203 protein-coding genes, 2 pseudogenes, 2 riboswitches and 1 other annotated feature are annotated in these 221128 nt (G+C 32.9%); of the genes and pseudogenes, 66 read left to right on the top strand and 139 right to left on the bottom strand.

Features of this window, described 5'->3' with window-relative positions:
• Window positions 1-204 precede the first annotated feature (204 nt).
• The 6 genes from cysK to SLH52_RS10830 all read right to left on the bottom strand — a co-directional run bounded on the left by cysK (window position 205) and on the right by SLH52_RS10830 (window position 6401).
• On the bottom strand, window positions 205-1134 hold the full coding sequence (gene cysK, locus SLH52_RS10855) for a cysteine synthase A (protein WP_320209295.1): 930 nt from the start codon (window positions 1132-1134) through the stop codon (window positions 205-207).
• A 53-nt stretch (window positions 1135-1187) separates the two neighbouring features.
• A complete protein-coding gene (locus tag SLH52_RS10850) occupies window positions 1188-2651 on the bottom strand; it encodes an amidase family protein (RefSeq protein WP_320209294.1) in 1464 nt (487 codons plus the stop codon).
• Between the two features lie 212 nt (window positions 2652-2863).
• Complete coding sequence (locus tag SLH52_RS10845) at window positions 2864-3502, bottom strand: response regulator transcription factor (RefSeq protein WP_320209293.1); 639 nt, start codon at window positions 3500-3502, stop codon at window positions 2864-2866.
• On the bottom strand, window positions 3486-4547 hold the full coding sequence (locus tag SLH52_RS10840) for a sensor histidine kinase (RefSeq protein ID WP_320209292.1): 1062 nt from the start codon (window positions 4545-4547) through the stop codon (window positions 3486-3488). Before SLH52_RS10840 ends, SLH52_RS10845 begins: the two co-directional genes overlap by 17 nt.
• 12 nt (window positions 4548-4559) lie before the next feature.
• Window positions 4560-5372 (bottom strand): cell wall-active antibiotics response protein LiaF, encoded by an 813-nt coding sequence (gene liaF, locus SLH52_RS10835; RefSeq protein ID WP_320209291.1) that lies wholly within the window; start codon window positions 5370-5372, stop codon window positions 4560-4562.
• 633 nt (window positions 5373-6005) lie between these two features.
• Window positions 6006-6401, bottom strand: coding sequence for a VOC family protein (locus SLH52_RS10830; RefSeq protein ID WP_320209290.1), 396 nt, complete (start codon window positions 6399-6401; stop codon window positions 6006-6008).
• 579 nt (window positions 6402-6980) lie between these two features.
• Between SLH52_RS10830 and SLH52_RS10825 the strand changes: the two genes are divergently transcribed.
• Together SLH52_RS10825 and fdhF are read left to right on the top strand one after the other, a co-directional pair.
• Entirely contained in the window at window positions 6981-7082 is a 102-nt protein-coding gene (locus SLH52_RS10825) for a YjcZ family sporulation protein (protein WP_214481350.1), read from the top strand.
• Between the two features lie 618 nt (window positions 7083-7700).
• Window positions 7701-9761 (top strand): formate dehydrogenase subunit alpha, encoded by a 2061-nt coding sequence (fdhF, locus tag SLH52_RS10820; protein WP_320209289.1) that lies wholly within the window; start codon window positions 7701-7703, stop codon window positions 9759-9761.
• Window positions 9762-9998: 237 nt separating this feature from the next.
• Here the strand turns inward: fdhF and SLH52_RS10815 are convergent, their stop codons facing one another.
• Window positions 9999-11504, bottom strand: coding sequence for a VWA domain-containing protein (locus SLH52_RS10815; RefSeq protein WP_320209288.1), 1506 nt, complete (start codon window positions 11502-11504; stop codon window positions 9999-10001).
• Between the two features lie 168 nt (window positions 11505-11672).
• On the opposite strand from SLH52_RS10815, the gene SLH52_RS10810 reads away from it, so the two are divergent.
• Window positions 11673-12062, top strand: coding sequence for a DUF2500 domain-containing protein (locus SLH52_RS10810; RefSeq protein WP_320209287.1), 390 nt, complete (start codon window positions 11673-11675; stop codon window positions 12060-12062).
• A 215-nt stretch (window positions 12063-12277) separates the two neighbouring features.
• Here SLH52_RS10810 and cspD read toward each other — a convergent pair whose 3' ends face one another.
• The gene (gene cspD, locus SLH52_RS10805; RefSeq protein ID WP_320209286.1) at window positions 12278-12481 is read right to left on the bottom strand and encodes a cold-shock protein CspD; all 204 of its coding nucleotides are present in this window, start codon (window positions 12479-12481) and stop codon (window positions 12278-12280) included.
• A 565-nt stretch (window positions 12482-13046) separates the two neighbouring features.
• On the opposite strand from cspD, the gene SLH52_RS10800 reads away from it, so the two are divergent.
• Window positions 13047-13637, top strand: a complete 591-nt coding sequence (locus tag SLH52_RS10800; RefSeq protein WP_320209285.1) for a GNAT family N-acetyltransferase — start codon at window positions 13047-13049, stop codon at window positions 13635-13637.
• Window positions 13638-13701: 64 nt separating this feature from the next.
• Here the strand turns inward: SLH52_RS10800 and SLH52_RS10795 are convergent, their stop codons facing one another.
• The 5 genes from SLH52_RS10795 to SLH52_RS10775 form a co-directional block, all read right to left on the bottom strand.
• The gene (locus SLH52_RS10795; protein ID WP_320209284.1) at window positions 13702-14520 is read right to left on the bottom strand and encodes a C39 family peptidase; all 819 of its coding nucleotides are present in this window, start codon (window positions 14518-14520) and stop codon (window positions 13702-13704) included.
• Between the two features lie 1253 nt (window positions 14521-15773).
• Window positions 15774-16817 carry a ribonucleotide-diphosphate reductase subunit beta gene (locus SLH52_RS10790; protein WP_413785513.1) on the bottom strand — a complete coding sequence of 348 codons (1044 nt, stop codon included), beginning with the start codon at window positions 16815-16817 and terminating at the stop codon, window positions 15774-15776.
• Between the two features lie 15 nt (window positions 16818-16832).
• Entirely contained in the window at window positions 16833-19043 is a 2211-nt protein-coding gene (locus SLH52_RS10785) for a ribonucleoside-diphosphate reductase subunit alpha (protein ID WP_413785514.1), read from the bottom strand.
• 338 nt (window positions 19044-19381) lie between these two features.
• Window positions 19382-19600, bottom strand: a riboswitch (cobalamin riboswitch).
• 252 nt (window positions 19601-19852) lie between these two features.
• Complete coding sequence (locus SLH52_RS10780) at window positions 19853-20065, bottom strand: hypothetical protein (protein ID WP_320209281.1); 213 nt, start codon at window positions 20063-20065, stop codon at window positions 19853-19855.
• A gap of 595 nt (window positions 20066-20660) precedes the next feature.
• Entirely contained in the window at window positions 20661-21173 is a 513-nt protein-coding gene (locus SLH52_RS10775) for an NUDIX hydrolase (RefSeq protein ID WP_320209280.1), read from the bottom strand.
• 318 nt (window positions 21174-21491) lie between these two features.
• On the opposite strand from SLH52_RS10775, the gene SLH52_RS10770 reads away from it, so the two are divergent.
• A complete protein-coding gene (locus SLH52_RS10770; protein WP_320209279.1) occupies window positions 21492-22025 on the top strand; it encodes a hypothetical protein in 534 nt (177 codons plus the stop codon).
• 189 nt (window positions 22026-22214) lie between these two features.
• On the opposite strand, the gene SLH52_RS10765 is transcribed toward SLH52_RS10770, so the two are convergent.
• The 6 genes from SLH52_RS10765 to SLH52_RS10740 all read right to left on the bottom strand — a co-directional run bounded on the left by SLH52_RS10765 (window position 22215) and on the right by SLH52_RS10740 (window position 27847).
• Complete coding sequence (locus SLH52_RS10765; protein ID WP_320209278.1) at window positions 22215-22466, bottom strand: hypothetical protein; 252 nt, start codon at window positions 22464-22466, stop codon at window positions 22215-22217.
• A gap of 802 nt (window positions 22467-23268) precedes the next feature.
• On the bottom strand, window positions 23269-25104 hold the full coding sequence (locus SLH52_RS10760) for a S41 family peptidase (RefSeq protein ID WP_320209277.1): 1836 nt from the start codon (window positions 25102-25104) through the stop codon (window positions 23269-23271).
• A gap of 288 nt (window positions 25105-25392) precedes the next feature.
• Window positions 25393-26082, bottom strand: a complete 690-nt coding sequence (locus SLH52_RS10755; protein ID WP_320209276.1) for a hypothetical protein — start codon at window positions 26080-26082, stop codon at window positions 25393-25395.
• Window positions 26083-26399: 317 nt separating this feature from the next.
• Window positions 26400-26741, bottom strand: a complete 342-nt coding sequence (locus SLH52_RS10750; protein ID WP_320209275.1) for a cupin domain-containing protein — start codon at window positions 26739-26741, stop codon at window positions 26400-26402.
• Window positions 26742-26920: 179 nt separating this feature from the next.
• Window positions 26921-27295 (bottom strand): fructose-bisphosphate aldolase, encoded by a 375-nt coding sequence (locus tag SLH52_RS10745; RefSeq protein WP_320209274.1) that lies wholly within the window; start codon window positions 27293-27295, stop codon window positions 26921-26923.
• A gap of 363 nt (window positions 27296-27658) precedes the next feature.
• Window positions 27659-27847 carry a hypothetical protein gene (locus SLH52_RS10740; protein ID WP_320209273.1) on the bottom strand — a complete coding sequence of 63 codons (189 nt, stop codon included), beginning with the start codon at window positions 27845-27847 and terminating at the stop codon, window positions 27659-27661.
• Window positions 27848-28137: 290 nt separating this feature from the next.
• On the opposite strand from SLH52_RS10740, the gene SLH52_RS10735 reads away from it, so the two are divergent.
• Complete coding sequence (locus SLH52_RS10735; RefSeq protein ID WP_320209272.1) at window positions 28138-28482, top strand: hypothetical protein; 345 nt, start codon at window positions 28138-28140, stop codon at window positions 28480-28482.
• Window positions 28483-28733: 251 nt separating this feature from the next.
• On the opposite strand, the gene SLH52_RS10730 is transcribed toward SLH52_RS10735, so the two are convergent.
• Window positions 28734-29162, bottom strand: coding sequence for a hypothetical protein (locus SLH52_RS10730; RefSeq protein WP_320209271.1), 429 nt, complete (start codon window positions 29160-29162; stop codon window positions 28734-28736).
• Window positions 29163-29646: 484 nt separating this feature from the next.
• Between SLH52_RS10730 and SLH52_RS10725 the strand changes: the two genes are divergently transcribed.
• Complete coding sequence (locus SLH52_RS10725) at window positions 29647-29892, top strand: hypothetical protein (protein ID WP_320209270.1); 246 nt, start codon at window positions 29647-29649, stop codon at window positions 29890-29892.
• A gap of 74 nt (window positions 29893-29966) precedes the next feature.
• Here the strand turns inward: SLH52_RS10725 and SLH52_RS10720 are convergent, their stop codons facing one another.
• From SLH52_RS10720 to SLH52_RS10685, 8 genes are all read right to left on the bottom strand, one after another.
• Window positions 29967-30413, bottom strand: coding sequence for a DUF1330 domain-containing protein (locus tag SLH52_RS10720; protein ID WP_320209269.1), 447 nt, complete (start codon window positions 30411-30413; stop codon window positions 29967-29969).
• A gap of 249 nt (window positions 30414-30662) precedes the next feature.
• On the bottom strand, window positions 30663-30893 hold the full coding sequence (locus SLH52_RS10715; protein WP_320209268.1) for a hypothetical protein: 231 nt from the start codon (window positions 30891-30893) through the stop codon (window positions 30663-30665).
• 63 nt (window positions 30894-30956) lie between these two features.
• Complete coding sequence (locus tag SLH52_RS10710; RefSeq protein ID WP_320209267.1) at window positions 30957-31760, bottom strand: site-2 protease family protein; 804 nt, start codon at window positions 31758-31760, stop codon at window positions 30957-30959.
• A 458-nt stretch (window positions 31761-32218) separates the two neighbouring features.
• Window positions 32219-33460, bottom strand: a complete 1242-nt coding sequence (gene tyrS / locus SLH52_RS10705) for a tyrosine--tRNA ligase (protein ID WP_320209266.1) — start codon at window positions 33458-33460, stop codon at window positions 32219-32221.
• A gap of 38 nt (window positions 33461-33498) precedes the next feature.
• Window positions 33499-33708 (bottom strand) — a binding site (T-box leader).
• A gap of 204 nt (window positions 33709-33912) precedes the next feature.
• Window positions 33913-36756, bottom strand: coding sequence for a hypothetical protein (locus SLH52_RS10700; RefSeq protein ID WP_320209265.1), 2844 nt, complete (start codon window positions 36754-36756; stop codon window positions 33913-33915).
• Between the two features lie 1335 nt (window positions 36757-38091).
• Entirely contained in the window at window positions 38092-38721 is a 630-nt protein-coding gene (locus SLH52_RS10695; RefSeq protein ID WP_320209264.1) for a hypothetical protein, read from the bottom strand.
• A 39-nt stretch (window positions 38722-38760) separates the two neighbouring features.
• A complete protein-coding gene (locus tag SLH52_RS10690) occupies window positions 38761-41871 on the bottom strand; it encodes an AAA family ATPase (RefSeq protein WP_320209263.1) in 3111 nt (1036 codons plus the stop codon).
• Window positions 41868-43028 carry an exonuclease SbcCD subunit D gene (locus tag SLH52_RS10685; RefSeq protein WP_320209262.1) on the bottom strand — a complete coding sequence of 387 codons (1161 nt, stop codon included), beginning with the start codon at window positions 43026-43028 and terminating at the stop codon, window positions 41868-41870. The genes SLH52_RS10690 and SLH52_RS10685 overlap by 4 nt, the downstream gene beginning before the upstream one ends.
• 260 nt (window positions 43029-43288) lie before the next feature.
• On the opposite strand from SLH52_RS10685, the gene SLH52_RS23380 reads away from it, so the two are divergent.
• Window positions 43289-43417, top strand: coding sequence for a putative holin-like toxin (locus SLH52_RS23380; protein WP_410629484.1), 129 nt, complete (start codon window positions 43289-43291; stop codon window positions 43415-43417).
• Between the two features lie 618 nt (window positions 43418-44035).
• On the opposite strand, the gene SLH52_RS10680 is transcribed toward SLH52_RS23380, so the two are convergent.
• Both SLH52_RS10680 and SLH52_RS10675 read right to left on the bottom strand, forming a co-directional pair.
• Window positions 44036-45268, bottom strand: coding sequence for an MFS transporter (locus SLH52_RS10680; RefSeq protein WP_320209261.1), 1233 nt, complete (start codon window positions 45266-45268; stop codon window positions 44036-44038).
• Window positions 45269-45386: 118 nt separating this feature from the next.
• The gene (locus tag SLH52_RS10675) at window positions 45387-45794 is read right to left on the bottom strand and encodes a hypothetical protein (protein WP_320209260.1); all 408 of its coding nucleotides are present in this window, start codon (window positions 45792-45794) and stop codon (window positions 45387-45389) included.
• A gap of 375 nt (window positions 45795-46169) precedes the next feature.
• Here SLH52_RS10675 and SLH52_RS10670 point away from each other — a divergent pair, with 375 nt between their 5' ends.
• Genes SLH52_RS10670 through SLH52_RS10655 form a run of 4 tightly spaced genes read left to right on the top strand, consistent with a single transcriptional unit; the run spans window position 46170 to window position 49500 of the window.
• Complete coding sequence (locus SLH52_RS10670; protein ID WP_320209259.1) at window positions 46170-46733, top strand: RNA polymerase sigma factor; 564 nt, start codon at window positions 46170-46172, stop codon at window positions 46731-46733.
• Window positions 46717-47505 (top strand): hypothetical protein, encoded by a 789-nt coding sequence (locus SLH52_RS10665; RefSeq protein WP_320209258.1) that lies wholly within the window; start codon window positions 46717-46719, stop codon window positions 47503-47505. Before SLH52_RS10670 ends, SLH52_RS10665 begins: the two co-directional genes overlap by 17 nt.
• Window positions 47489-48361: an ABC transporter ATP-binding protein gene (locus tag SLH52_RS10660; protein ID WP_320209257.1), complete on the top strand. Its 873-nt coding sequence runs from the start codon at window positions 47489-47491 to the stop codon at window positions 48359-48361. Before SLH52_RS10665 ends, SLH52_RS10660 begins: the two co-directional genes overlap by 17 nt.
• Complete coding sequence (locus SLH52_RS10655) at window positions 48358-49500, top strand: ABC transporter permease (RefSeq protein ID WP_320209256.1); 1143 nt, start codon at window positions 48358-48360, stop codon at window positions 49498-49500. Before SLH52_RS10660 ends, SLH52_RS10655 begins: the two co-directional genes overlap by 4 nt.
• Before the next feature lie 153 nt (window positions 49501-49653).
• Here SLH52_RS10655 and SLH52_RS10650 read toward each other — a convergent pair whose 3' ends face one another.
• From SLH52_RS10650 to fadR, 4 genes are all read right to left on the bottom strand, one after another.
• Complete coding sequence (locus SLH52_RS10650; protein ID WP_320209255.1) at window positions 49654-51216, bottom strand: FGGY-family carbohydrate kinase; 1563 nt, start codon at window positions 51214-51216, stop codon at window positions 49654-49656.
• A 271-nt stretch (window positions 51217-51487) separates the two neighbouring features.
• Window positions 51488-53068: a glycerol-3-phosphate dehydrogenase/oxidase gene (locus SLH52_RS10645; RefSeq protein ID WP_320209254.1), complete on the bottom strand. Its 1581-nt coding sequence runs from the start codon at window positions 53066-53068 to the stop codon at window positions 51488-51490.
• Window positions 53069-53082: 14 nt separating this feature from the next.
• A complete protein-coding gene (locus SLH52_RS10640; RefSeq protein WP_320209253.1) occupies window positions 53083-54672 on the bottom strand; it encodes an FAD-binding oxidoreductase in 1590 nt (529 codons plus the stop codon).
• A gap of 130 nt (window positions 54673-54802) precedes the next feature.
• A complete protein-coding gene (gene fadR / locus SLH52_RS10635; RefSeq protein ID WP_320209252.1) occupies window positions 54803-55498 on the bottom strand; it encodes a fatty acid metabolism transcriptional regulator FadR in 696 nt (231 codons plus the stop codon).
• 238 nt (window positions 55499-55736) lie between these two features.
• Here fadR and SLH52_RS10630 point away from each other — a divergent pair, with 238 nt between their 5' ends.
• Window positions 55737-56198, top strand: a complete 462-nt coding sequence (locus SLH52_RS10630; protein WP_320209251.1) for a site-2 protease family protein — start codon at window positions 55737-55739, stop codon at window positions 56196-56198.
• A gap of 13 nt (window positions 56199-56211) precedes the next feature.
• Here the strand turns inward: SLH52_RS10630 and SLH52_RS10625 are convergent, their stop codons facing one another.
• Window positions 56212-57237, bottom strand: coding sequence for a hypothetical protein (locus SLH52_RS10625; RefSeq protein ID WP_320209250.1), 1026 nt, complete (start codon window positions 57235-57237; stop codon window positions 56212-56214).
• Window positions 57238-57488: 251 nt separating this feature from the next.
• Between SLH52_RS10625 and SLH52_RS10620 the strand changes: the two genes are divergently transcribed.
• From SLH52_RS10620 to SLH52_RS10610, 3 genes are all read left to right on the top strand, one after another.
• Window positions 57489-58214 carry an MOSC domain-containing protein gene (locus tag SLH52_RS10620; protein ID WP_320209249.1) on the top strand — a complete coding sequence of 242 codons (726 nt, stop codon included), beginning with the start codon at window positions 57489-57491 and terminating at the stop codon, window positions 58212-58214.
• A 214-nt stretch (window positions 58215-58428) separates the two neighbouring features.
• Window positions 58429-59388, top strand: coding sequence for an RNA polymerase sigma factor (locus tag SLH52_RS10615; protein WP_320209248.1), 960 nt, complete (start codon window positions 58429-58431; stop codon window positions 59386-59388).
• A 395-nt stretch (window positions 59389-59783) separates the two neighbouring features.
• Window positions 59784-60158: a VOC family protein gene (locus SLH52_RS10610; RefSeq protein ID WP_320209247.1), complete on the top strand. Its 375-nt coding sequence runs from the start codon at window positions 59784-59786 to the stop codon at window positions 60156-60158.
• Here SLH52_RS10610 and SLH52_RS10605 read toward each other — a convergent pair.
• From SLH52_RS10605 to SLH52_RS10550, 12 genes and pseudogenes are all read right to left on the bottom strand, one after another.
• Window positions 60155-60430 carry a hypothetical protein gene (locus SLH52_RS10605; protein WP_320209246.1) on the bottom strand — a complete coding sequence of 92 codons (276 nt, stop codon included), beginning with the start codon at window positions 60428-60430 and terminating at the stop codon, window positions 60155-60157. The two genes, SLH52_RS10610 and SLH52_RS10605, sit on opposite strands and share 4 nt — an antisense overlap.
• A gap of 312 nt (window positions 60431-60742) precedes the next feature.
• A complete protein-coding gene (locus tag SLH52_RS10600; RefSeq protein ID WP_320209245.1) occupies window positions 60743-61315 on the bottom strand; it encodes a histidine phosphatase family protein in 573 nt (190 codons plus the stop codon).
• A gap of 366 nt (window positions 61316-61681) precedes the next feature.
• Complete coding sequence (locus tag SLH52_RS10595; RefSeq protein ID WP_320209302.1) at window positions 61682-62665, bottom strand: ketoacyl-ACP synthase III; 984 nt, start codon at window positions 62663-62665, stop codon at window positions 61682-61684.
• A 365-nt stretch (window positions 62666-63030) separates the two neighbouring features.
• Window positions 63031-63549 carry a GNAT family N-acetyltransferase gene (locus SLH52_RS10590; protein WP_320209244.1) on the bottom strand — a complete coding sequence of 173 codons (519 nt, stop codon included), beginning with the start codon at window positions 63547-63549 and terminating at the stop codon, window positions 63031-63033.
• Window positions 63550-63909: 360 nt separating this feature from the next.
• Window positions 63910-64215: a hypothetical protein gene (locus tag SLH52_RS10585; RefSeq protein WP_320209243.1), complete on the bottom strand. Its 306-nt coding sequence runs from the start codon at window positions 64213-64215 to the stop codon at window positions 63910-63912.
• A gap of 17 nt (window positions 64216-64232) precedes the next feature.
• Window positions 64233-64837: pseudogene (locus SLH52_RS10580) on the bottom strand (hydrolase).
• Between the two features lie 202 nt (window positions 64838-65039).
• Window positions 65040-66110 (bottom strand): serine hydrolase domain-containing protein, encoded by a 1071-nt coding sequence (locus SLH52_RS10575; RefSeq protein ID WP_320209242.1) that lies wholly within the window; start codon window positions 66108-66110, stop codon window positions 65040-65042.
• A 177-nt stretch (window positions 66111-66287) separates the two neighbouring features.
• On the bottom strand, window positions 66288-66692 hold the full coding sequence (locus SLH52_RS10570; RefSeq protein WP_320209241.1) for a cysteine hydrolase family protein: 405 nt from the start codon (window positions 66690-66692) through the stop codon (window positions 66288-66290).
• Window positions 66683-66838 carry an isochorismatase family protein gene (locus SLH52_RS10565; RefSeq protein WP_320209240.1) on the bottom strand — a complete coding sequence of 52 codons (156 nt, stop codon included), beginning with the start codon at window positions 66836-66838 and terminating at the stop codon, window positions 66683-66685. The genes SLH52_RS10570 and SLH52_RS10565 overlap by 10 nt, the downstream gene beginning before the upstream one ends.
• An 84-nt stretch (window positions 66839-66922) precedes the next feature.
• Window positions 66923-67366: a MarR family transcriptional regulator gene (locus SLH52_RS10560; RefSeq protein WP_320209239.1), complete on the bottom strand. Its 444-nt coding sequence runs from the start codon at window positions 67364-67366 to the stop codon at window positions 66923-66925.
• 214 nt (window positions 67367-67580) lie between these two features.
• Window positions 67581-68132, bottom strand: a complete 552-nt coding sequence (locus tag SLH52_RS10555; protein ID WP_413785512.1) for a flavodoxin family protein — start codon at window positions 68130-68132, stop codon at window positions 67581-67583.
• Between the two features lie 424 nt (window positions 68133-68556).
• Complete coding sequence (locus SLH52_RS10550) at window positions 68557-69558, bottom strand: iron-siderophore ABC transporter substrate-binding protein (RefSeq protein ID WP_320209238.1); 1002 nt, start codon at window positions 69556-69558, stop codon at window positions 68557-68559.
• A 165-nt stretch (window positions 69559-69723) separates the two neighbouring features.
• Here SLH52_RS10550 and SLH52_RS10545 point away from each other — a divergent pair, with 165 nt between their 5' ends.
• From SLH52_RS10545 to SLH52_RS10530, 4 genes are read left to right on the top strand one after another with little or no spacing between them, the layout of a single operon-like run.
• Window positions 69724-70725, top strand: a complete 1002-nt coding sequence (locus SLH52_RS10545) for an iron ABC transporter permease (protein ID WP_320209237.1) — start codon at window positions 69724-69726, stop codon at window positions 70723-70725.
• Window positions 70722-71780, top strand: coding sequence for an iron ABC transporter permease (locus tag SLH52_RS10540; protein WP_320209236.1), 1059 nt, complete (start codon window positions 70722-70724; stop codon window positions 71778-71780). The genes SLH52_RS10545 and SLH52_RS10540 overlap by 4 nt, the downstream gene beginning before the upstream one ends.
• A gap of 14 nt (window positions 71781-71794) precedes the next feature.
• Window positions 71795-72625: an ABC transporter ATP-binding protein gene (locus tag SLH52_RS10535; RefSeq protein ID WP_413785511.1), complete on the top strand. Its 831-nt coding sequence runs from the start codon at window positions 71795-71797 to the stop codon at window positions 72623-72625.
• A complete protein-coding gene (locus tag SLH52_RS10530; protein ID WP_320209234.1) occupies window positions 72606-73367 on the top strand; it encodes an IucA/IucC family C-terminal-domain containing protein in 762 nt (253 codons plus the stop codon). Before SLH52_RS10535 ends, SLH52_RS10530 begins: the two co-directional genes overlap by 20 nt.
• Before the next feature lie 190 nt (window positions 73368-73557).
• Here SLH52_RS10530 and SLH52_RS10525 read toward each other — a convergent pair whose 3' ends face one another.
• The 4 genes from SLH52_RS10525 to SLH52_RS10510 form a co-directional block, all read right to left on the bottom strand.
• Window positions 73558-73974 (bottom strand): VOC family protein, encoded by a 417-nt coding sequence (locus SLH52_RS10525; protein WP_320209233.1) that lies wholly within the window; start codon window positions 73972-73974, stop codon window positions 73558-73560.
• 40 nt (window positions 73975-74014) lie between these two features.
• Window positions 74015-74377, bottom strand: a complete 363-nt coding sequence (locus SLH52_RS10520) for a VOC family protein (protein ID WP_320209232.1) — start codon at window positions 74375-74377, stop codon at window positions 74015-74017.
• A 59-nt stretch (window positions 74378-74436) separates the two neighbouring features.
• A complete protein-coding gene (locus SLH52_RS10515) occupies window positions 74437-75084 on the bottom strand; it encodes an RNA polymerase sigma factor (RefSeq protein WP_320209300.1) in 648 nt (215 codons plus the stop codon).
• 785 nt (window positions 75085-75869) lie between these two features.
• Window positions 75870-76454 carry a TetR/AcrR family transcriptional regulator gene (locus SLH52_RS10510; RefSeq protein WP_320209231.1) on the bottom strand — a complete coding sequence of 195 codons (585 nt, stop codon included), beginning with the start codon at window positions 76452-76454 and terminating at the stop codon, window positions 75870-75872.
• A gap of 291 nt (window positions 76455-76745) precedes the next feature.
• Between SLH52_RS10510 and SLH52_RS10505 the strand changes: the two genes are divergently transcribed.
• Complete coding sequence (locus SLH52_RS10505; protein ID WP_320209230.1) at window positions 76746-77432, top strand: hypothetical protein; 687 nt, start codon at window positions 76746-76748, stop codon at window positions 77430-77432.
• A 355-nt stretch (window positions 77433-77787) separates the two neighbouring features.
• Here SLH52_RS10505 and SLH52_RS10500 read toward each other — a convergent pair whose 3' ends face one another.
• The 8 genes from SLH52_RS10500 to SLH52_RS10465 all read right to left on the bottom strand — a co-directional run bounded on the left by SLH52_RS10500 (window position 77788) and on the right by SLH52_RS10465 (window position 89296).
• The gene (locus tag SLH52_RS10500) at window positions 77788-78567 is read right to left on the bottom strand and encodes a nitroreductase family protein (protein ID WP_320209229.1); all 780 of its coding nucleotides are present in this window, start codon (window positions 78565-78567) and stop codon (window positions 77788-77790) included.
• Between the two features lie 667 nt (window positions 78568-79234).
• On the bottom strand, window positions 79235-80440 hold the full coding sequence (locus SLH52_RS10495; protein ID WP_320209228.1) for a type III PLP-dependent enzyme: 1206 nt from the start codon (window positions 80438-80440) through the stop codon (window positions 79235-79237).
• A gap of 76 nt (window positions 80441-80516) precedes the next feature.
• Window positions 80517-81743: an MFS transporter gene (locus SLH52_RS10490; RefSeq protein ID WP_320209227.1), complete on the bottom strand. Its 1227-nt coding sequence runs from the start codon at window positions 81741-81743 to the stop codon at window positions 80517-80519.
• On the bottom strand, window positions 81731-83851 hold the full coding sequence (locus tag SLH52_RS10485) for an IucA/IucC family protein (protein ID WP_320209226.1): 2121 nt from the start codon (window positions 83849-83851) through the stop codon (window positions 81731-81733). Before SLH52_RS10485 ends, SLH52_RS10490 begins: the two co-directional genes overlap by 13 nt.
• Entirely contained in the window at window positions 83844-85832 is a 1989-nt protein-coding gene (locus SLH52_RS10480) for an IucA/IucC family protein (RefSeq protein ID WP_320209225.1), read from the bottom strand. Before SLH52_RS10480 ends, SLH52_RS10485 begins: the two co-directional genes overlap by 8 nt.
• A gap of 447 nt (window positions 85833-86279) precedes the next feature.
• A complete protein-coding gene (locus SLH52_RS10475; protein WP_320209224.1) occupies window positions 86280-86864 on the bottom strand; it encodes a non-canonical purine NTP pyrophosphatase in 585 nt (194 codons plus the stop codon).
• Between the two features lie 135 nt (window positions 86865-86999).
• A complete protein-coding gene (locus SLH52_RS10470; protein ID WP_320209223.1) occupies window positions 87000-88238 on the bottom strand; it encodes an MFS transporter in 1239 nt (412 codons plus the stop codon).
• A 14-nt stretch (window positions 88239-88252) separates the two neighbouring features.
• A complete protein-coding gene (locus SLH52_RS10465) occupies window positions 88253-89296 on the bottom strand; it encodes a metalloregulator ArsR/SmtB family transcription factor (RefSeq protein ID WP_320209222.1) in 1044 nt (347 codons plus the stop codon).
• A 329-nt stretch (window positions 89297-89625) separates the two neighbouring features.
• On the opposite strand from SLH52_RS10465, the gene SLH52_RS10460 reads away from it, so the two are divergent.
• Together SLH52_RS10460 and SLH52_RS10455 are read left to right on the top strand one after the other, a co-directional pair.
• Complete coding sequence (locus tag SLH52_RS10460) at window positions 89626-90288, top strand: pentapeptide repeat-containing protein (protein ID WP_320209221.1); 663 nt, start codon at window positions 89626-89628, stop codon at window positions 90286-90288.
• A gap of 159 nt (window positions 90289-90447) precedes the next feature.
• A complete protein-coding gene (locus tag SLH52_RS10455) occupies window positions 90448-91134 on the top strand; it encodes a VC0807 family protein (RefSeq protein WP_320209220.1) in 687 nt (228 codons plus the stop codon).
• A 130-nt stretch (window positions 91135-91264) separates the two neighbouring features.
• Here the strand turns inward: SLH52_RS10455 and SLH52_RS10450 are convergent, their stop codons facing one another.
• Window positions 91265-91906 (bottom strand): hypothetical protein, encoded by a 642-nt coding sequence (locus SLH52_RS10450; protein WP_320209219.1) that lies wholly within the window; start codon window positions 91904-91906, stop codon window positions 91265-91267.
• Window positions 91907-92371: 465 nt separating this feature from the next.
• On the opposite strand from SLH52_RS10450, the gene SLH52_RS10445 reads away from it, so the two are divergent.
• The 3 genes from SLH52_RS10445 to SLH52_RS10435 all read left to right on the top strand — a co-directional run bounded on the left by SLH52_RS10445 (window position 92372) and on the right by SLH52_RS10435 (window position 94141).
• Window positions 92372-93016 (top strand): peroxiredoxin-like family protein, encoded by a 645-nt coding sequence (locus SLH52_RS10445; protein ID WP_320209218.1) that lies wholly within the window; start codon window positions 92372-92374, stop codon window positions 93014-93016.
• Window positions 93017-93344: 328 nt separating this feature from the next.
• Window positions 93345-93494, top strand: a complete 150-nt coding sequence (locus SLH52_RS10440; RefSeq protein WP_320209217.1) for a hypothetical protein — start codon at window positions 93345-93347, stop codon at window positions 93492-93494.
• A 98-nt stretch (window positions 93495-93592) separates the two neighbouring features.
• A complete protein-coding gene (locus SLH52_RS10435; protein ID WP_320209216.1) occupies window positions 93593-94141 on the top strand; it encodes a DUF7010 family protein in 549 nt (182 codons plus the stop codon).
• Window positions 94142-94351: 210 nt separating this feature from the next.
• On the opposite strand, the gene SLH52_RS10430 is transcribed toward SLH52_RS10435, so the two are convergent.
• A complete protein-coding gene (locus SLH52_RS10430) occupies window positions 94352-95644 on the bottom strand; it encodes a hemolysin family protein (RefSeq protein WP_320209299.1) in 1293 nt (430 codons plus the stop codon).
• 523 nt (window positions 95645-96167) lie between these two features.
• On the bottom strand, window positions 96168-96800 hold the full coding sequence (locus SLH52_RS10425) for a methylthioribulose 1-phosphate dehydratase (protein ID WP_320209215.1): 633 nt from the start codon (window positions 96798-96800) through the stop codon (window positions 96168-96170).
• 295 nt (window positions 96801-97095) lie between these two features.
• A riboswitch (SAM riboswitch) is annotated at window positions 97096-97258 on the top strand.
• A 92-nt stretch (window positions 97259-97350) separates the two neighbouring features.
• Between SLH52_RS10425 and mtnK the strand changes: the two genes are divergently transcribed.
• Both mtnK and mtnA read left to right on the top strand, forming a co-directional pair.
• On the top strand, window positions 97351-98550 hold the full coding sequence (mtnK, locus tag SLH52_RS10420; RefSeq protein WP_320209214.1) for an S-methyl-5-thioribose kinase: 1200 nt from the start codon (window positions 97351-97353) through the stop codon (window positions 98548-98550).
• On the top strand, window positions 98547-99554 hold the full coding sequence (gene mtnA / locus SLH52_RS10415; RefSeq protein ID WP_320209213.1) for an S-methyl-5-thioribose-1-phosphate isomerase: 1008 nt from the start codon (window positions 98547-98549) through the stop codon (window positions 99552-99554). The genes mtnK and mtnA overlap by 4 nt, the downstream gene beginning before the upstream one ends.
• Before the next feature lie 50 nt (window positions 99555-99604).
• On the opposite strand, the gene SLH52_RS10410 is transcribed toward mtnA, so the two are convergent.
• Window positions 99605-102148: a beta-1,3-glucanase family protein gene (locus SLH52_RS10410; protein ID WP_320209212.1), complete on the bottom strand. Its 2544-nt coding sequence runs from the start codon at window positions 102146-102148 to the stop codon at window positions 99605-99607.
• A gap of 184 nt (window positions 102149-102332) precedes the next feature.
• Window positions 102333-103040 (bottom strand): nitroreductase family protein, encoded by a 708-nt coding sequence (locus SLH52_RS10405; RefSeq protein WP_320209211.1) that lies wholly within the window; start codon window positions 103038-103040, stop codon window positions 102333-102335.
• 436 nt (window positions 103041-103476) lie between these two features.
• Between SLH52_RS10405 and SLH52_RS10400 the strand changes: the two genes are divergently transcribed.
• Window positions 103477-103998 carry a DinB family protein gene (locus tag SLH52_RS10400; RefSeq protein WP_320209210.1) on the top strand — a complete coding sequence of 174 codons (522 nt, stop codon included), beginning with the start codon at window positions 103477-103479 and terminating at the stop codon, window positions 103996-103998.
• Between the two features lie 340 nt (window positions 103999-104338).
• Here the strand turns inward: SLH52_RS10400 and SLH52_RS10395 are convergent, their stop codons facing one another.
• The 5 genes from SLH52_RS10395 to sph form a co-directional block, all read right to left on the bottom strand.
• Window positions 104339-104893 carry a GNAT family N-acetyltransferase gene (locus SLH52_RS10395; RefSeq protein WP_320209209.1) on the bottom strand — a complete coding sequence of 185 codons (555 nt, stop codon included), beginning with the start codon at window positions 104891-104893 and terminating at the stop codon, window positions 104339-104341.
• A 385-nt stretch (window positions 104894-105278) separates the two neighbouring features.
• A complete protein-coding gene (locus SLH52_RS10390) occupies window positions 105279-105566 on the bottom strand; it encodes a hypothetical protein (RefSeq protein WP_320209208.1) in 288 nt (95 codons plus the stop codon).
• Window positions 105567-105763: 197 nt separating this feature from the next.
• Window positions 105764-106063 carry a hypothetical protein gene (locus SLH52_RS10385; protein WP_320209207.1) on the bottom strand — a complete coding sequence of 100 codons (300 nt, stop codon included), beginning with the start codon at window positions 106061-106063 and terminating at the stop codon, window positions 105764-105766.
• 824 nt (window positions 106064-106887) lie between these two features.
• A complete protein-coding gene (locus tag SLH52_RS10380) occupies window positions 106888-107298 on the bottom strand; it encodes a GNAT family N-acetyltransferase (protein WP_320209206.1) in 411 nt (136 codons plus the stop codon).
• A 457-nt stretch (window positions 107299-107755) separates the two neighbouring features.
• The gene (gene sph, locus SLH52_RS10375) at window positions 107756-108709 is read right to left on the bottom strand and encodes a sphingomyelin phosphodiesterase (protein ID WP_320209205.1); all 954 of its coding nucleotides are present in this window, start codon (window positions 108707-108709) and stop codon (window positions 107756-107758) included.
• Between the two features lie 494 nt (window positions 108710-109203).
• Here sph and SLH52_RS23375 point away from each other — a divergent pair, with 494 nt between their 5' ends.
• Window positions 109204-109311, top strand: coding sequence for a hypothetical protein (locus tag SLH52_RS23375; RefSeq protein WP_413785510.1), 108 nt, complete (start codon window positions 109204-109206; stop codon window positions 109309-109311).
• A 1170-nt stretch (window positions 109312-110481) separates the two neighbouring features.
• Here the strand turns inward: SLH52_RS23375 and SLH52_RS10370 are convergent.
• Entirely contained in the window at window positions 110482-111093 is a 612-nt protein-coding gene (locus tag SLH52_RS10370) for an NAD(P)H-dependent oxidoreductase (protein ID WP_320209204.1), read from the bottom strand.
• A gap of 267 nt (window positions 111094-111360) precedes the next feature.
• Between SLH52_RS10370 and SLH52_RS10365 the strand changes: the two genes are divergently transcribed.
• From SLH52_RS10365 to SLH52_RS10350, 4 genes are all read left to right on the top strand, one after another.
• On the top strand, window positions 111361-111672 hold the full coding sequence (locus SLH52_RS10365) for a winged helix-turn-helix transcriptional regulator (RefSeq protein ID WP_214483169.1): 312 nt from the start codon (window positions 111361-111363) through the stop codon (window positions 111670-111672).
• 307 nt (window positions 111673-111979) lie between these two features.
• Window positions 111980-112492 carry a hypothetical protein gene (locus tag SLH52_RS10360; RefSeq protein ID WP_320209203.1) on the top strand — a complete coding sequence of 171 codons (513 nt, stop codon included), beginning with the start codon at window positions 111980-111982 and terminating at the stop codon, window positions 112490-112492.
• Between the two features lie 585 nt (window positions 112493-113077).
• Window positions 113078-113965 (top strand): alpha/beta hydrolase, encoded by an 888-nt coding sequence (locus SLH52_RS10355; RefSeq protein WP_320209202.1) that lies wholly within the window; start codon window positions 113078-113080, stop codon window positions 113963-113965.
• A 647-nt stretch (window positions 113966-114612) separates the two neighbouring features.
• Complete coding sequence (locus tag SLH52_RS10350; RefSeq protein WP_320209201.1) at window positions 114613-114927, top strand: hypothetical protein; 315 nt, start codon at window positions 114613-114615, stop codon at window positions 114925-114927.
• Window positions 114928-115466: 539 nt separating this feature from the next.
• Here SLH52_RS10350 and SLH52_RS10345 read toward each other — a convergent pair.
• The 12 genes from SLH52_RS10345 to SLH52_RS10290 all read right to left on the bottom strand — a co-directional run bounded on the left by SLH52_RS10345 (window position 115467) and on the right by SLH52_RS10290 (window position 127432).
• Window positions 115467-116399: a DUF4179 domain-containing protein gene (locus SLH52_RS10345; RefSeq protein ID WP_320209200.1), complete on the bottom strand. Its 933-nt coding sequence runs from the start codon at window positions 116397-116399 to the stop codon at window positions 115467-115469.
• A 5-nt stretch (window positions 116400-116404) separates the two neighbouring features.
• Entirely contained in the window at window positions 116405-116917 is a 513-nt protein-coding gene (locus SLH52_RS10340) for a sigma-70 family RNA polymerase sigma factor (protein ID WP_320209199.1), read from the bottom strand.
• 429 nt (window positions 116918-117346) lie between these two features.
• On the bottom strand, window positions 117347-117892 hold the full coding sequence (locus SLH52_RS10335) for a GNAT family protein (RefSeq protein ID WP_320209198.1): 546 nt from the start codon (window positions 117890-117892) through the stop codon (window positions 117347-117349).
• A 274-nt stretch (window positions 117893-118166) separates the two neighbouring features.
• The gene (locus SLH52_RS10330) at window positions 118167-118859 is read right to left on the bottom strand and encodes an aspartate/glutamate racemase family protein (protein WP_320209197.1); all 693 of its coding nucleotides are present in this window, start codon (window positions 118857-118859) and stop codon (window positions 118167-118169) included.
• A 437-nt stretch (window positions 118860-119296) separates the two neighbouring features.
• Window positions 119297-121246, bottom strand: coding sequence for a phospholipase D-like domain-containing protein (locus SLH52_RS10325; RefSeq protein ID WP_320209196.1), 1950 nt, complete (start codon window positions 121244-121246; stop codon window positions 119297-119299).
• Window positions 121247-121729: 483 nt separating this feature from the next.
• The gene (locus SLH52_RS10320) at window positions 121730-122146 is read right to left on the bottom strand and encodes an HXXEE domain-containing protein (protein WP_320209195.1); all 417 of its coding nucleotides are present in this window, start codon (window positions 122144-122146) and stop codon (window positions 121730-121732) included.
• Between the two features lie 348 nt (window positions 122147-122494).
• Window positions 122495-122746 carry a YciI family protein gene (locus SLH52_RS10315; protein ID WP_320209298.1) on the bottom strand — a complete coding sequence of 84 codons (252 nt, stop codon included), beginning with the start codon at window positions 122744-122746 and terminating at the stop codon, window positions 122495-122497.
• A 240-nt stretch (window positions 122747-122986) separates the two neighbouring features.
• Window positions 122987-123445: a VOC family protein gene (locus SLH52_RS10310; protein WP_320209194.1), complete on the bottom strand. Its 459-nt coding sequence runs from the start codon at window positions 123443-123445 to the stop codon at window positions 122987-122989.
• A 253-nt stretch (window positions 123446-123698) separates the two neighbouring features.
• Complete coding sequence (locus tag SLH52_RS10305; RefSeq protein WP_320209193.1) at window positions 123699-124472, bottom strand: arylamine N-acetyltransferase; 774 nt, start codon at window positions 124470-124472, stop codon at window positions 123699-123701.
• Between the two features lie 636 nt (window positions 124473-125108).
• On the bottom strand, window positions 125109-125357 hold the full coding sequence (locus SLH52_RS10300) for a hypothetical protein (RefSeq protein ID WP_320209192.1): 249 nt from the start codon (window positions 125355-125357) through the stop codon (window positions 125109-125111).
• Between the two features lie 125 nt (window positions 125358-125482).
• A complete protein-coding gene (locus tag SLH52_RS10295) occupies window positions 125483-126052 on the bottom strand; it encodes a hypothetical protein (RefSeq protein ID WP_320209191.1) in 570 nt (189 codons plus the stop codon).
• A gap of 348 nt (window positions 126053-126400) precedes the next feature.
• Complete coding sequence (locus tag SLH52_RS10290; RefSeq protein ID WP_320209190.1) at window positions 126401-127432, bottom strand: cytochrome D1 domain-containing protein; 1032 nt, start codon at window positions 127430-127432, stop codon at window positions 126401-126403.
• A gap of 628 nt (window positions 127433-128060) precedes the next feature.
• Here SLH52_RS10290 and SLH52_RS10285 point away from each other — a divergent pair.
• The 3 genes from SLH52_RS10285 to SLH52_RS10275 all read left to right on the top strand — a co-directional run bounded on the left by SLH52_RS10285 (window position 128061) and on the right by SLH52_RS10275 (window position 130919).
• Window positions 128061-128246 carry an aspartyl-phosphate phosphatase Spo0E family protein gene (locus tag SLH52_RS10285; protein WP_320209189.1) on the top strand — a complete coding sequence of 62 codons (186 nt, stop codon included), beginning with the start codon at window positions 128061-128063 and terminating at the stop codon, window positions 128244-128246.
• A 232-nt stretch (window positions 128247-128478) separates the two neighbouring features.
• Window positions 128479-129153, top strand: coding sequence for an SOS response-associated peptidase (locus SLH52_RS10280; protein ID WP_320209297.1), 675 nt, complete (start codon window positions 128479-128481; stop codon window positions 129151-129153).
• Window positions 129154-129836: 683 nt separating this feature from the next.
• Complete coding sequence (locus SLH52_RS10275) at window positions 129837-130919, top strand: acyltransferase family protein (RefSeq protein ID WP_320209188.1); 1083 nt, start codon at window positions 129837-129839, stop codon at window positions 130917-130919.
• A gap of 366 nt (window positions 130920-131285) precedes the next feature.
• On the opposite strand, the gene SLH52_RS10270 is transcribed toward SLH52_RS10275, so the two are convergent.
• Window positions 131286-131753 (bottom strand): DinB family protein, encoded by a 468-nt coding sequence (locus SLH52_RS10270; protein ID WP_320209187.1) that lies wholly within the window; start codon window positions 131751-131753, stop codon window positions 131286-131288.
• Between the two features lie 341 nt (window positions 131754-132094).
• Between SLH52_RS10270 and SLH52_RS10265 the strand changes: the two genes are divergently transcribed.
• Entirely contained in the window at window positions 132095-132355 is a 261-nt protein-coding gene (locus SLH52_RS10265) for a hypothetical protein (RefSeq protein ID WP_320209186.1), read from the top strand.
• A gap of 472 nt (window positions 132356-132827) precedes the next feature.
• On the opposite strand, the gene SLH52_RS10260 is transcribed toward SLH52_RS10265, so the two are convergent.
• From SLH52_RS10260 to SLH52_RS10250, 3 genes are all read right to left on the bottom strand, one after another.
• Entirely contained in the window at window positions 132828-133220 is a 393-nt protein-coding gene (locus tag SLH52_RS10260) for a hypothetical protein (protein ID WP_320209185.1), read from the bottom strand.
• Between the two features lie 2 nt (window positions 133221-133222).
• Window positions 133223-133420: a helix-turn-helix transcriptional regulator gene (locus SLH52_RS10255; protein ID WP_320209184.1), complete on the bottom strand. Its 198-nt coding sequence runs from the start codon at window positions 133418-133420 to the stop codon at window positions 133223-133225.
• 401 nt (window positions 133421-133821) lie between these two features.
• Complete coding sequence (locus SLH52_RS10250; protein WP_320209183.1) at window positions 133822-134379, bottom strand: hypothetical protein; 558 nt, start codon at window positions 134377-134379, stop codon at window positions 133822-133824.
• A gap of 1295 nt (window positions 134380-135674) precedes the next feature.
• Here SLH52_RS10250 and SLH52_RS10245 point away from each other — a divergent pair.
• The 3 genes from SLH52_RS10245 to SLH52_RS10235 all read left to right on the top strand — a co-directional run bounded on the left by SLH52_RS10245 (window position 135675) and on the right by SLH52_RS10235 (window position 140075).
• The gene (locus SLH52_RS10245) at window positions 135675-136001 is read left to right on the top strand and encodes a PadR family transcriptional regulator (protein WP_320209182.1); all 327 of its coding nucleotides are present in this window, start codon (window positions 135675-135677) and stop codon (window positions 135999-136001) included.
• Window positions 135998-136702, top strand: coding sequence for a permease prefix domain 1-containing protein (locus SLH52_RS10240; protein WP_320209181.1), 705 nt, complete (start codon window positions 135998-136000; stop codon window positions 136700-136702). Before SLH52_RS10245 ends, SLH52_RS10240 begins: the two co-directional genes overlap by 4 nt.
• 337 nt (window positions 136703-137039) lie before the next feature.
• Complete coding sequence (locus SLH52_RS10235; protein ID WP_320209180.1) at window positions 137040-140075, top strand: efflux RND transporter permease subunit; 3036 nt, start codon at window positions 137040-137042, stop codon at window positions 140073-140075.
• Window positions 140076-140548: 473 nt separating this feature from the next.
• On the opposite strand, the gene SLH52_RS10230 is transcribed toward SLH52_RS10235, so the two are convergent.
• The 4 genes from SLH52_RS10230 to SLH52_RS10215 all read right to left on the bottom strand — a co-directional run bounded on the left by SLH52_RS10230 (window position 140549) and on the right by SLH52_RS10215 (window position 145163).
• Window positions 140549-141370, bottom strand: coding sequence for an aminoglycoside phosphotransferase family protein (locus tag SLH52_RS10230; protein WP_320209179.1), 822 nt, complete (start codon window positions 141368-141370; stop codon window positions 140549-140551).
• Window positions 141371-142117: 747 nt separating this feature from the next.
• Window positions 142118-142648: a GNAT family N-acetyltransferase gene (locus tag SLH52_RS10225; protein WP_320209178.1), complete on the bottom strand. Its 531-nt coding sequence runs from the start codon at window positions 142646-142648 to the stop codon at window positions 142118-142120.
• A gap of 419 nt (window positions 142649-143067) precedes the next feature.
• Window positions 143068-144285, bottom strand: a complete 1218-nt coding sequence (locus SLH52_RS10220) for a hypothetical protein (RefSeq protein ID WP_320209177.1) — start codon at window positions 144283-144285, stop codon at window positions 143068-143070.
• The gene (locus tag SLH52_RS10215) at window positions 144282-145163 is read right to left on the bottom strand and encodes an ABC transporter ATP-binding protein (RefSeq protein ID WP_320209296.1); all 882 of its coding nucleotides are present in this window, start codon (window positions 145161-145163) and stop codon (window positions 144282-144284) included. The genes SLH52_RS10220 and SLH52_RS10215 overlap by 4 nt, the downstream gene beginning before the upstream one ends.
• A gap of 1808 nt (window positions 145164-146971) precedes the next feature.
• Here SLH52_RS10215 and SLH52_RS10210 point away from each other — a divergent pair.
• Window positions 146972-147610, top strand: a complete 639-nt coding sequence (locus SLH52_RS10210) for a hypothetical protein (RefSeq protein WP_320209176.1) — start codon at window positions 146972-146974, stop codon at window positions 147608-147610.
• Window positions 147611-148756: 1146 nt separating this feature from the next.
• On the opposite strand, the gene SLH52_RS10205 is transcribed toward SLH52_RS10210, so the two are convergent.
• Entirely contained in the window at window positions 148757-150031 is a 1275-nt protein-coding gene (locus SLH52_RS10205; protein WP_320209175.1) for a hypothetical protein, read from the bottom strand.
• Between the two features lie 441 nt (window positions 150032-150472).
• Here SLH52_RS10205 and SLH52_RS10200 point away from each other — a divergent pair, with 441 nt between their 5' ends.
• A complete protein-coding gene (locus SLH52_RS10200) occupies window positions 150473-151006 on the top strand; it encodes a nucleotidyltransferase domain-containing protein (protein ID WP_320209174.1) in 534 nt (177 codons plus the stop codon).
• Between the two features lie 462 nt (window positions 151007-151468).
• Here the strand turns inward: SLH52_RS10200 and SLH52_RS10195 are convergent, their stop codons facing one another.
• From SLH52_RS10195 to SLH52_RS10175, 5 genes are all read right to left on the bottom strand, one after another.
• Window positions 151469-151912, bottom strand: coding sequence for a hypothetical protein (locus SLH52_RS10195; protein WP_320209173.1), 444 nt, complete (start codon window positions 151910-151912; stop codon window positions 151469-151471).
• Between the two features lie 59 nt (window positions 151913-151971).
• Window positions 151972-152136, bottom strand: coding sequence for a hypothetical protein (locus SLH52_RS10190; RefSeq protein ID WP_320209172.1), 165 nt, complete (start codon window positions 152134-152136; stop codon window positions 151972-151974).
• A 499-nt stretch (window positions 152137-152635) separates the two neighbouring features.
• Window positions 152636-153370 (bottom strand): hypothetical protein, encoded by a 735-nt coding sequence (locus SLH52_RS10185; RefSeq protein ID WP_320209171.1) that lies wholly within the window; start codon window positions 153368-153370, stop codon window positions 152636-152638.
• A 1347-nt stretch (window positions 153371-154717) separates the two neighbouring features.
• Window positions 154718-155269 (bottom strand): dihydrofolate reductase family protein, encoded by a 552-nt coding sequence (locus tag SLH52_RS10180; protein ID WP_320209170.1) that lies wholly within the window; start codon window positions 155267-155269, stop codon window positions 154718-154720.
• Between the two features lie 522 nt (window positions 155270-155791).
• Entirely contained in the window at window positions 155792-156325 is a 534-nt protein-coding gene (locus SLH52_RS10175) for a GNAT family N-acetyltransferase (RefSeq protein ID WP_320209169.1), read from the bottom strand.
• 2080 nt (window positions 156326-158405) lie between these two features.
• Here SLH52_RS10175 and SLH52_RS10170 point away from each other — a divergent pair.
• Window positions 158406-159269, top strand: a complete 864-nt coding sequence (locus tag SLH52_RS10170; RefSeq protein WP_320209168.1) for an MBL fold metallo-hydrolase — start codon at window positions 158406-158408, stop codon at window positions 159267-159269.
• A gap of 821 nt (window positions 159270-160090) precedes the next feature.
• On the opposite strand, the gene SLH52_RS10165 is transcribed toward SLH52_RS10170, so the two are convergent.
• The 6 genes from SLH52_RS10165 to SLH52_RS10140 form a co-directional block, all read right to left on the bottom strand.
• Window positions 160091-161263, bottom strand: coding sequence for a kelch repeat-containing protein (locus SLH52_RS10165; protein WP_320209167.1), 1173 nt, complete (start codon window positions 161261-161263; stop codon window positions 160091-160093).
• Window positions 161264-161452: 189 nt separating this feature from the next.
• The gene (locus SLH52_RS10160; RefSeq protein WP_320209166.1) at window positions 161453-161938 is read right to left on the bottom strand and encodes an SRPBCC domain-containing protein; all 486 of its coding nucleotides are present in this window, start codon (window positions 161936-161938) and stop codon (window positions 161453-161455) included.
• An 855-nt stretch (window positions 161939-162793) separates the two neighbouring features.
• Window positions 162794-164092 carry an amidohydrolase gene (locus tag SLH52_RS10155; RefSeq protein ID WP_320209165.1) on the bottom strand — a complete coding sequence of 433 codons (1299 nt, stop codon included), beginning with the start codon at window positions 164090-164092 and terminating at the stop codon, window positions 162794-162796.
• 289 nt (window positions 164093-164381) lie between these two features.
• Window positions 164382-165044: a zf-HC2 domain-containing protein gene (locus SLH52_RS10150; RefSeq protein ID WP_320209164.1), complete on the bottom strand. Its 663-nt coding sequence runs from the start codon at window positions 165042-165044 to the stop codon at window positions 164382-164384.
• Window positions 165044-165526, bottom strand: a complete 483-nt coding sequence (locus SLH52_RS10145) for an RNA polymerase sigma factor (protein WP_320209163.1) — start codon at window positions 165524-165526, stop codon at window positions 165044-165046. Before SLH52_RS10145 ends, SLH52_RS10150 begins: the two co-directional genes overlap by 1 nt.
• 163 nt (window positions 165527-165689) lie before the next feature.
• On the bottom strand, window positions 165690-165974 hold the full coding sequence (locus tag SLH52_RS10140) for a CPCC family cysteine-rich protein (RefSeq protein ID WP_320209162.1): 285 nt from the start codon (window positions 165972-165974) through the stop codon (window positions 165690-165692).
• A 490-nt stretch (window positions 165975-166464) separates the two neighbouring features.
• Here SLH52_RS10140 and SLH52_RS10135 point away from each other — a divergent pair, with 490 nt between their 5' ends.
• Complete coding sequence (locus SLH52_RS10135) at window positions 166465-166992, top strand: N-acetyltransferase (protein WP_320209161.1); 528 nt, start codon at window positions 166465-166467, stop codon at window positions 166990-166992.
• A 441-nt stretch (window positions 166993-167433) separates the two neighbouring features.
• Entirely contained in the window at window positions 167434-167604 is a 171-nt protein-coding gene (locus SLH52_RS10130; protein WP_320209160.1) for a hypothetical protein, read from the top strand.
• Window positions 167605-167862: 258 nt separating this feature from the next.
• On the opposite strand, the gene SLH52_RS10125 is transcribed toward SLH52_RS10130, so the two are convergent.
• Window positions 167863-169587 (bottom strand): ABC transporter ATP-binding protein, encoded by a 1725-nt coding sequence (locus SLH52_RS10125; protein WP_320209159.1) that lies wholly within the window; start codon window positions 169585-169587, stop codon window positions 167863-167865.
• A gap of 891 nt (window positions 169588-170478) precedes the next feature.
• Window positions 170479-170769, bottom strand: coding sequence for a hypothetical protein (locus SLH52_RS10120; RefSeq protein ID WP_320209158.1), 291 nt, complete (start codon window positions 170767-170769; stop codon window positions 170479-170481).
• Window positions 170770-171746: 977 nt separating this feature from the next.
• Between SLH52_RS10120 and SLH52_RS10115 the strand changes: the two genes are divergently transcribed.
• From SLH52_RS10115 to SLH52_RS10105, 3 genes are all read left to right on the top strand, one after another.
• The gene (locus tag SLH52_RS10115; RefSeq protein WP_320209157.1) at window positions 171747-172178 is read left to right on the top strand and encodes a hypothetical protein; all 432 of its coding nucleotides are present in this window, start codon (window positions 171747-171749) and stop codon (window positions 172176-172178) included.
• 455 nt (window positions 172179-172633) lie between these two features.
• Entirely contained in the window at window positions 172634-173173 is a 540-nt protein-coding gene (locus tag SLH52_RS10110) for a cytochrome D1 domain-containing protein (protein ID WP_320209156.1), read from the top strand.
• A 93-nt stretch (window positions 173174-173266) separates the two neighbouring features.
• Window positions 173267-173734, top strand: a complete 468-nt coding sequence (locus SLH52_RS10105) for an isochorismatase (RefSeq protein WP_320209155.1) — start codon at window positions 173267-173269, stop codon at window positions 173732-173734.
• Between the two features lie 410 nt (window positions 173735-174144).
• Here the strand turns inward: SLH52_RS10105 and SLH52_RS10100 are convergent, their stop codons facing one another.
• Window positions 174145-174549, bottom strand: coding sequence for a hypothetical protein (locus SLH52_RS10100; RefSeq protein ID WP_320209154.1), 405 nt, complete (start codon window positions 174547-174549; stop codon window positions 174145-174147).
• A gap of 831 nt (window positions 174550-175380) precedes the next feature.
• On the opposite strand from SLH52_RS10100, the gene SLH52_RS10095 reads away from it, so the two are divergent.
• Window positions 175381-175812, top strand: a complete 432-nt coding sequence (locus SLH52_RS10095; protein ID WP_320209153.1) for a hypothetical protein — start codon at window positions 175381-175383, stop codon at window positions 175810-175812.
• Window positions 175813-176348: 536 nt separating this feature from the next.
• Here the strand turns inward: SLH52_RS10095 and SLH52_RS10090 are convergent.
• The gene (locus SLH52_RS10090; RefSeq protein ID WP_320209152.1) at window positions 176349-176807 is read right to left on the bottom strand and encodes a hypothetical protein; all 459 of its coding nucleotides are present in this window, start codon (window positions 176805-176807) and stop codon (window positions 176349-176351) included.
• Between the two features lie 306 nt (window positions 176808-177113).
• On the bottom strand, window positions 177114-177461 hold the full coding sequence (locus SLH52_RS10085; RefSeq protein WP_320209151.1) for a hypothetical protein: 348 nt from the start codon (window positions 177459-177461) through the stop codon (window positions 177114-177116).
• 266 nt (window positions 177462-177727) lie between these two features.
• Here SLH52_RS10085 and SLH52_RS10080 point away from each other — a divergent pair, with 266 nt between their 5' ends.
• The gene (locus SLH52_RS10080; protein WP_320209150.1) at window positions 177728-178174 is read left to right on the top strand and encodes a Type 1 glutamine amidotransferase-like domain-containing protein; all 447 of its coding nucleotides are present in this window, start codon (window positions 177728-177730) and stop codon (window positions 178172-178174) included.
• Between the two features lie 207 nt (window positions 178175-178381).
• On the opposite strand, the pseudogene SLH52_RS10075 reads toward SLH52_RS10080, so the two are convergent.
• The 7 genes and pseudogenes from SLH52_RS10075 to SLH52_RS10045 all read right to left on the bottom strand — a co-directional run.
• Window positions 178382-178519: pseudogene (locus tag SLH52_RS10075) on the bottom strand (IS1595 family transposase); the annotation flags it as partial.
• A 203-nt stretch (window positions 178520-178722) separates the two neighbouring features.
• The gene (locus SLH52_RS10070; protein ID WP_320209149.1) at window positions 178723-179322 is read right to left on the bottom strand and encodes a tetratricopeptide repeat protein; all 600 of its coding nucleotides are present in this window, start codon (window positions 179320-179322) and stop codon (window positions 178723-178725) included.
• Window positions 179323-179402: 80 nt separating this feature from the next.
• Window positions 179403-179948, bottom strand: a complete 546-nt coding sequence (locus SLH52_RS10065; protein WP_320209148.1) for a DUF6609 family protein — start codon at window positions 179946-179948, stop codon at window positions 179403-179405.
• 651 nt (window positions 179949-180599) lie between these two features.
• On the bottom strand, window positions 180600-181430 hold the full coding sequence (locus SLH52_RS10060) for a GNAT family N-acetyltransferase (RefSeq protein WP_320209147.1): 831 nt from the start codon (window positions 181428-181430) through the stop codon (window positions 180600-180602).
• Between the two features lie 293 nt (window positions 181431-181723).
• Window positions 181724-182170, bottom strand: a complete 447-nt coding sequence (locus tag SLH52_RS10055) for an SRPBCC family protein (protein ID WP_320209146.1) — start codon at window positions 182168-182170, stop codon at window positions 181724-181726.
• A gap of 274 nt (window positions 182171-182444) precedes the next feature.
• Window positions 182445-183341 (bottom strand): cytochrome D1 domain-containing protein, encoded by an 897-nt coding sequence (locus tag SLH52_RS10050; protein ID WP_320209145.1) that lies wholly within the window; start codon window positions 183339-183341, stop codon window positions 182445-182447.
• Window positions 183342-184137: 796 nt separating this feature from the next.
• On the bottom strand, window positions 184138-185184 hold the full coding sequence (locus SLH52_RS10045; protein WP_320209144.1) for a cytochrome D1 domain-containing protein: 1047 nt from the start codon (window positions 185182-185184) through the stop codon (window positions 184138-184140).
• 105 nt (window positions 185185-185289) lie between these two features.
• On the opposite strand from SLH52_RS10045, the gene SLH52_RS10040 reads away from it, so the two are divergent.
• Window positions 185290-185508 carry a phage holin, LLH family gene (locus SLH52_RS10040; protein ID WP_320209143.1) on the top strand — a complete coding sequence of 73 codons (219 nt, stop codon included), beginning with the start codon at window positions 185290-185292 and terminating at the stop codon, window positions 185506-185508.
• Between the two features lie 444 nt (window positions 185509-185952).
• Here the strand turns inward: SLH52_RS10040 and SLH52_RS10035 are convergent, their stop codons facing one another.
• From SLH52_RS10035 to SLH52_RS10005, 7 genes are all read right to left on the bottom strand, one after another.
• Window positions 185953-186153, bottom strand: a complete 201-nt coding sequence (locus SLH52_RS10035; protein WP_320209142.1) for a hypothetical protein — start codon at window positions 186151-186153, stop codon at window positions 185953-185955.
• A 617-nt stretch (window positions 186154-186770) separates the two neighbouring features.
• A complete protein-coding gene (locus tag SLH52_RS10030; protein WP_320209141.1) occupies window positions 186771-186998 on the bottom strand; it encodes a hypothetical protein in 228 nt (75 codons plus the stop codon).
• Window positions 186999-187193: 195 nt separating this feature from the next.
• Window positions 187194-187370, bottom strand: coding sequence for a hypothetical protein (locus SLH52_RS10025; protein ID WP_320209140.1), 177 nt, complete (start codon window positions 187368-187370; stop codon window positions 187194-187196).
• A 495-nt stretch (window positions 187371-187865) separates the two neighbouring features.
• Window positions 187866-189092 (bottom strand): NADH:flavin oxidoreductase/NADH oxidase family protein, encoded by a 1227-nt coding sequence (locus SLH52_RS10020; protein WP_320209139.1) that lies wholly within the window; start codon window positions 189090-189092, stop codon window positions 187866-187868.
• A gap of 775 nt (window positions 189093-189867) precedes the next feature.
• Window positions 189868-190338: a hypothetical protein gene (locus SLH52_RS10015; RefSeq protein ID WP_320209138.1), complete on the bottom strand. Its 471-nt coding sequence runs from the start codon at window positions 190336-190338 to the stop codon at window positions 189868-189870.
• A 425-nt stretch (window positions 190339-190763) separates the two neighbouring features.
• On the bottom strand, window positions 190764-191243 hold the full coding sequence (locus SLH52_RS10010; RefSeq protein ID WP_320209137.1) for a barstar family protein: 480 nt from the start codon (window positions 191241-191243) through the stop codon (window positions 190764-190766).
• Between the two features lie 282 nt (window positions 191244-191525).
• Window positions 191526-191660, bottom strand: coding sequence for a hypothetical protein (locus SLH52_RS10005; protein ID WP_320209136.1), 135 nt, complete (start codon window positions 191658-191660; stop codon window positions 191526-191528).
• Between the two features lie 396 nt (window positions 191661-192056).
• Between SLH52_RS10005 and SLH52_RS10000 the strand changes: the two genes are divergently transcribed.
• On the top strand, window positions 192057-192413 hold the full coding sequence (locus SLH52_RS10000; protein ID WP_320209135.1) for a helix-turn-helix domain-containing protein: 357 nt from the start codon (window positions 192057-192059) through the stop codon (window positions 192411-192413).
• An 85-nt stretch (window positions 192414-192498) separates the two neighbouring features.
• Here SLH52_RS10000 and SLH52_RS09995 read toward each other — a convergent pair whose 3' ends face one another.
• The gene (locus SLH52_RS09995) at window positions 192499-193557 is read right to left on the bottom strand and encodes a cytochrome D1 domain-containing protein (RefSeq protein WP_320209134.1); all 1059 of its coding nucleotides are present in this window, start codon (window positions 193555-193557) and stop codon (window positions 192499-192501) included.
• Between the two features lie 1209 nt (window positions 193558-194766).
• Here SLH52_RS09995 and SLH52_RS09990 point away from each other — a divergent pair.
• A complete protein-coding gene (locus SLH52_RS09990; protein WP_320209133.1) occupies window positions 194767-195225 on the top strand; it encodes a hypothetical protein in 459 nt (152 codons plus the stop codon).
• Between the two features lie 668 nt (window positions 195226-195893).
• Here SLH52_RS09990 and SLH52_RS09985 read toward each other — a convergent pair.
• A complete protein-coding gene (locus SLH52_RS09985) occupies window positions 195894-196448 on the bottom strand; it encodes a hypothetical protein (RefSeq protein WP_320209132.1) in 555 nt (184 codons plus the stop codon).
• A gap of 488 nt (window positions 196449-196936) precedes the next feature.
• Here SLH52_RS09985 and SLH52_RS09980 point away from each other — a divergent pair, with 488 nt between their 5' ends.
• Entirely contained in the window at window positions 196937-197107 is a 171-nt protein-coding gene (locus SLH52_RS09980; RefSeq protein ID WP_320209131.1) for a hypothetical protein, read from the top strand.
• A gap of 377 nt (window positions 197108-197484) precedes the next feature.
• On the opposite strand, the gene SLH52_RS09975 is transcribed toward SLH52_RS09980, so the two are convergent.
• Window positions 197485-198027 carry a hypothetical protein gene (locus SLH52_RS09975; RefSeq protein ID WP_320209130.1) on the bottom strand — a complete coding sequence of 181 codons (543 nt, stop codon included), beginning with the start codon at window positions 198025-198027 and terminating at the stop codon, window positions 197485-197487.
• A gap of 761 nt (window positions 198028-198788) precedes the next feature.
• Between SLH52_RS09975 and SLH52_RS09970 the strand changes: the two genes are divergently transcribed.
• Entirely contained in the window at window positions 198789-199223 is a 435-nt protein-coding gene (locus SLH52_RS09970; protein ID WP_320209129.1) for an RDD family protein, read from the top strand.
• Between the two features lie 969 nt (window positions 199224-200192).
• Here the strand turns inward: SLH52_RS09970 and SLH52_RS09965 are convergent.
• The 4 genes from SLH52_RS09965 to SLH52_RS09950 all read right to left on the bottom strand — a co-directional run bounded on the left by SLH52_RS09965 (window position 200193) and on the right by SLH52_RS09950 (window position 204774).
• On the bottom strand, window positions 200193-200696 hold the full coding sequence (locus SLH52_RS09965) for a hypothetical protein (RefSeq protein WP_320209128.1): 504 nt from the start codon (window positions 200694-200696) through the stop codon (window positions 200193-200195).
• 366 nt (window positions 200697-201062) lie between these two features.
• Entirely contained in the window at window positions 201063-201809 is a 747-nt protein-coding gene (locus SLH52_RS09960) for a class I SAM-dependent methyltransferase (protein ID WP_320209127.1), read from the bottom strand.
• Window positions 201810-202227: 418 nt separating this feature from the next.
• Window positions 202228-203136, bottom strand: a complete 909-nt coding sequence (locus SLH52_RS09955) for a DUF4097 family beta strand repeat-containing protein (RefSeq protein WP_320209126.1) — start codon at window positions 203134-203136, stop codon at window positions 202228-202230.
• Window positions 203137-203562: 426 nt separating this feature from the next.
• On the bottom strand, window positions 203563-204774 hold the full coding sequence (locus SLH52_RS09950) for a serine hydrolase domain-containing protein (RefSeq protein WP_320209125.1): 1212 nt from the start codon (window positions 204772-204774) through the stop codon (window positions 203563-203565).
• Between the two features lie 427 nt (window positions 204775-205201).
• On the opposite strand from SLH52_RS09950, the gene SLH52_RS23370 reads away from it, so the two are divergent.
• Entirely contained in the window at window positions 205202-205315 is a 114-nt protein-coding gene (locus SLH52_RS23370) for a YolD-like family protein (RefSeq protein WP_413785509.1), read from the top strand.
• 819 nt (window positions 205316-206134) lie between these two features.
• Here SLH52_RS23370 and SLH52_RS09945 read toward each other — a convergent pair.
• Window positions 206135-206332 carry a hypothetical protein gene (locus tag SLH52_RS09945; protein ID WP_320209124.1) on the bottom strand — a complete coding sequence of 66 codons (198 nt, stop codon included), beginning with the start codon at window positions 206330-206332 and terminating at the stop codon, window positions 206135-206137.
• Between the two features lie 351 nt (window positions 206333-206683).
• Here SLH52_RS09945 and SLH52_RS09940 point away from each other — a divergent pair, with 351 nt between their 5' ends.
• The 7 genes from SLH52_RS09940 (at window position 206684) to SLH52_RS09910 (ending at window position 209887) form a co-directional block, all read left to right on the top strand.
• Window positions 206684-207247: a hypothetical protein gene (locus tag SLH52_RS09940; RefSeq protein ID WP_320209123.1), complete on the top strand. Its 564-nt coding sequence runs from the start codon at window positions 206684-206686 to the stop codon at window positions 207245-207247.
• Window positions 207248-207317: 70 nt separating this feature from the next.
• Entirely contained in the window at window positions 207318-207521 is a 204-nt protein-coding gene (locus SLH52_RS09935) for a hypothetical protein (RefSeq protein WP_320209122.1), read from the top strand.
• 363 nt (window positions 207522-207884) lie between these two features.
• Window positions 207885-208172: a DUF5316 family protein gene (locus SLH52_RS09930; RefSeq protein ID WP_320209121.1), complete on the top strand. Its 288-nt coding sequence runs from the start codon at window positions 207885-207887 to the stop codon at window positions 208170-208172.
• A 245-nt stretch (window positions 208173-208417) separates the two neighbouring features.
• Window positions 208418-208672 (top strand): hypothetical protein, encoded by a 255-nt coding sequence (locus SLH52_RS09925; RefSeq protein WP_320209120.1) that lies wholly within the window; start codon window positions 208418-208420, stop codon window positions 208670-208672.
• A gap of 9 nt (window positions 208673-208681) precedes the next feature.
• Window positions 208682-208852: a hypothetical protein gene (locus tag SLH52_RS09920; protein WP_320209119.1), complete on the top strand. Its 171-nt coding sequence runs from the start codon at window positions 208682-208684 to the stop codon at window positions 208850-208852.
• Between the two features lie 155 nt (window positions 208853-209007).
• The gene (locus SLH52_RS09915) at window positions 209008-209724 is read left to right on the top strand and encodes an N-acetylmuramoyl-L-alanine amidase family protein (RefSeq protein ID WP_320209118.1); all 717 of its coding nucleotides are present in this window, start codon (window positions 209008-209010) and stop codon (window positions 209722-209724) included.
• Between the two features lies 1 nt (window position 209725).
• Window positions 209726-209887, top strand: a complete 162-nt coding sequence (locus SLH52_RS09910) for a hypothetical protein (RefSeq protein ID WP_320209117.1) — start codon at window positions 209726-209728, stop codon at window positions 209885-209887.
• Between the two features lie 51 nt (window positions 209888-209938).
• Here SLH52_RS09910 and SLH52_RS09905 read toward each other — a convergent pair whose 3' ends face one another.
• Window positions 209939-210313 carry a DUF3221 domain-containing protein gene (locus SLH52_RS09905; RefSeq protein ID WP_320209116.1) on the bottom strand — a complete coding sequence of 125 codons (375 nt, stop codon included), beginning with the start codon at window positions 210311-210313 and terminating at the stop codon, window positions 209939-209941.
• Between the two features lie 48 nt (window positions 210314-210361).
• Window positions 210362-210829, bottom strand: coding sequence for a hypothetical protein (locus tag SLH52_RS09900; protein WP_320209115.1), 468 nt, complete (start codon window positions 210827-210829; stop codon window positions 210362-210364).
• Between the two features lie 303 nt (window positions 210830-211132).
• On the opposite strand from SLH52_RS09900, the gene SLH52_RS23365 reads away from it, so the two are divergent.
• Window positions 211133-211288: a YolD-like family protein gene (locus SLH52_RS23365; RefSeq protein ID WP_413785508.1), complete on the top strand. Its 156-nt coding sequence runs from the start codon at window positions 211133-211135 to the stop codon at window positions 211286-211288.
• 219 nt (window positions 211289-211507) lie between these two features.
• Here SLH52_RS23365 and SLH52_RS09895 read toward each other — a convergent pair whose 3' ends face one another.
• Window positions 211508-211714, bottom strand: a complete 207-nt coding sequence (locus SLH52_RS09895; protein ID WP_320209114.1) for a hypothetical protein — start codon at window positions 211712-211714, stop codon at window positions 211508-211510.
• A gap of 1313 nt (window positions 211715-213027) precedes the next feature.
• On the opposite strand from SLH52_RS09895, the gene SLH52_RS09890 reads away from it, so the two are divergent.
• Entirely contained in the window at window positions 213028-213483 is a 456-nt protein-coding gene (locus SLH52_RS09890) for a hypothetical protein (RefSeq protein WP_320209113.1), read from the top strand.
• A gap of 1069 nt (window positions 213484-214552) precedes the next feature.
• Here SLH52_RS09890 and SLH52_RS09885 read toward each other — a convergent pair.
• From SLH52_RS09885 to SLH52_RS09855, 7 genes are all read right to left on the bottom strand, one after another.
• Entirely contained in the window at window positions 214553-215116 is a 564-nt protein-coding gene (locus tag SLH52_RS09885) for a hypothetical protein (protein WP_320209112.1), read from the bottom strand.
• Between the two features lie 230 nt (window positions 215117-215346).
• The gene (locus tag SLH52_RS09880) at window positions 215347-215892 is read right to left on the bottom strand and encodes a hypothetical protein (RefSeq protein WP_320209111.1); all 546 of its coding nucleotides are present in this window, start codon (window positions 215890-215892) and stop codon (window positions 215347-215349) included.
• Between the two features lie 220 nt (window positions 215893-216112).
• Entirely contained in the window at window positions 216113-216727 is a 615-nt protein-coding gene (locus tag SLH52_RS09875) for a C1q-like domain-containing protein (protein ID WP_320209110.1), read from the bottom strand.
• Between the two features lie 575 nt (window positions 216728-217302).
• Complete coding sequence (locus tag SLH52_RS09870; protein ID WP_320209109.1) at window positions 217303-217485, bottom strand: hypothetical protein; 183 nt, start codon at window positions 217483-217485, stop codon at window positions 217303-217305.
• Between the two features lie 418 nt (window positions 217486-217903).
• Window positions 217904-219115, bottom strand: a complete 1212-nt coding sequence (locus SLH52_RS09865) for a hypothetical protein (protein ID WP_320209108.1) — start codon at window positions 219113-219115, stop codon at window positions 217904-217906.
• 16 nt (window positions 219116-219131) lie between these two features.
• Complete coding sequence (locus SLH52_RS09860) at window positions 219132-219413, bottom strand: hypothetical protein (protein WP_320209107.1); 282 nt, start codon at window positions 219411-219413, stop codon at window positions 219132-219134.
• 561 nt (window positions 219414-219974) lie between these two features.
• On the bottom strand, window positions 219975-220754 hold the full coding sequence (locus SLH52_RS09855; protein ID WP_320209106.1) for an alpha/beta hydrolase: 780 nt from the start codon (window positions 220752-220754) through the stop codon (window positions 219975-219977).
• Window positions 220755-221128 lie beyond the last annotated feature (374 nt).

The following is a 221128-nucleotide window of genomic DNA, read 5'->3' as shown; positions in this document are numbered from 1 at the left end:
GTGAATTTTAGTAAGCTCAAATTCACCTCTCTTTATTTTTTTAGCTAGTTATGTCCCAGCCTCTTTGTTTTGTTAATAACTGACTGAAGTTAACATGGATATTTAAGAATTAATCACTTCTTTGCCAAAATAATTATATGAACAGATTGAAGGTTTATTTAGGTAATAATTCATATAGATATGGCTTTCGCTCTATACAAACCGTCAATCTTTGAATACATCACTGGATAAATAGCGTTCCCCAGAGTCAGCGGTCATACATATAACAATATCCTGTGGTGATAATTTTTTCGCAACCTGTATAGCTGCATAAACAGCCGCACCTGAAGACGGCCCAACAAGAATACCTTCTTTTGATGCAAGATCTCGAACAATACTGTAGGCTTGGTCATCCTTGATTTTGATAATTTCATCATATATGTTTGTATTTAACGTATCAGGAATAAACCCCGGACTCGTTCCAACAAGTTTATGCTTACCTGGCTGCCCCCCAGATAAAACCGGCGAACCCGATGGCTCAACAACATATACCTTTATGCTTTCATATTCTTCTTTTAACGTTTCACCAGTTCCTGTAATCGTACCGCCAGTTCCAGATGTCGCAACAAAAGCTGACGGTGTTTTACCAATTTGCTTCATAGCTTCAATTATTTCAACCGCTGTAGTTGTACGGTGGGCATTTGGATTTGCTTCGTTTTCAAATTGCATTGGGATAAAACTATTAGGAATCTGTTTCGCTAATTCTTTTGCTTTCTCTATCGCTCCAGGCATACGCTGTTCACCAGGGGTTAAGACAACCTTTGCTCCATATGCTTTAACGAGGTTAATTCTCTCTTCTGTCATTGTGTCAGGCATAACGATAATAGCTTGATACCCTCTCGCTGCAGCATTCATAGCCAGGCCGATACCAGTATTACCAGAAGTAGGCTCTATAATTGTTGTACCAGGTTTTAGCAACCCGCGCTTTTCCGCCTCAATAATCATATTATAGGCTGCACGATCTTTTACACTTCTACTCGGGTTGTAGTATTCAAGCTTAATATAAACCGTTGCTCCATTTTGACCTGTGAGTCGATTTATTTTAACAAGTGGCGTATTACCAATTAAATCTGCAATATTTTGCACGACACGCATATGTACACTCCTTCGGGGTCAAGACCAAGACCCCCACTGCTATATTTACACTTCTAAGCGCCAGAGAGCTGACTCCTTGGGGGTTGACGGTGCTTTGTTTTTTGTTCGTATGAGTAAGCTATTTTTATTAATTGTGGTTCTGTAAATGCTTTTCCTGTCAATGTGAACCCATATGGCTTGCCATCTGTAGTAAAGCCGCAAGGTACACTTATTGATGGATAGCCAGCTCTGGCTGCTATATCTGCTCCAGAATCTGAAGGAAATAAAATCACATCAACGTCGTATTTATCTATTGCGTAGTCAATCCCTTGGTCTCTCGATAAAGAAATATCATTCGCTCTACTATGAATATATTCGGCCTCAGTTAATGCACCACTTTTACTTTGGGATTGTAAAAAATAGTGTTGCCCATATTTTAGTGCTTTCTCAGGAACACTGTCATTATAAGAAATGATATCTTCAAGTGTACGGATTTGACCGTGATTCAACTTCTTTAAATATGCATTGATTGCTGGCTTAAATTCGTAATCCAATACGTTCCAATCCCAGTGTGATTTATAGGACGGAATAGTAATTGATTCTACGATTGTTGCCCCTTCCTCACGCATGACATCAATAACGGATTGAATGAGTTTTCTTTCACTAGCACAATCAAATTCAACATCTTGAAAGACACCAATCTTTGCTCCTTTTAAACCATCTTTATTCAGAAATTGACTGTAATCATTCTTCGTTTGCCCTATGCTAATGGCTGTTGACGGGTCTTCATGATCTATGCCAGTAATTGCACTTAACAAGATTGCAGCGTCGCTCACATTTCTTGCCATTGGGCCTGCAACATCTTGACTGAAAGCTATCGGAATGATTCCATCGCGACTGACAAGACCAACCGTAGGTTTGATGCCAACGAGGGAATTGTTTACAGCTGGGTTTAGAATCGATCCAGATGTCTCAGTTCCTATAGCTGCAGCTGCAAAGTTAGCTGCTATTGCTGCACCAGAGCCCGAACTTGAACCTCCAACATCAAACCTACCAGGTCCGTACGGGTTTAATACTTGTCCACCCTTTGAACTATAGCCTGAAGGCATATTTTCAGCCATATAATTAGCAAATTCAGTCATGTTAGTTTTCCCAAGTATCACTGCCCCTGCTTTTCGTAACTGCTTTACTACAAAAGCATCATCAGCAGCATAAGAATCTGCTAGCACTAATGACCCTGCACTCGTATTCATTTTATCATCTGTATCTATGTTATCTTTTAATAAAATAGGAATTCCATGCAAGTGACCTCGAGCTCCTGTTAACTTTCTTTCCCTGTCAAGAGATTCTGCAATATGTAGTGCATCAGGATTAATTTGTGCAATGGAATTGATTGCAAGTCCTTCGCTATCAAAGGATGCTATTCTATGTAAAAAAAACAAAACAAGTTGCTTAGAAGAAATGAGTTCAGCGTCCATAGCTTCTTGCATTTCAAATATAGTGGATTCTTCTCTCCAATAATTTTTTATACTTTTCATGCCTTCTAAATAACCTCCTAAAATATTATAAATTAAAGTAAAACGTTAAATAAGCTTTTCGATTGGTTAATGTGTTACCCGTAACCATATACCGTTCGTGGCATCTTTTCTTCTATATAAAGATGACTGTTAGATGTTACCTTTTTGTTTAGGAACAATGGCAACACAAAGTTATCTAAAAGAGACTTAAAAAAACATAAAAAAACTATTTATTAACCTACTAAACCATTGCGATTAGCGTAAATGGCTGCTTGGGTTCGGTCAGCTACTTCAAGTTTACTAAGGATGTTACTCACATGTGTTTTTACCGTTTTTACCCCAATAAATAATTTATCACTAATCTCTTGATTGGTTAAACCATCACCTAAACATATTAACACATCTAATTCTCTATCAGTAAGCTTGTCATGTGGTTTTTCAGAACTATTTCGAAAACGATTCATCATTTTATTAGCTACTTTTGGTTCAATTACATTTTCTCCACGAAATGCTTTGCGAATGGCATCACTTATTTGATCGGCTCGTGATGTTTTTAGTAAATAACTAAATGCTCCGGCTTCTATTGCTGGAAATACTTGTTCATCATCATAATAGCTTGTTAAAATGATGACTTTACACGTTGGATTGATAGCCATAACTTGCTTGGTTGCATCGATGCCTGTACCACCCTCCATTAATAAATCCATTAACACAACGTCAGGTTTGTTCTTTTTTACTAATTCAATTCCTTCCTTGCCATTTTTACCTTCACCAACTATCTCAATATCCCGCTCAGTCATAAGATAGGAAATAATACCTCTTCTTACCATTTCATGATCATCTACAACGACCACTTTAATTTTCTTCTCCATCGTGTTCTCCTCCTTTAAAAGGTATGCGAATATCGATATATGTTCCTTCTCCAACGTTGGATTTCACGCTAAACTGTCCACCAATTTCTTCACACCGTTCTTTCATCGTGTGTAGACCATATGAAGCCATTTTTAAATTCGTTACATCAAACCCTTTGCCATTATCATAGACGTGTAAAAAAATATATTGATCTCTCTTATATAAATCGATTTTCATCTTTGATGCGTCAGCATGACGTAAACTATTTGCTAAAGCTTCTTGAACGATTCTAAATAAATGATCCTCCACTGCAAATGAAAGGTCATTTATATTTTGAATAGAAACTTTAAATTTGATCGGGCATCTTTGCTCAAGCTCATTAACGAGCTGGTTAATTGCTTGATCGAGAGGCTCTCCTGACAAACGCACAGGTCTGAGATGAAGCAAGAGAGCTCGCATTTCCACTTGAGCTTGACCAGCCATATCTCCTATTTCCTGAAGCTGTTTCTTAGCTAAATTCGGGTCATCATCAATAAGTCGGACTGCAGCTGACGATAACATACTTAACGCAAAAAGCTGTTGACTTACTGCATCATGAAGGTCTCTAGCTAGTCTTTGTCGTTCTTCAACAACCGCTACTGTATGCGCATTATTAGCTAACTCTGCTTTTTGCTCTGCAAGCCGTTGCAATGATTCTACTTGTCCCTCGATTTTTATCGCTAGTTGGTTCAATTCATCACTAATTCTGCCAATTTCATCTTTTTCTTCGCTTTGTATACGCTCTGATAAATTCCCTCTCGATAACACAGTTATATATGTTGAAACATCCTCTATTCTCTTTTTGATAGACATGCTATTCCGGTAGCCAATAAAAATACCCGATCCTATTGATATACATGTAACAAACACCGTCATCCACAAGATTGTAGGAATGTGTATGGATTGAGTAGGAAAAAACAAGAAAAACAGCTGTAAACCAACAAAGAAAAGGATAGTTGACACTAGAGCAGCTACGAGATGGGAGCGAATAAATTGAAAACGTATACTTATAATATTTTTAAGCATGAGCTTTTCCTCCTACACTCGATCTACTCGAATTGAACCTGCTTTTAATGAAAGATGGATTGTTAGCTTTCTAGAAGCAGATGGATAGTTGTCAGACTCGAAGCTTATAGTATTGTGGACTCCATCTTTTCTAAGTTCAAAAACTTTTACTTCTCCCATGTTTACTGTCGTGTCGATCTTACAAGCAACATCTTCTGGAATAAGCATTTTAATATCTCCAACTAATCCTTGAATAACTATTTCAGTTTCTTTATCAGGGATATAAGCTCTGCTAAAATCAAAATAGTAGTCACCAATCATATTCTTAATATTAATTGGTTTAACAGCCCAATTTTCGTCATCGAATTTCATTGTGCCTATAGAAAAATTTTTCAAGATAACCCCCTTTGAGTCGTGAGGTATATCAGCGTCTTCATCATAGAATTCACTGACCTTTTTCAACATTTTTTCCTTCCTTTTACTATCCTTCTCAACTTTTATAACTGTAATTTTCCTGTTGCGGAACATTTCCAACCCGAGAAAAATGAAGAAAAGTGGCCACAATTTATATACATCCCAAAATCCAAATTCAATAATATAAAATCTATCAAGTATAAGTAATGACCCAAAAATTATAAAAAAGACTCCTTTAAACCATCCTGTTCTTCCCTTAGTAATTGCCCATTCTACCACCCATTTTAAGCCGATGATGACGAATAAAAACGGATATGAAAAGTGAAAAACATCTCTTACATTTAATGTAATAACATTAATATTCATCAATAATAGTACGATCCCAATTCCAACTAATAAAAATCCCCAAATAAATTGACTAAGTGTTTTCATAATAAACCCTCCAGAAAAGAACCTCACTTGTGTTCTCCCCATAAATAATTTGACTTTAATACTGAATGTTCCTTCTTATCCACTCAATTTTATAAATATACTTTAAAAGGATAGTGAACATTGTTGCTTTAAATAATGATTACCTATTAGATCGAAATACGACTAGCAATCTGTCAAATATTTTAATATTATACCATTATTATAAACATACCTCATACGTAAGAAAACATGCTACGGCACGGAGGGTTCTCAGTCTGTAGACCTATTGTTTGTCTTATCCAAAGGCTCCATGAAATGTTATTTATTGCTTCAAGGAAGCACGAAACGTAAATCACACATAGAAAGACAAGAAAAAGAGAATGTCAAACCTCTAAATCACTGTTGTAGTCGGACAAAATAGCAAGGGCAATATGATTGCAGGAACAGGGCTTGTTAAAGCGGAAGAAATTGATTCTACAATAGGTGATTTATTACACCTAACAGTAAATGAAAGCTTAAAGCAATGTGTTGTTAGCATGTGATAACCGAATAGACAAATGCTTATTTCATCGTGTCAAAAGGCTAATTAAACAGCTGTTGAGATGTGAAGGAATGCATAATAAAAGAACTCTAAATTTATAGGTTAAATAGAGATCAAGGAGCTACTAATTCGACCTTAATTCTGTCTGGGTCTTCAAAAAATACTGCGTAATATTTTTCTCCTCCTGCGAAGGGATGTTTATCAGTATAAAGAATTTTCACACCCTTTTCTTTTAACTTTTTTGTCATATCGTCAACCTGTTGTCGTGAACTTGCGTGGAAAGCCAAATGATTTAAACCTACTCTGCATCTATGATAAGGTATGTCCATAAATCTTTCATCAGTTTGAACGAAAACAATGTATGTGTCTCCAATCTTCCAACTTTGACCACTTTCCCACTTCTGAAAAGGTTCATATCCTAATTCTTCTAATACCCAACTCCAAAAGGCAATTGAAGTCTTCAAATCATTAACATTTATTTCAATATGATGTATAAGTCCTTGTGACAATTGATACCCTCCTTTTCTCTACTTTTTCACACAATTATTTATTTTATCAGATAATTCCAGACTTACAATTATTTATACTAAATAATAACCTTTAGGAAACAGCCTTTTTCATTTAACAATAAGCTCAATTGCAAATTTTTCTTGTTGCTGACCTAACTGAGTCTCAATTGCAACGAAGAATAACAATAGCACACTACAAAAAGAGTGCATCCTAATCAAATTGATTAAACAAGTCAACACCCTCGCCAAACACAAACTTTTAGTAGCGCGCTACCCTTCTCACTTTTATCACGTTGTTTTTGCCATATAAGTTTTTATTTCGTTTTAGATTAACCCATGCCATTGTAGTACGCGATACTATTCCACTTTGCATCATTAGCAACAGCTATAAATAATTCCTCAATCTAGCTGATAAATTTCAGTTAATTTTGTGACAAAGAATAAGAAAAGAGCCTTGTAAATGATGAAAAATTTCTCCATAAAATAGTTGAATGACCCAAGCAATATTACCTAGGTTGCATATGTTATTTTTAACGAGGCAATTAGGCCTCATTAATTATCCTATAAGGAGGGTTATAAGTGGCAGAATATGGCGGTGGCGGTATATTTGCATTAGTAGTCGTGTTGTTCATTTTATTAATCATAATTGGTTGTGCTTGTGTAGGCCGTTTTGGTTATTAATTTGCACGCTGAGATTTCTCAACACAATTGATTTAAAGCTTAAAAACACCTCTTGGTCACCAATTAATGGGACCAAGAGTTTTTTATACGGAGCTTTCACATTGATTGCTGAAATTCTTTCTAAGATATAAGAATTTGCACATCACATCTTGTGATCGTAGCATCTTTTCTATCATAAAACTAATCTTACTGTTTCATTTTTATGTAAGGCTGTTTTCGTATTCAGAAATAAATACGTGCTTAACTAGAGTTCGTGGCATCTTATCTTCTGTACAACGATGACTAACAATTTAAAACCACATTTTTGGAACTAATTTAATTACAATAGCAACAAAGTTTACGAGACGAGCCTTTTATACAAGCAGATTTCACAATAGCTTTTCGCATCTTATTGGAACACGTGCACAATTGTAGTATCGTGGCATTTGTTCTTCAACTTCACAATCATAATTCTAAAAAATTATAACAAAGGATGACCAGAGCAATTATGATGAAATTTTCTATGTTTTCACTAGAAAATTCACACAAACATAAATGAGGATTTGCTAAAATAATAGTAAGCTTATCATCTTTGTTAAACAACTTGATCTTTATTAGATTGTAAAGGAGGATAAGAGTATGGAAGAGTCTAAAAAGGTTAAAACAATTTGCGGCTATTGTGGCACAGGTTGTGGACTTGTTTTAGAAGTAAACGATAATAAAATTACTAGAATACGTGGTGATAAAGAAGCTCCTGTGAACAAAGGACAAACTTGTATTAAAGGAGCTTTTGCATATAACTATGTGCATTCACCATCAAGATTAACATCCCCGCTCATTCGTAAAGCAGGAAAACTAATACCAACTAGCTGGGAAGACGCTTTATCTTTCATTGCAAACAAATTATCGCACATTAAAAACAATTGGGGTACAGACGCAATAACAATGTTTGCATGTTCTCGTTCTACAAACGAAACAAACTATATTACTCAAAAATTTGTGAGAGCCGCAATTGGAAATAATCATATTGATGGGTGTAACCGTACTTGACACGCTCCTAGCGTCGCCGGTCTGGCGACTATACTTGGAAGCGGTTTCCCTACCAATAGATTAGAAGATTTTGATAAGGCAGATGTACTTTTATTAATGGGATCGAATACAACCGAAGCCCACCCAATTATTGCTAACCGCATGAAAAGGGCTGTTAAAAAAGGGCTGAAGATCATTGTAATTGACCCTCGGGAAATAGATATGGTTAAATTTGCTGATGAACATTTACAAATTAATGTTGGTTCTGACATCGCTCTAATGAACGCTTTCATACATGTTATATTGAAAGAAAAGCTCTATGATGCAAACTTTATATCGCGTGTTACTCATGGTATTAATGACCTTCAACAGCAGGTAGCAAAATATACTCCTGAATTTGCTGCAGCTATCACTGGTTTGCAGCCAGAACAAATTGTTAACGTCGCTAGACAGTATGCCAATGCACAAAATGCAATGATTGCATACACACTTGGCATTACTGAACATCATAGTGGTGTCAATAATGTTTTCGACATAGCAAACTTAGCTTTATTAACCGGTCATATCGGTATGGAAGGCAATGGCATTATGCCACTAAGGGGACAAAATAACGTTCAAGGTGCAGGCGACATGGGATGCCTACCTAATCAACTACCTGGCGGTTTCAAAGTGAGTAGTCAGGTGCATAGAGAAATCTTTGAAAAAGAGTGGCAAGTGTCAATAAACCCCCATGCTGGAGATACCCAAACGAGAACTTTCGAAAAGATGGAAAGTGGCGAAGTAAAGGCATTATACGTAATCGGAGAAAACCCTCTCATGGCGGATGTCCATATGTCACATACGAAAGAACTTTTGGAAAAGCTTGATCTATTAATTGTGCAAGATATATTTCTTACTGAGACAGCTGAGTTAGCTGATGTTGTCTTACCAGCTCGTTCTTGGAGCGAGGTAGAGGGTACGTTTACAAATACAGATCGCAGAGTTCAGCGTGTAAGGAAAGCGATAGAACCAAACCCTAATACAAGAGAAGATTGGGATATTTTATGTGACCTATCTACGAGATTGGGCTATCCTATGAAGTATCAGTCTAGTGAAGAAATTTGGAATGAAGTTCGTAATCTAGCTCGAGAAATGTACGGTGGAATGCCGTATGAAAGACTTGACCGCGAAAATGGGCTTCACTACCCGTGCCCATCAGAGGATCACCCAGGTACATTATATTTACACGATCGGTTTCATGCTACTGAATTTACGAGTGAAAAAACATCTTTTGTTCCTGTCTCATATACAGCCCCATTAGAATTACCAGATGAGGAATACCCTTTTACCCTTACGACTGGAAGAAGATATGAATCATATAACACACATACGCAAACCAAATACTATGCTGATGGGGTTAAAATAAAGCAAACAGAAGAGACGATCGATATGCACCCTGACGATGCCGCAAAACTTGGTGTGGACGATGGCGAACTCGTCAAAGTTAGCTCACGTAGAGGCAGTGTCAAAGTGAAAACGAAGATTACAAACAAAATGGTCCCTGGGCTTGTCTTTATGAGCTTTCATTGGTCTGAGGTGCCGACAAATATGTTGACACTTAACGAATATGATCCCATTTCTGGGACTGCTGAATTTAAATCATGTGCCATCAAGGTTGAGAAAATAAATTAACACGTTCTATCTAAACATCATTACAACGTTTAATTTTGAGATGGCTAAACTGCTTCACTCTAAGGAAAAATCACTATAGAGCTAAAAAAGCTGCTATCAAAACATATTTTGATAGCAGCTATATAAATTCGGACAATAGGAATATGCACGATTGTAAATACATACTTGAAGATATGATGATCAACCTCTCCTGCCGATTGCCTTTGAAAATCTATGGGATCGAATTGAGCGTTTACATCATTTTTCTCCAGCTTCAATCGCTATTGCATCCTTTACAATATGGACAAATTCAAACTCCTTCTCAGTATTAGCATTTCGTTCTGCTACTTCTAGAACTTGATTAAATGTCCCTTCCTTTGCCCAATAGCTACCTCGTAATATCTCTGCAAATTCTGCAACTGCAGCAATAAAGTTAAAATCTTTGCCAACATCTCCTGTTATAGACAAAGGTTTAGTAATTTCATTTATTTCATTAACTTCTACATCAGTAAATCTTAGGTGAATGTCTCCAATATTATTTGGATTTTCCGTTTTCAATTTCAGTTCATATAGTGCTGTAACAGTATGACCTGCACCTATCTCACCACCATCAACTGTATCATTCCGAAAATCTTCATCATCCACATCCCGATTTTCATAGCCTATTAACCTGTAACGATCCACTGTCTCGGGATTAAATTCAACCTGAACCTTCATATCTTTTGCAATTGTATATATAGTACCCGTTAACTCTTCCATAAAGATGCGACGGGCTTCTGAAAACGTATCAATATATGCATAGTTTCCGTCACCTCGATCAGCAAGCTGTTCCATTAACACATCATTATAATTTCCCATACCGAACCCAAACGTACTCAATGTAATGTCTTTCTTGGCATATGATTTAATTTGTTCCAATATACCATCAGCACTTGTCTCACCTACATTTGCTACCCCATCTGAACAAAGGATAACACGATTTACTGCACCGGGATGAAAGTTTTCTCTCGCCATTTCATAAGCCATTTTTAATCCATCCTCAACATTAGTTGACCCTTCTGGCCCAAGTTCATTTATAGCTCGTTCAATATCCGTTATGTTATCTAGGGAGCTCGGTCGTAACACAACTCGTGCATTTGATCCATAAGTTACAATACTTACTTTATCTTCGGGCTTTAACTGACTTAGCAGTAAGTGCAAACTTTTTTTAACAAGCTCTAATCTGCCTTCTTGTTCCATAGAACCAGATATATCAATGACGAATGTTAACAGTGCTGGTTTTCTATCCTCGACATTGATTTCTCTTCCTTTAATATCAACCCTCATCAGTTTATAACCTTCACCAAACGGTGAATTTGAACCATCGACACGAACTGAAAATATTTCGTTTTCTGGTGGAGTAACATTTGAATCGAAATAATTAACAAATTCCTCAACTCTTACAGCATCATTAGGTGGCATCGTTCCTCTTGATAAATAATTCCTTACTACACTATAAGATCCTGTATCTACATCAACAGCAAAAGTAGAAAGTGAATCATCTTCAGTTGAAACGAACGGATTTGTACCATAATGTTCAAAATACATATCATCATAAGTAGCACCATTAGGAAGAGAAGTTTCTTTACTAACTGGAGCAGCTTGGTTATATGAAAAACTTGATTCAGTAGTAGTTTCTTTATTTTCAGCTGCTCCTGAATCTTCCTTCCCTCCACATGAAGTAAGTATCAACATACATACAAAAAGAACAAGTATTTTTCTCATCATTTTGACCCCCTCATCCAATTAGACGAATGACTGGAATTATTTGTTACAGAGTTTGATACTACAAATGTACTTTTTTGGTAACGAATTCTAAAGATTTTGTTATAATGTGATGTGCATCATTTTTTTCATTCTTACTTGAATTGTCGTCGAAAGGAGGGGAGATACATGCCATTCAACAATGGATTTGAACAAGGTTTTGAATTATTCCAAATAATACCTTATATAGTCATATTTGGATTTATAATAGTCTTTGGATTTATTATTTTTGCTGCAATAACGGGTGTAAAACAATGGAATCATAATAATAATCAACCGGTCTTAACTGTTAATGCGGTTGTTGTGACGAAGAGAATGAATGTTAGAAGACGTTCTAGTAGCCATAATGATCATCCTACTACTAGCTCTAGTACAAATTATTATGCTACCTTTGAAGTTGAAAGTGGTGATCGCATTGAGCTACAAGTTAGCGGGAAAGAATATGGTATGCTTGTCGAAGACGATCAAGGAAAATTGACATTTCAGGGGAGTAGATATAAAGGATTTACACGCTCTTAGCTGAAACTTTTGCAAAATCATCACTTAATATTCCATTAACATGTATTGATATCATCTATCGTATGTTTTTTCAAATAGATTATTTTGTATCGATCGAAGGCATGGGGCATTTTCTCTTATAAAAGGGGAAAACTTGTCTTATTGAACAAACCTGCAAATAAAAAAACCCGATGTGTAGATTACACATCGGGTTTAGTTTATTTATTATGTTCCTATTACAGCTTTACAACGTTGTCAGCTTGAGGGCCACGGTTACCTTCAACGATATCAAATTGAACTTCTTGTCCCTCTTCTAAAGTTTTAAAGCCATCACCAGTAATTGCACTGAAGTGTACAAATACATCGTTGCCGTCATTAGCTTCGATAAATCCAAAGCCTTTCTCAGCATTAAACCATTTTACTTTACCAGTTGTTTGCATAATAATACCTCCAAAATTTAATAATATGCTTCATTATCACTTCTATACAAAATAAAAAATTCACATATTATAAAAAGTACCAATGTTGAAGTGATAACTCTTTATAATACATGAATTATTTACTCCATTAACTATATTTATACATAATTTGACCTAAATTACTTTTACATAAGATTACTAGCACAAATTAACATTCCTTCATCTAAAACAATGAAAGCCCTACCTCTCTTTCATCCTTGTGACTCCGATGATCACGCCAGTGAATTAGAAAAATTCAAAATATAGACTGGCATTATATAAAACTTGATAACAAACGTTCGATGCTAAAGCACCTAAGCCATTATAACATATCCATGTTAATTATCAATATGTTTATGGATTTATATTGGAAAAAATTTATATTACCGTAATTTTTTAGTTGGATTGAATATCTTTCAACTGGTAATAATATACTGAGTTGTTTACCTAACAATCATAAAATCAGTCAATTTTAAATTTGATAAGAAGTGTTACTTGTTACAGGTTGTCAGAATTGTACTTAAATAAAGTAAGGAGACATTATGTTATGAATTGGTATGAAAAATTAAACCAATACTTTCCTATTGAAGAAATGAAGTCTAAGGAGCATATGGAAGCTCTATTAAAAGAAAAGAGTAATATTTATTTCAAGGACGAAGGACTTCATCACGTCCTGATGTACGTCGAAACAGAAGAGTTCATCATGATCGATTATTTATTTGTCTCAAAAAATGCGCGAGGTCAAGGACTAGGACATAAACTTATTAACAAAATGAAACAGCAAAAAAAACCAATATTACTTGAAGTTGAACCGCTTGATTATGAAGATACAGATACAGAAAAGCGCTTTCGGTTTTATAAACGTGAAGGCTTTACACATGCAAAAAATATTACTTATCGCCGTCGGTCATTAGCAACTGATAAAGTAAATGAGATGGAAATTTTATATTGGACACCTCATAACGAAACAGAAAAAGACGTTGAACAAACGATATTCCGCAGCATGAAAAAAACGTATGAGAACATTCATACATATAAAGACGAAAAGTTTTATGGCCAGTCATATCAACCAGTTGATGAGGTTCTAACCTTTCAACATGATAATAATGATTCAAATAACTCTCATCCAGATTTATAGTTACTTTGTTCTAGGCAAACCTAGTCACAAGGTTCTCGTAAAACATTGACTAAGTTGATTTACATCAATCAACTTCATAAAAACTATGGTGAGCAACAGGATTTAATTTAAGAGATAGCGTAATAGCTTGACTTCCTAGTTGCTTCCAACCACTTAAAAAATCTTCACGATTTAGTTTCCTATTTTTTTCCTCAACAAGAGGGTCATTTACATAAACATACTTATTGTCGAAACCAGTCAATAGCACTGAATGTTCCTTTTTAGTTATTTTTATCGATCCTGAAGCTGTTTCCCACGTTTCCCAATATTTTTCTGGTACAACATTATAAATACTTGTTGTGATTACCCATACAGGTACTCCTTTCTTTATATAATCTTCGATTAATTCAAACGGTTTTCCAGTTAAATTAATAATTTGCCCAGGCATGTAGCGATTTGCAAGACTCTCAATTGGTTTATTGAACACAGCATAGCCATCATTATCATATGAATACATATCGCCAACAAACCCATCATTAGGGTCTCCGTACAATCCGTGCTTATAATAAGGTACTTTCGGAATTTTTTCTGCTAGTTCCATTTTATCTATTTGAAGTCCTGCATATGAAAGTAGCATCGCAAGACTAGTAACTTCACAACCTCTTGGAAGTTCAGGTAACTGTTGAAGCAGCGGTGCTTCAATGACCTTCTTCGATAGTGACTGTAAATCATTTGACTTGTATAACGCTACATTACCATTTTCTAACAAGTTGCTTCGGTGTGTTTTTGCTAATTCAATTGATAATAATTGGTTAGATTGATTTATACAACCGGCACTTAACATTACTATAATGAATAAACAAATAAAAGTATTTATTTTTTTATAGATAAGTACACCTCCCAAAATGAACTTCTTTCAGTCCAAATCATTTAAGCACTTGTTCATAGATGTTTTCGCATTGAAAGAACTAAACACGAATAAAACTAACGTTAGGGGGTATCTTTTCTTGGATTAAAGACTATAAAAATTATAGAATACACATCAGCTACTAGAATGTAAGTGAATAAAACCTATTAAATAAATAAACACGTATACAAAAACGTTTTTAGCATCTTTTCTTTTGTAAATTTGTGATAACTATATAAAAATCACATCTTGCAGTTCTCTTTTGTTTATAGCTACACCGTTTACACATTAGAGCCTAGCTAAAAGGAATTAGATTATTAAGCACATTTCTAATTCTCTATTAATATTACTATGCTTTGAATTTGTTTTAACAACTTTTATATAAAAAATATAGTATTTTCGATGATTACCACTATCGAATCGAAAATAGTCAAAGTGAATTGATAAATAAAATGTTCAAGGTAATGCTGAATCAAAATATAAATATTTCCATAGAAGAAATGAGCTCACATGTTACACTTCCTAAGAATAAGTACCTTACTATATATACTCTGGAGTTGAACCTATTGGAATTAGCCTTACCATAAAACCTCATGCTCCAGATGCTTATTTTGTTGCAAAAGAGGCTTTTAGCAAAGAAGCTTTTAACATTCTAAACCTGTTTAAGAAACTAGGATTTACATACGAAAGTATTGATATAGCATCTTTTTTAGCTGATGGTAATACATTCTATTCTATTTCAATTGAAGACCCTAATGAATTAAATAGCTTAGAAACTTTAATTGCCCAAACTAAAGAAATTGTTGGTAAAAAATAAAAATTTCCTTTCCAATCTTCACTATCGTACAACTAACACTTTTGTTTATTCTGTACATATTGAACAACATCTAGGTGCATTTATACTTTAATGAGAAACGGTAATGTATTTTTGATTCTGCTACTAATTAAGCTTTGGGGTCATACGTACTCACAAGGATTTTAGGTCATTTAAGAAGCTAATAGTTCTCTAAACAAAAAGCATCTCTATTGATTGAGATGCTTTTTTTGACGTGGTTTAATTAAATAATCTTCAATATCCATACCCTTAATGTATGGTACTAGTACTTTCCGATAGTATATTCATTCAGTTATATTCCATTTTGAATGCCCCTCTAAAAGGTTGTGTGGGTAAGATGTTTAAAAAAAATGCAAAAATTCCACTCTGAAATACCCCTTAAGTCTCTAGAAACCATTCATAAAGCTTTCATTTTTTACAAATCATCAAAACCATTCACATCGGATGCTTTTGTATATTGACGAGATTTTTGTTCAAAAAAATCTGTTTTACCTAAATCGACTTCTTGGTAAGCGATAATCCACCGCAATGGATTTTTTATCGGTGCATGAGGAAAAACACTTCTACCATACCCCAATTGATGGCAACGTTTATTGGCCATATATTGAATGTATTGCTCCAATTCCTCAAATACAATTCCATCCATTTTATTACCTATTATTTCACGTCCCCATTCAATTTCTAATTCTGCTGCCTTCCGGAACGCAGTAATTGCATACTGCTCTAGTTCTGGGGTGTTATACTCTGGATTTTCCTTTAAAACTTCTTTATATATTTTTTCAAATAAGCCTACATGAATTTGTTCATCTCTATTTATATAATTAATCATCGTTGATGTTGCAACCATTTTTTGATTGCGTGCTAAATTATAAAAGAAAGCAAAGCCACTATAGAAAAACAAGCCTTCTAAAATAACATCATATATAATCGAGTGCAAAAAGTTTTCAATGGATGGCTGTCTAGTAAAATCTTTATATCCATTCGTGATAAAGTCATTACGTTTTCGTAATGTATTTTCTGTACGCCAATATTCAAACACTTCATCCTGAATTTTTTTTGGTACAATGCTTGATAAAACATAGGAATACGAGTGATTGTGAACGACCTCTTGCTGAGCCAGCATAATCATAAGTGCATTGACAGAAGAATCTGTAATATAGTCAGCAACCTTACTTGCATAGTCAGATTGAACGCTATCTAAAAGAGCTAATAATCCAATGATTTTTAAAAACGCTTCTTGCTCAACTTGAGAGAGCTGTGGAAATTGTTTTATATCCTTGCCCATATTAATTTCAAACGGTGTCCAAAAGTTTGCTAACATTACTTTGTATTTTGGGTATGCCCAAGGAAAACGGACGTCATCCCAGTTTAATATATTTGAACTTGCCCCGTTGATCATACTTGTCGAACAGTTAGGTGCTTGTGTATCCATAAGCTCTCGTTTTGCAATTGTAATCATCAATATCCCCCTCTTCTAGCTATGACAGCTATCGCAATCTTCAATGTTTGCAGTCGATGTTGACCGTACATAATAGGTTGTTTTTAATTCGTTTTGCCAAGCAAGTGTATGAAGCTCCAATAATTCTTTTGCCTTTATGTCATTCCGAACGTAAATATTAAATGAAATCGATTGGTCGATATGACGCTGTCGTTTCGCATTTTGCATAATACTCCACTTTTGGTCAATAGTATAAACTGACTTGTAATACCAATTTGTATGAGGTGTTAAATCTGGAGCAGTAACTGGTATTTTATAATTCTTTTTCTCTTCAGAGTATTCTTTTCTAAATATCGGGTCAATACTTGCTGTAGACCCTGCAATGATCGAAGTTGATGAATTAGGTGCTACTGCAAGCAAATAGCCGTTACGAATACCGTGCTTCTTAACATTTCCTTTTAACTCAATCCATTGCTTTGAATGATATCTTCTGTATTCGAAATATTCTCCTGATTCCCAATCTGATCCATAAAATGCAGGATAGGGTGTTTTTTCCTTCGCCAACTCCATGCTAGCTTGAATCGTTTCGTATCCAATTTGTTCATACAGTTCATCACAATAAGCGACAGCTTCTTCACTTTCCCACGCTATACCTTTTAATGCTAATAAATGGTGCCACCCAAATGTACCTAACCCAATCCCTCTATATTTTTCATTTGTTATTTCAGCTTGTAATACAGGAATTGCATTTAAATCTATTACATTATCAAGCATACGAACTTGTATTTTTATTAACCGGTTAAGGACATCATCCTGAACTGCTTTAGCTAAAGAGATTGATGATAAATTACAAACGACAAAATCGCCAGGCTCTTTCACAGTAATGATTTGTCCATCATCTACCTTTTGTTCAACAACAACTGTAGGACTCATATTTTGCATAATTTCTGTACACAGATTACTACAATATATCATTCCTTTATGTCTGTTTGGGTTTGCTCTATTTGCTGTATCTCGATAGAACATATATGGTGTTCCTGTTTCTAACTGTGAAATCATAATAGCCTTGAAAATGTCTATCGCCGCTACAGCTTCTTTTGAAAGGTTCGGATTGTTGACACATTCCCAATATTTATCTCGGAAAGACCCTTTGCCAAGCTCTTCATCAAAATAATCCTCTAATGAAAAACCCATTATTTTCCTTACTTCGTGTGGGTCAAAAAGATACCATTCACCTCGTTCTTCAACAACCTCCATAAATACATCAGGTATACACACTCCAGTAAATAAATCATGTGTACGCAACCTTTCATCTCCGTTGTTTAATCTCGTATCAAGAAACGACAATATATCCTTATGCCATACATCTAAATAAACTGAAATCGCTCCTTGCCTTTGACCAAGCTGGTCAACAGACACCGCCGTATTATTTAACTGCTTCATCCAAGGTATAACCCCTGATGAAACACCTTTAAAACCCTTTATGTCACTACCTCTCGCTCTAATTTTCCCTAAATAAACACCTATCCCTCCACCATTTTTAGATAAATTCGCGATATCTGTATTCGAATCATATATTCCTTGCAAGCTATCATCAACTGTATCTATAAAACAACTTGATAACTGACCATAGCTTTTTCCAGCGTTAGCAAGTGTTGGCGTTGCAACCGTCATATACAAATTTGAAAGTGCCCAATACGATTCCTTAATAAGTGCTAATCTCTTTTCCTTATTTTCGTTCATCATCAATGTCATTGCAATGATGAGAAATCGCTCTTGTGGTAACTCAAATACTTCTCCTAGATGAGACTTTGCCAAATAGCGATCTGATAATGTTAATAAACCGATATATGTAAAATGTTGATCCCGCTCAGGTACGATAATGTCTGCTAATAAATCAATTTCTTCTCTTGAATATTGTGCCAGTAATTTCGGACTATAAATTCCCATCTCTGTCAGCTTTAATAGCAATTGATAAAATGAGCCATAGTGGTAACCTGACTGCTCACCTCTATTTTTAGCCGCTTTTTGATAAAGCGAATCTAGGTATATATTTGCAGCAAAGAAAGTCCAATCAGGTTCTAACGCTGTAATTCTTTCCAATGCTGATAATATTAACACGTTAGTTAGTTGGTCATTATGCCATTCATCTTTATTCTCAAATGCTAGCATTAATTTCTCTCGATATTCATCAAATGATAAATGAGGAAATCTATCAGCTATTTTTTGAACATAATCTAAAACCATCTCAGACGTACTACCAGCCAACTGCTCATATTCAACTAATACTTTTTGCATTCTTTCCATCCCCTTTTAATAAAAAATGCGAATGAACCTCGTCTACCTCCAACAAGCATTGAAATCATTTTACATGCTAGAAAAATGTGAAGTGACTCGATGGGTTAGAAGGCAGAGCTAGGCTTTGTTCATCCTAACAAATATAAAAAAGCTCATCCTTAGTAAGATGAGCGAACAGAACGATGGATATGTAAAAGAGAGAATTATCACCCTTTTAGGAATAATCATTCAAAAAATGTTTGAATGATTTTCTTCTCCTCGTCCTATTCTCCCAACTCCCGAAGAAAATAGTACTTCATAAAAAAGGCAGGTCTCCTGACTTGTGCTTCGCTTTACTTTAAGCCCTTCCCATGAAATCGTACTTCACAGTGGTTTCGCTTATTTCATCAGCACTTACAGTTGCGGGTACAGTTTTGGATTTTCACCAAATTCCCTATAAAGAGATGTTCTATATTTTCCGAACATCATATACGTCGATTTTCGACACCTTTTTTACTAGATAACAAAATATTGTATTATCAACTTAATTATACTACTAAATATTGAATTTCAATTTAAATTATAATAGGTTTTGACATTTCTTGCAATAAAAATAGATTGAACTACACGCCGCTTAATATTTTTATGTGTTGTTTACTCTTTATAAAAACTTTCCGTCAAATAGCTCTTAAACTGTCTTTTTTTGATTATTGAAGGTGCGAATTCAAGACAAATAAAAAAGAGATTGATAATAGTATTCAAGCCCCCCCATTGTTTGGTTAATAAGCAAACTCAGAAGACTCTTTAATTAAATTGCCATCTCCATCATAAAAAGAAAACAACCAATTTTCACCCATTTCTGTGTTATCAACCATATTTAACAAGAACAAATTATTTTCTACTGAAGACTTTCTTGTAATCCTTTCTGATGGCAAAGTGTTCATCTTAGGTAAATCATAACTAACACTTATTTCTTTTACATTTTTAGGCATATTCACTATTCCATACAGATATTTCTCACCAGTGTCTGAGTTTGTTAAGAAATAGTGTGTAAAGAAATAGTCTGTAAGAAATCCAGTAAGGTTAGCATCAGATAAACCAATTGATGATGAGTTTTCCTTGTTGATTTTAAAGTGTCCTAATTGTTTTTTGTAAGTGTTTCTCTATCTTTTGTACGATATTTGAAAACAAGTACTTTGTCCTTTGTAGCGTTAAAAACATCTAATACCTCTCATAAACTATTATTTCGGTTAATTGCCTTTATTATTGTTCGATATGCCCAATCCATAATAAAGAGATTAACATCACTGATGCAAAAATCATTAAGATTTTTTTTCGACATCAAATTCACCAACCTATTTTTTAATCACTCAAAATATTTTATACCTCGTTAACCAACTCTGTTCCTTTTACTCAATACCCATTATTTCGAATATTCAGTTCTAAGGAAATCCCTTGTTAATGAACCTACCCCTAAAAAAATACGCTAATCTGTACATCAGATTAGCGCTGTTATGTTCAAGACTTAATTTCATGATTTCCTTCAAAGTCACAATAACTACCTTCCGTTGTTGCTCTAATTAAAAATTACCTTTTATACAATTGCTTTAATTCATTTAGTACGAAAGTTTCACGTTTCAACCAGCTATTTTTCTCAAACTGATTCATAAGACTTTCATTTTTTTTAAGTGCTTCTTCTATGGAAACCCATCTTGGTTTGAATTCAAGTACAGACTCATATTCATCCAGTTGTTGAGAGATGTATTCTTTATTTGTCAATTCACACAGATAATAATGTGAAGTCATTTGGAATAATTTATCTTTAATGTATTCGTCCATATTTCGTTCAATTACCGTTCCAACTTTTTCTTTAACGACACAGTTCGTGTATCCAGTTTCTTCTCTCACTTCACGGACTAGTGTTTCATAATGGCTCTCATTCTCTTCCACTCCACCTCCTGGAAACTTATAGTCCCCTCTATTTGAATGAACTAGTAAAATATGATTTTTCGAAATAATTATGGCCCTAATTGCTTCTCTGTAAATGATCCCGTTATATGTTCTATTATTGTGCAACTCTAGTATTTTGTTAAAATTCAAATTTCCACCTCATTACTTGATTTCAGACTATTCCCATTTAACTTCAGAGCAATTATTTCAAATGTTCAGTACTTAGGCAATCCTTTTCACAGAATATAGCACTCTAATGAAAAAGACACTAAACTTTTATTTCAGATTAGTGCCTCCGCTGAATAGATTAAATGATAGGTACATCTGTTTAACGATTAGGCATCGTAAAAAAACAATTTAATTTAAAAGAAATAATCTATATGCAATAAGTCGTGTATACTTCTCGGTTATTAATTTACTTAACAAGGCGTTCAAAATATTATGTTAAAATATGTTAAGGGGGTGCATATGAAAAAATCAAAGGGAAAGAGATATTTAAGTTTTATCATATTAATTCTAACAGTTGCTCTAACAGGTTGTTCTTTAAGCCCAGATTTCGATACGTATGAAGGACATTCTTTAAGAATAGCAGTGGTTGGAGAACCACCAGCTGTAAAAGAGCTACAAGTTATATTTACAGAAGTTTCATCCGATGAAATGACAAGTGAAGAACTGAAGTCTTATGATGCAGTCTTTATTAGAGAGGATAACCTTTCAGAGGCTTCTGAAAGCCAATATGCAGACGTTTACTTAAATTCAAAAATTCCATTTTTCTTTATCGGAACTGATAATTATATTCCTTTTACTGAAAAAGATTTAAAGTACGACAAGACTTCAAATTGGACTGCTGGTAATAGTTATTCTGTTGGTGTTCTCACATCACAAGAAGAAGACACATTAAAAAAATGGGAATATGGTTTATATAATGATAAAAAGACTGATGAACATATTGAAGAAATGTATTCAAGAATTTTCAAGACAATTAGTTTATTAAATCAATAATAAAAAATGAGCATAACGAATATGCTCATTTTTTTACTGCGATTTTTGTTGTTAATTAAGTTACTAATTTGCAACCTAATTGAATATCTTTTTTTACTGTTATTTATAATTTTGTACATCTGAACCGAACTCTTTACTATTTAATTGCCTTTGTTTCCTTTTTATTTTATGCTCCTAATATTAAGGTGATTAGCCCCCTTTCTTTGAATTCGTTAAAGAAATCACTACTAAAATAGTACCAATTAAAAGTTCTACGACACTTAAAATATATGGAAACCATCCTAATATATTATTAAGAATAGTATGCAATTTACCTGGTGGATCACTCCAGCCGCTCAAGTTGGGGATGTAAGTTGATATTGCTAAATGTATAAACCCTAACAAAATAGTACCACTCAAAATAAGAAACAAACCTAAAATAAATAACCTGTCTTGTTTCATATTATCCCTCCCATTTATTCACCCTTTTATTTCACCTGAAGTATCTAATATATTTAGGTCATTGTAGTCTCTTCAAGAATGATTATCCGTTAATTATTAATTTTCTTTAAACATCCTTATTTTACAATATGACACCGTCAATAAAGAAAGACACCCTTCTTCAAGAAAGGCGCCAAGTTAATGAATAACAAAATATCATAACGTATCTTTAGCCAATCAATGAACTCAATAATGATTCACCGTTTCTTCGATATTTAACTCTTTTATAGGGAAAGGCGAATGTATCCCGATCTTGTTATTGCTTCATTTTCTTCATCAAGGTAAAAGTCTATTAATACAGTGCGATTTTCGAGGTCATATATACTGTGCCATAACGTCCTTGTTGGACATTGTGATTCTCTTATGTGAGATTGGTCATGAAAAGAAACTTTTTGATTTACATTTTTGATAAAATTTAAGGAGTACGGAGCCTTTTCTCCCTGAATGTTATCCTTTATATTACAGAAACGATTATACATAGATAACTGATCACCTAAAAATAAACCTTTAAGAAGAATGTCTTATGTACTGTTGTTTTTTAGTGCATAAAATACGGGAACGTCCGATTTGGTCGTTCCCGTTATCTTTGGTTACATGGGTTTTATATGTTAGCCAGTCATTTCTGACTGATCAACTTTTAAATAGCTATTATCCTAAAAGTAGCCTTGATAGTACTACATTCTTGCGTCATATTGCTGGATTAAGAGCTTTCTTAAAAAGAAGCACATCTTTTGGCAACATTCAAATCAAACAAGATAGCTAATTACTGATTAATTATCTGGATTGCTTTTTCAATGTATTCATCTTTACCGGCTTTTATTCCTTCTATGGTACGTTCAACCACATGTGTTGGTTCAATACCGATAAAATGATGTTGAGAGCCATCGGATTTGACAACTTTCAACCCTGTAAACCAAATATTTTCATGTCCAGGTAAATTGATCTCAGTAATATCGCCATTTGCACCTGCAGTTGGTTGACCAACAATATAGCCCAAGTTATTATCTTCAATCACCCCAAGAATAGTTTCAGGATAACTAATTGCTCGTGCATTGGTTAAGAACACAAATTCTCCTTCGAACCTAGGTTCTTGCGGTTCAATTGTCCACGTACCAGTAGTATTATATCCAGCCAGTTTCTTATGATCTGGGTATATAATTTGTTCTATTGCTAATAGTGGACCTTTAACAGTGCGGTCTGTTAAATGACTAACCAACTGCCAAATATTGGGTCCTGGACGCCCCCTCATGTCGAAAATAATTCCTTTTGCTTTTGCAAGAGAATCTAAGTGTGGAATCAATACGTCATAATCAATCTTAAGTGTATTTACATAATAAATTCCTTCTTTGATTTCAGTAATATGTTGACTTATAATAGGAAAGTTACTTAAACCATTTGCATAACCGTATGATCCTTCTAGAGATAAGGATTTTCCATTACGATCTATTTCTAGTAAAAGGGTTTCATCCATTTTTCCATATTCAAGTGCCCAAATGGAAAGCAGTTCTTTAGTTTGTGGCGAACCAGAAATCCTTGCTTGTGATTGTAATAAATACTCATACGTGGGCTTTTCGTCTATTGACATAATAATATCCCCAACCTTGAAATGTGTATCTTGGTAAGTTGATGTGATCACCAATTGATCCTCTGCTATATCTACGGTAAATGGTAGCCTATAAGACTCTTTCCATCTTTGGAGATTACCACTAATATGACCATCAGCTAATTTTTCTGTCATGTAATCAATTATATCAGCATAATCCTCCTTATTTTTGGTTTCAAGCGCTACCTCTATAAAAGAAGGTAACTCTTTAAGCCAATCTGCGTTCACTTCCTCAAAGTAAGGATAAAAATGCTGAATATCATTCCAAAGAATTGTAACTCCAGCTATACGTGTATGAAGTGCTTCTGCATCTGGATCTGCTTTAACTTTATTAATTTCCTCTACTAAGTTGTCTAGCTCAATCATCGTTTCTTCAGTTGAACCTAGTGTTTTTTCTCCATCTGTATAAAGAACTAATGGAATATTAGCTCTCAATGATCTATTTATTGTTTCAGAGATTTTCTCACCAACAGTTGGAAGAGAATCGAATAATTTTTCAGAAGATGAAGTCTCGTTAAATATTATTTTTTCCTTTTTGTATACCCCTCCCTCAAACTTATTTCTTGCTTTTCCAAAATGTTGCCAAGCAACATAGTTCAAACTAGAATCCTCTGATTCTATGTTGAGAGTGTCCCTAACTTCTTCTCCCTCTTGATAGATTTGAATTGTTGGAGCAATAGGTAAAAATAATTCCTCTAACTTTTCTTTTAGATCCCCAGTGTTTTTGGCTTTAACTACGTAACCCGTTCCGTATATAGCAAATTTTTCCCAATCAATTTGTTCAGCTTCATCACTTGGATGAAAGTAACGTATGTATCCATATAATCTCGAGAATGCATGCAGATTTTCCACCTGCTGCTCAATAGAAATAGATAAATCTACTACAGAATTTGTCTCTTCCTTATTAGTTGGTTTGTCTGTTCCTTGAATGAAACTATAAACAGCAAATAGCAGGATTCCAACTAGAGCGATTATAACTAATATTTTCTTAGACAAAACAAACACCCCTATTATTTTTCATTGTACACTTTAATACGAATTTATCATGAAAAGGTTCCATATTTTTCTTGCAAGCCAATCTAAAACATAAAGAATGAGAATTTGTTCTTCAACATTATGACCTTACAATTTAAAAAACGCTAACCTTTATTTCAGATTAGCGCAAGATTGTGGAATATAAATATACAGTCTATTAAGTTAAAAGATAGCTTCTTTGTTTTTTTCAAGGAATGTTCTAACTTAGTAAACACAATTCAACCGGAGTTTACTACCCTAAAGAGTCTTTTAGTTTGGATCTATTAATGTACAAATTTCATAGCGAATTTCGGCGTTGGAATTTGATAAGTTTTCTACTGTCACTTGTTTTATCTTTTCAAACGGAATCGATATAGAATGGAATTCGTCTAAGGTGAAAAATGCACTTTTGCCAATTAGAGGAATAAAGGTTAATTTTATTTTAAAGTTTTGTGGTTTTATTGTAATCATCCCAGTTTCACCCATTTTATTCAAAGTTAGAAATATTGTCCTTGTAGTTCCTGTAGGTATAAAAAAATTTATACTAGGATCAGAATGAAAACATAATACATTGCAACAGTTTGTCTTTGCTCCTAACAAGGTACATATAGCATATTCAAGGCTATTCCCTCCTTCCTCCACATTGGCTACCGTAATTTGTTTTATGTTATCAAAAGGAATCGATATGTTCTCACTTGAATCTAAAGGAATAGGGATTGCATCACCAACTATAGGTATGAAAGTTAACGTTATTGGCTCGAATATCGTAAAAAGAGAAATTACTCCCTTTTTACCATAATTAGGTATTGTTTCAAAAATTGTTAATGGAGGACCTTGTGGTATTCTCATGTCTATACCATTTGAAAAAGTTTCACCTATTGTACATAATAAATCACAACATTTTTCTTGGGTTACTTTTGATGGTACTAATGTTTTTTTACAACTACAAGATGTGATCATGAATAAAACACCCTTTAAATGAATTTATGTTTTAGTGTACGTATTCATGTTTCTGAATGTGTGTATGTTTCACTGTAAGAATTCGACTACTACGAAATCACAAAAAAAAGGCACGTTTCTTATAGAAACGCGCATTCGGATAATAAGATCAGCGATTCATTTTTCTAGTTGACCCATTTTGAAAAAAGTAATATCTTTTAGGACGAGGTTTATATTAAATGTTTTATTTTAGGAGTAAAATTCTTCAAGATGATGAAATAGAGTATTGAAGTTGCTTAAATTATGTTTAGAATACATCTCCAAATTGTTCAAACAATTTAATCTACCAAAAACCTATCACCTTTACTTGAAGGTTGGGAAATCAACATAAACTCAACTTCATTATTTGACTTGTTACACATTTTGTGAGGTACCAAAGGAGGAACTTCAACTCCTTCTTGAGGATTTAAGGTTATCTCTTTACCATTTACCATAATGGTTGCTATTCCTGATAAGACAAAGAAAAATTGGTGTGCTTCTTTATGATAATGATTTGATTCAGACGTATTAGCTGGCATACGTTCATGAATAACACTTAAATTTTGATTTTTCACTAAGTGCCACCCGTCACTGTTATCCCCCCATATGTAATGTTCAGCATTGTTTTTGCTTATTTTCATTTCAATACCCCCATCAATAGTTTTTTTAAAAACTACCTCACCAGTTGTTTAAAGAACTTTAGTTGCTATCGAATTTAATTAAATTACCAACTTTATATTCCTTTTCAATTCTTTCTCCTTCTTCTGTGCCTAAATAAAGTTTAAAAATTATCGAATTAAAAGCCTTTTTAATTTCTTCTTCATTCAACCCTTTTGAGTAAAAAAACAAATTCACACACATAATTTGCAAAGTGCTCACTATCGTTATTTCGACTATATCCTTTACCAAACCAATATCTATCTTGAAGGTTATCTATTTTGTTTGTGGTTTCCTTCCATATCGAACGCTCGGGGAATTCAAATTTTCGTGTAGTTTTTGTAGAGTGTTCGACTGCAAAGTCAAATGTGAATTTACGAAAATCATCTTTTGTAGGATTGTCTAAACCATGTGTTCCTACATAATCATATTCTTCTTCACTTAATTTTGATACAAGTGCCTCAATCTCTATTGTTGGGACCTGTAAATGATTACAAGCAGCTATTAACAATATTAAAACTGATAAGAATAATAACACCCATAATTTTTTTATTTTATTTCTCTCCCTACAATTCTAATCTACCATTTAACCCTATTAACCCCTTCACCAACCTTCCCTGTTGGATTATTATGTATCTTCTATTTTTGTTATTATAGTTGAAGCTAGCAAAATACATAATAGTTTTTTTATAATAATCTGCTATATGGCGCCATAGTATGAAGAGACTAATTTGCAAAGTATAATGTCCAATAGGTGATCTAAGAATTCCTCCACAATAATCCCATAAAAATAGAGGCTAACCTTTATTACAGATTATCGCCAATTTGATAAGAACTAATAACTTCCATTTTTTACTAAACAAATAAGTGTTAGTAGAAAAAGATATTTGTTATTAGAAAACTAAAACCTAATTCCACCATTCTTTTTACCTACATAAAAGAAAAGTGTTAATCCCACTAAAAATAAACAAAACGATAGTCCATCTAAACCAGCCCCTTTAATGAAGCTGTTAATTATTTCTACTAACAACCAACTATTAAACACTATACAAGACATCAATATTCCTGACCATAAGTTATTAGTCATCATAATTACCCATCTTCTAAACTGTCATAATGTTTATGGGCTCACCCTCATATTTCCTTCCTAATTTTATCATAAATGGAAAACTTGTAGTTTTATAACATGCCACAAAATTAACAATTTACGCGTATCTGCACTTCATATTTGCTCTATATTGTGTAAGTTAATAGTAGAGAACAAGTAGTGAAAATATAAAAAACATAAAAAAAATAACACACTCTGAGTTCTAAAAAACTTGTTTTTATATGATATTATAGATGAGGTATATTAAGATAGAGGGGGGTAGTAGTACGTCTATGGAAAATAAAAAATACTTCTTACATCTGCTATATGTTTTAATCTTTTCTTCATCAATAGTTTGGAGTGCTCACATAGTCTCTAATTCTACTCAAAAAGATACAGAAAAAGAAGAGTATAATGATTTATTGACTCAGTCTGAATTACTTGAATATCTACATATTTCTGAAGATGAACTAAATAATATTATTAATGAAGACAATGGTTTAAAAGTTCAGTTATCTAGTTATGATACCTATCGATTTCTACCTTATCTTGAAATTGGTGATAAGAGAATGTACCTTATGAATGAAATAAACGAATGGTTGAAATATAAGAATGATCATGGCTTTTACCAACAGTAGAATCGCTACTGTTGGGCTTTTATATTACTCACACTTCTATATACAAGCCACCTTGTTATGGAAGATAAGCACAACAAATGGGAGTACCAAATACTATTACACCGTGTTACGGATTCATATCCACTTACCATATTTATGGTCTACTACTGTAATTAAAAACCTGGGATATCTTTTATGTGTAAAGTAATCTTCTGTTAAGGATTCGGGTTTTCAGGGAAGCTTCATTCGTGAAAGCCACTGTTAACTGAATACTATCTCCTTAATATCAATAAAATTATCTCGAATATCGAGATGTTATTGATTTCAATGTTATTAAGGTCGATAGTTTGGTCAAAATCATAATTTCTTTCTTCTTCCTCTTCTCCAAACCAACAAGTATATAGCTCGCAATAATCCCCTTCGTTAAGGTATCCTTTTAAAAAATCACATATCGCTAGGAAACTCTCTTTTGCTTCTTTATTACTTTTATTATAGTAAGGGTCTTGGTTGTTAGCATTAAACGACATACCAACACCTAAATCAGTAAAAACCTCGTATATATTCTTGGTTAAACAATGTTTATTTACTGGATTCCTTATTTCATCATTAAAAAAACCTTCATCAATATCAACCTTCTCACCCAAATTATCGTTACTGTAAGGTAGTGTGAAATTACAACCAAGATAATTAACTATACTCATTAGCTACAAAAACCCTTTATGTATTCTATCTATTTTTATTCATATTACTTCATCAATTAGACTTTCAAATAACAACGGCATATACAATTTTACCATCACTGCTTATCATTTGTTTTGGACTCTATTATGTCTAATAAATTCACCGTCAAGGTATTCTTTATCTACGTTAATTTCATCTTATGTAATTTTAAACTTTAGCAGTATTCTTTTCTATTGCTTGTTCTCAGTTTGAATTTTTAATAAGAAAGAACTGATAGAATTTTGTCAGGACCGACATATCGATGATTAAATGTATAGAATTGAAGGAAGTTTAGGTTACCTAACACAAATTTGACGGTTACACCACGTATGTACGAATAATAATTACTATCTTTTACACATAGTATTTTGTAACAAAGTTTAGTAATTGCCAAAGGAGGGATTTGGTTGTCTAAAATAAAAGATCTTTTAACCTATGAAGATTTTCTTATGAAGAAAATATTTAGTGCTAAAGAATACTGTTAGGAATGAAATACCTCAATTAGAAGATAGTGGATTACCTATTTTTCAAGAATCATGTTACACATGGATTCCCCACCTAAAATTATGCGCTTGTTATATTTATTTAGAAGTTTATTCAAAAGCTAAGCTATATAACGAATTAAAAAAAAAATATGTTCCTAATAGTTTTGCTGTAAAAGAATACGATCGGTTCTTACATGAAAAGCATGATGAATTCCCAGAAAATTAAACGTCAACTAACCCTCGATCCTCTATCATTTGGGGGTTAATTGACATTTATCTAATGAGTGCATTTTCCTTTAACTAAATCGGTATCGGAAGTTCTGTCATAGGCAGAAGGCGTGAATCTTCGATTGCTGCAGTCCGGTGTCCTATACCGGCTAGGTAGTCTTGATCACTAGAAAAAGCAAGAAACGACTGCACGCTGCTTTGGCGAATTAGCATGACAAGATCCCATCTTTCGTCTTCTGGACCGATAAGAAATTCTCCGCTATCACCAAGAAACATGACTTCTCCTCCACTTTCACGCAGAAATGGGAGCGTGTGTTCAATATAGCGGTTGAAAGCTTCGGCACCGCTAATTGGGACTTCTGATGCTAGCTCAGGATTGGCTGTGTAATCGGCAATATCACGAAAACGCAGCAGGTTCAGCATGATGATGCTACCCTCATAACCTTGTTGCATGAACCTCATGCCAGCACGTTGCGATGGTTCGATGTAACGAATGGTTTTAGTGTTCTTTGCACTCATTTTCTTCACTCCTTGACGTAATTTAAGTAAATAATAACAAAAGACATAAAATATGTCTATAATTTTGACGTATTTTATGTCTTATGTTTTATTCCCAAGCAAGAATATTTTATGAGTGCTCTATCCATTAGCTCGATAAGCTTTATTCCACAATATGGCCCTAAAATGAAGAAAAGCACTAATCCTTGTCACAGATTAGCGCCAGATTGTTAAGGCTCAGTTTACCTTACATAAACTAGGATTGTTCTACTAAAGTGTTCTTTCATCTACATTCCTTATAGCATGGATATTCTCTAATTGTTTCTTTACAACTTGAGTAAGTTGAACTTCAGCTTCATAAAATCCATATTGAGCGACACTTTTCATACACTTTCCCATCACTTCTTCAAGTAGGTGATTTGCATGATCTACATTACCCTCTATATAAGCAAGTATCGCCTCACTTCTTTTATAGCTAATAGGCTCTATTATTTTAGACATTTGCAAATGTAAGCTTTTAATGAATTGAAAATCAGGCTCTGGTTTTAGCAATGAATCAATTTGTTAACTATGAGTAATAAACTGTAAGTTCATTTTCGTTTTTTTTGTAATTGGAAGTTGTTTATACAATTCGATCGATTCAGATGCTTTGTAATAATTGTCCGTCACTAAGTGATAATAGAACAATAAATAAGCGTTTGTGATTGTATCAGATGAAACATCTACGTTTTGTGCCTCTTTAACCAATTGTTTATCCCAATCTATTGGATTTTTAGGAGACATCATTTCTTTCATTAATAAGAGCGTTGCTAAATGTGTTTCTGCCTCTTTTCCACCTTTTTGCAAGGAAAGGAGAATACTACCATCTGACCCTTGAAATGGGACTATGGTTGCGAAAAAAATGACTGTATTGAGAATCGTGAATATCATTGCTATTTCGTATTCTGTCATGTGCCATATTAATAAACTAATAATACTCGCAATGGCAGTTAGTATGGGACCACCTGCAACAAATATTTTATGTCGTTTCAGTAAATTAGTTAAGTTCTTCTCTGTTGGTACACAACTGGCAAGCCCGCCAAATGCCACCCAATTATTATTAGGTATAACTTTTAAATTTGGATTTCGTTCAATCGTTATTGGACCAACTGTCATAAATAGAAATTTGTATCCTGCAAGCTTCCCACCAATGACATGCCCTAGCTCATGGATGAATAACACGATTAATAAGTAGAAACTAAGGCTGATTAAATTGGTCATTTCAGCATAAGATGTAAATGATAAAGCAATAGCTATAACAATCGAGATTATACACACGTTTAACGGGGAGAAAAACTTGCTCATATGAGTCATTCCTTTATTATCCATTTTTATAACCTCTACTATACTATAAAGCCCCATCTAATAACTATTAACCACAACGGGAGTTGTGTTAATATAACAACAAAGAATATTTAGGCAGTCCTTGAGGTGATGGTGGAACTACTTTACACTTACAATTTTTATCTTTCATTAGTAATATCACCTTCTATAAAAGGTTAGGCATACAGCTATAATGTGACAACAGTGAACAGGTGTCTATTGTACATCCTCCAACAAATTTAGATAGCCAAATGTTATTTAAGTTTTTAACAATATATTCTAGCGTATAAATTGGTTGTTGTAGATTAGCATGTCGCTTTCTAGTAAACAAGGAAAGTACATAGACCATTAGCTGTATAAAATAGTTACCATTTTCCAAAACCTTTTTACATATGGGCTCCTCACCTTGTTATACAGCTGCTATTTTCATTTATTGAAAGATTACACAAAAGTGAAGTTGCATTTTATACTTTTATTTTTACAAATTTTCTTTTTCCCACCTGTAGTATCATACCATCTTCGATATCTACTAAAAGGTTAGAGTCATTGACCTTAATGGTGTTAATCCTAATCCCACCATTTTTAATCATTCTTCTAGCCTCACTTTTGGAGTACTGCATCTTTAATTTAACCAGTAATTCAACTATTGGTACCTTCAGAGATTCATTCCACTTTACTTCTGGAATGTCTTTAGGAATTGAACCTTTTTGGAACACTGTTCTAAAATGTTCTTCTGCTTTTTCAGCAGCTTCATTACCATGAAATATATCTACTATAGTTTTACTTAAGTAGATTTTCGCATCCCTTGGATGGAGGGAACCGTCTTTTAACCCTTGAGATATTTGTTGCTTTTCGTCTATTGATAAGTCCGTTACTAGGTTAAAGTATTTGAGAATTAAACTATCAGGTATAGACATTGTTTTTCCGAACATTTGGCTAGGTTCTTCTTCAATACCTATATAATTATTCTTTGATTTTGACATCTTTTCTACACCATCTAACCCTTCTAGCAATGGGAGCATCATCACCACTTGCTTCTCTTTTTCATAATGCTCTTGTAGATGCCTTCCCATCAAAACGTTAAAATGTTGATCAGTTCCGCCTAACTCTACATCACTTTCTAAAACTACTGAATCATAGCCTTGCATGAGAGGGTAGAAAAATTCATGAAGGGAAATAGGTTTTCCTGTAGATATTCGATTAGAAAAATCATTTCTTTCAATTAAACGTGCCACGGTTATTTTTGCTGAAAGATGAATGATATCTTCAAAATTCAGAGATGAAAGCCATTTTGCATTGTAATATAACTCTACTTTATCCATATCTAACACTTTACTGAATTGCTCAAAATACGTTTTTGCATTTTTCTTTACCTCTTCATTTGTTAATTGCTTTCTTACTGCAGATTTACCAGTTGGATCTCCTATTTTCCCAGTAAAATCACCTATAATTAATTGGACGATGTGGCCGTTATCTTGAAATTGTTTCAATTTATTCAATACGACAGTATGCCCTAAATGAACATCAGGAGCAGAAGGATCTAAACCTAATTTAATTTTTAATGGTTCATTCTTTAATAAAGACCTTGAGAGTTTGTCTTTCAGCTCTGCTTCCGGAATAATTTCTTCAACCCCATTTTTGTAAATTCTCAGCTGCCTCTCAACCTCCATTGTTTGTTCATTCGTAAGCCTCTTGAAATTATCCATTTTTTTCCTCCTTTAAATATAAAAAACCACGCCCCTTATAAAGGGACGTGGTTAACGCGGTACCACCCTTAATTGAAGATATATCTTCCACTTAAATCGAATAACGGCTCATCCGTCCTTTGCTAAAATGTGTTCACAAAGAAAGTTCAAGGAGGTAATTCGTTCTTATCTTTGTTCTGATTTTCACCCACCATCAGATCTCTAAATACAGGGAGATAATAACTACTTTGTCCTATCATAACTTATATCTTATTCTGATTTTTAATTATTTTACAGAATATAGAATGATTTAGCAACCTTTCTTTTTATCCCAATTATAATTTTTTTCACCCAACCTAACAAAATAAACACAATGATATCATAAAGGCAGGAAACCACATATAAGGTTCCTGCCCTATCTTGTTAAAATGATCTAGGAAAAAACCTCAATGTGTGTTGAGCTTTATGATATATTATTTCTCCTCGACTGTAAGAGATTTTACATTATTGTTTCCAACAGGATTATCACTTAGGTCTTTATCGCTCACTGTAAATAATTGACTTGTTCCCCCAAAATTAGTTTTTGTAAACAAAGTCGCTTTGTAATCCCCGACAATATATATTGAGGATAATGAACCTTCTGTAATTCCAACTTCCTCTGTAGTAGAATAAGCCCCTATTTTAGTAATCCTTTTATACGTATTTAGTGGATTATAGTTTTTATCTTTAAATAAATAAACTCCTTTTGGTAATATCATAAAAGAAGAAACTTGGTTTTTGCCAACATTTGAACCAGATAGCCACTTTGAACCATCTTTATACGAAGACATATTCCCCTCATAATTCATATGTTCATATAATACAGCAGCCCAATCTCCGATAACGAGTACTGAACTTAATGCATCATTAGGAAAGCCACCTTCACATCCATCCTTAGTAATTAATCCACACAATAACCAATTATTATACCTATTGTGCTCTCCTTTGAAGTTTTTATCTTTAAAGAAGTGAACACCTTCACCTTTTACTATTTTGATAGCTGATGCTCGATTATCACCTATAGCTCTATCATCTAACGTTTTGTCCCCGCCATCATTAAACCAAGAAACTTCACCATCATACCCTTTATATTGATAGGTTATAAGTGCATACGGTCCAACTACCTTTACTGAAGATAAATCATCATTTGGAAAGCCAATATCTGCTTGAATATCATCAAATGATGATATACCATCATTATTTCTAGATTTATACAGCATGTCACCCATATACTGTGAGCCTGTAAAAAGATAAATACCATCTTTCTTTTCTTGCACCTCTAGAGATGAAACCGTATTAGCGCCTATTTCTTTTGAATCTAAGTCACGGAAAGTCGCATTACCAAATATCGTTTGAGTTAAACCACCATAACTTTTATCTTTGTGTAGTGTAACATATACATCTCCTCTTACTAATATAGATGATAGGCTATTATTCGGAAAATCTATTGAACTCACATCAGATACTTTTTGACCTTTACTGACTGCAACACACTCGCCGTTAAATCCTGTTTTAGTAAATAGAAATGCAGTTTCTGTTACAGCAAAGTTATTAGCTATTTTAGAAGTTGGTGATTTAATTAATTTATCATTATATAAAACTTCCTTCATTATATAAAAATCTACATTGTCATTTTCAACTAATACATCGTATAATTCAGCTGAAATATTCACTGAAGCATCAGTACCTTCAAATGCTCCTACTTCTTCACCGCCTGCATCAGGATTACCAATATATACTCTATAATATGTTCTCTCTCCAGCTGGTAGTTGATCATCTTCCCAAGAAAAAGGAATAGAGCAGCTAGTTTGAACAATATCTCTTAACGATGCGGCTGTTAATTCGACTTTCCCAAAAACTTCATTACTTGGTCGTGATACCGTTTTATATAATGTTCTATTATCAAAAAGGGTATCTTCATGATAAGACTTGATCCAATAAACATTATTTTTTTCTGGTTCTACATTCACATCTAACCAGCTCGTAACAGTTGGGTCTTGAATGAGTGCGGCGATACTATCATTTTTATATACGATAAAGCCGTCTACATTCGGATCAGAAGTTTGATCCCAAGACAAAGTTGTCGTCAAGTCAGCAAATGATGAATCTACACGTACGTTTGATGGTACTTCTAAAAGAGAATCTTCTGGATAAATTGGTACTTCCATCGTTGCGTAGCCTTTATTGACCATTTTGATAACATAAGAATTTTTATCAGGTCTAAGGCCATAATCGTCTAAGTCATTTTCAAACGCTTTGCTAAGTTCATGAAAATGATTAGCTTGCGTAAAATTAACTTTAGATTGCGTAACTAAGTTATAAACTGCCCATTTATATGGATTTGCACCAGCTATTGTTCCAAAAGGCTTAGTAAAAGTTTCTGTATTAGCCTCATTTATCGTTCTAGAAAACGCATAGCTTCTTGAATCAGAGTAATTATAATTTAAGCTCACGCCTACTTTAAATTCTACTGCAAAAGCTTTGCTAGTAAATTCAGTTGAAATACCTAAGCCAAACCCATGAGTAAGTGTTGCCATTTCCTGCTGTGACTCAGTCAACCCATAAGATCTTTGAAAACTAGCCGTAGCAGGTCCACCCGTCTTCTCATTTCCATATGCAGCTCTCTCCCACCATTCCTCTATATCTAATGTCAATCCCTCAGCAAAATATGAGTTTTTGTCCAATAATAAAGTAATTTCTCTAGGGGTACCAACAGGAAAAGCAGAATTTAATAACCCATTATCAGGACTATATATTGCTCTGAACGTGTCAATATTTGGATCATATTTATCTAACGCATTATTTAGAACACTTAATGACTCGCCTGCAAGCTTCTCATAATATTCCGCATTGTAATAATGATCGTTATAACCAGGATCTATGATAAAATTTATCGGAATATACTCAAATGGTTCAATTCCATGAAATATTGTTCGATTTTCATATGTGTCGAATGGAAAAGCCTCGTTGTCATCAAGCGCAGGAACAATTAATTCTGGTTCCACATAACCGCTGCTGTTTCCCCTGTCTCCCACCTCTTGTACAGTAGTAGGATCTGTTTTTAGCGATTTCGAAATAGATCCAGATGCAGCAGAATCATCAGGTAAATATAATTGATATGTACCTCTATCAATTACTTCATATCCTGGAGGTGCTTCTAGCTCTTCACTTTCATCATCTACAGCACCTAATACATTTGGAGGAATAAAAACAAATAATAACAGGAAAAAAATGATGTTTATCGAATATTTAGTCGAACTGCTTACTATACTTTTCATAATCTCACCATCTTTTCAATTATTTTGGGCTAAAGGTATTACCTTAGGCTATTTTCGTAAACCTTTTGCTATTGAAACCAATTTAGAGTATTAGCAAGTAAATTTATGCATATGACGTTTTTAACAATGAGAAAGATGCCACTCACTACACTAGGTATATACTCACTTATTTCATAGTTCGTATAACAATGCGAAAACGGCCTCGAATGACGAAGGAAAACTAATTGTGAAGTATAGCTACTAATCACCTCCTTAAATTAAATAATAAAACTCGTTAAAACTTGATAGATTAATAGAGAGAATAACAACTGTAGTAATGAGGAATTAATCATTTGACTAAATCATACAAAATTCGATATATTTCAACAAATTCGATTTTCGACTGTATAAGCCTATTTTAGTGAGGAAATGATCTGTTTTCAGCTTGGTGAATAGAATCGGGGCTGTTTGAATAAATATATTGATGTACTGACAATAAAGCGCATAGTTTTGGACAGTAAATATAGTTGTTCATACAGTAAAATACCTAGTTTGAACAGTAAACTTGTTTGTACGGACAGTAAAGCACCTAGGTTGGACAGTAAACATAGCTTTTACGACAGTAAAACACCTAGTTTGGACAGTAAACATAGTTTTTACGACAGTAAAACACCTAGTTTGGACAGTAAACATAGTTTTTACGACAGTATAGCGCCTAGTTTGGACAGTAAACATGTTTGTTCCGACAGTGAATCACCCAATTTTAATAATAAGCATGGTTGTTCGGACAATTTCATTCTAAAAAATGGTAAAATAGTTTTATATTTATCTAAGGAGGTATTTATAATGTTATATTTATCTAACGAGGCATCTATAATGTTAGCCCTAATACCGCTTGGACTTGGAACTTTATTAATAGTTTTATACCCTATAATCAACAAGGAAAGTAAGATTTTTGCAAGGATTAGTTTTATTATGGGTGCATTAATCATATTGATCCTTTTGTATATTGTAGTTTCACCTCATATTGTTATAACTTATAATTGATTTATTTCTTAATCTAGTAGGAGGATTACAGATGATGGAAATGAGTAGATTTTATACGCATTGGAGTAATAGATCGTGTTTCATGATGCATGCGAACAAATATAAAAAACTCACCAAATAGAGGAGAGTTTTTTACATTTTATATTAATCAATCAAAAAAATAATGGTTCTTCTAAATGATCCCCTTTTCTGATGAAAAGATGATTTCATCCATTATAGTATTTTCCATTCTTCCTTCATCATATTAATTGCAGTTCTAAATTAGTCTCAATAGCAACAAAGCTTACGAAAAAAGCCTTTTATTACTATTTATTTTTTTATATGATCAGGACCAACATGTATTTCAACATTATACATTGTCTTATTAAATCCGTGTGGGAAGCCTCGTTCTAATTGTTGATATGTGAAGTATGGCTTTTCAAGACCTTCTTCTACAACTACTCTATAAAATCCCCCACCAACTTTATCTTCCTTTAATTCATTATCAACATAATAGAACCTTACAGGTTGCACTTCACCAGCAACCTCTTGAGTGTAATATCGTTTATATTTGTCGATAATCTCTTCGTCTTCCTCGGCTTTTACAACTAGTTCTTCACTATATTGAATCTCTTCAATATCTTGGGTCAGCACCTCTAAATTATTAATATAAGGTAAGACGTAGTCTTGCTCCCAATCTTCCATTCTACCAGGAAATTCTTCATCATTGGCAAGCGCTTTTTCATAATCAAAAAAGTGTACAACTGATAAAGCGACCACTAGTACAGCACCTATGATAAAATGGCTCTTTATTCTTTTTACACGGTTAGAGCCTGCTAATAATGCAATATACAATAATAAGATAATGACTAATACAATCACTGTTTGCCAAGGTTTCAATAAATCCACAGCTTGCAACTGGATCTGTGAACCAACCTCTATAATTTTATCAACTGTCAATTTCTCTCTCTCCTTTTTGGAAACGACACCCCCAACACGTTAACGCATTAACGTGGCGGTGGTCATGCCCCGAGTTTTGCTGTAGCCTTCTTTTGTCTTTGTAACTTCTAATATTGCGGGCATGGCATTTTTTAATTCTTGGACGTGCGATATGACTCCAATCATACGTCCAGTTTGCTGTAATTCAACGAGTGTGTCGATAGCTTTATGAAGTGCCTCTTCATCAAGTGATCCAAAGCCCTCGTCAATAAACATCGTTTCGATTGAAATTCCACCTTCGTACGATTGAATAACGTCAGTCATACCTAAAGCTAAACATAAAGACGCATTAAATTTTTCTCCACCTGATAAGGATTTCACATCTCGCTTTTGTCCCGTGTAAGTATCATAAACATCTAACCCTAACCCACTTTGTTTACCTCGTTTTTCTAAACGTTCACTACGAACAAGGTAATATTGCCCATACGAGAGTTGCTTTAATCGCTCATTGGCAGCAAGAATGATTTGCTCTAAAAATTCAATCTGTAAGTATCTTTCAAATGAGATTTTCTTTTCATTATCTCCACGAACAACGTTATACAGATCACTCATCAGACCTAGTTCTTGTTCGGCACCTTGTTCAGCTTCACTCGATTCAACAATTAATTGTTTTAACTTCTGTGCCTCCATCTTGTAATATTCTGATGTTTGCAAAGATTTCCTCACTAATTCAGTTTGTCCTTTTAACTCCATAACACGTTGTTCTAGTATCTCTACGTTACTTCGTTCTTTTCCAGCAAGCTCCTTGTCGAGCTCTTCGACTTGCTTTCTTGTAGTATTTAGTGCCACATGGAAGCTTTCGATTTCGTCCTTTAATTTCTTCATAGCGTCCTTATTACGCTTTGCACTCAAATAGACTTGATCATTCTCAAAATTTGCTAGACGTAATTCAGTGTAAAATGTTTGTTCAGTTTTTTCAAGCTTTGTTTTTGCTTTTGCTAACTGATCCGTTACATTTACCACATTAACGTTAGCTGTTACAACATTTTCATTAGCTTGTTTAAATTGGTCTTGTACCAATTTCCACTTATGCATAAGACGATTCTTTTCATTAGCAACTTTAGTTATATTGGCTTGAAGCTTTTCTACAGAACGAACCTCTTCACTCACTTTTGTTATATTTTGTTGTAAAAGTTCTTCCTCTGTCCCATATTTTATTGTAACGTCTTGATATCGTTGTTCAGCTTGCGTCCTTTTCTCTTCTTCTTGTTGAAGAGAAATCTCAAGCCTATCATATTCTTTTTTATATTTAGCTACAATTTTTTGGTCCTGATCTAGTTGCTCTACTTCAGCTTTTAATAGTTTTCCTTGAATCACTAATTGATCATATTGCTCTTGCAATTGGTCTATAGAAAACCCATAATGCTCAATTTGTTCCTTTTTCTCTTCAAGCTGTATACGTAAATTTTCATAAACCGCTTTTGCATTCAAATACGTTGTTTCACATAAATTTTTTTCTTTTTTATGCGATTCAAGCTGCTCTTTTGTAGTCATACCTTCACTTAATAACGCTTTACTCGGATGCTCAATACTACCACAAACAGGGCACGGTTCTTCTGGTTTTAACCTTAAAGCTAGTAAACTAGCTTGTCCATCTATCCACTGCTTTTCTAATTGACTATAAACTTGGTTAACGTATTCATACTTTTTAAAGCTCTGTGTCATTTTATTATATGCTTGTTTACCTTGTAAAACGAGCTGGAGATATTCATTGACAGCCTTAGATTGCTCTCTTAAATACAACAATTGTTTATGTTTGTCAGGCAAAGAATCAACCTTCGATTCAAGCATTCGAATTTGTTCAAAGAGCTCCGTTTTTTTCAGGGAATTTGATTTATGTTGATTTTTAAGTTCATTAAGCTGGCTGCTTAAATGTTTTAGCTCACGACTCAATCCGCTTACTAATTGTTGTTTAGCATCAAGTTCTTGTACAGTAGGTATTAAATCGTGAAGACGGTTTAACTCTATTGATAAAGCTTCACGGATACGGTCTTTTTCTTGCTCCTGCTCATAATCTGTTTTCACTTGATCGAATAGTTGTTTAGTGCTCTCTAACTTCTCTGTAATAGCTGTAAGCTCATTCTCCTTATCGTGAACTTCTAGTTTTACCGTTTTTACTTGTTGTTCAATAACTTGGAGCTGTTCAGCTTGAGTAGCAAGCTCTAATTCATCCACTTTTAATTTTATATTTCGCTCTTGACCTAATAGATTTGAGAGCTCTAATTTTTTTGTATTAAGCAAATCCAAACGTTCATTGACTACCTTGCCACGGTGTAGCAGCTCATAGGTTTCATCATATTTTTGTTGTTCTGTCTTTTGCTTTAGCAATAGTGTGTTTGATTCCTTGTCAAATTCATCAATTTCTTGATCTAATGCTGATAGAATTTGATGCGTATTAATATGCTCTTCTTTTAGAAGTTCCGTTAGTTTAGATCCTTCACGATCACGCAATAACCCTTTTAGCTGATCAATATACAAGCTTCGTTCATTCAACTTGTTCATGTATGTTAGCTCAATTTCTTTTTTCATCTCTCTCAATCGATCAGCTATGCGTTTAAATGAATCAGTTTTAAAGATGCGTCTAAGTATTTCTTCTTTATTTTCTGTTTCTGATGTTAATAATTTACGGAATTCTCCTTGTGGTAGCATAACAATTTGTCGAAACTGGTCTCTCGTTAAGCCGATGATTTGTTCAAGCCTGTTATTTACGTCAGTAACTTTAAAACGATCTACACATGGAATTTCTTCACCACTAGTTAATTGCTCATATAATTCATAACGCTCACCTGTTGGTGTCTTGTTACCTTCCTTGACATGTGATAGCTGTCGAAGGATACGAAATTGCTTATCCCTAAGTTGAAACACTAATTCTACTGAAGTATGTGTATCATCATCTGCAAAATGACTTCGTAACATTTTCGTATCTTGACGTTCCTGTCCACTTGCCTCTCCATATAAAGCAAAACAAATGGCATCAAAGATCGTTGTCTTTCCTGCTCCTGTACTTCCGGAAATAACAAACAACCTTTGCTCACCTAATTTAGTAAAATCAATTACTTCTCTATCCTTATATGGACCGAATGCGCTTATAGTTAAAGTAATTGGCTTCATGTCCGTTCTCCTTCCGCTCGGAGAATATGTTGTAGTACATCACGAAATAAATTTTCCGTATCTTGCTTCACTTCTGTACCTTTAACATCTGTATAAAAAGCTTTGAAAAGTGATAACTCGTCCATTTGTGTCCGTTGATTATTTTTTTTCTGTGTACCCTCTGGCGTACTTGGTGTACTTTGCTTTTGCTCAATATGCATAGCATTAGGATAAACAGCACGAATTTTTTCCATCGGAAATAGTACCGGATGATCATCTAGCAATCTAACAAACACATAATCTTCATTTTTGTCTTGTAATTGGATATCCTTCATATACCCTTCTATCGTTCGCATATCACGCCGAGGCGAAAATACTCTCTTTTCTATCGATGTATTACCTACATCATCCATCTCGACGATATAAAACCCTTTGTTGTGTGTCTCTTCAGAAATCGAGTATTTTAATGGTGATCCTGCATACCTTATTTTATCATTGCCAACTTTGTGTGCTTGATGTAAATGACCAAAAGCACTGTAATGAAAATGTGAAAAATAACTTGCATTCACTTGCTCAGCTCCACCAATTGCTAGTGGACGCTCCGAATCACTTGTATTTTCTTCTTTTTCACCTTTTGGTGTGACAAAATGATGTCCAATAAATACATGCCTGGCCTTATTATCCATTTGTTCAGTTATTTGGGTTACAATAGCTTCCATAGCATCATCGTGACTTCGAATTTCTTCATTTTTTAACAAGTGTTTGACAACGCCAGGTTCAGCATAAGGTACTAAATGGAAATGAACTTCACCGAATTCATCTCTTATAATCACTGGTTCTATCTTTTCAGAAAGATGCCCGACAATATGTAGTCCAGCTGCTTTCAACACACTGCTTGCAAAATGTAGTCTACCAGGGCTATCATGATTCCCTGCAATCGCTAAAACTGGAGTTTGTAAATCTATTATAATTCTCCTTAATATTTCATCTAACAGTTGAACTGCTTCTGTAGGAGGCACAGCACGATCATAGACATCACCAGCTATAATTACAGCATCTGGTCGTTCTTGATCAACTGCTTCAATTAATTGATTTAGCACATATTCTTGATCCTCAGTCATATAAACACCTTGAACTAATTTACCTAAGTGCCAATCAGCTGTATGAAAAAATTTCATCTATTACACCTGCCTCATTAAACTCTTCTTCTATTATATTCTTAAAAAGTAGTATAGTAAATTCTAGATTATCTTGTGGTATCCATATCGGATGTTGATTCATTTATTTCTTATCTAAAGAACCACTTCACTTTTGTTGTTCAGTAATTAAATCCATATAAAACAATAAGTTAACTTTCAATCTATATATCAAATATTTTAATAATTTGTTCCATAATAGTGTTATAATGGAAGTAATACAATAGTTGGTACTCAAGGGTGTGAAGGCTGAACCCGTCATTCCATATTGGAGAGGGGGTGATGCCTTGACGGTATATGAAGCGGTGAGCTTAATGGTCTCTTTTGGGATTCTCATCATCGCGATACTGTCTTTCGATAACAAGAAATAACCACCCTTGAGCTTGTCGGCAAAGTAGGGTGGGTTATATCATCCGCTGCCTTCCCCTTTGAAGGGAAAACTATTGTATGAGCAGACTGTTGGTGTTCAAGCACCTATAGTCTGCTTTCATTTGTATTAAAATTATCTATCCAATTATAATATAGCATATCTTAGTGTAAATTTCATCCATTTATTAGTTTGACTGTTTAACTAGCATTCGTAGCAATTTTGCCGTACATGAGGACGATGATCGTTCCTTGCCTTCTCTTTTCTCAGTGTTTCAATGATTATTGTGTATTCTTAAGCTGTCTTCGCAACATGAGCTATACACGAATATAACAGGCATTCGGTTAGCTTTTTTCTGTAGATTACAAAAATCATATGATATTCATCAGTTACTCATATGTGAGTGAAAAAAGCAATAAAGTTTACAATAAGAGCCTTTACTTACTAAGTAAAACAACTTTCATACGAAACATTTAGTGAAAACTGCTAAGTTTTTTAACGATGAAAATTGTAAAAAACTTGTTTTGCTATCGTTATTTTATACAAATAACAATAATTCTATGACAAGAGCCGATATAATTTTTAATAGTAATATCTTATACATTTAATTATGAAAATATCTTTATAACAAAGGTTGTTCTAATTCTTTTTCTAACACTACACCCTTTTTAAGGATGTACAAATGTATAAAACCGTACAGGGCAGAACTAGTTAATAAGATTCCTGCAAAAATATACACATATTTTACACCAATCCAATCTGCAAATAGACTAATTCCTAACATAGAGACAATAGAAATAAATTGCATAAGTGTAGATTTCGCAGCCATGACCTTCGTTAACGTTCTTTCGTCAGCACTATTTTGAGTCATTGTTACTTGTGCCATATCACGCATTTGATAAGCTGGTCCCATTAATACAACTAATAGCAGCGCTAAATAAGCATTAGTAATTAAACCATACGTGAATGTCAGCATTCCAAATAAACATGCCCCAGTTATCATAAATATCGTTAAGTTCCCTTGTATCCTTGTAGATAGTTTATATATAAGTATCCCACCTATGATTGCACCTAAATAATAACCACTATTAATATACCCCCACCATGCTTCTCCTTTATTCAATACTTCATAGGCATAGGCAATAGTAATTGGTCCAATCCATATAGTTCCTACCCATGCCTCAATTAAATCCATCGTAACGATAACCCTTAAGCCTTGATGCTTAAATAAGTATTTCCACCCCTCTGTGATACGGACAACAAAGGGCTCACGTTTAGTATCGTTCATGACAGCTTGTATATTTATTGTTACTAATGACAATAAGGATAATAATATCAACAAAAATGTTAAGCCTAATGTTACATATAGTCCAACAAACTGTAGTAATATTCCACCAATCGACCATCCAGCTAATAAAAATGTTTGATCTACAGTAGCTAGTAAACTATTTGCACGTACTCTATTGTCTTCTGCTACTGCAGATCGTACGAGGGTAGATTTAATTGGACCAAACCAACCATTAAAAAAAGAAATAACTGTCAAAGTACTAAATAGTAACAACAAGATCGGCACGGTATATTCTTGGACCAATAACACTGCCAATACAATAATGAATGGCAGTTGAATACTTTGAGCAAATATAAGAATCGATCTTAATGCAAATTTATCAGAAATTGATGGTAGCAAAAATGCACTGATTAACCTTGAAGCTAGACTCAAAACTGTAACCAACGCAGATAATGTAGTTGAACCCGTCTCCTTGAATATCGTCATAACAACAGCCATTGTATATAATGAGAAACCCAAGTTTGTAGACGTTTGACTTATAAGTAATGCATAAAAACTTTTATTCATATAAACCACCTTGCTTTTTCTACGCTTAACAGAATAGGTAAATTATAGCATAGTGGTACTGAATAGCTTCATAAATAAGGTTGATCATTATATACGACTTTAGTCTTATAAGCACAGATTATGCTTTCTTTGATTTTATCAGTGGATCTTTCTTTGCTTTTATCAGTGGATACAAGCTTAGCAAACATAAAATGATCGTAGCTATGTGAGGAACCGCAAATAAATAGTGAGCAACAAAGCTGTTTGAAGGTGTACCGTCAGATATGCTAATCCCGTAATATGAAAACCAAAGATATATTGGCAATAATTGAAGTAAAACAATTATGTGTAAAATGAAGCTATTAATGACTTTTAAGCGTTTTGTCTTATCCTCCAGCAGCTCAAAAAAAATACTTAAGCCACCTAAAAGCGCAAGAAGAAGCCCCCATGTAATGACTTCAGATTCAACTTGACCAAATAATCCTGACATATATATAAATCCAACGAAACATGTAAGAACTCCTGAACTTATGCTTAGTTTACTCAAATTATGAGCTCCTTTTATTATCTCCTAAACATTTTATATCATATTAACATCATTATATTATGCGATCACTTCAGCAATGAAGCGTCCCCTTTCGCTTTAACTGTCTCCTTCTTTATGTTGACAAACAATCGTGGACATATTAATACGTCCATAAGATAGCAAAACAAGTAACGAAAAGAGTTCCTTCATAGACATTCCACCTTATATCCATTCAACTTAACGCTGAAAAACCATTCTTGTTAACTAATTTTACTGTCTATAGGAAAAGCTATCATTATTTGCACTGTATTTAATTAAATATTCCCAGTTTTTTCATTTAAGTCTTTTAAAACTTTTTCAACATCCATTTCGTTAAACTAGCTGAGGTGAACAAATTTGCTAACCGATAAAGAGCTCATAAAAGATATTCAAGCAGGGAATCAAGCATCCATGGAAGTACTCGTAAAAAGACATTATAAAGTAGTATATGCCTTTGTTTATCGGAAAATTGGCGATAAAGAAACCGCTTATGATTTAACACAAGAAATTTTCATAAAAATGATGAAAAGCATTCATAGTTACTCATCGAAAGCCCAGTTCCAAACATGGCTTTTAACGATAGCTGTGAATCATTGTCGAGATTTTTTTCGTTCAAAATCCTATCAGCAGTCATCACAGACAGAAGAATTTGATGAGAGCTTTCAGTCGAATAAAAATGAAGGTGTGCATTATATTTTTGAGAGAAGTGAGAACAGAAAAATGATCAAAAGTGCAATTCACGAACTTCCAGAATTTCAAAGTGAAGCAATATTATTAAAGTACTTCCATGACATGAAAATTAAAGAAATTGCACAGGTGACAAATACGAATGTCTCAACCGTAAAATCAAGACTAAAGCAAGGTATGGCAAAATTAAAAATGATTCTAGAAAGGAGTGGTTCGTTTGAGCAGCAGGGATGACATAAATCTTCAAATTAACAAAGAGCTTGAACACTTCAGTACATTAGATGATTTTTCAGTTGAGTTTCCGAGTGAGGATGAAATGTATCAAACAATTGAGACTCTTAGACAGTATGTGCCTGAAAAACAGCAAAAAAGCAAATTAGATAAATTGGCAGAGTTGCTGCGCCTATCAACAAAGGAGATATTCTTTATTGATAAATCATTTTGGATTACGAATCTCACTTTTTTCCTAATTGGTTTTTTGCTTACGATAAACACATCCGGTAATCCATATTTTGCAATTATGTTACTTTCTCCCGTACCTTTTCTATTAGGACTGCTAGAGGTCTTTAAAGGTAGAGATAGAGACTTTCTAGAATTAGAATTAACGTGCAAATATAACGCTCAACAGCTGGTGCTGTCTAAAATGGTCGTCACCGGTGTGTACAATTTCATTCTCATGGTATTTCTTATTACATTATTAAGTTTCACTGGGGATGGACAAATATTGCTTACGAAGGTACTCATGTATTGGATCCTTCCGTTTACTGTTGTAGCATCATTTGGGTTGTTATTAGCCTCTAAATTAAAAGGGCAAATTGCAGCACCGTTAACAGTCATATTGTGGATAAGCTTCGTTGGAATCTACATGAGTAATGAACAACTCATAACATACATGGAATCTAGACCAGTCATCATTTATATTATCGCTTTTTTATTAGCAGTAACATTATTTATATTTCTAATCAAAAAAATAACGAGAGGTGTTTCCCTTGAATTTAACAATTGAAAATGTAACTAAACAGTTTGGAGATAAATTTGCAGTAAACAATGTGTCATTTAATTTAACAGCAGGTGTTTACGGTTTTTTAGGTGCAAACGGAGCTGGTAAAACAACATTAATGCGCATGCTCGTGACACTTATTAAACCGACTTCTGGGCGAATTTTATATAACGGTAAGGATATTGAAGTGTTGGATGAAAAATATCGTGATGTACTCGGCTATTTGCCTCAGTACATTGGCTTATATAAGACCTTTTCAGCTGAGAAATATTTAATGTACATTGCTTCATTAAAAGGAATTGAGAAGAATACAGCAAGGAAAAAGATTGATGATCTATTAGAGGTTGTTAATTTAACCGAGCACCGGAAAAGAAAGGTTGGCAAATTTTCAGGTGGAATGAAACAACGTCTAGGTATTGCACAAGCACTATTAAACGATCCAAAAGTGTTAATCGTTGATGAACCAACCGCAGGACTCGATCCGAAAGAACGAATTAGATTTAGAAATTTATTGTCTTCTATTTCTAAAGATCGGATCGTGCTGTTATCAACCCATATCGTCTCAGATATCGAATTCATAGCAAAGGAAATACTCGTGTTAAAGGCTGGTCAGCTTATTCAAAAAGAAAAGCCTGATGAGCTGCTCGAGCAAATCCAAGGATATGTATGGACCGTGAATGTCCCAGAAAATGAGGTTCAAGCATTCCAAGCAAAATACAAGGTGGGAAATATAATTCGTCAACAAAATGAAATTGGACTTAGAATCATTTCTGAAACCAAACCAGATGAAAGGGCAGTTTCAGCACAGCCTAATCTAGAGGATCTATATTTATACTATTTTGATCAGGAGACAGCACAGTGAAACAACTATTGAAGTTTGAGCTATATAAAATATTTAGACAAAAGGGAATTTACATTGTAATGGTACTCATGTTTCTTCTATTTAGCCTCGTAATGGTAAGTGAATCTAGAAATGTTTCACCGAAAGCAGACACGTACACGACTGAGGTCAAGGAAGAACTTAACACATTTGCTCAAGAGTGGGAAGGGAACTTAACTAGTGAGAAAGTTGAGGAAGCTACTCAAACCTTAGACTCTTTACCTTATGCAAATACACCAACAAGCTCCTTAACTAACGAAGAACTTGCGAAGTATAATATCGTTCAACAAATTTTATTTAATGATAATACTACGCGTGACATTAAATCGAAAATAACAGAACTAGAAATAAAGTTAGACAAATTATCAGAAAATGATATTTCTTATAAAACAGCTCTATTAAAAATTAATATGTTAAATCATTTGAAATTAGATACCTTTCAGTATAATCAAGGGCCAATAAACACGATAGATTTTGTTGAAAGGTTTGCTCCATATTTTACTGGAATCTTGATGTTAATTGGACTAGCTTCTATTTTTGTCAATGAAACGAATACAGGAATGGATCAGTTAATATATAGCTCAACTTATGGTCGCCAAAAAGGTGTCACAGCTAAAATAATCGCTTCATTAGTTTATGTATTATTCTTAACAACTGTATGGGTCATGTTCAATATAGTCATGAATTCATATATTTATGGGAATATTGGGTGGAATTCACCTATTCAATTTTTAAGATATCCAGAATCACCATATACTTTAACTGCTATCGAATATTTCTTTAGCCAGATCGGCATTCATCTACTAGTAGCATTTGCGTTTATGACGTTTGTATTAACTGTCTCTGCCATAACAAAAAGCACTTTAGTTTCGTTTATCATTAGTGCAGTAACCTTTTTATTACCGACAATTAACCTTGGTGTTCCTTATTGGGAATACGTGAAACAGTATAGCTTTTCAAATTTCATGACTGCACCAGAATTCACAAAACCATTTCATGCTCTAAACTTATTCGGTGTTCCTGTATTAGATCCAATTGTGAACTATCCTTTAGTTGCTTTATTTACTGTTATGTTTATGATGATGCTTTACAAAGCGATTAAAAACAAGCAAGTAGCATAATTTATATACGAGAAAAGATTTACCTGGATAAATATGCTCTCATTCTACTAATCTATAAGCTAAAAACCAGAGATGAATGAAGATCATCTCTGGTTTTTAATCATATAAGTTGTCATCATTCGTGTTACAAGTTACTTACAATCTAATAATTTATTATAGATGCGCTGGGTAGCCTGTAATTGTTTGAATAGATTTGTATAACGGCATTAATTTTGTGTACATCTTCTTATATACTTCCCGATACAATTGATCATATAACTCAACATTTTCTTTTAGTGGTTCGAAAACATCTCCGTCTTTAGTCATATTATTAACAGCATCTTCAACAGTAGAATAAATTCCCGCTCCCATGGCTCCCAAAATAGCTGCTCCTAATCCTGATGATTCGCTCACAGTAGGGCGTTTAGCAGGTAAATTAAATATATCAGCAGTTATTTGCAGCATTTTGTCACTTTTAGATCCACCACCACAAACAACGAGTTCTGTCATCGGAATCTTTGTCCGTTTTTCGATCCTCTCTCTACCTTCACGTAAAGAATATGCCAAACCTTCTAATAATGCCCTATAAAAGTGACCTTTAGTGTGCACACCACCAAATCCGATCACTGCACCCTTTGCATCTGGACCTGGGTATCTAATTCCTGGAGACCAAAATGGTTGTAGTACTAACCCCATTGAACCAGGAGGAACATCTGCTACTAAATCATCTAATAACTCCTCTACAGCAACGCCCGCCTCATTCGCTAGCATCATTTCTTCATTTGCAAATTGCTCCTTAAACCATGAAACCATCCAAAATCCTCGATACGTTTGTACTTCTAAATTATATTGCCCTTGAGCGGCGCTAGGGTATGGTGGAATCAATTTAATTGGTTCCAAATATTTGTTGGAATTCACATTTATTGTTGCTGTTGTCCCATATCCAACACTCCCTCTATGTGGAGCTAGGCAGCCTGTCGCTAATACTTCACATGCCTTATCAGTTGCCCCTGCTATGACCGGCAAGCCCGCAGGAAGTCCTGTTTCTGCAGCTGCTTTTGAAGTGAGCACACCTAGCTTTTCTCCTGGCTGAACAAGGGTTGGCAACATCTTTTCCTCTACAGGAATAGCCTTCCATTTCCAATGTTTCTTTGCTGACCACGACTGCTTTTTGTAATCAAAAGGAATATACCCAACTTGGTTTCCTATTGAATCCACAATATCACCTGTAAGTTTATAATTGATGTAGCCTGATAACAGTAGATAATGCGCGGTCTTCGACCAAATATCTGGTTGGTGCTGCTTGATCCAATTAGCTTCTGCCTCTGCTTGTAAATAATGAAGTGTTGTTGTTAATCCAGCAAGTCGAAAAACAGATTGCCACGCTGCCCCAACTTCAGGCCATTCTGTCGATCTGCGTTGATCTAACCAAAGCATCGCAGGTCGTAATGGCTGTTTATTATGATCAAGGTTAACCATCGTCCCCCTTTGGGTAGTTACCGTCACTGATACAACTGCCTCTTTATTTACTTTGCCTTGCGCAAATAATTTATTAGAAGATTCCACCAAACAATTCCAATAATATTCAGGATCTTGTTCAGCCCATCCAGGCTGATTTGAAAAATAAGCTGGTGAAAAAATTACCTTCGTATAATCTATTAAATGACCGTGTTTATCAAATGCTAATGTCCGCACACTTTGAGTTCCTATGTCAATTGCCAAAACCGTTTCATCCATTGTTGTTCCTCCCCCCCCACGAATAACAAACATGAAACAGCCTCTAATAAAATATTTAATAAAGTTATGAGGCTTTCTTCATACCCCTATCTATTTCAGTTCCGTTATAGCTCAAAGAAATGATTCAATAAACGTACTTTATATCCTAAGATATCTTGATTACTCATGTTAATATGTCTTAACTTTGTAAATGTTAACATTCGTACTCAATAAGTAGCTGTAACACTTATCTCAATCCTCTGTTACACCAAATTTTATAGCACGGTTTCCCTCACTTAACTTCCAGTAATAAATTTGGGCTATACCCTTGCTTCCATAATTTCTTATACCTAGCCACTTCATCATCCCAACGTTCATCATCCCAATCTAGCAATGACTGTACCTCTACTTTTAGTCGGTCAAGTATGCTAATAGCTCCTTCAGGTAGTATCATACCGAGTCTAACTCTACGGAGTAACAGATCGTCTAAATGAACGATAGATTCATACTTCGCAGCCCAGCGTAATTCAGCCCATATTGTATTTGAATCTAGTATTAGTTCGCAGCCAGAATGATCCAATTCATGGGCAAATGTTGACCACTCATGTCCATAACGCCCAGATAATCGACGGCTGATTGTATCGTTTAAATTGCACTTAACATCTACAGCTTTAGATTCATCAGTTGATAGGTCATTCGTTGCTAGCGTGCTAGATGGTGTTACTACTTTTAATACTTTATTGATTGCTTCCTTTGCGAGAATATCAAATGTCGTTAATTTCCCACCAGTTACAGTTAATAAACCATGTTCTGTCCATACACAATGATCTCTTGATTCTTTTGAAGGATCTTCCTTGCCTGTATCTACCACAGGACGAATGCCCGCAAACGTCGAGATCACATCTTCAGGTTTCAAATTATACGCTGGAAACATCTCATCTAATGATTCAAATAAGTATTTCCCTTCTTCAACACTAATACCTGGCTCTTCGTCAAGTGATTGATGATGATCAATGTCCGTTGTACCGACAAGCGTTACTCCTTCCCAAGGGAACGCATAAATGTAACGACCATCCTTTTTATGGGCAAAGCTAACAGCTTGTGAAAGTGGGAATCGCCAATGTGGAAAAATTAAATGACTACCTCTAAGAGGACGCATTTTCGGTGACTCCCCCACTTGTTTCCGAAGTTGATCAACCCACACACCTGTTGCATTTACTATCACTTTCCCACTAACTTCTGACATTTGCCCAGTCACAACATCTTTAACTACAACACCGTTCACTTCACCGGCTTGGTCTTTAGTTAATTTTTCTACTGCAGCATAATTTATAGCTACTCCACCTTGATGTTCAGCTTCCCTCAACACTCTAAGTACTAGCCTAGAGTCATCAGTCCTTGCATCATAATATTGTAAGCCATTACTAAGCCCTGTCTGTCTAAGACCTGGTGCCAACATACTCACATTAGCAGAGTCATACTTACGGTGATTTCTGCGCATAGCAATCATATCATATACAGTCAAGCCTGCTTGTAATACAAATGAACCTAAACGATCATCATCATAAAAAGGGATGAGTATCCCTAATGGATCAACTAAACCTTCGCATTCACGCAGAAGCTTTTCTCTTTCAGATACAGATTGATAAGTCGTTTTGATTTGCCCTTGCTTTAAATAGCGTAATCCACCATGAACGAGCTTCCCGGAGCGACTAGATGTACCCCAAGAAAAATCTCTTTTCTCCAACAGTAAACACTTTAATCCAAGGCTTGCCGCTTTCCGAAGTATGCCTGCGCCCGTTATTCCACCTCCGATAACAATAACATCCCAAGGTTCATTAAGACTTCTCCATTTTTCAACGCGGCTTGTCATTATAAACACCCCTTTTATAGTAGCTTATCCTTATTCATTATTTTTTCTGGATCAAGTGTATTGCTTAGGGTTCTAATCATTTCCATGCCAAGTGGTGTTTTCTCTGCTTCTAAATATGGACGATGATCAACCCCTACTCCGTGCTGGTGACTAATGGTTCCTCCATTTTTAACTATGGCTTCACTTGCAGCTTTTTTCAGCACTTCCCAACGCCGTTTCGTTTCTTCCGGTGTATTTCCTATTCGAAATAAGTAAGTTGTATAGATACTTGAACCATGAGGATAGACATGTGAAAGATGAGTATATGCAAAAACATTTTCTCCGATATCCTTTAAGCCGTTCCGAAATGCAGCTTCCACTGCCTCTGCAGTAGCGGGAACTCGATCCCATGTTGTTGCAGTTTCTACAGTATCAACTGCATAACCTTCTTCCCATAGGCTATTACGTAAATACGGTGAGCGGAAACGATTTTTCACCCAATGTTCCCCCGCTTTTGTACCTACGAGCACACCTCGATGCTTTTTAATCATTGCTTGTGCTTCACTAAGAGCAGCATTTACATGTTTTTTTGAACCAGTGACGCCATATAGTAGCATACATTTATTGTCATCTACACCTCTAAAATTAAGCCATTTCTCTAACAGGGCTATTGTTTTACTGTCCCCTGCCATCTTTAATTGAGATACTGTTTCCTCAGGTAAGCTTAAGCGCATCATAGAAAGAGGTACACTATTTTGTGCAATTTCCTTAATTGCTGCCATCCCTTGCTCAGCACCTGGAAAAAATGCAGTATAAAATTTCTCCTCTTCTGCAATTGGTGTTATTTTAATCGTTACCCTAGTTACAATCCCTAACCTTCCTTCAGATCCCATTACAAATTCACGCAAATCAGGCCCAGCTGCTGATGCAGGTAAATTTGGTAACTTCAAGCTACCAACAGGTGTTTCCATCACGCCTCCAACGAATAACCTTTCAATTCGTCCATACTTTAATGATTGCTGCCCTGCTGAACGAGTAACAACCCAGCCACCAAGTGTAGAGTATTCAAACGACTGTGGGAAATGACCTAACGTGAATCCTTTTGCTTTTAACGCTGCTTCTAAATCTGGTCCACGTATACCAGCTTGAAATTCTGCCAGACAACCTTCTTCATCAATATGAAGTAATTTATTCATATGCCCCATGTCTATTGTAAGCGTAGGTTTGTCTCCAGGAAGAGCACTTAAATGTCCAACAACACTCGTGCCTCCTCCGTAAGGAATGACATTTGCCCCAACCTGTGAAGCAAATTTTAATAGTTCACGAACATCTTCATCTGTTGTTGGATATGCTACACCATCCGGGTATGTTGGTATCTTTCCACTACGAATAGCAATAAAATCTCCCAAGCTTTGACCAACTGAATGTCTCAGTCGTTCGAGTGGATCTTTGCTAACGAGACGGTGATCAGGTAGTTTTGATGCTGGAACATTGGCTATAGCGTTCTCTAGCGATATATCCTCAGGACCCTGACTCGTACCCAATTCATTTTCTAAAAAGGACTTTGCCCCTCCTGGTAAGTCCATATTTACTGTATCGTCACCCCAACCGTTCCATCTTCTCATTTGTTTTTCCCCCTATATTCATATATATTTCTGAAAGATTTTTAAGCTGTTTTCGAGAAAAATGACATTTCATTCACCTTGTGTATATTCATATACATCATTCCGAAAACGCTTACAAAATATGGTTCAATTAAATACTTTGGCTTTTTTTCCATAAATTTATGCTTTTAATCATTTCTTCTTTGGTAAGTTGCTCAGCTTTATCAGCATCCCCAGCCATAGCTATTGCTAAAAGCTTAAGGTAAAATTCACGTGTTACTTCACGATTTTCCTGATGTGAGAAATACAACCTCCCCATCAAATTGTATATTTCAGTAAAGCTATTCATTATTAATAAATAAATCGGATTTTGTGCTAATTCTGCTAATTTTGTTTGGAGTTTCCAATCAAATAAAGTGAATTGCTCACAATCATCTTCCAATTCACTACTATTTGCTAACACTGCCACAACCTTAGCAGGGTTAGATAATACTGATTTGTGAACAAATTCAGGAGCTAAAGCCGCTCTTACTTCTAATAAATGAACGATAAATTGCCCGTTTGGCTGGTCAGTATTTGTGATGATATTTTCGAGTGTATTTAAATTCCCTAGTTTCCAAAAATCATTTACGATCGTCGCATGCCCTTTTCTTTTTGTAAACCATCTATCTCTAGCTAAACGCTGAAGTGCCTCTCTCAAAGTAGGACGTGCTACACCTAACGTTGCAGAAAGCTCTCTTTCTGAAGGCAACGTACTTCCAGGGGGATATTCTCCGCTCAAAACAGCTTTAATTAAAATATTTTCTACTGTTGTTGAGGAATTCTCAGAAATTGATTTTTCTTTCAAATCATTCACCTCCATTGTTGTAATTTTCAAAATTTTACAGAGACAAATAAGTACCCTCATTATTTTCTATGCAATTAATTACTTACTGGTAAGTCAGCAATAATCTTGTGGTCTTACCACAATCATAAAATATCGCTATAGATATGTCAAAGAAAATTTAAATATATGTATTAGCTGCATCTATGATTCTCTAAAACCTTTATAGTATAATTGTTTTAAAAATATTGGTGGTTTTTATTTGGAATTATTAATTTTTTTGTTCATAGTTACACTCGTTCATTTAATTCATGAACTGGGCCACGCTTATTTCGGCACAAATTTCAAGGCTAAAATTAATGAGATATCGTTAGGAATTGGTCCTATTATCGTAGCAACAAAAACAGTATCGATACGACTGCTGTTTTTTTTAGGGGGGTATTGTTTTTGGGAGGAAAGACATGTTTTATCTAATTTAAAGCTTAGTGCCATCCATTTAGGAGGCGTTATATTTAATTTTATTACGGCTACTATTATCTTGCTATTTATAAGCTGGGTGCCAGATCATTTATATGACATGATCATGTTGTTCATACTTTATTCATATTTTTTAGTCATTATTAATGTCATCCCATACCGGTTTAACAAGAAGAAAAGTGATGGTTGGTTAGTATTAGAAGCTATTTATTTTGCAATTAGAAACAGAAGAAAACAGTGTAAATGACAGATGAGCACATTCATCTGTCATTAGACGGCGTCTCTATATTCATTCTCTTATTAATAATGACTCTCAATGGATATAATAGAATAGACATTAATAATAATAGGTTGATAAAACCAGCCAATGGATATAGCACTGAAACTAATGCTGAAAATCCAAATGTAGTTAACGGAATAATAAGTATAAATATTACAATCAAAAAGAGCCAAATAGGTATACGGAACCTTTCTCGCAATCTAGCTGATAAACCAAATATACCGGACGCAGCAGTTGTATAAATAGCAGTAAATAGAAACAACGACATAATTCCAATTATAAGCATAGGGAAATAGGCTAAAATGGCATATAGAGGAATTTCCCATTCATCTACATCTACAGGTATTCGTACTAAAGATTGATTATAAATAAAGCATATGATACCTAATATTATGCCACTCCCAATACTTGCGATCACTGCTTCCCCTTTTGTATGTAGTTTCTTGCCAATTGCACCAAGTACCCCTATGATGGGCAAAATATTAAATGCAGTAAATGTAAATGCTGATAACAAGTTTTGTTTAGCACCCCATTGTAATATAAACGGTTCCTCCAGTTGATTCATAAACAAGATCAGCGTCACAATCAATCCGACTATAAGGACAGGAAAAATGTAAAAATTCACTACGATTAACCCTTTAAACCCCCAAAACAACTGCAAAGTTAATAGTAACAAAAAGATCATAATAGCTAACCAATAGGGTACATTAAAATGTGCTAGAACTGCCGCACCACCTGCTGTCATGACAACTGTTGTTGCAAATAAATAAAAAACAATGAGTACATCATAAAATTGAGCGAGCCTCATACCGACAAGTTTACGTAAAATCGGTAAAAAATGATCAGTTTTTTCCTCATAGCTTATTGATAAAACTACAAAACAGCTAAAAATAAATATTAACATAAACAACACAATTGCCAGCTCACTACCTTCTCCAAAAAATTGCCATACCTCTTGTCCAGAAGCAAATCCTGCACCCATCATCACTCCTACAATTATTGACATCCACCTAAACCCTGCAAGCCACATTACTACACCTCACAATATGATTAATGTTGGTTATATCTCCAAGCAAAATCAGCTTTTTCGGAGGATGAATTTTCTTTAATTACATCCTTTATCTTTTGCTTCTATATTATATGTTTACATTCATAAAATACATTACCTAATTAGCTAATGAGATTATTAGGTTGACAACCTTCCTACTAATTGATGACAATGAGAGTAATATAAATGACCTATTAAGGAGGGCTCAAATGAAGGTAGGTAGAGTAAGTAAATTATATAGATATCCAGTTAAAGCATTCGGTGGAGAACGGCTAAAAAATGCGCCTATTCATCATCATGGCATATGGGGAGACAGATCTTTTGCATATAAAATAAATTCAAAATTCTTAACTATTGATAAATTACCCGAGTTAGTAAATTACAATGCTAAATACACTATCGCAAATGGAGGACCTAAAGTTAGTATTACGTCAATTGACGGTACGACTTACGATTGGGGTGATCTAGCACTAGATAAAAAGCTTTCAACTCTTCTAGATAATGAATCAATCTCTAAAGTAAGTCATGATCCTGAGAGCGAAAAAGGATCGTATTGGGAAAATCACATATTATTGACTTCCACCGCATCTTTAGCAAAAATAAGCGAGTTATGTAAAAGTGAATTATTGGATATAAGGAGATTTAGACCAAATATCGTTATAGACCTTGAAAGTAATATTGCATTTGAGGAAGAAACTTGGATCGGTAAAGAACTATCAATAAATGGAACAAGATACAAATTAGATAAGAAATGTGTCAGATGTGCTTATGTTAATGTTGATCCTACAAATTCTACAGAAATAAATCCGAACATATTAAAGACGATCGTTAAAGAACGGGAGGCATTTTTTGGCGTATATGCTTCAGTAGTCGCTACGGGTGAGATTTACGAAGGATCTCAAGTATTCCTGCATGACAACGATCCAATAATTTAAAGAGTTTGTCGTAAACGTTGTTGTTACTAAAATAATATCAACTAATGAAGGATTGATATTATTTCTTCTTATAACGTGCTATGATGTCCCGAATGTGATTTGTATACGAGTTCATACCCAAAATATGAAAAGCAACATTCATAGCCACCTAATTTTCAAAAAAACTATAACGCGCTGATGAAACATTTTTTATCAAAGTGACAAGGAGATGGAAATGTCTACTACCAATTTGAACGAGCTTGGTGATTCTTTACGATCAATTGATCAAGCTTTCAAAAAACAAATTGAACCATACCGCCAAGATTTGTGGAGATTTTGTATGCATTTAACTAAATCTCCATGGGATGCTGAAGATTTAGTCCAAGACACTTTGCTTAAATCACTATCCGTATTAGCGAAAGTATATCAACCAGTAAATACAAAATCGTATTTATTTAAAATTGCTTCAAACTTATGGATTGATCAAATGAGAAAAACTAAAAAGCATACCGACATCATACAAGCAACTGTTAGCCAAGACAAACTAGACAATTATCAATTCGAGCTCATTGAGCATTTAGAAATTGTAATCACTTTGTTAACACCTACCCAATATGTGACACTAATTCTTGGAGATGTTTTCTTATTTAAAGGGAAAGAAATTGCAGAAATTATAGGCTCGAGCCAATCGGCAGTAAATACTAATTTACATAGAGCCAGAAACATAATGAAAAAGAAACACCTTGACCTTCAAGCAGTTATCCTAAAGGACTACAAAAAAGATGTTCAAACAAGCAAGGCTATGAACTTATTACTTGAAGGATTCAGAAAAAAAGATGCGAAGCTAATTGCTTCATTACTTGATGAAAATATCGTTACAGATATAGTTCATTCAGGCTTTGAAATGGGAGCAAACGAAACACGTAACAATTCCTTAAATGATTGGCATAATATCGTACGAGATCAGCAAGATATCGTTGTAAATTATATTGAATTGTGGGGTCAACGTGTATTAGTAGAAATGGAGAAAAAACAAGATAATGAACTATACTTAAATAATATCCATTATTTAGAAATCACAGACAACAAAATAACTTACTGGAAATTTTATTGTTTTTCGTGGGATATCATGAAAAGGGCCGCTGAAGCGTTAGAGGTGCAATTAAATGCTAGATACTATTATCATATTTTCTAAAATTATTTTTCTGAAAATTATTACTCTTAAACTTCAATTAGAACAGACCTAGTGATTTTGTATTTGTCATCTTGTTAAGAAGAAAAAGATGACACAACCTCTAGTTATTTATTACATATTATTTGCTTTGCACGAATACAACAATCAAGCCTATTTGTTAACAATTTACGCTCTTTTCATAAGACTTGTTGTTTTTCACTTACATTTGTGTAACTGATGCGTTTTATATGGTTTTTATAGGCTTTAGCGAAGAATATATGTCACAAATGCTATAGCAACAATCAATGCGATAACAGCAAAAATTTATTATCGTTGTAAGAATTCACTATTTAACTTCGTCTTATATAATAAGATTCTGTTATTTGGAATCTAAAATATGGAAGGAGAGTCGAATTTTGCAAAGTCCTATTAAAAATCAGTTGAACATAACATTTGTCCCTGTAAGTAACATGAAAGAGTCTGTGAAATGGTATAGTCATTTACTAGGCCAAAGTTATGATGAAAGGAAGGTTGACAAACCTGTTTTTAACATGAACATTAATGGTTATACAAATTTGTTATTGGATGCAGGACCTAAAGGGCAAACACAACACGTATGCCCTTCTCCTCATCCTTTATTTAGCTTTTTCACCGAAGATGTAGGAGCTTCTTACGAATACGTTCAAAAACTTGGCTACACGATTCATTCACCAATTCAAGAATTTGATGACATATCGTTTTTCGTTATTAAAGACCTAGATGGAAACCTAGTAATGATTTGTGCTGACTAACAATGTGTGAACGACTTGGCACTTTTCAAACGTTTGAAGTGGAGCTTCAGCTCAAAGATGAAAGTAGCAACGTTTCTTCCTCCGTACGTGCATAGATGTCCATCGAATGGAAATCTATTTGTACCATTATTATTATTTATTGAGTGGAAGGAAGCTGGTTTTACCATAGCAAAATCACTCAAACCTATATCATCTTTTGCCATAGTATGAGTTATGAGGAAATTATAGCCTAATTTTGCTAACGTCATCCGAAATTCATCTCCACCTACCATTGGGTTTACACACTTTACACGTTTGATAATGGAGACTTTTCAAGAAAAACGTTAAATGCTATTTAGAAAAAGGTTAGTTAGCCCCACCTCATGAGTGCTAACTTCTTTTCTTTAAACTAGCGATTAATGCTACAGCTGCAGTCACTCCAGCTGCAGCTGTTATGACAAGAACAATTAATATTAATAGTTTAAACATGATAAATGTAACCTCCCTATCAATTAATGGCTTTCTAACTATTGCCGATTTTGAACCGCACTTTTAAATGGTTGTCATTCACATGATACAATAAACCAGACAAACTTCTGAGACTGTTACAGATTTAAGGTATATGTAGTACACCCCCAGTGTTTAGAGCTTGGTCTCCTGTTCCCTTTCCACCCATTGCTCTTTAGCTCTTTAGCAATAAGCAAATTAATAAACCCGTGACCAACCAATACTATCGATGTATACTTTTGAGCATAGTCCACTAATAATGCAGATGCTTCTCGAGCTCTATTTTTGGCAATACGGTAAGACTCACAATCCGCAGTGACATAACCGCTAAACCACAAGCATCTGAATATCAATGCCCAAGTACTTGGTCTTGATTCCATCCCCCATAATGCTGTTTTTGGAGTCGGTAATGTTGTTTCTCGGAATATAGGAATTGAAATTGTTTTTACGTTGGAATTTAATAATTTTACTGACGCAGTAGAGCGTTCTAGGTCACTTGAAATGACCAATTTTGCTGTAGATATTGTCCTAACGGTTTTTGTAGGGTAAGACTTTTCTTCAAAAACCCCTATATGATCATATTTTTCAACCCAATCTTTAAACTGCGTACATGTTATTACATTATTATCTGTATGTTTTGATTTGCCATGTCTAATCAATGAAATTTCCATAATCAAACCCCTGTTACTAAAATGATTTATTATTTTGTTGAAATACTATACAGTGTTCCACGTTTCTTTTCATTTCCAAAATGCGAATAGTAGCTGTTTCACAAACTATATTTCCATCAACAATTACGATACCTATTACTATTCCAATATGGCCTATACAGCGAGTAATCTCAACCTCAAGATGGTGCATCACCTAGTATAAATCGGTTTTCAAGACACCCTCTTTTTCTTTTAATTTAAGAACTATAGCAACAAGGATTATGAAAAGAGAATTATTTTTTAATCATCTAAAATTCATGTAAAATCCCTCAAAATATCCCAAATAGAATTTCATTCTTTTAGAGAGAGTCAAGCAATATACTATACTCACTTAACATTCCACGATAATATAAGACCCAAATGTGTAAGTCCTCCACCAAATCCATAGAGTAATAAAGTATCTCCATTTTGAACTTTCTTTTCTTGAATTCCTAAATGTAATGCCAATGGAATAGATGCGGATGACGTATTTCCAAAATACTTCATACTAGTCAAAGTTTTTTCTACCGATAATCCCGATTTTTCACATATTGATTCTATCATTCTTCGGTTTGCACTATGGGGGATAAACCAATTAATATTTTCCATTTGTAAATTTGTATTAAGCAATAATTGCTGAATTCCTGTTGGTACCGTACGGGTTGCCCACTTGTATACTTCCCTTCCATTTTGCACCATCTTACCTGATGTATTCAAAGGTTTGTTATCCATCTTAGTTGCAAAAGTTGATCTATATACATGTATCCCACCATCTCCATTTGTCCCCATATGGCTACCTATAAAACTAGGATTGTCTAGATCAAATTCAACCAACATAGCCCCTGCACCATCTCCAAATAAAATACATGTTGTTCTATCGTTATAGTCGGTCACTTTTGATAAAGTCTCTGTTCCAACTACTAAAACCTTTTTATGCTGTTCAGAAGAAATTAAACTATTAGCTAAATGTAAGCCATACATAAAACCAGCACATGTTGCATTCAAATCAAATGCTCCTGTACTGTTAATATTAAAGTGACTTTGAATTTGACAAGCTACACTTGGAAATGCGTAGTCAGGAGTGGTTGTTGCTACGATAATACAGTCTACATCCTCTATGTCTTTGTTGTAGCTTTCGATTAGATGATCGATTGCTTGAATAGCTAAATGAGATGCATACATATCTTCCTCTGCTATGCGCCTTTCCTTTATACCCGTTCGTTGAACAATCCATTGATCATTCGTATCTACCAGCTTCTCTAAATCTTCATTTAATAATCGTTTTTCTGGAACATAAGTACCTATTGCTGTTATGCGTGCTTTAGAGGTCATCATTTTTTGTCACCTCATTGTTTTCTTTAATTATAACACTAGGTATTAGTACCTGGTATATAAAACTAAAGAAAGAAAGAAAAAATAAATAGATAGATGGAGATCTCACTTTCGTTTATCCAGAATATAACATAATGAAAGCTTAATCTCAGAGAGTATTATAGGCATACAGCAGCAGCAACATCATAGTTCTAAAATTAATTACTCCCCCTTTTAGTCTACCTATATTTTACAATCAGTCATTACGTTTGCATCGAAATTAATGACAACAAAAAACAACACCTGTTATGATATGTTGATCGAATAACAAGTGTTGTTTTTCTACCTGACCATGATGTTAAAAATCGTTAAATTCCTAAAGTGCTTCAATTTTTATGAAACAATCTATATTGTATTAGTTGCCCAGTAGTCCCTAAATATTCTTCATTACCTACTCTACTAATTTCTTTAAATCCCAATTTACCAAGCATTTTTTTGGAACGAACATTCGCTTCATGGGTTTCAGCGTTAAAAACTGTAATTCCTAACTCCTCAAATCCATATTGCATCATACATTCAGCAGAATAAAAACCAATTCCTTTACCCCACAATGCACTCTCACCAATTGCAATGCCTAGTTCGGCAGTATTATTGTTAATATTAGCTAAGTCTGCGTATCCAATTAATCGTTCATGTAACGTTATACCCAAACGAACAAACTCTTCAGACTTTCTATTTACACAATTAAGCCACCACTGATATAGTTTTTTAGAGTTTTGATTGTACTCCCAACCGTTTGCTAAACAAAAAGATTCATCCTTACTCCAATATAAGACACTGTTATAATCAGTCATTGTTATAGGCCTGACGTTAATACAATGTAAAATCTTACTATTACTATTCACTACTTCCTCCCAAAAATTGATATCCTATGTAAAAAAATTATTATATATCAATTTCTCTAATGTTGTCTTTTAAACTTACTGTGAATACAAATGAACAAGTGTTATCTATTTTCCACTATCCATTTCAAGATTTTTTCTTCTTTACTTATAATCGTAGCTTCTATTATGTTTCTCTCATTTTCTTCTGTGCACCAAGAAATTATTCTACCGTATACAATACTGTTATTTTACGTACTAAGGTATAAACACGTATACTTCTAGAATCTTGACACCCTGTTCAACCTAAAAATAATAGGGCTAGGGTAGTGACACTTGCAGTCTTTCGTTAGTAAAAATAGCAACAAAGTTTATAAGAAGAACCTAGTTAAACAAGTCTAACCACCACGGATAATCATATTGTCCTTCTGAAATTTGAAAAAAATGTCCGGATATACCTAAATGAGTGATTCCTGATTCATAACCTAGCATTTGTGTATATGTTGAAAATATAACGAAATCGATTCTTTCAATTTCGACAAGTATATTCTTTGGTGGAGGTGGCATCCTGCCATATTTTTCTTCTGAAAATGCTGTAAAATCCTCTGTTGTTGGGTTTGTTATAGTCAAAACTATTAATATAACAATATTGACACATACAAAAAGAACTAATTTCTTCTTTTTTCTCACTATTCCCTCACTTATCTTCATTGTATTAATGATTTGATTTTCTGAATTCCTAAGTCAGTGGATGTTTCAACATAACCGACAATTTGGTCAAACATGAACACTTGTAACGGCTCATCAAGATCACTTTGTTTAGCATTCATATCCTCCAATAAGTATGGTATAAATTCTTTTACGTCATTTTCTTTTATTTCATCTAACTAAAAAATTTCACTTTGCTTTAATAATAACTCATGCAATTCATTAGTACAGCCATAGTATGTTATTAACTTACTATTTAACAAGCTAAAATCGTTATGGTATAGTTCAAAAATCTTATTATCATTTTCCATACGGTTTTTTAACTATGGTAAGTAAAATCCTTTTAACCATATATGATCAGCATTTAGGTGCATGTAGTAACCTATTATATAATGAGATTTTTTGTAAGAGCTATATTTATGTAAAAATGCTTTGTAATCAATACTCCTTGAGTAATCATTTACATCTTATAGAAATGTGATATATCTTTAGGTGAAACTGCATCAGGTGCAATCCCACCTTAAAGAAATGTAGTTTTTTCTTTAATCGAGAAATGATCAGCAATACGATTTGCAATTAATAGATGCATGATTCTTGAACCTATAGCTTTCTCTTCATTTCAAACCTTCTTCTTAGATTTCTTAGTGTGAACCTTGTTGTTATTTTCACATCATTTTTTCAGCTTTAAGAGGGGGATGGTTACTCTATAACTTTTAGAAAAAAGATACCACATGTTCCAGTTATATACGTGTTTATACCTTAGTAAGAAGAACAACAATCTATGTGAAAACAGCTTTAATATACAATTATGCTAAATGCTCTAAGTAGATTGATTCGGCAATATCCTCATTTATTAAGCCAGTTAGTTTTAATAATATTTTGATTATTCTTGTCGTTGTTAGTTGAATTGTAGAAAATACAACGATCCCTATTTGTTCTTCCTTAAGAAAACCACAGTACGTATGAAATCCCAGTGTCGTTCCACCATGATGAATAATCGGAGAAGGACTCCATTTTTTTTGCTCAATAAACCAACCTAAACCCATTTGCATGCTTTTCTTCGAAGAATTTCCATGTATTTCATGTGTTAACTCAATTGCCTCTTTAAGCGAGCTTTCTTTCATCCCCATTTGGTGTTCCAAATATATTAACATATCATTTAAAGTGCTTTTAAATGCACCAGCACCTTGTATTGAAGGTAATTCAATAGGAGGTATCATAACGCCTTTTTTGTTATAAGTTTGTACATAGCGTTTCATTTGTTCTTCATTGCCTGTAATAAACGTGTCTTTCATGTTTAAAGGATGTAAGATATGCGTTTTAATTGCTTCCTCATAAGTCATTCCAACAATTTCAGCTAGTACATTCCCTAATAATCCAATCCCGATATTGGAATAACCCCATTTGGCTCCAATCTCTTTTTTTAAATCAAAATCAATGAAGAATTGATGTAAATCTTCATGTGTGTAATGCTTGTAAAAATTATCTTTATCTTGTTTATTTTCTTTTATCCTTTTACGTAGCTTTTTCATATCTTCCCTTGGCAGACGTGAGCTATGCGTTGAGAGATGTCGAAAGGTAATATCTTTACCATCATAACTGAGTGCATTTTTGTATGCAGGTTTATATGATGAAATTGGTTCATCTAAGGAAATTTTTGATTCTTGGACTAGTTTTGCTAACAAAAAACTAGTAAATGTCTTTGTTGTTGAGCCTATTTCAAATATACAATTCCCAATTTCTCGTTCATTCAATTCGTGATAAAACTGCCCGTCTGTAAATTTTCCTTTTGGTGATACAACACCAACCGCTAAACTTGCTTTCTTAGCACTATCTAGTTCTTTTTTTATCAACTTATGAGTCATTGTATTTAGCACTGTCACTCCTCCTCAACATAATTATTGGCTGTTTCCGTATAGATTTCGGATTTTTTTAATAAAACTAGCGTGTCAAAAATCAAACAACATCACAGTCAAAATTTTTAAGGGCTGCCTTGTAAGGAATACAGAAAACATAACCTACCTATCTTGATTTATCTTTTCTTCTATAGCCTGTTAATTAACGGGCTTCTCGAATAATTGAGAAGATTCGATAATGCCAACCCCTTTAGAATTCAAATACTTTAAGGACTTCTCTCTCTTTGAATCATTCGCACTTGCTACTGCAACTCTTACTACTGTTACAGTGAAATTCTTACGGATGGAGTCAAGGGCAGTTGCAGCTACGCAAGCTTCTGCAAATAAACCGACTATAACTATATGATTAATTCTGTTAGCATTTAAATATGAAACAAGATCTAAATTACTTAACGCATTCGATTTGTTTTTCGAAAAATAAATCTCATTCACCATTAGTAATCTCTCATCTAACTCCGCACCCTCACTTCCTTTTAGTGCTGATTTTTTTGTAAAGAAATTTACAATAAATTGGTTAGATTCATATTCATTACCTATATACAAACAGGTATTTCTCTACTGTCAGCTTTCTCTATAATATTATTAACATTAGCTAACATCGGTTCTATGTGATGAGTTGCTACTTGCATTCGAGCTTTTTCACTAATAAAGCCCTTTTGAATGTCGAGTACAAGTATAGCTACGTTCATTTACTAATCCTCCACTTGTTATTATTCCTATCATTCAGTAACACTTCATTTGTCATTCTTCCTTCTCATTTATTGAATCAATGCTTATATATTTTGTTTCTCAGACATGACAATGCAATGCAGTTTTTTCACAATTGCATAAAATTGTTCGGCTTCAGTCTCATCTAACTTAGAAAAATACTTATCTATAATTTTATTATCAATTTCTTTAGAAGCTTGATATAGTTCCAACCCTTTAGTATCCAGGTTAATATGAACTTCTCGTCGATTGTCAACATTTATTTCTCGCTTAATATACTTATCTTTTTCTAGCTTACTAAGAAGTTGACTTACTCCACTTGTAGATATGTTCATCTTTTCAGCTAAATCTTTTACAGTTATATTATTGAATGTTTGAACAATGTTTATTAGTACAGATTGTTTTGGAGTTAAATCAAACTGAAGAAGGGATTCAATCTCATGTATAAGAGAATTATTGATTTGTTCTAATAGCATAAAGGCATCTTTAAAATATGTGTTATTGTCCATTATATTCACCACCTAAATTGTTTATAACCTTAATTGTTTAGATATATAAAATATTTATTTTAATTATATGTTAGATGTTATTATTTGTAAAGTTTAAAATTAGTATTAAACAAAAAAGAACTGTCAAGAAATCGACAATTCTACAATAATAAAATATTCAGATTTATACCCTGTTAATAGCAAAGCTTCCTTTTATAAACTAATTACTACTCAATTAAATAACTTCCAACTGTGTTTTTAGCTTATTGTTAAGATATGCTGCTTTCGCAAGTGCTTCTTCATCCATCTTAACGTCCATCGGTTCGTTTCCTTGACCTAAAAGATAATCAACAAATTCCATATTTACAAAGTCAAGAATATAATGAAATTGTTGAATTAATGGTAGGGCTACAATTTTCTTATTCCCACCAGTAACGACAACATACGCTTTCTTTTTACTCATTTCTTCTTTAAAGTTGAACCTTTCATCACGAAGGTATTGTGACCAACGATCAACAAACGTTTTCATATGTCCTGACATACCGTACCAATATAATGGTGTTGTAAAAACAATTACATCATGGCTTAATAACGACTGAATGATATCCTCATAATCATCATCAACTAGATGAAATCCTTCTTCAGTATGGCGTTTGTCTACAATATCCTTAATATGATAATCATGTAAATATAGTTTTGTATAAGCTACATCTTGTAGCATCTGGTCAGTAAGATATTCTGAATTCCCATTTTTTCTAGAACTCCCCAATATATTTAAAATTCTCATCATAACACTCCCATTCATATTAAACACTTCGATCATGTTACCTATAGATAACATATGCTATTCATATTATATAGAAGATAAGATTGACCTATAAAAATTTTGAAGATGGTTGAACAGTGCTGTATATTCCATAATTATACATCATCATTTAAATCCTGCAAGAAATAAGGTTTTTACATAAGTGAACACGGTGAGTTGAAATATTAACCTGTTTGAAAGTTAGTTGTCATTTACCTTGGTATGAAGAAAAAACTCGTAAGAAATCAATAATTCATGCACAAACAGCTTTATTACACTATATTAGAACGAATTGGTGAGATTTTTAAGTTCATTTCATCGTTAATATAAAAACTCACTTCCTATGTTAAAAATAATAAAAACTCGGAATCATAGATTCCGAGTTTTTATTATTAAGATTGTACTATTACTTTTCTTCTAAGAAATATTTTTCTATATCATCTAAAAATAAGTTAGCTGCTTTAACACCACCTGCTGTGTTCCAAATTGCATCATTTACTCTATAGATATTATTGTTTTGTACAACATTTAAATTATTAAATAGTGGATCATTAATCCATTCTTCTTCTAATTTCTTTGCTTCACCTTCTTTATCAGCAGGATCATATGTGAAATAAAATAGAATGTCACCATCCATTGCTGGGATACGTTCTTTCGTCACATTTTTTTCTGCAAAATCAGCAATATCCTGACTTTCAGGTCGAGCAAATCCTAATTGGTCAAGAATTACTCCTGAAAAAGTATCTTTATGATAAATTCGAACATCTCCAGGCATGAAACGAACGATTGACACCTGTTGGTTTAATTTATCACCTAGTTGATTTTGTAAATTTTCAATTCGATTATTGAATTCTGAAATGACTTCTTTACCTTGCTCCTCTTTATTAACCGCTTTTGCATATAACTCATAGTTTTCCTTCCAATCTCCTCGCAATGTTTCTGCAAATACTGTAGGAGCAATAGCGGATAGTTGTTCATAAATCTTCTCATGGCGCATTTTATTACCAATGATCAGATCTGGTTGTAGCGATAAGATTGTTTCTAAACTCGGTTCCATTTCTTTTCCAACACTCTTTACACCATTCATTTCTTCTTGTATATGATCATACCAAGGGTCACCTGTCCACGATTGGACGGCTCCAACCGGTGTGATACCAAGTGATAATAAAGCTTCTGTTCCTTCATTCGTTAAAATAACAATTTTTTCTGGCGTTCCTTTTACTTCTGTTGTCCCCATTGCATGTTCTACTTGATAATAACTGCTTTCAGTTGTAGTTACCTTCTGGGTAGCTTCTTTACCACTAGACGTTTCACCTTCTGTATTTGAGCAACCTACAAGTGTTAGAATTGCGATGAGAAATACCCCAGTAAGAAATGAAGATAAACGATTTGATTTGTATGTATTCATGTGATCTCCCCTATTTGATAATGATTTTCATTCCTGTTTAGATGTTAGAGTATATTTACGGCTTTGTCAATATCTAAATGAAAATGATTATCAAAGTCATTGACATTCTCTTTTTCATCTCCTACACTTAAAAGAGAATTCGGTAAATTGAGGGAGAAGTAAGAAATGTTACTAACAAATAATAGAGGAAAATTGATTGGATTGATCACTAGCTTATGTATTTTATTGTTGTGTATTGGACTTAGCATTATCCTTGGCTATACTGATACAGGTGTTCAAACAGCTATTGAAGCCTTCCAACAATTCGATGGTTCGAATGAACATATTATTATTCAGCAAGTGCGTCTACCAAGAGCATTAATTGCTGCTGTTATTGGAAGTAGCTTAGCCATTGCAGGAGCCCTCATGCAAGCATTAATGAAAAATCCACTTGCTTCACCAGATATTATTGGTATTAATGCAGGTGCGAGCTTTTTTATCGTTGTTGCACTAATGGTGTTTTCAGTCAATTCATTGCAAGCGTATACTTGGATCGCTTTTGCTGGTGCAGCTTTTGCTTCATGTATAGTATATGTTTTTAGCAGCTCAGGAACAGGCTTGACTCCAATGAAATTAACACTTGCAGGTGCTGCAATAGCAGCGTTGTTTTCTTCTTTAACTCAAGGGTTGTTAGTGATGGACGAATCTGCCCTTGATCAAGCACTGTTTTGGCTAGCTGGGTCGGTTCAAGGTAGAGATTTGGACATTTTGTTCACAGTGTACCCTTACCTCATAGGTGCGACAGTTCTAGCTTTCATTATTTCTCCAAAAATTAATGTCTTAACCATGGGGGAGGATGTAGCAAGGGGGCTCGGACTACGTACAGGAGTAGTTAATTTAACGATGACGTTTTGCTTCGTTTTACTTGCGGGGGGTTCTGTTGCAGTAGCTGGCCCTATAGGATTTATAGGTATTATAATTCCACATATCGTGCGCACATTAGTAGGAAATGATTTCCGATGGATTTTACCCTATTGCGGAGTCTTAGGGGGCATTTTGTTATTGTTAGCGGATATAGGGGCGCGGTACGTCATTATGCCAGAAGAAGTACCGGTTGGTGTGATGACTGCTTTTATCGGAACACCATTTTTTATTTATATTGCTCGAAAAGGAGTACACTCAGCATGAATAAATATTATCCTTTACGGGTTGGAAAGCAGAGAATATCACTGATACTCGATAGACATGCCATTAAGATGACTTCTTTATTTTTCATGTTATTATTACTCTTATTCTTAATTAGTAGCGGAATGGGAGAACAGTTTTTACAACCTTTGCGTGTAGTGGCTATCTTATTAGGTCAAGGGGATACTTATGAACAACTCATTGTTCAGTCATTTCGTATGCCACGAATTTTGATCGCTATCCTTGTCGGTATGAGCCTTGCTGTAGCTGGGGCTATTTTACAAGCCATTGTCCGAAATCCACTCGCGTCACCAGACATTATTGGTATTTCAGGTGGCGCATCTGTTGCCGTTGTTTTGTTTTTAGTTATTTTTAGCGATGCAAATAATGCTTTAACAGTTAGTATCAAGTGGCTTCCGTTAAGTGCATTTGTAGGTGCAACTATTGTGACCTTTTTGTTATATATACTAGCATGGAAAAACGGTCTTTCTGCTATACGTCTCGTATTAATCGGTATTAGTTTGTGGGCGTTTACAAAGGCTTTGACAACCTTACTCATGATCATTGGTCCAATTTATCAAGCTAGCCAAGCCAATGTATGGATAACAGGATCTGTATATGGTTCTAATTGGGAAAACGTATGGATACTGACCCCAATTACAACTTCACTGTTGTTCATAGTCATGATCATGATACGACAGATTAATATTCAAGAACTAGGTGAAGAAATTGCTATTGGTGTGGGTACTCACATACAAAGGCAACGCATATTATTATTATTATTAAGTGCTGCGTTAATCGGAACTGCAGTGGCATTCGCTGGAGGTATCGGATTTGTAGGGCTAATGGCTCCTCACATCGCAAGAAGACTTGTTGGATCTTCATTTGGTGCATTACTTCCTTTATCAGCATTAATTGGTGCTATTCTTGTCCTATTAGCAGATACAATTGGGCGAACAGTCTTTCTTCCTATTGAAGTACCAGCAGGTGTTTTTACAGCAATTATTGGAGCACCATACTTTATTTATCTATTATATAAACAGCGAAACGGTATGTAAAAGGGGTGGGCAAAGTGAAAGCATTAGAAACAAAATCATTGACGGTGTCATATAGTGATTCGATTATTATAGATGAATTAGATGTAACTATCACAAAAGGAGAAATTACAGTATTTATTGGAAGTAATGGATGCGGGAAATCTACCCTTCTTCGTTCATTAGCTCGGCTTCTGAAGCCCCGAGCGGGAACAATTTTTATTGAACAAGATGCTATTGCTAAATTACCGACTAAAGAAATTGCTAAAAGATTAGCTATTTTACCACAAGGGCCTATAGCTCCTGAGGGACTTACAGTCTTACAATTAGTGAAACAAGGAAGGTACCCTTATCAATCTTGGTATCGCCAATGGTCCGACGAAGATGAAAAACTTGTCTCCCAAGCACTTAAAGCAACAGGTATGGAAGAACTATCTGATCGTTTTGTAGACTCATTATCGGGCGGACAAAGACAACGGGCTTGGATTGCCATGACGTTAGCTCAAGACACAGATATAATTTTATTAGATGAACCGACGACTTATTTAGACATGACTCATCAAATAGAAATATTAGACCTATTATTTGAACTTAACGATAAAGAAGATAGAACGATTATTATGGTTCTCCACGATTTAAATTTAGCTTGCAGATACGCTCATAACGTGATCGCTATCAAAGATAAAAAAGTGTTTGCTCACGGGAAACCGGAACAAGTGATTAACGCTAAGCTAGTTAAGGAAGTCTTTCAAATGAATTGTGATGTAACAGTTGATCCCCTTTTTGGAACACCAATGTGCATTCCACACGGTAGAGGCAGGCGTATTTTAAATGAGGTGAAAAAGCATCATGAGCTCGTTTACAGCTGAAGAATTAAAGATCTTACAAGAGGAATACCGATTATCAATAACAACTAAACCTTCATTTTTGTCAGTTTACACAGAAGACTTACTCGATGAACAAATATTACACAATTATTTAGTATATATTAAAGAGCAAACTAAGTCTGCTAACATAATGGTAGCTAGCTCTCTTTTCGTGAAACGATACAGCTTTGCGGTTTTAATTGCATTATATGCGATGAGTGCACTAAATAAAAAGGTGGACTTTTCAATAAAAAATGTAGCTATTGAATCGGAGGACGAACGTGATACATTTTGGCAACCATTTTTCAAGTTGAATAACGTATCAATAGAAGACGCCTCTGATCGTAATCGGATCAAGTGGAGAAATGATATTTTAACACAAGTTTTTGCAAATCACATAGACGTTTTATTTTCGTTAATAAATAAAAAATGCAAACTATCAATGACCATAATGTGGGAAAACCTATATATATACATAAAGTGGATGTACGAAAAACTGTTAACTGATTGTCAGTATAATCACTTACAAGAAACGATTACTGATGATTACAATTATTTGTTACAAGAAGCGCCAAGTCATTTGTTTGGTTCACATGACCATAACCCATTTTTAAAATTCGAAATATCAAAACATAACAATCAATCAGCTTATAAGCGTACAAGCTGTTGTTTTTCATACTTAGTTGGGGATCAAAGAAATTTTTGCAAAATATGTCCCATTGTTCATGACAGAAAGCAAGCTTAATAAATGTCAAAATTAAAATGAGTAGGGTCTGTATTGAAACAAACCCTACTCATTTTAAAATTCTTTTCGTAATGCTGTATTCCCAATGAGTATTGCTTAACGTACCAGAACTAAAACGCGTAACATCAAGCAGGAAATTTACACAACTAATTATTCAATACACTTTTCCCGAGGGTGTCAAATATATCATTTAATCAACTTGGTATTTTTCTTTAAACACAGGACTCAACTCACTCCATACATCGAACTTATTTCCATCAAGATCATAAAAAACAAAATTGTTACCAGGGTGACCACGATCTTCAATTTCTCCTACTCTGACTCCTTTGGCTTTAAGTAAGGTATGAAACTTTGCTAATTCACTATACCCATTTACCTCAAAAGTCATTGTAAAATGTTCATATTCATTATAATCGAGAAATCCTATTCTCTCTCCTTGCTTTGCTTTCACAAGAAAAAAACTTTGATTGGCTAAGTCAAGTATTACCTTATCATGATTCAAAAATGTTTCTTTCGCTCCAAGGTTTTGCTGATACCACTCTGATGCCTTCTTGGGATCTTCTACTGGTACATATGTAGTACCCACTCTTTGTATGAAAGTACTCATTGTGTCTCCTCTGTGATTGCTCATAAATTATATACAGCTCCTAAAATGTCACAACACCTAATATATTTCCGTCAAGATCAAACAAATCAAAGAATCTCATTCCGTCTCCCCCATGGATTTCACCTACTTTATTCCCTTGATTTGTTAAATAAGTATGAAAACTATCAACATCTTCACAGTAAAAATTAAAGGTTTGATGATGAATTTGTGGCATTGTTTCAACCTTGTATAAGGTTAAGGCAGTTTTCAATTCCCCTCCATCATTAAATCGAAAACCTACATATTGCCCGTCACTGCTTCGGTATACAACTTTAAAAGGAAAAGTCTCCATATACCATCTTTCAGATCTTTCAATATTTGTTACTGGAACAAAAACACTATCAATTCTTTTAACTGTTTTCATATCAATCGCCTCCTTTATATAAATAACGGCATAAAACATAAAAAAGATACGGAAAAAATTTATATTTTTTCTTTGAAAAAAAAACGATTGCCATCAGGATCGTACAACTCAAAAGTAAAGAACTGATCATCTCTATTTACATTTACACCTCGAGAGACAAGGATATGATAAGTAGTAACTATATTTTGAAAATCATTCTTCTTTAAGCTGTTTAATAAACGATTAAGGATCGTTGGTATAGGATCGTTACTCTTCATTTGAACACTGTTCATTTTTGTTAAAGTCGCTCTACCTCGATTTAAAGCAGCTTTAACTGCCCCATCAGTCATTTCTAATAACTCAGCTATATCTTTTGACTTAAACCCGAAGTATTCTGTGAGTAAAATAATTGCAGCTTGTTTGAAAGGTAATAGTGAAATGAGTACTTCTACAGAATCAATTAAACTTATGTCGGTAATTTTTTCAGCAATACAAACCTCTCCATCAATAACCTCCCTTTTTGTTTTTTTGATTGTGTCTCTCCATTGATTTGTTGCTGTTTTAAAAAGATACCCTTTAGGATTAGGATGATCGCTGAGCTTAGATGAACGTTTAATAACGTTTAAAAGCGTGTCTTGATATAAATCATCACCATCCCATGGCGTACCTGTTAACATACGACAATACCGCTTCAATTCGGGTAAATATTCATTAATATAAGGCTGCATTTCCACATCATACACTCCTAAACAACCTAGTAACTTCCATTCATATAATCTAATTATTTCAAAATAAGTAAGTTTTAACAATCTTTATTTTCTGCTCTAATCGTAAACTATGTGGCGTGGTTCCTCTATTAGAGGATAATGATGTTGTTTTATGCAACAGTCATCGTTCCGTTTTATAAAGGCTCTTATTACAAACTCTGTTGCTAGTGCTACCAAATTAGTACGATAAAAAGTGGTTTTATATGTTAGTCATCGTTGTATAGAAGAAAAGATGCCACGAATGCTATAAGTATAAGTGTTTATATCATAGAACGAAAATCAACACACAATGCCAAAACAGCCTTTATAAATAAATGGATCTTACAAAACCTAGTTGTATAGGTGTTCGTTTTTTCGTACGACAAACAGCAACCATTGCGAAAGCAGCTATATAAAACATACTAATCTTGTTTTACAAAACAAAATTACTAAAGGCGGGTTCTAGTCTATTAAGAAAATCTATATATATGACTGTAAGTTGAGAAATTCGTGAGGCCAGAAAGCAAAAGACAACAGATGAGAAAAATAAAGATACACCAAATCTAACATTTGAATAAATAAGAAAGCACTACATATCTCAAATCATAATAACAGGACATGCTAGTGCTGCAGGAGTGGGGTAGATAGTCGAGAGGTTTTTGTAATGGGTTTTTATTTATGAGTAAAGGTTAATTAGACATGGACTCCGTCTTTTTCTTTGTACGGTCCAGCCTACCATAACTATATGAGTGTCTAATATGTATATACTATGTTATATGAGATATTTCAGATAATTGTATAGAAGAAGTTGGTAATCTAAACCTCATCAATTCAAAGAAAACTTCTCTAATCGTTTCAATATTTTCCTTCATTCCGGTATCAACCCATTTATCCAAAATACTTAACATAGCACCTGCATAATATGAAGGTGCGTAATAATGGGCTGCCTCACTTAGGTTCATGAATGCCTTGCAATGCATTTTATGGCCAACATCTTCAATTTCTTTTTCTAAGATTCGTAGTAGACCTGATAATTCTTGATTTTTTAGCAATATAATCAAGTCTATATTTTCATTCCAAATACGTAGATATGTGTCCATAATGTAATTGATAGGATCTATATCATCGTTGAAAGGAGTAAGTTGTTTTTCATAAAGTAATGCAATATGATGACTAACTACTTCTTCTTTTGATTCATAGTTTAAATAAAAAGTTTTTCTTGCTAATTCAGCTCGCTCTACTATGTCTTTAATTGTAATACTCTTATAACTTTTTTCTTTCAAAAGTTCGATTAGCGCTTCTCTAATTAAACGCTGAGATCGTTTAGATAATTCATTCTTAGTCTCTTTCATATCAAACTCCTCATATAATACACATCTTTATAGGGCATGTGTATACTTTTAAAATTCTATTGACCAAACAATTTTTCATTATTATACTTCAAATCAAGATATTACACAAATGTGTATACTTTTAACGTTTCAATTCTGTAAATAGCGATTCTATTAAGCTTCAACACAATAAATTTATTAATGAAAAATACATGGTAAGTAAAAATTGCGTGTAATATTTGAAATTTCTATATGTTTTTGCATATCATTTCGAATTGCGATATATCGCACAATATTTCAGGAGGAGATAAAATGAGTAAATTAAAAGACAGCAGTAAATATGCCTATCAAGGATTAGAAACAAATGGTTTTTTTCTAAAGGGAAGTTTACCAAAAGACAAAGCCATAGAGTTAGCGGGCAGGGATTTTTCGTTTCAACAAGTTGAAGACAATAGAGTGGGTTGTGCTTTAATGGTCGTTAGAATAGAGAATATGAAACCGTGGAATATACCATTAGTAAACATCAAATATCCAGAAGCAGCGTGGTTATTAGATAAGGGAAATGGTGACTATTTAGCTGTCAAAGCGCAAACAACACTCTCTATGCTTCCTGCCTTATCAATGTCAGACAACTATAATACAGATATTGGAGATATTTCTCTTAACAAAAATGGTGAAAATGCCAATGTAATTGTGACATCAAGGAAAAACAGCTTTACTGTAGAGTTAAATGAACCGTCAGAAAATACAGAGTTTGATAAGACACTGATAAACAACTTATGGACACGCAATAAAAAAGGCAAATATTATCGCATACCCTGGGCTCCAAATGAAGCAGAAGGTATATATCAAATGAATTGTCAAATAACCGATGATAGCCTTGGAAAAAACGTATTCGGTCACGAAGTTATGTGGAATGAAAAAGCCATATACTTCATCAATCGTCGCCATAGTTGTGCTCCATCATACGCAGATCAACCATTTAGTGAAGTACAATAATAAACACTAGAAAAACTTGATTAGAGCATAATTTATATGAACCACTCCTTACGATGCTAGAACAGAGCGGTATATTCTTTACACTTTCTTATTTGTGATAGGTTCACCACTATTATTTAAAAGGCAAAAAATAAACCATTGGGTTCAAATATCCAATACCTTTATAATACGCTAATATCTCATAAAATTTTTAATAAATCGTCAAACAGACACTCATCTGCTGTTGTTTGCTAAGCTCTTCATAGAGTTATTATTCCCACTATTTAAAAGGTGCCTGACCCTAAGAATATTAACATAGTAACATACGAGGGCAGGCACACAATATTTAATAGCTTTTTAACAATGGCAAATTAAATCAACCATTCTTCATGAAATTCTGACTTTCTAAGTAATTAAGCACGGTCTGTGAAAATTCGTGATGGGATTCTTGCGTATATTTTGCAATGGTATAGACTTCAGCAAGATTTTTCAATCCCAATTGTTCTGTCATTTCCTTAAGCTTAGGGTTATCCATATAACGTTTCCAACCCTTCTCATCTCTCTCTTTATAAATATCCAAAATATCATCATTTGAATAATCTTGATACTTATCATAATGGACAAGCCCTTGCTTTGGTAGTCTATCACGTGGAGCAGGGTTTTCTGCCGGGTAACCTAATGAATACCCAACAACAGGTACTACGTTTGGTGGTAAGTTTAATAGTTTACCAATTTGATCGCAATTAGCTAAGGTTGAGCCCATATAGCAAATTCCTAACCCTTCATCTTCTGCTACTAAAGCACAGTTTTGCGCTACTAACGTTGCATCGATGGCACCGATCATAAAGCTCATGAAATTATCAAAATGTACAGGAGCATCATTAAGCGTCAACCACTTCCTCATGCGATTAAAATCCGCACAGAACGTTAAAAGAATAGGTGCATCCACAACCATGGATTGATCCATATGTGCACTATATAATTTTTTCTTAAGCTCTTTATCTTTTGTAACGATGATCGAGTAAGGCTGCATATTGCCACTAGAAGATGCACGAATACCCGCATCTAATATTTTTTCTAATAATTCTTGACTGACTTCCTTATCTTCATATTCCCTTATGGATTTGTGCCCATGAATAACGTCATTTAACTCCAAAAGATCACTCCTCATATGACAACTTAGACTTTTTTTACTTTTGCTCTTTCTACTAAACTCTTTCCTATTATATATATGCCTTCCACCAAAAAAAACAAATTTTCAATAATATTCTACATTTTCTGAGGCTAATTAATCAACAATTAAACTAGATAGCTTCTTTAAAATTAACTCCATTAAATTAACGTGTGGTTTTAAAAAATAATCTACATTAATAAAGTATTTACTTTCATTTGTAAAATAAAAATATTTTCTACCAACACTAATTGATTAACCAACTTCAACTTCAATTGTCATAATTTCTCTTGTAAAACATGCAATGTGAGTCTCATTACTTTCTATATTTCCACTCTCCATGAAAATAACTACTATCACTCTTTTAAGCAAATGCGACATAAGCTACTCTTATTATGTATTTTTTCGCTTTCTCATTTACCATGAAATTAATCATGCTCATAGACCATACTAATCTTACAAAACCTATAGTGCAATATACAAAGGGAACCGTGTTATTTTCTGAGGACAGTATCTTTACAGATTGTTAAATCTTATTTCGTAAACTATGGATTAACGTGTAAAATGCCAATCAGTTTTTCTCGTAATTTTATTATGCTTTGCTACATGCATGAAAAATGCACTTTATCTTCTGTTAATTACCTTATTACAATTAGCCCTTTATTTCGTTCGGTTCGGCTTGAATATAAATATGCTCTGGATGAGGATGGCTAAGAAAATCATGATGTGATATTGACCATCCATATGCACCTGTATAACTAAACAGAAGTATATCCCCAACTCTAAGCTTTGATACATATACTTGTTTTGCCAAAATGTCATTAGGAGTACAAAGCTCTCCTGCTACTGTTATGACATCATCATTTAATTCTGGACGTGTGAATGGATATACCCATTGTTCTATCGGGATGATAGTAAAAGGGTGACTCTGTTTCCAAGCGGCTGGTAACCTAAAGTGATGACTCCCTCCTCGCACGACACAGAAATGATGGTTGTGATTCTGTTTAATATCTAACACTTCAACTGCATAGTAACCACATGATGAAGTGACATACCTCCCACATTCAAACAACACTTTTCTATTAGAATCATTCTGTTTTGCTAGCACATCTTGTAGCCGAGTTGTGAAATTCTCCCAATCAAATTGTTGTTCTATCTCATTGTAATTTACCCCTATTCCGCCACCAACATTTATATATTTACTGTCCATATCACACATTAACTCCCATTTTTTCACTTTGTTAAAACAATGATCTACAAAGTCTGCATGAGCTTTGGAGTCAAAATTATTTGACATTGCATGAAAATGAAAACCGAGAAGCTCTATATTCGATAAACCTATTGCTAGGTTAACTGCGTTTGGAATGTCATTCTCATCTATGCCAAATTGTGTAGGGACACCAGACATCTTTAATTGAGCATTAGGAACTGAGCTTCTCAAATTAACACGTAGTAATATTGACACAGTTATAGCTCTTTCTTCTGCGATATAATTTAACAATTGTAATTCATTAATACTCTCAACATGAAACAAGGACACACCATAAAAAATGGCACCTTCCAGCTCTTCTCTTGTTTTAGCGGGGCCACCGAATAAGATTGGAATGTCTTTATCAATTGCTCGTACTTTTTCGATTTCTCCTAATGATGCTACTTCAAAGCCAGGAACAATTGGCGCTAGAGTTTTTAACAGTGTTTCATCTGAATTAGCCTTAATCGCGTAAAATAATTGACACGATGAAGGGAGTGTTGTCACTAACTGTTTCGCATGAGTACGTAAATGTTCTAAATCATATACATGCGCACAAAAGGGTTTTTCACGTTCTGACTTAAGAGACTTCACAATGTTTTCAATCATTCTTTCATTCTCTCCCGTAATGATATTTTAAGAGCGTCTAGAAAAGTGGACAAAAAGCTGGCTCTATAAACACTCTCTATAAATAATAGATTTGTCTTCTATACGTAACAACAATAATAGTAGAAACTATACAGCCTAAACCCATGACGACTCCTGCCCACATCGTTCCAGCCCAAGTAGCAATCGTTCCAATTACTAGAGCTCCTAACGGTATGAATCCTCTATCCATTAAGGCGATGCTTAAAATTCGCCCACGCAGTCGATTTGGAACTTGCATTTGTATAGTAATTCTACTCATTGTTCGGTAAATCTGACTCGTTAAACCAACAAGGAACATCGCGATACTACCAATAAATATATTAGAAGTAACAACAAATAAAAGTAATGATCCTCCGAACGCAATTATAGAATAAATTAACCATTTCCCTATATTGTTAAGCTCTCTTCCAATTGATAGCCAGCAAGATCCAACTAGTGCACCAATTGAAGAGATCGCTAACAGCATACCAAAACTACCAGGTCCTAACTTATATAGTTCTTTAACAAATAGTGGCATCATCGTCGTATAAGGGAAGCCAAATAACATTGGCACAACCGCTAATATGAGTAGTGACTGTACCGTTGGAGTTGTTTTTACAAATGCTATTGCGTCAGCAATCGATGTTGGATGATTTACTTCCCTATTAACCTCTGAAAATGATTGATAACGAATCATTGATAATGACAAAATGACACCTAACATACATAGGGCATTTAAATAAAATAGATTCCCAACATTAAGCACTGCAAGCAGCAACCCTGCAATAGCTGGTCCAATAATACGAGCTAGATGAATAATCGTTGTATTGATCGCTATTGCACTTGCCATGGAGCTTGTTGGTACTAGTTCTGGTAACAATGCTTGACGAATAGGAGGCTCCAACGCTGCTAGTATAGCTCTTGCTGTTACAATTAGCATAAATAGCTTATAAGACTGCCCACCTTCTACTAGAAAGCCAATCCAAACGGTTAATAGCATGATTCCACATTGCAATAATATTAATAGTTTTCGACGATCATAGCGATCTGCCAACATGCCACCCGGTACGCTAAAAATAAAAGTTGGTACTAGCCGACATGCATTGATGATCGCAAGCTGGAGCGGTGAGTTAGTAAATTGTAACACCGCCCAGTTTAATACAACTAAATCCATCCAATCTCCTACACGTGTGACTAAACTACCACCCATAAAGATGCTGAATGTTTTTGATCGTAACGCAAACCTTGATTCTTGTTGCTCTAATTGTACTTCTACTTGTGCCATTGCACTTGGTCCTGCATAGTAAATTGATGAAGTGGATTGGCTACAGACACATAGGCATATTCACTACTTTCTGGTTGTAAACGCATTCTAGTAAGCGCCTTATGATCTACATTCCTTTGATAAAGTGCCGCCTTGTCGATCCGAACATTTTCCGTATATACCTCTTTTGTTTCAAGCTGGGTAAATACATTGTCACAAATTTCATGTATCACCTTCCAAAGCTCTACCTCTTTAAATCCGAAATGCTTACAAGTTTGCAAAATTAATTCACCACAATGATTCTGTATAACGGTATAAAATACTTTATTATGCATGTCTTTAACATTATCCGTTAATGTCATTGAACCAGGATAAAAATCTGCATGAAACCCTTGTTCTACAAGACGCTCCCTATATATTCTAGCTCCTCCCCAATCACGGAACAGCATTCTTATGGGGCGGCCGTTGTTAAATACCATTACACTATTTTGCAAATGACCTTCTAACCCAATCCCATATTTGACCATCATAGTAAGGTAACCAGGTAGTGAAGTTCGTATATATTCTTCAAAGAATTGGGATGCAGCATTTTTTAGAGACGAAATCGCTTTATTCTCCATGTATTTTTCTATCAAGTCTACAAAGATTGGTTGCTCCGTTATTGGAGATTCAGCAAACAATGAGCTACTCACTATTGCGACTTCTCCTTCATCAATAAAGTTCTCAATATTTTCTCGAAACACTGCAGAAAGATTTCTGCTTTTTAAATTACGAGTATCTTTGTTCGCTGTAAATTCTTTCGTTTTAAAATTAAAACCTGCGCATTCACATACTGGGACAAATGTTGCTAATAAATCATGTTCATTCATCATAATTTGACGTATCAGCTTAGTAAAAACAGTAGCATTGTTAGTCGTATTTGCTGAAATTGAGCGAACTGTAGATGTCATCTGGCTGTTAATAGCTACCTTTATGGCACAGTTGTTTGTAAATGGTACGACTGTTCTAAACGACGATGTAGCTCCGCAAGGTATTTTGATACTACTAATAGGAACAACAACTTTATTTTTAATTTCCTCATTATAAATAACAGGTATAGCTCTTTTAAGCTGCCAAGGGTGAACTGCTATTATGACATAATCACATAGAGCGAGCCCTTGCTGTGTAAATTGTTTTTCGGCTGTCACTTGTAACTTAGGATATTCATTGAAGAGGAAGGCATTGGCTTCGTTATTATGATCAAGTGTAGACCATTCTGCATAATCTTTCCTCACTGCGACGAATTGAATATCTGGTACTCCATCAAATTCTGGGGCGTAATGAAATACTTCTGCTGGAATTAAGCCCATTTTCGTCTTTGTACCAGGGTGTAAATTATGACCTTCCACACATAATTGTTCGAAAAATAAACTCGAATTAAATGTTGGATCATGTTTTTTTTGCAAACGCACCCAGTCCACAATGTTAGTTATTTCAAGTTCACTAGCTTTTTGCTGTAACGTTTGTTTCTTCTGCTCCCAGTATGCATATGACAACGTTAAATTTGCTGAACCATTCGTTAATTCCTCAGCAAGCTTCAACCAACCACTTGATTTATTTAAAATTGCTGCATCTTTATCCCTCATGAGATGAAGGAATTGAACTGATTGTTCAATGACTCGAACCACTCCATCAGACAAATGCAAAATACGTCCATCCACTTCTATTCTGTTAAATGCATATGTTGTGCTTACTGGCATAACAAGATAATCATTGCTGTATAGATGGTATAGTTTATAAACCTTGTTACCCTCTATTCCAAATGTATGTAAAGCTTCAATGATTTTTTGCCATTCGTTATTAATAGCAGGAACATTTAATACATGTATACCATCTTTGACAAATAAGTCATACGAATTTGAACTCAATCCTAGAATATCTTCTCGTAACATTGATGCTACTAATCTATTTAAAATTCCATGACGTCCTTTTGCTAAAGAATTTGCAAACCTTGACTTTAAATGAGGGTAATGTTCTTCTAAAAATGCTGCAACAGCTTTTTCATCTTGAAGTAACTCTCCTTTTCTTAAACTTCTAAATGAATCGCTTAGTGTATCAGTTGCAATAGTATGTACATTAATGTTACTCATAATTATTCTCCCCTTTCCATTTCGCCAAAGGATTGGGAACTTTTTTATAGGAATAAGATGTAATATCTCCTTGTAACCTCATCGTAGTGAGTCCCTTTAGATCAATCATAGGTTGAAATAACGCTTCCTCATCCTCATTAGCCACACTGTTAATATCAGTTTCTACCTTCAATTTACTAAAGATAGCACTGCAGACTGCCTTGACTTGCTTCCACAATTCTTCTTCATCAACATCTAATTCACGCACGATACAAGTAATTAATTCAGCAATATGATTTTGCATTACTGAATAAGATATAATATTTCTTAATTGAGTAACGTCATTGGTCACGATGGATGAATTTGGATAAAACGTTGCATGAAACCCTTGCTTCTCTAACCTTTCGGGAAGTACTCTTATACCACCAAAGTCTCTAACAATCATTTTTACGAGCTCCCCATTACGAAAAACGGAGACGCTATTTTGCATATGCCCTTCCAAACTGATTCCATACCTTACCATTAAAGTCAAAAAGCCACGTAATGATACTTGAGCATATTTAGATATAAATAATAAAGCAGCTTCTTGATTATTTGATGTTTGCAATCGATTTGCCAATTCTTCTATTAATTCAATCACAATTTTTTTGTCACTAATTGGTGACTGTGCTAATAAGGCAGCTGCAGGCATAGCGATTTCCTCTTCGCAACTAACATAGTTCTCTGGATTTTCCCTTAAAATACAAGCTAGATTTGCTTCATAAGTCCATCTTTCATCATTTGATAATTGTTGATTAAGTGGTTGAAAATAGCTACCAGCTCGTTCTTGAAGAACGATAAAAGTATTGTCAAAATGATTTTCTCTCTGTTGGATGACAGCAAATAGTTTTGATAACATTGGTCCATTCTCAACTGAATTTGGTGAAACAGTTCGTACTGCACTAGTTGTTTGTACATTAATAGCTGTTTTTATATGATGTTTTTTCTGTCCCCAACGCTGAATCGGTGCCAAGGAACGAAAGGATATTAATGACTGTGTTGGTAATGAAAATTCAGGGATAGGTATGATGTGATGCTGCTCTAATTCATTTTTGTACAATCCACCTAGCGTATGCTTAAATTGCCATGGGTGAACTAGAACTAAGTCGAACTGGTCAGGATTAAGCCCACTTTTTATTAAGTAGTTTTCAACTATTTCTTGTAATCCTGTGTACTCTTCATACAAATAATCTTTTACCGTCAAATCATTAACAGAAGTTGTTTGACAGTACATTTTAGAAACGGCTATAATTACAACTTTTGGAGAAGCACCCCACTCTGGTGAATAATGAACTACATCTCCAACTTCAAGACCTAGCTTAGTCTTTGCACCTGGATGTAACGTATGTCCTTCAACAACCCACTGTTCAAAAAAAGCAAGTGGACTAAAGTTTGCACTTTTTTGTCGCTGCTTGATTACCCATTCCATGGATGTTTGTATATATTCTGGAAAATCTTGTTTTCTTCTTTCAGCTCCGGTTAATGCTAACGCTAAATTTGCAACTCCGTTTTGAATTTCTAGTTTGAATCGTTCATACTGCTTATCATCAACACCTGCAAACAAACCTTCATTTTTTAATATCTCTAGAAGTTCAGCAGGATGGGCAAGCTTATGAGAATTCTTATGACTACAAAGCATTATATCTCCTGCTAAATCAAATCGACCAAGAGAATGTAATTTCTTCACATCAGCCTGAAGCCACTGGACATCAGACAATCTTACACGAATAGTCAACTGCTTACCTTCAAGCCAAGTAATTCTTTCCTCACTAATGATTCTCTCCCGAACAAGAGATTGAAACAAACGTTGAAAAATACCTCTTCTACCTGCATGAATATTTTTTATATATGTATCAAGCAATTCAGGTTTTTCCGTCTTAATGTATGATAGAGCTTTTTGTTCTTCGTTATCGAAAGTAGTTTGAGATAACATCGTAGTTGTATTTGTATGCATCCCGTTCATTTCAACCCATCCTTTATATTCATAAATTTTATTAACCTCACTTATCAATAACAATAATAATGATAATCATTATCAATAAACTTATGAGTTATATCATACTTGATAATGATTATCATCGTCAAGTATATATTTTCCTATTTGCCGATTCCATCTCTAAAACTAATTAACAACTTATATGTTCTCGACCGTGTGTTGCTTATTTATAACATACGAAGATATTTAATTAGTTATTAACAGAAAAGATCAGATCACCTCGTACTTTACATAGGACACTCTAGGATTTGTAGGAGATAGTACAAAACAGATTATTATCGTTCAGTTAATAAAATTTGCAAACAAAAAAACTGAGGAGAGATACTCACTCAGCTGTTAATTCTGATATCTTATGCTTCGGACATACATCGTTTCGCTATATTTTATAAATTAATCTATACTTCTATTAATATGTCATGCTAGGCCAATTTTACTATATTTGTTCATGAACCACTGACCAAACTTATCTAAGCTCGATTCTTTATTTATAGCATATGTATTAAAATCTACTTCATCAAATTGTGCTAAAGTTTTGTTGAACTTTTCTGGAATAAATATGTACCATAAATCCGACCATTTATCTTTATTTTCTTGACCTCTAACAGCATTAGCTACATATCCTGGTGAATTGCTTTCAAAGTATTTCATCATTTCACCATCATAAAATGCAACACATGATTTGAATTCGCAAAATCTATCCGACTCACCTTCCATCAGTTTAAGTATTCCTTCTATGCCAATTGTATCTAACATATGATTCACATAAGCTTTTGGAAAACCATTTAGTTGTTTGATAAAAAAACCAGAATCCATCGCAATACATGGGGTATTTACTAATTCATAAGCTTGAATCACTTTTTGCTTTGCAATTTCTCTAATATCATCACTTCTTGGTTCTATTAATTCAGCTTCAAATGGCATCACTTTTATTTTTGATAAAGATTTTTGAGCAGAAGCTATTTTCCCTTTGTTTGTTGTAACGAATACGATCTCATTCATTTTCAGTATTCCTTTCTGTGATTTTACAATGCTTGAAATCATTTTACCAAGAAAGTTTTAGATTATAAATAAGTTGATTATCTGTCATATTCATATTGCACATAATAAATAGTTTCTATTTTTAGCTTAAATCTTTCAATTATGAGAAAACTTGATTAAACATAACAAAATAAATGCAGACAATGAGCAAATTACCCCTCCAATTATAATGACTGATGATGTACCTACCAAGGAGGAAAGCCCACCAGCCAATAGAGCTGAAGCTGGAAGTAATGTCCAAGTAATAAATCTACTCGTTGCTTGAACACGTCCTAAAAGGTGCTCAGGTGTATTTGTTTGCCTAATTGTACGGATACATGGATTAATAAGCGCTACTGACATCGTTCCTATTGCGTTTGCAATGATTAATAAAAGATAGGACGTTGTTGCCCCAAAAAGTATAATTGATAATCCTCCCATTAACAATGAGAAAAAAACAATCTTTAAGTAAGAGACATATTTTTTAAAAATATTTGTAAGTAATGACCCAACAATAGCACCAATTCCACCAATCGAAAGGAGTATACCTATTTTTATTTCTCCTAGTTGAACGGTGCTCTTTAGATGAAAAATTAACACGGTTAAAAATAAGGTCGTTCCAAATGTGGAAATCATTAAAACGATATTTGTATAGTTGAGAATTTTTGTTTTAAACACAAATTCAAAGCCTACTTTTAAATCTGACAAAAAACTTATTAGTATTTTGTCTTTGGCTTTCAGCTGTTTTTCATATGGAATGGTAATGGTAGCTACAGCACAAAATGCGAGGAAGAAACTAAAACTATTGATGATTAATGCGTAGCCTGGATGGAATAAACTAATGATCAGTCCGCCTAATGTTGGTCCCACGAGAACGCCCGTATTAAATATAATAGACTGAAATGAATTTATCGTATGTAGGTCTTTATTTTGTACAAGAGTAGGTATACTCGCAAATTGTGTTGTGCTATACAGCTGAGTTAAAATACCTAATATCACTGCTGATGCATATAGATGCCACATTTCTAATTGTTCTAGAGTAAATAAGATACCTATCCCTGCAACAATCAAACCTCTACAAAAATCACAAACTAATAATACTGCTTTACGATTTAAACGATCGGCTAAAGGACCAGTTAGAGGTATTAATATATTTGGTAATCGTTCTAATGCTGCAAAGATTCCCATACTTAGGGGTGACCCAGTGATTGCTAAAACGATTAATGGTAAGGCTACTAAATAAATTTGGTCACCGCAGAAAGAGATTAGATTTCCACCTAAATAACGGAATATTGGATAATTTCTTTTCAATTCAAGTTTTTGTCGTTTATTACGAGATGAGATAGCTGACTCCAATTTCACTCCACTCCCTATTTATTTAAATATTGCTTCAGTTCAAAGTCTAACGTTGTAAGCACATGTATATTTAATGAATAAATGCTGCGATTGACCAATACTAGCCGAGCTGATCTAAGTATACTTAAGTGATGGTGAATCGTTGATTTGGAGATGTCCAATAGTGTAGTGAGTTCTTGTAAACTCCTATTTTTTTCAAATAACAATTTTAGAATTTTTAGTCGCAAAACATCTCCAAGTGCTTTATGCTTTAACATCAACAAATGATCGGCTACATACTTATCGTTTGGATGAATGCTATCATTATGAACAGGATAATAAAATATCTTTGTATCTTTTATTTTTGCCTCAATGGTCCATGGTCTATATACGAAATGTGGTATTAGTAGTACATGAGTAACAGTCGGTTCAGGTAAATATTCAATACCTCCCGTTACCCACGATACAAATTCTTCAGCTGTAAGTTGTGCTTTTTGTTCATTCTTCAAGTTGACGTCCCTAGATAAAATACTCGTTAAATGTTCTGAGTTAGGCAGCACTATCTCCTCGAACCACTTAGTTAGTACGTTTATGACATGCTCACGTAATATGGAAATATCAACATTTGCAATGAATTTTATATAACGTGGAAAGAATTTATGCCCCCTCGTTATTTCTATTGACTGCTGAATCGCTATTTGATCACCTTTTGCTGCCGCTGTTCTTATTTGCTCATAATTATTACCCATATACGGTAAACAGTAAAAACGTAATTGTTCATCCTCGACATTTAAAACGAAGTTAGTGAAATCACTAATCGATTGTGAATTAGATTCATGCAGTAGTTGTAGAAGCGCTTTCCATGTATTTTCTTTTTGTACAAGATCTAATTCTTTTGATAGTTCACTTGTAATAGAATCGAAGATATTATCCCAATAATCTTGCGGTTGGTCTAATGTACTTAACATCTCCGTATACGTTATTGCTGCTATGCCGAGAGCACTTTCCCACATTAACGAAAAATCAAATTTAACAGCATAAGATTCTCTTTTTACAGTTGATGTGTTTAACACTTTCATTTTCATCACTCCAAAAGGATATTTATGTTAATTCTACAATATTAGAACAGTTCATTCAATAATTTTCGAATAATATGAAACTAGACACCATCATCACAAATTTGATAATATTTAACTAGTTTGTAAGTTGAATGTTATATTTTGGCTCTTTTCGTAAACTTTGTTGCTATTGAGACTAATTAAGATAAGCAATTAACAATTTTATGGCAATGGACCTCATTTTAAATAGGAAAAGATGCCACGAATACCTGGTTTATATGTATTTAGTTCTTAGTACGAAAAGCAACAATCAATGAGAAAACAGCCTGTATTTAAAGTGGGTGTATACTATGAATAATAAGAAAAAGAAAACTATGTTGCAGTTACCAAAAGTCCCCGACAATTTACCACAACTAGACCTTAATAACCAACTAGAAGTTGATCAATATTTCAACAATGGTTCAATATACGATTGTGAAATTTCAAATAAATGTATTGAAAGAATTTCCTTCGAAAAAATACTCTTTAATAATGTTATATTTACTAATATATCATTCAGAAATATTGAGCTGACCGATGTCATTTTTGACAAATGTGATTTGTCTAATGTTGATTTTAGCAATGGTATTATTCATAGGGTGAAGGTGACAGATTCCAAATTATTAGGTATGAACCTGTCAGGAGCTGCTTTACGAAATGTTACTTTTAACGATTGCTTTGCAAATTATGCATCTTTTGGGTTCTCCGATCAAAAAAATGTTAATTTTAACTCGTGCTCATTAAGTCACGCTGATTTTTACGAGTCAAAGTTCAAAAATATTGAATTTAATAGATGCGAGATGCACCAAGCAAATCTAGCAGGTACAAGCTTAAAGGGAATTGATTTAAGTAGCTGTTCTTTTGAGAATTTAACTGTGTCGATAGAACAATTAGAAGGCTGTATTATATCTCAAGAACAAGCTATTGGATTTGCTAAAATTCTCGGCTTAGTCGTTAAACAGCCTCATGAATAAGTCATATCTTATTGAAAAATATCGATTCTTATTACAAGGAAACGTTCCGAGGGAAGTTAATAACTTACAAGTACACAACTACTTTTTCTATGTCATGTTACCAATCCGTTACATTTAATTATTTTTTCCTGTCAATTGAACAAGGGGGCTGTTTTTCTATTGAAAAATAATGTAGTCATTTTTGATATCATTTTTTATGTCGTATTCCCATTAGTAGTTTGGAATCTTGGTAGAGATTATATAGGAGATTATTATGCTATGCTTCTTTCGTCTGTACCAGGAATCATTTATAGCCTATACAGATTTTTTCAACTTAAGAAAGTTAATGTCTTTGGTATTTATATGCTTGCCACACTAGTAATTGGGACGCTTATTGAAGTGTTAGCAGGTTCTGCTTTGCAACTATTATGGAATCAAGTATTTTTTGCTTATGCTATGGCAGCTTTTTATTTAGCTACTGTATTAACGAATAAACCACTTACACTATACTTTGCTTTAGATATTTTTGAGTTGCAAGGAATAGACAAAAAACAAAGTAAAAAGATATTTTTTCAAAAGAAATTTCTCATTGTATTCCAATTGATTACGATTGTATTTGCTGTAAGAAGTATCGTGTTGGCAATAATTAAAACATGGCTAATCAATGAGTACGGCGTAGATGCTTTCGATAAAGGAATCCTTTTACGACAAGCATTCAGCTGGATTATGACTGGGGTTTCTGCTATTGGATTTATATATATAGCTAAGCTCATTAGTGACACTCCAGAGCTCGCATCAGTATTTAACTTTGACAAAGATCCAGATAAAGACGACGTAGAACTTAATTCACAGGTAAACAAAAAATAGTGGGGAGTTTCCTCCCCACTTTACTAATTGCTCCATTACATTGATATTCAATTTATTATTCCCACATAAATAATGTTAATTTACTTCGTCATGTGATAAGACTTTTTTTAGTATAACTGTGGCAACACACTCACTTTAACGCATTGCCAAGTCGAGGGTCAGACCCCTGACCTACATGTACTTGTAGATTATACATTCCAGCTCTGTAGCCGTGAGGTAATGTTTGTTCAAGACGTTGATATGTAATATATGGCTTTTGAGCATTATCATCAATCATTACTTCAAATAACCCTGATATTGTTTTTGACTTTCCATCCTGCATATAATCAATAGTTAATGGGACTAAATCTTTCGTTTCTTCAGTCGTATAAACAATTGAAAAAAATTCAAAGCGTTCTCTATCTTCTCTCACTTCACGTTCAAGATTTTCATCATATGAGAAGCTTTTTATGTCCTGTCTTTCCACATTTAACTGATTAATATATGGATACACTAGATCAAATTTCCAGTTTTCAAACCTTGATGGAAACGTCTCATCATTTGCTAAAGCTTGCTCATAATCAAAAAAATGGACTACTGACAAAACCGCTATTAGAATTATACCAATGCTTAAATGGTATTTTAATGATGTTAGTTTAATCGAATCTCTAATTAACAATAAATATAGTAATAATATAATACACAGTACTAAAAAGCTTAGCAAAGGTGTTAATAAATGAATCGCTTTTAGTTCAATTTGTAGTCCTAACTCATTTATTTGATCTAGATTCATCATTTCACTTCCTAAAAACCCATTATAAATTAAGTAAAGTGTGAACTTCATTTTGCTTTTATTATTACTTTACAAAATGCTAATAATAGATTATTGAATTCGTTAATAATACCTATTATGATTAATTTATTTTAAATTATACTTATTTTATATAATTTGTTAAATTATGTATTTATATAAATTCTTAATTATAACACCATAACTTTCTTAAATTCTCCTTTTCTCAACCACTAAACATATGAAACCACGTATAAACCCAATACTAGGATGATTGAATTCATGTGTTAGACGAAAAAAAATCTCCCATTATAATAACTGAGTTAACATATTGAACATTCAATAAAACCTCGTTATTCTCACAGTAGATTATATAGAAATCTCAAACTCAAGACTTATTACTTTAGTAATAGGTCTTTTGACGTTATTATAGTATTAAATAACATAATTATGGAATGGGGTATCATAATGGAAACACTACAGGCAAGTTTAGACACAATTACACGTCAAAGCAAAGCAACTATGCCAATGAACGCTTTTACTGTATTAGAAAATTCCATAGCTTCACTTCAACAAGCTGGTATAGCTAACGGACTACCTGTTGGTCATAAAGCACGTGATTTCACTTTAACTAATGCAAATGGTAACCAAGTCAATTTATATGAAGAATTAACAAAAGGACCCATCATTTTAACATTTTATCGAGGATCTTGGTGTCCATATTGTAATCGTCAGCTACGTGCATACGAAGAAATACTACCTGACATTAAAAAAATTGGTGGGAGTTTAATTGCCATTAGCCCACAAACTCCAGATAATTCATTAACAATTAAAGAAAAAAATGATTTATCTTATGAAGTAGTTAGTGATTTAAAAGGCTTAACAGCTGCAAAGTATAATGTGTTATTCGATGTTCCACAAGAAGTGAAGGAAGTATATAATCAGTTTGGATTAGATTTATCTGAATACAATGGAGGAGGAAACTGGGTTATACCAGTACCTTCAACATTTATGATTGATGAGACTAGTAGAATCCGATTTTCATATGTTAACCCAAATTATATGCAACGACTAGAGCCTGAAGACCTGCTTACAGCACTCAGAAACCTCTAAAGTGAAACATACATACATCTAAACCTAGTTGTTATTGGCTTCTTTCGCGTTGATTGTTATTTATTTTCGGTTAAGAAGCTTGAGCACGCTATGTATTAAAACGCCTAAATGGCGTTTTTTTTTTCGAAATGCAGTTTTATCTTATATTTTTGCGGTGATATATATTTTGTAGCACCCTCCTTTCCAAGTCAAGTAAGCTTCGTACTTGAAAAACCTACAATTCAGGCGTAGGTTTTTCTGTTTTAGCTTTATTAACTCTGATAGTAAGAATTAGCTTGAATAATTTTTCATTATTTACAAACGCTACATTTTAGGAGGGAAGCTACGTATGAAAAAACAACAAAAATCTAAAGAAGTTGGTCAAAAAGCAGATTCTATGAATCCTATGGACCAAGGATTAAATTTAGTTTCTCAAGTCGTCAATAATACGACAGGTCTTGATGAGGGTAATGATGGAAAATTGAGTAAAACAGACTGAACAAATACCATTTTGGTGTTTGTTTTTTTGTGTTCAAATTTTATCTTAATTTAAGGTTATGATTTTATGCTATATATTTCATTTGAAGGAGGAATTTTATGAACAGTGCGCTCAAAGATATGCAATCAGAACTGATAGTTGAAGCAAAAAAAGGACTCCCTTTCTTACTATCTGGGACAATCGTTTTTTTTATCATCTCACTTTTTCCCATAATTTTCCCAAAAGAGATCGTTCATTTTATTTGGTTATTTGGGTTATCCTTGATTTTTCCATTAGGTTTTTTAATAAGTAGGATACTCCGTATTAATTTACTTGTAACGCATAATCCTATAGGTATATTAGCATGTATTATTGCTGTTCCTCAGGCTTTTTATATACCTCTTTATATCATTGTATACATGCTAATTCCTCAATACTTGCCATTTACTATTGGACTTCTCACCGGTTCACACTTTCTTCCTTATGTGTGGATTTATAAAAGTAAAGCTTATTTATTTATTACATTAAATGCTTGTCTATCCTCTATTATATTAGGTTGGATTTTTGTAGACTATGCCTTCACAGTAGTGCCATTAGCAAATTTCATCGTTTACGGTGTTGGCGCATTACTTATCATAAGGGAACTTCGAGTTGAACTTACCTATTAACAAAGGTAAATACATAAAGTATTTCAAATAAATTAAGGAACAAAACGTAAATCGGTCGTTACTTCTAACTTTTATAAATAATTTACACCTACACGCGGGTTTTGGTGCCTCTACCCTATACAATAGCAAAGGTTTGCCCATAGAAAAAACATACGGTACATATTAACCGTATGTTTTTGAATAGCTATTTCGTAATAAGAGCTACCTATATTATCGTGGACTAATTTCGATCAGTTTAATTTGGTGGTCGTCTATTTCTTTGAGAGTAAAGATATAGCCTTCGTATTCAATGATTTGATTTTCTTGTACATCTATCTCCTTCGTCAAAATCCACCCACCAATCGTATCGATATCCTCGTCATCAATACTCAAGTTCAATAATTTATTCACTTCACTAATTAGTACTTTGCCATCAAGTATATAATGATTATCTTTAATATTTTGAACGTCTGGGGTTTCATCCACATCAAACTCATCCCGAATTTCACCAACTATTTCTTCTAAAATGTCTTCAACGGTAACTAACCCTGACGTACCACCATATTCATCGATTAATATAGCCATATGAATTTGATCTTTTTGCATTTTTTTCAATAAATCATGAATAGGAATTGTTTCAATCACGTAAATAATCGGTGTGACAAAATCTTTAATTGTTGTAGTGTCTATATCTTTTACATCGAAATATGCTTTAATCATCGATTTAAGATTTATTAAGCCAATAATATGATCTTTATCACCATCAATAACAGGGTATCTTGTATACCTCTCATCCTTCACTTCTCTAAGAAAATCTTGGATAGATAAACTCACATCAAAACTTACGATTTCTGTTCTTGGTATCATAATTTCTCTAGCGATACGGTTATCAAATTCAAAGATATTGTCAACATACTTGTATTCTGATTGATTTATTTCTCCACTCTGATAGCTTTCAGATAGTATAATGCGTAATTCTTCCTCCGAGTGAGCCATTTCATGTTCTGATGCTGGATGCAAACCAAATAATTTAATAACGACCCTAGCTGATCCATTTAATAACCAAATAAAAGGATACATGATTCGATAAAACCATATTAACGGTGTAGCTAATAATAATGTAAGCTTTTCTGCTTTTTGAATCGCTAACGTTTTAGGTGCTAATTCACCAATTACGACGTGTAAATAAGTAATTGTACCGAACGCTATAGCGAATGAGACAATACGTGAAACAGAAGTTGGCATATCAAAATGTTCGAATACTGGGTGTAATAATCTTTCTACTGTAGGTTCACCAACCCAACCAAGTGCTAAAGCTGTAATTGTAATACCTAATTGACAGCTCGATAAGTATTCATCTAAGTTACTCACAACTTTTTTTGCTGCAATCGCTTTTTTATTTCCTACTTGAACTAATTGATCAATTCGACTCATTCTCACCTTCACGATTGCGAATTCCGCCGCTACAAAGAAACCTGTTAGTCCAATTAAAATAACAATTAAAAATAAATACAATAAGTCAATACTGTCCAATAAAATTACCTTACTTACAATGAAGTAAGGTGTCACCTCCTGAATAAAAATATAAATATCTAGAATTAGTTCCTGTTTCTGTGCTTTTTTGTCCTGTTTTTTGAACATGCATATATGCTAATGCAATTATTATATATGATAGTCTAAATTACGACAAGAAACACAACATATAAAACACATTTTTTATAGAAAAAAATAGCAAATTGCAAGAAAAAAAACCTTCCATCAAATCTTTTACTACGGATGTTTTCGCAAAGGTTGTTGTTTTTTCGTACGAATAAATATAAACATCATTTCTTCAGAACACAGATGCCTAAACATATAAAAACACTTTTTTATTGGTACTAATTTATTATAAATAGAACAAAGTTTACAAAGCCTTTATAAAAGGTTTACATTTGAGTAAAACCATCTTTCTCTTCTAGTATAGGGACTATAGCAATAAAGTTTATGAAAATAGCCTTTACTATCTATACGAACATATACGTGAAAGGTTTCAACAATTTAAATATACTTATGATAATATTTTAATATCTCTTTTTAATTGTAGTAGTTTTAGGTGGTAACTAAACAAAAATTCGTAGGCTTCTAGTAATTTTTTTGCTTCAAATACGCTTTTTCCCCACACTGTAATACCATGATTTCTTATGAGCACAGCACCTTTGTCAGATGTAACGTAAGTACTTAATGAATCTGCTAACAACTGGATATATGCATCATTTCTTATAATTGGTATTGAAATTTCTGCATCTTCTTCCCATTCATCGAATGCTTTGATCATTTCTTGCCCATGAAAAGTCACTTGTCCTTGATCTCCATATAGTTCTGATATAACATTATTATCTACCGTATGTATGTGTATACAACAGACTGCATTTGATTGTTTATACACTGCGAGATGAAGTGGAGTTTCTGCTGAAGGATGTAATTTGGTACTACTCGTAGGGTGTCCTTGTTCATCTACTAATAAAAAATCATCCTTTGTACGCTGCCGTTTGTCCTTTCCACTTACCGAAATGAGAAATGTTAACGGAGAATCACTTGCTTTGATTGAGAGATTGCCACTCGTTGCATAAAACCAATCTCTTGAACCTAATTCATCTTTTAAGCTAGCTAATTCATCCCATTTTTCTTGAAAAACGGTCATTTTATCACCTCGAAATATTTTTCATTTAAATTATGACTTCTTTTTCTCCTTCATATCATTCGTGTTATTTATTGTAAAATCCTGCTCATAACATCGTTTAATACTTTAACAATTAGTGACAATTAAATTTTCAATTTTAAATAAGTTTATTTAATTTATTAAAACTACACTTAAGTTTCATATTTATTAAACATTTGAAAAAGTTATTGACAAAGAAAATCACATATTGTTATGATACTTTTCAAACAAACAAATTTATGGATCGTAATTACACACGTAAATTTTATAAGTTAGTCTCTTATCAAGAGTTGGCTGAGGGATTTGGCCCTATGAAGCCCAGCAACCGACCGTAATACCATCATGAGGATGGGGCGTGTAAGCTAACGCCAGAACTTCTAAGTTCTTCAAAGGCACGGTGCTAATTCCAACAGGAAGCAAGACTTTCTGAAAGATAAGAGGTAGAAGTTCGTTCTTCAAGCCTCTTTCGTTTAATAAGAAAGAGGCTTTTTCTAGTTAACATTTACAAAATAACGCTTTTTTGGAGGTATTTATGAGTTCAAATCAAAGTACTTATCAACCGCTAACGGAAAAAAGTGCAATTTCTTTAGCCCAAAGGTTAACACTTTTTCATGAGCAATCATTGTTAACATGTAAGGAAATTGGGGATGGAAACTTAAACCTTGTCTTTCGAGTAGTCGATGAGCGTAACAACAAAGGAATCATAATAAAGCAGGCATTACCATATGCAAAAGTTATTGGTGAAAGCTGGCCGCTTACTTTAAAGCGCGCAACAATTGAAAGCCATGCGCTACTTACCTTTGCAAGCTATTGTCCAGAGTATATTCCAAAGGTTTACTATACCGATGACAAGTTGTCAATTACTGTGATGGAAGATTTATCTCATCTAGACATCGTGAGAAAAGGGTTCATCAATAACAAGTTATATCCATCTCTCTCAACCCATATCGGTACTTTTTTAGCAACAACATTATTTTTTACTTCTGATTATGCTTTAGGACCGGAAAAGAAAAAGCAATTACAAAAACAGTTTGTCAATCCCGAGCTATGCAGAATAACAGAGGATCTCATATTTACCGACCCTTTCTTTAATCATGACACAAACAACTATGAAATAGAATTACAAGAAAATATTCAAGCTATTTGGAATGACTCTTTCTTAAAGCTTGAAGTCGCAAAATTAAAAAAAATATTTTTAACGCAAGGTGATGGTATTATTCATGGAGATTTGCACACTGGAAGTATCATTGCCAATGAGGAAGAGACTAAGATCATTGACACTGAATTTGCCTTCTGTGGACCTATAGGGTTTGATATTGGCTTATTTTTCGCAAACCTTATTTTACAAATCTTATCTCGACCAGATAATGAAAGAAGCTACTTATACAATTGTATTGAAGGTACATGGGACACTTTCACCACAACCTTTGTTAAACTATGGAAAAACCATAGCATTGAGGCATTCACTGAGGTTGGAGGTTTCGTTGAGCACATTTTAACACAAGCATATGCAGACGCAATTGGTTTTGCTGGATGTGAAATTATTCGCCGTACGATTGGCTTAGCACATGTGGAGGATTTAGATCGTATTACTCCTCATGAGAGAAAGATTCAAGTTAAGTCGACTGCTTTACAAGTCGGTAGAACACTTATTGTAAATCGCCACAGTCTTACTAATACTTCAGAAATTCAAGATGTTATTCAACATACTGAAAGGAGATTTGTAAGATGAGGCAAGTCTCAACTCTTCCTTTATCGGTAGAATGGAAAGACCATTTCATCAAAATTTTAGACCAACAACAGCTACCACTTGATACAATTTTTATAAATTTAACTACACTAGAAGACGTTTATCATGCTATTGCTTCGCTAAAAGTTAGAGGTGCACCTGCAATTGGCATCGTGGCAGCTTTTGGATTAGTGCTAGCTGCACAAAGCTATCATATACATAGTCTAGTAGATTTCAAAGCTAGGCTTGGCAAAGATCGTAACTATTTAGTAAGTTCTCGACCAACAGCTGTTAATCTAAGTTGGGCATTAGACCGACTCATTAATTCCATTAAACAAGCGACAACAGTTGATGAAGCAATCACAATATTAACTGGTGAGGCAATCAAAATTCAGCTCGAAGATGAAAGTGCTTGTCGTGAAATTGGTGAAAATGCAATCAAATTATTAGGTACAAAACGCCGTATCTTAACAATTTGTAATGCAGGTTCTATCGCTACAGCTAGATACGGTACAGCACTTGCTCCGTTTCATCTCGGCAAGGAGCGTGGAATTGACTTTTCCGTGTTCGCGATGGAAACTCGCCCTGTTTTACAAGGTGCAAGGTTAACAACTTGGGAATTAACTCAAATAGGAATTGATGTTACTCTCATCACCGATAATATGGCTGCACATACTATATTGTCAAAAAACGTAGAAGCAATAATCGTAGGAGCCGATAGGATTGCTCGAAACGGTGATACAGCAAATAAAGTAGGAACGCTAGGTTTGGCAATTCTTGCTAAACACTTCAACATCCCATTTTACGTCGCTACGCCACAATCAACATTTGATGATTCGATAATGAACGGAATAGACATAAAAATAGAGGAACGTCATCATGAAGAAGTTACTCATTTTGATGGAAAAAAGGTCGCACCGAACGGCATAAATATCTACAACCCAGCTTTTGATATTACGCCTAACGAACTTATCACTGCATTCATCACCGAAAAAGGCATCAAATAAGGGGTCAGATCTCCACTGCTTTACACAGTTGAGATCTGACCCCTGTCAATTTACCAGCCTACACCAATAATTAGTGCTTCTGGATTAGGATGTTCTAACAGCGTGCTGTAATTTCTTACATCATCATAAGCAAAGCCGTATGCTAAACCGTCAATGCTGTAATCATGCCAGAATTTAGCATAGAAGTTAGCTGTATCGTTTTGATAGAAGAAGTCTGAATTCCCCCAATTAACAGGGTCGTACATAATACCTCTATTTAATGCGGCACAAACTTGAGCTTCCACTACTTTTTCATCTGGACTTCCTGTATCCATCGGTCCTGAACACTCAAAAACTTCAAGTGTCGATGGTTTGTCTGTAATATATAAATTGTAAGGACCACCGTTTTTCGAAAAGACGAAGTTATCTCCTTCAACACGGCCACTAAATGTTCCTGCTTCTGCAGTAAAGGTTAATTCATTCGTTCTATAATAATCCCAAACTTCATTCACGTAGTTATCAAAATAGTTTTCATATGTTCCTCCTGGCTTAAATTGACCTTTACCTGGAGCAACGATTCTATATGGTTCTTCAACTAATGATTGGAATTCCGCTGGCATTTCATTTTTAAATGCACTAAATAACTGGTCACGCGTATATGTTTCACCTACGATTTTATCATACCCATCAGAACCTAGTAATCTATTCGTAATTGGGAAACTAAATTGGTCTACTCGAGTTGAGTTTCCGTGATAACCCCATTGGTCAATTGTAAACTCAATCCATTCGAAATAAATATCTTGGTTAGGATCTGTTGGATTATTTAAATCTGGACCTGCAAATCCTACTCTACCATCTGCTGCTTGATTTAATTTAATATACATTGGACTTCCTAAGCTAATAAACATTCTTCCAGAGTCAATCTCTGGCATTGAAGTCCAGTCTACTTCACTCATTTTATAAAAGTAGTTTGGATAGTTTTGACCGTTTTTCGTCAAGTGACCTGGTGCATCATTGTCACTTATGTTACTTTCTATCAAATTCCCATCTTTATCTACATGACTAAGCTGCCCAGTAGCTTTATTATATCCAAGAATAGCCCAGTAAATTTCATCATCAGAATACTCTCCACCAGTATTATTTTGTAATTGGAATGTCATTACACCATTTCCAGTAGGAATAGTTCCAGGTTCTGGTGTTGGTGTTGGCTCTGGATTCGGAGTTGGTTCTGTTGGCTCTGTTGGTGTAACTGAGTTTTTAGTAAATTCAACCCAATTTAAGTTACCGATACCTTCAGCAGCACCTTTAAATACAAAATATACATCATGTGTACCTGTGACATTATTGATAGTGGCAGTGTTTGTAACCCAATTTTGCCATCCGCCAGTATTTTGAATAGCTACTGTTCCAACTAAAGTTCCAGTAACGCTATCTAACCTTACTTCAATTGTTCCACCTGCTGATTGACTAGCTACTCTAGCTTCAATCCCTTTTGCACCATCGGTACCAAAATTAACATTGTTAAATGCTATATAGTCGCCGTTGTCAGTCCAACCTACATTTTTCCCACTACCTAGATCAGTTGTATCTTCTGTTTGAATACCTTGCATTGAATCATAGTCTTCTGCTTGAATTTTCTCATAAGCATTGATAGAACTAGGATTCGTTGGTTCAGTTGGTTCTGGCTCTGGAGTTGGTTCTGGCGTTGGTTCAGAAGGTTCTGTCACCACTCCAGTTGAAGTAAGTACCATGTCATCGATACGAACAATTTTTGCAGTCCCTACTCCTTCAAAGCGTAAAAATTTCGCATTTGTCAAATCCGCTTGAAAATCAGCTAAAGGTATAGAAATTGTTTGATAAATGCTTGTTACGCTACCGTACTCAGATAATTTTAATGAGCGATTTGTTCCATCATTTAATACGATGTTAATATAATTCTCTTCGCCACCATTTGCTCCTTTTAAAGTAAGCTCCAGTGTATCATAAGCAGAAATATCTTTGTTTAAGTACTGATCAAATAATTCTGCAGTTGTCCCACCATTAAAGAAGAAATATAAATTAGAATTACCTTCTAGATTGTAAACTCCTCCGTTACGTACAATAGATTCTCCCAAATCATTTGTATTTGAGTTCCACTGTGTTGAAGAGTTAAAATCGTCAATTACTAGTGGCTCTACGTTTGGATTTGGCTCAGGCGTTGGCTCAGGCGTTGGTTGTGGTTCCGGCTCTGGTGTTGGTTCCGGAGTTGGTTCTGGCGCTGGCTCTGACGTTGATCCATGTGTACCATTATATTCTGGTGTGTTATACGCAGGAATTCCATTGTTATATGTGAATGAATAACTAATAACGTCTCCCGATTTCAAACCATCTACTTCATGTGTAAAAGTAGCTCCTGATTTATTCATTCTTACGTTTTGTTGGATACCAGAGTTAATTTTGTAATGAACATCTACCCAGCTAGTATTCACAAAAGACGTAAATGTAATTTGAGATTTTGATGAGGTTATTGTGTTAACATCATGTTCATAATCAGCTGCTGCTGCAATATTATTATTAAAAAATGGTGATATAATTAATGATAGTGCCATCATCACCGTAAGCACTTTTTTAAACATATAGTTACCTCCGTACAGTTATTAATAATAGTTAGTTTACTAGATTTATTGATATGAAGTTTTGTACAGTAACCTCCTTCCACGTATATATTTCGTACCCTATGTCATTTTAGTGGGGGTCAAAAATAAAAAAACCTAACGCTTATTTTTTTGCGCAAGGTTTTTTTATTAATATGACCTTGGATTAGAATTTATTCCAAGTTGTAACTTCATCAAGTGGTAAACGAGATTTTGCAAAACCCACTTGTTTAGCCTTACCAACAGAAATCAACATAACAGGAGAGAAATTTTCTGGGACATTGAATTCTTTGATAAATTGATCAGGATTAAAACCTCCCATTGGTACGGTATCAAGGCCTTTTGCCTTTGCTGCAAGCATTAATTGCATAGATACGATACCACCGTCAATCATCGCTACTCTCGATGCATCTTCAAACGATAGATTTCCATAATGACCATTAATTTGATCTACATAGAATTTTTTAATTTCTTCTGTCATCGCACCTTTTGTTACTAACTCACCATATATTCTTTCTGCGTTTTTATATGCTTCTAGGTCTCCAAGCACTGCGATAACAACTGATGCATCAACGATTTGTTGTTGATTATTTGCTATAGGTAGTAATTGCTCTTTTGATTCTTGATCATGAATAACAAGAAATCTCCAAGGTTGTAAGTTACTCGAAGAAGGAGCCAAAATTGCAGTTTCTAAAATTTCATTAATATCACTTTCACTCATTTTATGTTCTGGATCATAATGACGAATTGAGCTTCTTTCTTGTGCAACTGTGAAGAAATTTTGGTCAGTTAATTCCTTCGGTTTTTCACCACTCATTTTTATTTCTTTTATTTTATTTAAATATTCCTCACTTGCATTTCTACTTTGTGCCATTGTTAAATCTCCTTTTATTTCAAACTGTATTTATTTCTATTACAGTATAATGTTTGAACTGTAATTTTGTCAAGTACAGTTTAACGAAAGATACCTTATACTTTTTCTCATATTTAACAAATTCTAAATCATTCTTTCTATTTATTATATGAAGAAAATTTTTAATCATTTATAAGAAATGATTCGTACTAAATTTGCCTTTTACTTTGGACTTCTCCTAAGCGATAAATAAGACTGGGATCAAAACTAGACCGACTATGCCATAGAATCATTTATCAGTGAATCTTTTAATAAAAATGACTTCACTCTCAACAATAACTAATTTTAACACCACTATTATATAACTTTAATAAAATCACTCCTTAAATAGAGAGGAATAATATATTTACACATAGAATAGGTTAATGTTGGTAAACTTTTTTAAGGAGTGAGGTAAATGTTAGACTTTGAATTAAAGAGTATTGAAATGATCAGAAATAAGGTTCTAGTTACAATCGATGGTCTATCTGATGAACAATTGAATAAAAAAGTTTCTGAAGACCGTTGGAGCGTTGCTCAACTACTTAATCATTTATACACGAGTGAACAAGGGTTTACATCTTTAATAAAAGCTGGCTTAGAAAACCCTGAAAGTAAAGAAGCAAAAAAGAGACCTCTACTATTAATGCTAGACAGATCTCAAAAAGTAAAAGTTCCTGATGAACTTGCCCCTACAGATGTCTTTATGACTAAAGAAAAATTATTACAATGTTTATCAGAATCAAGAGAAGGATTATTAAAAGTACTCAATGAGATGGATGATAACGAAGAAAACTATACAAAAGGAATTCCAAATCCGGTATTCAAATATTTAAATTTAGCTCAATCTGTGGAGTTTATCGGCTTACATGAATTAAGGCATTGGGAACAGCTAAATGAAATAATCATTGATAGCTTTTATGTACCAGTAGCTAATTAAACTCCCACAATATCACATACTAGACACACAGAAATTACACAACTTTATTATTTAATAGGGTTATAGCAATTTTTCATATTGTTTTCCCCTCTCTTATATAAACACACGTTGTTACGTGTGTTTATTTTTTGCGCTACAAATGATAGTTAACGTCACAACCTCTTCACCTATATGCTTTTTCCTTACCAGGAATCAATATATAGAAGTCAACTATAACTGTTAAACAACCCCATCAGTCTGAGATCATTCATTTTATAGTATCTCGTGACTTAGCAGGCAAGTTAACAACTTATGTTTTAAGTTGTTATCTTACCTACTAAAAATTAGTTGTTGTTATTATTTATTTGTTATGAAGTATATAGTGATAGTATTTTTTGTTCTCAATTACTACAGTATCAATAAAAGTAAAATTACTTTTTACTATTACTCTATTTGAGCTTACATTATTTGTTAAAGCAATTGCATTGAGAGATTCCAGGTTCGTTTTGTCAAATAAAAATTTAGTAAATGCCTTCACAGCTTTAGTTGTATAGCCTTTATTTCTATGGTGCATTGATAAAACAAAACCAAGTTCTCTATTAGGAGATGGCAATTCATCCCTCATAGAAGTCGTTATACAGCCAATAAATTCTTCAGTTTCTTTTAAAATTATCCCTAATTTTAAACTCTTTGTTCCAATACGAGGGACGGACTGCAAGAACTCTCTCCCACCAGGAATTTCCCAGTTTACTAACCAATCTAATCTTTGTTCTTTTGTTGACTTCCAATCTGGTAAAAATTCATCAACACCAGGGTGGGTAGTTATTTCGAAATATTCATCTAAATCTTCACTTCTCAATTCTCGTAAATAAATATCCCCACAGTCTATCATAAATTCGATATTTCGCTGTTCCATAATTCTTCCTCCTTGATGTGAAGGAGCACACATAGCAATTTTTTATATGTCTAATACACAAGTAAACATCACATTTTGGATTGCTACTTTATGAATCTTTACTACATGCACTCTCCTAGTTTGTATATGTAAAAAGTGTAGTATTAAAATTTTTAAAGATTATTTTGACTGAAATTTATAAATTAAATCTGAATCACTTAATTCAAGTTTTCTTAGTAATAATCTGTTCGTTCTTATTGAAGGAAAAGGATTGAAAATAATCATTCGATACATTCCTCCTCACACATGATTTCTTAAACATACACCCCAAACAACAGAAACTCTTCTTCTGTTTGAGTAAAAGGCCCAAAAATATAGCATTCTATACCCGAACAGCCCTTTTGAGTTAAAAATGAAGCTTTTTAGTATACCTCTTTTTATCATTTGACCTCCAAAATAATAGCATCAAAACAATTCCAATAGGAAAAAAAAATAAACTTACAGATAAAATACCTATAATGTTTTTAATAATGCTTATTGTTAAATCATTAGAGTCAATCTTCAATTCTCCATCAACAAAAAGGTTCATAATAGCAGCACAAACCGCGTATATTGCAGCATATTTAAGAATAAAATGCCACTTCCTCTTTTCATTTTTATTTCCAACTCTCAATTCCTTCATATTTTTTTTCACATTAACTACTCCTGTTTCCTTCAATTAAAACTAACAAAATTTCTATTATGTCTCGTAATATTGTTAATTTGATTTTTTTAATAAAATAGTCTCAGTCTCTTCTTCCCAAGTTATTTCTAATGTAACTTCTTCAGGTAGTGTAAGGTCATATCCTTCAGAACTTGATTCAAATGCTGTATGGAAATTTTTTATACCTTTTAAAGGACAGGAGAATTACTCTTAAAACTGCTTACACCCGTATTTAACACATATTCAATTTCAGTGGGCAGCTGATATTCGTGCGGGTTACGATCTTGGATGTATTGTATATACATCGACTCAAAATAAGAATTTCTAACTTTAGCTACTGAAAAAGTTGCAAACCACTTTTTACCTTCACCAAAGTATAAAACATTCATTTCTGGTTCAAAATTATTTGCTGTTTTATTATCTGCTTCACATCCACCAATCATAAAAATAAAAATGCAAAACAGAAGCACATAGATAGATTTTTTCAAACAATCCCACCTCTTTACTATAATTTTTTCTTCTATCATCTTAGAAAACTCAATATCACTTTATTTAACGAGTTCTTCTCCATTCTTCTGCCAAGCTAAGATACGTAAATTAATACCGGCGAAGAATGGTGCAACAACCCCTGCAAATGCTCTAATATTTACTGGTTGAAAGCTTAACTATCGCAATAAGGAATAAAAGTGCAATTAGAAATAAAAACCCTGTAATTTGTCTTTGCTTAAAAAAATTCATTTCGAAAACCTCTATTAAAATGAATAAGCATTTGGAAAAATATCCATTTAATACTATACTATAATTTTCCTTTTCTACAAAACAATAATTATAATTGATCGCTAGTAACCATAATGTCCATTGAGGTTACAAAAATCTTGCTAATAACTTTCAAATTGTTATACACTTCAGAAAGATATCTTATCAAAAGAAGAAATGGAAAAAATACTATTATCGATGCTTGAATACTAAATGAACTTTTCGGTATGAGGTTCTTATAATTAGGACTTTCTCGTATTGTATTTAATGAGGCGATTGCCAATAGAAGCAGTCGCTTTTTCTTTATGCAACTAGTTTTTATTAACGTGTTGCTATTGGTTAGGAATTAATCAGGTAATAGAATACCTTTCTACTGATTAACAAAAGTATCAACTTACTTTCCGAGTTATAACCGTGACGCTGGTACGAACCCATTAATGAGTGGTTTTAGCTTGCTAAAGGTCGTCCTGAAGGTGTTATTCAACAATATTTCCTTTTAACTAAGGGAAAACGCTTTTCTTCGGGAAAAGCGCCAAAAAGTTTAAGCGGAATAGGTCTATTTATTTTCTAAAATACATTGAAATCTTTCTACACCTGGGTACTTTTCTCCCAAACTAATTATGTTAAATCCAAAATTTTTATAAAAATTAACAGCATCTTTATCTGTCTCAGCAGATATACAAGATAATGAATGCTTATCTCTGATAAAACTAATCATTTTACTACCTATACCTTCTCCCCTATGTTTTGTAGATACAGCAATATGCTTTATTTCACTACGTTTTGAACTTAGTAATTCTATTCCTATACAACCAATAACATTATCTTCAAAGTCATATCCATACAACCTTCGAACTGGAGAATGGATATATAGTTCATATTCTCGTTCTACATTCTTTACTGAAGTTGCGAAGGATAAAAGTTCTTTCATACTCGGTTGAATTATATTTGAATTAATTTCCTTCATAAGAAGCCACCCTTTCTTGCTTAACTTGCCCTTTTTCTAAATAACCTCTTTACCCTATATTAACGTAAATTTCCACAACCTTCTTGTTATTATATTGAAACTACAATATTTTAGAAAACAGGCTAATCTATTAATAGTTAGTTTCATAGCTCCCCTAGTTTGTATAATAAGTTATTCCACTATATGGCCCTATTGAAGTATAAATATTGATTGAATTAATGTTGTTATGTTTTTTGTACGATTAATCATTAGTTTATAGATTCATTGTTCATCATTGACCAACTAAAAACAAATACCCCATCTGTTTAAGATGGGGGTAAAAAAAGTATTAAATAGTTTGTTAAAGAATGCTTTACCTATCTATGTTGACACTTCATTTGCACAAGGTCGTCACAATTTAATTGCAATATAAGATTATAAAAGCTTTAATTGTTTCTTCGTGCCATTCAAATAAATGTTATCTCGAATAGCCTGCAACAGGATAGTGATCAGAGTACTCATTGTATTCGTTTAAAACCGCTGTCCATACTGGGGATTTTACATTCAACACTTCATTTACCCATAAGGATGGTTGTGCATGATCTTTTTCTACAAAAATATAGTCTAAGTGTTGAGGGGCGAAATCAGGGTATTCATACGCAAGAATACTATTTGTCTCAGGGTCCCATGTTGATGAATGACCTGTATATTCACCTGGTGGATCAACATTTAACGTTTCTAGCATCTCTGTGTATTCATCCTCATTGTCCATTATAACGTTGAAATCACCACCCAAAAATACAACTTCCTCAATTGGAATATTTTTTTCTTTTACGAAATTACTAATTTCTTGAAATTGTGTTTGACGGATAGATGCATCTTCACCATCGCCACAACCTGTATCGTCTGCTTGTGCATGCGTTCCGATGATATGATAGAAGTGATCATTTTTTTGAATTTTTACATATACAAAGCCTTTGTTTGCAAAGTAATCCGCACCACATCCCTTTTCATAAACATATTGGATCTGCTCCACTATCGGCCACTTGCTAACAATTGAAACTCCACCATCTTCAGGTACAAAATTAGAATAAAAACCTAACGTTTCATCCCATCCATCCTTACTTCGACCAGAAACCGGAGTTTGGAAAGGGTACTCTTCTTCAAGCTTTGATAGTAAAGTCTCAGATGCTGAATTATCAAATAATTCATTAAGTATAATTGCATCTTGATTTTTCATATAGTCAGCTTCACCGATCATTTTTGCACGATCTGCTTGTCCCCAACTAGTTATATACGTTGGTAATAGAAAGACGTTATGTTGTAATAGTTTAAAATCATTTGGATAATTGTCGTTTGCATTTGTCACACTAATTGGAAAAATACTAACAATTGCAAGTATCAAACTTACAGCCAAAATCCATTTCTTCATATGTTTCACTCCTTATTCAGAATTGTTACTTTTCAAATTCTTCTCCTCTCCAATTTCATTCATTGAATAACTAGGATCGAATATAAGAATTATTCAAGGCTAGATTTTCATCCTACATTTTTTTGTATTATTAGACAATAAATAATATTCAAAATAGTTAAATATACATATATTAAACTTAAATACTATTAGAAAAATTTATGTAAATAGTACCAATATGACTCTTTCTACTAACAACTGCTAATTTATTAGACTGAGATCGAAAAATATATATTCGACAATAACTGTACAAACGATAGTTAATCATGGGCATGACCTGTAGCAACACTATTACTGTTTTTATCCCATTCTTGATATATGGACATTTTTTGATCATCCATCTGATCACAAGCTGTAAGTTATAAACAAAATTTAGAGCTGTCGATTCATTTAATCTAGGAACAAACTGTGGGTTTTTCTTTATTTCTTCATTTTCTTCAAGTTAAGATTAAGAAATGATTCTCTACGATACTAAGGAGTACTACCATTTTGAGAGAAATTTGAATCGAGGTTATAGTAAAAATAGGAGTGTTAAAATGAAAATTGAGCAACAAATACGTTAATGTAACGCTATAATAAAAATAGGTAAAACCCTGTGTCAATGAACTAAGCAAGGCTTTACCAATTTAATGAACCTAAAAGCATGAGAACAATAGCTATATCCTTTACTACGGAGCTTTTAAGTTTTAATTTTTCTATATTTTTTGACAACCATCTCACCTCATTTAGCAATCCTACTTCGATTAGTGATCTTCTTTCTTCTATTAATAAATAATTGCATTAGCGATAAGTCTTGATGAATTCTGTCCAAAAGATATTCTGCTTTTCTTATTTCATCGATAGATTTGCTTGCCCTATTATCAAGAACTCCATCTACATAGCCAATGGTTTTTAATAATTCTCCAGACATTTTTTCGTACTTTTTTACATCTCTAATCTTTATTCCTCTCCCTTCTCATACCTTAGCCACCTAAACTCCGAAAAATAGGAAGAGCACTTTACAGTGATTTTCTTCCTAAAGTGCAAGGTGGTGTTATTATCATTCTACCAAAGTTATTAAAGAGATGATTTTGGCTTGAGAGTCGATTTAGAGAGAGATTTTAGCATTTTTCTTCAAATTTCTATATATTTTTATAGGACTTATTAATATATTTATTTTTCCAACGTGTATTCTGTACAATAAAAGCACAAAATAAGTTAACCCATAAATATCAACTATTTTTTGTGAGGCTCTTGTCGTTAACTTTGTTACTATTGTTATCCAATTAGTACAAAAAAAGTGATTTAACATGGTTAGTCATTGTTGTACAGAAGAAAAAAATGCCACGAACTTTAGTTGTATACGTGTTTGGCTCTTAGTACGAAAAGCAACAATTAATGCGAAATCAGCCTCTTGTGATAATATCTTGCCAATGTATCATTTGAAAATCATAATGAATGATTGGTTTTTTTACTGACATTCCACATAACATATTTGAATATGGTTTTATAGGAAATTTAGAATTGTTTAGCTAAATCATATCACCTTGAACGATACTAAGAGCTAGGTTGTTTCGTTGGATTTATAAAAATTATAGTATAATTAAAACTTACATATTTGTGCATTTGTTCAAGTCTTATTCACAAAAAAGGTTACGAGAAAGCCAGCTTTCACTGACTTTCCAAATACCTCTTGTTAACAATTTGAATAAAAATATCACGCTAAATTGTGTATACCGATCAACCATTTAGTATTAAATAAATGTAACTTTTTCTTCCAGAGCCGCTCTTACCTTGGCAGGTGTTCTCGGTTCTCTTCGGTATCCTAAAGGAATTACTAAAGCTGCTTCATATTCTTCTGACGAGTAGTTTAGTAATTTTAAAACATCATCATTTACAAACCCTTCCATTGGACATGAATCGATTTTTAGTGTGGCAGCCGCCATCATTAAGAAAGCTGCAGTAATATAGCATTGGGATTTAGACCAAGCTGTAAATGCATCACTATTAGGAAACGACTGCAAGAAATTTATTGCAATTGGAATACCATTTTCGGGAATCCTTTCACGGATTAATTTATTTACTTCCGGAGAGTTAGGATCTAGTAATTTTTCTTTTTTAGCTAAAATCACAACAACTGCGCTAGCATCTTCAACTTGCTGTTGGCTATAACATACATCTTTAAGCTTTGATTTTGTATCTTTATCTTGTATTACTACGTACTCCCAATGCTCAAGGTTTAAAGAAGATGGAGCTTTTATTGCACTATTTAAGACAAACTTTAAATCTTTCTCAGGAATCATTTTATCTAATTGGAAATGACGAGTCGCATGGCGAAAATTTAGCGCCTCTGAAAAGTTTTGCATATATTATAGTCCCCTCTCATTAATAATGTAATAAAGTATAAGATTTCATCAATGTTGATTTAAACAAGTTCCTACAGTGATCATCCTGTAGTATTTAGACAATGTTCATGCATGCAATTGAACTAGAATACATCAAAAGAGAAATGGTACCAATTCTCTATTACGTGAAAGATTTGTTTTTTTAATCCTTCTACGGTAAATTGTAAATATAAAAGTTTGCATAGTAAATAAGTCAAATTTTTTTGACCATATAAGGGGGCTATAACTGTGGCATTATCAAGGAAAAAACCATGTGCGCAGCTCAGCAAGTTAGAAAAAATTCTTATTTCAATAGACGGTAGATATTCCCCACTTTTAATATTGGCTCTTGAAAAAAACCATAGGTTTAGCGATTTACTGAGACGGTTACCTGATGCTAATAAACAAAGCCTGTCAACTACGTTAAAACAACTGATGAAATACGAAATTGTCTTCAAAGACGTTATTAAAGAATCTGCCCCACAACATATAGAATATGGGTTGACAGAAAAAGGTAAAAAAATACGAGGAATCTTATTGCAAATGTCAGAGATCATATAGGATTGTTGTATGATGCTTACAACAAAGTTCTTAACACATAAACAATTGTGAGTGGGAGGCTAACACAAACAGTGTATGGGCCAAGGGAAAGTCTATACTCACAAACCATTTACTTTATTGAAATAGAGTATTTTTCATTAGTTTTATGTTCAACCTGCATTAGTTATTTGAATATAAATAAGACTGTTGTTTTCGTATATAATTATTAATACGAAAAACAATAATTTATGTGAGATTAGTATTTGCTAAAAAAAAGATGATATAGTATTATTTACAAATAATATTTTAATTGAAGGGGTTTAACATCATGCCTAATATTTCACTTGCAGAGGCTGTTAAGTTAAAAAGTGTTCTTTCTAATAGAGTTCGAGAGTTAGAAAATGAGATGGAGCGTGTAGCGTTTGTAGAAATTGAAAAAGGTAGTGAAGTTCCTGCTCAAACTCGTACACTCTATACAGTTGAAAAAGATCTAGACGAGGTTAGAAAAGATTTACGTTTACTAGATAAACTCATGTATCAAGCAAATATTCAACATGAAATTGTTTTTAACGATGAAGCTTTAACTATTGTCGAAGCTATAGAGCTCGCGACCCAGTTACGTGCAAAAGCACGTACATATAAAAAGTATGGAGCTTCAAAAGTTGAATATCCTTATTCATACGGGGAGAATGTAATGATAGTCAAATTAGCTATGTTTAAGCCAGAGGAATATCGATTAAAATCAATCGAAATTGAACGTCAAGCTAATAGGCTATCTAATTTGATAAACGCCAAAAACTATGAAATAGAATTAGCATTTGATAGTGAAAAATATTTTTAATCCTTGAAGAGGTGAGACTCCACTTCAGGGCATAAAAGGGGAAATCTTGTTTTTCGTTAATTCTAAATCAAACTTGTAATGGCTATAGTAAACCAATTACCGATAACCAATTACAAATTTACCATTTACCAATGACCAACTACTAAGGTTGTTGACCTGACCAATATTATTCTATGTAAGTATGTTTTTTCCTCCTTTTATGAATCCCCTAACAAATTTGTTAGGGGATTATTTTATATTTATTAGATTGTTTTTTACGAATCATTATAAACGAAATCTAGTTTTTCGTGGCATTTTCTCTTCTATAAAACGATATCTTTTCCTTTTTGTATAGGAGTTATAACATCACAATTTACGAAAAGAGCTTTTTGTAAAGATCATTTGACGTTAAATTTCTCCATTGATTCCCTTTGTCGATTAACATCTGTTTACCAAATGATAGATTATATATTTTTCTTTTCCTTTATTGTTATTAAATTGTAACATCATTTTTTATTAATATTTTCAAATGATAGTATAATTTAGGTAGACACTATAATAATAGTGTTTTCTCCTGAAATTTCTTCAAGAAAAGAGGTTATTATTATGAAAAGTAGGTTTAGAAGCTTAGAAGGCAAACAATTACTTTACGAATCTTATGACCGCTTGTTGAATTTATGGGATGTTGATATTGAGGAGCAAGATATTGACACCAGGTTTGGGAAAACACATGTAGTAATCAGAGGAAATAAGAAAAACCCTCCTCTAATACTTTTTCATGGCACAGGCGACAACTCTGCAATTATGTGGATCTACAATATTCAAGAATTAGCACAACAGTTCTATGTGATTGCAATAGACACTCTTGGTGGGGCAGGTAAGAGTGAACCTAACGATGAATATTACAACAATTTTCAACCTCATTTATGGATAGATGATATATTAGAAACTTATAACATTAGTAAAGTAAACATGGCTGGAGTATCATATGGAGTATATTTAGCACTTTCTTATGAAATTAGAAATCCTCATCGGGTAAATAAAATTATCTGCATGGCAAGCTTTATCCCTATTAAAGGCTTAGGTCTAAAATACACACTATTAGGAATAAAAAGCGTCATGGTTTTCTTTCCTGAAGTATTAAAGCCATCAGAAAAAAATGCTTTAAAGCTTCTTCGCAAACTCGGTAGTCCGATATTAGACACTCATACTATGAACAATGAACTCTTAGAACATTTCCTTTATATTCTTAAATACAGTAAACCAGAGAGAAGAAAATTTACATCGTATGAAATGGAAGACTTATCAACCTTCAAACAAAAAGCATTATTTCTAATTGGAGATTCAGACAGCATTGCTTATCACCCTGCTTATATTGACTTTTTTAGAGCCAATCATTTTAACTACAAAATAATTAAGGATGCTGGACATTCAATCAACCAAGATCAATGGAACATAGTAAATAAAGAAATGACTGGTTTCTTATCTGGATAAGAAAAAACACCATTTATTTTAACAAATAAAGTTATTTTTCTTGCTGATAATCTCAATAACCATACTCATGATGTAATTTTATTTTATATTAGTGGAGTTAAATAAATACTTCTTTGTATGTTTTTTCTTTAACCGTGACTGTCATCGTATTTTTTTACAAAATTAATGTAAATGACTTAGTACATTAGTACATCCTTGCAACAAATATATTGCATACTATAAATTACAACCATTTTCACCCTACCCTCCTCATTTATTCCTCCTTTCATGAATAATTTGGAGGGGTTTCTTTTGTTTTTAATCTTATCCCCGTCACAGTGTCAGCCTTGACTAAAAACCATTCAATAGATGTTTTTCTTTCCTGCATCTTTTCGATCTTCGTTTGCAATTAAACGTTAAACCCTTTTCATTCTCCCTTCAACTCATTGGGTAAGCGCCCAATTTCTTATCATCATATCCAAACCACTCACTCTAAATTTAGCATGCTATACCTTGTCATCATTGGATATAGTATTGTTGTTTTATTCTCATGAAAAATCCTCTTTTGTATCACATGATTAGTCCAAGCTTAATTATAGTTTATAGAATAAAATATAATGCTCTTCCAATATGAAAAGCAAACTAATCAAATAGGAGGTGTAGTTGATTTGACAGTCTGTATTTTTAACACTTTGGCTGATACTGTTATAGAAAATGTACAAGAGATATTTTCTGTCTGTTTTGTTAATACTGATCCAGCGCTAGATGGTGCGGATATTGATGTTTTTGTTTCAGTTGGAGATATGGATCAAGCAGATAATTTTGAGTCTTTTATTTTCGTACCAAATGATCCAGGAATGTTCGTTCCAATAACATTCACCGATGGTGTAGCAATTCTTGAAACTACTCTATCTGTTGTTTCTTGTAGCGAATTAAAATTAAATTTACTGAAAAAGGGCAATATAGATTTCAAATTCTCGTAACGTTAAAAGAAACCGGTCAACCTGTCGCTCAAGAGTTTGTTTATGTAAATGTTTGTGATTAAATAATTCCACCTGTTGTTAAGCTATTATTACAAAGTTATCGTTATTAACAAGTGACTATTTAAGAAGCTAGCCTAGGTTTTAGGCTAGCTTCTTTTTAGGCTAGCTTCTTCTTATGCTGCTATTTTCACATTGATTCTATCATCTTAAGATATAAACGGGGAGGTTAGTTTATCTTTAAATGAAGTTGGAAGAAATAAAATACATGAGAAGACTTTAAGTTGACTATTATTTCATAAATTTGCATGCTAACATTCCTGTAACAATAGCTCTTTAATTATGATTAAGATATCCTGAAATCTTGCATGGTTAATAATGTGTGATATATCCTTGTTATGAATTTAGTAGGTAAAGTCATTTATATATATTTACCGTTCGTCAACAATTTCCGTATTACTTTTGTACCCTTCACATCTATTGAAACAGTTACGATATTGATTTTTTCGCCAGGTGAACTTTCACAATTAATCTTATTATATTTAGTTTTTATTATTTATTTCTGCTGGATAGCTTTGTGAATCGGTTCCACCTATTTTTTCTTCAATTAGTATCGCTTTATCTGTTAATTTAGTTAATGTTTCTAATTTCTTTTCTGCTTCTTCTTTAGAATCAAAGGACTGGATTTCTACAAAAAACAGACCATCCACATCTTTAAGGATGCGTGTTTCATCTTTAACGAAAAACTCCTCTTCTAAGGTACCAATAGTTGGTCCATTAGGGTAAGACTCTGTTCTTAATGAATAAGTCTTCTTTTCCTCAAAGTTTTTATCTTCTTTAAACATTATTACTATGCTTGCAGGGGCTTCTCTTTCTTCTACTATATATTCAATAGGCTTTTCAAATTCAATAACAAATCTAATGGTAGAATCATCTAAAGTAATAATTGTATAAATATCTTTCACATAATTATTTTCTAGTATCTTTTCAAAGTTTTCAGCAGCTGAAAATCTTCTAGCGCCACCTATCTCAAAAGTCATAGTATATGGATTTTCATCATACCTAACTTTAAAAGCTCCTACATTTTCCTGTAATTCATCACCTTGTGAGAAGTTTATAAAAATATTCTCATACCCATCTGTTTCAAAGGAGTCTATTGTACTTATATCTGTTCCATCTGTAATAAAACCACCGCCGGACTTACCATCATTGAATTGAAGGATCTTAACTAATTTTCCTGCATAAGGAATATCTTTCAGTATATTTGCGAACGTTGGTGATGCATTAACAGCAGCGATAAATAATATTAAAGCTACAGAAAAACTAGCACAGATTTTAAAGATCATATTTGTGTTATTTTTTGTCTTTTTTGTTCTGCCTCTTTCTATACCCATTTGCACTATATGATTAAGCTCTGTTGGAATTCGGATCTCTTGATATTCTTTTTGTAAATCAGACAACATTTTTTTATCCATATCCTCTACTCCTTTAAATTAATATTCATTTCTTTTAAAGCTCTATAAAGAGTGGATTTTATCGTACTAACTGGTAAGTTTAATATTTTAGCAATTTCCTCCAGCTTCATATCTTCAAAATATCTTAATATTATTACGGTTTTTTGTTTTTCATTTAATTTTTGTAAAGCTTCTCTTACAACTATTTGTTCGTGAACAAGGTCTTTCCTTGAATCACTTAAATTTTCAATAAAGTTCGTATCTATTGATACGACTCTTTTATTCTTTTTTATAAAATCAATAGATACATTTATTAAGATTTTCGTTAACCAAGTGTTTTCATATTGTGCTTTTTTGACTTTATCATATGAAATATAAGCTTTATAAACTGTCTCTTGAACGATATCTAAAGCATCATCTTTATTTTTGACATAGCTATATGCAATTTTATACATTTTTTCTTGGTTGTTGTTAATCAAATAAAGAAATCTATCCTCCATCTCTTTATTTGATTTTTTATTTCTAAAACCAATGGCCATACTCTCACTTCCTTAATGAAATTTCAATCGCACTAATAAGACTGCCAACTTAAGTAAAAAGTCTCATTTTTTTATTAACCAATAATTGTCATTAGACTTTTCTAATATTCTATATGAAGGATAGAAATTGATCATTTTAAATTACTATAAAAAGTAATTGCTCTATATAAAACGAAGTACCTTAAAAAAGTAAAATAGGAAAAAACGTTATTTGACCAAAAGAATGTATTATAAGACAACCCGTTTCCTAATGGATTGTTCCTCAAACTAAAATAGGCACTCCATGGCCAGAGAGTGCCTGCAGGAGTATCATAGGTGGAACTCCTGTTACTTTGTATTTTGCTTCAAGATTTTATAAATATACACAATTTCTCCAGTTGAACTCCTTTGTTCATTAATTACGTTAGACAGCAATTAGTCAATAATAGTTTAATTATTCCAGCTTTTTTCCGTTATACTATAAACTATATGATCTATAGGATGATCATAAATCCAATCTGCATCCCTAACTCTACACTCCTCTATAAACCCTAATCTTTCTGGAATTGCTCTACTTTTTTCGTTATTTTCAGCTGGTCTAATTGCAACCTTTTTTAATCCAGCTTCTGTAAAAGCGTAATTTGTTAATGCTTTAACTACCTTTGTCATTATGCCGAATCCCTGGCATTCTTCGTCTAACCAATAACCGATATAAGCTGTTTTATTTAGCCAATCGATTTGGTTATAACCTGCTACTCCAACGACACCTTCTTTATACAATATAACCATCATTATCATATGTTTATCTTCATCATATTTACTTATGCATGACCGAATAAATGCTTTTGTGTCCTCAATTCCAGTAGTAGTGTCAACCCAAGGTAGCCACTTTCGTAAATAGCTTCTTGAGTTATGAGTTAACTCAAAAACCTTGTCAGCATCCTTCATTTCTATTAACTTCAAATATACTCTTTCATCTACCGTATTCAAAATCATATATTACCTCTATTATTTTTGTTTATTTTCATTTGGCTGTTATCGCCCTGATTAATGCTTTTTGTATACTAAGACATAAGCACGTATACCCTTATTATAATCTTCTTGGATTTTGGGCAACCACATCTTACTGTCCATTTATAATAACAATATCAACAAAGCCTTCGAAAAGAGCCTTTGTAATCAATAAATAACCAACATAGTAAATAATATACTCTCCCCCTTTAATTAGGTCTAGAAGCAGAGCTTTTTCCTTATTATAAATTGGTATTTTTTACGAAGGGTTTGAAAGTGATAAGTACTTGTTTACAACAGCACGAGCCAGACAATCTGATGAATCAACAATAGTAATATTGTTATCGTTTGGTATTTGGTGTGACACTATGTTTAAGTCTGTACATGCTAGGATAGCTGTATCTACAGCCTCATTTAATTCCCAACATAACTTACTCCACAATTGAGCTCCATCACTAATTTCACCTGATTTCACAGCTGAAATAATTTGATTTACACAAGTTTGCCAACTGTTTTTGTGAACATACTCAACATCATTTAGAGAAAAAGTCTGCTCATATAAACCAGATTGAATTGTGGGAGCAGTAGCTAACAGTGCTACTTTCCTCGTGTTAATGGGTATTTCTTTAATAGTCTCATCAATCATGTTAAGTATGGGTACTGAAATGGATTCTTTCAACTTGCTAAAATAAAGGTGTGCTGTATTACAGGGTATTGCAATAAAATCCACACCTGTAGTTTCTAGTTTTTTTGCACCATTAATAATAGTTTTTGCCATTTCCTCATGATTAATAGGTCTATCAATATAGAATGGGGTTGGACACGAATAGATCATCATGTGAGGAAAATCAATATCGTATGTCGCCCCATATATTTTTTGACACTGTTCAACCACATTATCAATGAAGGGACCAGTAGATTTTGGTCCCATCCCTCCTAAAATACCTATCATAGCGTATGTCCTCCTAATTAAATTGTTTGTTAAGCCATATGAAAGTGTTTGAAATTAGAATAAAGTATAGTATGATGCACATATGTTAACCGAATTTTTATGTGTAGTTCTCAAAAGATCGTACTTTTTAATTAGGTGCTAACCTCAACTTGTAAAATCATATGTGATTGCATGTAACGGAAAATAAAATAATGACATCCACATGATAACTGTTTGTATATTATAGTTTCCCTATGATCATATATAATCGAATACCCTTATAGTAGATAAAAATTTCTTATCTTCTACAAGGGCAATTATACTTTATCCAATAATTGTTTTAGCTACTAAGATACTCAACTTTTCTTCTGTAAAACGATGAAAGTCTTAAATAACTTTATCTTGATAATCTAATTTAATTTCAGTAGCAAAATCGTTTAAGAAACAAGGCTTATAAGTTAAAATCCACTCGCATTTTCGTAGCGCGCATTGAATTCTTGAAGAAATTGATTTACAATCGCTTCGTCGTGAATAATAAGCATATTCTCATCATTCACATTGTTACCGTTCTCACTCCAGTTGGTTGAACCAATAATCACAGTAGGGTCACTTGTAGAATTAGCATCAATCAACATTGTTTTACTGTGTAGTTTTCTGGATTCATTGTCTTGATAAACTGGTGCAGGATTTGCCCAACGAGTATTTGGATTTCCTACACTTGACTGTGTTGCAGTTCTACCTGTCATATCGACACTTGCTGACCACCACTGATTCCAATAACTCGAATCAAAGACGCCTTTAACATCGAATCCGGTTAATGAACCGGCTAAATCAGCATAAGAACCTTCCCATTTATATTTCAGTTCATCTAGAATAGATTGATCACTCCAAGCAAAAATTGTAAAGTAGGCACTGTGATCTGCCTCGTTCTTAATAATATTTTGAACGCGTCCTAATGCATTATCACCAGATGAAAAATAGACTTCTATCGTTTTTCCATTTATATTCACACTATGAGTAGTATTATCCGCTTTCCGAGTATTAAAATTAGCATTCACTGGATCTGGGTTAAGTGATGTACTCCCCCACATTTCATTAAATTCAACTTCATAAATACTTGCCAGTTCTGAACTATTCACTTCAACTACATGTTGTTGATTTCCATCTAAGATACCATTTTGCATATTTTCCTCTGTACCATATAAACCGGTAACAGTATAATTCCAACTGCCTGTAAACACCCAACTATCATCCACCACTGCAAATTTGTTGTGCATTTGAGTATTTGGAGAGTAGTATGAGTTAATATCTTTTTGTTCAGCTTCTACGAATAAATAGCCAGTTTCATTTGTATTTCCAACTTGAACTGTTACTTCCGGAAAGTCGGTAAAATCAGAAGGTAAACCAAATTCAGCTCTCCTGACTAGGTCCTCAACAACAAACATTGGTGAATCTGAAAATACACGTATATCATCTGGTGTACCAATTACTCCATCTAGTCCTCTAACCATTTTCTCTACATACAACCTCATTGTTTGGAAACGTTCTAGGTTGTTCGGGTCATCACTATCTTTAGAGTCTGCAATAAACCTAATATCTACTCCTTCAGCAGCTTTTCCAATCAAAGTATCTACGATTCTAGGTAAATTAATTTCATATGCTGCCATATCTATGCTCGTTGTAGCCTCATTTAAGCGTTGAATCAATCTGTTTTCTAAATTAACATTGTAGTTTGCTAGATTCCCAGTAATTGCATCTTCTATATTTACACATTTATTAAAATAAACATTAATAGCACCTATCTCATTAGAAACATTGTTTAATTGCTCATCAGTAGCATTGCAACCTGATGGTTCAGTTGTTACAATCGAGTTCTTTTGCTTTGGTGTTCCAAAACCTTCATTATAAGCCGTAGTAGAGCTCTTCCAATTTGAAGCAATTGAACTAACTGTTGAATCAACTCTTTCCATCGTAGCCTTTGTACTACTATCACCAGCATACCAATTATCTACTAGGTCTATTAAGTTATTTTGGTCATCTCTTAACTCTAAAATTTCACTTGTATTACTTAAAGCTCCTGTATAAACAATATCAGCCACTACATTTGAAACTGTACTATCATCCGTTCTCTCTAAAAGGAAATATCCATTAGGTGAAATATCCCCATTTAAATGTATTGTAGGTGTACCATCAGTGGAACTTAATGTCCAACCGTCAATTGATATTGTTGTGTTTGTGTTATTGTATAATTCAACCCATTCGTCATTACTACTTACATTGGTGCCCATCCAAGCTATTTCGTTTATTACTACTTCCCCTTGTGTAGCTGCAAACCCTGTTTGAAAAGAAGGTGAAACTATTGCGAAGATTAATGTAACAATTAATAATTTCTTTATTAGTCTATCCATTCCCCTCATCGTCCTTTCTGGATGTTAGAATACATTACACTCACATATTAATATTACCACGATTTTTATGGTGTTAACCACGAAAATTATATTGTAAATCTCCTGTATAAATTTCAATTCCTTCTTAAGTATTTTCATTAAAGTTCATTGCGTTTTTTATAGTGAAATAGATCATACTACTCAACTTTTGGGGTTGCATACTACTGTAACAACTAATCTCTGTATTAAATAGGATCAGGTATTTTCTTAAATGATGAAAAAAAAATAAAAAACCTAATTTCTTACAATAGAAAATAAGAAATGTCGGCTTTAAGTTTTTCACATTTTTCATATATTATTTGCTCATCACTAGGGAATAATCACGGTAATATTGGTAGTCAGATAAAATCATCTTTCAGTCCTAGTTTTTAATAAAATACATACAAAGTGTAAGCGTGAATAAAGTATGAACATGCTCATGAAGTAAAAAAATCAATAATATTTCTATAACATACGACCTAGAAGGTAAATAGTATAAGGGGTTACTAGAAGGATAGCTGTATATAGCCCTGGAGTATATGCTTTAAGTACCAACGTTTGCAAAACATGGGCAATGTTATGTATTAAAACAAAAACTACAAATGACAAATACAAAATTGAGCTCCATGAGCTATGTAAAAACTGAATTTTGATAAATGTAATACTACACATCATGATGAAAATAATGACATCTCTCTTTGCAAAAGTATTAGAGTTTAAGTTCCAAAATTGCCGTATCTTTTTTTTGATCCAAATATTATTCCCAGTTACTTTATGTTGATATTTATTCGACCATTGTTCAACTGTAATAATCTCTTCAAAATCATGGAGCATAAATATTACAACGAATAACCATATAGCATTAGATAACTCTAGTTCCATATTTCCTCATTTTTATTTAGGCTGTTTTCGCATTGATTTGTTTTTCGTTATTAGATATAAGCACGTATATAAATCTTGGTTCAGGGCATTTTCCTTTATAATTATTGAGCTATCCATAAAACTCATCATACAGTCCATTTTTATTAATGATGATTTAGTATATGAACTCATATGTTGTAAAATGATTTGTACTAAAACAGTACTTAGCTTTTAACTACATCTCTTTTGTAACAACACTCTAAATAAATATCTATAATTAAAGTATTGTTCATTAATTGGGCTCATATAGAAAAATGTATTGTTTGAACAAATAGCAATGATTTGTTGTTTTTCAACGTAATAAACTCGTTATTTATTTCTATATAAGGCTACTCGATATGGAAACAGCTCTGCTGTCATGATGTTCTCCTTAACAGCAGGGTCTTCTTTCATAATTTTTTTCGCTTCATCCTCCGATGCTACCTCTAAGATGACAATGCCAAAACCCGATGAATCCATGTTAAGAGTTCTCCCTGCTAATAACACCTTTCCTACTTCAAGTAACCGCTGTAGCATGTCGAAATGTTCTTGTATAATACCATGTTCTCTTTCAGTCCAAATCTCTTCGTCTAATAGAGTAGGTATTAAGCTAAGCTTATATAAATATTGTTTTATAGAAATATGAATGACCTCCTTTTAATTTTTTAAAGCTATGTAGATTAGGAATGTATTTTTAGTTTTATTATTATCAACTAGTTAGCTAGAAATCTTATTACTATAATTTACTTTACACGGTCCATCTTTTTTTCAGATTTACACCATTTTATAAACATTAAACAACTGAAAATGAAGTGATTAATTTCATTCAAGACTAATCTGTTCCCATTCACTTAAATACATCACATCATTACTTACCTTTTTCTTTTCAGGAAGCAGACACAAAAATTCCAATGAGTTACCATCTGGATCATAAAAGTAAAGGCTTGCTGTGGGTACCCACGTATGGACGATAGGTTCCGTTGACTCAAGTCCAAAGGCAGCCCTTGGACTAATTCTACGATCAAGGAGCCATTCTCGTGCATTCAACATATCTTCATAGCTAATTCTGAACGCAAAGTGGCTCTTATTGAAATCAACATCTGATACCTCCCAAACACCTAGCATCTGCTCTTTTTTATGATTTTTGTCAAACCAAAAAAAGGCAACCCTTCGATCTGTTATAGTATACGCCAGATCCATTCCTAATTTTTTGTAAAAAGAAATGGCCTTATCTAGGTTTTTTGTTTTAACGTGAGTTTCATATAAAGTCCCTGGAAACATTAAATCCCTCCTAATTTTATTATTTGAGTGTTTGTTAATGTTTATAAAATGTATAAAATTGTCCATTGTCCTGAATTAAATCTTAAACTACACAGAAGTATTCTTACTGTACACAATCATCTCCTCTATTACTAAAGTGAACCCTATTGTGAACGTTCAATATATATAGTGAAAACATTAATTTAACATTATTGACTAAGAGTACAATCGTATTTATTTCAAATAAACTTAGTTGAATTAAGAAGTTTCAAATCTATTTCATCATTTCTTTATACACACTAAGGGCATTAAGGTATATGGATTTATCAATTCCAAAACGACCTATTATCCATTCTTCTCTTTCTTCTTCATTTAGTTCACACTCTATTTTTCCATACTTGAAATATTGTTTAATAATGTTATTTTTCAAATGGGTAGGAACACCATCAATATAACCATAAACTTGTATCTCTCTTAAAACAGGAGAAGCCTGCCAATCATTAGAACGTTTAATTATATGTTGTAAATCTCGTAATACAACTGGTTCTGGATTCAAAGTCTTAGTAGGCCCTGGTTTTCTTTCAACTTTTATCATTTCATTAGAAACAACGTAATTAAATTGTTCTCTCCCATCTAATACCTGAAAAGATTCAAACATTGGATATGACTGAAACAAAGGAGCACAATAGCCAACATCTATATAATATGCTGTGTCTAGATCTACACGTAAACATAAATGTCCTGGATCCATATAAACATAATGAACTGAAAATCCAAGCTTTGAAAGAAGCCAGTGAAACCCTAAAGAATGTGTCCAGCAAGTACCTCCCATCCCTTTTTCTATGACACGTTCAAAATAAGTCTCGACGGAAGGTAAAAAGTCACCAGTACGTTCTCCCTTTTCCCAATCAATTATTTTTGAAAGTGTTTCCCATTTAACTTTCATTTGGTGATTCCTTACTAGCTTGTTTAATAACTCTAGATTGACATCACCTCTTTTTACCGAAAGAAAACCTAAAACATTATCAATCAATTTAGCATTGTTCATAACCCTTACCTCCAAACTAGTAAAAGCCAATTTACAAGTAATAGCGTATTTTATTACCAAAGAAAGTAATTAGATTATCCCCTTATAGTCGAGGATAACATTATGTAAAATGAATTGCCTCGTAAATTAGGTCTATCCTTTTTACGACTTTAGTTGTAACCTCTACTATCCTTACATATATTTCCATATCTAAATAATTCTCCTAAATATAAATAAAGACACCCACCTATTAGAAAGGTATCATTCGTATTATACGGTCAGTCAATTAATCATATAGATATGGGTTCTGAAGATCGATTTGGTTAACAATATAGGCAATAATAAATGTAATTTGTTATTACAAATATGGATAAACTCACCGTTGATATAGAAGAAAGTAATCTCACTATTATTAAACTCATATTCTTATAAATGACCGTTTGCTGAATAAGAAAAAATCCTGTCAATATACCTACAGGATTGTTAATCAAATGATTATAATTTATGATAATTAGTGAAATTAGACAACATTAAATACCTAATCGAAATTTAGAACCATAATAATCCCGCTGATAACACTATCACAATATATTAGGAAACAACAACATTAACATTATTTATTTCTGTAACGTTACTCACATTATTACTACGGCGTTGCTATAATTCTTTTAACCAAGATCTTATTAATAAAGGCAGAGGAACTAATGTTATGACTAATAAGATTATACCATCCCAGAAATCAGATGAACGAAATGAAAGATTTGATATATTATTCACAGTACCAGTTACAATTGTGTACGTTTGTGGAAGAGCATAGCCTATAAACAATGATACTGCCCAGATATATCCAGCTACATAAAACCATGCATACCATTTGATAATCTTAAGCTCGTGTTCTTCAACCATCTCCCATTCATGCTTCTGTTGCTCATTAAATGACTTTACTAAGCAAAATACCTCAACAATGCACCCCGTCAGAAAATTATGACGGGATGCATTTAGGCTGAGTGTTAATATGTACTAAGCAAGCTTTAATTTTTGGCTGGGGGTTTACCGTACCTTACATCTATTAACCTATGATTTCTATTGTATAGCTCTTTTTTTATCTCCTTAAAGGACTTATTCCTAATGTCATAGTTGGTTCCTTTAGAGAAGAGTTCTAAATATTTGTTTATTTCTTTAATTTCTAACAAATCTTCTTCAGTGAAGGGTATTCCTGATTGAGTTTTTGAATATAACTTTTTTACTAGACCGTAAGCATTATCTATTAGTAGTTCTGTTTCAAATGCTGCATTTATTTCATGACTTGCTCCCAATTTAGAAGTGTACCATAACATTTGAGAATATGAACGTTCAGCATCTTTCAATTCTTCTATATTTAAATTTACAAGATAAGAAAAACTTTCACTTATAAAAAAAATATCAGAGATATATTCCATGTGAAAATCACGTAATAAATCATCTTGATTCTGATTCTTATTGTATTGGACGTAGTTAATTATTACAGAGATTACTAATAAACAAATAAGTAGTTTTTGGACATAACCTTTCATATTGTTACTCATTAAAGCCTTAAATGATTTAAATCTTGTCTGATTCACCTGTTGGATGCCACCTCATATTTAATCTGATAATTCGACTATAATGGAGGTGTTATAGTTGTTCAATAGATAAAATAATGGAAAAAATAACTTCATCATTTTTTCCCGTATTTAAAGCAAATCACCTTTCTCAATTTATATCTGAATCAGCTCTACATATTACATTTACACTGCTGCCATTAAGGCATCTAACTCACAACCCTCTTCTCAAAGGCTGACTATTTTTCATTGCTTAACAGCAGCATTCATCCGATTATTAGAGAAAAATAAATCTTGCTAAGATGTAGACAGGACTTTGACAAGCTTTGATCCAAATACATTTTTAACAATCCTAGTTACTGTATTCGATTATACAGGTGAGAACACAACACTTACTGGGTTAATGCCAACTGTAACTGTAGCGATTACCGAATGAGTTTTTGTATCAATAACTGATACATTTCCACTCCCTATATTTGCCACATATAGAAATTTCCCGTCTAAAGATATGGCTATTCCTGCATCATTACCTATATCATTAACGGGTATAGTTACTATAACTGAATGTGTCTTCGTATCTATAACAGAAATTGTATTATCACTTACGTTTGCAACATATAGAAATTTTCCATCAGGTGTAATGACCATGTTATCAGGTCTTTCACCAACTCCTATAGTTGCGATGATATTTTGTGATTTGGTGTCAATAACTGAAACAGTTCTGTCCACCCCGCTTCCTACGTAAACAAACTTTCCATCTGGTGCCACAACCATCCCGATATTCACAAACTGCCCTCCAATTCCAATTGTTGTAATTACTGATTGAGTTTTTGTATCGATGACCATCACATTCCTTCGTTCAGTTGCAACATATAATAATTTGCCGTTTGGAGTAATTACCATATTATTAAGACTATCGCCCATGATAAAATTAGTAGCAATTATGTTATGTGTTTTTGTATCAATCGCAGTCAATCTTTGTTGGGTTCTTGTACTTAGAATGTAAGCTACACTTCCATCAGGAGTTATTAATAACACTATTGGAGTATTTACTATATCTACAGTCGCGATCACTGAATGAGTTTTTGTATCTATAACACAAACAAACTCTTCCATAACACTTGCTACATATGCAAACTTTCCATCTGGTGTAATTTGTAAATCTGACGAATTATCACCAACTAAAGCTGTAGCAATTACACTGTGCGTTTTCGTATCTATAATGGAAACCGAACCTGGAGATGTATCATTCATAACATAAGCTAACTTTCCATCCGGAGTAAATTGGATTACTCTTGGATCAGCACCTACGCTAACAGTAGTAATCACACTATGAGATTTCGTGTCAATCACAGAAACTGTTCCTTGTCTTCCTAAATTCGCTACATATGCAAAAGACATATACGATACCACCTTCAAATAAATTGTTGTTAATAAATACTATGAATTGTACGTATAAATCATTTGTTTTTTCTTATAATTCGGATAGTAAGCAATCTAAGGATTAAAATAGGAAAAAGTATGTCAAATCATATTGTTCGGGTATGCTGATTTCGCATTGATTGTTGCTTTTCATATTAAGAAGTAAATACCTACATAACTAAAGTTCGTTCCATCTTTTCTTCTGTACAACAATGATTTACAATATAAAACCACTTTTTAATAATTCAAGTTTGATATCAATAGCAACAATGTTTACGAAAAGAGTCTTAGGATATCAACTACAGCTTTTTGACATCAATTTGTGTAGGTATCTATACCGTCTCCACTGTTTTACAAGTATACCTAGCCACACAAGATTCAGTTTTTTAGAGCATAAATATGTAATTATTTCATACTTTTAAACCCAAACATCAACATGGTCTATCCTTTTCCATTTTGAACCCGGTCATTTCCTTTACTCCCTCTTAATGTAAACATTTACCACGTTACAATTTTGTTACATCTATTTAAATGTTATCTATTAATCTATATAATTATTGTCTACTTAACTTTATCCATATTTTAGTTATTGAGGTGTTTTTATACAATGATGAATAATCAGCGCGAATCACAGCTATTACAACAAATCGAAGAAATAAGATCAGAAATGATTACATCTGGCCTTCAAAAAGGGTTGAATCACTGTGAGACAAAATACCTCAGTCAACGTCTAGATGATTTGCTTTATAAATATCAGCTCATGATAACGAATAAATATAAGAACCGTAGGTAATTTAGTATATTATGATGATTTTTTCCATATAGTCTATTTCATCTTTATAGAGCTCCTAAAGCGTATTTCATACAAAGAGATCCAATTTATTAAACTAATTAGTATTTAGAACTTCAGTATGTAAAAAAACTCCTATTCAAGTAAATTTGCCATTAGTTCTTATCAGATGATTTATTTGCCTACTCTTACAATTTTTGCTACAATCGTCGTATTAATTTATGTAGGTGATATGATGTGTGGTAGGTTTACTCTTTTCACTCAATTTGATCAGATTATTGACCGCTTTGACATTAAAGCAGCTTTTGCAGAAGAAGAATACCGGTTTAATTATAATGTTGCTCCTTCACATTCTGTCGTAACTGTAATTAACGACGGTGAAAAGAATCGACTTGGATATCTTAGATGGGGCTTCATCCCTCGATGGGCAAAGGATATGAAAATCGGTTATAAAATGATTAATGCTCGAGCTGAGACACTTGCTGAAAAAACTAGTTTTCGACATGCTTATAAAAAGAAGCGGTGCTTAGTCATTGCCGATTCTTTCTATGAATGGAAGAAGACGCAAGAGCGCAAAATTCCTATGCGTATTAAGCTTAAATCAGATGAACCGTTTGGGATGGCTGGATTATGGGAATCCTGGAATTCCCCAGATGGACATACTATTTATTCGTGCACTGTCATCACAACCGAACCTAACGATTTAATGTCTAAAATTCATAACCGGATGCCCGTAATTCTAAAACCAGATGATGAAAAAATTTGGTTAGATCCATCTATAAATGATACAACTTATCTTCAGAAGTTGTTAATACCTTTTGACCAAGAACTTATGGAAGCTTTTGAAGTGTCATCAGATGTAAATTCGCCAAAGAACAACTCTCCTAACTTAATAGAGCAAGTATGTTAGGAAGGCTTGGTTAGGAAGGCTTGGTTAAATAGCCATCATAATGATACTTGTAAAATGGATTCTGGGGAAACTCCGATTTTAGGAGCTTCCCCTATTTCTTGTGTATTGTTTAAATGAATGGATTTTTTTATTTTTACACTAATTGTGTAAATTATATTTATCGATAAATTTACAAAGTTACCATTCAAAAATAATATTATTGAACCGCCAATCCAATCCTTATTTTAATAATCTTTAACATCATTCTTTCACCCACTACTGTCTCCGCTAACGGTCAAGATCTTCTCTAAGTACTTTTTTGTATAACAAAACAACTAATGAAATATCGCAACCTAAACTCCTCCATAAGTCGAGATGTCACTTATCTTCACAAATTGTTACTGTTAAGCAGTTCCATTATCCTTGTATCGTTCAACTGAACAACCTCACTAGTCACCAAAATGTATAAAAACCGTTTGTCTTATTTAAAAAACACGTTAAAGCGCCGGTAAAGGTCTCGTTATTGCTTAAATTTCATTGTTTAAAGTAAGGAAAAAGAAGAACACGTTACTAATTAAGTTTTATAAACAATATAACAGATTCAGCATAAGTGACTAAATTGTCATATTAGAGTCACTGGAAAGTCATTGTAGACAGGTATATTTAAAGCCATAACATACACGGCAAATTAGGGGGAGGTTGAATTGTTTGATAAGGATTTAAAGTTAACTAATACGAAAGGTATACTAATTTTCCTTGTGGTATTTGGACATTTCTTAGAGTTGAATAAAGAACACTATCTTCAAACTTTTATTTTTATTTATGCGTTTCACATGCCACTTTTTGTGTTCATAAGTGGATTTTTAGCAAAAAGAATACAAATGAAGAAAGTTGTTAATCTCTTTATGCTGTATATCATTTTTCAGACATTATATTCACTGTTTTTCTACTTCGTTGGAGAGTACGAGACAATGAAGTTTAACTATGAGAAGCCAATATTTCACCTTTGGTATATCGTTAGTATATCTTTTTGGTATGTCTTAGCTGTAATTATAGCAAAGTTGAATCCAAACAATATTGGTAAACTAATTCTATTTACCCTCATACTTTTAATTAGTTTTTTTTCACGTCTATACACAGATCCCCTCGTGAATTTTACGATAGAATTATATCCTAATTTTTCTTCTTATACACTTAGTTATCAGCGTACGATTACATTTGCACCTTTTTTCTTTGCTGGGTTTTTTATGTCTAACAATGCGCTAAAGAAACTTTATATTAGCCTATCACCAAATATAGCAAAAGGTTTATTGCTACTATCAGCGATGGGTGTATTTCTTTTTATTGAATTTACACCTAACTTGGAATGGCTTTATAAAGGAAGTTATAGCACATCAAGTTTCTTGTCAGACAACGAAACCTATGTAACAAAAATACTATCACACTTTCTATTATCTACATGGCTTTCTATACTAATACTCATTGTGATTAATGGCAAAAAAAGTTTCCTTACAAAATGGGGCGACCATTCAATAGGAATCTACCTATTTCATCCAGTCTTCGTATTTATGTGGGAAAAAATTAACTTTATGAACGACTGGAATGTGGATACACAGTTTATCGTTAACCTTATGATTGCTTTAATAGTCACAACTTTCCTAAGCTCAAACTTTTTTACATCAAACTTCAGATTCTTAACTTCACCAGTGGAAACAATAAAACCATTATTAAAGGGTAGGTATGCCAAGGGATGGACATCCCTCTTTTTCAACAACAAGGAAGGATGATTTCATGTAATTGTGAATGATAATAGTACTAAATACAGGCTAGCATTAAGAATTGAAGAATAACATTCTAGTGTTTGAGTTTAAAAGAGATCATGACACCTTTTCTAACCTAGCATAGACTGACAATGACAACGATTATTGAAATCTTTTATGTTGAGGAAGGTATGTATTGTCGTTGACTATTTACTTCCAATACTTATATCAGTAATTCAAACTCTGTCATATTCATCATTTTATACATTTTTGTTAGAACGCAATGTGTCATTTGATCAAACACAAATAAGTTTTCCTAATGTCTCAAAACAAAAAGGGCTGTTTTTTCAGCCCTTAGTAATCTCAAAAGTTATTTTTTAAAAAACTTGTTAACTATGTCAACTTTACTTCAAGTAAATTCTTCATACTTTTAATAATCCCTATGTGTAGATTTTCATGGTTCATATGAAAAACAACCATATCTCCTAATGTTTCCATGCCTAAAAAAGATTCATGAAGTGGGTCATCAAGATGTCCCATACATGATCTTACAATTAGATCCGGTTGTTCCTCCAGTTTGTTAATGATCTCTTCGATCGACGGGGGATGTTCTGTCCAATTTTGTGGTTTACTACCTCTTGGGAACATTTGGTGATATGTAAGAGGCAATTGTCTCTTCTCATTGACAGCAGGAAACATCGTATGATCCCAACCAACTAAAATATGACCAGCATTCCAGCGGATGCTGTTATTATGACCGTGCGGAATTTCGTCAACAACTTCATCGGGAATTGTACGAAGTAGTTGAACAGTCCATTTACGCCACATTTTCATTTGTTCAAATAACTGATCTTCTCTCAAAGCTTCCCTCTCCTTCATTCTCCTCATACTTGTAAAACTATTATACGATCTAATAGTAACATAATATTCCAATTTTATGGGAATTCTTTGAAAACCTTTATTTGCACTTTATCAGTTTGGTTCTATCATTGGAGTCTATGAGTATCGGAATTTATTGTTAAAGAAAGCGATTGCTAAGAAAGTCATTTTGTCACGTATTTTGTTTCCATTAAATATAAATATTTGTTCTTCAGCTTACATGGAATTCTATGCGTATCATTTCTGCTCAAAAAGGCATTTCTTATGCGGTAAAAACACCTACTATCTTATTTTTCAATTACTAATTGGTTCTAACTTGTAATATGCGAAAACAAATATTTTGCATCCTTCATATTTTTTTAACTTTAAATGTAGAAGCCCTTTCAGAAGGTTGTAAAGTAGAAATTACGATGATAGGTCTTATCGACTCGACTTCGGTAACATTATATGGCATTGATGCTACTGTTTTAGCAGGTAATCATGTGCGTGAAATTTCTGCCACATGTATAAATTCTCCTGATAATGAGCCTTGTAGGTTAGAATATGGATTATCCATCGGTGATCCAAATACTAGAGTTGAATGATATCTAGGTTTTAAATTTTATGGGATATTCCAAAAAATAAAGTTAATAAACAAATTTTTCTTACTCACTTTTTTTAATGGTGTATATCTTGATAAGCCTTCCGGCTATGTTAAGTATTAAGTATGTGATCAATTTGGGACTAAAAGTGACATATCTACAATAGTTTATAGGGTATGTAATCGATGGATTTATAGAGAACTATCTTATGAAAATAATAATTTCAACCATAACAGGAGTCTTTCTCTACCTAGCATACTCTATGAAGGGCAATTCTGCACAATAGTGAGTAACCAAACAAAGTGAACGATTTAAAAACTCTATCAAATATGTTTTAAGACTTCAACGTAACTGCTTTCTTCCGTCTCACCACGGTAAAAACACTAACTTAGCAGATTAGAAGGATTGGATAAAAACATAGAACGATTTCCTAATAAGAGAATCGTTCTGTGTTTACAATTAAACAAACTAAGAACTAGATGATTTTCGAATAGATTACCATAGTTCCTGGAATAATAATTATCATAATACAAAAAAGTACAATTAGCACCTCTGTTGCATGTAAGGTCAGGAATCCAAAGGAACCTGTAGCAAGAAATAAAACTAATATTGATGCGAATAGAATAAAGTAGTTTATGGTCATTGATTTCCCGATTATCTCTTTTGCCCGTTCATCTTTAGGAAAAATATGAGGTGATAAATATGCTAGAAGAAACTGATTTATTCCCAATCCAAGTAACATTATTGCATCAGGAAATTCACCTTTTATTATGTCTTCATAGTTTAAATAGACACCCATTATAATCAACAAAAAGCCTAAACATAAATAGATGATTCGATAGTCTTTTGACTTTTTATTACTAGTCATACTTATTCCTCCTCATAAATAAAAATTTCTTCAATTTTGCAGTTAAAAACTCTTGATAGCTTGAAGGCTAAAGTAATTGAAGGATTGTATCGTCCTTTTTCTAGTGAAATAATCGTTTGTCTTGATACATCTAGTCGTTCTGCCAATTCATCTTGAGTAAAATTTTGTTTTGAACGCATATCCCTAATATTATTTTTCACAATATCCCCCACAATGTAAAGTGAACTTTACGTAAAGTTCACTTTACATTGAATTTAGATATAAGTCAAGCTAGCTTCACATTGTTATTAAGCTAATAGATGCTTATTTTGAAGAGGTATAGCCCTTTATTTCTCTCGTAGATGAGGGTATTCTCGGGTAAACTGGCCACCATATTTGATACCCTTAACTTGTGAAGTTTTGTTTTCATACTTTTGTTTCTTCGGTCTACCATCGAGTTAGAATAAAAGACTCATTGATAAAAAACATGTTGTACCTTTGGCTTCATAAACTTTATGATTACCCTCATGTTAATGGAAAATAAGAGAATGTGTAATTTGAGACTTAAAAACAAAATAATATAATAATTGATAATACGTTCATACTAACTAGCACATAAAGATTACAAACTTCTATTTTTAATTACATCCATTATGCTATCAACAATAAAATGGGTTTGTAATGCACCATCAATAACAACATCTGAGTATGGTTTCACAGTACTGATCATTTCTAAATAAGCTAATCTTCCATGCGATAGATAGTTATTTAAATCTTCATGTATATTCTCTACGGGATTATCTATGAAATCTCTTAATAATCTCCTAGCCATTGCAACATCTAGAGGAGTATCAATATAAATTGTAAGATCTATATAATCACGCATTTCACTATGTAAATAAGCAAATGGATAGTCAAGCAATAAATAATCAAGAGTATCAATCTTATTATTTATTAGCAACCTAATTTCATCTATTAGTGGGGTTAGATTCCATTCATTATAATCAGCCCCTTCATCCACCCATTTACATATATCTTTTGGGTACTCTTCAAATTCAAAGTCATCAAAATATAAAGCCTTTGAGCTCTTTAATTTATTCGTTAGTTGTTTCGTTACTGTAGTCTTCCCACCTCCAGAAACAGCAGCAATAGAAATTACTTTCGTCTTTTGTTTCAACATAAACCTCTCCCTTTAAAATTATTGACAGCACATAACATATTTGAAGTCATTCTAAGACGTTATGTGAAATTTGGTATCTAAGTTTCTACTTTATTTTCCATGAGTAATTAATAAAGAAATAGACTTATAATTCATTTTTTTATATCATATAGATAGAGGTCTTTTATTAAGATAAATACACAAAATCACAGGCACATACCCACTACTCAAATCAATTCAGTACATATACCTTTCTATGCGTCCTGTTCACCACCCATCATCTATTTGCTTAATGCTACTTTCAATTTTTATAATGTCTCACGCATTAACCTAATTTCATATTAAACTGATAAGTAATCCTCCTTCACCGTGTAGTAGACTTCCTATCTCGGACTCATACGACAACTTTGTTATCCTATCCAATATTCAAATAGGTCTCCCACCTTAGGTAACCCACACACTGATATAAACATAACGGGTTCGGTTCATGAAGAGATAAAAAATAACAGTAAAAAAATAAACAATATAATTCCTTAAAATATCCAGCAGTTTCTCTGACTAAATGATAATTTTGTTATGCGTAAGGATAGAAAATTAAATTAGCATAAGTTGTTATTTGATAAAAACTAATTAAAGGCCTTTATTCCAATATGCTCCTATAGCTTAGCAACGCAGTTAATACTTTTCGTTTTAAGTAGTTATACTGATTAACATTGTATCAGTAATTGCTTCTCTCTATTTGAAAGTAAATCCTTATACATGATGATTTCTATACATTAAAAAACTGTTAAATCGTAATTAAGTAATAATCCCACCCACCGGGCAGCTTGGTTTTTTCATACTTCTCCACCCAAAATATCATTTACTAATAATGCGGTTTTACACCACATTGTCCTATGTCAGGGTTGTCCATACTCCATTTCGAACTTGATTCAAAAGACCAGAACCTAACAGCACTTTCTTTATTTCCTCTACTTCTATCGTTTTTTCCTCCATTTAAACCCTCTTTTCTCAATAGATTAATTCAAACCAAAGGTTAAAAGTTAGCCTGCCCTTTAACTAAATACCAATTATTTCAAATGTTTATACAACCCTTTATTCGACAATCTTGCCAAAATGAAAAAGGAATATCGTTTTCAGATTGTCCACCTGATTGAAGAGTATCTGATGGAAAATTTGCATCTCCTTCTACGCTCCATCCTACTTTCCATCTAATTCGATTAACATAATTAATTTTATTTTCAAAGTATATTGTATTACGATGTATTTTTGGTTATAATATGAAATAAGATTAAAATTAAAAGGAGATTGATGACATGAATAAGGAAATTTTAAAAGGTAGTATAGACATCCTTATCCTATCAATTATTGCGAAACATGATACTTATGGTTATCAAATTGCAAAAAAAATAAAAGCAAACAGCAGCAATAGTTATGTAATTGGAGAAGGCACTCTATATCCAGCTTTAAAAAGGCTTGAAAAAAAGAATTTCATTAGTTCATATTGGGGGGAATCCGATTCAGCTGGTAGAAGAAAATACTACAAACTAACTGATGATGGCAGAACAGAACTTTCAAAAAAAATTGCCGATTGGAAAGAAGCCAACGATTTAATTAATTTAAGCACGGAGGGATTAAATTGAGTGAACTGACACAATATGTGAACACGCTTTTAAATGAAATAGATTGTCCAACTGAAGATAAGGAAGATATTAGAGATGAAATGATTGATCACCTATCGCTTTTAAAAAGAGATTATTTAGTAAAAGGTTACTCAGATAAAGAAGCTGTTCAACAATCAATTCATGATTTTGGAAAAGAGCAATACATTGGGAAGCAAATGAATAAGGCTATTTCGTCGTCGAATGCAACAATTGATACTGTAATAAAAACTACTACTTCTAAATTTCAAATTGATAACTTAAAATTAAGAAAATGGTGGCTTGTAAGTATCTTTGTACAGCTACTCTTATTCGTTAGTTATTTGTTAGCGGAGTGGGGCATATTATTTTCTTCGCCACTTATAGATAGGGCTGCCAATCATCAATTTTATGATTGGTTTACTTCACCATATTATAAATTGATTCCTAGCATAATTTATGGCAGTGTTATAGTCATGTTAATTGCAGGATATATTAAACAAAACAAACTTTTTATGACACTAGGACTACCATTTTATTGTGCAATATTAGTTTTACAATGTAGCATTTGGTGGGTTCCCTTTGATTCACCTACATTATTTGATATTATTTTTCAATTGTTACTTACAATTACAATATTCATAATTTCCATCACTTTGCTTAGATCATATATCTCAAACTTTAAAAAAACTAGTAATAACTAAATAGCTACTACATAGAAATTAAAATAGTAATGAATCCTGCTCTTTTTGGAGCTTTAATTTTTCAACTAAACCATCGTATAACGATATATTTTATCAAACTAATATTAGCTATATAGCTACTACAAATTTATATTTACATTAATAAACCGTGCTCTTTTTAGAGCTTTAATTTTTAAGTTATACCATCGTATAACGATATATTTTATTAAACTAATATTAGCTATATAGCTGCTACAAATTTATATTTACATTAATAAACCGTGCTCTTTTTGGAGCTTTAATTTTTAAGTTATACCATCGTATAACGATATATTTTAAAAAAAGGTAGGTATATATAATGATAAATTGGATATTAAAACAAAAAATACTCGTCTCAGTAAGTTTAATTCTTATTATTTCTCTTGGACTATTTACATTCCCAAAAATGAAACTTGAGTTATTGCCAGTCATTAATTTTAGCAGTGCTACTATCGATATTTATGGTGAAAATCTAAATTCAGTTGAACTTGAAAAAGAAGTTACAAACCGAGTTGAAGCTGAATTAGATGGTATTGATGGAATCTTATCTTTCTCATCTACAACAAGAGATAACCAAGCACAAATCAATATTGAAATGGAAGAGGGAAAAGGAGATCAAATTTACCCAAAAATCGAAAGGTTAGCTAATGATACTCAGTCAACTTTAGATAATATTATTGTTAGATCTAGACAAGATTCTACTGTATATCAATATGATTTATGGATAGATATATACGGTAAAGATAAAGAAGAGCTATCAAATTTTGTAAAACAAACATTAGAACCTCGCTTCATGACACTACCAGAGGTAAAAGCAATGAAAGTAACTGGCATGGTAGATAAAGAGATGATTATTTCTTTTGATCATGAAAAGCTTAAAGAACACAATATCTCATTACAACAGCTTCAAGGAACAATTACAAACTATTTAGAAGGACAAAACATAGGAAAGATAGCTACTGATTCTGATAATATAACTATACGCTGGGAACCGGCTCAATCGAGTATAACCAATTTAAAATCAATTTTACTGCCAACTCAAAATGGTAACGTAACATTAGATGAAGTAAGCAATGTATATATTCAGTCAAGTGGGAATCCCACTATTACTTCAAAAACAGGGAATAACAATTATTTAATGATAAGAGTCGGTCGCCATGATGAATATTCCGAAATAGACCTGACAAATGCTGTTGAAAAAGAAATTAAAGCACTTAAAGATGAAGGAACAATTAATGGGTTTGAATTAAATATCCTCACGTCTAATGCTAATTTTATGAATATGGCATTAAACGGTGTTCAGCAGAACATTTTACTTGGAGGATTTCTTTCCTTAATTATACTTCTTGTATTCTTACGAAATATAAGAGCAACTTTAATTGCTGGAACATCCATTATCTTTAGTGTCCTATTAACAATTTCCACAATGTATTTCTTTGGCTTTTCTTTTAATTTGTTAACTTTAATCGGTTTAGGTCTTTCCATTGGTATGATGGTTGACTCTACAATTGTTCTGTTAGAGTCTATCTATAAAAAGTATCAAGATGGTCTTGCACCAATAAAGGCAGTTATTAAAGGAACACGTGATGTGGTAAGTCCAATTATTGCTTCAATGTCAACAACACTTATCGTCTTTTTACCAACATTTATGTTAAATGATGAAATAGGTACTTATATAAAAGTATTGGCTATGGTTATGATTGTATCTATCTTAAGTTCTGTAGTAATTGCATTTTTAGCAATACCTTCCCTAGCAAATATTTTTATCAAGAATGTCGTTGTGAAAGATAATATTAGATCTAAATGGTTTCATATTACTTACACAAAAACAATGCACTGGATATTACTGAAAAAGAGAAGAATTGCATCAGCTTTAATTGCATTTATTATTTTGTTTGGTAGTTCTATTGCTCTACTACCGACAATACCTTTTGGATTAATGCCGGATATACATCATAGACAAGCAGAGGCTACCATATTATTTGAGACAGGCACAGAGTTCAAAGATAAGGAATCAGTACAGAATTATATTCAAAACGAATTAAATAACGTGAATGAAATAGTAAACTATTCATTAGTGGAAGTTGCACCTGACCTTTTGTGGTTACTAGTAAACATGACACCAATAGAAGAATCTAAACGAACTCAAAAAGAAATAAATAATGAAATTCAAGGAATAATGGATCCACTAGTTGAACGTGAATATATTACATTTGTAAGTGGTGTAAATAGTAATGGAAGTTCACCTATTTCACTGCTAGTAACAGGAAGTGACTATAAAGAAATAGAAAATATCTCAAAAAACGTAATAGACTCACTGAAAAAAATCGATGGAATTACAAGTGTTAATTCTGATTTACAAAGACAATCCAATGACCATGAAGTCATTTACAATAAATCATTACTAAATAAACATAACATTACAGAACAAGAAGTTAATTTACAATTGCAACAATCCTTAGTAAATATACCAATTGGAAGTTGGACGTCATCGAATGAGGAATTTAAAATTCGTCTCAAAAATCAAGAAGATTTTAAAGATATATCTAGTATCGAAAATTTACCGATTAATGTTCAAGGTGGGTCAATTCAATTAAAGAATGTAGCTCAAGTTTCAAGAGTCACATCCCCTATTGAAATTCAACATTATGAAGGAGAACGCCTAATCAAAATTTTTGGAAATGTCACTGATAGAGACATGGGATCTATTCTAGATGATGTGGAAACGATGATTGATGATCTTGATTTACCAAATGGTTACACTGTACAATTGTCCGGAAAATTGAAAGATCAAGCTACAACATATTATGAATTAATCTTTGTCTTAGTTCTTTCCTTATTTCTTGTCTACGGGGTAATGGCTCTTCAGTTTAATAGCTTGGCTAAACCTATTCTGGTCATGTCCATTATTCCATTTACATTAATTGGAGTAATTATTGGTCTTGCCGTAACAGGCAATGAGTTAAATGCATTATCATCTATTGGGGTTATTATTTTAATTGGAATTGTGGTAAATAACGCTATATTGTTAATTGATCAATTTATTCAAATTCGTAAAGAAGGAAATATGAGCTTAAAAGACAGTGTAGCATTATCTGGTAGCCAAAGACTTCGTCCTATCTTAATGACGACATTTACAACAATAGGTGGTATGCTTCCATTAGTTTTCGACAGTGGTATAGGTAGTAATTTTCAATCTCCTTTAGCGACTGTTATTTCATTCGGCCTACTCTTTTCAACTTTGATAACATTAATTATAATACCGATTTTGCTATATATAGTCGAGCATTTAACCAAGAAACTTAAACGTAATAAGCTTACGATGAATAAAACTAGGGAAAACAATTATTTGTAAGCGTTACAAACAACAATAAGATTTGTCAAGGTAGGGGGCATTTTACCCCCTACCTCTAAATCATAAACAGGGAAAGAGCCAACTTTTGTGTGTTAGTCCTTCGCTAACACTGCAAGCATCGCATTGGTATTTAACCAGATTACCTAAATGACCGTAATCTCCACCTTAATGCTGACATGAATTTGATTTATCTACGACAATTTAAAAGGCTAATAAATAACAAAACATTGATTTAATTCATTTTCTTTAGCTGCTTCAATCACACTTTACATCTTGACTTTCCTTTATATATTATTTGCGTTCGCTACAAGGGATTATGCCACCATATGGCCCTTTCAATGAAGAAAAACGCTCTTCGAGGAAGGTGCCATTATATAATGCCTCTCTGTTCATAGCACTCTTCTTTATATAAACACTACTATTTAAATTAGTTGTTGTTTATTAATACCCCTAAGTCTAAGTCCTTACCTTCCTCATTTCATCAGATAGCTACTATTAAGTAGGTTATTAATATATTCTAATAATGCATTTTTCTCCTCCATAGGAAGCCTTTCTACTAATCGAGCTGCTGCAACTGGAAGAAACCACTGTTCAACTTGCTCTATTGTCATATTTGACTTGTGAAGATAACGATTTATGTATTCGTCTAATAATGTACACCGCATACTGTTAAAACTTTCTCTAATTCTATTGGGTATACTGTCTGGTATAATCCCAAATTTAAGAATTAATATAGTGCGAGCTGCATCAGCTGCCTGATTTCCTCTCATAGCAGTCATCCAATCAATAATTACTAGTCCATTTGATGAAGTGAGGACATTGCCAGGATGAAAGTCACCATGGCAAAGGAAATTATCATCAGGAAGTGTGTGTAAATAATTTATTATTTGATCTTTCATTATATTTGACAATATGTTTGATTGTTGAATATTTCGCGCATATATCAACTTTTGAGAGGGAGCTTCTTCAGAAATTATTGTTTTATGTATGTCAACATGTAGATCGCTAATAGTTTTGGCAGCTTCTTTAACCAATGAAGGATTGGATAAGACTTGATCAAGTAATGAAGGACCTTCTATATATTCATACACAATTCCATAAAGATTGTCGATTTGAATAATTTTAAATACTTTTGGAATAGATAACTTTGTAGTTTGTATAATACGACTCATTGTAAACTCTCGTTCAATCATTTCAAGCGGAATATCGTCCTTAAACAGCTTTATAACTTGGTTGTCTCCTAGAGAATATATATCAGCAGTGTTTCCTTGTCCAATAAGTTTGCCTTTAAACATCCAATCTACCTCATTATCATTTCTAAAATTTGTTTACTACTGACTTTCCTAATTTGGTTGATTTTCTACAATCGTTACAATAAAATATTACTGTTTTTTTGTTAACTGGTTAGTAATTATAAAATACCTAAGAATAGATTAAATTTGAAAAATCACCCAATTTCTAGTTTTTTCCTATATATACCCAATAAAGAATCATAAAATAAACGATAATAATTATCGTAAAATTATTTATCTATCCCTTTGCAACATTGAAATCCACCTAACATTAATTCTCTATTAAATATATAGTTTCCTCTTTAAAGTTTGCAGTAATCACAATGTGCATTATTGGTAAAAAGAATACAAATAACATAGCATTTATTTCTCACCTGCTAAATTCATATAACCCCGTTATATTATGAAACGGGGTCAAAAAATAGTTATATCATTTTATGAGTGAGCTTCTTCACTATCTGTGAAATATCATAATCACGTTAATCAAAAATGTGTTAATCCAAGATAGCACCTGTTTATAAAATGATTTCCAAAATAAAATATTGGTTGTTGGACATATTCAATTTAAATTGAATTGCCATAGTTTCTATTTTTACCGACAATTTCATTCGATAGATATATATCCATATAAATATGTGCTATTACTCCTGCAGCAAGTATGTATTTACTTTGTTCTACTTTTCTACTAGCCTTCTTTAACATACCTTACAAAAAATTCCAACCACATTGCGACGCATACTGAAGTATTAGTTAAAATTGATTTATCCATTTTTCCATGCGGATATCATTCCACATTTTTCCTTGAAAATAGGTAAAATCTTTAATACGACCGATTTCATTGTAGCCAAGCTTCTGATACAACTTCAGTGCCTGATTATTAAATTCAAATACTCCTAATTCAATACGTCTAAGGCCTTCCTCTCTAATTTTATCCTCTAAAAACCTTATCGCTTTAAAACCAATCCCTTTACCACGCCCTTCGGATTCACCTATTGTAATCCCTATCCAAGCAGTTCCTGACTCTTTTTTGTACAGGTGGCCCGGATCGACCATGTAGTTCATTTCGCCGATTAGAAGATCATCCTGATATATCAGGTAGATATGTTCGTGTTCTAACCGTTGAATTAAGTTTTCTACTGATATACTTTTCTGGCATTCTAATTCTGACTTGTTTTGATTAGGGCGAGTCAATGGAACTAAAGTAGGATCGTTTTCCCACCGATTCAACACTTCTACTAGACTATTATTAGGTTCTGTTAACTTGATGAAATTAGTTTTCACTAGCACACCTCTATTTCTATACACTATTGTAGTATCAATTATATCAAATTTAAAATAAGACATTCAAAATTTTTGTTTTTAATATTCAGACACTTCATTTTTTCATAAAACTATATCTTAATAATACTGCAGAACAAGGTTATAATATTTTTTAAAACTTATTTACATATAGTTTATTGTTATTAGTATTAATAAATGTAGTGATGTTGAAGGTTTCATCTCATAAATAATAAAATTCGACTTTAGAAAAATAAAACTACCTCCCCTTTTTTTATTGAGAGCAGGTAGCGTAAGGTTTCAATTGTTTCGAATTAATAGGTCAGTTTATATATCAAACCTATTATTATACTTTATTCATTGTTAATAGAGATATAGATTTAATTCATTGTAATTTTTCGAATCATTTTTTTCTTGCATTATTATAAGACCTGTTTCTTTTTAATCGCTTTGTATATAGCTAGGATAAGAGCAACACCTAGTAGCACAATGGTTGAATAATGTACATACGGATCTAGAACTGGTACACCAAATAAATTATACGCATGAAACTCACTTGTGAATTCTGGAACCGAAAGAAAGTTTATAAAGCTATACTGCTGCACAAGCTTCCATAATTCTATATTTAACGGAGCGACTGGTAACGAAAAGATTGTCGCGCTAATGATGAATGAAACTAGTGTATTTTTAGACAAAGCTGACACGATTAGTACGAAAGCCATAAAAATCAATGCTACTAGAAACATTACAACCAAGTGTATAATGATGTAACTTAATCCAGTTAGATGATAAGGTGATAAAGCATACCCTTCGGAGAAGAAAGTTCCAAGCAACTGTATAGGTAAATCCCAACCATTAATACCATACATATACGTATTTAATAATATGCTAAGTGTAGACAAGCCTACCGTTACGATCGATACATAAATTATAGAAGCTAATATTTTTGCTGTAACACCAGTTCGGCGCCCATATCTTGAACTATAAATGAGCTGATCCATTCTTGTAGAGCTTTCATTCACAAAAATAGATGATAAGCCTATTAAAATGGTGATACCTAACATAATAGGAAGGAACAGTTTAAAAGTCGAAATAGTACTTCTGGCTCCGTCAGCATACTCAAAAATACCAACATTCAACTTATCTATCATTTTCTTTTCAAGTGAGGCATTTTTATAAGACGCATCATTCTCGTCTACAGATTTCAAGGGCCTATCTAGTCCATTGCTATTGTCCTCAATATCATCAACAAACCTTTTAGTACCAGCTATTTGATCTACTATAAAGAACTCAGCAGCTTCTCCAGGATATAAACCTAGCTCGTTCATTGGATCTATTTTTTCATCATCCCATATTTCTGGATTACCATTCCATACTTTTTCATATTTTTCATATATAGATCTCCTTACATCTTGAGCCTTCTTAACTTTTTCTTCCGTTAACTCTCCCTCCCATTTTTCTAAAACAGGTTCCATCTCACCTTTGAGGTCAGCTACTTGATACCCTTGCGCTGGAAAAGGGATAATAACTTCGCTTATTACGATTCTAGCAGTTAGAAGAGCTGTTACAAGTAACAGTGCGAACCATACACTCTTTTGCCTAAATATTTTAAATAGTTCTAATTTCACTAATTGCTTCATTGTGCGACCTCCTGATCAAAATAGTATAGATATAGATCCTCTAAGTTTGGTGATGCTTCAATGGCTCTGTCATCAGGCTTGCTTTCAGAAATAATTCTAAGGGCTACTTTATTTTGATTACTAATTATATTGCTCACCTTATACTTATTTTGAAAACCTATTACTTCATGCTCTGATACATTAACCGTCCAAATAAATCCTCTTATGTTCTCTAGCAGTTCTTCAGGCTTATCCTTTTGAATGAGCTGACCAGCTTTAAACACTATAATTTCTTTAGCGATAAATTCAATATCTGAAACGATGTGTGTAGATAAAAGAACGATTCGCTCTTTTGAAATAGAAGACAATAGATTACGAAATCTAATACGTTCCTTCGGATCGAGTCCAGCCGTTGGTTCATCAACGACTAACACCTTTGGATCATTTAATAATGCTTGGGCAATTCCTAGCCTTTGCTTCATCCCGCCAGAAAACTTCCCGACTTTTCTCTTCTTATGTTCAGATAAGTTTACAACCTCTAACAATTCATCAATTTTTTTCTTTGCAGCTTGTTGTTCAATTCCTTTAATTGCTGAGATATACATTAAATATTTTTCAGCGGAGAAGTTTTTATATAAGCCAATGTCTTGTGGTAAATAACCGAGATTATCTCGATACTCATCACCCAACACTTCAACATCTTTTCCATCAAATAAAATACGCCCAGAAGTTGGATTAATCAATGTTACAAGCATCCTCATTAATGTCGTTTTACCTGCACCATTTGCACCTAAAAATCCGTAAACACCTGCTGTTAATTCGAATGATACATCATTTACTGCCAGTTTATCTCCAAACTGTTTCGTCACATTTTCAATTGTTAAATTCAACAAAACCACCTCTTTTATTTTTTCAATTTGTTTATTAAACAAAGAATTTATTATAAAAATAGCATGTATATAAAAAATGGTAGGCTAATATATATCTATAACTCATGCAAGAATCAATATCGTATTTAATCAAAATGTTGTTGATTTTTGGACTCCATATTTCCTCACATCTTTTGTAATCGTCTCAACCACCCTTTCACCTTTGCTATATTTAGTCCCTTTACAAAATCACTCTTAATTTGTGGTACAGCTTAAATATACTTATCTAAAATGACTTTCCAGTGACTCTAAAATGACAATTTAGTCATATAAGTTAATATGGTTATACAATTTGTTAGCTAAACTTATTCATTTGCATTCTCGTTGCACTTATAATGATTTAGTCATTTAGGATGCAATAAAATTAATTGACATGAAATAACTGATAACGTTTTTCAATAATTGTTAAAATAGGAGACGAGACGGATGACTATATGAAGAAAAAACAAAAGAAGGAACTGGAGTTCGCTTGTAACATCATCAAGGTAGTAATAAAGCACACCATCACAAAAAAGCTTAACTGAGCAAGATTATTTGTTCCGTTAAGCCTGAACTAAAGTACGTAAAAAAATAGCGTTGAAGTTTAATAAGGTGTTATATATTAAATCTTTATTCACTGTTTGTTTCTATGTACAGGGTTTTATCTATTAAAATGACTTGAGAAAATTTGTGGTTTTCGTGTTAGTCATATTTCTTTTATTAAGAACTAGCTACATAATTGATAAATATTATAATTCTTTCGATTTTCCTTCCCTCATAAAAGGAGTGGCGTTACTTTTCATTGCCAATCGTATTACCAACACTGTCTCGAAGGAATTAAAAAAGGCTACAAGAAAGAGGTGTCCTTCTTATGAAAGATTTCATATCTTAAAAAATAACAGAGCAATTTGGATGCTTATGAGAAAATAATAGGAAGTATGATGTTGGCTTGAGAGATGATTAATGGAGCTACCTCATTCTTATGTATCAAAAAAAAAAGGAAAACGCTATTCGCCAAGAGCGTTTTCCAAAAAGAGATGTATATGAGATCCAACTCTAGGAATTGAATTCCTGATATCATTGTACCAAAATAATGATTATTGTGATTTCAGCTTCTGAAGCGATTTTAAGAGATTACCATACTAAATTCTGTTGAATACTCCCTATTTTAACATTAGATATAAATATATTTATTTAAAGAAATAACTAACTAGAAGGACATTTGTCATGATAGGAGCTCATTACTTATACTAAATCCTTTACTTTTAAAAAGGATTGATCTAACTGTGGATTTTTTAACACAAAAAGAGGCTCATATAATAATCTGTATGAAATAGAAATAGACCACACTATTGTTACTTTTTATAAATGATCTACTTAAATGGATAGTTTTATAAAATGTATGGATTAATATCAAGTCCAGTTCTAAAACTGTTCATCATCAACCTAGTGTTGCTATGTGAAGAATCAAAATACACTAATAATAGCTAACTCTGTAGTACCACTCTTTATGTTATAGAATTACCTCACGTCGCACCCACTTACTCCCAAGAGTCAAGCATTTGCTCATGCTCCCTTCGACTACTAAAACATTCTGAGATCTTATCTAGCCCTATATAGTTACAATTAAAATGCAATTCTAAGATAATAATAGAACGATTGAGCAAATAAGTAATGTAAACGTTTCATCGGAAAAATATTGTGATTTATTAAATTTTACAATTATTCCAAAATAACCTAAGGTAAAATATAACAACTTCAATTACGGTTGTAATTTAAAAACTTTAGGAGGGCTAATGTTGAAAGCTAGTATTATGAAAACAAGTATGTTAGCAACAGTTATTTTTTTAATTTCTAACCTTGTAATACACCACTCCTTCGCAGAATCAACAACTCGAGAAATTCATATTGACTTATCAACCTCTTTAAAAGAAGAACCATCAGAAATCGTACTAAGCTGGGAAAGTAAGACGTTAGATATAGATCACTACAATGTATATTCAAGTGCTAACTCGGAGTTCAAACCAGGTGATGATGGCACACTCCTCGCAGAAGTTTCGTCAGCAACTGATTTCATTGACTCGGATGGCATTTATGCTAATGAAACTAAATATTATTATGTGACAGCAGTAGATGAATATGGCAATGAATTGGCATTATCTAATATAGAATCAATTATTGCTGATGATTATACTGATTACGGATATGAAGATATTCGTTGGAGTAGATCTAACCCGAATGCTGGAGCTATATGGTTAAATCAAGAGTTTATTTCTGATTATGTAATCATTCACTATACAATAAATGGTCAACAATATGATGAACACATGAAGCATACTAGTAACGGCTCATGGATGATGGAATTTGATGACCTTCGAGCTGTAGAAGACTTCAGCTTCACCTATCAAATACTAGGGTTTCAATATGACTCGAAATAATTAAATGTTAACTAGAGATCGAGTTTTCCTTTTCTCGATCTCTTTTAATCGGCTCGACATAATTAAAATTCTGATGTTAACTCCCTTCTTCTCCTAGCTTTCCACAACTTACAAACGCTTCTACTACACAGACATATTTATATCCCCATTTCAAATAGATCAAGCCTTCACTGTACATTAACTACACCCAAGAGTTAAATAGCATACTAGTTTTATAATCGTAAAATATTCATTGAAGATCTATCATGTGGAAATTGGAAAATTCTATTTATAGGTTTGGCTTTGGAGCGTTATTATTTGCTTTAAACTCTATATTCAACAGGAAAATAAGGTTTTTACATGATTAAACTAACTTATTAATCGTAGAGAATAATGCAAAATATAGACATATATATTCTGAGAGTTTTAAAACTATATAGACATCGGTATTTATTAAACTATAGTTGAAGATAGAAAAAAGCAATACTAATTAGTATTTTGGACTATGTAATTTACGTATAAACAAAGAGATGTGATAAAAGACAATTGATGAAACAACGCAGAAGAAAATTAATGGCACATAGTTTACAATGTAGATAACTGAAATAAATAAAAAGATTATATTCCCAACTAAACCCCCGGCTAACGTATATAGCCCCATATTATAAAGGTAATTATCTACTGTAGACCTAATTAATTTTATTTCATTCATTTTTTCAATAAAGATAGATACTGGAACTCCAATGACTATCAACAACGGAGTTACGAAAATCAGGTAAAGACTCACTAAACCTGAAAAAGAAGTGTAACTTGAATTTGAAAACCTTTCTAATTGTGGAGTATAACTATAGATTGCTAGAATTAAACTTATTACAATCGCAGAAATAAATGATACTAAGGTTTTATGTAACATACTCATCCCTCCATTAGAATTTTCGAAAGAGGTTGTTTCATGTTAAACTCCTTATTAATGTACATAAAACGAAGCTCTTTTCGTCTGCTTAGTTGCAATTGTTACCATAAAAGGACAAGGCTATATTAAAGCCCCCTAGCTAAAGTAGGAATGACTTGCTTAATTTATACGTGTTTATATTTTAATAAAACAGCAATAAATCAATACAAAACAGCTTGATACCAATATTCATAAAGATAAGGTTATAAAAATTATTAAAAGTTTGACTTTGTCCATTTTTTATTAGCAAATGGTGGAGCAAGCCATTCAATACCTTTACTCGCTGCTTTGTACACTGTTTCCCAAGAAGAGCTGTTTCTCCCTTTTAAATATACTTCATGATGAGGAGCTTGGTCATGTTCTCCAGAAAGTTTGTAGTTTCCATTACTATAAAATTCACCCTCTAATTCATAGTTTATATCAAGAGAAGCAACTAAAGGATTACCAACAGCGTGATCTACATCAAATTTTATTTTAGCTGAATCTAGATCAACATTAATTAATACTATTCCATCTTCAGATGCTGTATCACTATTAAGCAGTTTTTTATTAGCATCGTACCCATGAGTTGTACCAACATCTCTATCTAACATTACTGATTCAGACGCTGAACAAAAACAAATATTTACATATGTTCTTGTTCTGTAACTTAAACTAGTAGCATTATACCCCCTATTATCACCAGAAAACCATTTGTATTTTGAAAGCCCGTTTGGATTCTTAACCCATTCATCTTTAAGGAACGTCGTATATCTTATTTCCCATCGCTTAGTCAAGTCTTGAACCATGACATCTTCACTTTCTCCAACTATGTGATTTCTCATAGCACCAACATATTTACTTATTTCAAATTCTTCTATATACAATTCTTCTTTTTGTTCGTTCTGAAGCCTATCGTTATTTATATCTTTGTCTATTTTATCTCTTTTATCTTTTTTGACTTTTCTTGTGCCAACAATTTTATATGTATATTCTTCATCTAAGGTAATTTTATGATCTGTAAATTCACTTTTCATTACTGTAGTAAGATGTTCATCATTTCTAAATATTTCATAGCTTGTGATGTATTCAATATCATCCCAATCAATAGTGACATATGAATTTTTTCCGATTGTTGTTACAACCATATCTCCCAATGAATCATCTATATTTTTATCAGTCGCTTCTGTAGAAGTTTGTATTTTTACAACATCCAATATTTTTCCTTTGGTATCTAAAGCTTCTATTATATATGTATATATATATCCAGGTTTTAAGTCAGTATCAATAATTTTATTATCACTTCCAGTATGTAATCTCTCCCCATCTCTGTAAATATTATTAACATGTTCAGCGTCATCCCAATTTATAGTAATTGAATTTACTGATTCAATAATACTCTCAACCTTTATAATATTATTAGACTTTTCTTGAGCTAGTATGTTTTCTTCTGAATATGTAAGAGTTGGAAAAAAAACTAAAGCTGCAACAAATGCTATAATTTTTTCCATGTGCTATACCTCCATGTTAATTAGGAATCTCATCAAAGAATAAAAAGCACCCGTATATGAGTGCTTTGAACTAAAGGAAGAAAACGAATGTAAATCATTATATAAAAAAGGATTGTAACGATCGTAGTAAATATATTTTGTGTTGAATGCATGTCAACTATACATTTATTTACACAACAAATTGATCAATGTGCTGTGTAAATATGAAGCCTCTTTGGTCTCTTCAGTAAAATGACATTTTTTATGTACATCATTTTTAGAAACATTTTTGTGGCGTTTATCTAAGAAGAAACCAATTTTTAGCATGAGTAACCAATAGTAATAGCATTCATCAAGTCCCCACTATGTTATTCTTATATTATTGAATTAACCAAGTAACGTAAATATTATTTCCTCAAATAAACGTAATTAAGTAGGAGAGTTGAAAAATGGAGGTTTCACATGACTAAAGAATTTTTCAATAAACAAACTGAATCCCAATTAACAGTATTAAGTGATATCAGTTCAATTTCTGAGACACTTAAAATAGAATTTTGGCTACGTGGGGGATGGGCAATTGATTTTCTTCTCGGAAAGGTTACTAGACCTCATGATGATATTGATATAGTAACTTGGATACACGATCGAGAAAGATTAGAAAATGAACTTAAAAAAGCAGGCTATGAACAAACTCCAGTTAGACAAGAGTTTCGTAATAGGCAGTCTGATTTCAAGAAGGATAGTGTAGAGGTTACATTTAGTTACATAACTCATTCCGAAAATAGAAAACTTATTATGAACGAATTACCTGAATGGGTATGGCGAGCAGACTCTTTGTCATCCCAAAGGTTTATGTTGCATGGAATATCTGCAAAAGTTCTTAATCCCAGACAACTCTTAGAAGAAAAAGAAGTTTACACACGAATAGGTCGCACGCCTAGATTAAAGGACGAAGAAAGCAAAAAAATTTTGCACAAAATAATAAGTAAAAGTTAAGCTAAAAAGTGCAACTACAGGGGAATATACAAGAACATTCGGTTATCTTTACTTTCGCTAAGAAATTCCCCACTCCATTATCGAGTGGGGGTGATTATCATGACAGTGTAAAATTTAGCTGGCGTATTCAATAACAAATAGGGTTGGCTCCAGTCCTTCAACAACCACAAGAATCCCTGTGGATCCTAAAGTTATCTTATTTCTATGGCACAGCTTTTCTTATTTTCTTCAATTAGTAATAAAAGTTAATACTGTAAGTTATTATCCTATCATTTAGAATAAAGAGATACGTACTTATTATAAAAATAGAACTAGTCGGTCTATATGCATTGCACCCAAAACCCATAATTCTTAGTATAATGCTAATAATACTAAAAATCATATTTCACTTTTCTCAAGGATTTACGTATTTTCTAGATGTTCACGAAAATTTCTATTATATTTTTATTATCGTAAAAAAGGTTAATTATTTTCATTAATTAGTTCAAATTCTTCTTCAAACTGATCCCATTTTACATTAACTTGTATTATTTCATTCTCCTGAACTTTTGCACCACCTTTTGAAGAGCTAGATGAAGTAAAGATTTTCTCAGTTGGTGGCTCAGTAAACGTTCTTCTACTATTATGTCCTCCCGAAGATGTTTTATAGCTATACTCTAGGGTCTTTATTTGTGAAATCTCATTAGTTTCTCCAATATACTCCAACATAAACTCTTCATTATCTTCATGATCATACGTAAGCTGTCCCTTTTCATCTCCCCAAATTTGTGTACCAGCTGTAATAAATGTAGCTTTCCAATATTCCCCTTCGCCTCTAAATGTGTATTCATATGTTATAATTTCTTCTTTAGAACAGGATGTTAATACTACTAACATCATTATTAATGTCATACTTATCTTTTTCAAATTTATTCCCCTCTTTTTAATCGTTAATGTAAATTATCGTCTCCTGTATTTTTTCTTACTTATGCAAGGTATTGTTCAGTATATATTTGCTGAGAATTCGAAGCATTTTTTATTCCCTCTTCTGGTTCCATTCTTATATTCTTTTTCTTAACCCTATAATCAATAATAAAACCTAAACAAAGTAACCCGCCAAATATACTTGTGGCAAATAACCATAAAGGCATCATTTCAACTCCTACCCTGTTTTCGTCTAATGTTACAATACAATACTGATCCGTCATTTGTTAATGAAATAGCTTATTATATATGTAATACGCATAAGGGCATGTAAAAGTTGCAAAAATGGGCATATATTATAGTGGTAATAAGTATTTTGAAAAAGAGCTACTCAACAAAATGTTCAGCCCTGTTACGATAGGATGATTTCTAACAAATTTATCAAACTTATAGTCTTTTAACACTTAAGCACTGTGTTATTACAATAGTACAATTTAACCTTACTATCAAAATTTCAATTTAGATTTTAACAGGTTAAACATTGACTAAGAGACATAAACATAAACATAAATTCCAGTGTTGTTTACTCATTATTTACTGCCTACTTTGCATAATTTATATATTATCATACATAACAAAAGGTGATACCTTAATGAAGGTCTCACCTCGTTGCTCATTTATATTACATAATAAGTTGGTATGTGCCCTGTTATTTCTATGGCCATCTTACTGATCTGTTGGCTGAACTCCATAGATTTCAACCCACCATTTTTCTGCCTCCACTAACCAATTTGGATCGTAAAGCAAATCTCTTGATTCCTCCATAAGTTTTAAGGAAGCATTTATATTAAGCACCTCATCCTTAATTTCTTCCGTCGTTTTACCTTCTACCTCTATGCCATAAAAATTAGCATAGGACAAGAATTTTTCAGGAGCCTCGAATTTTTTCAAATCACTCTCATCGTACAATTGTCCAAATGTCTTTCCTTCAGTATCAATCTTCTTGCTTTCTATTTCATTATACAACATCGCCCATGGATCCATTCGAATGATTGAAGCTTCTTTTCTCTTAAGCTCTTGTATGACTTCAGCAGTAACATCAGGATTCTCAATTTCAAATAACTGTTCCAAAATCACTTCATTTGAGTATTTATTAAAAATTTCATTATCTACTAATACGGATTCCCCAGTGAAGCTTGTTACTTTGGTCGTCCCATTTTCATTATAATGAATACTAAAACCACCGTAAAATTCACCAAACTTAAAATCTTCATATTGAATATTATCGATCTCTGTAATGTTTTTTGCTTTTGTTATCGATTCTTGCGATAATACTTCAACTAGCTTAGAATTTGATTTCTCATAAGCAGCGAATACATCACTGTTAAGTGCTGTGAGCCCTCCTCCTAGTAATAATGCTGATAATGACGCAGTTGCGATAAATTTCTTGGTATTTTTCATTTAAAAAACTTCCTTTCTTGATGCTGGAATGCATCTAAATATTTGCTACACCTTAAATATACTTAGCTAAAATGACTTTCTAGTGACTGTAAAATAACAATTTAGTCACTTAAGCTTATATTTTATAAATTATTAGTTTTAAGTAGCGTTAGTAGAATGCCCTCAAACAAAAAAATTCCCACTCACCGAAAGTAAAGACACTGAAGTTAGAAAAATTAGCTTTATTGAGAATCAGCCTACAACAAAATTCATTTTATTTGGTTATTTAAAAACAAAGGATTATACAGTATTTCTGAAGAATAGATAAATAGTAAAAATCTAACAAAGACTTACGAAGGGGGGAAAACGTGGCTTTCAATGATACTTTTAGATTTGGTTCTCACGCAATAATATTTAATTCGGAAGGTAATGTTCTCCTATTAAAGCGACATAGGGGAATAAAGGGTGGAGCTTACCAGGCGGGAGTGTTGAACCCGGAGAAACGCGTCATTTCGTGAATGTAGCGAAGAACTTGGAGTAGATGTTGAAGATGCTGTATTAACAAGAGTTTATTACCATAGTATAATAAATACCCAGGCTGCAATATTCCGTTGTTCTATTCTACAGAATGCTAAGATTATGCTCAGCTCTGAGCATAAATGGTTTCCTTTATCGGAGTTAAGCGAGATTCAAACTATACGAGTTACAGACTCTTTGAATTTTCAAGGACATGTAGCTAGTCGTGCATTTTAACAATTAAGACTTTTTAGCCCTATCCATTTGTAGGTCTTTCTTAAGTAAAGTTATATATTGTGAATAAATTTATGTCCTTCTATTAGTTAATAATTGAGTCTAGTCACTCCACTTCTTTGGCATGACTTTTTTCCCATTGTCAATAGTATGTACTTTTTTCATCTCTCTTTATAAATGACACTGTTCATTTGTTCAAAGTACTGGTTATGCCGCGCAGATTTAACTACATGGCTCTGTCATTCCCTCACAATTTATACTTACAACCAAATTTTTCACCACTCATTACCATCACATCTATCTTCGTTACATTTAGAAATGAAATTTCTTGTTAATGTTTCTAGTTGATAAATCTAATGTTATTTGCTGTACAATGCCGTTTGAAGTGAAATTAATAGCAACAACTCCCATATTACTCGGTTCTCCATCTTCACTTAAAACGACATTACCGTGCAAGCTACTAAGCGCTGTTCAAAAAAAAATCGCAGGAATTGTTCACCTACGATTTTGAATATAATATACTTGCTAGATTTTATTACTTATTAGTTCATATTAGTTCCATTTTAAGCACATGGCTACAGCAATAGCTTCACTGCGTCATAGTTTTAAAATCGTTTATCAAGTATAAATAATATTGTAAGTAGGTTTAATAATTCCATTAGAATACTGTTTCATATCCACCAATTCTAATTTAAAACATGGCTTAATGTTACCGAACAATGAAATTCCTTCACCGACTATAATAGGATTTATCTTTAGTACTAATTGATCAATGAGTTTATGTTTAATCAATGATCCTGCTAATTCTCCGCCACCACATAGCCAGATTTTGCAGTTCTCTTGCTGCTTGAGATCCTTGATAAAGTCAATAGAATTTCCTTTGATAAGTTCTACTTCCTCATTGGATTCAAACTGCAAAGAGCTTGAAAAAATGTAATGTTTTATGCCCTTATAGCTAGGTTCACCCGGTTTATGACCAAATTTAAATCCAAATTCATATGTTTTTCCACCCATCAATAATGAATCAAATTGTTGAATATCTGTTAGAAAATCAGGGACATGATCTCCTTCAAATAAAAAGAGAGTTTCCTCAAGATTCCCCGTTAACATCCCTTGATCAGCAATAAAGTTATCTAATGACACTGCAACATGATAAATTACTTCAGCCATTTTGTCATACCTCCAAAAGTATAAATTTTCTTCTAGATCAACGGCCATACTCACTAAAGTTTTCAGTTCATGTGGTTTCTTGAAAGCCCCAATGTCAAACTACTTAGAACACTTTTTACGGTCTTCTAAAAAATCTTATTCAACAACTTTGCTCTTAATAACAATTCTTTTAACTATTATCAGTTGAAGCTATACTGTTATTTAATTATATAGCTATAAAAATAGCGCATATCCTCATTTCAGATATGCGTCATTTCGAAACAATTTTGCTTGGCCATCAGCACAAAAAGCCTTCTCTTTAGTTATTGTGTTTTAAATATTTCAGACTCTTTTCGTAAACTATGTTGCTACTGTTATCATATAAATACAAATACTATAAAAAGTGTAAGAAGAAATGATGCCATGGACTCACTTTATGTACGTGTACTTCATATAACGAAAAACAACAAACAATGTGAAAGCCACCATTAAATTGGCTATTCATCGCTCCCAAGTTTAACGACTATTTTTCTATCTTTGGCATTATTTTGTGATAAGTATGTCTTCCTTGTTCAGAAAAAAGTAGATTAGATTATCTTGTAATTTTGGTGCTTTTATAAAGCCTAATTTTTTCATCAATCGTTGAGATCTTTCATTCTGTTGTTCTACTGTAGCATCGATCACATCTAACTTCATATATTCAAATCCATATTTAATTATTTGCTGCAACACCTCAAACATTATCCCTTTTCCCCAATAATTACTTGATAAATCAAATCCAATTTCAGCATTTAATACATTATGAGACTGCCTTAAATAGTGAAACCCACATGTTCCTACGAACTCATTATTACTCTTCTTATATATACCCCATCGACATCCAAAATCATCTATATGAAATTGAATTATTTCCTTAGCTTCTTTTATATCCTTGCATGGTTCAATATCCAAATATCTTGTAATATTTTCGTCTCTGAAATGTTTATAAACATCTGCAGCGTCATCTAACGTTAATAATTTTAAATATAAGTTTTTAGTTTCCAGTGATGTAAATTCAAAGTTGCTTATTTTTGACATGTTAATTTAGTACCTTTCTTTTAGTTTTTTTCAGAATTTCTCCAGTTTTAATAAAAACTCTCCTAATGAATTCCATTAGTCAATATGCTATAACTATTAATGTTTTTTACTAAGGTTATTCATCTTTTAAGCTCAATAAATGAATTATAAGTTTTTAAGTATTTTTATTAACAAGATGACAATAAAAGCCCTTAGTATATTGCTTACATATGTACAAATTATTAATACTTCAGCTTAAAATGCTTCCTAAAAGGAACCCTCACAGTGCTGTAAATGGTATAACTATCGGGTTATCTCCAACAGGAACGGTTGGATCAGACCCTCTGTACAATTTCCAATATACGCTACTATCCCATTTGGTGTAAAGTGTTGATTGTTCTCTCTAGGACTGTTGCAATTACAGAACGCGTTTTTGAATCCATTACTGTTAGTGTATTTACATTTCGATAAGTTATATATGCTAATTTATATCTATCAGATGGTATTAGCTTCTAGTTGAATTTTATAAGTAATAACTATTATTTTTGTATCTATTACTGAAATGTTATTTAAGGTTGTTGTTATGTGTATTATCAAAACAGCGAGCAAATTTAATATTTCATTTCTCCATTATCAAAACTATTTGAAGGCAAACATAGAAAACAAGAAAATGGCAGCATCTTAAGGAGTTTAGTAGGAGTTGAATATGCTTTTAAATGGGTTGATGCGAATAGAAATGATGTGCTCTTTCGGTTAACGTAAAACTGAGAAAATGATGTTAGCATAAATCTTAGCTACTTCTAGTTCTTTGTAATCCGACTTGGAGGGTTGGAAGAAGACTAGTGCATATACTCATTTGATGGAAGTTGAAAATGACTATAAGAGATGATTTTGAGATTTGGGCAAGTAAATAAAAATAAGTAAAACCCTGATCTCTTTCTTCTATAGGGTTTTACCTATTTTAATGATCCAGTAATCACAACTACAAGTGTTAAAGCTATGACCCAAAAAAGCCAACCTTTTAGCTCAGGCTTTTTAATATTGTTACTCAATTTTGTCACCTCATTTGGCAATTCTACCTTGGTTAGTGATTTTTTTTCTTCTATTAAGAGCTAATTGCATTATTGATAAATCTTGTTGGATTCTATTTAAAAGATACTCTGCTTTTCTTATTTCGTCGATTGATTTGTTACCTCTGTTATTTAAAGTTTCATCTACATATCCTAGCATTTTTAAAAGTTCACCAGAAATTTTATCGTACTGTTTAATATTCTTTATTGTAATTCCTCTCCCTTCTCACACCTCGTCCACTTTAGCCTTAAAATAGTAGTAAAACGCTACCAAAAAGTACCGTTTTACTAGGAAAAACATGCTATATATAAGCGCATAAAGGGGAAATTTGGTTACTATTATCATACCAAAATACTAAAAAGTGTGATTTTGGCTTGAGAGATGATTTAGGAAGATTAGAATGTAGTATTCTTTAAAATGCTATTCTTTTCATATGTTCATATAAATATATTGATAATAAGTGAAGATATCTTTTTATAGTGTTAACTGCGATAAAAGAGATTATTACGATCTAACTTATAGTTTTATCAGTGGCTATATTTTCTTCCAAACATATTAGTTCCCAAGTATCTTCATCAATAGTGATAAGGGCAAATTCAATAATATTGATTAGTTCCTTATCCAGCAATCTTATTTCCTTATGTATACAAAATAGTCACTCGATATTTCATTGCGTAAAATGAATAATCACAAAAGCTAATACTGTTGAAAATTAACCTAGCTGTATTATAAAAGATACGAAACATATTATCACTAGTGTTTTTAATTTAAGTAGCTCCATTCAAGACACAATACCAGTAAAACTTATATAAACTCACATTAAACATCAATGTACATTTATTTTTTTGATAGAACGCTGACATAATGTTGTCAGTGTTCTTTTTATATAATATCTATTAAGCTAAGTATCCATTTGGAGCAAATATGATTACTTATTTGTAAGTATGGTATTAATTGATTATATTAAAATATAATGCATAGTATTTCAAATTATATACTTGGAACTTTATTATAAAAAAGGGGAGAGAATATGCTTAAAAAACTAACAGAGAGAATTTATTACATGCCTCATAATAATGACACAGACAGACCTATATTAGGACTTATATGCGGTGACAAATACAGTTTAATTGTTGACTCAGGAAATTCTCCACAACATGCTAAAGAGTTTTTAGCCGAAGTAAAATCTTTAGATATTCCACCAATCAAATATTTAGTAATCACCCACTGGCATTTCGATCACGTATTCGGCATAAAGGAGATGAATTTAACAACTATAGGTCATGAATATACGAAAATAAAACTGGAAGAAATGAAAAATATGAAGTGGGATAATGCTTCTTTAGATAAATATCTTCAGAATGGTATCTTCAATGAATTTGAGATTAGGTGTATAAAGAAAGAAATTCCAGAAAGGGATAGCTTTCTTTTAGGAGACTTGGATATAACATACAAAGGAAGCATGGAAATAGATTTAGGTGGACTTCATTGCATCATAAACGATGTTGGAGGAGATCATACTCTGGAATCAACAGTTATTTATATTCCTGAGGAAAAAGTAATTTTCTTAGGGGACTGTGTTTATAATGGAAAACATAACGGTGATTATGTTTTTACTAAAGAAAAACTATTTCCAATGATAGATAAAATAGAGAAAAATGATATCGAATACTATTTTTGTTCGCATGAAAGTATTTGCGATAAAAAAGAGATGAGAGGGTTTTGGCATCAGTTAAAATCCACTGGTAATATAGTAGAAAAGGGTACTTCCGTTGAAGAAGCAAAAAGAAAATTTACGGCTACATATAATAGACCACCTTCTGAGGCTGAATCGTTTTTTATTGGCGGTTTTGTAAATGGGCTTAAAGCAATGAAAGAAAAAGCACATCACTAATTTTGTCTATAACTGCTAAGGAGTTGTCTTTGCCCCTTAGCAGCTTTCTATTTATATTTAAAACCCCTTGTTCTGTAAGTTTTCTGATTCAAAGCCTGTTACATTTTGTTTCTAGCTTTTTCACATAGATTGTAGTTTTTCATACTAAAAAATAAACTCGTACACAACTATATTTCGTAGTACCTATTCATCCAAAAACGAAGCTACTTGGCTAATATCATACAAAGAAAGCAAACTAAATAAATCATACTGGCGATTCCAAATAAAGCAACACCTGGGGTACCAATAATATACAAACTGATTGAAAATGACCACAAAAAAGCGATTAACATTAAATGTCTTTTAAGTTTTATAGAAGCTATAATTGCTAAACTAGCAGGTAAAAAAAACAATATAAATGTCCACATTATCGCTTCAGTAACTTGTAGTTTTATATATGGATAATAATAGATCCATAAAGCTATACTTGAGAAGCCTACTACTACCCCTAAAAATTTTGATGTATTTCTAATTTTAATCACCCTTTGTTTATAAGTGAGCCTGACTTACTTAACCTATTAACAACTATCTCGAAATTCCATAATATAATAGCACGCCCTAAAATGAAAAAGACCCTAAGATCAATTTAGTCCATCTTTCATAAATTCTTGAATTGTCTAAGTGCAGTGTTATTCTAACTTCTAGCGTAGTTTTTATTGTAATTTTATTTCCTTAATAAAATCAACTTATAACAGATTTGTTTTCAATTACTTTAATTAACTTGCCAGCCGATGTTATGGACCGTGTTACAATATAGTTTTTTAGCACCTGTTAACTTCACCCTATATAAGAGTTAGTAGTGAATCTCCTGAATTTGAAAATAGTTTAGTGGGGTTTGTTCTGACTGGTATTTCATAAGCTGGTGTATAAACTTCTACTGAATTAAGGTACGAAATGACACCATTTATTCCGCCTATAGTATAGATTTTCCCACCTACTGCTACAACTTCAAATTTGTATCTATTTGTTGGCATACTCGCTCTCAGTTCCCAATTATTTGTTTCCGGATCATATTCTTCAACAGTATCTAAATGTTCACCAGCATTATTAAAGCCTCCAATTGCATATATTTTCCCATTTGCTGTTACAACTTCAAATGCGTATCTATTTGTCGGCATACTCACTCTCGTTTCCCACGTGTTTGTTTCTGGATCATATTCTTCAACGGTATCTAAATATTCTCCGCTATTATTGTACCCTCCAATTGCATATATTTTCCCATTTACTGTTACAACTTCTAATCCATATCTATTAGTTGGCATACTCGTTTTTGTTTTCCACGTGTCTGTTTCCGGATCATATTCTTCAACAGTATCTAAAAATTTCGCGATAATATTATTATATCGATAGCCTCCAATTGCATATATTTTTCCATTTACTGTTACAACTTCAAATGCGTATCTATTTGTTGGCATACTCGTTTTTGTTTCCCACATGTCTGTTTCGGGATCATATTCTTCAATAGTGTTTTTATATTCAAAGGTAGAATTGAAGCCTCCAATTGCATATATCTTCTCATTTACTGTGGCAACTTCAAATGCGTATCTATTTGTTGGCATACTCGCTCTCGTTTCCCACGTGTTTGTTTGCGGTTCATATTCTTCAAGGGAATCTAAATGTTCACCAGCATTATTAAAGCCTCCAATTGCATATATTTTCCTATTTACTGTGGCAACTTCAAATGCGTATCTATTTGTTGGCATACTCGCTCTCATTTTCCACGTGTTTGTTTCCGGATCATATTCTTCAACAGTATCTAAATCCCCGTTAGAATTCGTACCTCCAATTGCATATATTTTCCCATTTACTATTTCAACCCCTAAATTTACGCGCTCAGTAGGCATTGAAGAAGCTGTGTTCCAGCTACCTTCAGCAAAGGCTGGTAACAATGATACTGATAACATCATTGTTATTGCTATGATTAATGACATAAATAGTTTCTTAGTTAATATCATGTTAATAAATTCCTCTCGAATAATATATTTTTATATCACTTGAACTTCTCCAAAGTATGAGGTGGGTGTATGATTAAGAGACTTATTTGACTAAATTTCTATTATGTTTAATAATCTAAGATTACTATGCAATAAACTATTCATTATCTAAACTTCTACAAAGGTCATATTATACTATATGTATTGTGTTTATTCTGGTTGGCACCAAAGTTCACCTTTCCCCTTCTCTAATGCAAATTTAAGGCTTCCGAGGAAATCTTGCCATGCTTTCTCATGCCATTTATATGCTTCTTGCCAATATTTTCCGTACCCCCATCCAAAATGTTCAATTATAACGCTAGTTTTCTTATCTTCTTTTTCAAAAAGAACATTTACAAGCGTTAGATCATCTTGATTGTTCATAATGGAGGCAAATTGATCAGGACCTTTCCAAGTGAATTCTAATTGTTGTTTTGGAACAAACCTCTTTATTTTACAGCCCTTCGTATTCATACATTCAATATTCATAGATTCAAAATATAACTCAAATGCTCCACCTTTTTTAAGTTCAATCACAGCTTTTGGTGCAAACCATTTTGACACTCTATCAGAAATCGTCCATGCGTGCCAAACAAGATCTATTGGAGAATTAATAGTAACATTTATAATTAAGGAACTATTTACTGAAGGTGTCAAAAAATCCTCTCCTTCTAATTAATATTTACATTGGTGATATTATTAATTGTGGGAAAGTTATCAATAACCGTGAAATTGTTCAAGTATAGTGTGCTTTACTTTCTTTAACTTAGGGTTTGGTAGAAAAAATATCATGTAAGAAGATATATAGATACTGACTAAGCTTATTAAAATTTATCTTGAATTCTATATTGTTTATCATAAGGAGGTTTTAACATTTAAACATGTAGCTTAAGTCATTTCTATTGGTGACTTAAGTAATAAATTTTCATTTCAAAGGGGTTGATCAGCAAAGTTTCAGCCATGACGCTAACTTGACATTATTCAAAATCAGTCAATAATAAACAGGAGAAAATAAACCGGTATCAAAAGGTACAAATTCATGAAAGGGAACCGAACCATAGTAAAGAAACTTAATGAAATTTCCTGTTATTTTTCCCGTAAAAGGGAACGACGACTGTAAATAATCGAGGAAAACAAAGATAAATTATTCATTGAATAACATGCGGTTTCTTTCAAGCGAATACAGAATACAACGTTAAGAAAAATACATATTAAAAAGCCCGATTTCTCAGTATTGTAATTGAGAAATTAGGCTTTTTTCATTCCTTCAAAAAAATTCCGATACTTGAAAATTGTAAATACTAAACATGATAGTATCAATCTTATTCCTTAAAAAATTTTTTCAATTTACTAAACACATTTTTGGAAATTTTTAAAATATGAACAGGCAACTTACATTTCATTCATATTTTAACGTTTCACATAAAACGCTCAACAGCCGGTGATATTCTGAAGACGACCTTTTAAACTTTAGTATGAATAGTAGTCACACCTCTATAATAGTTTTGTTTTTCAAACCTCTCTAGATCCCCCATTTAAAATGCATATATATGCCTCAGTCGCAGCTAATAAAGTTTCTTCCTGGAAATCAAATCGAGGGTGATGATGAGGATAATCAAGTTCAGTGCCAAAGAGCATATATGTAGCTTTGCCGCCATGCTCTTGTACTCGATTCATCATGAAGCTGACATCTTCTGAACCAGACACTGAAACTACTGGCAATATTTCTTTAATAAACTCACTTGATGAGCACCAATTAGTAATTTTCGGTATGAGTGCTTCATCACAGACAACTACTTCTGTAACGCCTACTTCCTCAATCGTGCAGGAAACATCATGCATATGTGCTGCGGCTTGAATAATCTGAGTAGCTTTCTCAGCCATATAAAGAGCAATCTGAGTGGTTTCTCCCCGCACTTCTATTTCCATATAGCTGTCCTCTGGGATAATGTTCCGTCCGCTTCCCGCAATCAATCTCCCTACATTCACGCGGGTTATACCATCATGGTGACGGGGGATTCCATACAGATGATTAGCAGCAGTTGTTGCAGCCAATAACGCATTTTTTCCAAGCTCTGGATTCATGCCTGCATGAGAGGAAACTCCTTTGAAGTAGACATTGAATTTGGTTGAAGCAAGAAAACCTTGTGTTGTTGCTGCAATCGTTCCGATGGGTAATGATTGAATGCCTATGTGTCCAGAATAAAAAAAATCGACATCATCGAGCCACCCTTTAGCAGTCATTGCTCTAGCCCCTCTCCCTCCTTCTTCAGCTGGTTGGAATAGAAGAGTAAATCTACCTTTCAGCTGATCATTATGAGATGAAATATACTTTGCCACTCCGAGCCCAATAGCTGCATGCCCGTCATGACCACAAGCGTGCATAACGTTTTCTTCATTAGAATCAAATTTATTCTTTGAAGGCAGATGCGTTAAATCGGTGGATTCGTTTATCGGTAATGCGTCGATATCAAATCGAAATCCAACATGTTCACCCTGTTCACCTGTGTCCCATGTCGCAACAAGTCCTGTATTGCCTCCCCGCATTTTATCTAACCACGACTCTTCTACACCCCAGTCTAAAGCCTTTTTCTCATGTGACTCTAGATCAGCGATGGAAGGCACCCCCATACGGGAGCCTTCTAGAAGTGCTTCTTTGCCAATATAAAGGTTAAATCCCATCTTTTCTAGCTCTTTTCCTATTCTGTATGTAGTAATGTACTCCATAAACCCCAATTCAGGTAAAGCGTGCAAACTCCGCCGCCAATCGACCAATGTCGGGGTAATGTCCTTTAGAAATGTACTAGACATAAAATCACTCCTCAGTTACTTTTCTTTCTGAATACTAACTCTTTTCAATTCATTGGTATTCTTCATTTAGAATACTATTGATTAAATATTACCTTTTATTCTCAATATCTCCTAAATATATATGATAAATCTTATCTTACCATAGAGAATTATTAAGCTAACATGTTTACCCTAATTACAAAATTCATTTCTAATAATTTCTTCGACCTTCAGCAATCTCAATAAAGAAAGACGTCTTTTTGTGGAAAAAATATTCTCCAAAAAAAATATTTCATCCATGAGAAAATTGTTATTTAATCCAAATCAATGTTGCACGTTCTAAAACTGAATCCCATGAGTCTTTTTCAGCTATGATTTTTTTGACATCATATTCTACATAATACACAGCATCAACATCTTGGCTCTCATCAAGTCCAAAGGTAAAGGTATATCCTTGTTCTTTATTTTCACGATTATTAAAAAGTTTTCTTGAAGGAGAATCGGCAATTGTTTGTGTATAAAAAATAAAAATCACATTCTTTTTAACACCATCAACTTCCAATAGTAAAGGATGTGTTGCTTTTAAACCAGCGTGACTTTTCCCATAATAATGGGAAGCCAACCGATTATCATCTTGTTTTTCAATTTTAAAAAGATTCTCCGAATAGGGGATAACCGTATCATAAACAAATACATATGCATACACGCCAATTAAAATAGTAATTGTTATTAATACAGAAGCAATTGAAATCATCACTTTTTTCTTACGCCATTTTCTACTCAAATCACTTAAAAGAGAGACTTTGTTTTCTATTGGAATATAAAGTTCATGTTTCATGGCTTCATATTCTTTTTGACATTTTGCACAATGCTGTAAATGCTCGTCTACCATTTCTTTTGTGTCTTGACTAACTACCTTATCAATATAGAGAGGTAACACATCTTGAATGATTGTGCATTTAATATCTTTCATTATTTTATCTCCTCCATATACTCAATAATTTGTTTCCTTGCCCTATAAAAAGTGACCCTTGCCCATCCTGCGCTTTTACCAAAGAGCTTTCCTATTTTCTCAAAAGGTAACTCACCAAAAGTGCGCAGTGAAAAGACTTCCTTATATGGCTCCACCATCGAGTGAAGAAACTGATGAACTGTAAAAGCATCCTCCTCATTCATCAAATGCTTTACAACCTGGACTTCCGTAATTTGTTCTTCTACTAAATTTGAATCTATTAGTCTCTTCTTTCTTTTGTAATGTGAGAAATATGTATTTTTTGCAATTGTAAAAAGCCATGCTCGAATATCTTTAGAACCATCGAACTTGTCAATTGCTTTTAACGCTTTAAAAAAAGCCTCTTGCGTAATTTCTTCTGCAATAGTTTCATCTTGACTTAATGATTTAATATACAGATACACTTCACGGAAATATTTGTGATAGATTTCTTCAAAGTCCACCCCTTTTCACCCCTTTCACTTATATAACTCCCATAATCACATTACGTTACAGGAAATGTTAAAATAATTTTCACTTAACAATGCCATAACAGCCAAAAAAAAGACACGTTTCATTTACAAAAACGCGCCGTATTGTGGAAAAGATAAATAAAACTCTATTGTATTAATTTCTTGGCTTAATGTCAGGTAGCATTGTCCATTCGGGATCCTTGATATCATATACCAATGGCTTCCTTACAGAACTTGTAAATAGTTCATGACTAGCTCCAAATTTCAAATAAATTCTCTGAGCTTGTCTTAATGAAGGAATATTTGCTCCCCCTTCATAATCAGGGTCGTTAAATTGAACAAAATCATCTTCCCAATAACAAATACTACAAATCTCATATGTTCCAGGGGGTTCTTCACCTATGGTTTTATAACCACAACATGGACAAGTATATTTCATTACATATTCCTCCCAATAGTTACTGTTAATAAAGCAGCAGTAATTATATTCAATTCTGTGTAAAAGACCATAGACTTCGTTTGTGGCCATTGCCTCTCTATTTTTTTATCACATACCCTAGTCTGATGAACTTGTCTATAGTTGACTCAATGCTTTTTTTACTATGTTTTTACAACATATTCCTATTTTAACATATTATTTTCTAATGCTAATTTATAAAAAAATTATTGAACAGTCTCTTATTTAATGTAGAAAGGCGTCATTTTGCGGAATAATATTTTTTTAAAAAAGTGATATAAAAACACTGAAGCTAGACAGGTAAAACATCACATTGTAAGATGAGTACATACTAAAAATTGGAGGTTTTTGTTTGTTAAACTTATGTTTGAGCAGGGTATGTAAACTTTCTTAGTGACTTCGTTCATTGAGAAAGTGCCATTTATAGAATAATAGAGAAGATATAATTCACTAAAAAAAGAGGAGACTATAAATGGATATCATTATTAAAGAAGAAATCACAAAAGAATATAATATGACAGAAGAAATTGTTAAAAGAGCATTTTTAAAGGTAGGTGATAAGAAAGAACACATTCTTGTAAATCGCATAAGAAAATCAAATGCATTTATTCCTGAACTTTCATTAGTTGCAAAAGATCAAAACAATGACATTGTAGGTCATATTATGTTATCTAAAATAACAATAGGAGATGGTGATAACACTGCCGATTCTTTGGCACTAGCTCCACTTTGTGTTGTTCCGGAATATCAGAATAAAGGCATTGGGAGCCAATTAATTCATGCTGCACTAAAAAACGCAAAAGAGCTTGGCTACGGTTCAGTAATTGTTTTAGGACATAAAGACTATTATCCAAAGTTTGGATTTAAACCAGCTAGTTTATGGAATATCAAAGCTCCATTTGAAGTACCTGATGAAGTGTATATGGCTCTGGAAATAACAGAGAACTCTCTTGAAAATGTACAAGGGATCGTTTATTATTCAAGTGCGTTTTCGGATTAATATCTAGGTGTGATTGCATTAAAAAAGGTTGCCATGAAAATGTTTTAAAACATTTTCTAAGCCAGCCTATTTTTAAGTCATATATACTCTTCTTATATAGGTTCCGCTTTTATAATTTGAGATCAATCATTCATTTTTTTCATAGATCTACTTTAGGGAGCTAGAAAAGTAATTCTCAATACCAAGGTATTAATGTTTAGAGAGATTAGAAATTTTTACTCCCTTCAAGCTCCATATTGCTGAGTAACATTTTCAGCTTGTCTGTTAGTAAGGTGAACTTATGGTGAGCAACTAATTCTACTGAGTAAATATATTGCTATCTAATAACTGTTTAATAAAAATAAAATAATAAAAATTTAAAATATTCGCAATATTAATGGAGGATTTACAATATATACAAAGAATAACTGTAATATAACAATTACAGGAGGTGTTACTTTCTTGAAACTCAAGAAACTATTATTCGGTACAGCGTTAACTTTAACTTTAGTAGGTTCAGGTGTTTCCGGTGCAAGTGCTGATCCGATAACTATTGATCCTGGGCCTGGTGGTGGTGGTACTAGTGATCCACCACCAATTTGCACAAGTAATGGCACATGTATCCAACCGTAAAATTACCTAAGTTTAAAAGCATGTCATTTAATATGATGACATGCTTTTATTCATCTTTTTTCTATTATATACCTCAATGTTTGTTATCTTCTGGCTGATATTGCCCATATTTTTTGTGAATAACAATCTAAGGTGTCCATTCATCAAAAACTAATAGACTTCTTAATCATTGTGATGTGTAAATGACTTATTCAACCTATCACACGATACAAGTAAACCCATGTGCTGCATAAGCAGCTCGCTTGGATTTTGCTTTTTTTATAGAATAGTTGCATGTTGATGGGCATGGAGCCTTGTGAAGATTCCATTCTCCCTAGATAAAAGTTCTTCGTGAGTACCATCCTCAGCTATTCCGTTTTCAGTGACGACTAAAATTCGATCTGCTTTACGAATAGTAGCTAAACGGTGAGCAATGACTAAAGTAGTACGGTCTTTAGTCAATTCATTTAAGGCTTCTTGAATGATCGCTTCTGTTTCTGTGTCTAGAGCAGAAGTAGCTTCATCGAGAATTAGTATTCTTGGATTCTTAAGGAACATACGGGCGATGGACAAGCGCTGCTTTTGACCTCCAGATAGCTTTAAGCCTCTCTCTCCGATTTGGGTATCATAGCCATTCGGAAGTGAGGCGATAAGATCTGTCAAATGAGCACGTCTTGATGCCTCTTCGATCTCCTCTTGGGTAGCTGATAGCTTTCCGTAAGCAATATTTTCACGTAGTGTACCTGTAAACAAGAACACATCCTGTTGTACTATTCCAATTTGTGAACGTAGAGATTCCTTTGTCATATCTCTTATATCAATGCCGTCAATAGTAATGGCTCCTTTTTCAATATCATAGAAACGAGGAATTAAGGAGCATATCGTTGTTTTTCCTGCCCCAGAAGGACCTACAAACGCTACGGTTTGTCCTGCTTGAATGGTAAATGATAAGTCTATTAGAATTGGGCGATTCGTCTCATATCCAAACGTCACCTCGTCAAAGGTGATATCCCCTTGTAATGTTGAAACATCTATTGCATTAGGACGATCTTCAATATCCGGTTCCCTATCCATAAGCTCTGTAAATCGTTTGAAGCCCGCCATTCCTTTTGGATATAGTTCAAGGAGAGCAGAGATTTTATCAATTGGTTTGAATAATATATTAATATAAAGAATAAAAGCAACGAGTTCTCCATAAGATAGGGAACCTGAAAAACTTAACCATGCACCATAAACTAGAACGATAAGCGTCATTAACCGTGTGGAAATGTAGATTCCTGAAAGGTTCACACTCATGGTGTTGTATGCTTTTAACTTAGATTTACGAAAGAATTGATTGTCTTTATTGAATCGTTCAAATTCGTAGTACTCATTCGTAAATGATTGGACAACTCTTGCTCCAGAAACACTGTCCTCTACTCTGCTGTTCACATCTGCAATATTTCCATACATTTTTGTCCAGGCAGCATTCATTTTAATATTTGAATAGGAAATGAGCCAAACTAAAAATGGCACAATCAAAATTGCCACTAACGCAAGCTTCACATTAATAGTAAGCATAATCCAAAATGCTCCAATAAACGTCATAATAGCGATAAATAAGTCTTCAGGTCCATGGTGAGCAAGCTCTCCAATGTCCATTAAATCATTTGTGACTCTACTCATAATATGTCCAGTTTTCGTATTATCGAAAAAACGGAAGGATTGTTTTTGAACATGGTTAAACAATTCTCGCCTCATGTCGGTTTCGATATTAATACCAAGCTTATGCCCCCAATAGTTCACTACAAATTGCATGCCCGAACTAAGTAAATAGAGGACAAGTAGACCTATGGAGACAGCTATAATGGTACTCCAATTTCCTTCAGGTAATAGGGAATCAATAAACCATGATACCGCGAGAGGAAAGCCGAGTTCCAAAAGTCCAACCAACACAGCACAAACGAAGTCAAGATAGAACAGCTTCCGGTGTGGTCGGTAATAGCTGAAAAATCGTTTAATCATATAATAGTCACCTCAGCATTCTAGTATTCATTTTCAATCTATCATTGTATCTATAAAAAAAGTTTGATAAAACGATTTAATAGATTGTTGTTTTATCTAAACTCAAATTAATAAATAGCGGATGAGTTGCCTTTCCACCTTATGTAAAAGACGATTATCATTTACAAATCCTATATATTACAACATCAGAAAGGATGCAAAGTATCTTTTAATTAATATCGCTCAAAACATAAAGAAAGACGCTTTCAGTATTATAACTTAACAGCGCCATTTTGTGGAATATTTCTTTTCTTATTTCATCAATGGATATACTCTTCATGGTACTAAGGACTTCACCTACATAACCAACGTTTTTAAAAGTTTATCAGAAAATCAGAAATTCTTTCTTGACTTTTAATATGCTTTATTTTTATTCCTTTCGCTTCTCACACTATGTCCATAGTCTAAAAAAAGTAAAACGCTACAATAAAGTAGCGTTTTACTTGGGAAAACATGATATATAAAAGTGCATAAAGGGGAAATTTGGTTATTATTATAATACCAAATAACTAAACATTGTGATTTTGGCTTAAAAGGCGATTTAGGACGATTGGCTATTGGTTTTGTTTAAGTTCCTTTAAACTTCTTTCATTTATATAAACATATTGATATTTGTAATATTAAAATTCAAGTATAATAGATACATGCGAAAATGGATTTACAAAACGCTGGTCATACTTTATTTGATTTTCTAACTTCAAAACCTTCAGTTGAATTACAATAAGTACTTACTTTTCAGCGAAGCTCGATACAGAATTCCAATTTCCCGTAATGTATTTCATCTAATCACAACAGATATCATGTAGTATATCTGTTGTGATTTCCTTTAAAACTAAATGTTTTCAATATTGTTTATTTCAATGCCCCAGTAGTGATTGCTTCTATATTACACAGTGTGATGGAAAGTGGTGCATTTACAGTTGTCTCAGTCCCTTGCAATACAAAGTTTGAAATCGTCCAATCATTATCAAATTCATATATACTCCCACTAATTCCTCTTACGCAAACAGCTTGCCCTAGATATTGAGTATAGTTAGAATTTGCTCCGATAGTACAACAATCACAAGTGGTAATTTGCTTTACTTCTTCTTTGACTATAGACTTACAACCACAAGGTGATGTTGATACCTTATAATTTGCCATTAGATCACCCCCATAATAATTATTACTCCATGTTATGCTTCACTGCAATTTGATGCATGGGGTAGCGCGTATATATCCCAATAGGTTTATACACATTTTCCATTTTCTAGTCAACAGTACAAAAAATCAAAATTATATTGCATACTCTATTCCTATAAGTTGATACCTTATATCTTGCCATTAGGCACCTCTTGAAAACTTCGAGAGGGTACATAATTATTAAATCTAAACTTGTATGTATTACCTAGTACATACAGAGATAATTTGCATAACATAATGTACGGCCAACTACACTCATATAAACCTCCCTAAGCATGCCTCCTTTACTGATCGAAACAGGGAGGTTACATATTTTAAGGAGATGTGACATATATCAATTAGATTGTTTTGGGGCATAGTTTCATACTGTGGAGTAGGTCAATTTGGAGATACTTACCCTCTCTTCCTTGGGTGTCCAACGGTCTACGGTAGAGAGGATCTTTTAGTTAATCACCTCACAGCTTATATGTTTCATAAGGTTTTCTGACTATAGAGTTTTTTGAGTTTATTATAAGATAATGAATACTTCATCTTTCAATAAAGGAGTTTATTAAATGCGCGTTGCATATGTAATTTGATTCTCTTCATGTGAAGGTCTTATGTTTTAACCCCTCAATTTCCTAGTTTATACCCATTTTGATTACTATAGTTTCATGTTTTAGACAACATTGTTCAAAACATAATGAAAGACTCTTTTCATTATCATCTCTGAAATGGTGCACCCATATAAAAATTTCCTACAGATTTTAACATATTCTCTCCTTTCCCGGTTAGTTAGTTTATCGTATTTCTTCTATTACATATGTTTTCTAGTAATAGTATCAAAAATAATGTTGATAATAACCTCACACAATTTCACATAGAAAATACACGAGAACTACATGCTAAAGTTGTATAAATAACTATGTAAGAAAAACTATTTTAAAGGAGTGTTTCAAATGAGGAACTTATTATCTTTAACATTAGCAGGTGGAGTATTGGTGAGTGGATTAATTGGAGTCTCAGCGACAGGTGCACAGACAACACAAGATTTAGACGAAAGACTAGAGCCATATGCGACTGAATATGACAATGGTACTATTGGATTTGATCTATCAGAGATTCCGCAAGATTTACTTGATGAATTAAATGACAGTAATCTTTCAAGTGGTGATTACGAACTTGTTTCGATTGAGACTATTGACGAAGAAACTGGTTCTAGCTTGTCAGTTGACGAATTTTCTCAAGAATTCTTTACTATTGAGATAGATGAAGAAACAGGTGATGTAATCGATTCAAGTTTGTCTGATGAAGAACTAGCTAAATTCTTAGAGGAACGAGAAAATGCTGGACCAGTTGAAGTTGAAGAGATTAACTTAGGCTCTGAATAAAGAACACTTCTGAAAACACCGATTTCCAAAATGAGGTCGGTGTTCTTAATATTAGCCACCTTGGTAGACATGGTAATCAGAGCATATTTACCTTCATGTTCTCCTCATTCCAAAACCTTTTAACATACTCAGTAAAGGCTGCATTTAAAATATTTAAAGCGACTGATACCAATTTCCTATTTAAATTACTCTAAAATTTATGTTTTTCATCTATTACAATCTAAAAGTCAATATATACTATCCCATAGAGACCCGCATATCAATATGAATCAAAAATTAATAAATAGAATACATGAATTATTTTTTACACATTCAAATTTTTTGGAGGTATTTTAGATAGATTTAGTAACCACTAGCCTTAATTTCTCTAACAACTCTTGACAACTTCTTATTCTAAAAACCGTAAAGTTACATATATATATCTCTGACTTTAGATTCGAAGGGAGTATACAATTATGTCATTTGCGTATGTAGCAAATTTTGCATCTTCCACAATCTCTGTCATAGATACTAAAGTTCATTCCGTAATTGCTACTGTGATACTTAATAGTTCTCCAGCTTTCATAAACTTTGCACCAGACAGTAAGCTAGCATATGTTTTAAGTACTCCACTCTCATTGACTAATAAAACTGTTTCAGTTATAGATGTGAAAACTCACACCTTACTCTCTACTGTACCTGTTGGTTTAAGCTTTAATTTGTTATTATTCAACTCTAGTGTAGTTGCTATTTCACCAAACGGGAAATATGCGTATATTACAAATCTTATTGAAGGAACCGTTTCTGTTATTGATGTGAAAACCCATTCTACTATCTCCACAATTAAAGTTGGCTTGGCTCCAAACTCATTAGCAATATCTCCTGATGGAAAGTCTGTCTATGTCACGAATGTAGGAGAAGATAAGGTTTCTGTTATTGACACAAAAACTCAAGTTGTAATTACTACTATAACAGTTGGTAATAATCCAGTATTTGTGGCTTTCTCTCCAACATAAAAACGAGTATCTATAATTCGTATATTAAGTGTGTGAACATAAATTTCTGTATTTACTCTATTAGTAGCTATAATAATAGAAAGGATGAAAACATTGAAAAAATTAGAACAGTCTTATAAACAAAGACCCATTCGTTTTATAGAAATACTCAACCACTATGATTGGAAATTAAAAGTTTATGGTATTTCTTACGAAAACGAACTGCCTAACCCTGATTTAATTAACGATGCTAAATCAGTTACTCTCTCAAAGCTACCTGCAATTTCCGATACTGTTTATGGAGTAGGATATATTGGAATTCATGATGGACGTGATTCGAATTTCGTATTTTTAGATTGGTGGCAAGATGAAAATGAGCTTCATCACCATGTGTTCATATCCCCTAAAGACAATCCTTCTGCATTGGTTGAAATGACTCATACAGGAATTTCAGCATGCGTTTGGGATTTAAAATTAATTTGTTTTGAGAGACAAGCTTGGTTAGATTCAGTATTAAATAACCCTAAAGGACTTCCTGATCTAGATTCCTATTTGAAATCTTATCTGAATGGCGATTTTTGATTGATACTGAAGTTAATAATCAGTGTTATTAGTAATAAAAAATTAATTCTGGAGTTTCCTTAAATTTAAGTTTTGTACTTGGACATTTATCAGTTACATCATTATGACGGAAATTATGTACAAAAACTTCCTTTAAAGAACAACACAGCATTACAAATACAATAATAATCAAACTTATCATTTTGATAACTAAAATGAGGAATTTAATCATAACAACATAAGGTGATATGCACAAAACAAGCAGAGTTAAGTTGTTTAGGCTGAAGTTGCATGTTTAATTTGCTTGTGAATGGTCAATAATTAATGTGATGTTTATTCATTTGTTAATTCCCTTCTTTATTGCCCTAGGTTGAAGTAGCCTAGGGCATTTTTTTCTTCTTACCTATTTTGGGTAGATGAGTGATTAGGGTTTACTTCTCCTTTATGCAACTCAATAGCATATATCCTGCTACAAAACTTATTATTGTAATTGGGGTATCTGCTAAAAATAACATTGGATTAAGCGGGATATAATGACCAAGTGGAGAAAAATAAATAATATGAAATGAAGCTATGATAGATGCAGGTAACACAATGACTAAAAACTTTACTATATCGAATGTCAAAGCTTTTTTACTCCTCACCACATTCAAAAGCGATGGTAATCGAAAAAACATCCCCATTAAGTAAGGAAAAATTGTTGAATATAATAATATGGGATAAAAAATATACATTCCTTCATATTTAACTTCAATATAAATTTGAAACCTGGTTCCGACCCATAGTAACAAGGTAAATAAAAGTGGCCATAATAAAAAACTTCCAAGTTTCTTCATGTCACTCCCCCTTCGATGACTTGTTGTATTTATATGCTACTCATTCTTTCCTAACCCACAAAATTAACCCTAATTGCTAATTGGACAAATAACTTCCTAGTTACCAACATTCGGAATTCTATATCAAATAGATAGGACAGGTGAAATACACACAGTCAGTCAGATGTAGGTAGTTTTTCTTATTTCGTGAAATACATATTTACATTAATTAAAAGTAGTCGATATTTAATATAATGATTTATTTAACAGTTTTTCCCCTTTTGCTTACCCTAGACTAAAAATCTAGGGCTTTTCTTTTTAAATAGAACTTTCATTTTATCGTAACATCCAGCTACCATATTATTCACCTTCCAATTGCTTTGTTACACCTACGAATTCCCATCCCTTTGTTTTAACAAATCAATAAATTTCTGTGAATGTGTCACAATCAACATCTGCTTTTATTGATCCTTCAATCTCTATCCATCATTTTGTTTTTTTTCATTTTACTCCTCTACTTAATTGCAAGATTAACTATGATCTCTTCTTAAAACTATTTAATTCAGACCAAAAGAACTCTCTAATACCTTAGAGGCAAAGTTTTTAAAGTTTCAATATTTCAAATAAGAATATTCTCCAATTGAGCATCCAATACCACCCAAAGACAAAGAGCTAAAAAGTAGATTGTACAACGAATTAATTACCACAGAACTCCTTATGAATATTTTTATTAATTGTTTTAATTATTCATAGATTTATATAGATTATAATAATTATATATTTAGAATTTTATTTACTAACAAGGCAGGATTGTTTTTTTAAAAATACCTTAAGTTATAGGGGATGATACAGATGGTCAAACAAGCTATAAGTGTTTTTCTTATGGTAATTATATTGTTTTTGACTGGTTGCAATAATGAAATAAACTCATTAATTGAAACACAAGAACAATTAAATGAAAAAGTAGTTGAGGCTAATAAAATAATCAAGGAACAACAAAGGGTAATAAATGAACTTAATAAAGAATTTTCTTATTTAAAAGACTTATCAGAGACAGAATTAGACGCATACGAATTATTTGTCCAGGACAAAAATATGAGGCACCTTCTAGGTTTTTCACCAGAGAATATAGTTTTGATTTACTTGCATTCAGTAGTAATTGATGATATTGAGGCAATTTATTCACTGACTTTTGATGATGGTGCTTTACCTGATTTTTCAACTTTTAAACAAAAGTATAAGGAAGGTCTGCGTAAAAAAGATGTGGAAACCGCTCTTGATTAAAGGTATTACACTTCAATTGAAGTTAGTGAGGAAAATAAAACTGATAATGATGTAGCAGTCGAAATGAGTGTTGAGTTTGGTCTTTATCACACAACATTCATATTTATATTAAAAAAAGAAAATGGAATATGGAAGATGGATATTTTGCACTTGATGGAGGATATAAAAAAGGCTCAGAATTAGATTACATACAAAGGACATTAGGTAAGCACCTCGGCGTTATTTTCTTATACAACAACTTATTGATATTGCTTAAATGTTTTAATTTAGGGGAACAGAGTTTATGCCATTACTTCCCTTACGATAAAAATCAGATTTTATCATGAACCTCAATGACTGTGTTTATTCATAACTATAATTACCAATTCTATGTATCGTTCATTCGTATTTACAATAATTCACACACCTGGATTCCCACCCTATTTTAATTTAAATCTATTTATTTACTAATATTTAGTTATGAATGAATATTATACACTTTAAATTTATGCTTCAATATGTAACCTAGACATACTCTAATTTGTCTAGGTTTTCCTCTACATATCTACTTCTTTTATGCGTGTAACACAGCACGTTGAAATAGCAACGAAAAGTGTTATACCATCTCTGACATCTTCTACTATTGCAATTCCTTCACCTACTTCTTTAACAGTTACTGGCGCATCTTCGAATAAAAACGTTGGTACTAACGCACTAATAATTACTTGCTTATCTATTAAGCATTTAAAACTATCTGTCGCTGGATCTTCAATACATTTACAAACACCACCACTCCTTTCTGATTGAATTAATTCTATTTCAGGATAAATAGCATTTACAGTAACAGCTTTTACCTGACTAATCGGAAAGAAACCTTCGGAGGTATCTACTCCAAATTTATTAACCTTTTCTATCAGAATTGGTTGGAAACCTGAAATGGGATCAAAATTAAACACTTCATTTTGTGTTGCTAGTATTGCAAAATTTCCTTCAAGTTCCTCTAGAACTCTTTTCATTGGAGTGACACAACAATCACAAAAATTCTCATTTGTTTTTCTGCAAACTAAAGTTCCTATTTAATCTCACCTCCTCCCTTTATATTTATAATATGAATATAAAGGTTGAAAGGTGTGGACAATCATTCTACCTAAAGTCCCCAGCCATTATGTCCGTAAAGGGTTGTCTATACTCAACGTACAAGCTTTTTTGTTTATGTCTACGAATCAGTTAACGTACTATGTTTTTCAAGACTTTTTCGTATTGTCACTATTAACCCGTTCAAAGTATTCCAGGTAGCACCCTCACATGTCGCTTCTATTGCGTTACATTTTTTGTTTACTTGCCATACGGGAGTAAACATTATAAACTACTTCCTTATCAATAAACACAGATTTAACTTGATTAATAAATTCCATAGCTCTATCAAATCTAAAATATCTCATGCTGTTCTCTTTGACCGATACATTTATTGCATTCCAAGTTTTTTTATCATTATTATCATATATTTGTTTTAACTTTTGAATTTCTTCCAAAAATAATGAGATAAGTTGCTCCCTTTCTGACTCTTTAAAATCCATCAACAACTCATCCAGATCATTCCAACTTACACTTTGATTAAAATAACCTTTGAAGAAATAAATTAATGTACTAAATTCCTCTTTGATATTCATAATAAAACAACCTTTTTGGTTTTTTGGAGACCTAATTAACACTATAAACCCATAATCAGAGTCAGGATCTTTTTTTAATACTGTGACTCCAATAGTAAGATCCTCATTGAAGGAATAGCCTTTTTCATTAAAACCTCTTCAAATAACTTTGTCACCAGCTTTTTTCTATAAGATTTTGTTTGTTAATTAACATTCCTGACTTCTATAATTTGCTGTTAAAATAAGGGTATGCCAAGAACTAACTTGAGAAGAGAACGGGGCTGAAAATGTTGAAATTATTACTAACTTCTAATGGTTTTTACAATGACTCTATTAAAAACCAATTATTAAAACTTGTAAATAGGGAAGTTAACGAAAAGAAGGTTGCCATTATTACCACTGCTTCACCATATAAAGAGAAGAATAAGTACGCACAAAAGGCAAAAGAAGATTTTAAGAAAATGGGGTTCCAAAACATCCATTTCATTGACTTAGAATTTGAGAGTCCTGAAAGTCTTACACAGCAAGATGTCATATATATCAACGGTGGGAATCCATTTAACTTGTTATTTCATTCTAAAAAGAGTGGAGCAGATAATATCCTTAGACAGTTAGTTTCAAAAAATGTAGTTATTATAGGTGTTAGTGCTGGTGCTGTTCTCCTTGGTCCTAACATTAAGGTAGTGCATTTCTTTACTCCGCAGATGGATAAACTAAACACTGAGGATTATTAAGCATTAGGATTAACTGATAAACTTGTCTTCCCTCACTACGACAGAGAAGATTTATTCAAGGATAGTACAAACAAGACAATTGAAGATAGACTGAAAGAATTTGAAACCCTCAAAAATTGTGAAATTACAAGGCTTAAAGAAAATGGATATATTACAGTAGAGAAGTAATTTATTGACCTCTATTATGAGGTCTCTTTTTATGCACTTCCGCAACATCTCAACCGTTGTGTAGTCAGATTTTTGACACGCTGAAATACCCATTTGCTCTACTCTTTTATCAAATGCTACATCCTTTCCTATATCAAGTCAATGGAACCAATAGAGGAAGTTATTCAAGTAATGAGTCCCCTCTTCAAATTCTCCTTCTAAAACGATTAAACTAAAACATCACTACATTTCTAAATAGCACTTTTTATAAACAATATGACTTTCATAAGAAAGGACCACGATCTCTGTATGGTATTCTTCTCCAACTTGATGGCAATATACCGTCTTTTCTTCTCAAGAATCCTACTTTTAAACCAATTGATATTTTATGATATAAAACTTCAATTAATTTTTCTAACCAGTTCAATAGCAAGCTGTGTAGATTCAATTAATGATTTGTTACCTTTATATTTTCTTATTTCTAATGCTTTTATAAAACAATCTTCTGCCTCATTTAGAAGATTTAACTCTAAATAACATTTCCCTTTATGTTGTAAGGGAAAGTCAATATAGAAGTCCTTTGCAGCACCTTTACATTTGTACAGTGCGGTATCAAACATTTCCAAAGCTTTTTTATGCTGATTATTGTATTTTAAAGCTTCTCCCAATCGTATAAGAGAAACTATTTCTCTAGACAAATTCTCCTCTTTGGTTGCAAATTCTAAACACCAATTTAAATAAGGAATTGCTCTCTTTGGTTCTCCGTAAATCCTCAGAAAATTTCCCATTACTCCGTTCAGATAATATTTATCTTCAACGCTTATTTTTGAATCTTGTACGGCATCTTCTATTTCATTAATCACTTCTAAGACCATAATAGGAGAAGAAGTTTTCTCTCGTAAAAATTGGCTCTCATCAAAATATAAAGTATTAGTTACTAAGTTAATTTTTTCTTTTAGATCATGAATAGAGATAATTTCCACCTCGGTTTCTTTATCCATAAAAATGTTTGCTGAACGCTACAAATTGCTAAAGGCAACCTAGTTAATTTGTTACTTTCTATATATCAGTCTTGAGCGTTCTAGTGTCCCATCGGAACTTCATGGGAAACAAGCCTCTTATTGAACAGTATCACACCAATAATTAATTTTAAAAGTCCATCAATAACGGCAAATACCAGAAATGGCACAGCTATAATTAATAAACCAAGAATTCCGTTTAAAATTGTGAAGCTACCTAGAAGAATCATCATTTTACCTTGAGAAAAGTAAAAACCGAAGAAGTGAATGCCCACTGCAATAAATATACTTAACCAAAACAACCTTAAATTATCGAAGCCGATGATAAACCCACAGGCTGTACATAATAATACATTAAACATAGTAAATAAATTATCCATTCTATTCTGAAATTTTGTATTTTCACCATATGCCAATTTGTTATTAACAAATGGGAAACCAAGAATAGCTATAAAGCCAATTAAGTACCCTATACCTAAAGTGAATGGTTGTATTAATAATTCTCCCCCAACAAGAGCTGAAAAAATAATTATGATACCGACGTAGATTAACCACACTCCACCAGTTCTTTGTGTAGGGTACTTCGAAATCTCATCTTTATTTGTCACCACAATCCCCCCAAAAATAATGTAAATTAGAAGAATGAATAACATACTTCATTTTTCTAATTTACTAATCTTATATACTTTTAAACTTCATTGTAAAATATGCATTTTTCAACAATATCTTGAAAACCATTCCCTCTCCTTTTGTTAAATTTAACACCTTTTTCTTACTTATTAACTACTTTCATTTATTGACAAAAAGTCATCAAATTGATTACTAAGCTTGTACTAGCTTTAAATGTCATCCTAAAAACATACAGATGCAATAGACGTAAGTTGAGATTTTTTTAATAATTTACTCTCCTCAAATTATACTTTCTACTAAATATTGGATTATCCTCTAAATAAAAATACTAGACTTTCCATAAAAGTTGCAGACAAACAAAAAAGGACTGAATTCAGCCCTTAGTAATCTCAATAATCAAAGTATCATTTTTTCTTTTTTTATTTTATATTCGTACTCTATTTGCATCTATTTACTGCATGTAGAACTTTTGAAAATTCACTATATTTTTTTAGATCTTATTGCAAAATACGTGTATTATTTATCCAAGCCTTCTTGGGTTCTAGCAATGATTCCATCCATTGTAATATTGGAGTGATATTTTATTGCTAATCTCATTATAATCTACTTATGTAATTGAAATAAAAGCTTTATTTTTCTTGTAGTTTTTCATAGTAGTCTTGAACACTATACGAAACAAAGCCACAATCTGTATACAACTTCAAAGCATTTTGATTCGATGTTTCTACATCTAAAAAAATCCTATATCCTTTTTCTTGCTCCTTTAACACTGTATTCATTAGAGCTTTCCTACCAATGCCTCTTCCTTGATGATCTGGCAATATTGCAAATCCATATATCCAAGATTCTTCGTTGGAGTTATCTATTGTGATTTTTCCAACCGTTTGTCCAACATAATCAATCATATAAAAAGATCTCGTTTCTTCTTCCTTAATTCTTTTATTAAAGTCTATTGCATCTTCTCGTTCAAAATTAAAGCACTGCACATCTAATTCAACTTCGAGTTGTTGGTCTTCTTTTCTTGTTTTTCGAATCACTACATCTGGTGAAAACGATAATGAAGTTTCTTTAAACTTCATTTGATACTCTGAAAAGCCATAAGTATATTGGTTCTTGTTCAAAAAATGTTTTGCAGAAATGGACGCAGCAGGAGCATTGAGTAAAATATTAGAGAATCCCTCCTTATTACATTCTGTTAAAGCTTCTTGTAACAGGATGGAGAAAATCCCCTTTCTTCTATATTTGGGATGAACCATTCCACAGATTTCTATCTTAGTACCAAACCAGTACACTCCTAAAAAGCCGACTAGTTTTCCATCCTGCTCATGCAAGAAATCTCTTTTCTCTTGAGCGTTTCGTGTTCTTAATACATCCCAATTTAATTTCAATGATATTTGCTCTTCCTTTTCACATATTTCTTGTAGTTCTTTAATTTGATTTAACACCTGATCACTAAGCAATGTGCGTCTCTCCTTCCCCTTCTCTGCTAATTTTATAATAATTTCAACAAATATACACTTAATCCTGTTTAAAACTCTTACTTCAATTAAAGCAGGTTATAATGAAGGATCTTCAATAGCATTTGTGTTCATGGTTCACCATTAATCAATTTATTTTCACTTATCTTTGTCACAGCTAGTTTTAAAACTAAGGGGTGAAACAAAATGGACACAATGTATAATTTTAAATTAAAAATAATAAAATAGATATTTTATATAAATCTCTTATTTTATTATTTTCGTTTTGATTATTACTATTCCAAAACATTTTTAAGATTTAATAAACCCTGTGTTGCGCGTCTTTGCATAATACCTTTTATAAAGGTTAGTAAAAACGTTTTAATTAAAAGTCCTTTATTTCTACTTTCCATTCTCCAGATTACGTGAGTAACCATGTTTTCTTTTTCTTTAAGCAAAACAGTCATTCTAGGAAAAATCGGATTTAAATCTCCTTCAGTAACAAACCTTTTATTCTTTACAAATTCCTTAACTTCGATGGAAATATCTACTTTTCCTTTTAGTGGCATTTTAACTGTTTCAAGATAAACCTTTCCAACTTCTCCAACGGTCTTATCAGTACTCAGCTTAACTTTAATTACCTTTGGAAACCATTGACCAAAATTCTCCATATTAGTTATATATAGAAATACATCGCCAATATGTTTATTAATGACTATTTTACTCTCTGCAAGTTGAAACATTTGAACTCCTCCATTCCCCGCTTTTTCCCAATAACAATTGCTACTCATACTCGTATACAATATATACTCCCTTCACCGACACATATACATTTTTCTATAATACAAAATGAATATTAATAAGGTGATAAGTATTTTTATCCACACGTTATTAACAATATCCACAATAAAAAACACCCAAAGTAGGATGCTTACATTTGTATACTCACTTTTATATCTTGTATTAAAATACTTCTTTAATTGTGATTACCTTAAATTAGAGATAATTCTGCCATACTTAAGGTATGAATGATATTGCTAATGGATTTAAACCAACAGGTACAGTAGCGATTATAGAATGGGTATTCAGGGCAATAACTGACACAGTCCCATCAACATTTCCAACGTAAGCAAGTTTCCCGTCTGGTGTAAAAGCTACAAACAACTGTCCATCCACTAATTGAACGGTCGCCATAATTGAATGGGTTTTAGTATCAATGACAGTTACGGTACTACCGCCTAAGGTGACTATATACACTATTTTTCCATCTGGAGAAATAGTAATAAAAAATGGATCAACCCTTAACATCACTGTAGCTATAACGATGTGTGTTTTTGTATCAACTATTGACAAATTACGATCGTTGAAGCTGGAGACATAAGCAAGTTTCCCTTCCAGAGTAAAAGCGACATCACGTGGATTACTATTGACAGATATTGTAGCAATAATAGAATGTGTCTTTGTATCTATAACTGACACAACACTAGATACATTATTTGCGACATAAGCTAGTTTCCCATCCGGAGTAATGGAGATAACATTGGGGAAACTATCGTTACCTAAGTTTATGGTGGCCATAACTGAATGTGTCTTTGTATCTATCACCGACAGACTATTTGAACGATTGTTTGAGACATAAGCAATTTTTCCATCCGGAGTAATTGCAACCTCCATTGGTTCAATTCCTACAGGAACTGTAGCAATCACAACATGAGTTTTCGTATCAATAACTGAAACAGTGGAGGCTGTTTGTTCACTCCCAAAATTAACTACATAAGCCACCTTCCCATCAGGAGTACTTGCAATAGCTCTTGGTCTAACCCCAACAGCCACAGTTGCAATTAATTTATGCGTACTTGAATTTATGACGGATACTGTATTTTCTCCCTCGTTAGTCACATAAGCCAGTACCATTATTGTAGAGACCTCCTTATATTCGTTTGATAAAGTGTATGCGACAGAGTATCTTTAAATGATTTCATGATAAAAGCCGTGTATTATCTTAAATTCATAGTCATGTTTGTTGATATTTACTCTATTACTCTTGCTATCATCCAGCCACACACCAGGGTATGTACAATTCCTCATAACCTTAGTTACTCCGTTGCTGAATGGGGTTACCTTAACTGTTAGCTCCCATTATGTTTTGTACATTAGACATCTTCCTTATATATCAAACTCTACTTTACAGTCCTTTTCAACAAATATATACCTTACCCCAAATTACTAAGCCATTAGATCCTAGTATTATACTTCTTGGAGGATTTTCCATAGAATGAAATTGATACAGTGTACATATTAACCCCAAATAATACAGTCTGTGACCATCCACCACTAGGATGTCATATGTATCGTCTATCCGTCTTGGATAATGGGACAGGGAGTTTAGTAGTAAATTCTAATTGCCGATGCATAAATGTCATTACCTTTACGAAAGGCAATAAAAATAAATAAGTTTCTGTAGAAATCAATGCAATAATCAAAAAATCCCTACTCATTAAGTAAGGGATTTTTGCTATGTCAAGGATGTCAATTCAAAGGTACAGTATATTATGTTTTTCCTCACTAAATGAGGATCAAAATTTATAATAGTATCACAATATCCATTGTGTCTATTAGACAAATGAACTTAAACTGTAATTGTTCAAATGCAACAATAAGATACTTCTTTTATTGTGTTTACAGGAAAGGCAGCAATTATGACTGGATTTTATTGCGGTATAAATTTAACAACCTCAGGTGAATCAACAGGAACTGTTGCGATTACTGAATGTGTCTTTACGTCAATCACAGATACACTACCAGCTATTCTGTTCGCGACATATGCCAATTTACCATCAGGTGTAAAAGCGATATTATCAATCGGATCTTGGATGCTCCCCCCGTTCTCAACTTGAATAGTCGCTATTATAGACTGAGTTTTTACATCAATGACAGGAACTGTATTACCTGACTCAATAGTTAAATATACTACTGTTCCATCAGGCGAAATGGCTAAGCTATTTGCTCTAGTTATAGGAATTTCAGCAATGATTGAATGGGTTTTCACATCTATTACTGAAACAGGCGTGTCACCAAAAGCCCCAGCGATAATATATGCAAGCTTCCCATCTGGGGTAATGGCTACGTTAGTTGGGTTTCCTGCTATTGCGATAGAAGCAATAACTGAGTGTACTTTAGTATCTATGACGGACACCCTACCTGGGCCAGTGTCTACTGTGTAGGCTAATTTTCCATCTGGGGTAAATGCAAGTTTACTAGATGCAGAGTCTACTCGTATAGTAGCAATCACAAAGTGTGTCTTCGTATCTATTACTGAAACGATATTCTGGCTGTTATTAACAACATAAGCCAGTTGTCCATCTGGAGTAATTGCAATATTAAAGGGGGCTCCAGCCATATTTATAGTAGTAATAGCAGTATGAGTTTTTGTATCTATAACTGAAACACTTCCTGAGTTTAGGTTAGTAACATATGCAAGCTTCCCATCTGGTGAAATTGCTATATTATTTGGGTTATTCCCCACTGCTACATTAGCAATAACAGAATGAGTTTTTGTGTCAATTACAGATACAGTTCCTCCAACTGCCATTGGGACAGTAATATAAACCATTTTACCATCTGGTGAAGTTGCTATATTATTTGGGGAATCTACAAATGGAATATCCACTTTTGCAATTACTGAATGCGTCTTCGTATCAATAACGGTAAACATACTACTACCTGGCGATCTAGTCAAAATATAAGCCAGCACCATCGTAACGACCTCCATTTATTCGTTTGATTAAGTGTATGCGCCAGAGTACCCCTAAATGATTTCATGCTAAAAGTCATTTTATATCTTAAATCAGTGTGTTAGAATATGCTAAAGATTGAGGTAAAATTTGCTGAACAGTATTATGATAAATACTCAGGTGAAACAAAGTATAAGTATGCTGCTAATTGGTTATCTCAAAGAGCGAGTCAAATTGATATTATATTAAGTGAAGAAGAAGTTAGAGGTATTATTAAGGCTAAACTTAAAAATATTAAGATGGAATATGAGGATGCTTGGAAAAAAGAAAGTGTAGCTGCGGAATAATTAAAGGAACAATACAACATTTTTGTATTTATATATATAAAGTATGATTCACTAACAAATAACATAATATTTCCATATATAAGTAAATGAAATCATTGTAGAAAGGGTGTGAAAAAAATACTGAGCCTAATTAGATTATTTGGATTCATTTGGGAAAATTAATAATTAATTTAGTGTTGGTACAGAATTATAAGATTTAATACCTATTGTCACTATATATGCACAAAAACTAGGCACCCAGACACGGGTGCTAGTACAAGTTGGTTTAGAACTTTCTCAGGCATTCATTTATGTACTAAATATAACTAAATGGGGTCTCCCAACATTTCGGAAATTTTGTAACTTTAGCAGATTTCAATATAAAAACAGTAGAGTTTCTGTATTCTAAGAAACCCTACTGTTCCATTTAATAGGAGTAACCTACCCCTTTTTCTCTGGAATTTGTCAGCCACCCTCTATACAAGTGACAGTCGAACTTCCGACAACAGAATTCAGTTCTTTAAGCAGAGAATGTAAGAGTTCATTCTTTACTAAGATTTCTAATGATTGTGTTGTTATTGGTACATTATACTTATTGAAAACAACTTCTGTTTCTTTCCAAATATCAACAATTCCTTTGGGAGACATATTAGATTGTATAACCATTTCACTTCTCCTTCTACTGGTGTGTAGCAACATCGAAAAAGTATTAGTCATATAAACGTTCGTTTTAGGTGCTTTTTATACTTAACTAGATTATATACTAATTAAGACAAACATAAAGCACCCAAGCCCATCCGAAATATAAGTACCAAAGTAAAAGATCATTACCTTTTCTGAGACTGACTTAACGCGCAAAATTTTCAAAATGTTGTCTGTCCGCTTTTAAATCGCAACAATAAAGACTGAATTTCTTTAGCCTTGTGTATACACAATATCCTTGAGTTTCATAAAGTTAACTCATTTCTATACCAATTCTTGTCGTATTTTCTCCAAACCTTAATATATCTTTCAGAATTAAGAGTAATTTTCCTTATCAACCCTTTGATTAGAATAATTTTTACTTATACTTATTAAAGTTAAAACTAAAATCGCCATTCCTCCAATTAAAAAAAATAAAGATAATGCCATCCGACCTTCTTGCCACCTAGTATAAGCTTGAAGAAAGGATATAATAATTATGGAAAAATGGAAAAAAATTTTTATTTTTGATATATTATTTAACACTTTAATTCTCTCCAATTTTGATACTTTTTGAGCTAATTCAAAACTAATAGTAAATATCACTTTTGACTAGTAAGTTTTTTGTCTTCATTCATATCTATCTTCCAAGCAAGAGTCCGTAAATAAATTCCCCCACATATTGGTCCTATGACTCCTATAAATGCTAATATACTTACTTCTTGCACTGTTGAAAGCATAACTATAGTAATAAAGATTAATACTCCTAAAGTAAATAATACTAATGATGATTTCTTTAACTCTTTAGGTGTAATGCTTTGTTTCTTCATTTTAATGGCCCTACTTTTAAGTATGGTATTTGGAAGAATATCCATTTACTACTATACTATAATTTTCCTTTACTACAAAACAATAATGATGATTGATCAATAATAACCACAATGTCCATAGTGTTAAATAAAATTTTAAAAAACCCACTCCTTTATATGGAAATGGGATTTGCTGAAGTGCTAATTAAGTAATGTCTAGGTATAGAAAATAGTACCTGAATCTGCTACAACCTTTGCCTTTCCTTGTATCTTATAGTCACCAGTGTGGTGAAAGGCTAATGTTTCCCCTAAGGCAACTTGAATAGGTTCTTGAGCTGAAGTGACAACTACACAATTTTCGTCTAAGGCTGTAATATATGTTAATCTCAACATAATACCCTCCTTCAATTGTACTTTAGTTCTCATCCTAAATTATGGAATAAAACAAGAGAATAGAGCCTTAATATTAGGTATTTTTTGCATAATTACAGCGTATTATATTTTGCATCAACTTTATTTTAAAAAGCCCTTGTGCCAAGCTTGAAGCACTCTATATGGGTGTTTTATGTTGCTATAACGCTCTCAAGGGAAATTATCTTTTCTTTTTTGTACTAGAAACATAGTTAAATACAAAAAAGCCTTTACTCAAGTAACAAGCATTAATTCTCTCATATCTCATTCGTTTTATGTTTTTTGGATGCTAGTTTAATACTCCTTTTTCCTGCAACGATTTAGAGTATCGTACACAATGGCTAACGATTTAATTTCGGACATTCTATGATCTCCCCCATGCGGCATAGATAAAAGGCTTGTTCGAGTTTAACGAAAATGAATTTCTAAAAAACTTTAACAAGTGAACCATTACTCTGAAATAAATAGAGATGGTGTTTATTTAGCACTTTTGCGCTGTATAGCTTCTTTGCCTCTTTTGAAAGCAGCGTGAAGTAGAGATATCCAAACAGGACGATTAGGCTTTATCTTTTTCCCTTTTCCTAACATTTCCATTTGTTGTGAATACCACATCACATCAAATGGCATCTTATTATCGATGCTCCTCAACCCAATTTTTTTTTCGGATAACTTCACTTCTTGAAGACTATTTTGTGCTATTAAATTCGGAAAATCTGGATAAACTGCTAGTGGCCGAGCAATTCCAATAAAATCAGTTGCATTAGATTGAATCGCGTTTTCCATCCCTTCCTTTGATCTAAATCCACCTGTAACACATAGTGACATATGTACTGTTTTTCTAAGCTTTTCAGCAAAATCAAGAAAATACGCCTCTCTAACTTTTGTACTCTCCTTCACATTTCTTCCTGTCATTTGGGGATTTTCATATGAACCTCCTGAAATCTCTAATAAATCTACCCCTTCTTTTTCTAACTGTTTAGCGACATACATCGCTTCTTCCTCAGTAAAGCCTGCCTTCATAAAATCAGCAGAATTCATCTTCACACTTATCGGAAACGATCCAGTTTGATTTCGTACCTCTCTATATATTTCTATCAAAAATTTCATTCTACCATCTATATTCCCTCCCCATTCATCATTACGTTGATTATGTCTTGGAGATAGAAATTGACTAATAAGATATCCGTGTGCTCCGTGAATTTGCACACCAGTAAACCCTGCTTTTTTTGCGAGTTTAGCACTGTTACCGAACCTTCGGATTAAATCAGTAATTTCTGAGCTTGTTATTTCTCGGGGATGAGGAAAAAATTTTCTAATACTTTCGTGCAAAGGAATCGCTGATGGAGCAACAGCTTCTTTAACGATACCCTTGGGAGCTTGCTTACCAGGATGATTCAATTGCATCCATAAATGTGTATCATTAATTGTCCCTCTCTCTGCCCATTTCTCTAAAAAAGGGAGAATACTCTCATCCTCTACAACGATATTTCTAGATTCACCTAGTGCTTTTTTGTCCACCATTACATTACCAGTAACGACTATACCTGTACCACCTGCAGCCCATCTTTCATATAAATGATAAATTGCTTCTGTAGGCTGATGGTGTTTATTTGCTTGTGCTTCACTCATTGCCCCTTTGAAAAATCGATTTTTTATTTTAGTTCCATTATTTAACGTAAATTCTTTGAATAGAACTGATTCCACTTATGTCACTCCTTAATATTTATTGTACTATATTATGTATGTAAAAACGTTCTAACCATCCTAACGATGCGAGCGTGATAATTAGATGGTCAAAGGATAACACCTGTTATTTACATTACCAAAAGTTATAGCTGTCTGATAAAAAGGTGTACCAAAGAATAGGCTTAGAACAAATGGCTCTTGATTTATGAAAAAAACTAACTCAGCATATCTATTGTAAGTGCTTGAATTACTAGCAAAATCTATCATTTGACGTGTATAGTGTTTTGCAAATGTGATGAGTTTCATAAATAGTTGTTGATGTTGATAATTAACAATACTATAAGTTTGTGTATTCCCCATTTTGTGATACTGCATAACTAGACTTTAGTTTCTTTATAATGATATCATTCTTTTTCGAGGGTTTATTCCAACACTTCAAAATTATAACACTTTTTGACATGTAAATTACTATCAGGTGATGCACATGAAGAAATCGAGGAAATTTACACGAACAGGAATAATAGATGGTTTTAAATTATAGGAGTTAAATAATTATGATGAGATTTGGGTTGTTAAGGGAACTCTATATTCGATAGATGGTAAAGGTGAAATGCACATTATTGGTCAGAGGTAAGTTGATTTTCTGACGGTTACCCTACATGTTTAATAAGTTTTTATGTGGTCAATAATTAGTATGATTATTCATATTTATTTCTCCTTTTCATTTTACCCTAGATTATTATAACCTAGGGCTTTTTTTCTTTATTCTGTCTAAGATGCACTGAACCAATTATTAATTTAGCAATAAAGCATTCATTGACCTACTATTTACAAACGCTCCAGCCACACCCCCTTGTGTTTCAACAACAGAAGCCATAAGCACAAGATCTCCTGATACACAAGGCACTGCAATAGTAAAGTTTGGGTTTGTGTTATGTTCTACATCAAACCGAACAGGTTGTTGTACTCCACTTACAGTGTCCAATAATAAAGGAGAAGCTGGTGAATAGTTTACTTCAGCTGATTCAGCCATTACTTGATAAGCTATTTCATATTTGTATGGTAAATTTTCTTGTTCTACGTTATTTTCCAAACCTATTACAAAGAAATTTGACTGAAAAAAACCATCAAGTTTCGCCTGTCTTCCATATAAAGCTTTCGGTACTTTTAATCTTAGTATCTCTACACTAGTTCCATCTAATGGTAATTCTACGGGTCTATCTTCTTGAGCAGAGATAAAAACCGTAGTATGGTTTTTAGTCATTACTTCACCTCCTATGCCTTTCCAAAGTACAAAATCCAATTAGAATATCATTTCTCATTGGATTTTGTCTCAGAATATAGTATTCATAAAAGTAAACAATGCTTGGATTAACTTCATAGATAATAAATGGAAATACACTCTTAGAAAATATACTTTTTATACCTTTTATAATCTGTTAGAAGAAAAAAAGATGAACTCATATTGAGGTGATTTTGACAGATAACTCTGAGATAGACTTAAATAAAGTATAAGACTACAAAGAATTCCCCGACAAAGCTAGTGACTCAACTAGTTTTGTCAGGGAATTCTGTAAAGGATTTTGTTTTCATACGTGAGTGTAATAATTGTGGAATGAAGAAAATTATATAGCCCTACTAATTAGTAGGGCTATTTAGAATTATGTTTAAGGTTGATATACTACTATGTTATAATCCTCTATTCTTATTAGACCATTCTTCATCATTCCATTCTGCAGGCATTCCGCCTAAACCTGAGAAATGAATAGTCGCATCATTTGATTGTACAAATGCGAGTAGTTTAATATTTTCAAGAAGAAATTGCCAAGAGTTACTTTGAACAAGATCTAAAATTTCTCTTGCATCTTTAGGTTCCTTATTAAAAAACACATCATAGTTTTTAAAAACCAAGACAATTCCATTATCTTCTGGCAACATTTCTGATAAACAGTCATTAAGGGCATCTATATTTTCCCCATAATAGTCTGGGAAGTCTAAAGTATATGCAAGTTCAATGTGATAGTTGTTAGAGTCCCAATTTGAACAGTCAAAAGTATATACTTCGAATCCTTCACGCGATATAGCTGATATGTATTTATCTAGTATTTCATTCCTCCAAAATAACTTAACAGAACCATTTTGCATAAGTTGTTTCCATAATTCCATCATAACACCTCATTAATAAATTAAATTCTTTCATCTTACGTAGTATAAATTCATCATAAGAATCACAGATCTTTTTCTATAAAGATACCAGTTTGTAAATTGGTTGTAATCAAATAATGTAAAAATGGTCTCTTACGTTAAGAATATAACGATATGTTCAAAAATTGATAATAAAATGTAGCTTTCATTGTAAATTACATTTTTCGGCTCTAAATAGAAAGAGGGCTAGAATCAGCCCCTATGAATCTCATTAATCATTGTGTTTAGTAAAAACCTATCACGATGTTATAAAAACTCTTCTGTAATCAAGCTATCTGGATCTGCTAAAGGCTGAGGAGTTAAAAAAGGTACGGTTTGAATGGGTTCTCTTATAGATAATTCAACGACTACTGTTTCAGATTCAATTAATACTACCATCATACACATAAAACATACCATGGTCATCACAGAATAAATATGAATTCACTGAAGTTTCCACCTTAAAATATTATTGTAGTACATACTATTTACAAAATAATATTCTGTATGGACTAGCATCCATACAGCTTGCCCATTTTTATAATATTTGAGTAGTCGCTCTATAAGGAAGTTAGACACACTTTTTCTATTATGTTTATTATTTAGATTAGTTTCTTATTTGATCTGATCATAAATATTCAATAAAAATAACCATACCACAATACCAGAAACCATACTAAATCATGCAATTGTCATTTTATTATGATTTACTAAGACAAAAACCCGTAATTTATTTTTTAGTTCTTCATTGGAAAATTTTTGTATAATAGACATATGTTATTTTAGGGGTGAAAATCTATGAAAGAAAATTTAATAGCAAGATCATTATTTACCTTAGCAATTTGTATTGTAATAGGTAGTTGGTTTATTTCAAATGGGTTAAAGGAAGGCAATCGAATAATTGCAGAACAATTGTCTGATGGAATTGAAGCCACACAATCATACGCAATGGATGCAACACAAGATCAATTATTAACTGCTACACAATTATCCGAATATTTGGGTTTAAGCGATGAACAAGTAACTCAGTTATTCCCAGATTCAAATGGTAAAAGCGTAATGCCTTATTTAAAAATTAAGGGTGAGCTCTTCTTCCCTAAAGCAGCCATTGATAAATGGTTACAAGAAATTGAAGCAACCTCTATTAATAGATAAGTCTTATTAACTGTGGGCTTATCTATACTTTCATAAAATACTTCTTTTATTGTAATTACAGTCCAATAAATAAATGACTCTTCTCCTACCTTGTAAAAGCAATCCCTCTAGGAGTTCTTGTAGAAACTGTTGCTATGACTGAATGAGTTTTTACTTCGATCACTGATATAGAATTATCGTTAATATTTCCTACGTAGGCAAGTTTCCCATCTGGTGTGAAGGCTATGGAACGATTTAAATTACCAACTTGTACTGTTGCAATAATAGATTGTGTATTAATATCAATAACGGTGACTATTCTACCGCTAACAGTCGTCACATATGCAAAATTTAAACATGGAGTTATTGCAACTCTATTTGGACGATCATTATTATTACCTATTGGCACAGTACCAATAAGTTTATGAGTTTTTACGTCTATTACTGAGATTGAGCCGATAAATCCATTATTTAAATTGGTGATATATGCAAACTTACCATCAGGAGTAAAAGCAATACCCCGTGGATTATTTCTAACTCCTACAGTTGAGATAACAGAATGGGTGCTAGTATCAATGACCGATACGTTATTAGAATTTTCATTTGTTATGTAGGCTACCTTTCCATCTGGAGTAAACTCGGGAATTCGAGGGTTCAATCCCACAGTAACAGTTGCAATAACCGAGAGAGTCTTAATATCAATTACTGATACCGTGTTTCCTTGTAAATTGCTTCCAACGTTTGTGACATAAGCTAATTTGCCATTAGGAGCTATGGCTATTCGATTCGGACTACTTCCAACAGGAACTGTAGCTATAACCGAGTGAGTTTTTGTGTCTATAACCGACACGCTGCTACTTGCGAGTGCACTGTCAATAACAAATGTTTTTTTCCCATCTGGTGCTATAACGACATTGATTGGAAATTCCCCGACAGGCACTGTAGCTATGACTGAATGCGTCTTTGTATCTATAACAGATACTGTGTCTCCAGGGTCTGAATCCGTTCCTGTGTTCGTAACATATGCATGTTTCCCATCTGGTGTGATTGCAATATTCCTTGGAAATCTACCTACATTCACAGTACCTACTACAGAGTGTGACTTTGTATTAATGACTGTAACTGTACCCATATCTTGACGGTTTACAACATATGCTAGTACCATATCGTATCGGCCTCCTATAACTCCTTTTAAACATTCTATGCATCATACCATCCATAAATGTTTTCGCGGTAAAAGACTTGTTTTATCAAAAAGTCTATAAACATAATTTTTTAAGATCAATGTCTAATCTATTACCCTTGTTATCCTCCACCTACTTATTGCAAATTAGACCGCCCTCACTATTTCAGGAGCAAAGGTGGTCTAATTTTTGTCGTTTTTGTTGAAAGACACTATTGAAATAACAAGCCCAGCAAACGCTACTGCAAACATCAACGCTTCAAATACCGTCATGTGCCTCACCCCCTTCTCGGGGAATGAAGCCGACCACCCTTAGAAATTCGTTATTGTATTCCAATTATGCCATAGTTGTCCATATTGACGTAGACAAACAAAAAAGGACTGAATTCAGCCCCTTAGTAACCTCAATAATCATTGTGGTTACTATCTACCAATTTTCTCTAACGATTCTCTCAAATTAAGATCTTCATTCAGAATTCTTTTATGTGTTCTTAGCTTTTTGTCATAGACGTATATATGTGACCAAGGACTATAATTCCTAACAAAGGCTACTAAAACACAAACATATTGTTCATACCTTCTTGCTTTAACTACTTCAAAACCTTCTATTATATGTTGTTCTATATCCTTTTTCATATAATCTAAAAATTGGAGTTTGAAATAGATTCTATAAATTCATAGTCAATTCCCGTCTTTTAAAAGGTTCTTAACCTCAGACAAATACTCCACTCCTTTGCTATTTAGGTTACTAAAGGCTAGCCAAATCTTCTGCTTAGTCAGCCCTCTTTTTTAAAACTCTGACTATTGAAACTAAACTAGCACCTGCTATAAGAAGAGATGCTATGGAGCTTAAAGTCATTCCATACTGGCGGACAAATATATTTTGAAAAAAAATGTATAAACAAACTACAGCAATGAGAATATCCAAAGCTATATACAGTTTATTATTCATAGATGTGTTTCCTCCAAATTCTAATGCCTATATTAAGTATAAATTAAAGATTCCTAAGTTGAATAGTACTGTTTTTGAAACTTAATATCACTTTTGTTTCCTACCTACATATACAATTAACATTTTTCTATCATATTTCATGGTCTACTGTCAGTTACAAAAATACATAAACAAACATTTACTAATTAGATAGAGGTGATATTAACACCTCATAATATCACTGAAAGGAATGAAAAATTATGACTAATTGTAAGTGCAAAGGTAAAGACAACGAAATATTTTGTAATTGTCAATTTGGTACTGTCACATTGTCAGATGGTAACACTGCAACTCCATTTGTACCTTTAATATTAACAACAGATAAAATAAATGTTACAGAAAAGGATTGGGTAGCTAAGGTTGATACGATGGCAGACTTACAAAAAACTAGTGGTTCTTCCTTAATCAATGTTAATTATGTAGTTGAACGAATAACAGGTGGAACTACTACAACATTATGTAGTTATAATCTTGTAGATGCTAGGACTTCTAATTTCACATTAACCCCAAACAATACAGTGTGTGATTACCCGCCACTGGGCTGCCATATGTATAGGTTGTCAATACTCGATAATGGTACAAATCCTTCCGAAACACTTGAAAATACTTGTCGGTGCATTAATGTCACTACCTTTCAAAAGAGTGAGCAGAGTAAATAAGAAATTTGTAGCAACCACATTCAACACACAAAAATCCCTACTCATTGAGAAAGGGATTTTATCTAATTTTGGCGGTCAAAAAGTGATCAAGTGTCAGAAATTTAAATTCCCACTCAACTTGACCACCAGTCAAAATTGCTATAAACGTTGTTAAATCAACATTTTAATATTAATACAAAGTCATATATTGGTAACGTTCCCAAGGATGAACTTGTGTGCGGAACACGCCTTCTAACAGAAAAACGTATCATACGATGTTGATAATACATATAAATCAATACTTCTAAAAAATCAGCATGCAAAATAAATTTAAAAAATCGATTCCTTGTGGGCAGTTATTTCTATTATAGTCAGACAGCTCATAGACCTAGTTTTTTTCAGACATGTGATAAGGGCTGCAATTGCGCAGTCCTCAATTTAGAAAAGATATATGTTTTGTTTTCCATTGTTCAACTTTGATAACTAACCCCATGAACAAATGCTTAAAGTGATCACTGTAAGCAACCACGATTTTATCCAGTCACCAAACAATCCCATCCGAGTCAACTAGTGTTTCATACCAAATCATTATTGCTATCCAGTGATTAATTAACTTATTAATAAATTTAAAGGAGTTTATTTACACATTGTGAATTACATATACATAAGTTTTTTTTCTATATATTTCATCAACCTAGTCTAATTACATGTAGAACTGGTGAATTAATTTCAGGGCTTCCAACTACAGTAGGCGTAGTGACATCAATCAGTTCATTCATCGCAGAACTCTCATAAAGTACAGATTTTGATGGAGTCGAAGCTGTATCTCCACCAGTATTTGCATTTCTTGAAAAAATAAAGGTAAGACCAGGAATATTCCCGATATTATCTGATTCTACTTGAAAAGAAAGTTCTTCTCCATTATTTAACTGGACAGAAGATACACCAAATGTGATTTCATACAAACCAACTTCAGAAAGCTGTATTGCATTATTGTTATTTGCAAAAGTTAAACCTCCTATACATGGTCCTGTTATCCCAAACATAACATTCATTTGCCCTACTGGTACTTGACTAGTTGGTCCAAGAATTTGACACGCTCCTAGCACAGAACCAGTTGGTCCCGTTGGCCCTGCTACCCCCTGAAATCCCATTGGCCCTTGTGGTCCAGGTTCCCCTGGAGGTCCCTTTGGTCCTTGTGGTGGTGTTGGAACAACTCTACATTTACAATCTTTATCCTTCATTATTATTTTCACCTCCTATAATTGTTTTTACTTTATATGTATGGTTATTTGCTATAGAAGGTTGGACTATCATATATAATCTGACTAACATGGACTCAAGTCCATGTTAATTATGTATTTTCAAATAAGTTCCTATAGTTTCGTTTATGTAAACTATAATTGCATATAATATTTATTAACATACAAATAAGACTGACTGTATTATTGGCCTGCCTTTTAATTCCAACTTATTTAGGAGAGTGTGAGTCAACTGTATCTAATTACATGTAAAAGTTGATAATTGTAAGTAGGTGTGCCTATAGCAGTAGGTGTTAAAACGGAAATCACTTCATTCATAGCACTACTTTGATAAAGAAATGATTTTGAAACTGGAAGAATTCGTTTACTATAGACGAATTTTGGGCTAGAGTAATCAATGATCCATTATTTCCTCCAACATCCGAATCAAATTGAAAATCAACCCTCTCAGTTCTTTTTGGAGGTTCTTTATGACTACTGCGGTTATTGATGTCAAAACTCATAGTACAATTGCTTCTTTACCTACTAATCCCATCGGGAAGCTTCCCGCAAAGTCACAATATAACCTTCTATTAAACATGATAGAAATACATATTAATAAGAAGAATAAAAGAAAAAAAGATATTTTTTTAGACTCGTAGCACAAACTATTCTAGTAGCTAAGAGTAAAGGCCTAAACGCAACATTTTTCAGTGCGCACGATTCAAAAGAAAAGCTCCAATCTATATTTGGTGAAGCAAGTGTTATTGAAAGTCCTAATATATTTAATATAATTGATGTAACTATTGGAAGAATAAAGTACCTAACACTGGAACTGTTTTAAAATGTACTATTCTCACGGACAGACTTTCTGATGAAAATTTAGCCATGTTGAAAAATCTCGGTAAAAAAAGAATTGAACATACCAATACCTAAAAACACTCTCCAACCATTTGCTGTGGTTCGTTTTTTCAATTCACAATAAAAGTAAAATTTTATTGTGAATTTTTCTTTTTTGGGGTATATCAAACCCCATATTTTATAAAGGCGTTTGGATAGACGTTATTGCACAGGTTGAGAAATAAGAAAATGCAACCGGTGCATCTGGATCGTTTCCTACTTTGACAATGCCTTCGCCCACTTGTAGCACAAACTGTGTTAATAATATCGGTCTACCTAGGATAGAAAGCGAAACTTCTTCTCCTAAAAAACTTTTTAGAGAGTCTGAGGATGGATCCTCACAGCAAGCACATTCTCCTGTACTTTTAATTGATGATTGTAAATTTACATCCACTTGAAACAAGGAGACTGCTCCACCAATCATACAAATTGGAATTCTCGCCCTTACCATATTAATTTCATCATTAATATCAAATATAAAATTTGATATGGAATTTACAGAAGAAACGGCAAATTCTTCTCCTCCAATTGTTTGTAAAGTATAATTAGCTTCATTTTCTATTTTCCTCAACAAATTTTGAAAAGGTATTACACAGCAATCACATCTTGATTTTAGAACTGACTCTTTCGTGGAGGGAACTGTTTTGTTACAACCACATTTTGATGTTCTATAAGTTGTCATTTATATATCACCTCCCTTTCTGTCAATAGCAGTATATGTACTCTCTCGTGCTGTGTTTGGGAATCTTCAGATATTTTATGTATTATTGTTTACGTTAAAATTGAAGTTTTATTGTAAATGGTTTTTTCCACATTTATACTTTGTGTATTGAATGAATGTCGGCTTTTCTAATAATCGCATCGTTTGTAAATACCCATACTTAATTCAACCATTTCAACAATCGCTTAAACTCGTTAATAGCTTCATATGTACCTAACGCTTCCTCAATTGCATGTAAATGATCGTCTAACGAAAATTCTTCTGTTGCATAATATCTATTTAATAAATCTTAAAGTCCGGTCACATTGATTCAAACCGCCTTTCGTTATTTAATTATTATGTATTAAGTGAATATCCTAATCGCCCTGCCTTTTTGATTCTTTATGTATGGATACATGTTTCTAAGTAGTTTACCTGCTACTTCATACTTAACTACTGGAGGTTCATTACTTATGCTAATAATTTTCTTTACCTTATATTTCTTAAGAAGTTTCTCAATAGAACCTCTTCTGTTGCTGCTTTAATTTTAATAGACGCTTTTCCACTTTCTGTTTCAAATTGGAAGTAAAATCGTGTTATCAATCTATCACACTCCTTTTTGATGCTATTATTTACCAGCTCTATAAGTCTATTACACACCTCATCAATTGATTATAATTATGTAGGATTGGAGGTGTGTTTATAATGTGTAATAATCCAGTAGGATTGGAGGTGTGTTTATAATGTGTAATAATCCAGTAGGATTGGGTGATCGAGCTGGTGCAATATTTATAGATTTGTTGTGTTGTGGTATACCTCTGTATATTATTTCTTATCTTATATTCGGAAATACTAATGAACTATTTTATAATCTTTTTAGTAATCTATACTATGTTTTAGTGCCTACTTTATGGTATGGATACACTATTGGTAAAAAGTTTGCTGGTATACGCATCGTGAAAAAAGATGGTTCTCAAGTTGGAATTCTCACTATGATAATGCGTGAATTTGTAGGACATACTTTATATCTATTGACATTCGGTATTGGTTACATAGTAAGCATATTCATGGTTTTTATTCGGGAAGATAAGCGAGCAATTCACGACTTTATTGCAGGAACATATGTGACGTATGACAAACCTGAAAAGCTAGAAGACTGGCAAGCCGAGGGTGCATAAAATCTTGTACCCTTCCGATAAAACGCACCTTTTATTGTGACTCTACACTCTTCTTTTTCTTCACCATTTTTCGATAACCCTCATGTCTTTGCTAGTATTTGGACTTTTGTTCTAAACTTCTCATCAGGTATTTTAAAATTTTTCCCATCTATTAAAATAATATGGGATTCTTCGTTAGTGCTTGTTTGATGAAAGAAACTTTATTCATATTTCATTTTTACATCTCCTATTTCACACCCTATTTCAATTTAGGTTTAGTAGTCATAGCATTAATTTTCATACCATTAATCCTCACTAGAGATTTTGCATTCATAGATAAGAAAATTAATGTGAAAACGGGTTATTTTTTCCTAACCTTAGGTATACTTCAATTTCTATTAACAATGATTTTCATTGATATTTTTTCATTAAACTAAACTTACCTTGTTTTTACTAAACATGTTAAAATTACCTTATAACTAAACTAGAGGTGATAAATATGAAACTTGAATTTCCTTTGTTTCTTCTGATAGTTTTACTTTTTTCCAATGTTGTTCATTATTTCTCACCAAAATATGAAGAAATATATATAATATTAGCCGTTGGAGTTGTTTATCTTATTCTAAAGAAACTAGGCATAATGAAGAAAAATGTCAGTCCAGCATTTGGGATTTCCTTAATATCTATCACCTTGTTTGTTTTCTTTGTGATCCCCGCCCTTTTCATTTATTAAAAAAAGAATTTTCTGGTGGGAAACATAACTATCATTGTGGTTACTAGTCAAATAAAAGGGATAATTGTAAGTAAATAACAACTTAGAAATTAAGACTCTTTAATTCACATGTTATTGGAAGGTTGATTTTCAACAATATGTCCCAAATCATAAATAAAGGCGCATCTCTTAGAGAAATGCGCCATATCATATTATGGGCCAGCAAGATATTTTTTCTGATTGATCTATTATTAATATAGTTAATGTCTTGATAGCCTTTACCTCCTTCTTACACTTCGGAGCAGTTCCTCTGACTTATTTATAAAGCTTTTCCAATCGCGGCTGATTTTCATATTCATTCCAAAACCCACATTTTGAAGTTTTAATTGTAAATCTTCAAAATCATTTTTGTCATTCTGTGTTAATACACTAAACTCATACAATTCATTGTGAGGGTATTGTCGTAAAGCAACATCCAGTTGCTCCATAGTCAGTCGTTCACCATTTGAAAGCCAGCCCGAATATTTACCAATCTTAGTTGCTACATCAAATCCATTTAAAACATCGCTTAATTGAGTTGTAACTAAGTTAGGGTCAGACCAATCATTCCTTTTTTGATGTTCTATTAAACCATCAAGTTCAACAAGATTATATTGCACTTCTGAGTAAAATAACTCTTTATGGACTAAACTCATTTTTTGATATCCAATAACCAACCAAACAATCAAAAGTGCGTTTACTACTAACGAAACACTAAAAATGGTTTTCTGTTTTTTAATCACATTACTCCCCCTTTATGATTGCAATATAGATTTGAGATTCTTTTCATAATATCAAACACTAATACATTAATTTACCAATCTAATTATACGGAAATCGTCTGTTTAAAGAAATAAAAACTAATAGAAGAATAGGCTATATTGCACCTGTTTTATCGATTATAGACCTAAATCAAAAAAACTTGTTATTCCACAATCTAGCCCTAAAATGAATAATGGCACATATCTATATTTCAGATATGCGCCAGATTGCTGAAGATTCGAATCATAATAATCTTAATAGAAAGTAATAACAGTCTTCAAGAAAACTACCCTATAGTTGAAGAAAAGGAAACGAAATATGAAGAATCTCCCTTAAAATATCTCAAACTACAACTTTGTACTTTTGATAATAACAGCTGTAGGAAGTGCTTTTGCTTTTTCATAAGAATACCATCTATTTGAGTGCCTTTGGATATCTTCATCGGACAAACAAACATCCTCAACCACTCTTTCAATTTTAAATCCATTGTTGATCAATGTATTGATATATGTACTCATTCTATATTGTTGCATGATTGCAGGATGAGTCCAGGCTTCATGATAATAAGAACCTTCCTCATGATAGGATTTATTAAAAGTTAGGGTACCGTTTATATTATCAACACGGTTATAAATTGGATGTTCCCAACTAAAGATAAATATCCCACCTTGCTTTAGATATTTATTAACATTTGTTAAAGTTTTATCTAGATTAGTGGTCCATCCTAGTGCGTATATAGAAAAAACAACGTCAAAATAATTAGTCGGTAAACCAGGATTATCCTCCATAGGAGATTCAAATAACTTTACTGGTGAGTTGCAATTTCTTAATAATATTTTTGCTGCATCAACCTGTTTATTTGACAGATCCAACCCCCATAATTCACCAGCATTCTTTTGGTCCATATATTGTAAAGAATGCCCACTACCACAACCAATTTCTAATACCTTTAAATTTGTAACATCTCCAAATAAATTTAATTCTTCCTCACTAGGTGCCAGTGGCCCATATTCGGGAAGGGGATTTCGACCAAAAAAACGATGTGCTATTTCATCCCAACTTTGCTTATTTATAGTAAGAGACTCAACATCCATTTCCTTAAACCTCCTTAATAATCATAGGAACATATATTCTTTATAAGTCGTCATTTTCCTGCAAAAGCTACCTATAAATATACAGTTTTTTATTAAGTCTTATACAATTAAATGGCCCTAAAATGATAAAGACGCTAACTATTATTACAGATTAGCGCCATATCGTATTATAAGGTCAGCCAGTTATCTGGTTACCGATTTTTAATAAATTTTATAATTAAGGTAATGGGGATATCCTTAACTACATTCTTGCGTCAGATTACGGAAGATCTTTATTGGAAATTGTACAGGACTATTAGTGAAGAATTTTAAAGGTGGTAAAGATCATATTTGAGTATAGCACTCTGTGAGGTACAATAAACAGGTCACTCGAAAGGTCAGATGTTTTATTAAAACAATTGTCGGCTCGTCATCCCATTTAACGTAGTTTGAAATTACCAGATATAATATCTACAATTAATTCATGATCGCCAGACCCAATGGTACCGATAATTCGGTCATTAGATTTTTCTTCATAGCTGACACCATCTAATTTAACTGACCCATTACCTGAAGTAGCTTTAAAATTTATATAAAGTGAGGACGGGGCTTTTATGTATTCAATATTTATATTTCCACTTGAAGCATTAGCAGATATATTACCAGAAGATTCCTCATTGTGTAAAGTAATATTCCCAGATGAACTATGTGCAGTAACATTACCTACTACATTTGTTAAATACATGTTACCAGATGCTACTTCAAACGATGAAGTAATTGCTTCCTGATCATCTACTGTAATATTACCCGATGCTGTTGATGTAGAAACTTTATCGGCTTGCACGTCTTTCGTTTTAATATTTCCTGATGCAGTATTTACTGTTATTGATTCATATATCTTTATAGGTAAAGATACTGAAACAGTAATATCCACTATAGATACACCAATATTAGAAATCGTATTTTGGTTTTGAAATTCTACCTTTAACACATCATTTTGTTCTTCTACGTCTAGTTTAAACTTATCTTTCAGCTTTTCACTAACTTTACCATTCAGCTCAATGATAAACCTATCATCGTCAGAAGGCTGAAGCTCAATATCAGTTGATGTGAAGTCAATTTCTAATTTATTGATCTCTTCATTATTAACTACTTTTTTTTCATGTAAATCTACAGTATTAGATATAAAGCTACTTTCTATTTTTTTGATCTCTTCATTTTTAACTACTTTTTTTTCATGTGAACCTACAGTATTAGATATAATATCATCTGTTGCATTTATTACAACAGCAATACTAATTACCCCTATAAGTAACACAACAAGTAATCCAACCAACACCTTTTTCATGTTTTATCTCCTCCAGTTATTTCTTATCAACTCTTTCTTTGAATAATTCCATTGCTTAAGAGAATAATGATAAGCTCTGATTCAAGATCATGATAAATATTCTATACACATCCTGGTGCATTTCCTGAGTGTTCCACTTATTTCCTTTTGTAAACCACCCATATACATATTTATATCTTGATCTAGATTCGGAATGAGAAGTTTAATCTCAGCATACGGAGTATACATCTAATCTATTGTTTCTTTTTTATTTTTCAGAATATAATGCTCTATCCAATGTCACTAAATCATTTATAGATGTATACACTCCCCTTGCAGAGTCCTGTAGGAAATAATCATATTAAATAAGATAACTGTTCTCTTAACATTTCCAGCCTCTCTTCACTTTCTGATACAAAGTCCCTTGCCCTCTTCTCGTATTAATCATTACCATTCACCTTTCACAATCTTATTTAAGATATTCGTAAAATTATTGATATTACTCCATCCTATAGATTCATTATTACTTAAGATAATAATGACAAATTCAGAATCAAGCTCACGATAAATATTTGTTCTATATCCATAAATATATCCATCGTGTTCAACTATATTTCCTTTTGTAAACCACCCGTACCCATATTCAAATCCAAAATAGCTGGAGTTAGAAGAAATCTTAGTATGAGGAGCATACATCTTAGCTATTGTCTCTTTTTTAAATAATTTTTCAGAATATAATGCTCTATCCCATGTCACTAAATCATTTATAGTTGTATACAAACCTCCCGCAGAATGAGTCAAGAAATAATCATATTGGATAGGATAAAGATCATTTTCAGATCTTATTTTGTCATACCCAATAGCTTTATTATCTTGAACGTCCCAGTCAACACTATAACCCGAATTTAACATACCTAAAGGTTTAAAAATATTTTTTCCTAAAAAGGACTCATATTTATCCCCAGAGATTTGTTCTATTATCATCCCTAATAATAAATAATTTGAATTACTATATTCATATTTTTCACCAGGCTTAAAGTTAAGAGGAATATCATTAAATAGAGCAACTGCTTCTTCTATGGTTGGCAATGGAAAAGGAATATTAGACCCAAAAGTTTTTTCGAAATTTTCAGTAAATTTAGGATGATTATCATTTACAATTCCAGATGACATTGATAATAGATGATGAATCGTAATCCCTTCCCATTGGGTAGGTCCATGTAAATAATTTGTAATTTGATCATCAAGCTCCAGCAATCCTCTTTCCTCTAATAATAATATTGCTGCTGCTGTAAATTGTTTAGTCAAAGATGCCATAATGAATTTGGTATCAAGTGTATTTGTGGTTCCTTGAACATGGTTAGCCATACCTAACGCTCTAGAGTAAATTTCTTTACCTTCTATACCTACATAAACAGCCCCTGAAAAATCATGGTATTTTTCGAAGTGAGTCATAGCATTGTCCAATTTGCTATATAAATCTATGTTGTTCGAACCTTGAATTATATCTAGGTCTGATGTAGTATTTTCTATTGTTGATTCATCAATAATGTCTGATTTTCCTGATAATTCATTCCCTTTTTTTGTAGAGTTCTCTGTAGAACACGCACTTATTATAAGTAAAAAACTAATCAACAAAATAAACAAACTTTTTTTCACACTAATCTCTCCTTGTACTTTTTTGATGATACATGAATTAATTAGATTAGATATAATTCTAGGTATATTTATTGATTGATTGATTGATTAATCAATCAAATTATATCATGGATTTTTTTCAAAATAAAGAAATCTTTGTAAAATTTCAATTGTTGTTTTTAGGGTATAAAATATGGGTCCGATTTGGACGTTCCCGTTACTTCTTCAATATAGCTCCATTTTATTGAATAACAGTTTCTTTTTAATGTCTAATATATTGAGATATGTTATTTATTGAGTAAAATATGACTTCTCAATGTCTCATATAACTTGTTTCATAATCCTTATTGGCAAAAGGACCAAAAAGTTTCATTTTATAAACCACCATATCCATTGTGTCGTTTAGAATTTTTTAAATCCCACCCCCTGTATCGTTTTCAAACCGTGTATGGGTCATATTCATTATGTAGATCAGCTCAACAAACATATAAGAGTTGTGGAAAAATTTGAGGAAATACATCGCATAAAATTCGAGGATATAATAAACGTACAAATAATATAACAGCCCCACATGCTTTGCGGGGCTGTTTTTTCATGGAGTGAATATCTTGCTGTATTATATATTATGTATTTGTTATATTTTGTATACGTAATTTTAGATAGTATGGTGATGTACCATATGTGCAGTTCCATTTCGAAAGAGTTGGAACTAATCGACTCATTAATTGTCCAAAAATAATAAGTTACACTTATCTGTATTTCAGATTTGAGCCATTTCGGAAGAAGAATTGAGTGTCTATTAGCTGGTATTGTATATATCTTCTTTGGTAAATTAGAATAAATTCTTCCAAAATATTTACAAGGGTATCTATAAATTTCTCTGGTTCATCATCCATAATCATATGTCCAGATTTTCTAAACTCAAAAGTCTTTGTTTTGGGATATGATCTGTATAATTCTAGAGATTTGTTCGGTAAACTGCTTGGAATTTCTGCATCTTCATTATTACCATAAAATACATATTTTTTAAAATTATTTTTCATTAGATAATCTGAGAAATTATAAAATTTAGACTCCTGCTTAATCCTCAATAATCATTAAGTGCAATAATTATATTATTAGGCAAATCCCTTAAATTACAGAAAATGAGCAAGTTGCATAGTTGCTAGTCCAAGCAATACTCAAAATTTATAGTGTGTACTTTAATAACCTTTTAAGGATGTGAAGTCATTTGAATACCTATTTATTTGTAATGACCATGGTATGTTGGGTGTAGTATGGGCTTGCTGAATAGATCCCATTTCAACAAGAAATCTTATATTCCTACTAGAATGTAAAAAAGACTATAGCAATACTGCCACAGTCTTTTGTATCTTAAGTTTTAGTTAGTAGTTTCTTTGTAAGGGTGAGTGCCACCGCCACCAGTAGTACCACCACTTGTACTACCACCTGAGCCACCAGCACCAGTGTTAGTATCATCATAGTGACTAGTACCGTTAGCAAAAGCTGATGAAGTTGATCCAGCTACAACTAATGCAACACCTAATAATCCTGATAAAACCATCTTTTTAATTTTCATAATATTATAATACCTCCAAATATTTAATATATTTACATATTATTAAAAGTGTATGTCGAAGTCAAGAAATATTTGGATTATTATGTATATATTTGTATTTAATACTTTGTGTAATCACTAATAGATTTAGGAAGATTATCATAACTGGATATATAATTCCAAGTTAACAAGAAAGGCAAATTTCTTACTATTAAAAAGTACACAATGCCGTGATGTCGAATGGTTAGCACAAATCATTTAATAAGTTTAGTGCTCCTATCCAAAGTTTGCTAAAAAATATTAGAACTATCTCTCAATTCAAAGGTACTATTGAAGAATGAGGACTATTAGATTTTATTTACTTAGAATCCGATGATTTACCTAATCCAGAAAGTTGCAGAAAAAGCTGATGGTACAAAAATAGAAACTTATGCTGTTACAAATTTTGCAGAAATATCTGAAGAAAAATCTAGTTCGATTGACAATGAAAATAATTTAAATATCACCAACCTCTCTGTAAATACTCAAAATGATAACAGTAATAATGTTTTCAAGGTAGCAGACGGAGATAAAAGATTCCAACAATGGGATTCTACTATTGGTGTTTTAGGCTATAGTAGAATCTATATTAACATTACTTACGATCCTCTCGGTAATATGTATAGACTTGAATCAGCAAATGGTGGTTGGGAAATTCATGACGATAGTTACTGGTTATCCAATATGCAGGTTACAATGGGACAAAAAGGATGGCATGATGGAATAGGTTATATTTCTTCTCAAGCCAAAGATTTTACTGTGAGTTACTGGAAAGTATATCCGCCATCTTCTAGGCTTCCAGTAGTTATTGATGGTGCACCTGGTCAAGGTGTTGGGGTAGCAGGAAGCAACAATACACAAATCCAACACTTCATGGACTTTCCAGATGGACGCTAATAATTAGAAATAATTTAGTGTCGAAATAATGGACTATACTTGTACTTCTTAAATTTTTAAAGGAGAAAAAATGCAGAAAATTAAGTTTATTTTTATGTTATTGGTAATATCTCTTATATCGTTTTCATTTCTATACTTTCAAGGAGAACACGATACAGATAAACTTAATACAATTGAACTTGATACAGGTGGCAAAACTGTTAAATTCTATGGAGAAAGCGAAAATTGGAAAATAGATTATACTGTAATCAAAAATAATCAGAGCAACCAATAGAGGCTCACATTTAAATACATTGGATCTACAAATAATTTAAATAAATTCTCCTACTCGATTGAAAAGTTAGGTCATACTGTTTCGCGTAACGCTGTTTTAGAAAATAATATTTATACTACTTCTCATGACTGCACTAATTGCTATTCAAGTATTAGTGAAAAAACTATACAAGTATATATTAATTGGGAGGAAGAAACTGAGATTATTGAACTTATTTCAGTTGAAGATTAGCAATATCACCAAGTTTAATTGTTTCTATATTTTTGACCTTTTAATAATCTAATTAATTTCCTAGTAATGAGCCACACTATTAATTAGAGTGGCTCATTTTTTGTAGCAGCTATTAAGGAAGGAATGTGATTTATGGGTAAATCATTTTTTACAGGTATCATATTCATATTAATAATTTTTATATCATCATATATCTATGATAATTTGCAATACGTTCATATTTATTTATTTTTGTGTAGCGCAATTCTTATTCTGCTTGGAATAATTATATCGGGATTCGGTGTAAGTGGTGACAGAATGAGAGCAAATCTAAATAGCGAAGATAAAGAAGATAAAAAATGGCGATTAAAATGGACAAAGAATTTAATGATTACTTCATTACCACCTCTCGCAGTTGGAATTATAGTATACTATCTTTAAAAATTCAGTTTATTTTCCATAAGTTTTATTTCAATTGCTACTTGCTTTTCTTCTTTTAGAAGAGCGCCTTTTTCTTTATTATAACCTCCCCTAATAATTATGATACCCTAACTGAAATATTTGCACTCCATAATGAGTTTATTAGTTTCAATTTATCAAAAATGAAGAAGTGGAACCTTCTTTTATTATTAGATGTCTACTTTACTTTATACCCCTTGCCTATGGAGGTAAAGTAATAGAAAACAATGAGCCCCTATCACACATCAGCCCCCAAGAGTGTTGTTATTTTTTCATTTAGCGAAGATGTACAAGCATGGACTGTGAATGTACTTGGAACATCTCATGATACAGGCCAAGTAGCCGATAATGGCGGTGGTACAACAGCAGGCACGGTAATAACTGCTGAAGTTGATTGGACAGAACTTTATCAAGAAGGTCAAAATCGTATTAATATCTATGGTCAGGATCTTAATGGAAATTGGAGTTCATACGAAGGTTGAGGTGATGTTATGAATTTACCTCCAAGAAAATATCGTCCGTTTGTAAGTGATAAAGATGGCCTATCACAAAAAGACTTTTTACTGATAATTTCAGTTGGAGTCTTTTTTCTTTTTGTTTCAATTGGATTATTAATCCTTTTGATAAATAAGAAGTTAGATGTAATGTACCTTGAATTATAAGATATAGTCACACCTGTAATGATTGGAGTTACGACAGGTATCTTTGATGTGAAAATTACTCAAGAAATACGGAAGCCCAGGAGTGAGTCATTAGCATTACAAGAACAAAATGATGAGACTTATCAAAATTACGATGATGAAGGGAGAATTTAATTATGCCTTATAACTATATTGTAAATCATATTCCTAAGAATACACAATATAACCGTAGACCTGCTTACCCTATGACACCCGAATACTTGACATTACATAATACAGGAAATCCAGAATCGAGTGTTAAAGATGAAAGAGGGTGGCTGACAAATCCAAGCAACAAGCGCACAGCCTCTTATCACCATGCCGTAGATGAACATGATGTTGTTGAATGCCTCCATTTAAATGAAAGCTCATGGAATGCTGGCGATGGTAAAGGAAATCGAAAATCAATAAGTATTGAAATCGGTGAGTCTGTCAATTATCAGAAGACATTAAGGAATACTATCGAATTATGTGCAAAATTACTTCATGAACTTAATTGGGGCGTAGGTAGAATGAAAAGGCACTTTGACTGGAGTTCAAAGGTATGCCATAGGTTAATGTACGACAATGGTAAATGGACTGGCTGGTATGGATTTGTTGGTGAGGTACAAAAAGAGTTAGATAGTTTAAAGAGAAAAGCAAACACAAATATAAAAGGAGATGAAGATACATTGAATCTAGATGACTATAAAACTGGTGTATTAGGAGATGCGTTGGAAACTTTAAATGAAAAAGGATGGCTCTACCCTAAGTGGGCTGAAAAAGCTAGGAAGAAAGAGTTAACAGTTTCTGAACTGTTGTGGCTAAACACCGTTGTATTGTCCAGAGCGCTAGATAAAAAGGAGGAGAAGTAATATGGATGCGATTAACTGGGTTGAGATAATTCAAGGTACTCTGTATTTGATCGTTGGGTTACTTGTTCCATTTGTATTAACATACATAAAAAATAATAACCACACAGAGAAGTTTAATAGTGTGTTGGAATATGCTGAGATTACAGTTTATGCGATGATTTAAATTAAAATCCTTACGGTAAAAGCTGCTTTATCGTAAAATTCCTCTCCCTTATCACTCATTATCTACATTCTTCTCTTGTTCTGATTCTTCTAATATTTCTACTTTTGTTGCTCCTACTTTTGGGGGCTTTGTTTCAGCAGCTACTCTTTCATGCCAAACCTTAACCTTTTGACCAACAGTTAGCTCATTATATTCATCTTTATCAATAGCAAAATAAGCTGATTGATTTTCTTGTGCTTCTGATATTAGATCTTCCTTTGGTTTATCATTAATATCATCTTTAGAAATATTACTAATTACAAGGATTTCAAACACTTCACCATCTCTTTTTTCAACAATGTAACCTTCGAATGTTAGATTTGTCGCTGAACATGATACAAGAAGAGATAAAACTATAGCAGTAATCGCATATCTAATTAATTTCATATAGAACCCCTCTAATTCCATTTTACTTGTTACTTATTCATTGTTCAATTATTCTGGCAATTGAATTAATGTATCATTAGTATAAGGGACGATATCATATAATTCCATTGCGTCCATTATTTGAGTGTAAAGTCCATATGTTCCACCTCCTCTGGATGGAAATTCACCCCCAGAATGTATACCGTGTATTAAAAAATTGTAAGGATCGTATACTATTGAACCACTGTCTCCTCCTTGAGAAAAATCATCTGAGCTGAGATTATCATTATTTATCCTTGTTACTTTCGCTCTTCCCCATTCGTAATAAACATAGGTGTCTATGTACTTCACGTATCCGCATGTTACTTTTGTTACATTACCTGATTTACAAAGTAGATAACCTGTTGTAGGTCTATTGTACCCTGAAAGCTTTTGATCATAATCATCATCGTCTTCTGCCCACGAATAAAAGTAGTCAGAGGCTCTCCGTCCACATGGGAGTGCGTTTTGTAGCATCCAGAAGAATCGAACCAACATCTAATTCAGCCCAGAGTCCGATAGTATGGTCAGTTCCTACTCGTGAAGTGTATTGATACACTCCACTTTTATCTCCGTTTAAACAATGACCGGCTGTTAATAAAAAGTATCTTACATCTTTTTTTGCTACACCAGCAGAAGTGCAATTGCCCAATCTATCACCAGCATCATTAAAAGCAATATCTACACCCATTTTTGTCCAATTTCTTCCCCTGGAAATTTATGGTTTGTATTAGATGAGAATGAGATAGAGTAAATTAATAGTACGATCTTAGAAGCTATGGAGTTTACACAAGAAGTGAAGTGACTGTAACGTATTTTGAAGATGGGGCCTTTAAACCGTGCATGGGTCATATTCATTATGTAGATCAGCTCAACAAACATATAAGAGTTGTGGAAAAATTTGAGGAAATACATCGCATAAAATTCGAGGATATAATAAACGTACAAATAATATAACAGCCCCACATGCTTTGCGGGGCTGTTTTTTCATGGAGTGAATATCTTGCTGTATTATATATTATGTATTTGTTATATTTTGTATACGTAATTTTAGATAGTATGGTGATGTACCATATGTGCAGTTCCAATTTTTCATTTCTGAAGAACTGGAACTAATTGACTCTCTAATTATTGTGTGTAATAGTATATTTTCACTCTTCGAAAAACCTAAATCAATCAATTCTTCAGTTTTACTACTTTCCCAGAAACAGGATTAACTATAAATTCATATAGTTCTCCATTCTTTAAATTAATTACATCAAAGTAGTAAAAGCCCCCTACAAAGTAATAATCGTGTATAGTCCCTATGGCATACATGACATCATCTTCATCCGGATAATAAATTACACTGTTTTCATATTCTGTTTGTATTAGAGCTTCCACCTTATTGTATGCAGCTTTATAGGTTAGGTTAGGTTAGGTAGAATAGAATAAAAAAGTATTAATGGCCCAATATAAAACAATAGTGATATATAAATAACTTTTTTATACTTCTTATTTAATAAACTAAAAAGTAGAGTCTTACTTTCACTATCAAAGGATTTATTAACTATGTAAGGTTGTATAAAAATAACCATTTAAAACACAAGCGAATAAATAATATTTTTATAAAAATGCTCATTAATGTAAGATAATATTACAAATTCTACTGAACTAAGCACAATAGCCGCGTAAAACCAGACTTTTCTCTTAGACATCATTGTTCAGGTCAAATTAGCATAAAAGACCTTAGCCCTCCTCAAATCACTTTAATTTCTATTACGTTTCTTATATAGAATAGCTTCTTATTTGAGCAATTATATTCAATAAAAGTAATAATACCCAACACCATACTAAACCATGCATAATATTGATTCTCTTTTTTTAATATTGGAAATAATACAATTAAATTGCTCCAACCCCAAACGAAATTATCATATTTAATTGTATAATAGTCTCTTTAAATAACATTAGTTCCTCCTCAGTTACATTAACAACCTAATAGCCATACTATTACTTGTGTTTCCTTAATAGGTTAAGGTAGAAAGGACTCTACAATTAACTTTACTAATTAACTACTTTCCCCGCCTCATATCGAAAAACCTTAAATTTAAAAGGCATTAACGACTAATCTACATCAGTAAGCTTCCTGTGCTTTCTCAAATTATATATCCCACAGATTAAGTAGAAAAAAGAACTCAAACCAAAGATACTAAGTGTAATTACCAGGTTGAAATTGAACTGAGAGAGCACAATAGCAAAAATAATTAAGATAAATGAGTTAATCAAGTTAAATACATACTTAGGAGTGCTTTCCATTATTAAGCCCTTTCTGTTCTAAAGTTTTTTATATCTCTAAAATTTAACTTAATAACAATTATTTCAAAATCTCACTTTGAGCAATCGTTTTTCTCTAATCAAAACTTGTTCACAACTTTATACTATAGCACTAAAAATTTGAATGTGAAATAAGCAATCAAAGAAAGACGCTTTTCAGTATCATTTCTGAAAAGCACCATTTTGTCGAATAACATTTTCTTGTTCTCCATTAATAAGATGAGCTTATTTCTTTACTAATGGACTAAATAATCATTATGTTTTCTAATAAATTGAATATGTAGACAGTTGCCAGTTTCATAGGTGATTAATCATACATTTACTATATAAAAGAGACAATTTTAATCACTTTAAGATATCACTGAAAGGAATGGACTCTTATGGCAGATTGTCAATGTAAAGGGAAGACCAACAATGAACTAATGTGCAATTGTCAATTTGATACGATAACTTTGTCGGATAATAGTTCATCTACATCTTTTATGAATATATCCTTAACAACAGAAGCTTTAAAGGTCACAAAAAAAGACTTGGTTGTTAAAATTGATACAATGATAGATATACGAAAGATTGCTGTTGCAGGTGGCACCCTTAATGTCAACTATGTTGTTGAACGAATATCAGGAGGCAATACTACAACGTTATGTAGGTACAATGTCTTTGAACAAATATCCAACCCCTACACATTAACACCTAATAATACAGTATGTGATGAACCAGGATTAGGTTGTCATATGTACCAACTCTCCCTTATAGATGTCGGATCAACCCCTTCCTTAGAATTAGAAAGTAATTGCCGATGTATAAATGTCACTACTTTTCAAAAAGATAAATAAACACAAGAACTGCCCTACTAATCAAATAGTAGGGCAGTTTCCATGTCACCATGACCAATGTAATACATAATATGCTTTCCTTATTTGTAGATGCATCCAATAAGAATAATGGTTATTCAACACATTTTCTATTATGTTTCTTAATTATTTCTTCTTTCGACGGTACTCTTAAGCTTTAGTCTACATAAATATTACCATTGCGCATATTGTAAAATTGGTGAATTCACACCTGAGAATAATAATAATTGGGGTCGATTTTTTTGGAGTTTTTGTGGGTCAAAAGTGGGTCAAATTGTAGTAGAGAATTGAATCTCACAACTTGACCCACCGTTTTAACCCATGTAAACGTTGTTAAATCAACATTTTAATATTAATATAAAGTCATACATTGGTCACGTTCCCAAGGATGAACATGTGTGCGGAACACGCCTTCTAACAGAAAAACGTATCATACGAAGTTGATAATACATATAAATCAATACTTCTAAAAAAGGCAGCATGCAAAATAAATTAAAAAAATCGATTCCTAGTGGGCAATTTGTGGGCAGTTATTTCTATTATAGTCAGACGGCTCATAGACCCCGCTTTTTTTTCAGACATGTGATAAGGACTGTAATTGCGCAGTCCTCAATTTAGAAAAGATAAATGTTTTGTTTTCCATTGTTCAACTTTGATAACTAACCCCATGAATAAATGCTTAAAGTGATAATTGTAGGCAAACACCATTTTATCCAGTCACCAAACAATCCAATCTGAGTTCTTTTTTTTTGCCTTTAGAACACAACTCAACTTGTGTTTACTAACACCTCCTTTTGCAAAAACTTTTTATGCAAGAAATTCGGGAAATAATTAAATTCCCCCTCTTCAAAAACTTTATTATTCAACAAAGTATTAAAATATGTATATTTAATAAATATTTATTTTAATAGAACACTGTCATATCAACGTTTATGAAAATGTATTGGTTCCTATAGTTATGATTATGTAAACTAGAATTGAATATTGTATTCATTGATATACAATGAAGCTGACGTTATCACCCGCCAGCTTCTGAAGAACCTTCTTTATTCTAAGATAATTGAATTACTTGCAGTGAAGGTTCTGAAAAAAGAACAGATGTGCCTGCGTTTAGTTCGGTAGAAATTACATCATTAGCGTTTAACATTCGAATGGTGGTCCTTGATAATAAGAGAACTAAACTATCAGGATTAGAATCTTCTGCTCTCATCGTAGTATCATCCTGCTCAATACCATTTATTGTGATCCGAATACTAAAATCTAGGGTAGCAATATCACCAGCATCTTGGGCTCTTGCATTCACAGTAAATGAAATTTCATAGTCTCCGGTATTTTGCACAGTTATGGAGCCATTCAAAGGATTAAGAGTTGTCATATTAAAAGGGCCCGGCATATTATATCCATTTGTTGGAATGATAGGATCTCCATTATCTATCGAAAATGGATCTTGATCATCACGTAAAACACCATAAGATAAGGGATTACCTGGTAGTCCCATTGGTCCTTGTGGTCCCTGTGGTCCTTGTGGTCCTTGTGGTCCCTGTTTTCCTGGTGGCCCCTGTGGTCCTTGGGGTGGAGGTGGGACAACTCTACATTTACAATCTTTTTCTTTCATTATTATTTTCACCTTCTATAATTGTTTTTACTTTATATGTATGGATATTTCCTACAGAAGGTTGGACTAACATATATAACGTGACTAAAATGTGTAGAAGTCTATGTTAATTATGTGTTTTCAAATAAGTTTCTATAGTTGCTATTATGTAAACTAGTTTTGTATACGGTATTCAATGATATACAACACATAAAGTAGGAATAGATGGACTATTCCTACCTTATGTGCTTTTACGGGACTGTAAAAAGAATGGTGGCTGCAACACCATTATCTAGTGGTTGACCCGTATCAGTGGCAGTGATCCTTACAGATAATAGGTCACATTGGGAAACGGAGAAATTACCCGTTGCAGTGCCGCAACAATTTTGCAACCCTGGACTTGGACCTTCTACCGTTGCTACAATTCCTGTAGTACTCAACGACGAACCACAAAAACTATCTATAATAATCTGACACATTACAGATTCACCCATTGTTATACTATTATCCCTGGTACTAAAAATCAAATCTGTAATGGTTGCATCTTGTGCAATGACTACATTATTTTGTGCGAAATTACCTGAGGTACCGAGCCCAACAAAATTATCGGGACTTAATACTGTTGATACTGATGGAGCAGCTAATTCAATCTTCATTACTTCTGGACCTGGTGGTCCTTGCATACCCATTGGTCCCGGTGGCCCTTGCATTCCCATTGGTCCTGGTGGCCCTTGAGGTCCCTGTGGCCCTTGAGGTGGTGGAGGAACGACCCTACATTTACAATCTTTTTCTTTCATTATTATTTTCACCTTCTATAATTGTCTTTACTATATATTTATGAATATTATCTATAGAAGAGTGGACTAACATATATAATGTGACTAAAATGGACTGAAGTCTATGTTAATTGTGTATATTACCAAAAGTTCCTATCGTGTTCATTATGTAAACTAGATTTGAATATTATAAACATTAACATTCAATGAAGCTGGCGTTTTATACCAGCTTCTTTAAATTTCAATTAAGGGGCATGCACATATCATTGACAATCTCTCCAGTGAAGCAAGTTGCTCTATTACCAACAGTAGGTGTACCATTCTGTATAATTGAAACAGCTCCCGTTGCTTGAAGTAGAACCTGTACTCCTTCACCTGTAAGTAAGTCTATTGAAGTACCTACGCTTACACAGCTCATTTCCCCATCTTCGTTAAACGTATATGAGTTGCATGCAATCAAAGATGGACCTACCTCCAATTTTACTATGCTAATCTGAATATTCGTTCCTTGATTACCTTGCACAAGTGCACTGCTAGTGAAATGATAAATACCATCACATGGTGCAGTGAATGTTGATGTTTGTGGGTTATAATTACCAGGTGGTTGTACACAATCATAAATTTCATTTTGAAATTCGATTATGGCAGTAGCAGGTACGTCCTGTTGGGCGTTATTTTCGGCTCGAAAACTAACAATCTTTGGGGTACCTGTTGGTCCTGTTGGTCCTGTTGGTCCTGTTGATCCTGTTGGTCCTTGGATACCCATTGGACCTTGCCCTCCAGGTTTCCCCGGTGGCCCCTGTGGTCCTTTCGGTGGTGGTGGAACCACTCTACATTTACAATCTTTATCTTCCATTAATAATTTCACCTTCTATAATTATTTTACTTTAATATATGAAATATTTTCTATAGAAGGTTGGGCTTTCATATATAACGTGACAAAAATTTACTGAAGTCTATGTAAATAAGAGGCAAAGGAAGCTAAACTATGATAAACCTCAAAGTAGATTCCTGATTATGTAAAATAAAATAGTTCCAATTTTTCATTTATGAATAACTGGAACTAATCGACTCACTAATCATTGTGTTTAATTAAAACCTATGACAATGTTATAAAAATTCTTCAGTAATCAAGCTATCTGGCTCTGCTAAAGGTTGAGGTGTTAAAAAGGGCACGTTTTGAATGGGTTCTCTAATAAATAATTCATAGACTAATGTTTCATATTCAATCAATACTACTATCATACAAATAAAACTTACCATGGTCATCACAAATAAATATGAAATCATCGAAGTTTCAACCTTAAAATGTTATTTTAATGTATACTATTTACAAAATAATATTCTGTATGGACTAGTATCCATACAGCTTGCCCGTTTTCTGTCGTTTAGAGGACTTCTCATTAATAATGGACTTATTCGACTGATTTTCTATCTACGCATTTCATCTAATCTCTCTAAATCATCTACTATTTCTGATATATTCTCTTCTGCAAGTTGAGAAGCTAGATCTGACCCGGTTCTAGATAGGAATTGGGATAAGAAATACCTCTTTTTAGAATAAAGTAGAGTTACTAACAAAATAAACAAAGTTTCATCACTAAATATACCCATTTTTTCACCTCCATAGTTTAATGCAATATACTATGTTACAAAAATGGGTTCGGCCAGAAGCCTAACTATAACGAATAATAACGCACCACATGTATATGGGGGTAATAAATACACCCATCCAAATTAGAAAAGGTTAGTAGGGCTTTGTACAATACAATAATAATAAATTTAGTGGTCATTATTCCTAATTCTTCCCCAAATGCTCAAAAATTCTCAGAAATATATTTAATAGAATTATATAATATATTTTGGAATAAGTAGAATACAATCATTTACACAGGAAAAGCATCTAATAAAAATCGGATCATTTATTATTAGATGCTTTACTTTTAATAAGTCTTACCATAAAGTCCCAACATTCCTTGATTAGGTTATATATTTAGGCTTAAATCAATAAGCCCCATAACAGTAATTGTGCTTATTTTTTTAATTCAACAATAAAGTCCAACAAATGACTATACTCGATTGGAATTTTATTTTCAATCTCATAATTATCGTCATTAATAATTAGTACGTTCTCTTCATTTTCACCGGCTTCAAGCAAATAGATATTACCAATAATCGGATCAAGATATAGGATTTCATAATTATTTTTTGGATTAAGATAATTCTTATTTAATACTTTAAATGTTGGATCCGTATCAAAAGTTAAAATACCTAACGTAAATCCATTTTCTTCACTATAAACACTGTATAGAGCCTCTTTTTCATTCAACAACAATGAGCCTTCACTTTCAATGTAATACATATCTTGTGGAGGAATATCGGCAAATGGTTCGTTTACTTTATAACGAAAGTTTTTGTCATAGACAAACATTTTCCCGTTATTCCCTAAAATGTATGCGTGATCTTTATTGGAATATATCGGATATAGTTCGTTCGCTGTACCATCAAACTGTTCATAATCAACTATTCCCTCATCTAAGTCAATCAAGCCAATGCCTGGATTTTCGTAAACCCCTTGTTTTACCTGACCAGCAACCCCATATATAACTTTATTCTGAAATTTCAACAGAGGGCTCCATTTAGGTGCATGACCATATTCAGTCTCAAAACTTTTTTTTCTAGAATAGTTCGAAATGGACACATTGAATCCATTAATCTCAGCATTATAATTTTGATCACCCGTAAGATGAGACACTAATGTCTCGAAAAGAACGTCTTCACCATAATGTTTAATATGATTTACTCCAACTTCATAATTAAAATACGGGATGTCAACTTTTTTAAACTGCTGTTGATAAATATCATAAGTATAATAATAGTTATCAATTGTAGCTTCACCAAATAAAGAAATGAAAAGGTGATTTAAATTATTTGGTTTTTGATGCATATACATTCTACGAAAACTCTCATCAACAATTTCATATTCCTGAACCACTTTGCCATTCTCTGTAACCTGCTTAATAATTGTATTATCTTGACCATTTCTACTATCTCTTGGATAAAACAGCAGGTATTCTTTTTCATCGCCTTTTAAAGATTTTGGATTAAAATTCTCAATTCCATGTATCACACTGCGCTTAGTTTGGGTATTGCTTTTTTCTGTACCACTTAAAAGAATAACCAACAATAAGCTCATAACTGTTAGAACAATAATAGTGAAAAAAAGAGCTCTTTTATTTTTCATAATTCACCTAATCTAATTAAAATTTTGTTGGTAGTGTAGTATCCCACTCTTTTACTAAACGAGTGTTGGCATCTACTACAATATCTGAAGGAATAACTGCAAGTAATCCATCAATATGAAACGCTCTAGAAGATTGCAAATTATATCCAACTGAGTCCCACTGAGCGTTAGTCAACTTTGAGCAGTACCACTCATCTTCTGACCAAATATCAGTTCTTATTCTATAATCTTCTCCTACTTGTTCTATTCCGTATTCTACAGCTGCTTCTCGTTCAGAAGCAGTCGCGTTAGTCCCCAACTTCCATATTGCTAAATAAGACCACAAAAGAATCAAATGGAAAAACATAAAGAGGCATGCAATAAATCGAGTTGCTTTAAAAACTTATGGTCTTATTATAATAACTTCACTTGCTACCACAAATTGTGTATTTTCGGGTGCAACATAAATCCATACTTTAACTTTGCTTCCGATTGTCAGTTCAGTAGCATCAACTAAATTTCTTTGATTTCCTGTTTGTGTGTAAATTTTTGTTTCACTTTATAATCACTACCCTATAACTCAATACCAATATTTCAAATTTTTATCATTCATGCTATCCTTATTACGGTGAATCTCCCTAAAATAAATAAGACGCTTATCTATATTTTAGATGAGCGCCATATTGTGGAAGAACTCTTCATTTAATATAACCCTAATGAAAATACATCATATAAATTCCTGCTAGAAATATACGAGTTTTTTCGAGTTTTTTCGAATTCCTTCATGAATAAAACATAGTGAATGTAAAAGTTTAAAACTAACTTTGTTATACTCATACTTCTCCATCTATTCTGATTGTGCCGTTTTTAAAGGTCTTCCTTAAACCTCGTAATTCTTAAACCCATCTTTTAAAAAATGAGTACTTTGCTTAAATAGTTCATCAAGCCAGCTTAACTTTGAGAAAACATGGTTGGCACCTTGTATAAAATGAATTTTGACATCATTGTCTTGATAGGTATCGTAATATTTTTGTCCATATTCAGGTGGAACAATTTGATCATTTGTCCCGTGAATAATCATTAAAGGTCCCTTATAGGAAGTAATCCCATCATATAAATTACGATTCTTTAGATCCTTATAAAAACTTAGACCAAGTTCAAGTCCTTCTAAATCAACATTTCCGTTTGGTAATTTTGGGTATTGTTCAAAGTATGCTTTTGCTTTACCAACCATGTTCCCAGCTGGACACCATAAACAAACTTTATGTATTTCATCAGGAATTTCTTTTGCCACTTGTGTAGCTATAGCACCACCCATACTATGTCCCATAAGCATGATTGTTGATGGATCTACCCAATCTATTTTTTTTACCATTTTTACAATTTCTAACCCTTCAAGTATCTTACCACTAAATGTCATCTCTGCAAAGGCTCCATCACTTTCACCAGAACCGGAAAAATCGAATCGAACGCTTCCTATACCGTGCTTCATCAATTCTCGTGAAAATCGTACAAACAGAAAATTGTCATCTATTTTAGAACCAGTAATCCCATGAAACAGAATAACAATAGGATATACTGATTGACTGTCCCCTAATGGTTTGTGAGCCATACCTCGTAATGTTAACCCTATCACTTCTATTGATATTGGATATTCCATAATGATCAACCATCCCCTTTTCTAACTTTCTTAAATAAATACGAATAGATGTGTTTACCGGACAAGACATATTATATCTCTTTCACTGAATATATAAGAAAATTACTCTGTTCTCCTTTAAAAAACTATGTGGCATATCACTCAATACCAAAAACATAGATAAGAATATTTGAATTATACAAAAACTTTCTATTTATTAAAAGAATTTACACTCCAAAATGTTATAACATACTTTCATAATAACTAGTTTCTTTAATCTTTCGCTTATTCAAAAACATGGCCCTTTCAATAAATAAAGACGCCATTCTTCAAGAAAGGCGCCATTTCGTATTATAAGGTCATCCAGATTGATATTATCTGGTTGGCCTTCTTTT

This window comes from Cytobacillus sp. IB215665 (genome assembly GCF_033963835.1).
Lineage (GTDB): Bacteria > Bacillota > Bacilli > Bacillales > SM2101 > Nanhaiella.
The sequence above is the reverse complement of the archived record's forward strand: the minus strand, read 5'-3'. Positions and strand labels throughout refer to the sequence as shown.

Bases quoted from the DNA above. Each gene is read 5' to 3' on its own strand.
- SLH52_RS10505 (WP_320209230.1), top strand. From the start codon at position 76,746: ATGAGTAAATTAAAAGACAGCAGTAAATATGCCTATCAAGGATTAGAA.
- SLH52_RS10435 (WP_320209216.1), top strand. From the start codon at position 93,593: ATGAACAGTGCGCTCAAAGATATGCAATCAGAACTGATAGTTGAAGCA.
- SLH52_RS09900 (WP_320209115.1), bottom strand. From the start codon at position 210,829: ATGTTGGTTCGATTCTTCTGGATGCTACAAAACGCACTCCCATGTGGA.
- SLH52_RS10190 (WP_320209172.1), bottom strand. From the start codon at position 152,136: ATGCCTTTATGGTTATTTGCCACAAGTATATTTGGCGGGTTACTTTGT.
- SLH52_RS10495 (WP_320209228.1), bottom strand. From the start codon at position 80,440: ATGATTGAAAACATTGTGAAGTCTCTTAAGTCAGAACGTGAAAAACCC.
- SLH52_RS10540 (WP_320209236.1), top strand. From the start codon at position 70,722: ATGAATAAATATTATCCTTTACGGGTTGGAAAGCAGAGAATATCACTG.
- SLH52_RS10325 (WP_320209196.1), bottom strand. From the start codon at position 121,246: ATGGATAGACTAATAAAGAAATTATTAATTGTTACATTAATCTTCGCA.
- SLH52_RS10765 (WP_320209278.1), bottom strand. From the start codon at position 22,466: ATGAAACAAGACAGGTTATTTATTTTAGGTTTGTTTCTTATTTTGAGT.
- SLH52_RS10335 (WP_320209198.1), bottom strand. From the start codon at position 117,892: ATGATTTTGAATACGGTAGATGAAAGAGTATATTTGAAGTTAATAGAA.
- SLH52_RS10700 (WP_320209265.1), bottom strand. From the start codon at position 36,756: ATGAAAAGTATAGTAAGCAGTTCGACTAAATATTCGATAAACATCATT.
- SLH52_RS09855 (WP_320209106.1), bottom strand. From the start codon at position 220,754: ATGGAATATCCAATATCAATAGAAGTGATAGGGTTAACATTACGAGGT.
- SLH52_RS10800 (WP_320209285.1), top strand. From the start codon at position 13,047: ATGAATTGGTATGAAAAATTAAACCAATACTTTCCTATTGAAGAAATG.
- SLH52_RS10620 (WP_320209249.1), top strand. From the start codon at position 57,489: ATGAAGGTAGGTAGAGTAAGTAAATTATATAGATATCCAGTTAAAGCA.
- SLH52_RS09970 (WP_320209129.1), top strand. From the start codon at position 198,789: ATGTGTAATAATCCAGTAGGATTGGGTGATCGAGCTGGTGCAATATTT.
- SLH52_RS09870 (WP_320209109.1), bottom strand. From the start codon at position 217,485: ATGGGTATATTTAGTGATGAAACTTTGTTTATTTTGTTAGTAACTCTA.
- SLH52_RS10200 (WP_320209174.1), top strand. From the start codon at position 150,473: ATGACTAAAGAATTTTTCAATAAACAAACTGAATCCCAATTAACAGTA.
- SLH52_RS10080 (WP_320209150.1), top strand. From the start codon at position 177,728: ATGTTGAAATTATTACTAACTTCTAATGGTTTTTACAATGACTCTATT.
- SLH52_RS10400 (WP_320209210.1), top strand. From the start codon at position 103,477: ATGTTAGACTTTGAATTAAAGAGTATTGAAATGATCAGAAATAAGGTT.
- SLH52_RS10135 (WP_320209161.1), top strand. From the start codon at position 166,465: ATGGATATCATTATTAAAGAAGAAATCACAAAAGAATATAATATGACA.
- SLH52_RS10310 (WP_320209194.1), bottom strand. From the start codon at position 123,445: ATGTTTCCAGGGACTTTATATGAAACTCACGTTAAAACAAAAAACCTA.
- SLH52_RS10395 (WP_320209209.1), bottom strand. From the start codon at position 104,893: ATGGAACAGCGAAATATCGAATTTATGATAGACTGTGGGGATATTTAT.
- SLH52_RS10380 (WP_320209206.1), bottom strand. From the start codon at position 107,298: ATGAAGGAAATTAATTCAAATATAATTCAACCGAGTATGAAAGAACTT.
- SLH52_RS10300 (WP_320209192.1), bottom strand. From the start codon at position 125,357: ATGGTTGAAGAACACGAGCTTAAGATTATCAAATGGTATGCATGGTTT.
- SLH52_RS10720 (WP_320209269.1), bottom strand. From the start codon at position 30,413: ATGAGTGCAAAGAACACTAAAACCATTCGTTACATCGAACCATCGCAA.
- SLH52_RS10320 (WP_320209195.1), bottom strand. From the start codon at position 122,146: ATGGAACTAGAGTTATCTAATGCTATATGGTTATTCGTTGTAATATTT.
- SLH52_RS10600 (WP_320209245.1), bottom strand. From the start codon at position 61,315: ATGGAAATTTCATTGATTAGACATGGCAAATCAAAACATACAGATAAT.
- SLH52_RS10735 (WP_320209272.1), top strand. From the start codon at position 28,138: ATGGAAAATAAAAAATACTTCTTACATCTGCTATATGTTTTAATCTTT.
- SLH52_RS10550 (WP_320209238.1), bottom strand. From the start codon at position 69,558: ATGAATACATACAAATCAAATCGTTTATCTTCATTTCTTACTGGGGTA.
- mtnA (WP_320209213.1), top strand. From the start codon at position 98,547: ATGAGGCAAGTCTCAACTCTTCCTTTATCGGTAGAATGGAAAGACCAT.
- SLH52_RS10520 (WP_320209232.1), bottom strand. From the start codon at position 74,377: ATGAAAACAGTTAAAAGAATTGATAGTGTTTTTGTTCCAGTAACAAAT.
- SLH52_RS09985 (WP_320209132.1), bottom strand. From the start codon at position 196,448: ATGAAGGATAAAGATTGTAAATGTAGAGTTGTTCCAACACCACCACAA.
- SLH52_RS10285 (WP_320209189.1), top strand. From the start codon at position 128,061: ATGATGAATAATCAGCGCGAATCACAGCTATTACAACAAATCGAAGAA.
- SLH52_RS10205 (WP_320209175.1), bottom strand. From the start codon at position 150,031: ATGGAAAAAATTATAGCATTTGTTGCAGCTTTAGTTTTTTTTCCAACT.
- SLH52_RS10475 (WP_320209224.1), bottom strand. From the start codon at position 86,864: ATGAATGAGATCGTATTCGTTACAACAAACAAAGGGAAAATAGCTTCT.
- SLH52_RS09975 (WP_320209130.1), bottom strand. From the start codon at position 198,027: ATGACAACTTATAGAACATCAAAATGTGGTTGTAACAAAACAGTTCCC.
- SLH52_RS10640 (WP_320209253.1), bottom strand. From the start codon at position 54,672: ATGAGAAGATGGAACGGTTGGGGTGACGATACAGTAAATATGGACTTA.
- SLH52_RS10095 (WP_320209153.1), top strand. From the start codon at position 175,381: ATGGTCAAACAAGCTATAAGTGTTTTTCTTATGGTAATTATATTGTTT.
- SLH52_RS10220 (WP_320209177.1), bottom strand. From the start codon at position 144,285: ATGAAGCAATTAGTGAAATTAGAACTATTTAAAATATTTAGGCAAAAG.
- SLH52_RS10230 (WP_320209179.1), bottom strand. From the start codon at position 141,370: ATGTTTAAAGGCAAACTTATTGGACAAGGAAACACTGCTGATATATAT.
- SLH52_RS10110 (WP_320209156.1), top strand. From the start codon at position 172,634: ATGTCATTTGCGTATGTAGCAAATTTTGCATCTTCCACAATCTCTGTC.
- SLH52_RS10690 (WP_320209263.1), bottom strand. From the start codon at position 41,871: ATGAAGCCAATTACTTTAACTATAAGCGCATTCGGTCCATATAAGGAT.
- SLH52_RS09905 (WP_320209116.1), bottom strand. From the start codon at position 210,313: ATGAAATTAATTAGATATGCGATTACTGCTATAGTTTTATCTCTTCTT.
- SLH52_RS09875 (WP_320209110.1), bottom strand. From the start codon at position 216,727: ATGGAAGATAAAGATTGTAAATGTAGAGTGGTTCCACCACCACCGAAA.
- SLH52_RS10045 (WP_320209144.1), bottom strand. From the start codon at position 185,184: ATGGTGCTGGCTTATATTTTGACTAGATCGCCAGGTAGTAGTATGTTT.
- SLH52_RS10000 (WP_320209135.1), top strand. From the start codon at position 192,057: ATGAAAGAAAATTTAATAGCAAGATCATTATTTACCTTAGCAATTTGT.
- SLH52_RS10010 (WP_320209137.1), bottom strand. From the start codon at position 191,243: ATGATGGAATTATGGAAACAACTTATGCAAAATGGTTCTGTTAAGTTA.
- SLH52_RS10790 (WP_413785513.1), bottom strand. From the start codon at position 16,817: ATGATTACAATTGCAAAACGAGAGCTTATGGATACACAAGCACCTAAC.
- SLH52_RS09930 (WP_320209121.1), top strand. From the start codon at position 207,885: ATGGGTAAATCATTTTTTACAGGTATCATATTCATATTAATAATTTTT.
- SLH52_RS09960 (WP_320209127.1), bottom strand. From the start codon at position 201,809: ATGGATGTTGAGTCTCTTACTATAAATAAGCAAAGTTGGGATGAAATA.
- SLH52_RS10050 (WP_320209145.1), bottom strand. From the start codon at position 183,341: ATGGTACTGGCTTATGTGACTAACGAGGGAGAAAATACAGTATCCGTC.
- SLH52_RS10645 (WP_320209254.1), bottom strand. From the start codon at position 53,068: ATGACAAGCCGCGTTGAAAAATGGAGAAGTCTTAATGAACCTTGGGAT.
- SLH52_RS10615 (WP_320209248.1), top strand. From the start codon at position 58,429: ATGTCTACTACCAATTTGAACGAGCTTGGTGATTCTTTACGATCAATT.
- SLH52_RS09925 (WP_320209120.1), top strand. From the start codon at position 208,418: ATGAGCCCCTATCACACATCAGCCCCCAAGAGTGTTGTTATTTTTTCA.
- SLH52_RS10565 (WP_320209240.1), bottom strand. From the start codon at position 66,838: ATGAACGTAGCTATACTTGTACTCGACATTCAAAAGGGCTTTATTAGT.
- SLH52_RS10755 (WP_320209276.1), bottom strand. From the start codon at position 26,082: ATGATCACATCTTGTAGTTGTAAAAAAACATTAGTACCATCAAAAGTA.
- SLH52_RS10165 (WP_320209167.1), bottom strand. From the start codon at position 161,263: ATGATATTAACTAAGAAACTATTTATGTCATTAATCATAGCAATAACA.
- SLH52_RS10155 (WP_320209165.1), bottom strand. From the start codon at position 164,092: ATGTCTAGTACATTTCTAAAGGACATTACCCCGACATTGGTCGATTGG.
- sph (WP_320209205.1), bottom strand. From the start codon at position 108,709: ATGAAGAAATGGATTTTGGCTGTAAGTTTGATACTTGCAATTGTTAGT.
- SLH52_RS10025 (WP_320209140.1), bottom strand. From the start codon at position 187,370: ATGTTGAGATTAACATATATTACAGCCTTAGACGAAAATTGTGTAGTT.
- SLH52_RS23375 (WP_413785510.1), top strand. From the start codon at position 109,204: ATGATTCTCTACGATACTAAGGAGTACTACCATTTTGAGAGAAATTTG.
- cspD (WP_320209286.1), bottom strand. From the start codon at position 12,481: ATGCAAACAACTGGTAAAGTAAAATGGTTTAATGCTGAGAAAGGCTTT.
- SLH52_RS10450 (WP_320209219.1), bottom strand. From the start codon at position 91,906: ATGAATCTAGATCAAATAAATGAGTTAGGACTACAAATTGAACTAAAA.
- SLH52_RS10150 (WP_320209164.1), bottom strand. From the start codon at position 165,044: ATGAAAGATATTAAATGCACAATCATTCAAGATGTGTTACCTCTCTAT.
- SLH52_RS09865 (WP_320209108.1), bottom strand. From the start codon at position 219,115: ATGAAAAATAAAAGAGCTCTTTTTTTCACTATTATTGTTCTAACAGTT.
- SLH52_RS10340 (WP_320209199.1), bottom strand. From the start codon at position 116,917: ATGGCCATTGGTTTTAGAAATAAAAAATCAAATAAAGAGATGGAGGAT.
- SLH52_RS10265 (WP_320209186.1), top strand. From the start codon at position 132,095: ATGCGAAAACAAATATTTTGCATCCTTCATATTTTTTTAACTTTAAAT.
- SLH52_RS23370 (WP_413785509.1), top strand. From the start codon at position 205,202: ATGGGTCATATTCATTATGTAGATCAGCTCAACAAACATATAAGAGTT.
- SLH52_RS10440 (WP_320209217.1), top strand. From the start codon at position 93,345: ATGAAAAAACAACAAAAATCTAAAGAAGTTGGTCAAAAAGCAGATTCT.
- SLH52_RS10175 (WP_320209169.1), bottom strand. From the start codon at position 156,325: ATGTCAAAAATAAGCAACTTTGAATTTACATCACTGGAAACTAAAAAC.
- SLH52_RS09955 (WP_320209126.1), bottom strand. From the start codon at position 203,136: ATGAAAAAGGTGTTGGTTGGATTACTTGTTGTGTTACTTATAGGGGTA.
- SLH52_RS10410 (WP_320209212.1), bottom strand. From the start codon at position 102,148: ATGTTTAAAAAAGTGCTTACGGTGATGATGGCACTATCATTAATTATA.
- SLH52_RS10845 (WP_320209293.1), bottom strand. From the start codon at position 3,502: ATGGAGAAGAAAATTAAAGTGGTCGTTGTAGATGATCATGAAATGGTA.
- mtnK (WP_320209214.1), top strand. From the start codon at position 97,351: ATGAGTTCAAATCAAAGTACTTATCAACCGCTAACGGAAAAAAGTGCA.
- SLH52_RS10290 (WP_320209190.1), bottom strand. From the start codon at position 127,432: ATGTCTTTTGCATATGTAGCGAATTTAGGAAGACAAGGAACAGTTTCT.
- SLH52_RS09890 (WP_320209113.1), top strand. From the start codon at position 213,028: ATGGCAGATTGTCAATGTAAAGGGAAGACCAACAATGAACTAATGTGC.
- SLH52_RS10355 (WP_320209202.1), top strand. From the start codon at position 113,078: ATGAAAAGTAGGTTTAGAAGCTTAGAAGGCAAACAATTACTTTACGAA.
- SLH52_RS10680 (WP_320209261.1), bottom strand. From the start codon at position 45,268: ATGAATAAAAGTTTTTATGCATTACTTATAAGTCAAACGTCTACAAAC.
- SLH52_RS09910 (WP_320209117.1), top strand. From the start codon at position 209,726: ATGGATGCGATTAACTGGGTTGAGATAATTCAAGGTACTCTGTATTTG.
- SLH52_RS09920 (WP_320209119.1), top strand. From the start codon at position 208,682: ATGAATTTACCTCCAAGAAAATATCGTCCGTTTGTAAGTGATAAAGAT.
- SLH52_RS09990 (WP_320209133.1), top strand. From the start codon at position 194,767: ATGACTAATTGTAAGTGCAAAGGTAAAGACAACGAAATATTTTGTAAT.
- SLH52_RS10305 (WP_320209193.1), bottom strand. From the start codon at position 124,472: ATGAACAATGCTAAATTGATTGATAATGTTTTAGGTTTTCTTTCGGTA.
- SLH52_RS10730 (WP_320209271.1), bottom strand. From the start codon at position 29,162: ATGAGTATAGTTAATTATCTTGGTTGTAATTTCACACTACCTTACAGT.
- SLH52_RS09940 (WP_320209123.1), top strand. From the start codon at position 206,684: ATGATTTACCTAATCCAGAAAGTTGCAGAAAAAGCTGATGGTACAAAA.
- SLH52_RS10490 (WP_320209227.1), bottom strand. From the start codon at position 81,743: ATGGCACAAGTAGAAGTACAATTAGAGCAACAAGAATCAAGGTTTGCG.
- SLH52_RS10460 (WP_320209221.1), top strand. From the start codon at position 89,626: ATGAATAATAAGAAAAAGAAAACTATGTTGCAGTTACCAAAAGTCCCC.
- SLH52_RS10510 (WP_320209231.1), bottom strand. From the start codon at position 76,454: ATGAAAGAGACTAAGAATGAATTATCTAAACGATCTCAGCGTTTAATT.
- SLH52_RS10555 (WP_413785512.1), bottom strand. From the start codon at position 68,132: ATGAGAATTTTAAATATATTGGGGAGTTCTAGAAAAAATGGGAATTCA.
- SLH52_RS10465 (WP_320209222.1), bottom strand. From the start codon at position 89,296: ATGAAAGTGTTAAACACATCAACTGTAAAAAGAGAATCTTATGCTGTT.
- SLH52_RS10405 (WP_320209211.1), bottom strand. From the start codon at position 103,040: ATGGCACAAAGTAGAAATGCAAGTGAGGAATATTTAAATAAAATAAAA.
- SLH52_RS10685 (WP_320209262.1), bottom strand. From the start codon at position 43,028: ATGAAATTTTTTCATACAGCTGATTGGCACTTAGGTAAATTAGTTCAA.
- SLH52_RS10815 (WP_320209288.1), bottom strand. From the start codon at position 11,504: ATGAGAAAAATACTTGTTCTTTTTGTATGTATGTTGATACTTACTTCA.
- SLH52_RS10850 (WP_320209294.1), bottom strand. From the start codon at position 2,651: ATGAAAAGTATAAAAAATTATTGGAGAGAAGAATCCACTATATTTGAA.
- SLH52_RS10120 (WP_320209158.1), bottom strand. From the start codon at position 170,769: ATGGCAAATTATAAGGTATCAACATCACCTTGTGGTTGTAAGTCTATA.
- SLH52_RS10245 (WP_320209182.1), top strand. From the start codon at position 135,675: ATGAATAAGGAAATTTTAAAAGGTAGTATAGACATCCTTATCCTATCA.
- SLH52_RS10125 (WP_320209159.1), bottom strand. From the start codon at position 169,587: ATGATTAAACGATTTTTCAGCTATTACCGACCACACCGGAAGCTGTTC.
- SLH52_RS10785 (WP_413785514.1), bottom strand. From the start codon at position 19,043: ATGGTTTTAGATTATGTTCAAAAAATAGCTGATAGATTTCCTCATTTA.
- tyrS (WP_320209266.1), bottom strand. From the start codon at position 33,460: ATGGATAATTTCAAGAGGCTTACGAATGAACAAACAATGGAGGTTGAG.
- SLH52_RS10710 (WP_320209267.1), bottom strand. From the start codon at position 31,760: ATGGATAATAAAGGAATGACTCATATGAGCAAGTTTTTCTCCCCGTTA.
- SLH52_RS10840 (WP_320209292.1), bottom strand. From the start codon at position 4,547: ATGCTTAAAAATATTATAAGTATACGTTTTCAATTTATTCGCTCCCAT.
- SLH52_RS10170 (WP_320209168.1), top strand. From the start codon at position 158,406: ATGCTTAAAAAACTAACAGAGAGAATTTATTACATGCCTCATAATAAT.
- SLH52_RS09995 (WP_320209134.1), bottom strand. From the start codon at position 193,557: ATGGTACTAGCATATGTTGTAAACCGTCAAGATATGGGTACAGTTACA.
- SLH52_RS10040 (WP_320209143.1), top strand. From the start codon at position 185,290: ATGCTAAAGATTGAGGTAAAATTTGCTGAACAGTATTATGATAAATAC.
- SLH52_RS10810 (WP_320209287.1), top strand. From the start codon at position 11,673: ATGCCATTCAACAATGGATTTGAACAAGGTTTTGAATTATTCCAAATA.
- SLH52_RS10085 (WP_320209151.1), bottom strand. From the start codon at position 177,461: ATGAATATCAAAGAGGAATTTAGTACATTAATTTATTTCTTCAAAGGT.
- SLH52_RS10235 (WP_320209180.1), top strand. From the start codon at position 137,040: ATGATAAATTGGATATTAAAACAAAAAATACTCGTCTCAGTAAGTTTA.
- SLH52_RS09880 (WP_320209111.1), bottom strand. From the start codon at position 215,892: ATGAAAGAAAAAGATTGTAAATGTAGGGTCGTTCCTCCACCACCTCAA.
- SLH52_RS10560 (WP_320209239.1), bottom strand. From the start codon at position 67,366: ATGGACAATAACACATATTTTAAAGATGCCTTTATGCTATTAGAACAA.
- SLH52_RS09885 (WP_320209112.1), bottom strand. From the start codon at position 215,116: ATGAAAGAAAAAGATTGTAAATGTAGAGTTGTCCCACCTCCACCCCAA.
- SLH52_RS10770 (WP_320209279.1), top strand. From the start codon at position 21,492: ATGAAAAAATCAAAGGGAAAGAGATATTTAAGTTTTATCATATTAATT.
- liaF (WP_320209291.1), bottom strand. From the start codon at position 5,372: ATGAAAACACTTAGTCAATTTATTTGGGGATTTTTATTAGTTGGAATT.
- SLH52_RS10100 (WP_320209154.1), bottom strand. From the start codon at position 174,549: ATGAAGAAACTTGGAAGTTTTTTATTATGGCCACTTTTATTTACCTTG.
- SLH52_RS10115 (WP_320209157.1), top strand. From the start codon at position 171,747: ATGAGGAACTTATTATCTTTAACATTAGCAGGTGGAGTATTGGTGAGT.
- SLH52_RS10525 (WP_320209233.1), bottom strand. From the start codon at position 73,974: ATGAGTACTTTCATACAAAGAGTGGGTACTACATATGTACCAGTAGAA.
- SLH52_RS10185 (WP_320209171.1), bottom strand. From the start codon at position 153,370: ATGAAAAATACCAAGAAATTTATCGCAACTGCGTCATTATCAGCATTA.
- SLH52_RS09980 (WP_320209131.1), top strand. From the start codon at position 196,937: ATGACTACTGCGGTTATTGATGTCAAAACTCATAGTACAATTGCTTCT.
- SLH52_RS10260 (WP_320209185.1), bottom strand. From the start codon at position 133,220: ATGACTAGTAATAAAAAGTCAAAAGACTATCGAATCATCTATTTATGT.
- SLH52_RS10750 (WP_320209275.1), bottom strand. From the start codon at position 26,741: ATGAAAATAAGCAAAAACAATGCTGAACATTACATATGGGGGGATAAC.
- SLH52_RS10530 (WP_320209234.1), top strand. From the start codon at position 72,606: ATGAGCTCGTTTACAGCTGAAGAATTAAAGATCTTACAAGAGGAATAC.
- SLH52_RS10780 (WP_320209281.1), bottom strand. From the start codon at position 20,065: ATGCCTAAAAATGTAAAAGAAATAAGTGTTAGTTATGATTTACCTAAG.
- SLH52_RS10480 (WP_320209225.1), bottom strand. From the start codon at position 85,832: ATGAACGGGATGCATACAAATACAACTACGATGTTATCTCAAACTACT.
- SLH52_RS10345 (WP_320209200.1), bottom strand. From the start codon at position 116,399: ATGGATAAAAAAATGTTGTCTGATTTACAAAAAGAATATCAAGAGATC.
- SLH52_RS10485 (WP_320209226.1), bottom strand. From the start codon at position 83,851: ATGAGTAACATTAATGTACATACTATTGCAACTGATACACTAAGCGAT.
- SLH52_RS10595 (WP_320209302.1), bottom strand. From the start codon at position 62,665: ATGACCTCTAAAGCACGCATAACAGCAATAGGTACTTATGTTCCAGAA.
- SLH52_RS10545 (WP_320209237.1), top strand. From the start codon at position 69,724: ATGTTACTAACAAATAATAGAGGAAAATTGATTGGATTGATCACTAGC.
- SLH52_RS10625 (WP_320209250.1), bottom strand. From the start codon at position 57,237: ATGTCAATAATTGTAGGAGTGATGATGGGTGCAGGATTTGCTTCTGGA.
- SLH52_RS10180 (WP_320209170.1), bottom strand. From the start codon at position 155,269: ATGGCTGAAGTAATTTATCATGTTGCAGTGTCATTAGATAACTTTATT.
- SLH52_RS10425 (WP_320209215.1), bottom strand. From the start codon at position 96,800: ATGACCGTTTTTCAAGAAAAATGGGATGAATTAGCTAGCTTAAAAGAT.
- SLH52_RS09915 (WP_320209118.1), top strand. From the start codon at position 209,008: ATGCCTTATAACTATATTGTAAATCATATTCCTAAGAATACACAATAT.
- SLH52_RS10140 (WP_320209162.1), bottom strand. From the start codon at position 165,974: ATGAAATATACTTGTCCATGTTGTGGTTATAAAACCATAGGTGAAGAA.
- SLH52_RS10330 (WP_320209197.1), bottom strand. From the start codon at position 118,859: ATGATAGGTATTTTAGGAGGGATGGGACCAAAATCTACTGGTCCCTTC.
- SLH52_RS10090 (WP_320209152.1), bottom strand. From the start codon at position 176,807: ATGAAAAGAGTTCTAGAGGAACTTGAAGGAAATTTTGCAATACTAGCA.
- SLH52_RS10370 (WP_320209204.1), bottom strand. From the start codon at position 111,093: ATGCAAAACTTTTCAGAGGCGCTAAATTTTCGCCATGCGACTCGTCAT.
- SLH52_RS10740 (WP_320209273.1), bottom strand. From the start codon at position 27,847: ATGATGACTAATAACTTATGGTCAGGAATATTGATGTCTTGTATAGTG.
- SLH52_RS10280 (WP_320209297.1), top strand. From the start codon at position 128,479: ATGTGTGGTAGGTTTACTCTTTTCACTCAATTTGATCAGATTATTGAC.
- SLH52_RS10515 (WP_320209300.1), bottom strand. From the start codon at position 75,084: ATGCAGCCTTATATTAATGAATATTTACCCGAATTGAAGCGGTATTGT.
- SLH52_RS10445 (WP_320209218.1), top strand. From the start codon at position 92,372: ATGGAAACACTACAGGCAAGTTTAGACACAATTACACGTCAAAGCAAA.
- SLH52_RS10650 (WP_320209255.1), bottom strand. From the start codon at position 51,216: ATGGATGAAACGGTTTTGGCAATTGACATAGGAACTCAAAGTGTGCGG.
- SLH52_RS10005 (WP_320209136.1), bottom strand. From the start codon at position 191,660: ATGATGGTAGTATTAATTGAATCTGAAACAGTAGTCGTTGAATTATCT.
- SLH52_RS10715 (WP_320209268.1), bottom strand. From the start codon at position 30,893: ATGTCTAAAATAATAGAGCCTATTAGCTATAAAAGAAGTGAGGCGATA.
- SLH52_RS10035 (WP_320209142.1), bottom strand. From the start codon at position 186,153: ATGGTTATACAATCTAATATGTCTCCCAAAGGAATTGTTGATATTTGG.
- SLH52_RS10055 (WP_320209146.1), bottom strand. From the start codon at position 182,170: ATGTTTCAACTTGCAGAGAGTAAAATAGTCATTAATAAACATATTGGC.
- SLH52_RS10030 (WP_320209141.1), bottom strand. From the start codon at position 186,998: ATGAAGAAACAAAGCATTACACCTAAAGAGTTAAAGAAATCATCATTA.
- SLH52_RS10605 (WP_320209246.1), bottom strand. From the start codon at position 60,430: ATGGTAGGTGGAGATGAATTTCGGATGACGTTAGCAAAATTAGGCTAT.
- SLH52_RS09945 (WP_320209124.1), bottom strand. From the start codon at position 206,332: ATGAAAATTAAAAAGATGGTTTTATCAGGATTATTAGGTGTTGCATTA.
- cysK (WP_320209295.1), bottom strand. From the start codon at position 1,134: ATGCGTGTCGTGCAAAATATTGCAGATTTAATTGGTAATACGCCACTT.
- SLH52_RS10070 (WP_320209149.1), bottom strand. From the start codon at position 179,322: ATGGATAAAGAAACCGAGGTGGAAATTATCTCTATTCATGATCTAAAA.
- SLH52_RS10015 (WP_320209138.1), bottom strand. From the start codon at position 190,338: ATGACTAAAAACCATACTACGGTTTTTATCTCTGCTCAAGAAGATAGA.
- SLH52_RS09935 (WP_320209122.1), top strand. From the start codon at position 207,318: ATGCAGAAAATTAAGTTTATTTTTATGTTATTGGTAATATCTCTTATA.
- SLH52_RS10250 (WP_320209183.1), bottom strand. From the start codon at position 134,379: ATGTTGAAACAAAAGACGAAAGTAATTTCTATTGCTGCTGTTTCTGGA.
- SLH52_RS10360 (WP_320209203.1), top strand. From the start codon at position 111,980: ATGCCTAATATTTCACTTGCAGAGGCTGTTAAGTTAAAAAGTGTTCTT.